Annotated in this window: 207 protein-coding genes, 3 tRNA genes and 1 pseudogene (2 of these 211 only partly in view); 101 read left to right on the top strand and 110 right to left on the bottom strand. The window is 59.7% G+C overall.

Annotated elements, in window-relative coordinates; genetic code table 11:
* Positions 1–1,136: the 5' portion of an alpha-L-fucosidase gene (locus HDF10_RS10515; protein WP_183813084.1), read on the bottom strand. It extends 433 nt beyond the left edge of the window; only the first 1,136 of its 1,569 coding nucleotides appear in the window; the start codon lies at positions 1,134–1,136; the stop codon falls past the left edge of the window.
* Between the two features lie 136 nt (positions 1,137–1,272).
* Between HDF10_RS10515 and HDF10_RS10510 the strand changes: the two genes are divergently transcribed.
* Complete coding sequence (locus tag HDF10_RS10510; RefSeq protein WP_183813083.1) at positions 1,273–2,781, top strand: helicase HerA-like C-terminal domain-containing protein; 1,509 nt, start codon at positions 1,273–1,275, stop codon at positions 2,779–2,781.
* A gap of 4 nt (positions 2,782–2,785) precedes the next feature.
* Here the strand turns inward: HDF10_RS10510 and HDF10_RS10505 are convergent, their stop codons facing one another.
* From HDF10_RS10505 to HDF10_RS10470, 8 genes are all read right to left on the bottom strand, one after another.
* Positions 2,786–3,172, bottom strand: coding sequence for a Fur family transcriptional regulator (locus HDF10_RS10505; RefSeq protein ID WP_183813082.1), 387 nt, complete (start codon positions 3,170–3,172; stop codon positions 2,786–2,788).
* Positions 3,173–3,289: 117 nt separating this feature from the next.
* Complete coding sequence (locus tag HDF10_RS10500; RefSeq protein WP_123488522.1) at positions 3,290–3,433, bottom strand: DUF3309 family protein; 144 nt, start codon at positions 3,431–3,433, stop codon at positions 3,290–3,292.
* A 442-nt stretch (positions 3,434–3,875) separates the two neighbouring features.
* Entirely contained in the window at positions 3,876–4,148 is a 273-nt protein-coding gene (locus tag HDF10_RS10495) for a hypothetical protein (protein ID WP_183813080.1), read from the bottom strand.
* Between the two features lie 112 nt (positions 4,149–4,260).
* Positions 4,261–4,632, bottom strand: coding sequence for a cupin domain-containing protein (locus tag HDF10_RS10490; protein WP_183813078.1), 372 nt, complete (start codon positions 4,630–4,632; stop codon positions 4,261–4,263).
* A 275-nt stretch (positions 4,633–4,907) separates the two neighbouring features.
* The gene (locus HDF10_RS10485) at positions 4,908–5,648 is read right to left on the bottom strand and encodes an SDR family NAD(P)-dependent oxidoreductase (protein WP_183813076.1); all 741 of its coding nucleotides are present in this window, start codon (positions 5,646–5,648) and stop codon (positions 4,908–4,910) included.
* Positions 5,649–6,092: 444 nt separating this feature from the next.
* Positions 6,093–7,163: a hypothetical protein gene (locus HDF10_RS10480; RefSeq protein WP_183813074.1), complete on the bottom strand. Its 1,071-nt coding sequence runs from the start codon at positions 7,161–7,163 to the stop codon at positions 6,093–6,095.
* Positions 7,164–7,358: 195 nt separating this feature from the next.
* Entirely contained in the window at positions 7,359–8,753 is a 1,395-nt protein-coding gene (gene ffh / locus HDF10_RS10475) for a signal recognition particle protein (protein WP_183813072.1), read from the bottom strand.
* A 157-nt stretch (positions 8,754–8,910) separates the two neighbouring features.
* Positions 8,911–10,197, bottom strand: coding sequence for a POTRA domain-containing protein (locus tag HDF10_RS10470; RefSeq protein WP_183813070.1), 1,287 nt, complete (start codon positions 10,195–10,197; stop codon positions 8,911–8,913).
* 338 nt (positions 10,198–10,535) lie between these two features.
* Between HDF10_RS10470 and HDF10_RS10465 the strand changes: the two genes are divergently transcribed.
* Positions 10,536–11,498: a site-specific tyrosine recombinase gene (locus tag HDF10_RS10465; RefSeq protein WP_183813068.1), complete on the top strand. Its 963-nt coding sequence runs from the start codon at positions 10,536–10,538 to the stop codon at positions 11,496–11,498.
* Between the two features lie 145 nt (positions 11,499–11,643).
* Positions 11,644–12,681, top strand: coding sequence for a tyrosine-type recombinase/integrase (locus tag HDF10_RS10460; protein ID WP_183813066.1), 1,038 nt, complete (start codon positions 11,644–11,646; stop codon positions 12,679–12,681).
* Between the two features lie 318 nt (positions 12,682–12,999).
* On the opposite strand, the gene HDF10_RS10455 is transcribed toward HDF10_RS10460, so the two are convergent.
* A complete protein-coding gene (locus HDF10_RS10455; RefSeq protein WP_183813064.1) occupies positions 13,000–13,677 on the bottom strand; it encodes a class I SAM-dependent methyltransferase in 678 nt (225 codons plus the stop codon).
* Between the two features lie 340 nt (positions 13,678–14,017).
* Between HDF10_RS10455 and HDF10_RS10450 the strand changes: the two genes are divergently transcribed.
* Positions 14,018–14,608: a hypothetical protein gene (locus HDF10_RS10450; protein WP_183813062.1), complete on the top strand. Its 591-nt coding sequence runs from the start codon at positions 14,018–14,020 to the stop codon at positions 14,606–14,608.
* A 190-nt stretch (positions 14,609–14,798) separates the two neighbouring features.
* Here the strand turns inward: HDF10_RS10450 and HDF10_RS10445 are convergent, their stop codons facing one another.
* Both HDF10_RS10445 and HDF10_RS10440 read right to left on the bottom strand, forming a co-directional pair.
* Positions 14,799–15,473 carry a hypothetical protein gene (locus tag HDF10_RS10445; RefSeq protein WP_183813060.1) on the bottom strand — a complete coding sequence of 225 codons (675 nt, stop codon included), beginning with the start codon at positions 15,471–15,473 and terminating at the stop codon, positions 14,799–14,801.
* 387 nt (positions 15,474–15,860) lie between these two features.
* Complete coding sequence (locus tag HDF10_RS10440; RefSeq protein ID WP_183813058.1) at positions 15,861–16,187, bottom strand: rhodanese-like domain-containing protein; 327 nt, start codon at positions 16,185–16,187, stop codon at positions 15,861–15,863.
* Between the two features lie 196 nt (positions 16,188–16,383).
* Between HDF10_RS10440 and HDF10_RS10435 the strand changes: the two genes are divergently transcribed.
* Genes HDF10_RS10435 through HDF10_RS10425 form a run of 3 tightly spaced genes read left to right on the top strand, consistent with a single transcriptional unit; the run spans position 16,384 to position 20,401 of the window.
* On the top strand, positions 16,384–17,868 hold the full coding sequence (locus HDF10_RS10435; RefSeq protein WP_260177803.1) for a sigma-54-dependent transcriptional regulator: 1,485 nt from the start codon (positions 16,384–16,386) through the stop codon (positions 17,866–17,868).
* 2 nt (positions 17,869–17,870) lie between these two features.
* The gene (locus HDF10_RS10430) at positions 17,871–19,826 is read left to right on the top strand and encodes a sensor histidine kinase (protein ID WP_183813056.1); all 1,956 of its coding nucleotides are present in this window, start codon (positions 17,871–17,873) and stop codon (positions 19,824–19,826) included.
* Positions 19,823–20,401 carry a hypothetical protein gene (locus tag HDF10_RS10425; protein ID WP_183813054.1) on the top strand — a complete coding sequence of 193 codons (579 nt, stop codon included), beginning with the start codon at positions 19,823–19,825 and terminating at the stop codon, positions 20,399–20,401. The genes HDF10_RS10430 and HDF10_RS10425 overlap by 4 nt, the downstream gene beginning before the upstream one ends.
* 118 nt (positions 20,402–20,519) lie before the next feature.
* Here the strand turns inward: HDF10_RS10425 and secA are convergent, their stop codons facing one another.
* Both secA and HDF10_RS10415 read right to left on the bottom strand, forming a co-directional pair.
* Positions 20,520–23,567: a preprotein translocase subunit SecA gene (secA, locus tag HDF10_RS10420; RefSeq protein WP_183813053.1), complete on the bottom strand. Its 3,048-nt coding sequence runs from the start codon at positions 23,565–23,567 to the stop codon at positions 20,520–20,522.
* 130 nt (positions 23,568–23,697) lie between these two features.
* Entirely contained in the window at positions 23,698–24,252 is a 555-nt protein-coding gene (locus HDF10_RS10415) for a DUF4232 domain-containing protein (RefSeq protein WP_183813052.1), read from the bottom strand.
* Between the two features lie 129 nt (positions 24,253–24,381).
* Here HDF10_RS10415 and HDF10_RS10410 point away from each other — a divergent pair, with 129 nt between their 5' ends.
* Entirely contained in the window at positions 24,382–25,149 is a 768-nt protein-coding gene (locus tag HDF10_RS10410; protein ID WP_183813051.1) for a bestrophin-like domain, read from the top strand.
* Between the two features lie 123 nt (positions 25,150–25,272).
* Here HDF10_RS10410 and HDF10_RS10405 read toward each other — a convergent pair whose 3' ends face one another.
* On the bottom strand, positions 25,273–26,904 hold the full coding sequence (locus HDF10_RS10405) for a DHA2 family efflux MFS transporter permease subunit (RefSeq protein WP_183813691.1): 1,632 nt from the start codon (positions 26,902–26,904) through the stop codon (positions 25,273–25,275).
* Positions 26,905–26,946: 42 nt separating this feature from the next.
* Here HDF10_RS10405 and HDF10_RS10400 point away from each other — a divergent pair, with 42 nt between their 5' ends.
* Complete coding sequence (locus HDF10_RS10400; RefSeq protein WP_183813050.1) at positions 26,947–27,417, top strand: MarR family winged helix-turn-helix transcriptional regulator; 471 nt, start codon at positions 26,947–26,949, stop codon at positions 27,415–27,417.
* 52 nt (positions 27,418–27,469) lie between these two features.
* On the opposite strand, the gene HDF10_RS10395 is transcribed toward HDF10_RS10400, so the two are convergent.
* The 3 genes from HDF10_RS10395 to HDF10_RS10385 form a co-directional block, all read right to left on the bottom strand.
* Positions 27,470–28,300, bottom strand: coding sequence for a hypothetical protein (locus HDF10_RS10395; RefSeq protein ID WP_260177802.1), 831 nt, complete (start codon positions 28,298–28,300; stop codon positions 27,470–27,472).
* A gap of 154 nt (positions 28,301–28,454) precedes the next feature.
* Positions 28,455–29,252 (bottom strand): class I SAM-dependent methyltransferase, encoded by a 798-nt coding sequence (locus HDF10_RS10390; protein WP_183813049.1) that lies wholly within the window; start codon positions 29,250–29,252, stop codon positions 28,455–28,457.
* A gap of 138 nt (positions 29,253–29,390) precedes the next feature.
* On the bottom strand, positions 29,391–29,798 hold the full coding sequence (locus HDF10_RS10385; protein WP_183813047.1) for a cupin domain-containing protein: 408 nt from the start codon (positions 29,796–29,798) through the stop codon (positions 29,391–29,393).
* Positions 29,799–29,947: 149 nt separating this feature from the next.
* Between HDF10_RS10385 and HDF10_RS10380 the strand changes: the two genes are divergently transcribed.
* The 6 genes from HDF10_RS10380 (at position 29,948) to HDF10_RS10355 (ending at position 37,695) form a co-directional block, all read left to right on the top strand.
* Positions 29,948–31,357: a dipeptidase gene (locus tag HDF10_RS10380; RefSeq protein WP_183813687.1), complete on the top strand. Its 1,410-nt coding sequence runs from the start codon at positions 29,948–29,950 to the stop codon at positions 31,355–31,357.
* Positions 31,357–32,091, top strand: a complete 735-nt coding sequence (gene mobA / locus HDF10_RS10375) for a molybdenum cofactor guanylyltransferase (protein WP_183813045.1) — start codon at positions 31,357–31,359, stop codon at positions 32,089–32,091. Before HDF10_RS10380 ends, mobA begins: the two co-directional genes overlap by 1 nt.
* A gap of 69 nt (positions 32,092–32,160) precedes the next feature.
* On the top strand, positions 32,161–33,090 hold the full coding sequence (locus HDF10_RS10370) for an ABC transporter ATP-binding protein (protein ID WP_183813043.1): 930 nt from the start codon (positions 32,161–32,163) through the stop codon (positions 33,088–33,090).
* A gap of 258 nt (positions 33,091–33,348) precedes the next feature.
* Entirely contained in the window at positions 33,349–34,863 is a 1,515-nt protein-coding gene (locus tag HDF10_RS10365) for a sugar transferase (RefSeq protein WP_183813041.1), read from the top strand.
* Positions 34,864–34,879: 16 nt separating this feature from the next.
* Positions 34,880–36,559, top strand: a complete 1,680-nt coding sequence (locus HDF10_RS10360; protein WP_183813039.1) for an NAD+ synthase — start codon at positions 34,880–34,882, stop codon at positions 36,557–36,559.
* Between the two features lie 41 nt (positions 36,560–36,600).
* Complete coding sequence (locus tag HDF10_RS10355; RefSeq protein ID WP_260177801.1) at positions 36,601–37,695, top strand: DsbA family protein; 1,095 nt, start codon at positions 36,601–36,603, stop codon at positions 37,693–37,695.
* 85 nt (positions 37,696–37,780) lie between these two features.
* Here the strand turns inward: HDF10_RS10355 and HDF10_RS10350 are convergent, their stop codons facing one another.
* The 4 genes from HDF10_RS10350 to HDF10_RS10335 form a co-directional block, all read right to left on the bottom strand.
* On the bottom strand, positions 37,781–38,008 hold the full coding sequence (locus HDF10_RS10350) for a hypothetical protein (protein WP_183813038.1): 228 nt from the start codon (positions 38,006–38,008) through the stop codon (positions 37,781–37,783).
* Positions 38,009–38,046: 38 nt separating this feature from the next.
* The gene (locus tag HDF10_RS10345) at positions 38,047–38,610 is read right to left on the bottom strand and encodes a DUF420 domain-containing protein (protein WP_183813037.1); all 564 of its coding nucleotides are present in this window, start codon (positions 38,608–38,610) and stop codon (positions 38,047–38,049) included.
* Between the two features lie 4 nt (positions 38,611–38,614).
* Positions 38,615–39,571, bottom strand: coding sequence for a heme o synthase (gene cyoE, locus HDF10_RS10340; RefSeq protein ID WP_183813036.1), 957 nt, complete (start codon positions 39,569–39,571; stop codon positions 38,615–38,617).
* Positions 39,572–39,646: 75 nt separating this feature from the next.
* A complete protein-coding gene (locus HDF10_RS10335; RefSeq protein ID WP_183813035.1) occupies positions 39,647–41,425 on the bottom strand; it encodes a lysine--tRNA ligase in 1,779 nt (592 codons plus the stop codon).
* Between the two features lie 112 nt (positions 41,426–41,537).
* On the opposite strand from HDF10_RS10335, the gene HDF10_RS10330 reads away from it, so the two are divergent.
* From HDF10_RS10330 to HDF10_RS10315, 4 genes are all read left to right on the top strand, one after another.
* Positions 41,538–41,801: an AtpZ/AtpI family protein gene (locus HDF10_RS10330; RefSeq protein ID WP_183813034.1), complete on the top strand. Its 264-nt coding sequence runs from the start codon at positions 41,538–41,540 to the stop codon at positions 41,799–41,801.
* A 31-nt stretch (positions 41,802–41,832) separates the two neighbouring features.
* The gene (locus HDF10_RS10325) at positions 41,833–42,234 is read left to right on the top strand and encodes an ATP synthase subunit I (protein WP_183813683.1); all 402 of its coding nucleotides are present in this window, start codon (positions 41,833–41,835) and stop codon (positions 42,232–42,234) included.
* Between the two features lie 43 nt (positions 42,235–42,277).
* A complete protein-coding gene (atpB, locus tag HDF10_RS10320; RefSeq protein ID WP_183813033.1) occupies positions 42,278–43,009 on the top strand; it encodes a F0F1 ATP synthase subunit A in 732 nt (243 codons plus the stop codon).
* 160 nt (positions 43,010–43,169) lie between these two features.
* Entirely contained in the window at positions 43,170–43,478 is a 309-nt protein-coding gene (locus HDF10_RS10315) for an ATP synthase F0 subunit C (RefSeq protein WP_183813031.1), read from the top strand.
* 283 nt (positions 43,479–43,761) lie between these two features.
* Here HDF10_RS10315 and HDF10_RS10310 read toward each other — a convergent pair whose 3' ends face one another.
* From HDF10_RS10310 to HDF10_RS10240, 15 genes are all read right to left on the bottom strand, one after another.
* Positions 43,762–45,282, bottom strand: coding sequence for an NADH-quinone oxidoreductase subunit N (locus HDF10_RS10310; RefSeq protein ID WP_183813029.1), 1,521 nt, complete (start codon positions 45,280–45,282; stop codon positions 43,762–43,764).
* Positions 45,282–46,847 carry a complex I subunit 4 family protein gene (locus tag HDF10_RS10305; protein ID WP_183813028.1) on the bottom strand — a complete coding sequence of 522 codons (1,566 nt, stop codon included), beginning with the start codon at positions 46,845–46,847 and terminating at the stop codon, positions 45,282–45,284. The genes HDF10_RS10310 and HDF10_RS10305 overlap by 1 nt, the downstream gene beginning before the upstream one ends.
* Positions 46,848–46,947: 100 nt before the next feature.
* Positions 46,948–48,993, bottom strand: coding sequence for an NADH-quinone oxidoreductase subunit L (nuoL, locus tag HDF10_RS10300; RefSeq protein ID WP_260177800.1), 2,046 nt, complete (start codon positions 48,991–48,993; stop codon positions 46,948–46,950).
* A gap of 5 nt (positions 48,994–48,998) precedes the next feature.
* Complete coding sequence (gene nuoK, locus HDF10_RS10295; RefSeq protein WP_183813027.1) at positions 48,999–49,310, bottom strand: NADH-quinone oxidoreductase subunit NuoK; 312 nt, start codon at positions 49,308–49,310, stop codon at positions 48,999–49,001.
* A gap of 2 nt (positions 49,311–49,312) precedes the next feature.
* Complete coding sequence (locus HDF10_RS10290) at positions 49,313–49,819, bottom strand: NADH-quinone oxidoreductase subunit J family protein (protein ID WP_179582173.1); 507 nt, start codon at positions 49,817–49,819, stop codon at positions 49,313–49,315.
* A 117-nt stretch (positions 49,820–49,936) separates the two neighbouring features.
* On the bottom strand, positions 49,937–50,998 hold the full coding sequence (gene nuoH, locus HDF10_RS10285) for an NADH-quinone oxidoreductase subunit NuoH (RefSeq protein ID WP_183813026.1): 1,062 nt from the start codon (positions 50,996–50,998) through the stop codon (positions 49,937–49,939).
* Positions 50,999–51,047: 49 nt separating this feature from the next.
* Positions 51,048–53,453: a molybdopterin-dependent oxidoreductase gene (locus HDF10_RS10280; RefSeq protein ID WP_183813025.1), complete on the bottom strand. Its 2,406-nt coding sequence runs from the start codon at positions 53,451–53,453 to the stop codon at positions 51,048–51,050.
* 3 nt (positions 53,454–53,456) lie between these two features.
* Complete coding sequence (nuoF, locus tag HDF10_RS10275; protein WP_183813024.1) at positions 53,457–54,773, bottom strand: NADH-quinone oxidoreductase subunit NuoF; 1,317 nt, start codon at positions 54,771–54,773, stop codon at positions 53,457–53,459.
* On the bottom strand, positions 54,774–55,298 hold the full coding sequence (locus tag HDF10_RS10270) for an NADH-quinone oxidoreductase subunit NuoE family protein (RefSeq protein WP_183813023.1): 525 nt from the start codon (positions 55,296–55,298) through the stop codon (positions 54,774–54,776). It abuts the gene before it with no gap.
* Positions 55,291–55,593, bottom strand: a complete 303-nt coding sequence (locus HDF10_RS10265) for a transcriptional regulator (RefSeq protein ID WP_183813022.1) — start codon at positions 55,591–55,593, stop codon at positions 55,291–55,293. The genes HDF10_RS10270 and HDF10_RS10265 overlap by 8 nt, the downstream gene beginning before the upstream one ends.
* Positions 55,594–55,599: 6 nt before the next feature.
* Positions 55,600–56,868 (bottom strand): NADH dehydrogenase (quinone) subunit D, encoded by a 1,269-nt coding sequence (nuoD, locus tag HDF10_RS10260; protein ID WP_183813020.1) that lies wholly within the window; start codon positions 56,866–56,868, stop codon positions 55,600–55,602.
* Positions 56,868–57,359, bottom strand: coding sequence for an NADH-quinone oxidoreductase subunit C (locus HDF10_RS10255; RefSeq protein WP_183813017.1), 492 nt, complete (start codon positions 57,357–57,359; stop codon positions 56,868–56,870). Before HDF10_RS10255 ends, nuoD begins: the two co-directional genes overlap by 1 nt.
* On the bottom strand, positions 57,359–57,766 hold the full coding sequence (locus tag HDF10_RS10250) for an NADH-quinone oxidoreductase subunit A (protein ID WP_183813679.1): 408 nt from the start codon (positions 57,764–57,766) through the stop codon (positions 57,359–57,361). The genes HDF10_RS10255 and HDF10_RS10250 overlap by 1 nt, the downstream gene beginning before the upstream one ends.
* 63 nt (positions 57,767–57,829) lie before the next feature.
* Entirely contained in the window at positions 57,830–58,807 is a 978-nt protein-coding gene (locus HDF10_RS10245; RefSeq protein ID WP_311732730.1) for a prepilin peptidase, read from the bottom strand.
* 96 nt (positions 58,808–58,903) lie between these two features.
* Positions 58,904–60,373, bottom strand: a complete 1,470-nt coding sequence (locus HDF10_RS10240; RefSeq protein ID WP_260177799.1) for a carbohydrate porin — start codon at positions 60,371–60,373, stop codon at positions 58,904–58,906.
* Between the two features lie 152 nt (positions 60,374–60,525).
* On the opposite strand from HDF10_RS10240, the gene HDF10_RS10235 reads away from it, so the two are divergent.
* Positions 60,526–60,801: a metal/formaldehyde-sensitive transcriptional repressor gene (locus HDF10_RS10235; protein ID WP_183813015.1), complete on the top strand. Its 276-nt coding sequence runs from the start codon at positions 60,526–60,528 to the stop codon at positions 60,799–60,801.
* Between the two features lie 67 nt (positions 60,802–60,868).
* On the opposite strand, the gene HDF10_RS10230 is transcribed toward HDF10_RS10235, so the two are convergent.
* Positions 60,869–61,090 (bottom strand): DUF3185 domain-containing protein, encoded by a 222-nt coding sequence (locus HDF10_RS10230; RefSeq protein WP_183813013.1) that lies wholly within the window; start codon positions 61,088–61,090, stop codon positions 60,869–60,871.
* A gap of 389 nt (positions 61,091–61,479) precedes the next feature.
* On the opposite strand from HDF10_RS10230, the gene HDF10_RS10225 reads away from it, so the two are divergent.
* From HDF10_RS10225 to HDF10_RS10215, 3 genes are all read left to right on the top strand, one after another.
* Entirely contained in the window at positions 61,480–62,250 is a 771-nt protein-coding gene (locus HDF10_RS10225) for a thiazole synthase (RefSeq protein ID WP_183813011.1), read from the top strand.
* 211 nt (positions 62,251–62,461) lie between these two features.
* Positions 62,462–62,971: a crossover junction endodeoxyribonuclease RuvC gene (ruvC, locus tag HDF10_RS10220; RefSeq protein ID WP_183813673.1), complete on the top strand. Its 510-nt coding sequence runs from the start codon at positions 62,462–62,464 to the stop codon at positions 62,969–62,971.
* A gap of 14 nt (positions 62,972–62,985) precedes the next feature.
* The gene (locus HDF10_RS10215) at positions 62,986–63,678 is read left to right on the top strand and encodes a hypothetical protein (protein WP_183813009.1); all 693 of its coding nucleotides are present in this window, start codon (positions 62,986–62,988) and stop codon (positions 63,676–63,678) included.
* Between the two features lie 37 nt (positions 63,679–63,715).
* Here the strand turns inward: HDF10_RS10215 and rsmA are convergent, their stop codons facing one another.
* Positions 63,716–64,531 carry a 16S rRNA (adenine(1518)-N(6)/adenine(1519)-N(6))-dimethyltransferase RsmA gene (rsmA, locus tag HDF10_RS10210; protein ID WP_183813007.1) on the bottom strand — a complete coding sequence of 272 codons (816 nt, stop codon included), beginning with the start codon at positions 64,529–64,531 and terminating at the stop codon, positions 63,716–63,718.
* A gap of 72 nt (positions 64,532–64,603) precedes the next feature.
* Between rsmA and glgA the strand changes: the two genes are divergently transcribed.
* Entirely contained in the window at positions 64,604–66,052 is a 1,449-nt protein-coding gene (gene glgA / locus HDF10_RS10205) for a glycogen synthase GlgA (RefSeq protein ID WP_183813005.1), read from the top strand.
* On the opposite strand, the gene HDF10_RS10200 is transcribed toward glgA, so the two are convergent.
* The gene (locus HDF10_RS10200) at positions 66,049–67,404 is read right to left on the bottom strand and encodes an APC family permease (protein ID WP_183813003.1); all 1,356 of its coding nucleotides are present in this window, start codon (positions 67,402–67,404) and stop codon (positions 66,049–66,051) included. The genes glgA and HDF10_RS10200 overlap by 4 nt on opposite strands.
* 126 nt (positions 67,405–67,530) lie before the next feature.
* Between HDF10_RS10200 and ypfJ the strand changes: the two genes are divergently transcribed.
* Positions 67,531–68,448 (top strand): KPN_02809 family neutral zinc metallopeptidase, encoded by a 918-nt coding sequence (gene ypfJ / locus HDF10_RS10195; RefSeq protein WP_183813001.1) that lies wholly within the window; start codon positions 67,531–67,533, stop codon positions 68,446–68,448.
* 2 nt (positions 68,449–68,450) lie between these two features.
* Here the strand turns inward: ypfJ and uvrC are convergent, their stop codons facing one another.
* Positions 68,451–70,436 carry an excinuclease ABC subunit UvrC gene (gene uvrC, locus HDF10_RS10190; protein WP_183812999.1) on the bottom strand — a complete coding sequence of 662 codons (1,986 nt, stop codon included), beginning with the start codon at positions 70,434–70,436 and terminating at the stop codon, positions 68,451–68,453.
* A 289-nt stretch (positions 70,437–70,725) separates the two neighbouring features.
* Here uvrC and HDF10_RS10185 point away from each other — a divergent pair, with 289 nt between their 5' ends.
* Complete coding sequence (locus tag HDF10_RS10185) at positions 70,726–71,460, top strand: OmpA family protein (protein WP_260177798.1); 735 nt, start codon at positions 70,726–70,728, stop codon at positions 71,458–71,460.
* Between the two features lie 120 nt (positions 71,461–71,580).
* Here HDF10_RS10185 and HDF10_RS10180 read toward each other — a convergent pair whose 3' ends face one another.
* A complete protein-coding gene (locus HDF10_RS10180) occupies positions 71,581–71,820 on the bottom strand; it encodes a DUF3311 domain-containing protein (RefSeq protein ID WP_260177797.1) in 240 nt (79 codons plus the stop codon).
* Between the two features lie 82 nt (positions 71,821–71,902).
* Here HDF10_RS10180 and mazG point away from each other — a divergent pair, with 82 nt between their 5' ends.
* The 3 genes from mazG (at position 71,903) to menC (ending at position 74,760) form a co-directional block, all read left to right on the top strand.
* The gene (mazG, locus tag HDF10_RS10175; RefSeq protein WP_311732729.1) at positions 71,903–72,775 is read left to right on the top strand and encodes a nucleoside triphosphate pyrophosphohydrolase; all 873 of its coding nucleotides are present in this window, start codon (positions 71,903–71,905) and stop codon (positions 72,773–72,775) included.
* Positions 72,772–73,539: a GNAT family N-acetyltransferase gene (locus HDF10_RS10170; RefSeq protein ID WP_183812995.1), complete on the top strand. Its 768-nt coding sequence runs from the start codon at positions 72,772–72,774 to the stop codon at positions 73,537–73,539. The genes mazG and HDF10_RS10170 overlap by 4 nt, the downstream gene beginning before the upstream one ends.
* Positions 73,540–73,629: 90 nt before the next feature.
* On the top strand, positions 73,630–74,760 hold the full coding sequence (gene menC, locus HDF10_RS10165; protein ID WP_183812993.1) for an o-succinylbenzoate synthase: 1,131 nt from the start codon (positions 73,630–73,632) through the stop codon (positions 74,758–74,760).
* Between the two features lie 6 nt (positions 74,761–74,766).
* On the opposite strand, the gene HDF10_RS10160 is transcribed toward menC, so the two are convergent.
* Positions 74,767–75,660 (bottom strand): hypothetical protein, encoded by an 894-nt coding sequence (locus tag HDF10_RS10160; RefSeq protein ID WP_183812991.1) that lies wholly within the window; start codon positions 75,658–75,660, stop codon positions 74,767–74,769.
* Positions 75,661–75,887: 227 nt separating this feature from the next.
* Here HDF10_RS10160 and HDF10_RS10155 point away from each other — a divergent pair, with 227 nt between their 5' ends.
* Both HDF10_RS10155 and HDF10_RS10150 read left to right on the top strand, forming a co-directional pair.
* Positions 75,888–76,310, top strand: coding sequence for a bactofilin family protein (locus HDF10_RS10155; protein ID WP_183762052.1), 423 nt, complete (start codon positions 75,888–75,890; stop codon positions 76,308–76,310).
* Positions 76,311–76,428: 118 nt separating this feature from the next.
* A complete protein-coding gene (locus tag HDF10_RS10150) occupies positions 76,429–76,971 on the top strand; it encodes a class I SAM-dependent methyltransferase (protein ID WP_183762049.1) in 543 nt (180 codons plus the stop codon).
* Between the two features lie 110 nt (positions 76,972–77,081).
* Here HDF10_RS10150 and HDF10_RS10145 read toward each other — a convergent pair whose 3' ends face one another.
* The 3 genes from HDF10_RS10145 to HDF10_RS20920 all read right to left on the bottom strand — a co-directional run bounded on the left by HDF10_RS10145 (position 77,082) and on the right by HDF10_RS20920 (position 80,134).
* On the bottom strand, positions 77,082–77,342 hold the full coding sequence (locus HDF10_RS10145; protein ID WP_183812989.1) for a hypothetical protein: 261 nt from the start codon (positions 77,340–77,342) through the stop codon (positions 77,082–77,084).
* A gap of 117 nt (positions 77,343–77,459) precedes the next feature.
* Positions 77,460–79,859 carry an APC family permease gene (locus HDF10_RS10140; RefSeq protein ID WP_183812987.1) on the bottom strand — a complete coding sequence of 800 codons (2,400 nt, stop codon included), beginning with the start codon at positions 79,857–79,859 and terminating at the stop codon, positions 77,460–77,462.
* 143 nt (positions 79,860–80,002) lie between these two features.
* A complete protein-coding gene (locus HDF10_RS20920) occupies positions 80,003–80,134 on the bottom strand; it encodes a hypothetical protein (RefSeq protein ID WP_257025438.1) in 132 nt (43 codons plus the stop codon).
* Between the two features lie 74 nt (positions 80,135–80,208).
* Here HDF10_RS20920 and lnt point away from each other — a divergent pair, with 74 nt between their 5' ends.
* The 8 genes from lnt to HDF10_RS10100 all read left to right on the top strand — a co-directional run bounded on the left by lnt (position 80,209) and on the right by HDF10_RS10100 (position 87,974).
* Positions 80,209–81,879 carry an apolipoprotein N-acyltransferase gene (lnt, locus tag HDF10_RS10135; protein ID WP_260177796.1) on the top strand — a complete coding sequence of 557 codons (1,671 nt, stop codon included), beginning with the start codon at positions 80,209–80,211 and terminating at the stop codon, positions 81,877–81,879.
* Positions 81,880–81,881: 2 nt separating this feature from the next.
* Positions 81,882–82,337, top strand: coding sequence for a hypothetical protein (locus HDF10_RS10130; RefSeq protein WP_183812985.1), 456 nt, complete (start codon positions 81,882–81,884; stop codon positions 82,335–82,337).
* 52 nt (positions 82,338–82,389) lie between these two features.
* A protein-coding gene (prfB, locus tag HDF10_RS10125; RefSeq protein WP_183812983.1) for a peptide chain release factor 2 occupies positions 82,390–83,524 on the top strand; the annotation gives its coding sequence in 2 pieces (ribosomal slippage) (positions 82,390–82,458 and positions 82,460–83,524; 1,134 coding nt in all).
* A 98-nt stretch (positions 83,525–83,622) separates the two neighbouring features.
* Entirely contained in the window at positions 83,623–84,384 is a 762-nt protein-coding gene (locus tag HDF10_RS10120) for a class I SAM-dependent methyltransferase (RefSeq protein WP_183812981.1), read from the top strand.
* 51 nt (positions 84,385–84,435) lie between these two features.
* The gene (locus tag HDF10_RS10115) at positions 84,436–84,972 is read left to right on the top strand and encodes a DinB family protein (protein WP_311732728.1); all 537 of its coding nucleotides are present in this window, start codon (positions 84,436–84,438) and stop codon (positions 84,970–84,972) included.
* Between the two features lie 29 nt (positions 84,973–85,001).
* A complete protein-coding gene (locus tag HDF10_RS10110) occupies positions 85,002–85,424 on the top strand; it encodes a CoA-binding protein (RefSeq protein ID WP_183812977.1) in 423 nt (140 codons plus the stop codon).
* A 37-nt stretch (positions 85,425–85,461) separates the two neighbouring features.
* Entirely contained in the window at positions 85,462–87,567 is a 2,106-nt protein-coding gene (locus HDF10_RS10105; RefSeq protein ID WP_183812975.1) for a protein-disulfide reductase DsbD family protein, read from the top strand.
* Positions 87,564–87,974, top strand: coding sequence for a YybH family protein (locus tag HDF10_RS10100; RefSeq protein WP_183812973.1), 411 nt, complete (start codon positions 87,564–87,566; stop codon positions 87,972–87,974). Before HDF10_RS10105 ends, HDF10_RS10100 begins: the two co-directional genes overlap by 4 nt.
* Before the next feature lie 39 nt (positions 87,975–88,013).
* Here the strand turns inward: HDF10_RS10100 and HDF10_RS10095 are convergent, their stop codons facing one another.
* The 4 genes from HDF10_RS10095 to HDF10_RS10080 all read right to left on the bottom strand — a co-directional run bounded on the left by HDF10_RS10095 (position 88,014) and on the right by HDF10_RS10080 (position 91,426).
* A complete protein-coding gene (locus HDF10_RS10095; RefSeq protein ID WP_183812971.1) occupies positions 88,014–88,448 on the bottom strand; it encodes a hypothetical protein in 435 nt (144 codons plus the stop codon).
* 71 nt (positions 88,449–88,519) lie between these two features.
* Positions 88,520–88,975: a VOC family protein gene (locus HDF10_RS10090; protein ID WP_183812969.1), complete on the bottom strand. Its 456-nt coding sequence runs from the start codon at positions 88,973–88,975 to the stop codon at positions 88,520–88,522.
* 49 nt (positions 88,976–89,024) lie between these two features.
* Positions 89,025–90,395 carry a replication-associated recombination protein A gene (locus tag HDF10_RS10085; protein ID WP_183812967.1) on the bottom strand — a complete coding sequence of 457 codons (1,371 nt, stop codon included), beginning with the start codon at positions 90,393–90,395 and terminating at the stop codon, positions 89,025–89,027.
* A 218-nt stretch (positions 90,396–90,613) separates the two neighbouring features.
* Positions 90,614–91,426: a TrmH family RNA methyltransferase gene (locus tag HDF10_RS10080; protein WP_260177795.1), complete on the bottom strand. Its 813-nt coding sequence runs from the start codon at positions 91,424–91,426 to the stop codon at positions 90,614–90,616.
* A 143-nt stretch (positions 91,427–91,569) separates the two neighbouring features.
* Here HDF10_RS10080 and HDF10_RS10075 point away from each other — a divergent pair, with 143 nt between their 5' ends.
* Together HDF10_RS10075 and HDF10_RS10070 are read left to right on the top strand one after the other, a co-directional pair.
* Entirely contained in the window at positions 91,570–92,214 is a 645-nt protein-coding gene (locus HDF10_RS10075; protein ID WP_183812966.1) for an L-threonylcarbamoyladenylate synthase, read from the top strand.
* A 131-nt stretch (positions 92,215–92,345) separates the two neighbouring features.
* Complete coding sequence (locus HDF10_RS10070; protein WP_183812965.1) at positions 92,346–93,020, top strand: YdcF family protein; 675 nt, start codon at positions 92,346–92,348, stop codon at positions 93,018–93,020.
* 211 nt (positions 93,021–93,231) lie between these two features.
* Here HDF10_RS10070 and HDF10_RS10065 read toward each other — a convergent pair whose 3' ends face one another.
* Positions 93,232–94,119, bottom strand: coding sequence for a DUF92 domain-containing protein (locus tag HDF10_RS10065; protein ID WP_183812964.1), 888 nt, complete (start codon positions 94,117–94,119; stop codon positions 93,232–93,234).
* A gap of 76 nt (positions 94,120–94,195) precedes the next feature.
* On the opposite strand from HDF10_RS10065, the gene HDF10_RS10060 reads away from it, so the two are divergent.
* The gene (locus HDF10_RS10060) at positions 94,196–95,743 is read left to right on the top strand and encodes a YncE family protein (protein ID WP_260177794.1); all 1,548 of its coding nucleotides are present in this window, start codon (positions 94,196–94,198) and stop codon (positions 95,741–95,743) included.
* Between the two features lie 87 nt (positions 95,744–95,830).
* Here HDF10_RS10060 and HDF10_RS10055 read toward each other — a convergent pair whose 3' ends face one another.
* Positions 95,831–96,727, bottom strand: a complete 897-nt coding sequence (locus HDF10_RS10055; RefSeq protein WP_183812963.1) for an anti-sigma factor — start codon at positions 96,725–96,727, stop codon at positions 95,831–95,833.
* Positions 96,724–97,290: an RNA polymerase sigma factor gene (locus HDF10_RS10050; RefSeq protein WP_183812962.1), complete on the bottom strand. Its 567-nt coding sequence runs from the start codon at positions 97,288–97,290 to the stop codon at positions 96,724–96,726. The genes HDF10_RS10055 and HDF10_RS10050 overlap by 4 nt, the downstream gene beginning before the upstream one ends.
* A 234-nt stretch (positions 97,291–97,524) precedes the next feature.
* Between HDF10_RS10050 and HDF10_RS10045 the strand changes: the two genes are divergently transcribed.
* Positions 97,525–98,319 (top strand): TlyA family RNA methyltransferase, encoded by a 795-nt coding sequence (locus HDF10_RS10045; RefSeq protein ID WP_183812961.1) that lies wholly within the window; start codon positions 97,525–97,527, stop codon positions 98,317–98,319.
* Positions 98,320–98,489: 170 nt separating this feature from the next.
* On the opposite strand, the gene HDF10_RS10040 is transcribed toward HDF10_RS10045, so the two are convergent.
* Positions 98,490–100,742, bottom strand: a complete 2,253-nt coding sequence (locus tag HDF10_RS10040; RefSeq protein ID WP_183812959.1) for an AsmA family protein — start codon at positions 100,740–100,742, stop codon at positions 98,490–98,492.
* A 337-nt stretch (positions 100,743–101,079) separates the two neighbouring features.
* Here HDF10_RS10040 and HDF10_RS10035 point away from each other — a divergent pair, with 337 nt between their 5' ends.
* Both HDF10_RS10035 and HDF10_RS10030 read left to right on the top strand, forming a co-directional pair.
* Positions 101,080–101,580, top strand: a complete 501-nt coding sequence (locus HDF10_RS10035) for an ester cyclase (RefSeq protein ID WP_183812957.1) — start codon at positions 101,080–101,082, stop codon at positions 101,578–101,580.
* 152 nt (positions 101,581–101,732) lie between these two features.
* The gene (locus tag HDF10_RS10030; RefSeq protein ID WP_183812955.1) at positions 101,733–102,590 is read left to right on the top strand and encodes an NAD(+)/NADH kinase; all 858 of its coding nucleotides are present in this window, start codon (positions 101,733–101,735) and stop codon (positions 102,588–102,590) included.
* 337 nt (positions 102,591–102,927) lie between these two features.
* Here the strand turns inward: HDF10_RS10030 and HDF10_RS10025 are convergent, their stop codons facing one another.
* The 4 genes from HDF10_RS10025 to HDF10_RS10010 are packed head-to-tail and all read right to left on the bottom strand — an operon-like array spanning position 102,928 to position 107,427.
* Positions 102,928–103,707 (bottom strand): ABC transporter ATP-binding protein, encoded by a 780-nt coding sequence (locus HDF10_RS10025; RefSeq protein WP_183812953.1) that lies wholly within the window; start codon positions 103,705–103,707, stop codon positions 102,928–102,930.
* 6 nt (positions 103,708–103,713) lie between these two features.
* Positions 103,714–104,817 carry an ABC transporter permease gene (locus HDF10_RS10020; RefSeq protein ID WP_183812951.1) on the bottom strand — a complete coding sequence of 368 codons (1,104 nt, stop codon included), beginning with the start codon at positions 104,815–104,817 and terminating at the stop codon, positions 103,714–103,716.
* Complete coding sequence (locus HDF10_RS10015; protein ID WP_183812949.1) at positions 104,817–106,127, bottom strand: ABC transporter permease; 1,311 nt, start codon at positions 106,125–106,127, stop codon at positions 104,817–104,819. Before HDF10_RS10015 ends, HDF10_RS10020 begins: the two co-directional genes overlap by 1 nt.
* Before the next feature lie 25 nt (positions 106,128–106,152).
* On the bottom strand, positions 106,153–107,427 hold the full coding sequence (locus HDF10_RS10010; protein ID WP_183812947.1) for a Fe-S-containing protein: 1,275 nt from the start codon (positions 107,425–107,427) through the stop codon (positions 106,153–106,155).
* A gap of 252 nt (positions 107,428–107,679) precedes the next feature.
* Between HDF10_RS10010 and HDF10_RS10005 the strand changes: the two genes are divergently transcribed.
* A complete protein-coding gene (locus HDF10_RS10005) occupies positions 107,680–108,384 on the top strand; it encodes a GNAT family N-acetyltransferase (RefSeq protein WP_183812945.1) in 705 nt (234 codons plus the stop codon).
* 20 nt (positions 108,385–108,404) lie between these two features.
* On the top strand, positions 108,405–108,785 hold the full coding sequence (locus HDF10_RS10000; protein WP_183812943.1) for a hypothetical protein: 381 nt from the start codon (positions 108,405–108,407) through the stop codon (positions 108,783–108,785).
* Positions 108,786–108,854: 69 nt separating this feature from the next.
* Here HDF10_RS10000 and HDF10_RS09995 read toward each other — a convergent pair.
* Positions 108,855–108,931: transfer RNA gene (locus HDF10_RS09995), tRNA-Arg, on the bottom strand.
* Between the two features lie 259 nt (positions 108,932–109,190).
* Here HDF10_RS09995 and HDF10_RS09990 point away from each other — a divergent pair.
* The 3 genes from HDF10_RS09990 to HDF10_RS09980 are packed head-to-tail and all read left to right on the top strand — an operon-like array spanning position 109,191 to position 113,036.
* The gene (locus HDF10_RS09990) at positions 109,191–109,751 is read left to right on the top strand and encodes a (2Fe-2S)-binding protein (protein WP_311732726.1); all 561 of its coding nucleotides are present in this window, start codon (positions 109,191–109,193) and stop codon (positions 109,749–109,751) included.
* 14 nt (positions 109,752–109,765) lie between these two features.
* Entirely contained in the window at positions 109,766–110,773 is a 1,008-nt protein-coding gene (locus HDF10_RS09985) for an FAD binding domain-containing protein (protein WP_183812942.1), read from the top strand.
* A 10-nt stretch (positions 110,774–110,783) separates the two neighbouring features.
* On the top strand, positions 110,784–113,036 hold the full coding sequence (locus HDF10_RS09980) for a xanthine dehydrogenase family protein molybdopterin-binding subunit (RefSeq protein ID WP_183812941.1): 2,253 nt from the start codon (positions 110,784–110,786) through the stop codon (positions 113,034–113,036).
* 38 nt (positions 113,037–113,074) lie between these two features.
* Here the strand turns inward: HDF10_RS09980 and HDF10_RS09975 are convergent, their stop codons facing one another.
* From HDF10_RS09975 to HDF10_RS09960, 4 genes are all read right to left on the bottom strand, one after another.
* Positions 113,075–114,280 carry a glycosyltransferase WbsX family protein gene (locus HDF10_RS09975; protein ID WP_183812940.1) on the bottom strand — a complete coding sequence of 402 codons (1,206 nt, stop codon included), beginning with the start codon at positions 114,278–114,280 and terminating at the stop codon, positions 113,075–113,077.
* 160 nt (positions 114,281–114,440) lie between these two features.
* Positions 114,441–114,517 (bottom strand) — tRNA-Arg (locus HDF10_RS09970).
* A gap of 63 nt (positions 114,518–114,580) precedes the next feature.
* Positions 114,581–114,844 (bottom strand): hypothetical protein, encoded by a 264-nt coding sequence (locus HDF10_RS09965; protein ID WP_183812939.1) that lies wholly within the window; start codon positions 114,842–114,844, stop codon positions 114,581–114,583.
* 29 nt (positions 114,845–114,873) lie between these two features.
* Entirely contained in the window at positions 114,874–115,341 is a 468-nt protein-coding gene (locus HDF10_RS09960; protein ID WP_183812938.1) for a TlpA family protein disulfide reductase, read from the bottom strand.
* A 45-nt stretch (positions 115,342–115,386) separates the two neighbouring features.
* Here HDF10_RS09960 and HDF10_RS09955 point away from each other — a divergent pair, with 45 nt between their 5' ends.
* Genes HDF10_RS09955 through truB form a run of 5 tightly spaced genes read left to right on the top strand, consistent with a single transcriptional unit; the run spans position 115,387 to position 118,884 of the window.
* Positions 115,387–116,478: a glycosyltransferase family 2 protein gene (locus HDF10_RS09955; protein ID WP_183812936.1), complete on the top strand. Its 1,092-nt coding sequence runs from the start codon at positions 115,387–115,389 to the stop codon at positions 116,476–116,478.
* Between the two features lie 55 nt (positions 116,479–116,533).
* Entirely contained in the window at positions 116,534–116,944 is a 411-nt protein-coding gene (locus HDF10_RS09950; RefSeq protein ID WP_183812933.1) for a 6-pyruvoyl trahydropterin synthase family protein, read from the top strand.
* Positions 116,941–117,369, top strand: coding sequence for a 6-carboxytetrahydropterin synthase (locus HDF10_RS09945; protein ID WP_183812931.1), 429 nt, complete (start codon positions 116,941–116,943; stop codon positions 117,367–117,369). Before HDF10_RS09950 ends, HDF10_RS09945 begins: the two co-directional genes overlap by 4 nt.
* 14 nt (positions 117,370–117,383) lie before the next feature.
* Positions 117,384–117,992 (top strand): GTP cyclohydrolase I FolE, encoded by a 609-nt coding sequence (gene folE, locus HDF10_RS09940; protein ID WP_183812929.1) that lies wholly within the window; start codon positions 117,384–117,386, stop codon positions 117,990–117,992.
* A gap of 19 nt (positions 117,993–118,011) precedes the next feature.
* On the top strand, positions 118,012–118,884 hold the full coding sequence (gene truB, locus HDF10_RS09935; RefSeq protein ID WP_183812927.1) for a tRNA pseudouridine(55) synthase TruB: 873 nt from the start codon (positions 118,012–118,014) through the stop codon (positions 118,882–118,884).
* A gap of 4 nt (positions 118,885–118,888) precedes the next feature.
* On the opposite strand, the gene HDF10_RS09930 is transcribed toward truB, so the two are convergent.
* Complete coding sequence (locus HDF10_RS09930; RefSeq protein WP_311732725.1) at positions 118,889–119,614, bottom strand: arylesterase; 726 nt, start codon at positions 119,612–119,614, stop codon at positions 118,889–118,891.
* Positions 119,615–119,710: 96 nt separating this feature from the next.
* Here HDF10_RS09930 and HDF10_RS09925 point away from each other — a divergent pair, with 96 nt between their 5' ends.
* The 4 genes from HDF10_RS09925 (at position 119,711) to HDF10_RS09910 (ending at position 125,308) form a co-directional block, all read left to right on the top strand.
* Positions 119,711–120,433, top strand: a complete 723-nt coding sequence (locus tag HDF10_RS09925) for an ABC transporter ATP-binding protein (RefSeq protein WP_183813659.1) — start codon at positions 119,711–119,713, stop codon at positions 120,431–120,433.
* Positions 120,433–123,015, top strand: a complete 2,583-nt coding sequence (locus HDF10_RS09920) for an ABC transporter permease (protein ID WP_183812923.1) — start codon at positions 120,433–120,435, stop codon at positions 123,013–123,015. The genes HDF10_RS09925 and HDF10_RS09920 overlap by 1 nt, the downstream gene beginning before the upstream one ends.
* Before the next feature lie 74 nt (positions 123,016–123,089).
* Positions 123,090–124,265 (top strand): galactokinase, encoded by a 1,176-nt coding sequence (gene galK, locus HDF10_RS09915; protein ID WP_183812920.1) that lies wholly within the window; start codon positions 123,090–123,092, stop codon positions 124,263–124,265.
* On the top strand, positions 124,262–125,308 hold the full coding sequence (locus tag HDF10_RS09910) for a UDP-glucose--hexose-1-phosphate uridylyltransferase (RefSeq protein WP_183812918.1): 1,047 nt from the start codon (positions 124,262–124,264) through the stop codon (positions 125,306–125,308). Before galK ends, HDF10_RS09910 begins: the two co-directional genes overlap by 4 nt.
* Here HDF10_RS09910 and HDF10_RS09905 read toward each other — a convergent pair.
* From HDF10_RS09905 to HDF10_RS09895, 3 genes are all read right to left on the bottom strand, one after another.
* A complete protein-coding gene (locus tag HDF10_RS09905) occupies positions 125,302–125,850 on the bottom strand; it encodes a hypothetical protein (RefSeq protein WP_183812916.1) in 549 nt (182 codons plus the stop codon). The two genes, HDF10_RS09910 and HDF10_RS09905, sit on opposite strands and share 7 nt — an antisense overlap.
* A 61-nt stretch (positions 125,851–125,911) precedes the next feature.
* On the bottom strand, positions 125,912–128,875 hold the full coding sequence (locus HDF10_RS09900; protein ID WP_183812914.1) for an immunoglobulin domain-containing protein: 2,964 nt from the start codon (positions 128,873–128,875) through the stop codon (positions 125,912–125,914).
* 329 nt (positions 128,876–129,204) lie between these two features.
* A tRNA-Glu gene (locus HDF10_RS09895) sits at positions 129,205–129,282 on the bottom strand.
* A gap of 110 nt (positions 129,283–129,392) precedes the next feature.
* Between HDF10_RS09895 and HDF10_RS09890 the strand changes: the two genes are divergently transcribed.
* The 7 genes from HDF10_RS09890 (at position 129,393) to HDF10_RS09860 (ending at position 139,799) form a co-directional block, all read left to right on the top strand.
* Positions 129,393–130,160 (top strand): queuosine precursor transporter, encoded by a 768-nt coding sequence (locus tag HDF10_RS09890; protein WP_183812912.1) that lies wholly within the window; start codon positions 129,393–129,395, stop codon positions 130,158–130,160.
* Positions 130,161–130,389: 229 nt separating this feature from the next.
* Positions 130,390–131,481 (top strand): efflux RND transporter periplasmic adaptor subunit, encoded by a 1,092-nt coding sequence (locus HDF10_RS09885; RefSeq protein ID WP_311732724.1) that lies wholly within the window; start codon positions 130,390–130,392, stop codon positions 131,479–131,481.
* Positions 131,482–131,575: 94 nt separating this feature from the next.
* Entirely contained in the window at positions 131,576–134,833 is a 3,258-nt protein-coding gene (locus HDF10_RS09880; protein WP_183812910.1) for an efflux RND transporter permease subunit, read from the top strand.
* Positions 134,834–135,061: 228 nt separating this feature from the next.
* Positions 135,062–136,363, top strand: coding sequence for a fumarylacetoacetase (gene fahA, locus HDF10_RS09875; RefSeq protein ID WP_183812908.1), 1,302 nt, complete (start codon positions 135,062–135,064; stop codon positions 136,361–136,363).
* A 92-nt stretch (positions 136,364–136,455) separates the two neighbouring features.
* On the top strand, positions 136,456–137,589 hold the full coding sequence (hppD, locus tag HDF10_RS09870) for a 4-hydroxyphenylpyruvate dioxygenase (protein ID WP_183812906.1): 1,134 nt from the start codon (positions 136,456–136,458) through the stop codon (positions 137,587–137,589).
* A gap of 71 nt (positions 137,590–137,660) precedes the next feature.
* Positions 137,661–138,671 carry a family 43 glycosylhydrolase gene (locus tag HDF10_RS09865; RefSeq protein ID WP_183812904.1) on the top strand — a complete coding sequence of 337 codons (1,011 nt, stop codon included), beginning with the start codon at positions 137,661–137,663 and terminating at the stop codon, positions 138,669–138,671.
* Between the two features lie 231 nt (positions 138,672–138,902).
* A complete protein-coding gene (locus HDF10_RS09860; protein ID WP_183812902.1) occupies positions 138,903–139,799 on the top strand; it encodes a dimethylarginine dimethylaminohydrolase family protein in 897 nt (298 codons plus the stop codon).
* 176 nt (positions 139,800–139,975) lie between these two features.
* Here the strand turns inward: HDF10_RS09860 and HDF10_RS09855 are convergent, their stop codons facing one another.
* Entirely contained in the window at positions 139,976–140,788 is an 813-nt protein-coding gene (locus HDF10_RS09855; RefSeq protein ID WP_260177792.1) for a 2-keto-4-pentenoate hydratase, read from the bottom strand.
* Between the two features lie 58 nt (positions 140,789–140,846).
* A complete protein-coding gene (locus HDF10_RS09850; protein ID WP_183812900.1) occupies positions 140,847–143,684 on the bottom strand; it encodes a PIG-L family deacetylase in 2,838 nt (945 codons plus the stop codon).
* 158 nt (positions 143,685–143,842) lie between these two features.
* On the opposite strand from HDF10_RS09850, the gene msrP reads away from it, so the two are divergent.
* A complete protein-coding gene (gene msrP, locus HDF10_RS09845; protein WP_183812897.1) occupies positions 143,843–144,832 on the top strand; it encodes a protein-methionine-sulfoxide reductase catalytic subunit MsrP in 990 nt (329 codons plus the stop codon).
* A gap of 167 nt (positions 144,833–144,999) precedes the next feature.
* Here the strand turns inward: msrP and HDF10_RS09840 are convergent.
* Positions 145,000–145,749 (bottom strand): annotated as a pseudogene (locus tag HDF10_RS09840) (YoaK family protein); the annotation flags it as partial.
* A 130-nt stretch (positions 145,750–145,879) separates the two neighbouring features.
* Between HDF10_RS09840 and HDF10_RS09835 the strand changes: the two are divergent.
* A complete protein-coding gene (locus tag HDF10_RS09835; protein WP_183812893.1) occupies positions 145,880–146,590 on the top strand; it encodes a protein-methionine-sulfoxide reductase heme-binding subunit MsrQ in 711 nt (236 codons plus the stop codon).
* Between the two features lie 481 nt (positions 146,591–147,071).
* A complete protein-coding gene (locus tag HDF10_RS09830) occupies positions 147,072–147,473 on the top strand; it encodes a hypothetical protein (protein WP_183812891.1) in 402 nt (133 codons plus the stop codon).
* 108 nt (positions 147,474–147,581) lie between these two features.
* Here the strand turns inward: HDF10_RS09830 and HDF10_RS09825 are convergent, their stop codons facing one another.
* A complete protein-coding gene (locus HDF10_RS09825; RefSeq protein ID WP_183812889.1) occupies positions 147,582–148,124 on the bottom strand; it encodes a GNAT family N-acetyltransferase in 543 nt (180 codons plus the stop codon).
* 495 nt (positions 148,125–148,619) lie between these two features.
* Between HDF10_RS09825 and HDF10_RS09820 the strand changes: the two genes are divergently transcribed.
* Positions 148,620–150,722, top strand: coding sequence for a DUF1800 domain-containing protein (locus tag HDF10_RS09820; protein ID WP_183812887.1), 2,103 nt, complete (start codon positions 148,620–148,622; stop codon positions 150,720–150,722).
* A gap of 162 nt (positions 150,723–150,884) precedes the next feature.
* Here the strand turns inward: HDF10_RS09820 and pdxH are convergent, their stop codons facing one another.
* The 5 genes from pdxH to trmD all read right to left on the bottom strand — a co-directional run bounded on the left by pdxH (position 150,885) and on the right by trmD (position 154,507).
* Positions 150,885–151,481: a pyridoxamine 5'-phosphate oxidase gene (gene pdxH, locus HDF10_RS09815; protein ID WP_183812886.1), complete on the bottom strand. Its 597-nt coding sequence runs from the start codon at positions 151,479–151,481 to the stop codon at positions 150,885–150,887.
* A 97-nt stretch (positions 151,482–151,578) separates the two neighbouring features.
* Positions 151,579–152,307 carry a PIG-L deacetylase family protein gene (locus HDF10_RS09810; protein WP_183812884.1) on the bottom strand — a complete coding sequence of 243 codons (729 nt, stop codon included), beginning with the start codon at positions 152,305–152,307 and terminating at the stop codon, positions 151,579–151,581.
* Entirely contained in the window at positions 152,298–153,071 is a 774-nt protein-coding gene (gene rnhB, locus HDF10_RS09805) for a ribonuclease HII (protein WP_183812882.1), read from the bottom strand. Before rnhB ends, HDF10_RS09810 begins: the two co-directional genes overlap by 10 nt.
* 98 nt (positions 153,072–153,169) lie before the next feature.
* Positions 153,170–153,529 carry a 50S ribosomal protein L19 gene (gene rplS, locus HDF10_RS09800; RefSeq protein WP_218884516.1) on the bottom strand — a complete coding sequence of 120 codons (360 nt, stop codon included), beginning with the start codon at positions 153,527–153,529 and terminating at the stop codon, positions 153,170–153,172.
* A 165-nt stretch (positions 153,530–153,694) separates the two neighbouring features.
* Positions 153,695–154,507 (bottom strand): tRNA (guanosine(37)-N1)-methyltransferase TrmD, encoded by an 813-nt coding sequence (trmD, locus tag HDF10_RS09795; protein ID WP_183812881.1) that lies wholly within the window; start codon positions 154,505–154,507, stop codon positions 153,695–153,697.
* Positions 154,508–154,673: 166 nt separating this feature from the next.
* On the opposite strand from trmD, the gene HDF10_RS09790 reads away from it, so the two are divergent.
* Positions 154,674–155,561 carry a hypothetical protein gene (locus HDF10_RS09790; RefSeq protein WP_183812880.1) on the top strand — a complete coding sequence of 296 codons (888 nt, stop codon included), beginning with the start codon at positions 154,674–154,676 and terminating at the stop codon, positions 155,559–155,561.
* Here HDF10_RS09790 and rimM read toward each other — a convergent pair.
* From rimM to HDF10_RS09770, 4 genes are all read right to left on the bottom strand, one after another.
* Positions 155,558–156,163: a ribosome maturation factor RimM gene (rimM, locus tag HDF10_RS09785; RefSeq protein WP_183812879.1), complete on the bottom strand. Its 606-nt coding sequence runs from the start codon at positions 156,161–156,163 to the stop codon at positions 155,558–155,560. The two genes, HDF10_RS09790 and rimM, sit on opposite strands and share 4 nt — an antisense overlap.
* A 54-nt stretch (positions 156,164–156,217) precedes the next feature.
* Positions 156,218–156,517 (bottom strand): KH domain-containing protein, encoded by a 300-nt coding sequence (locus tag HDF10_RS09780; protein ID WP_179582334.1) that lies wholly within the window; start codon positions 156,515–156,517, stop codon positions 156,218–156,220.
* A 290-nt stretch (positions 156,518–156,807) separates the two neighbouring features.
* Complete coding sequence (gene rpsP, locus HDF10_RS09775; protein ID WP_179582336.1) at positions 156,808–157,056, bottom strand: 30S ribosomal protein S16; 249 nt, start codon at positions 157,054–157,056, stop codon at positions 156,808–156,810.
* Between the two features lie 154 nt (positions 157,057–157,210).
* On the bottom strand, positions 157,211–158,113 hold the full coding sequence (locus HDF10_RS09770) for an alpha/beta hydrolase (RefSeq protein ID WP_260177791.1): 903 nt from the start codon (positions 158,111–158,113) through the stop codon (positions 157,211–157,213).
* A gap of 58 nt (positions 158,114–158,171) precedes the next feature.
* Here HDF10_RS09770 and HDF10_RS09765 point away from each other — a divergent pair, with 58 nt between their 5' ends.
* The 3 genes from HDF10_RS09765 to HDF10_RS09755 all read left to right on the top strand — a co-directional run bounded on the left by HDF10_RS09765 (position 158,172) and on the right by HDF10_RS09755 (position 161,360).
* The gene (locus HDF10_RS09765; protein WP_183812878.1) at positions 158,172–158,882 is read left to right on the top strand and encodes an esterase family protein; all 711 of its coding nucleotides are present in this window, start codon (positions 158,172–158,174) and stop codon (positions 158,880–158,882) included.
* Between the two features lie 153 nt (positions 158,883–159,035).
* Positions 159,036–160,034, top strand: coding sequence for an ATP-grasp domain-containing protein (locus HDF10_RS09760; RefSeq protein WP_183812877.1), 999 nt, complete (start codon positions 159,036–159,038; stop codon positions 160,032–160,034).
* A 222-nt stretch (positions 160,035–160,256) separates the two neighbouring features.
* Positions 160,257–161,360 (top strand): carboxylate-amine ligase, encoded by a 1,104-nt coding sequence (locus tag HDF10_RS09755; RefSeq protein ID WP_183812875.1) that lies wholly within the window; start codon positions 160,257–160,259, stop codon positions 161,358–161,360.
* Positions 161,361–161,407: 47 nt separating this feature from the next.
* Here HDF10_RS09755 and HDF10_RS09750 read toward each other — a convergent pair whose 3' ends face one another.
* A complete protein-coding gene (locus HDF10_RS09750) occupies positions 161,408–161,764 on the bottom strand; it encodes an STAS domain-containing protein (RefSeq protein ID WP_183812874.1) in 357 nt (118 codons plus the stop codon).
* A gap of 503 nt (positions 161,765–162,267) precedes the next feature.
* On the opposite strand from HDF10_RS09750, the gene HDF10_RS09745 reads away from it, so the two are divergent.
* Complete coding sequence (locus tag HDF10_RS09745; RefSeq protein WP_183812873.1) at positions 162,268–163,326, top strand: aminopeptidase; 1,059 nt, start codon at positions 162,268–162,270, stop codon at positions 163,324–163,326.
* 47 nt (positions 163,327–163,373) lie between these two features.
* Here HDF10_RS09745 and HDF10_RS09740 read toward each other — a convergent pair whose 3' ends face one another.
* From HDF10_RS09740 to serS, 3 genes are read right to left on the bottom strand one after another with little or no spacing between them, the layout of a single operon-like run.
* Positions 163,374–164,078 (bottom strand): LolA family protein, encoded by a 705-nt coding sequence (locus HDF10_RS09740; RefSeq protein WP_183812872.1) that lies wholly within the window; start codon positions 164,076–164,078, stop codon positions 163,374–163,376.
* Positions 164,079–164,120: 42 nt separating this feature from the next.
* Complete coding sequence (locus HDF10_RS09735; RefSeq protein WP_183812871.1) at positions 164,121–164,501, bottom strand: hypothetical protein; 381 nt, start codon at positions 164,499–164,501, stop codon at positions 164,121–164,123.
* 3 nt (positions 164,502–164,504) lie between these two features.
* Entirely contained in the window at positions 164,505–165,836 is a 1,332-nt protein-coding gene (serS, locus tag HDF10_RS09730; protein ID WP_183812870.1) for a serine--tRNA ligase, read from the bottom strand.
* 160 nt (positions 165,837–165,996) lie between these two features.
* Here serS and HDF10_RS09725 point away from each other — a divergent pair, with 160 nt between their 5' ends.
* The 5 genes from HDF10_RS09725 to HDF10_RS09705 all read left to right on the top strand — a co-directional run bounded on the left by HDF10_RS09725 (position 165,997) and on the right by HDF10_RS09705 (position 172,771).
* Positions 165,997–166,902, top strand: a complete 906-nt coding sequence (locus HDF10_RS09725; protein ID WP_183812868.1) for a dihydroorotate dehydrogenase — start codon at positions 165,997–165,999, stop codon at positions 166,900–166,902.
* A gap of 40 nt (positions 166,903–166,942) precedes the next feature.
* Positions 166,943–168,556 carry a bifunctional phosphoribosylaminoimidazolecarboxamide formyltransferase/IMP cyclohydrolase gene (gene purH / locus HDF10_RS09720; RefSeq protein WP_183812866.1) on the top strand — a complete coding sequence of 538 codons (1,614 nt, stop codon included), beginning with the start codon at positions 166,943–166,945 and terminating at the stop codon, positions 168,554–168,556.
* A 155-nt stretch (positions 168,557–168,711) separates the two neighbouring features.
* The gene (locus HDF10_RS09715) at positions 168,712–170,805 is read left to right on the top strand and encodes a tetratricopeptide repeat protein (protein ID WP_183812864.1); all 2,094 of its coding nucleotides are present in this window, start codon (positions 168,712–168,714) and stop codon (positions 170,803–170,805) included.
* An 82-nt stretch (positions 170,806–170,887) separates the two neighbouring features.
* Positions 170,888–172,030, top strand: coding sequence for a dGTP triphosphohydrolase (gene dgt / locus HDF10_RS09710; protein ID WP_183812862.1), 1,143 nt, complete (start codon positions 170,888–170,890; stop codon positions 172,028–172,030).
* 111 nt (positions 172,031–172,141) lie between these two features.
* Positions 172,142–172,771 (top strand): DUF4126 domain-containing protein, encoded by a 630-nt coding sequence (locus HDF10_RS09705; RefSeq protein ID WP_183812860.1) that lies wholly within the window; start codon positions 172,142–172,144, stop codon positions 172,769–172,771.
* Between the two features lie 463 nt (positions 172,772–173,234).
* On the opposite strand, the gene HDF10_RS09700 is transcribed toward HDF10_RS09705, so the two are convergent.
* Positions 173,235–174,164 (bottom strand): M23 family metallopeptidase, encoded by a 930-nt coding sequence (locus tag HDF10_RS09700; RefSeq protein WP_183812858.1) that lies wholly within the window; start codon positions 174,162–174,164, stop codon positions 173,235–173,237.
* Positions 174,165–174,300: 136 nt separating this feature from the next.
* On the opposite strand from HDF10_RS09700, the gene HDF10_RS09695 reads away from it, so the two are divergent.
* The 3 genes from HDF10_RS09695 to HDF10_RS09685 all read left to right on the top strand — a co-directional run bounded on the left by HDF10_RS09695 (position 174,301) and on the right by HDF10_RS09685 (position 179,283).
* Positions 174,301–176,019: a 30S ribosomal protein S1 gene (locus HDF10_RS09695; protein ID WP_183812857.1), complete on the top strand. Its 1,719-nt coding sequence runs from the start codon at positions 174,301–174,303 to the stop codon at positions 176,017–176,019.
* Between the two features lie 148 nt (positions 176,020–176,167).
* Entirely contained in the window at positions 176,168–176,485 is a 318-nt protein-coding gene (locus HDF10_RS09690; protein WP_183812855.1) for a hypothetical protein, read from the top strand.
* A 41-nt stretch (positions 176,486–176,526) separates the two neighbouring features.
* Positions 176,527–179,283 (top strand): TonB-dependent receptor, encoded by a 2,757-nt coding sequence (locus HDF10_RS09685; RefSeq protein ID WP_183812853.1) that lies wholly within the window; start codon positions 176,527–176,529, stop codon positions 179,281–179,283.
* Positions 179,284–179,358: 75 nt separating this feature from the next.
* Here HDF10_RS09685 and HDF10_RS09680 read toward each other — a convergent pair whose 3' ends face one another.
* The 5 genes from HDF10_RS09680 to HDF10_RS09660 form a co-directional block, all read right to left on the bottom strand.
* The gene (locus HDF10_RS09680; RefSeq protein WP_183812851.1) at positions 179,359–183,855 is read right to left on the bottom strand and encodes a glucoamylase family protein; all 4,497 of its coding nucleotides are present in this window, start codon (positions 183,853–183,855) and stop codon (positions 179,359–179,361) included.
* 121 nt (positions 183,856–183,976) lie between these two features.
* Positions 183,977–185,794, bottom strand: coding sequence for an ABC transporter ATP-binding protein (locus tag HDF10_RS09675; RefSeq protein ID WP_260177790.1), 1,818 nt, complete (start codon positions 185,792–185,794; stop codon positions 183,977–183,979).
* 135 nt (positions 185,795–185,929) lie between these two features.
* Entirely contained in the window at positions 185,930–186,943 is a 1,014-nt protein-coding gene (gene yiaK, locus HDF10_RS09670; protein WP_183812849.1) for a 3-dehydro-L-gulonate 2-dehydrogenase, read from the bottom strand.
* A 65-nt stretch (positions 186,944–187,008) separates the two neighbouring features.
* Complete coding sequence (locus HDF10_RS09665; protein ID WP_183812847.1) at positions 187,009–187,206, bottom strand: DUF1771 domain-containing protein; 198 nt, start codon at positions 187,204–187,206, stop codon at positions 187,009–187,011.
* 91 nt (positions 187,207–187,297) lie between these two features.
* Positions 187,298–188,083, bottom strand: coding sequence for a glucose 1-dehydrogenase (locus HDF10_RS09660; protein WP_221271615.1), 786 nt, complete (start codon positions 188,081–188,083; stop codon positions 187,298–187,300).
* A gap of 104 nt (positions 188,084–188,187) precedes the next feature.
* On the opposite strand from HDF10_RS09660, the gene HDF10_RS09655 reads away from it, so the two are divergent.
* From HDF10_RS09655 to HDF10_RS09640, 4 genes are all read left to right on the top strand, one after another.
* A complete protein-coding gene (locus HDF10_RS09655) occupies positions 188,188–188,733 on the top strand; it encodes a cupin domain-containing protein (protein ID WP_183812845.1) in 546 nt (181 codons plus the stop codon).
* Positions 188,734–188,812: 79 nt separating this feature from the next.
* Positions 188,813–189,643, top strand: coding sequence for a 5-dehydro-4-deoxy-D-glucuronate isomerase (gene kduI, locus HDF10_RS09650; protein ID WP_183812843.1), 831 nt, complete (start codon positions 188,813–188,815; stop codon positions 189,641–189,643).
* On the top strand, positions 189,640–190,740 hold the full coding sequence (locus HDF10_RS09645; RefSeq protein WP_183812841.1) for a sugar kinase: 1,101 nt from the start codon (positions 189,640–189,642) through the stop codon (positions 190,738–190,740). The genes kduI and HDF10_RS09645 overlap by 4 nt, the downstream gene beginning before the upstream one ends.
* 20 nt (positions 190,741–190,760) lie before the next feature.
* The gene (locus HDF10_RS09640; protein WP_183812838.1) at positions 190,761–191,417 is read left to right on the top strand and encodes a bifunctional 4-hydroxy-2-oxoglutarate aldolase/2-dehydro-3-deoxy-phosphogluconate aldolase; all 657 of its coding nucleotides are present in this window, start codon (positions 190,761–190,763) and stop codon (positions 191,415–191,417) included.
* Here HDF10_RS09640 and HDF10_RS09635 read toward each other — a convergent pair.
* The 3 genes from HDF10_RS09635 to HDF10_RS09625 all read right to left on the bottom strand — a co-directional run bounded on the left by HDF10_RS09635 (position 191,414) and on the right by HDF10_RS09625 (position 194,563).
* Complete coding sequence (locus HDF10_RS09635) at positions 191,414–192,661, bottom strand: alginate lyase family protein (RefSeq protein WP_183812836.1); 1,248 nt, start codon at positions 192,659–192,661, stop codon at positions 191,414–191,416. The two genes, HDF10_RS09640 and HDF10_RS09635, sit on opposite strands and share 4 nt — an antisense overlap.
* A 747-nt stretch (positions 192,662–193,408) precedes the next feature.
* Positions 193,409–193,789 (bottom strand): HPF/RaiA family ribosome-associated protein, encoded by a 381-nt coding sequence (locus HDF10_RS09630; RefSeq protein WP_183812835.1) that lies wholly within the window; start codon positions 193,787–193,789, stop codon positions 193,409–193,411.
* A gap of 228 nt (positions 193,790–194,017) precedes the next feature.
* Positions 194,018–194,563, bottom strand: a complete 546-nt coding sequence (locus HDF10_RS09625) for an ester cyclase (protein ID WP_183812834.1) — start codon at positions 194,561–194,563, stop codon at positions 194,018–194,020.
* 127 nt (positions 194,564–194,690) lie between these two features.
* Between HDF10_RS09625 and HDF10_RS09620 the strand changes: the two genes are divergently transcribed.
* Positions 194,691–195,632 carry a helix-turn-helix domain-containing protein gene (locus HDF10_RS09620; protein WP_183812833.1) on the top strand — a complete coding sequence of 314 codons (942 nt, stop codon included), beginning with the start codon at positions 194,691–194,693 and terminating at the stop codon, positions 195,630–195,632.
* A 57-nt stretch (positions 195,633–195,689) separates the two neighbouring features.
* On the opposite strand, the gene HDF10_RS09615 is transcribed toward HDF10_RS09620, so the two are convergent.
* Both HDF10_RS09615 and pgm read right to left on the bottom strand, forming a co-directional pair.
* Entirely contained in the window at positions 195,690–197,249 is a 1,560-nt protein-coding gene (locus tag HDF10_RS09615) for a hypothetical protein (RefSeq protein ID WP_183812832.1), read from the bottom strand.
* Positions 197,250–197,512: 263 nt separating this feature from the next.
* The gene (gene pgm / locus HDF10_RS09610) at positions 197,513–199,189 is read right to left on the bottom strand and encodes a phosphoglucomutase (alpha-D-glucose-1,6-bisphosphate-dependent) (RefSeq protein ID WP_183812831.1); all 1,677 of its coding nucleotides are present in this window, start codon (positions 199,187–199,189) and stop codon (positions 197,513–197,515) included.
* Between the two features lie 316 nt (positions 199,190–199,505).
* Here pgm and HDF10_RS09605 point away from each other — a divergent pair, with 316 nt between their 5' ends.
* A complete protein-coding gene (locus tag HDF10_RS09605) occupies positions 199,506–202,847 on the top strand; it encodes a DNRLRE domain-containing protein (RefSeq protein ID WP_183812830.1) in 3,342 nt (1,113 codons plus the stop codon).
* Positions 202,848–203,026: 179 nt separating this feature from the next.
* On the opposite strand, the gene HDF10_RS09600 is transcribed toward HDF10_RS09605, so the two are convergent.
* The 8 genes from HDF10_RS09600 to HDF10_RS09565 form a co-directional block, all read right to left on the bottom strand.
* Positions 203,027–203,344, bottom strand: a complete 318-nt coding sequence (locus tag HDF10_RS09600; RefSeq protein ID WP_183812828.1) for an Hpt domain-containing protein — start codon at positions 203,342–203,344, stop codon at positions 203,027–203,029.
* Between the two features lie 265 nt (positions 203,345–203,609).
* Positions 203,610–203,984 carry a response regulator gene (locus tag HDF10_RS09595; protein WP_183812826.1) on the bottom strand — a complete coding sequence of 125 codons (375 nt, stop codon included), beginning with the start codon at positions 203,982–203,984 and terminating at the stop codon, positions 203,610–203,612.
* A gap of 175 nt (positions 203,985–204,159) precedes the next feature.
* Complete coding sequence (locus HDF10_RS09590) at positions 204,160–205,863, bottom strand: response regulator (protein WP_183812824.1); 1,704 nt, start codon at positions 205,861–205,863, stop codon at positions 204,160–204,162.
* 320 nt (positions 205,864–206,183) lie between these two features.
* A complete protein-coding gene (locus HDF10_RS09585) occupies positions 206,184–207,251 on the bottom strand; it encodes a 1,9-bis(guanidino)-5-aza-nonane synthase (RefSeq protein WP_183812822.1) in 1,068 nt (355 codons plus the stop codon).
* 179 nt (positions 207,252–207,430) lie between these two features.
* Positions 207,431–208,345 (bottom strand): alpha/beta fold hydrolase, encoded by a 915-nt coding sequence (locus HDF10_RS09580; RefSeq protein WP_183812820.1) that lies wholly within the window; start codon positions 208,343–208,345, stop codon positions 207,431–207,433.
* Positions 208,346–208,457: 112 nt separating this feature from the next.
* Positions 208,458–208,652 carry a helix-turn-helix transcriptional regulator gene (locus tag HDF10_RS09575; protein WP_183761732.1) on the bottom strand — a complete coding sequence of 65 codons (195 nt, stop codon included), beginning with the start codon at positions 208,650–208,652 and terminating at the stop codon, positions 208,458–208,460.
* A 71-nt stretch (positions 208,653–208,723) separates the two neighbouring features.
* Positions 208,724–209,128, bottom strand: a complete 405-nt coding sequence (locus tag HDF10_RS09570; RefSeq protein WP_183812818.1) for a hypothetical protein — start codon at positions 209,126–209,128, stop codon at positions 208,724–208,726.
* A gap of 201 nt (positions 209,129–209,329) precedes the next feature.
* Positions 209,330–210,652: a PP2C family protein-serine/threonine phosphatase gene (locus tag HDF10_RS09565; RefSeq protein WP_183812816.1), complete on the bottom strand. Its 1,323-nt coding sequence runs from the start codon at positions 210,650–210,652 to the stop codon at positions 209,330–209,332.
* Between the two features lie 177 nt (positions 210,653–210,829).
* On the opposite strand from HDF10_RS09565, the gene pncB reads away from it, so the two are divergent.
* Positions 210,830–212,134: a nicotinate phosphoribosyltransferase gene (pncB, locus tag HDF10_RS09560; RefSeq protein WP_183812814.1), complete on the top strand. Its 1,305-nt coding sequence runs from the start codon at positions 210,830–210,832 to the stop codon at positions 212,132–212,134.
* A 162-nt stretch (positions 212,135–212,296) separates the two neighbouring features.
* On the top strand, positions 212,297–213,220 hold the full coding sequence (locus tag HDF10_RS09555) for a phospholipase C/P1 nuclease family protein (RefSeq protein WP_260177788.1): 924 nt from the start codon (positions 212,297–212,299) through the stop codon (positions 213,218–213,220).
* On the opposite strand, the gene HDF10_RS09550 is transcribed toward HDF10_RS09555, so the two are convergent.
* On the bottom strand, positions 213,217–213,786 hold the full coding sequence (locus HDF10_RS09550) for a DUF2062 domain-containing protein (RefSeq protein WP_311732723.1): 570 nt from the start codon (positions 213,784–213,786) through the stop codon (positions 213,217–213,219). The genes HDF10_RS09555 and HDF10_RS09550 overlap by 4 nt on opposite strands.
* Before the next feature lie 73 nt (positions 213,787–213,859).
* On the opposite strand from HDF10_RS09550, the gene HDF10_RS09545 reads away from it, so the two are divergent.
* The 3 genes from HDF10_RS09545 (at position 213,860) to HDF10_RS09535 (ending at position 216,423) form a co-directional block, all read left to right on the top strand.
* Complete coding sequence (locus HDF10_RS09545; protein WP_183812812.1) at positions 213,860–214,654, top strand: lysophospholipid acyltransferase family protein; 795 nt, start codon at positions 213,860–213,862, stop codon at positions 214,652–214,654.
* A gap of 97 nt (positions 214,655–214,751) precedes the next feature.
* Entirely contained in the window at positions 214,752–215,564 is an 813-nt protein-coding gene (locus tag HDF10_RS09540; protein ID WP_183812810.1) for a GNAT family N-acetyltransferase, read from the top strand.
* Positions 215,551–216,423, top strand: coding sequence for a lysophospholipid acyltransferase family protein (locus HDF10_RS09535; RefSeq protein WP_183812808.1), 873 nt, complete (start codon positions 215,551–215,553; stop codon positions 216,421–216,423). The genes HDF10_RS09540 and HDF10_RS09535 overlap by 14 nt, the downstream gene beginning before the upstream one ends.
* 53 nt (positions 216,424–216,476) lie before the next feature.
* Here the strand turns inward: HDF10_RS09535 and HDF10_RS09530 are convergent, their stop codons facing one another.
* The gene (locus tag HDF10_RS09530) at positions 216,477–217,385 is read right to left on the bottom strand and encodes a purine-nucleoside phosphorylase (RefSeq protein WP_183812806.1); all 909 of its coding nucleotides are present in this window, start codon (positions 217,383–217,385) and stop codon (positions 216,477–216,479) included.
* A 335-nt stretch (positions 217,386–217,720) separates the two neighbouring features.
* Between HDF10_RS09530 and HDF10_RS09525 the strand changes: the two genes are divergently transcribed.
* Positions 217,721–218,326 carry a thioredoxin domain-containing protein gene (locus tag HDF10_RS09525; protein ID WP_183812804.1) on the top strand — a complete coding sequence of 202 codons (606 nt, stop codon included), beginning with the start codon at positions 217,721–217,723 and terminating at the stop codon, positions 218,324–218,326.
* Between the two features lie 95 nt (positions 218,327–218,421).
* Here HDF10_RS09525 and HDF10_RS09520 read toward each other — a convergent pair whose 3' ends face one another.
* Complete coding sequence (locus HDF10_RS09520; protein ID WP_183812802.1) at positions 218,422–219,546, bottom strand: PP2C family protein-serine/threonine phosphatase; 1,125 nt, start codon at positions 219,544–219,546, stop codon at positions 218,422–218,424.
* Positions 219,547–219,675: 129 nt separating this feature from the next.
* Positions 219,676–220,914 (bottom strand): NupC/NupG family nucleoside CNT transporter, encoded by a 1,239-nt coding sequence (locus tag HDF10_RS09515; RefSeq protein WP_183812800.1) that lies wholly within the window; start codon positions 220,912–220,914, stop codon positions 219,676–219,678.
* Positions 220,915–221,133: 219 nt separating this feature from the next.
* Here HDF10_RS09515 and HDF10_RS09510 point away from each other — a divergent pair, with 219 nt between their 5' ends.
* Complete coding sequence (locus HDF10_RS09510) at positions 221,134–222,315, top strand: WD40/YVTN/BNR-like repeat-containing protein (protein WP_260177787.1); 1,182 nt, start codon at positions 221,134–221,136, stop codon at positions 222,313–222,315.
* Positions 222,312–222,608, top strand: coding sequence for a MoaD/ThiS family protein (locus HDF10_RS09505; RefSeq protein WP_183812798.1), 297 nt, complete (start codon positions 222,312–222,314; stop codon positions 222,606–222,608). Before HDF10_RS09510 ends, HDF10_RS09505 begins: the two co-directional genes overlap by 4 nt.
* A 132-nt stretch (positions 222,609–222,740) precedes the next feature.
* On the opposite strand, the gene HDF10_RS09500 is transcribed toward HDF10_RS09505, so the two are convergent.
* Entirely contained in the window at positions 222,741–224,609 is a 1,869-nt protein-coding gene (locus HDF10_RS09500; RefSeq protein ID WP_183812797.1) for a sigma 54-interacting transcriptional regulator, read from the bottom strand.
* Positions 224,610–224,955: 346 nt separating this feature from the next.
* Between HDF10_RS09500 and HDF10_RS09495 the strand changes: the two genes are divergently transcribed.
* Complete coding sequence (locus tag HDF10_RS09495; RefSeq protein WP_183812796.1) at positions 224,956–225,381, top strand: hypothetical protein; 426 nt, start codon at positions 224,956–224,958, stop codon at positions 225,379–225,381.
* Positions 225,382–225,449: 68 nt separating this feature from the next.
* On the opposite strand, the gene HDF10_RS09490 is transcribed toward HDF10_RS09495, so the two are convergent.
* A complete protein-coding gene (locus HDF10_RS09490) occupies positions 225,450–226,844 on the bottom strand; it encodes a thymidine phosphorylase (RefSeq protein WP_183812795.1) in 1,395 nt (464 codons plus the stop codon).
* A 28-nt stretch (positions 226,845–226,872) separates the two neighbouring features.
* Positions 226,873–227,361: a cytidine deaminase gene (cdd, locus tag HDF10_RS09485; protein ID WP_260177786.1), complete on the bottom strand. Its 489-nt coding sequence runs from the start codon at positions 227,359–227,361 to the stop codon at positions 226,873–226,875.
* Positions 227,362–227,391: 30 nt separating this feature from the next.
* Here cdd and HDF10_RS09480 point away from each other — a divergent pair, with 30 nt between their 5' ends.
* The 3 genes in view from HDF10_RS09480 to HDF10_RS09470 are tightly spaced (each overlapping or abutting the next) and all read left to right on the top strand, a layout consistent with a single transcriptional unit that may run on beyond the window.
* Positions 227,392–229,596 (top strand): chemotaxis protein CheA, encoded by a 2,205-nt coding sequence (locus tag HDF10_RS09480; protein ID WP_183812794.1) that lies wholly within the window; start codon positions 227,392–227,394, stop codon positions 229,594–229,596.
* Positions 229,593–230,126: a chemotaxis protein CheW gene (locus tag HDF10_RS09475; RefSeq protein WP_183812793.1), complete on the top strand. Its 534-nt coding sequence runs from the start codon at positions 229,593–229,595 to the stop codon at positions 230,124–230,126. The genes HDF10_RS09480 and HDF10_RS09475 overlap by 4 nt, the downstream gene beginning before the upstream one ends.
* Positions 230,107–230,158 carry the beginning of a response regulator gene (locus HDF10_RS09470; RefSeq protein ID WP_183761681.1) on the top strand. 320 nt of this gene lie beyond the right edge of the window, so only the first 52 of its 372 coding nucleotides appear in the window; it begins with the start codon at positions 230,107–230,109; its stop codon lies beyond the right edge, outside the window. Before HDF10_RS09475 ends, HDF10_RS09470 begins: the two co-directional genes overlap by 20 nt.

Raw genomic sequence — 230,158 nt, 5'->3', positions numbered from 1 at the left:
TCGAGTTCGCCGCTATTAGGTAGAGGGAAGTTCAAGAGCAGGTTGCCGTTCTTGCTGACGATGTCAACGAGAAGGTCGATCACTTTCTTTGGACTCTTGTAGGCTACGCCGCGTTTGTAGTGCCACTCGCCTATGCACGTGTCGGTTTGCCAGGGGTTGGAAGCTATACCGTCAAGGACGCCGCGTTCGCGGTCAAGCGCACAGGTGCCGCTGGAACATTGGTCAGCCTGTTTGCTGAAGTAGATGGCTTCAACCTTACCATTGGAGCGTTTCGCACTGACGTTGTACAACTCGGCGACCGTTGAGTAGCCGTATTCGTCGAATGGAATGCCTCCGTCCGTGTAGAGGAGGTCGGGTTGGTGTTGATCGATTAGATCTTTGATGCGATTGAAGTACTGGAGCTTCCAGCGATCGGGTGCAACGCGACCCATATCCTTAGCAGTCTCCGCGAAGCCGGATGGTTCCCCTTCGTAGTTGTGATAGAGGTCTGAGAATGCGGGATTGGTGCCGTCGTACGAGACACCGGCGAGTGGGCCGGTGGTGTCGCTGAGATGCGAAGGGGTAAACCAATCGTATGAGTTCGACAGATGCTCGCTGACTCCGAAGCGGAGTCCTCGTTTGCGGGCAGCAGCTGCCCAGGCTCCGACGATATCGCGTTGTGGGCCCGTAGCAACCGCATTCCATCTCGGTTGGTGCTTTGAGTTCCACAGATCGAAGTTGTCGTGATGAACTCCCATGGAGAAAAAGTATTTGGCGCCGGCTTTGACGTAAAGATCCATAAGGTGATCGGGATCCCAACGGGCAGCTTTGAACTGTGGGACAAGGTCTTTGTAGCCCACTTTGGATGGATGGCCGTAGGTCTCGACGTGATAGTTGTATTGGTCTGTGCCCTGGAGATACATGTTGCGCGCATACCAGTCGCCGTATTCGATCGCGGACTGCGGACCCCAGTGAGCCCAGATTCCGAATTTTGCATCGGCGAACCAGCCAGGAAAACGATAGCTTTGCAAAGAGGTGGGCGTTCCGACGAAGGGCCCGGGTGCGATTGTTATCTTGTTCTGCTGCGCATAAGCAGATTTGAGAGCGGGGGCTGCTGTGGCAAGGAGTGCAAGGGCTCTGCGGCGCGTTATTCGCATGCTGTTGATTATTCTCCGGGCGAGGCTCTTCTAGCGAATGTAGAGAATCGAAGCGGCAGATGCAAGGTGGTGGATGACAAGGTGTTGACGTCGGCAGATGGGTGTGTAGTCTTCAGGTAGATGGAGGTCATACTCGATGGTTGAGATGCCGATGATTGCGAAGGGCACTGACGAACTTTACCTGCTGCCGGGAATGACGAATCGGCATGGTCTGGTGGCGGGGGCCACGGGCACGGGCAAGACGGTTACGCTGCAGGTGATGGCGGAGGCGTTGAGTTCGATCGGGGTGCCGGTATTTGCGGCGGATGTGAAGGGAGATCTGTCGGGAATCTCGCAGGCGGGGAAGAGTTCGCCGAAATTCGATGCGCGGGTTGCGGCGATGGGTCTGGGGGAGTGGAACTTTGCGGGGTGTCCCGTGGTGTTTTGGGACGTCTTCGGCAAGCAGGGACATCCTGTGAGAGCTACCGTCAGTGAGATGGGGCCGCTGCTGTTGAGCAGGATTCTGAATCTGAATGACACGCAGACTGGCGTGCTGACTCTTGTCTTCAAGATCGCCGATGACAGTGGCTTGCTGTTGCTGGACATGAAGGATATGCAGGCGATGCTGCAGCATGTCGGCGAAGCTGCAAAGGAGTATCAGACGCAGTATGGAAATATTTCGGCTGCGAGTATCGGCGCGATTCAACGTGGTTTGGTGGCGCTGGAGCAGCAGGGGGGAGATCTTTTCTTCGGCGAGCCGGCACTGAATATCGATGATTTGCTGCAGGTGGATTCGAGTGGCAAGGGCGTGGTGAATATCCTGGCGGCGGATCAATTGTTGCAGTCACCACAACTGTACGCGACGTTTCTGCTTTGGCTGATGAGTGAGCTGTTTGAGAAGCTGCCGGAGGTTGGAGATCAGGAGAAGCCGAAGCTGGTGTTCTTCTTCGATGAGGCTCATCTTCTGTTCAACGACCTGCCTTCTGTTTTGCAGAATCGTATCGAGCAGGTGGTGCGGTTGATTCGGTCTAAGGGGGTCGGGGTGTTTTTTGTGACACAGAATCCTATCGATGTACCGGATACGGTTCTGAGTCAGTTGGGGAATCGTGTTCAGCATGCGCTGCGCGCGTTTTCGCCACGGGATCAGAAGGCGGTGAAGGCGGCGGCGCAGACGTTTCGCGCGAATCCGAAGTTGAATGTGGAGACGGTGATTACAGAGATGGGCGTGGGGGAGGCGCTGATCTCATTTCTGGATGAGAAGGGGATTCCGGGGATTGTGGAGCGGGCGATGGTATGCCCTCCGCATAGCCAGATTGGGCCGATTACTCCAGAGCAGAGAGCGGCGATTATTAAAAATTCGGTGGTGGCGGGGGTGTATGAGACGGTGGTGGATCGGGAGTCGGCGTATGAGCGGCTGAAGGGGAAGGCTGCGGTTTCGGGGGGTGTGGCTGCTGGTCCAGCGGGTGCTCCAGCGAACTCTGGCTCGGGTTGGATGGAGGCGGCGGGGACTGCGCTGGGCGGGGTACTGGGGCAGGGGAGTTCGCGGCGCGGGGATACAGTGCTGCAGGCTGCGGTGAAGAGCGCGGCGCGGACGATGGGGAGCACGGTGGGACGGCAGCTGATCCGCGGGGTACTGGGATCGCTGCTGGGTGGGTCGAAGAGGTAGGCTGCTATTTGGCGCAGGAGGAGCAGGTGCCGTAGACGAAGAACTCGTGGCCGGAGTACTTGAAACCGCGCGGGAGCTTGGGGCGGGACTGCATCTCGCAGCCCTCAAGTTCGTGGACGGTGCCGCAGGTGTTGCATTGGAAGTGGTGGTGGTGGGCCTTGCCGGCGACCTCGTAGCGTGTGGAGTGACCGGGGACCTCGACTGGCGTTAGCCACTTGTCGTCGACCAGGCTGCCGATGTTGCGGTAGACGGTGGCGATGCTGAGGGCGTCGACCTCTTTCAGGGCGAGGGAGAGGGCTTCGTCTGGAGAGAGGGGGCGGTTGGCCTCGAGGAAGGCGGCGCGGATGGCGTCTTTCTGGCGGGTGTTGCGGGTCTGGAGGGTGGATGGCATGAGCAGGCTTCGCTAGTGCCTTATCCTAGCGTGTTGCGAAGGTAGTCTCAACTAGAGGGCAGAGGCTGGATTGGGCCCTTCGTTGCCTGAAGGCTGCGCGGAATAGGCCCGTCTCAGTTATATAACTTTTAGCAGGAGCAGGATGAGAACGATGAGCAGGATGAGGCTGATACCGCCGCCACCGTAATAGCCGAGGCCAGGTCCCATACGATAGCCGCCAAAGCCGAACACCAGAATCAGAATGAGCAGAAGGATAAGCATCTTTAGTTTTCTCCGTTCGGCGAAACTTCGCCCGATGGAGGTGTGATGCAGATTTTGTTACAGACGCAATAACAATTTCTTTCATGTCCCGATTGTTTTCAGGCTGAGTTTGGAGTGATGGTACCCCTCCCCCTTCCCCCTAGGGTATCTTGTACGAAAGTTGTTTGTTTGCATATGGTTACAGGGGTATTATGGCTGTAAAGTATTCAAACTAAGCTGGTTGTGCACAAAATACTTGTTTTGAATGAGTTGCGGGGGGTATGTCGCACCAAATACTGTACCTCCCCCACTAAGGCACAACTTCATCGCTGCCACTTCTATGATCCCTATTAACAGGATAGCTGTTGGAGGCGGGGAGATACGCCACGTGAAAAGCGGCGTCTGGAGCGGGTTTTCGCGCGGATGGGGCTTGACATGCGATTTTTGGGCTGTTTTCCCAGGTTCAGGCCAGGTTTTTCTCGGGGGTTTGCTGGAGAGTGTCGGTGTGCAGGCTAACTGTAGACTTCCTGCCGGCGATCAATCTGCGGCACAGAGGACAGTGGACGAGGTGGTCGGCCGCGTGACGGTACGAGGCTTTGAGGGCTTCGGCTGTGTCCATTTCGAGGGCGATCTCGTGGGCTGACCTTGTCTTTCCGGGTAGCTCACACTGGCGGCGAAGCGCTTCTACCACGTTTCCTAGAAGCAACACGCCGTCGGGACAGGAGAGGATCGGCATGATCGTGCCTCCTTCTTTGAAAGAGACGTTCAAAGGCAGGTACGAACGGAGAGTGGCTACTGGATGGAATACGTGAGAGGTTTCTTTTCTAGTTGCAGATGCGCCGTCGAGGTTATTTTTCCTTTTCGAGTTCGACGACCATGACCTCCATGGGCTTGTCTCCGGCGTTGATGTCGGAGTGGAGGGTGTTGGGTGCCATGGCGGGGAGCCAGTAGGCTTTGCCGGTCTCCCACACGTGGGGCTCGATGTTGCCGGAGGGGTCGACGATGTTCATGTTGCCGCCGGTGAGGGCGATGATGACTCGCGGATGATCGTGGTGATGCATTGCGAGGGGCTGGTTCGGCATGACGATCGTCTTCCAGACTTTGACGTCTGGATTTTCAAATTGAGGGAATCTTTTTGTCTTCTGTTCGACCTGTGAGATGAGGACAGAGGTGCTGAGGGCGGCCGCTGCGAAGGCGGCCACGCGGATGGCGTGCTTCATGGGTGTCTCCTTGTGGCGAGGAGTTTAGCATGCACTCGGGGCCTACGGGATTGAAGGAAAGCGGTTCGCGCGCGGCGCGAATGCCCACTCATGCGATGAGACTGCATGAATGGGGCACCCGGTGATGAATTTCATGGGATGTCTCCTTAGGGCGATGAGTGTAGCACTCAGCGTGAGCAGAGACGGTCCGTGGTTTCGCGTCGAGGCCCATTCATGCGGTGAGACTGCATGAATGGGGCACCCGCACCCGCGCAGATTCGCTCGATGGTGCTGGTTCAGGCGTTGGTTCCACCGTCGACGGTGAGGTTGGCTCCTGTGATGTAGGAAGACTCGGGGCTGGCGACGAAGGAGACCAGGGCGGCGACCTCGTCTGATGTGCCGTAGCGTTTGAGCGCTGTGTTGGCTATTTGGGGGGCGGCCCAGTCGCCTGCGGCGGGATTGAGATCCGTGTCGATGGGGCCCGGCTGTACATTGTTGACTGTGATGCCGCGGCTGCCGACCTCTCGGGATAAGCCCTGAGTGAACATCTTTACGGCTCCCTTGGTGGCTCCATAGGCTGCCAGCCCGGGAGTCATGTTTTTCTCCCCGACGCAGGAGCCGATCATGATGATGCGACCGCCATCGTTCATGTTTTTAAGTGCCGCCTGGGTTGCGATGAGGATGCCGCGGAAGTTGATATTAATCATCTGATCCATCTCTTCGAGCGTGGTCTCCACGAAAAGTTTCGGAATGGCGGTGCCTGCGTTGTTCACGAGCACATCCAACCGGCCGAGGGTGGCGACGGTCTTTTCGACGGCGCCGTTGATCGCTTTGGTATCGGCCGCGTCCGCCTGGATGGCGAGTGCTTTTCCGCCGCTGCCTTCGATTGCTTTGACTACGGCGGAGGCTGCGTTGGCGTCCTTCGCGTAGGTGATGGCGACGCTTGCTCCATCTGCGGCGAGGCGCTTTGCGATGGCTGCGCCGATTCCTCGGGAACCGCCGGTAACAAGTGCCACTTTATTGGCTAGCTTCGACATACACTCTCCTTTGATCTTCTGTGAACCTTCTGTGAGCCGCTGATTTTTAGTGAATAGGATGCTGCTCAGAGCTTTTCGGTTCGTATGAGATGCGGTACTTGTGCCGGTGGATGCGGCAGATTGCGTGACTCGTTTGGGAGGAGGATGACGCAAGGGATTTACAAGTCCGGCTGGCTGTATGCCTTCCCACCCTTCGCGGTAAGACTGCGAAGGATGGGGCACCCGATTCTGTTGTGTCAATTTAGATGTGGGCCACCCGCCGAAGGCCCACTAATGCGATGAGACTGCATGAATGGGCAGCAGATGTATAGGTTTGATTTGATGTATGGGCCACCCGCCATGCACTCGGGGCTACGGGATTGAAGGGCAGGGGTTCGCGCGTGGCGCGAATGCCCACTCATGCGACAAGAATGCATGGGCTGGCCGCCGCTCGAGAATTGTGGTCTAGTTAGAGAGTGTAGGTGAGCCACCCGTCAAAATCTCTTTGTTCGGTTGCTCTAATTCTTCGTCGTCCTCGTCGTGGTGGTCGCCTGGAGTGTCATCCGACCAGAGCGTGGCAATGAGAGATACGGTTATGTCTTCCGAAAGACTGCGTATCAGCATCTTCACCTGTAGAACATCCATCTCAAGGGCATCGGCAATCTGTCCTATAGCTTGTTCGCGGGTAAAGTCAGAAAAATAATCTGAATCCTCCTTCGACCAGTCCATTTCAGCAAGTTCACCTGCTGAACGGAATCCTAATAGTCTTATTTTTTCGGCTTTCTCCCCTATGTAAACAACCAGCAAAGCCTGATCGCACAAGTCGAGAATCACTCGCCAGTCGAGATTCGATCTCAGGAAAATTTGAAATGGATTTGTACAGGCTAGCTGTTCGACAGATGAGATGCCCGCACGCAAGAGCTTTTCACACACATCTTGATTCCATCCCTGAAGGCAAGTAAAGGGCGGATTCTCTTTAATTTGTGTTGCGCTGGGAAGCTTAAGCGCCCGAAGAGTTCTCTCCGAGATAAAACTTCTAACAGTTGAAATTGGTAGCACGCCAACTCCGAATGCAACCGGCCACGCAAGATGCTCATTTATGACAGCGCCTACCAGTGCTCCCACCGCACCCACGAGAAGCATTCTAGCTCCCATTCTGAAAAGAGAGTCGGGAGCAAGATCTCCAGATCGATACCTTTCTGCGAATTCGTAGATACTCCAGAGGAGTGCTCCAATTCCCCCGGCAATAATGTTTGTAACTTCCGCGTTTTTGGGCAGATGGTCTGTAAGAGCGGGAGGTAGACCCATGGAGATTCCCGCAGTAGACATCGCGAGTGCAGTTAGGAGCGCGGTAACAACGACATTGAACAAGATCGCATAGAAATACTCCCAATCTGAGTATTGCAGGCGATAGATTTTGTTCACGATTCCAGTAACAAAGGTATTGAGAGCAGCTTCATCTTCAAAATTTGGAGTGGTGTTCTCCTGTCTTCTACCGTAAGCCGCAAGGTATTTAGTATGAGTTTCTCCACGCATTAGAAGCATTCGCATTTCGAATTTTTTTGAGTCTAGGACATTTCGAAATGCCAGATAGATGCATAGGAGGGGCACTGAAGGCAGGAGCGTAACAAGCCAGATACCCAGGGGTCTTATCATCCGAACAATATAACGGTGCGCGGCTGACGATGCCACGAGATTCAACCGTCTAGCGGTTCACCGCCTCTGCGGGCCTTATCTGCCGAATTTTTGTTTGCCTTGCATTTGGCTCATCATGCGTTGCTGGGCTTTGATGCCGCCGCCTGAGCCCATGGACTTGAACATCTTGCGCATCTGGGCGTACTGGCGGAGGAGATTGTTGACGTCCTGTACAGTCGTGCCTGAGCCCTTGGCGATGCGCTTGCGGCGGTTGCCGTTGATGATCTCGTGGTCGAGGCGCTCTTTTTGCGTCATCGAGTTGATGATGGATTCGACGCGGGTGAACTGGCCTTCGTCTACGTTTTCGACGGCCTGCTGCATGCCGGCGAAGGGGCCGACGGAGGGGAGCATCTTGAGGATGGACTTCATGGAGCCCATCTTTTTGATCTGACGGAGCTGGTCGCGGAAGTCGTCGAGGGTGAAGCCGTCGCCGGAGAGGGCTTTCTTGGCGAACTGCTCGGCTTTGCCGCGGTCGAGGGTGGATTCGGCGCGCTCGAGGAGGGTGGCGATGTCGCCGTGGCCCATGATGCGGGAGACGATGCGGTCGGGGTGGAAGGGCTCGAAGGCGTCAGGCTTTTCGCCGGTGCCGAGGAACTTGATGGGCGCGCCGGTGACGTGGCGGATGGAGAGGGCAGCGCCGCCGCGTGCGTCGCCGTCCATCTTGGTGAGGATGGCGCCGGTGATGGTGAGGAGATCGTTGAAGGCCTTGGCGGAGTTGACGGCGTCCTGGCCGGTCATGGCGTCGGCGACGAAGAGGATCTCGGAGGGGTTGAGGAGCTTTTTGAGCTGCGCCATCTCGTCCATCAGCGACGCGTCGATCTGGTTGCGGCCTGCGGTGTCGACGATGAGCATGTCGCAGCCGAAGTTGGCGGCGTCGCGTTTGGCCTCTTTGGCTAGGCGGAGGACGGCTTCGGTGCCGGGCTTTGCGATATCGGAGTCGGTGAGCTTGCCCTCGTAGAGCTGGGCGGAGATGGAGCGGGCTACGATGGCTAGCTGCTCGCGGGCGGCGGGACGGTAGACGTCGACCGAGACGAGCATGGGGCGGTGGCCGGCTTTTTTAAGCCACTGGGCTAGCTTGCCGCTCGTCGTAGTTTTTCCTGAACCTTGCAGGCCTGCCATGAGGATGACGCTCGGCGGCTGGGAGGCTTTCTGGAAGCGGGCGGTGTCGCGGCCGAGGAGGTTGACGAGCTCGTCGTGGACGATCTTTACGATCTGCTCTGAGGGGCTGAGGGCGGTGGCGACCTTTTCGCCGATGGCGCGGATGCGGATGTGCTCGACGAGCTCGTTGACGACGGTGAGGTTGACGTCGGACTCGAGGAGGGCGAGGCGGATCTCGCGGATGGCGTCGGAGATGTTCTCGTCGGAGATGGTGCCCTGGCCGCGGAGGGTCTTGAAGGAACGCTGGAGTTTGTCGCTTAGGTTTTCAAACATGACTGCTCCAAGTTTACAGGGAATGGGGGCGTTCTTGTCCTGCCGGACGGGCCCACTGCGCGGGGGGCGGTCACTTCGTGACTTGTATACCCCTTCGGTTGGCGCTCCCGTTGGTCGCGATGGGATATCATTGCCCGCGCAGGGCGCCTCTTTGGCGCTAGTTGAGTACGCCGCCCTTGGCGAAGGTGATGGTGAGATCGACGAGGTGGGTGTTGGGGTCGGCGACGGCGTTGTAGGTGGCGGAGTAGCCTGCGAGCGACTGGATGGCGCTGTTGTTGTGGAGGAACCCAGTGAGGTAGGTGACGTCGTAGAAGTCGCCGGGGTTCATGTGCCAGGCGGAGTCGAACTGCTTCTGCTGCTCGGTGGAGAGGCCGAGGGCTTTGATGCTGTGGATGTGGTACTGCGGGCCGGGGTCGACGAGGATGTTGTAGGAGACGTGGTGGCTGAGGTGGTCGAAGGTGGCGGGGGCCTTGACCTGGGCGTCCTCGAAGCCTTTGGCGAAGTACGCGCCGGCGATGATGGCCAGGCTTTGGCGGAGGGCAGCTTCGGAGGCCATGTCTCCGGGCTTCATCTTGACTTGTTTGTTGAAGTCGGCGGTGCTGATGATGTCGGAGCCGGGCCAGGTGAGCTCGAAGAGCTGGTAGGGCTGGCCTTCTTTGAGCGTGGCGGTGAAGTCGAGATCGACGCCGGTGGGGGTGACCTGGGGTGGGGCCTGGGTGAGATTGAGGACGGCCATGTCGAGGTAGCCCTCATTGTGGTAGGCCGAGGTGAGTGCGGTGGTGATGGCGGGACGGGTGATGTCGCTGGTGAAGGGTTGACCGGTCTGCTCTTTGATGACTTTGTCGAGCTTTGGCTGCATGGCGGGAGAGGCGTGAACCAGGGTCAGGGTATGGACGCGGACCTCGGGGGACTCGATTGCAAACGCTATGGAAGATGGGGTGGCGCCGGGCTGGTCGCTGTGGGCGATGGCTACGACGTTGGCTGTGACTCCTTTTTCCGCGACCATCGCTTTGAGGGCGGAGGAGATGCTGTCCTGGAGGTTGCCTGCGGTGGGGACGACTCCGGTGTAGAGGGGGACTCGGGCTTTGAGGGCGGAGATGAGTTCGGAGGGAGACCACCAGACGAAGTTGGTGAAGGTGGCGGGGAGGAGATTTTCCGGCGGCATGGGCTTGAGATCGTAGACCAGGCCGGTAGCGTTGGACTCGAAGCGGATGTCGGTGAAGAGGCCGGTGTCGCTGAGGTGCTGGGCGGCGGCTTGAACGTCTGCCTGGGTGGCGGTGGCGCCTGGCTGCAGGCCGCTGACTTTGAGGAGGTCGGCCTGAGAGAAGGCTGGCGCGCCGGTGAAGGAGATTGGCGGCAGGAGGAAGGACTGGGCGGCGAGTGGGAGGGTGGGGACGGAGAGGCAGAGAGCGAGGAGAGCGGGCCTGAGAGTGGTAGAACGCATTTGAATGGAAGATACCCCATGCCGCGATGGGAGAGAAGAGACTTTTTAGGGGAGGTTTGTCCTGCCGGACGGGCGCCCTGCGCGGGCGGCGGGCGTTCGCACGCCTTTTTAGAGCTTCGCGTGGTCCTCCCGTTGGTCGGAGGAAAGATTGTGCCGACCAACGGGAGGACCGTTGCAGATGATCCTGCCACGACCGGTACACGCGTCACGAAGTGACCGCCCTCCGCGTAGGAGGCCCGTCCGGCAGGACGCAAGTGACGGGCTTGGTCCGTAGTTAGGTTGGTTCGGGTTGCGAGTCGGCAGGCACAGAGGTTTGGGGAGCGGGATAATCGACTTCTATGCATGAGATTGGTCAAGCTGGCGGGAACGCGCGGACAGTGCGGGAGTTTGTGGCATATCTGCGGGTGGAAAAGGGCCTTCGGCCGGCTAGCTGTGAGGCGTATCAGCGGGATTTGGAGCAGTTTGCTGAGCATGTCGAGGTGCGGGACGGGTTGCTGGTGGGGGCGACTCAGGCGGATGTGAGCGGGTTTATGGAAGGACTGCGGGGGCACGGGGTGGAGTCGCGGTCGATTGCGCGGAAGCTGAGCTGTCTGCGTGGGTTCTATCGCTGGCTGCTGATGGATAAACGGATCGCGCATGATCCGACGGTGAATGTGGAGAGTCCTGCGAGCTGGAAGGTGCTGCCGAAGTCGCTGGCTGAGGGCGAGGTGGCCGAGATGCTGGAGCGGACCGGGGTTGCCGCTCGGAGTGATGGTGCGGATGGGCTCGCGCTGCGGGATCATGCGATTTTGGAGCTGCTGTATGCGGGTGGATTGCGGGTAGGGGAGATCTGCGCGCTGCGGGTGGAGGATGTGCATCTGGACCAGGCGCGGGCGCAGGTGAGGGGCAAGGGCGATAAGGAGAGGATTGTGCCGCTGGGGCGGTCGGCGGTGGAGGCTTTGGAGAGATATCTGGTGGTGGGGAGGCCGGGGTTGGTGCGGAGTGGGTTGGAACGGGCTGGGTATTCGCTACAGCGGGCGCTGTTCTTGAGTGTGCGAGGGAATGCGCTGACGCGGCAGTGGGTTTGGGAGATGGTGCGGTCGGCTTCGGGGACGGGGAGTAAGGCTAGTCCGCATATGCTGCGGCATAGCTGCGCGACGCACATGGTGGAGCATGGTGCGGATTTGAGGAGTGTGCAGACTCTGCTGGGTCATGCGGATATTGCTACGACGCAGGTTTATACGCATGTGGCGCTGGGGCATTTGAAGAAGGTGCATCGGGAGCATCATCCGCGCGGGAAGAGACGCGCTGAGGCGAGTTGAGTTGGAACGGGATGGGAGAGCGATCGTGCTTCGCACGATGCCCACATCTCAAAGTCGAGATGTGGGGCACCCGATTTTCCAGATATGTGGACGTGGTCCGGGTTATGCAGAGTCCCCTGAAAGTTGAGGATTTATGCGGGAAGAGATGAGTGAATTCGATAGATTGGCCGAGGGGTTTCTGGCGATGCTTGCGAATGAGCGGGGCGCGTCGGAGCATACGGTGCGGGCTTATGCGCGCGAGGTGCGGATCTTTGCGGCTTATCTGAAGGAGACTTTGGGGGAGGGGGCGAAGGTGGGTGCAGTGGAGCATCTGCATATTCGCGCTTATCTGGGAGCGTTGTATGAGCGGGGGCTGACCAAGGCGAGTGCGGCGCGGGCGCTGGCGGCGGTGAGGAGCTGGTTCAAGTGGCTGGCGAAGGAGGGGAAGGTGGCGCAGAATCCGGCGCTGCTGGTGAGTACGCCGAAGCTGCCGAAGCATCTGCCGCGGGTGCCGAGTATGGAAGAGGTGAATCGGGTTTTGAACTCGCTGGATGGTTCGACCGAGAAGAGGGCTGGCGGGATGGGCGGTGTCGTCTCCCACCCTTCGCAAGGTGCGCGAAGGATGGGGCACCCGGTGGATAGTGGCGATGCGGAGGAGGGAGATGCTTCGGCGTGGCCGGAGCGGGATCGGGTGATCTTCGAGTTGCTGTATGGGTGCGGGATTCGTAACTCGGAGCTCGTGGGTTTGAATATGAGTAGCGTGAAGTGGAGGGATGACGCGGTGCTGGTGCGCGGCAAGGGCCGGAAGGAGCGGCTGGTGCCGTTGGGAGATGAGGCTGCGGTGGCTCTCCGGGCTTATCTGCCGCTGCGTGAGGCGAAGCTGATGGCTGCGGGCAAGGGCGCGCTGGTGCATGAGGGGCCGCTGATGATGAACCTCCGAATGCGTGGGGATTGCAGGCTGACGACGCGGAGTGTGGGGAGGATTGTTAAGGCGATTGCGTTGAGCCGGGGGCTGGCGGCGGATGTGCATCCGCATACGCTGCGGCATGCGTTTGGGACGCATATGCTGGAGGAGGGGGCGGATCTGCGGGCGATTCAGGAGATGCTGGGGCATGAGCGGCTGTCGACGACGCAGAGGTATACGCAGCTGACGGTGGGTCAGGTGCAGAAGGTGTATGACGAGACGCATCCTCGGGCGAAGTGAATCGGTCTTCGAATTCTCTTGGACAGCGTGTTGTGATCCTTCCACCAAACGACTGCTTTCGGGCAAAACCGATTCGCTGATTGGGAGTTTTTTAATTTTGTGGGTTTGGGTGTTTTTGCTGGGGGTTTTGCGGAAAAGGGTGTTTTGAACGTGGATTTTTGATGGTGAGAATGTGGTGGTTTGTGGTGAGTTCGTGGTTGGTTGATGGTGTTGTTTGTGGTGGGGAAAAAAGTGACAGGGTTTTGAGATTTATTTTTGGGTCGGGATAAGTGTCTGGATTTTGTCAGGTGCTTCGGATGTGCTCTATGTCGATACTGCCTAGCTGGTGACGGCGAAGACGTAGAAGTCGGCGAAGGAGGTCTTGTCGGGGTTGTTGGGGTCGTAGGGGTAGTCGTTGGGGGTTTTGGACTGGAGAAACCATTGCGGTTGATGTTGGGCGACCCAGTCGGTGAAGGCGCGGTGGTGGACGTGCTTGTAGGGCCAGTCCTGATTCATGTTGCTGGAGTAGACGACGACGAAGCGGCTGGCGGAGACGAAGAGGTTTTGCATGTAGTCGTGGAAGACGTGGTCCTCGACGAGGTGGTAGATGACGTCGAGCGAGAGGGCGAGGTCGGCCTTGACGGCGGCGGGGAGGAGACTGGCTTCGAAGAAACGTTTGGTGGGATCGTTGGCGAAGAGAGTGCGGCATATCTCGACGGCTTTGGGGGAGATGTCGACGCCGGTGTAGTTGGGATAGCGGGCGAGTTTGAGTTGAGCCCCGTCGCCGCAGCCGTGCTCGATGACGGAGGAGATGCGGTGCTGCTCGACGAAGGTGTTGAGGAAGTTGGCCTTGAACCGGGCCAGGCGGTTGTAGCTGCCTGCGCCTGAGTCGCCACCCTTGCGGTAGCGCTGATCCCAGTAGTCGACCGAGTTTCGGAACTGCGCGCGGCGAAGTTGAAGGAGACCGTGGCCGATGACGGGGACATTCTTGAGAAAGGTTTTGACGATTTCGAGCATTGCTTACTGGTCTCCTGGGGAGTTGGGAGGATCAGTCGGCAGAAGCGTACTTGCAGTGGATTACAGGAAGTGCAGAAGGGCTGGAAATTTCAACGCTTTTATGTTGTTTGTTTGGCTGCTAAGTGTTGACTTATGCTGGTTTGATGGAGTCTATCGGGGAGCGGTTGTATGGTGGGGAAGGCAGTTTGATGAGCCGGTTTTGATCTTGCTTTTGATCTCCTGGAGACGGTGAAATCTTTGAGGTCGCCGGGAGGGATGGCACAACAATAGCACGGAGAGGCATTTGGCTGGAGGATTCTGGCGGGAGAGACAGGTGCGGCGCCCGGGGAGGCCGCATCCAATGAGGGCGAGGTACGGGATGCTGGCACGGTTGGCGAAGGGTGCGGGGTTGGCGGTGGTGGGGTTGGCCTTGATGGTGGGGCAGGCATGCAAGAAGAAGCAGGCTCCGGCAGCGGTGCAGCCTGTGGTGCGAACGGCGCCTCGGCCTGCGCAGCCGAATTTTCCGGATGATCCGCCGCCTGAGCCGTTGGTCGCCGATAAGGGGGTGCATCACTCGGTGCGGCGGGCGGTTGCGCCTGCTGTTGTGCCGGTTCCGCGGCCAGTGGTGGACCCGGAGGCTCTAGCTGAGGCGCAGAGGCAGCGGGATGCGAGTCTCTTGCAACAGCAGCAGGCGGCCTCCCAACGGCAGCAGCAGGAACTGAATGGGGTGGTTGAGCGGAGCGCGAAGATTCGGCAGGCTCAGCAGGATGAGCCGCGGATTCAGGAGGCTCCGGAGGCTCCGATCAATCGGCCGCTGCCGGGAGTGCCTGGCCAGAGGATTCAGGATAATCTGACTGCGCCGGTGCAGGAGGCTGAGCCGGGAGAGCCTGCGTCTCCGGAAGGGAACGCCGAGCCGGACCAGACGAATCCTCAGCCGCAGCCGCAGAGTTGAGCTTTTCTTGATGTAAGGGTTACGAGTTTACGTGGGATAAGCTCTCTGTGCGTGGTTTAGTCCTTGGCCGAATCTGACAGTTTCGCTAACTTAGAGTAGAGCGGTTCGCGCGTGCGCCAATGGCCACTCATGCGATGAGACTGCATGAATGGGGCACCCGTGTTTCGGCGGGGCGCCCGTCGGTGATGGGTTAATGGCTTGAGATGAGGAGGATGTGGGCTGGCTCTGTGGGGGTGGTGGGGGCGATCTGGAAGGGCTGGCTGGGAGCGATGGCGACTACAGTGCCCAGGCTGATCTTTGTGGGTTGGCCGTTGTGGAGGATGGTTGTGTCGGAGAGGGCTACTACGACGGACTGGGTTGAGGAGGGCGGCACGTTGCACGGGGAGGACGAGGCGCAGAGGACTCTGAGGACCGAGAGGCCGGGGGAGGAGAACTCGGTGGAGTTGAGGTTGTGGGTCAGGTCGGTGGGGGCGGGGCCGCGGAAGTCGGGGGTGTTGCCGAGGTCGAGGTGGGGGAGTTCGACGCGGAGGAAGTCTGAGGGGAGGTCGCTTAGGTTTTCTATGGAGTGACGCTCGAGGAGGCCTCGGCTGATGCGGAAGGCTCCGAGGTGGGTGGGGGGGCGGGTGATGGTTTGGGGAGGGTTCTTGTGGATGATGTTTACGGGGCCGGAGTCGTTGAGGTAGACGTAGACGGTGGAGGTGGCGGGGTGATCGTGGACTGGGACCTTCTCGTGGGGGGCGTAGTGGACGCGGATTACGTTGAAGGTGTCGTTGGTGAGGATGGTCTGGTAGTTGGGCGGGAGGTTTTGTTGGGCTGGGGTGGTCAGGGTTAGGAGGAGCAGGAACAGGGGGAGGAGCTTTTTCAATTTAGACCTCCTGCGGGGTTGTTGTGGATTATCGAACGTCTGGGAGAAAGGGCAACGGTAGACTCCTCACCCTTCGGCTTCGCTCAGGAACAGAATGACGAGCAAAAAAGGCAACAGCAGATTCCTCCGCTTCGCTACGGAATGACAAACAAAAGAACGGGCAACGGCAAAAGCAACCGCAGATCCCCTTCGGGGATGACAACAAGAAGGGCAACCGCAACTGCAACTGCAACTGCAACTGCAACTGCAACTGCAACTACAACTGCAAAGACGAAATACGGGGATCCTTCACTGCGTTCAGGATGACGGCTATTTTAGGGTGGCGCCCCTTTTAGGATGACGGACATTCGGTTCAGGCTAGACGGCCTTTGGAATGGACGGGTTGGGTTAGTAGCGCGGGATGGTGGGGTCTATGGTGCGAGACCAGGCGTCGATGCCTCCGGCGAGGGACTGGACGTGCTCGAAGCCTTGATTACGCAACCACATGGTGACGCTGAGAGAGCGGGCTCCGTGATGGCAGAGGACGACGATGGGGGCGTCGGGGTCGAGTTCGGTGTGGGCGCGGGAGGGGATCTCGCCCATGGGGATGAGGGTGGAGCCGGGGAGGTGGGCGGTCTGGAACTCCCAGGGCTCGCGGACGTCCAATAAGAGAGGGGCGCTGGGCTGCTGGCGGAGGGCGGAGAAGGCTTCTGCGGTAATTTCGGGCTCTAGCATGATTTCAAGGATATCCTTAGAGATAGCATCAGGCACAGGGTCCCGCTATGGGGCTTCGGCGAGGACTGGGTTAATTCTGACGGTTCTGCGGAGCGTGCCGGGCTGGGAATGTGGTTGGGGATGTGGTTGAGCAGGGTGCATCCTGTTGGGAAGCTTACGAATTTAATTGTGGACGGTGGCTGCTTAGGAGACTGTCTTGAGTTCGACGAATGGTTTTGGTTTGGAGAGTGTATTGGAGAAGGTACTGATTGTTGAGGACGAGGTCCACGCTCGCAGTGGGCTGACGGAGCTGATTGAGAGCTGGGGCTACAGGGCTGAGTGTGCGGCCGATGGGATGGAGGGTCTGGAGAAGGCGGTGTCGTGGGCTCCCGCGATTATTGTGACGGACCTGAAGATGCCGCGGATGGATGGGATGGAGCTGCTGAGCCGGATTGGCGAGCTGCCGCAGAGGATTGCGGTGGTGATGCTGACGGCGCAGGGGTCGATTGAGTCGGCTGTCGATGCGATGCGGATGGGGGCGTACGACTATATTCCGAAGCCGGTGGATCCGGTTCGGCTGAAGACGATTCTGCATAATGCGAGCCGGCAGCGGGAGGCGGATGCGGAGCTGGAGGCTACGGGACGGCAGCTGAGAGACACGGGCGTGCTGGGGCCGATGGTGGGGTCGTCGCCGCAGATGGTGGATATCTTTGCGATGATCGAGAGGATTGCTCCGTCGAATGTGTCGGTGCTGGTGACGGGCGAGAGCGGGACGGGAAAAGAGCTGGTGGCGCGGGCGCTGCATGATCTAAGTGCGCGGAGGCTGAAGCCGTTTGTGGCGGTGAACTGCGCGGCGATTCCGGAGACGCTGATCGAGAGCGAGATCTTTGGGCACGAGAAGGGCGCGTTTACCGGGGCGCTGGAGCGAAGGGCTGGGTGCTTTGAGTTGGCGGAGGAGGGAACGCTGCTGCTCGATGAGATTGGCGAGATGCCGATGGCGACCCAGGCGAAGCTGCTGCGGGTGCTGGAGGATCGGAAGCTGCGACGGCTGGGCAGCAAGATCGAGACGCCGGTAGATGTGCGGGTGGTGGCGGCTACGAATAAAGATCCGGAGAAGGCTGTGTCGAGCGGGGAGCTGCGGGGGGATCTTTACTATCGGCTAAATGTTTTTAATATCCAGATGCCTCCGCTGCGGGATCACCTGATGGATGTTTCTGCGATTGCGGAGAAGATGATCGACGATATGAATGAGCGGCATCACTGCACGGTGGCGGGGTTGAAGGACTCGCTGATGACGCGGCTGGAGAGTTACAAGTGGCCGGGCAATGTGCGGGAGCTGCGGAACACGATTGAGCGGGCGGTGATTCTGGCAGGGTCGGGGATGCTGGGGATTGAGCATCTGCCGCCGCACTTTGGGGAGCCGGGATTTGCGCCTCCTCCTAACCGGGTGGGCGGCGTAGAGTCTGTTGTTGCGGCTGCGCATGCGGCACAATTTGAGGATGGTCAGAGGCGATTGGATGAGTCGAACTCGGTGCGGGTGGAGGTGGGGACGACGGTGGATGAGGCAGAACGGCAGCTGATTCTGAAGACGCTGGTGGCGACGCATAACAACAAGACCAAGGCCGCGGAGATCCTGGGAATCAGTTCGAAGACGTTGCAGAATAAGCTGAAGGAATATTCGAACGCTGCTGTGACGGAGTAACGATGCGGCTGAAGACGAAGCTGGTTCTTGCGGCAACGGGGTTGACGTTTGCGATCGTGCTGGTGCTTTCGGCACTGTTCGTGGGCGAGCTGTTGCGGCAGAGGATCGAGCAGACGGCTGCGGCGAATGATGTGCTGGTGCACGAGGTCTGGCTGGAGATGCGGAAGGCGGTGGAGACGGGGTTGCGGGCGAATCCGCCGGTGGACCGGAGTGACGAGGCGCTGCATGCGGCGGTGGTGGATGCGCTCAGGAGCCAGACGGCTCTGACCCAGGTGATGAATACGATTGTGCGCTACTCGCCTACGGTGCAGGACGTGAGCGTGACGGATGCGCATGGGTTGACGTTATTGAGTACGGACCCGGATGCGGTGGATCAGCCGGCGGTGTTCCGGTTCAGTTTGGCGAGTGTGCAGAACGGGCCGATCTCGCGGCAGATGAGGGTGGTGTTCGGCAAGCCGCGGGTGCTGGATATCTCGCAGTCGCTGGAGCGGAATGGGGCTCCGTTTCTGGTGGTGCATGTTGGGGTGCGGTCGACGTTTTTGAAGAACGCCTATGAGCCGTGGTTACTGGATGCTCTGATCTTTGCGGCGCTGGCGGCGCTGGCGGCGATGTTGTCGGCTGGGCTGCTGGCGAATGTGGCGTTGCGACCACTGGAGGCGATCAGCGCGCGGCTGGAGAGCTTGACGCTGACGGGCGGCGCGATTTCGGAGAGGTTGCTGGACAGCGGAGTAAGGAATGACGCGGTGGTGCGGGTGACGAAGACGCTGGACCGGTTGGGAGAACAGATGCGCACGCAGGAGGCCGGGTATACGGCGCTGCAGGCGAATCTGAACCAGATGTTGGATACGCTGCGAGATGGCGTGATGCTGTTTACGGCGGACCGGCGGGCGGTGATGGTGTCGGATGCGGTGGCTTATTTTCTGGGAGCCCCGTTGAACGAAGATCACGAGAAGCTGGTTGGCATGCGGCTGGAAGAGATCTTTGCTCCGGATAGCGTGCTGGGAGAGGCGGTGTTGGAGGCGTTCGCCGAGGGGGGCCAGGTGAGTGCGCAGGCGTTGACGCTGGAGGATGGGCGGCAGGTGCAATTCTCGCTGGACCGGATCGACGATCGATTGAGCGGGGTGGGGAGTGTGGCGACGCTGTTGACCCTGCGGGATATGGAGTCGGTGGCACAGTTGGGGCAGGAGCTGGAGGTCGCGAGGAGGCTGGCGGCGATTGGGAGGCTGACGGCCGGGGTAGGGCATGAGGTAAAGAACCCGATCAACGCGATGGTGCTGCATCTGGAGCTGCTGCGCGGGAAGCTGGCGCCCGGCGGGGCCGAGGCGTTTGGCGGGGCGCAACGGCATGTGGAGATTCTGGCGGGCGAGATGCAGCGGCTGGACAGAGTGGTGCAGACGCTGGCGGACTTTTCGCGACCCATGGAACTGCATCTGCGGGAGCATGACCTGCGGCAGGTGGTTGCGGTTGTGATGGAGCTGACCTCGGCCGAGATGAAGGAGAACCGGGTGCGGGTGGTGGTGGATGCTCCGAAGGATCCGTTGATGGTGAGGGTGGATGCGCAGCTGATGCAGCAGGCGCTGTTGAACCTGTTGCTGAACGGTATGCAGGCTATGCCCGAGGGCGGGGCGATGGTGGTACGGATGCGGCGGGACCACCAGCTGGCGGTGGTTGAAGTAATTGACGAAGGAGAGGGTATACCTGAGAAGCTATTACCGCGTATCTTCGAACTGTACTTCACCACCAAACCAAAGGGCAGCGGAATTGGGCTGGCGATGACGTACCGGATTTTGCAGCTGCATGGCGGAGCGATGGAGGTGCGATCCAATGCCGACCCGGACTCGGTCGAGCGTGGGACGACCTTTACGTTTCGGCTGCCGGCTGCGGCGGGAGTTGGCGGCGAGAGCAGGAAGGCCGCAGGAGTAGTTCAGAATCAGAAAGAGCTAGGGGAACGGGTTTGAAGGGTACGGGCAACATTACGCAGAAGATCGCATGGACGACTCTCTGGTTTGGTTTGGCGATGGGGATGGCGGGATGCCGGCATAAGCCGCAGCTCGCGCCGCTGCCGCCTGTGATGGCTCCGGTAGCGCTTGAGAATATTCCGGAGCCGGATGATCTGCCGATGGTGGAGGAGCCGCCGGTAAAGCTGCCGGCGGTGCCGGTGTCGACCGAGGCAGGGAAGCCGAAGAAGAGGAAGAAGACGCCTAAGGTTGTCGCATCGGTTGAACCACCGCCGGCGGAGACACAGGTGGCCAGCGCCGCTGCTGCTCCGTCGCCAGATGCTGCGGTGGGTGCTTTGACGGCGGGGGGAGAGACGAATCCGCAGACGAAACAGGAGGCAGAGGATCTTATCGCGTCGATCGACAAGAGGCTGAATGCGCTGCCGGCGCAGAAGGTGGAAGAGCAAAAGGCCCAGGTGAGTAAGGTGAAGAACTTCTGGAAGGATGCTCAGGACGCGTTGAAGTCCGGCGATGCCGAAGGGGCGAAGACGCTGGCTACGAAGGCTAAGCTGCTGCTGGATGATCTGGAGAAATAGCGAGTCAGCTGGTTAGCGAATCAGCGGAGTTCTTGCGCGGGGCAACTACTTGCTGACTCGCTGACGGGTTTATCGCTGACTCGCTGGTTCCAAGCTGACTTGCTCGTTCGTGCTCGAACTAGGCGTTGGCGCCGTGGCATTTTTTGTACTTCTTGCCGGAGCCGCAGGGGCACTCGTCGTTGCGGCCTACTTTTTCGCCGGCGTGGCGTGGGCCGGAGCCGTTGGTGTCGGCGGAGGCTGAGCTGACGGAGCGGGCTTGCTCGAGTTCGCGCTGCTTCTTCTTCTGGAACTCGCGCTCGAGGGCGTCGATGGTGGTGGAGGGTGCGCGGTTTGGTGGCGGGGTTGGTGGGTTTTGACGCGCGGCGGGGGCGTTGGTGTGTTGCGGTGGACCGGATGGGGGCAGGGCGCTTTGCGCGCTGGCGGAGGCTAGCTGCTGGGCTTGTTGAGCCTGGGCTAGAGCCTGTGCGTGGGCCTGGGCTTGAGCAAGCTGCTCGGCGGATTCGATTGGCGTGCCGTCGGGGCCGATGATCTGCATGCGGAAGAGGTGGCGTGCGGTGTCTTCCTGGAAGCGCATCATCATGCCTTCGAACATCTCGAAGGACTCTTTCTTGTAGGCGACGAGTGGATCTTGTTGCGCGTAGCCGCGGAGGCCGATGCCCTCTTTGAGGTGGTCCATGGCGAGGAGGTGATCTTTCCAGAGACCGTCGAGGACGGAGAGCATGACGATGCGCTCGTGGTAGCGCATGGCTTCGGCGCCGAGGATGTTCTCCTTGATGTCGTAGCGGCCGCGGAGGTTTTGGAAGATGGCTTCGCCGAGTTCGTGGCGGTTGAGCGTGGTGGCGTCGATCTCTTTTTCGAGGTGTGCGCCGAAGATGTCGTAGAGCTGCGCGAAGAGAGGCTCGAGCTTCCACACGTCGGCGTGGGCCTTTTCAGGGGCGTTCTCGTCGAGGATGTTGGAAAGGATGGTGGAGGTGTAGTCGTCGGTGATGAGCTGCTTCTGGTCTACGCCTTCCATCAACTGCCTTCGCAAACCGTAGACGGCTTCGCGCTGTTTGTTCATGACATCGTCGTACTCGAGGACGTGTTTGCGGGACTCGAAGTTCTGGGTTTCGACGGCCTTCTGCGCGGCCTCGATGCGGCGGGAGATCATGCCGGATTCGATGGGGACACCCTCTTCCATGCCGAGGCGCTGGAGGAGGGTCGAGACCCACTCGCGGGCGAAGATGCGCATGAGGTCGTCTTCGAGGGAGAGGAAGAAGCGCGAGGAGCCGGGGTCGCCCTGACGGCCGGCGCGTCCGCGGAGCTGATTGTCGACGCGGCGTGATTCGTGGCGTTCGGTGCCGAGGATGTGGAGGCCGCCTGCGCCGATGACGGATTCGTGCTCGGCTTTGGCTGCGCCCTCGTGGGCTGCGGTGGCAGCGTCCCAGTTGGCTTGCGTGGTTTCAAACTCCTGGCCGGTGTAGTAGAAGCGAACCATGCCGGGACCGGCGACGGGGCTGATGATGCCTTCGGCTGCGGAGACGGCGCGGGCCTGCTGCTTGCGGACGAGATCTTGACGGGCCATGAACTCGGCGTTGCCGCCGAGGAGGATGTCAGTGCCGCGGCCTGCCATGTTGGTGGCGATGGTGACCATGCCGAGGCGGCCGGCCTGGGCGACAATCTCTGCTTCCTTCTCGTGGAACTTGGCGTTGAGGACTACGTGGCGGACGCCTTTGCGCTTGAGGATCTCAGAGAGGAGTTCGGACTTTTCGATCGACGTGGTGCCGACGAGGACGGGCTGTTTTTCACCGTGGAGACGGGCGATCTCGTCGGCGACGGCGAAGTATTTTTCCTGCGCGGTGCGGTAGACGACGTCGGCGTTTTCGATGCGGAGCATCTTGCGGTTGGTGGGCGTGACGACGATGTCGAGCTTGTAGATCTTGTCGAACTCGGCGGCTTCGGTCTCGGCGGTGCCGGTCATGCCGCTGAGTTTTTTGTACATGCGGAAGTAGTTCTGGAAGGTGATGGTGGCGAGCGTCTGATCTTCCTTGCGGATGGCCACGCCTTCCTTGGCTTCGACGGCTTGATGCAATCCATCGGACCAGCGGCGGCCGGGCATGAGGCGGCCAGTGAACTCGTCGACGATGATGACTTCGCCGTCCTTGACGACGTACTCTACGTCACGCTTGTAGAGGGAGTGGGCTTTGATGGCGACTTCGACGTGATGCTTGAGATCCCAGTTTTCGGGGTCGGCGATGTTGCCGATGCCGAGGAGGCCTTCGATCTTCTCCCAGCCTTCGTCGGTGACCGTGATGGAGCGAGTTTTTTCGTCTACGACGTAGTCGCCGGACCAGGTTTTGGTTTCGACGGTTTCGATGAGTTCGCCGAGTTCGAGCTTGGGGATGATGACGTTGACGCGGGCGTACTTGTCGGTGGTCTGGTCGGTGGGGCCGGAGATGATGAGCGGGGTGCGGGCTTCGTCGATGAGGATGGAGTCCACTTCGTCGACGATGCAGTAGTAGTGGCCGCGCTGAACCTGATCCTTGAGCTCGAACTTCATGTTGTCGCGGAGGTAGTCGAAGCCGAACTCGTTGTTGGTGCCGTAGGTGATGTCGGAGGCGTAGGCTTCGCGGCGCTGCTCGTCGGAGAGGTCGTGGACGATGACGCCGACGGTGAGTCCGAGGAAGCCGTAGATCTTGCCCATCCATTCGGCGTCGCGTTTGGCGAGGTAGTCGTTGACGGTGACAACGTGGACGCCACGGCCGGCGAGGGCGTTGAGATAGCAGGGGAGCGTGGCGACGAGGGTTTTTCCTTCGCCGGTCTTCATCTCGGCGATCTTGCCGGAGTGGAGGACGATGCCGCCGATGAGCTGCACGTCGAAGTGACGCATCTGCACGGCGCGCTTGCCGGCTTCGCGGACTACGGCGAAGGCTTCGGGCAGTATGGCGTCGAGGGCGGCCTTTTCGGCGGCGTTGCGCTCGTCGGCGTTCTCGGGGGTGTCGGCGATGTGCGAGATCGAATCTGCGATGCGCTGGCGGAACTCGGCGGTCTTGTTGCGCAGAGCCTCGTCGGAGAGCGCCTGAATGGTCGGCTCGAGCGCGTTGATCTGCGCGACGGTGGGCTGGATGCGCTTGACGGCGCGTTCGTTACTGGTGCCAAAGACTTTTGCAATGACTGAGTTGAGCAAAACGGTATCCTTCGGGGGCGCACTTTGTCCCAAATACTAGTGTAACTGGTATGGGTGGCGCGGTTGGCAGGGAAGTTGGCCGTGTGAGATACGGCAAATCTGGAGCTCATGGGTGACGGATTCGAGCGGGCTAGGACTTCGAACGGACGTAGACCGGATCGCGCTTGAGATAGGCGAAGCGGTACTTGGCGTCCTGCCCTGAGGGCGCGCAAAGGTGGCCGGTGAAGGGAGCGCGGAGGGTTTCGGCGCCGAAGGCTATGGCTACGAAGGCCGGGGTGAAGCACTTGCTGTTGTCGAAGACCTCGCCGGAGACCCAGTGGAGCTCGCCGGTGGCTTCGGCGTTTGCAGGGATCGCTACGGGCAGGATGACCGGGCCGGGGTGCATGCCGGGCGGGGTTTCGAGGGAGATGGGGAGTTTGGTGTTGGAGGCGTCTTCGAAGGCGAGTGCGGGGCGACCGGGGACGGTGCAGGTTTCGGCGCCGATGTTGCGGAGGACTAGTAGGGTGCCGGACTGGGACATGCCGTCGAAGTTGCCGTTTTCGCCGTCGAAGGAGAGCGAGAGCTGCGCGGCGGTGCAGGCCAGCAGGGTGGACGCGGCGGGGAGCGGAGTCGCGCTCGCTGAAGAGGCGAGGATGAGCACTACGGCGACGACTACATAGACCGCGTTGGAGGCTGGTTTGTTCACTCTCGAGAATTTTAGTCTTTCTTTGTGAATCTGGTGAGATGTTTTCGGATGGCTTTGGGAATGGCGGGAAGCGGAGACGGGATGTAAGCTGACTTGTCAGTTGCGGGATTTCGTTCAGGCGGGAATCTTATGCTGAGTTACGAGCAGAGTAGCTTGATGGTGGTTTTGGCGATGCTGGTTTCGGTGGCGATGGTGCTGGTGCTCAATCGGGCGTGGCCGATTCCCAATCGCAAGCTGATCAATGATGTGACGGGATGGCAGCTGGGCATTCTGGGGACGACGTATGGAGTGATTCTGGGCTTCATGCTGTATACGGTCTGGATAGATTTTCGGGCTGCGGAGGTGAATGCGGCGCAGGAGGCTAGCTCGCTGTTGACCGTGACGCGGGTGGCGTCGGCGCTGCCGGCTGCGGAGAGAGAGGCGTTTCGCGCGCTGGGGCTGAAGTACGCGGATGCGGTGGTGCACCAGGAGTGGCCGGCGATGCAGCGTCAGGAGGAGAGCCGGGCGGGCGAGATGATTGAGGTGGAGATGTGGAAGCTGCTCGCTGCGGTGAAGGACGATGCCGGCGCGGCGAACAGCGTGGACCACCTGACGCGGGTGTTGAGTGAGCTTTCGGAGAGGCGCAGTCTGCGGGAGGAGCAGCTTCGTGTGCGGCTGCCGGTTGTGTTATGGATTTTGCTGTTGGCTGGTGGAGGCGCGACGGTGGGGTCTTCGTGCCTGTTGGGGAATGACAATAAGTGGCTGCACTATTGCCAGGTGCTGGCGCTGACGTTTGTGGTGGCGGTGACGCTGTCGGCGATTGCGGACCTGGCGCGGCCGTTTGAGGGTTCGGTGTCGGTGAGTCCGATTGCGTTTGAGCGTGCTCAGACGATCATGCAGCTGGATGCGGGTCGTTAGCGGCTCCTCGCTTATTCAAAGGCGTCGCCGAGAGCCCACATCTCAAATTCGAGATGTGGGCACCCGCTTTTTGCCGCTGTAGGGTGTGTCCGAGGTGCTGGATTAGGGCGTTGAGGCCAGGGGTTAGTGTCCGCCCGCGGCTTCGGGGTCGGGTTTGGCGGCTTTGGTGGGGAGACGCATGATGAAGGGCAGGGGCGTGAGCAGGAAGATGGTGCAGGCGAGGATGGCGAAGGCGTTTTTGTAGCTGAGCATCGAGGCCTGACGGAGCATCTGCTGATAGGCCTGGCCTACGGCCATCTGCGAGGCGTTGGCGGCAGACATACCCTGCGACATCAGCATCTCTTTCATGCGGTCCATGTAGAGGTTGTAGGGGACACTACCCGGGATGACGTTCGCCGAGAGAGCGACCTGCTGGACCTGGGAGTTGCGAGCGAGATAGGTAGTAAGGAGCGCCGTGCCTGCGCTGCCGCCGAGGTTGCGGGCGAAGTTGGAGAGGCTGGAGATCTGGTTGGTCTTGCTGGGGGGAACGCCGACGTAGTTGAGCGTGCTGATGGGGATGAAGATGAAGGCGAGGCCAATGACCTGGAGCATGCGCCAGAGGGTTACAGTGCCGAAGGCTGCGTTGAGATCGAGGCGGGTCAGGTTGTAGATGCCTATTGCGGTGACGAGGTAGCCGAGGCAGACCATGAGGCGTGGGTCGAACTTTCCGAGGCTGCGGCCGGCGACGAACATCATGAGCATCATGACGAAGCCTGCGGGGGAGAGAACCATGCCGGCGCGTTCGGCGGTGTAGCCGAGGAGGCCCTGGAGGTACTGCGGGATGAGGACGGTCGAGCCGAAGAGGACCATGCCGAGGATGAGTTGGAGGAAGACAGCGGTGCCGAAGTTTCGGTTCTTGAGGAGCTTGAGGTCGACGATGGGGTCGGGGTGGTGCCACTCCCACCAGGTGAAGAAGATGAGCGTGACGGCGGCGAGGATGGCGAAGGTGCGAATCATGGGATCGCCGAACCAGTCCTTCTCCTGGCCTTTGTCGAGGGTGAACTCGAGGCAACCGACACCGAAGGCTACGAGACCGAGACCGAGGAAGTCGATCTTGAGGTGCTTGGCCTGCTCCATGCGCTGCTTGAGGTGGGGTGGGTCTTCGACCATGCGGTTGCTGAGGTAGAGCGAGATGAGTCCGATGGGGATGTTGATGAAGAAGATCCAGTGCCAGTTGAAGTTGTCGGTGATCCAGCCGCCGAGGGTGGGGCCGATGGCCGGTGCGACGACGACGGCCATGCCGTAGACGGCGAAGGCCTGGCCGCGTTTTTCGATGGGAAAGGTGTCGGCGAGGATGGCTTGTTCGCTGGGCGCGAGGCCGCCGCCGCCTGCGCCCTGAAGGATGCGCGCGACGATGAGAAGGGGAAGCGTGTTGGCGATGCCGCAGAGAAAAGAGCAGATGGTGAAGAGGGCGACGCAGACCATGTAGAAGCGCTTGCGGCCGAAGCGGTTGGAGAGCCAGCCGGAGATGGGCAGGACGATGGCGCTTGAGACAAGGTAGCTGGTGAGGACCCAGGTGGCCTCTTCGGAGCTGGCGCCGAGAGTGCCGGCGATGTGGGGCAGGGCGACGTTGGCGATGGAGGTATCGAGGACCTCCATGAAGGTGGCGAGTGTGACGGTGAGCGCGATGGCCCAGGGGTTGTGGTGGGGCTTCCACGCAGCAGGCGTGGCGGCGATGGGCCTGAGCCGGCCAGGTGCGGGCGAAGGTGCAGTCATTGTTGCCATATCAGTCTCCTGATATGATATCAGGAGACTGATATGGTTTCTTTAAATTCTAACGGTACGAAACGACAGGCGGAGAGACGGCGGGCGGCGCAGATGATGAAGCGCATCCTGATCCACTTCCGCAGTCAGATGGATGAGGCGCTGCGGCCACATGGCGTGACGACGGCGCAGCTGCACATTCTGAAGACGATTCGGGAGCAGCCGGGGGCGTCTGGGGCTCAGCTGTCGCGGTTGTGCTACATGACGCCGCAGTCGGCGCAGTCGCTGCTGACGGGGCTGGAGAGAGACGGATGGATTGTACGGAATAAAGGGCGGGGGAATGACCGGATTCTTACGGCGCAGCTGACTGCTGAGGGGGAAGAGCTGCTTCAGACGGCGGAAAAGATGGTGAAGGAGATCGAAGGGAAGCTGTGGCGGGGGGTGGCGGAGGGTTCGATCGAGGCTTTGAATGGGGTGCTGGAGCAGTGCCTTGCGAATCTTGGGCCGGAGTCGGACGGCCGGTAGGTTCTGAGGAGAGAACCAGGACGGCCTGCCGTGGGGAAGGCAGGCCGATGTTTTACTGGCTGGGTTGTTTGCCGTGGAATAGTTTGTGGTTGATGTCGGGCCAGAACTCGTGAAAGAGGAAGGTGCCGGCGTCGATACCGACGTTTGACCCCCACTTGCTGACGGTGTTGCCGAGGGTACGTTCTCTCGAGGGATAGTAAAGGTTGGAGAGTCCGGCGCCAGCTCCTGCGCCGACGATCTCGCTGATGTTGAAGGTGTCATTTCCAGCGTCGTTGCGTGTAATGACGACGCGGCTTAGAGAGTAGCCGGCGCGCTTCATGAAACCGCCGTGTCCCAAGGTGTAGTAGCGGTTGTCCTGGCGGAAGACGACGGGGAAGATGGCCTCGACGGTGTAGTTTTCCACGGCCTGATCGACGAAGGCGTGCCAATAGTAGCGTCCGTAGCCGGCAGCACCTTGACGAAACTCGGGAGTTGAGTTTGTTGCCTGATTGATGCCGGCGACTGCTGCAGGAAGAAAGATGGAGGAGTAGTCAAAGCTGTCCTGCGAGGCAGTTTTGAACTTTTCCAGGACCGTTTGGGGTGGGAGATGGGTGTTGGCGCTGACAGCGCGGAAGTTTGGAAAGATGCCGAGGATGCGCTTGGTCTGAACGCCTTCCTGCACTGCGACCGGGCCTGAGATAGGTGCCTGAGGAGCGTCGGGAAGGTCGGAGTTGTCGAGCGAGGACGATGAGGTGGTGTCGGCACTGACTGTTTTGAGAGTGGCTGGCTTATCCGAGAGGGAGTTCAGTCTGTTCTGTGCCCCTGCGTTGCCGCAGAAAAGATACAGTGACAGGAACAAATTGGTGGCGCAGAGGGAGTGACCTGATTTTATTTTCATAGGCATTGGGTAGTTAGTTATTTCATTAGACGTAAAAGTATGATGTTTGGTCTGCCTGAGATGATTCATCGACTTTTAATTGATTCTCAGGCACAGAGGCGGCGAGCTATTGAAGTTAGATGCGGGCTTTCCGTTGAAATTTGCTTTGGGATTGTGGCGCTTAGCGGAGGGTGGCGTGGAAGCGGAGGCGAACGTAGTCGGCGACCCAGTTGCCGTCGGCGTCGCGGAGGATGGGTTTGAGCAGGGCGATGATGCTGGTGATGGCGGCTGCGCGATCGTGTGGATTGAGGCGGTCGAGGACACCGTTGCGGAAGGTGTTGAGCCAGGACTCCATGCCGTTGGGGAGCGGCGTGGGGCGAGGGATGAGCGCGATGGATTGGACGGTGAAGCCGGCGGATTCGAGGAGACGGCGATAGAGCACTGGTGAGGGAAAGAAGCTGGCGGCGGTGGCTTCGGCGTCGATGTGGAAGGGCGCGAGAGTGGCCTGGAGTGCGGTGCGGATGGCGGCGACGTTGCCGTGGCCGCCCATCTCGACGACGAAGCGGGCCTGTGGATTTGTGATGCGAAGGGCGCGGTGAACGCCGGCGAGCGCGGCCTGATGGCCGGAGATGCCGGTGATCCAGTGGAGGGCGGCGTTGGAGAAGACGGCGTCGAACTGGTTGTGGTAGGGGAGTGCGGTGGCGTCGTGGTGCTCGACGTTGAATTTGACTGCGCTGTGGAGGTTGCGTTGACGGGCGGCTGCGAGCATGGTGGGTGAGGCGTCGACGCCGGTGAGGATGGCGCCGGTGGCGGCGAGTTGTTCGGTGAGGGCGCCGTCGCCGCAGCCGAGATCGAGGATGTGCTCGCCGGATTGGGGGGCGAGGAGAGCGACGACGTCGGAGGCAAGGGTGGCGACGAAGCGGCCGTTGGCGGCGTAGGCTTCGGTGTTCCAGGTTTGGCCGGAGGGTTGGGCGCTCATGTGCTTATTGTTCGCCGCCGCGCGCCGTTTTGCGAGGAAGATAAGAATTTTCTGTGCGGCGATAAGGAAGCGCCGATCTGTAAGAGTGATGGTGCTTCTTTCAGACAGGACATCATGCGTGTTTCAGAGACAACGACGCTAGGTGCCGTAGCCGCGATGCTTCATTGCCAGCAGATCCTGGTTGCTGGGCCAGGAGATGGTGAGGAGGAAGGCGGAGTCCTGAAGGGCTTCTACTTCGTGGCGGATGGAGGCGCTGAGAGTGATGAGGTCTCCGGCTTTGAGGTCGTGAGGCTTGCTGTGAACGGAGAAGCGTATCTGCCCTTTGAGAACCTGGACGGAGAGGGTTCCGTCTGCGTGATGCTCCTTCATTCGGGCGGCGTTCTCCATGACGATGAGGACGACTCGGAGGTCGTGTTTCTTGAAGAGGGTCTTGGCGTAGTGGCCGGATTGCCAGGGCTTCTTCTGTTCGGCGTCGGCAATCTCCTGATGGAGGTCGAACTGCGCCAGTTTGTCGATCATGGTGCCGTCTTTGAGGGAGGTGGTCATGGTGTTTTCCTCAGCCCGCATTAATTACGCTTTGTGAGGGATGAGATGCAAGGGGAATGATTGTCGCCGGGTGGAGCGGACATATACTTGTGTTTTGCCGGGCACAGATTTTGCCGGCGTGAGAATGGTCCAGGAGTGAATCGGTGACGATGAAGATGATGACGGCGGTTGCGTTTGGGCGGGAGAACAAGGGGCGTTTTGTCGAGGAGCTGAAGGCGCTGCTGCGGATTCCTTCGGTGTCTACGGCTCCTGAGCATGCGGGGGATGTGCGGCGGGCTGCGGAGTTTGTTGCGGCGGAGCTGAAGAGGATTGGGATGGAGAACGTTCGTCTGATTGAGACGAGTACCGCGGGGCGGAAGGGGCATCCGCTGGTGTATGCGGACTGGCTGCATGCGGCTCCGGCAGCGGATGGGAAGGCCAAACCTACGGTGCTTTGTTACGGACACTACGATGTGCAGCCGGCGGAGCCTCTGGATGAGTGGAAGTCGCCACCCTTTGAGCCTACAGAGAGAGATGGGAATATCTATGCTCGCGGTGCGGTGGATGACAAGGGGCAGATGTGGATGCATGTGAAGGCGCTGGAGTCGCTGATGGCGGCGGGCGGTGGGACGCTGCCGGTAAATGTGCGGGTGATCGTTGAGGGCGAGGAAGAGGTTGGGGGCGAGGGGATCGCTGCGTTTGTGCGGGAGCATGGCGATCAGCTGAAGGCGGATGTGGCGCTGGTGAGCGATACGGAGATGTTTGCGCCGGAGCTGCCGACGCTGTGCGTGGGGTTGCGCGGGATGATCTATACCGAGATCGAAGCTCGCGGGGCGAAGACGGATCTGCACTCGGGGATGTATGGCGGGGCGGCTCCGAATCCGTTTGTCGCGCTGGCGCAGGTGATTGCGAAGTTGAAGGATGAGAATGGAAAGATTTTGATTCCGGGATTTTATGACGAGGTGCAGAAGCCGACGGCGGATGAGTTGAAGGCGTGGAAGGCGCTGCCGTTTGATGAAGAACACTATTGCGCTACCGAGGTTGGGTCGAGTGTGTTGACGGGCGAGCCTGGGTTGAGTGTGCAGGAGCGGACGTGGGCGAGGCCGACGCTCGACGTACATGGGATGCCGGGTGGGTTCGTTGGAGTGGGCGCTAAGACGGTGATCCCCGCGAAGGCCGTGGCGAAGGTGAGCATGCGGCTGGTGCCGGATATGACGCCGGCGGAGAGCTTTCGGAAGTACAAGGCCTATGTGGAGTCGATTGCGCCGAAGGGAGTTGCGTTGGAGGTGCGGTTGATTCATGCGGGCGATCCGATTGTGGTGAGCACGGATAACTCTTACGTGAAGGCTGCGACTGAGGCGATGCGTGAGGTGTTCGGCAAGGAGACGGTGTTTGTGCGGGGGGGCGGGTCGATTCCGATAGTGGGCGACTTTGTGCGGGAGCTGAAGGTGCCGACGGTGATGATGGGATTCGGGCTGCCGGATGACAATCTTCATGCTCCGAACGAGAAGTTTCATCTAGCGAACTTTCATCGCGGGATCGAGTCGATTGTGCGGTTTTTGAGTGGTGTGGGCGCCTGATGCAGCGGGAAGACCTCCCTCCCGTAGGGGGCTATGTGCTGGCCGGCGGGAAGAGTTCGCGGATGGGAAGCGATAAGGCGCTGCTGGAACTGGCGGGAAAGACGCTTGCGCTTCATGCGACGACGAAGCTGCGACGTGTGTGCGCGGAGGTAAGTATTCTCGGTAACGATCCTGCATTGGAGCGATTTGCGCCACTGGTTCGAGATCTGCACCCGGGATGTGGACCGATCGGAGGCATCGAGGCGTCATTCAGGCATTCGAGGCATGAGTGGAATCTCTATATGCCAGTGGACATGCCGTTCTTTCCTTCGGTGCTTTTATCCTCTTTTATTGCTTTCAGTGGTGTCCTCTCGAAGATAAGAGGTACGAGGGTGGCGTTGTTTACGGTGTTTGGGACACCGCAGCCGTTGTTTTGTTTGCTGCATCGAGACGTTGCACCGTTTGTCTACGAAGCGGTCGAGCGGGGCCAGTACAAGGTCTTTCCTGTGCTTGAGAACGCAGGGGAGGAACTGGCAGAGAGACAACGATTGCCGTTGCATCAAGTGTTTTTCAACTTGCCGTGGGGAGAAGAGTCGTCAGTTTCCGTTTATCCCGGACCGGGGAACGACGATCTTGAGAGATGGGAGATGCTGACGGAGGCGCAACAGGCGGCGAAGCATCTGTGGTTTGCGAATTTGAATACGCCGGAGGAGTTTGTCGAGGCGGAGCGGCATGTCGATGCGTTGGATACATAGCGGGATACATAGCGGGGCGATGGGTTAGGCTAGATTTGTGTCTTGATTTGGTTGGTGGGAGTCGCTGAGATGGCAGAGCGGGATGACAAGGAAGACAAGATCGAGGAACAGCAGCCCGAGGTGACCGCGGATACTCCGCTGATTGAGAGTGTCTCGGAGGATGTGTCGGCGGAGGTGGGAGATTTTATCCAGCAGGCGGCGGAGCAGAATGAGGCTGCTGCCGAGGCAGTGCCGGATGTGAAGAACAAGCCTGGGCCCTACATCTCGTTTGAACATGTGTACAAGTCGTTCGGCGAGTTTGTGGTGCTGGAGGATGTGAGTTTCTATGTGCTGCCGGGGGAGACGCTGTGCATCCTGGGACGAAGCGGCGTGGGCAAGTCGGTTTCGCTGCAGATGTTGCTGGGTTTTTTGAAGCCGGATAAGGGAATGATCAAGGTTGCGGGGGAGAATATCTGTGGCTTTGGGGAGAGGGAGTTACAGGAGATTCGCCGCAAGGTGACGATGGTCTTTCAGAACGGAGCGCTGTTCGACTCGATTACGGTGGGAGAGAACGTTGCGTTTCCGATGCGGGAGCGCGGGGAGATGGCAGAGGACCAGATTCTGCAGGTGGTGAAGGGGCTGCTGGAGATGGTGGGGGTCGCGGGGATGGAGGGCCTGCTGCCGTCCGACCTGTCGACGGGGATGAAGCGGTCGGTTGCAATTGCGCGGGCGTTGGCGTCGCAGCCGGAGGCGGTGCTGTATGACGAGCCGACGACAATGGTGGACCCGCTGATGGCACATCTTCTCGGAGATTTAATTGAACGGTTGAAGCAACAGCTGCATCTCACCAGCATTGTGGTCACTCACGACATGCGGCTGGCGAAGAAGCTGGCGGATAGAGTGGTGTTTTTGAGCGCAGGCAAAGCGATTTTCTTCGGAACGATGGAAGAGATGGAACGCAGTCAGGATCCGATACTTCAAGAGTTTCTGGCGCTGGATGAGTTGGTTACTCCGGTCTAGGGTTATGGCATGAGGCAAGGCGCGGCTCCGTTAAAGCGACTCCCATGAAGGTGTTATAGGTGTTCTGCAAACTGTTGCAGTATCTGTTGCCAAGCCCCGGTCTGAGACGTATGCTCCAGATAGCAGCCAAAATTTTCAATGACCCGCAGCGCTGTATTATTTCGCGTGTTTTTTTATCGACGGTACCCCTGAGCTTCAACTTTGGGCATCCTATCGACTACAAGGCCCTGGGATTATTTGAGTTGAAAGGCGTTCGCTATGGCGACACCGGATTATCTGCAGCAGGTCATCGTTTCAGAGAGAAAATACGCTGGGAATGGAAGACGGGCGTCAAGGGCCGGCGACGGGGTCTTCCGCAGGCCGTCGATCACGAGCACGGTGTGGGCATCGCTGGACCTGCTGACCGTGGTGATTGCGGCTGTTGTAGCTCTAAGGTTCCGTGTGGCGACGCCCGCGGATGTGCCTGCGCTGCATGTGGTCCCGCATCTGATCCGATCCTCCCCGAACCTTCTGTTTTTTTATATTGGCTGGTATGGAATCTGTCTGATCTTCTTTACGCGGTCGTATGGGCTGTATGGGACGATTCAGCACCATAGCGGATTGCATGAACAGAGGATGACGATTCAGGCATCGCTGACCTCGGGCCTGCTTCTGTGCGGGACGCTTTACCTGTCGAGCGGGGAGGCGATCTCGCGAATCGTGGTTGGGTTGATGGTGGTGTTTACGACGGTGCTGCTGTGCCTGCGGCGCGCGTTGTGGCGGAGGATGGTCTATCGGCGATTCCGAGCAGGTATTGAGACGCGGAATGTCTTGATTGTGGGCGCAGGGCGCGTGGGGCACGCGCTGAGGAACCATATCGACACGCTGCAGCATCTGGGGTTTCGATTCAAGGGCTTTGTGGCGTTGACCGAGCGTGAGGCGGAGTCAGGCAATGCGGATGTGATCGGCGATGCGAGGAACTGCCTGTCGCTGGCACGATCGTTGTTTGTGGATGAGATATTCTTTTCTGTTCCGGCGGAGGAGAAGATGGTGATCCGCATGGTGGAAGAGGCTCGTATCGCCGGCATCGATGTCCGTGTGGTTCCGGATATGTATGACGGCCTGGCGTGGAATGCAAAGGTCGAATATGTCGGTCAGTTTCCGACGATTCCGCTGCACCGCAGAGATTTTCCGATCGGCGGATTTTTGCTGAAGCGGGTGTTGGATACGACAGTTTCAGTGATTGGGCTGGTGTTGACTTCACCGGTGATGCTGGCGATCGCGGTTGCGATTCGTCTGGACTCTCCAGGGCCTATCTTTTATAAGGCGCAGCGGATTGGGCGAAAAGGCCGCGCGTTTTCCTGCTACAAGTTTCGGACGATGGTGCAGAACGCGGATAAGTTGAAGGCCGATCTGGAACACATGAACGAGCGCGACAGCGTGCTGTTCAAGATCAAGAAGGATCCTCGGATTACGAAGGTAGGCAGGGTGTTGCGGAAGTATTCTCTCGATGAGCTGCCGCAGTTTTATAACGTGCTGAAGGGCGATATGAGCCTGGTGGGGCCGCGGCCTCCGATGGCGGCTGAGGTGGAGCAGTACGATCTTGCACATCTGCGGCGGCTGGATGTGCTGCCGGGCATTACCGGGCTGTGGCAGGTGGAGGCCCGGCAGGATCCCTCGTTCGATAGCTATATCTCGCTGGATACGGCGTACGTGGAGAACTGGAGTCTGATTATGGATCTTCGGATTCTGGCGCGCACGGTGGGTGTGGTGTTGAGCGGGACAGGCTCCTAAGCGGTAGACTTGAAGGGTGAAGATAGCGCTTGCCCAGATCAACCCGACGGTGGGGGACTTCGCCGGGAATGCGAAGAAGATTCTTGAATATGCGGCTCGTGCCGAGGCGTTGGGCGTGGGCCTTGTGGTCTTTCCGGAGCTGGCGGTGTGTGGGTATCCGCCGGCGGACTTTCTTGAGAAGGCTTCCTTCATTGCGAGGGCGGAGCAGGTGGTCGCGGAGCTTGCAGGCTGGACCGCTGTTGCGGGTCGACCGGCGATTCTGTGCGGGACGGTGATGGCTTCGAAGGCCAGCGTGGGTAAGCAGGTGAGGAACGTCGCGGCACTGATGGATGGGGGCAGGGTGAGCTTCGTGCAGCAGAAGATGCTGCTGCCGTTTTACGACGTCTTCGACGAGCAGAGATACTTTGAGCCGGCGACGGAGCAGGCGCTGGTCTGTGTCGGCGGGGAACCGCTGGCGATTACGATCTGCGAGGATGCCTGGAACGACAAGGGATTCTGGCCGCGGCAGATGTATCCGGTCGATCCGGTTGAGAAGCTGATGGGGCGTTGGGAGTCTCAGCCGAAGGAGCTTGTGGGGCAGCAGCGGGTGATTCTAAATATCTCGGCTTCGCCCTATTGGCAGGGAAAGCCGCAGGTCCGGCAGAATATGCTGGCTGCGCTGGCCCGGCGGCATCATGCGTTTGTGGCGATGACGAACCAGGTGGGCGGGAACGACAGCCTGGTGTTTGATGGCTCGTCGCTGGTGATTCGGCCGGATGGTCATGTCGTGGCGCGGGCGGCTTCGTTTGCTGAGGATCTGGTGGTCTTCGATACTCGGGATGGCGAGGCGATCGCGGCTGCGACTCAGGTAGACGAGGTCGCTGCGATGTGGAGTGCGCTGGTGCTGGGAACGCGGGACTACGTGAGGAAGTGCGGGTTCAGCAAGGTGCTGGTTGGGTTGAGCGGGGGAATTGATTCGGCGCTGGTGGCAGCGATTGCGGTGGAGGCCCTTGGCAAGGAGAACGTGATCGGCGTGGGAATGCCGACGGAGTACTCGTCGCTGGGCTCGATTGAGGATGCGCGGAAGCTAGCGAAGAACCTTGGCGTGAGGTTTGAGCTGCTGCCGATCCATGATGTGTTCGCGCAGTTTCAGCATGTGCTGCAGCCGCTATTTGCAGGGACGCCGTTTGGGCTTGCGGAGGAGAATTTGCAGCCGCGGATTCGTGGGACGCTGCTGATGGCGCTGTCGAACAAGTTTGGCGCGCTGGTGTTGACGACCGGGAATAAGAGCGAGATGTCGACCGGATACTGCACGCTGTACGGCGATATGGTGGGCGCGCTGGCCGTGATCGGCGATGTGATGAAGATGAAAGTGTATGCGTTGAGCCGGTATGTGAACCGCGTCAAAGAAGTTATTCCGTGGGAGACGATTTCGAAGCCACCTTCGGCGGAGCTGCGGCCGGAGCAGCGGGATACAGACTCGCTGCCGCCGTATGAGGTGCTGGACCCGATCCTGGAGGCGTATGTGGAGCGGTATTGCTCGGCGGAGCAGATTGCCGAGGAGCAGGGATTGGATGTGGCGCTGGTGAGGTCGGTGTTGCAGCTGGTTGAGAAGAGCGAATACAAGCGGCAGCAGGCGGCTCCAGTGTTGAAAGTTACGAGAAAGTCGTTCGGAATGGGGCGGCGGTTTCCCATTGCGGTCAAGGTTCAGGTGTAATAGAGGAGCTGCGCGAATAGCGACGGCGGAGGATGGTGTCTTTGAAGATTTTGAATGGGAAGATTTCGAATTGGATGTTGGCGGGCGTGGTAGCTCTGAGTGCTACGGCAGTGGCGGGAGCGCAGACGGCAGCGGGTGCGGGAGCGCAAACGGCTCCTGCGGGGCAGACGGCTCCTGCGGCGCAGAAGTCTGACGCTCCCCTGAAGCTGCAGAGCCTGGGGCAGGATACCAAGGCGGATCCGTTTCCTCCGGTGAACCAGAAGTTCTTTACGGCGTCTACGCCTACGGTGGATGCGGTCAATGCGTTTTTGAAGGCACTGTGGGGATACGACCCGGACCGTATCTGGCGGGTGGAGGCGATCCAGACCACTTCGGCGCCGAGTGTTAGCAAGGTGGTGGTGTTTGTGTCGGGGAAGGGTCCCAACGCGAAGGTGCAGCCGACGGTGTTTTTTGTGACGCCGGATGGAAAGCATGCGGTTGCGGGCGACGCGGTGGTGCCGTTTGGCGCGACTCCGTTTGCTGATCTGCGTAAGACGCTGCAGGCTCGCGCCGATGGTGCGACGCGCGGTGCGACGAGCAAGGATCTTCTTCTGGTGGAGTTCGCCGATCTGCAGTGCCCGCATTGTAAAGAAGCACAGTCTACGATGGACCAGCTGGTGAAGGACTTCCCGAACGCACGTGTGGTGTACCAGAGCTTTCCGTTGGTGGACCTGCACCCCTTCGCGTTCAAGGCGGCGGCCTATGGGTACTGCGTGCAGAAGCAGAAGAACGATGCGTTTTTTGTCTACTCGGCCGCGGTGTTCGATACGCAAGCTGCTTTGACGGAAGAGACGGGGAATCAGACGCTGAAGGATGCGGTGACCAAGGCTGGATTGGATCCGGCGGCGATCGATGCATGTGCGGCGACTCCGGCGACCAAGGATCAGGTAGATGCTTCGATCAAGCTGGCGCAGGATGTGGGCGTGGAGCAGACTCCGATGCTCGCGGTGAACGGGCACCTTTTGCCGCTGGCGGGAATTCCATATGAGACGCTGAAGACAATCATCTCGTACCAGGCGTCGCTGGATGGCGTGAGTACGGGAGCGACCGGGCCGGCGGTGGGTAGGAGCTCGAATCCTCCGACACTTGGGAAGTAACTGCTTCTGCGTTTCGTTCGCTCGGAAATGGTTTGATAAAGAGCCCCGATCATGATGATCGGGGCTCTTTTATTGAGTGGAGGGTTTAGCGGTGGCGGTCGCCGATGAGTTTGATCGCTGCCAGAAGAAGCGTGAGGAAGCCGGTGGGGAGGCAGCCCATGGCTAGCATCAGGGATAGCCAGCCGAGGTTGGTGTGCGGGCCCTGATGGCGGGTGATGCCGCCGAAGCTGGTAAAGATGAGTGCTGCTGCGATGACTCCAGTCCCGAAGATGAGGAGGCCGGTGCGGAGGAGCTTGCGGGTGTCTGGCTGCATAAGAGTCGTGCTTGGAGTCTGCGTGTTCAAAGGATGGGCTATCGGTATGCGGCGAGCATCGCGTAGACGATGACTCCGGAGACCGAGACATAGAGCCAGATGGGGTAGGTCCAGCGTGCGAGGCGGCGATGTGCGGGGAAGCGGCCGGTGAGGGACAGGAAGAAGGTGATCAGGATCATGGGCAGGCAGATGATCGCGAGAAGAATATGGGGTGTCAGCAGGATCCAGAGATAGATGAAGCGCGCCGTGGGATAGGTCTTAGGAAAGAGCATGTCGCCGTGTAGGACGTGGTTGGCGATATAGGCCACGAGGAAGACACTCGATACGATGAAGGCGCCGAACATGCTGTTGCGATGTGCGGTGATCTGGCGGCGGCGGATGAAGCGATATCCGATGACAAGGAAGACGGCGCAGAGGGCGTTGAGGACGGCGTCGAGCGCGGGAAGGAAGACGAGGTGAGTGCCTGCTACGTCGACCGGAGGGTGATAGTAGACGAGCCACGCGAGAAAAAGCGACGCGACTGCGCTGATGGCGATGATCGACGCGATGACAGCAGGCGGGGTGCGGTACTCCGGATTGACTTGTTGGGTCGATGAGGGCATTGGTCTAAAAGAGCAGGCGTCCTTTGGCGTCAAGCATCATGGCGGCTAAAAGTAGCGGGAGGTAGATCACTGAGGCGCGGAGCAGGTCGCGGGCTACGAGGCAGGAGGAGTCGGAGTCGGGATTGCGGAGGATGCGCGCGAAGCGGATGGTGTACCAGAGGTAGCCTGCGCCGAGGATCGTGGCTGCTGCCGCATAGAAGAAGCCGGTTGTGTGGAGCGCTGCGGGCCATAGGCTGGCGGGGATCATAAGGATCGCGTAGAAGAGCGCTTGAATGACTGTACTTTGTGCGGCGTACTGGGTGTTGGGCAGATTGGGCGTGAGGCGAATGCCGGCCCGGGCGTAGTCTTCGCGGTACATCCAGCCGATGGCCATGAAGTGAGGGAACTGCCAGACGAAGAGGATAGCGAAGAGGGCAACGCCGGGCCACTCAATGACGCCGCGTGCGGCGGTCCAGCCGATGAGGGGTGGCAACGCTCCGGGGAATGCGCCTATGAAGGTGTTGACCGTGGTGACGCGCTTGAGCGGGGTGTAGATGGCGACGTAGCCGATGGCGGTGAGCAGCGTGAGGGTTCCGGTGAGGAGGTTGGTGGTGTAGGCGAGGTAGAGGGAGCCGAGGAAGGTGGCTGCGAAGCCAAGGACGAGGCCGTGGGTGAGGGAGATGCGACCGGCGGCCATAGGGCGATCGGCGGTGCGGTGCATGAGTCGGTCGGTCTTGCGCTCGAGGGCTTGATTCAGGGCGCTGCTACCGCAGGTGACGACAGTGATTCCGAGGAGAGCTTGCAGGAGGCCGGCGTGGAAGGGGCTGATGCCGCTCTGGAGGCTGCCGAGGTAGAAGCCGGCTCCGGCGGTGATGATGACCATGGTGGAGATGCGGACTTTGAAGAGGGTGGCGTAGTCGGCGAGCAACGAATGGGGCTTCGCGGGCGCGAGGACGTGATCGGTTGTCGCGGAGGTGGCCACAAGTAAGGATAACGCGTTTGAGGCGCGGCGACGGGGTTGGCGTCGCCGCGTGTGCGCTATTCGGCGGGCTGTGTTCTATTCGGCTGACTCGCCATGTTTGACTTCGACTGCGTCGGCCTGTTTGACCTGGGGACGCAAGAGGGGGAAGAGGATGACGTCGCGGATGGACTTGGAGTTGGTGAGGAGCATGGTGAGGCGGTCGATGCCGATGCCTTCGCCTGCTGTGGGGGGTAGACCGTAGCCGAGGGCGCGAACATAGTCCTCGTCCATCTGGTGGGCTTCGTCGTCGCCGCGGGCTTTTTCGGCCATCTGCTGCTCGAAGCGGGTGCGCTGGTCGTCGGGGTCGTTGAGCTCGGAGAAGGCGTTCCCGACCTCGAAGCCGCCGATGTAGAACTCGAATCGCTCGACCCAGTCGGGCTCGTCGGGCTTGATCTTCGAGAGGGGGCTGACGGCCAGGGGGAAGTCGTAGATGATGGTGGGCTGGATGAGCGGCTCCTCGATGCCCATCTCGCCGCCTCGCAGGGCCTCGGCTCTCAGCTCGAAGAGATCGGAGATGGCTTTGCCGTAGGGTGCGCCCTTGTCGAGGACGAACTCGCGAACGAAGTGGCAGTCTGCACCGAGGCGATTGAGGGCTCGATCGAAGGAGGACTTCTCCGGGTCGGCGAACTTCTCTCCTTCATGAATGAGTGCCTTGAACTTTTCCTCGGAAGAAAAATCTTCTACGGCTGGTTGAATTGGCGCGTTCGGCGGCCACCATTTGATGATGGCCTCGCGCATGGAGAGCCGGGTCCACTTGCCGAGATCAATCTCGTGTCCGTTGAAGTGGGTGATGGTGGTGTCGTTGACTTCTTTCGCGACGCAGATGATGAGCTCTTCGCTGAGGGTCATCAGATCGTGATAGTTCGCGTAGGCCTGATAGAACTCGAGCATGGTGAACTCGGGGTTGTGGCGGGTGCTGATGCCTTCGTTGCGGAAGTTGCGATTGATCTCGTAAATGCGATCGAGGCCGCCTACGACCAGGCGCTTGAGATAGAGCTCGGGTGCGATGCGGAGGAAGAGGTCGAGGTCGAGCGCGTTGTGATGCGTGGTGAAGGGCTGGGCTGCTGCACCTCCGGCTATTTGATGCATCATCGGAGTTTCGACTTCAAGGTAGCCGCGACGGTCGAAGAACTTGCGGATGGCGCGGAGGATGGCGGCGCGTTTGACGAAGACCTCGCGGACGTTTGGTGTTTCGGGTTCCGGTGGTTCGCTTTGCGCTCCGTCATTTCGCGATTCTTCCGGGGTGGCGTGTTTGGTGGCGCCGGTGTTCATGAAGAGGTCGACGTAGCGCTGGCGGTAGCGCAGTTCGGTGTCTTCGAGACCGTGGTACTTGTCGGGCAGAGCGAGCATGGCCTTGGTGAGGAAGGTCAGGGCGGGCAGGTTATCGAAGCTTCCGACGTGAACGGTGAGCTCGCCGGTTCGCGTGCGGAAGAGATGGCCGCGGACGCCGATGTGGTCGCCGAGGTCGAGGAGCTTGTAGAGGGCGAAGATGTTTTCGCCGACGTCGTCTTTGCGGACGTAGATCTGGAAGCGCTGGCCGCCTTGTTGTAGCTGCGCGAAGCCGGCCTTGCCCTGGACGCGGATGGCCATGATGCGGCCAGCGATGCTGACGAGAATGGGGTCGACATCGAACTGCTCGGCGGTGAGGGAGTCGTAGGCGGCGCGGATCTCGGGGATGGTGTGGCTGGCGGCGTAGTGATTGGGATAGGTCGCCTCCGCGAGGCTGAGGCCTTCGAGCTGACCCAGGGCGGCGATCTGCTGTAGCTTGTCGCGGCGTTGCTGGTAAAGATTTTTTTCGAACTCCGACTCGTACACAGGGATTCCTTTGGCTGGATGTTACTGACACCCCAGTATAGCGAGGCATGAGGGCTCGAGAAGGATACTTCGGTGTGTCAGTGGGTGCTGTGCGTGGTGTAATAGTCCTGCTATGACGGATGATGGAGCAGGGAACGGCGGTAATGATGCGGGCGGGAACGGTAAAGGTGCGCTCGGCGAGCTGGTGAAGGCTGAATCAATGATTCAGTTGGCGATTGCGCTGCCGGCTGGATGCGTGATCGGGTGGCTGGTGGGGAGCTGGCTGGATCGCCACTTTCATCAGAGCTGGATCGCGATTGTTGGGATACTGCTTGGAGCGGCGGCTGGATTCGTCCAGATCTTTCGGACGGCGTCGCGGTACATCAAGCGTGGATAAGAGCGCAGGTGAGGATGATCTTGTGAAGACGATGGAGAGCTTTAGCGACGCGGACTTCAAACGGACGATTTTGAGCGCGTTGCGGCTGCTGGTGGTGATTACCGTGGTTGCGGCGCCGCTGGTGTGGTGGAAGATGGGGTGGCAGTCCGCGGTTTTGCTGCTGGTGGGGGCGCTGATCTCTGGGTCGGGGCTGTTCGAGTGGCTGCGGCTGATGACGGCAGTGATGGTCCGGATGGATGGCGGAGGAAAAGCGAAGCCGATGGGGCTGATTTTGTTTGGTTTCTTCCTTCGGCTGGGGCTGACCGTAGTGCTGCTTTATGTTAGCCTTAAGATTCTGAATGGTTCGGTCTACGCGCTTGCCGCTGGCCTCGCTCTGGGTGTGTTTGCACTGACGGTCGAGGGTTTGAGGCTGATGAAGGCGTGGTCGGTTTAGGCCGGGCGTTCGCGGATTTGATGGAACAGAAATTTTTATTTATATGCCGACACAGACTCTCTTCACCCAATTTTTGAATCAGCACTTCGGTGCGTTTACGACCTCGTTACTGCAGGCCGTGCATGTGCATCCGAAGTATCCGGCTTATCCGATTACGGATTCGTTCGCGATGGAGCTGCTTGTGTTTCTCGTTCTGATTGCTTACTTCATCCTCGTACGGATGACGTTAAGCGTCGAGAAGCCAGCCGGCGCGCAGCATCTGGCAGAGATGACCCATGAGTTTGTCTCGGAGCAGGGCGAGCAGATCATCGGCCACGGGTCGGAGCGTTTCACGAGCTACCTGACGTCTCTGGGGCTGTTCATTTTGCTGGCCAACCTGATGGGTATTATTCCGGGGCTGAAGTCGCCTACGGCTTACGCCGTCGTACCGCTCGGGTTTGCGCTGGTTACGTTTATCTACTATCACTATCACGGCATCCGCGAGAACGGCTGGGCGTACATCAAACAGTTTCTCGGCCCGGTATGGTGGTTGTACCCGCTGCTGCTGCCGATTGAGATCATCTCGCACCTTGCTCGCGTTCTCTCGCTGACCGTTCGTCTCTACGCGAATATGTTTGCGGGAGACCTGGTGACGATTGCGTTCTTCTCGCTGGTTCCAGTTGGGATTCCGCTGATCTTCCTGGGGCTGCACCTTGGCGTGGCTGTGGTGCAGGCGTACGTGTTCTTTTTGCTGGCGGCGATTTATCTCTCGCTGGCAACGGCACACGATCATTGATGCTTCGCATCACCCACGGCTGAAGCCCTGGGCTACCAAGTTTCGCTGCGTTGGGAGCCTCCTCTCGCAGTGTGTAACAACGCCGCATAGCGTGAGGGTGCCAGCACGGTGAGCATCAACCACCCACTGGCGGCGTATCCACGGAGGCAGGAGTAACACGATGAAGAAGCTGCAATATCTCTTTATGTCGTTGGCCGCGCTGCTGTTTGCAACGCCGGCTTTTGCGCAGAGCACTGCCGCTGCAAGCCCCGGAGCCCAGTGGGTTCCTCTGGCTGCTGGTCTGGGCATGGCGCTGGCTGCTGGTCTTTGCGGTCTGGGTCAGGGTAAGGCAACCGCTTCGGCAACCGAGGCGCTGGCACGTAACCCGGGTGCTCGTCCTGGAATCTTTATCTTCCTGATTCTTGGTCTGGCGTTTATCGAGTCGCTTGCGCTGTTCACGTTCGTCATCATCTTCCTCAAGGTTCAGTAAGCTTCTGGGCTGGGAGTTTGTGGCACAGAAAAGCCTCCGGTGTTTGCGGAGGCTTTTCTGTTTGTCTATTTGTCCTTCCGGACGGGCCTCCTGCGCGGAGGGCGGTCACTTCGTGACTTGTTTACCTTGTTTGGGGTGAAGAGACAGTGTAGGTCCTCCCGTTGGTCGGAAAGGAGCTCGTGCCGACCAACGGGAGGACCTATGTCTATCATCTTGCCAAGACCGGTATACACGCCACGAAGTGGCCGCTCCACGCGCAGTGGGCCCGTCCGGCAGGACGTAGTTACTTCTCGTCGAACTGCAGCTGGAGGTGGCAGCTATCGGGAGAGGCAGCACACTCCTGTCGGCCCTGTTCGATGAGAGTGGAGTGGCTGGCGTACTCTGCGAAGGAAACCGCACCACTGGGCAAGATGCCAAGAGCGCCCGTCGCCACAGCGGCAAGACCAATCCCAATCGCCGCAGGAACACCGATGCGCCGAAGCTGATTGAGACGTGTGCTCTCGCTGCCAGGGCGAGTGTAGATCGCAGCCAGCAGACGGAGATAATAGAAGCAGGCGACGCCGCTGTTGAGCAGGCCAATGACGGCCAACCACACGTTGCCGCCGTGGATCGCCGCTGAGAAGACGTAGAACTTGCCGAAGAAGCCGCCGGTGAAGGGGATTCCGATGAGCGAGAGCAGGAAGAAGCTGAGCAGAGCGGCGAGGTAGGGACGCTTCTGGCCGAGACCGGTGAAGTCGTCGATGCTGCGAGCGCGCTCGTCGTAGCCGGCTATTTGCGTGACTACCGCGAAGGCTCCAACGTTCATTGCGGCGTAGGTCGCAGTGTAGAAACAGGCTGCGGCGATCCCGTCAAAGGGAAAGGCGGTGAAGGCGACCATCAGGTAGCCCGCATGGGCGATGCTGGAGTAAGCGAGCATGCGTTTGACGTCGCGCTGCATAAGAGCGCCGAGGTTGCCGACAGTCATGGACAGGGCTGCCATAACCCACATGAGGATGGCCCAGCGGTGTTGATAGGTTGGGAAGCCGGTGAAGGTGATGCGCAGCAGGACGGCGAAGGCAGCGGCTTTGGGTGCGGTCGACATGAGGCCGACTACGGGTGCTGGTGCGCCCTGGTAAACATCCGGGGTCCAGACATGGAACGGGGCGGCGGAGACCTTGAAGCCGAGACCAATAAGGATGAGCGCGAGCGCCGTAAAGGCGAGGGCTGGGGTGGCTGTGGTCTCGAGGCCGTGGGCGATGGCGTAGATGTTGGTCGAGCCCGTCGCACCGAAGGAGAGGGCCACACCGTAGAGGAAGAAGGCAGTAGCGAAGGAGCCGAGCAGGAAGTACTTGATGGAGGACTCGGTGCCGGTGGCCTGACCCTTGCGGAAGCCGCACATAATGTAGGTCGAGATGGACGAGATCTCGAGGCCGACGAAGACCATGAGGAGTTCGACCGAGCAGGTCATCAGCATCATGCCGACTGCGCCGAAGAGGACGAGAGCGAAGTACTCGCCTGCGTGGCTGGCATTGCCTTCGAAGAAATCTATTGAGCCCAGCAGGGTGACCAGGACGACGGAGCCTATGACGAAGTGGAAGAGCACCGAGAAGGCGTCGACCTGAATGGTGCCGGAGAAGGCGTGAATGGTGCCGAACTGAATCTGATACCAGCTTGCGGCAAGGGCGGCGACGGTGCCGGCGATGGCGAGCCAGCCAAGAGGCTTGCGGCTGGAGCCTGGCTTCAAGCATGGCTCCGCGAGCATGACGACGACACCGGCGAGGGTGAGGATGAGCTCGGGAAGGAGGGCCAGGACGTTAGGGGACATTACTTCGTGGCCTCCTGGGCGGCGGATGTCTGTGGGACGATGGTGCTGATGGCGGCTGGGAGCTCGATGGGCTGCGGTTCCTGCGCGAGGTAGGTGCCTGCGGTATCGATGGCGCGCAACCAGTAGGGGGACGCGATGCCCATGAATAACATCACTGCGATGAGAGGCCAGAGTGCGAGGTGCTCGCGGGCGGTGACGTCAGGGACTGGGACGTCGGCTGTGTTCTCGTTGAGGTCGCCATAGAAGACGCGCTGAATCATCCACAGCATGTAGGAGGCGGTGAGGATGACGCCGGTGGTGGCGAGCACCGTCCAGCGAGTGTGATGGGTGACGGCGGACTGCATGCCACCAGTGAGTACGAGGAACTCGCCTACGAAGCCGTTAAGCATCGGCAAGCCAATCACAGACAGGGTTGTGATGACGAAGAGGGTCACCATCCAGGGAAGCTTGGCGGCAAGACCGCCATAGTCGCGCATGTCGTAGGTGCCGTAGCGCTCGTAGAGGATGCCGAGAAGGATGAAGAAGGCACCGGCGCCGATGCCCTCGTTGAGGGTGGCGTAGATGCCACCGTCGATGCCCGCGATGGTGAAGGTGAAGATGCCGAGCACCACGACGCTGACGTGTCCGAGTGCGCCGTATGCGGCCAGTTGCTTGAGATCTTTTTGCACGAGAGCGATGAGCGCACCGTAGACGATGCCGATGGCTCCAAGGGCGATCATGAGTGGTGCGATATGACGCGACTGCTCGGGGAAGATGCTGAAGGAGAAGCGCAGGATGGAGTAGAGGCCGAGTTTGCCGACCAGAACCATTACGGCAGCGGTGGGGGCTTCGGTGATTGCGTCTGTGAGCCAGCCGTGAAGCGGAAAGACTGGAACTTTGACCGCGAAGGCTACGAGGAAGGCGAGCGAGGCCAGCCAGAGCGCTGCGTTGTTGCTGGAGATATTGTGGGCGGCGGCAAGCTGGGCTAGCTCCGGGAGTTGGAAGGTGCCGGTGCGGGCGTAGACCCAGAGCATGCCGACAAGCAGGATCGCCGAGGGGATAAAGGTGTAGAGGAAGTATTTGATGGCGGCGCGGCGGCGGTTGGCGCTGCGGCCGAAGGTGGCGATGAGCAGCGTCATGGGAACCAGCGAAAGCTCCCAGAAGGCGTAGTAGAGGAAGAGGTCGAGCGAGACGAAGATGCCGATCATCGCGACCTGTTGCAGGAGGAAGAGGGTGTAGAAGAGCTTCTTGCGGTCCCCGATGGTGTTCCAGGAGACGAGGACGCCGAGGGGAGCGAGGAAGCCGGTGAGCACCACCAGCCACATGGAGAGGCCGTCGACGCCGAGGTGATAGCGGATGGCGGGCGAGTTGATCCACTCGTGGTTCTGTTCGAACTGGAAACTGCCGGCGACAGCCGAGTAGTCGTAGCGTGCGGGCAGATGCAGGGTGCAGATAAAGGTGATGAGAGTGACCGCGAGAGCACCCCATTGCATCAGTCTGCCCTTGTCGGGCAGCAAGGCCAGCAGGACCGCGCCCGCGAGGGGGACAAGGATGAGTACGGTCAGGATGGTGTGGTCGATATTCATCGTTTCCTTTGGGTGGTGCAGTTGCGAACTACAAGTACAGAAGCAGATTCCTGCGGAATGACAAATCAAACAAGAAGCAAATAGAAGAGCCGGGACAACGTTAGTGCATCCAGATGGAGCGTCCGAAGATCATGACGAGCAGAACTGCGGCGGCCCCGAGTGCGAGCCAGCCGGCGTAGGAGCGAATGTTTCCAGATTGAACGCGGCGGACGAGAGAGCTGAATCCTCGTGTGGTTGCTCCCGCGGCGGCGCCTGAACCGTTGACGATGCCGCCGTCGATGATGCCACCGAGGAAGAGACGACTGAACATGAGCAGCGGGGAGACGATGAGAGCACTGTAAACCTCGTCGATATAGAACTTGTGGGCGACTAGGTTGTAAAGAGCGGGCATCTTTGCTGCGAGGGCTGCGGCGGTGCCGGGCTTCTTGTAATAGAAAACAAAGGCAAAGAAGAAGCCGATGGCAACGACGAGAACTGAGACTGTCGCAAGGCCGAGTTCCAAGCCACGGGAGGCAGTGGTGGTTGCGGCTTCGGCAATTGCTCCAGTGGAGAACACAGGTCCGAGAAAGTGCTCGATCTCGTTGTGGCCCCCCATCGCAGCGGGAATCCCTACCCACCCGCCGATGATCGACAGCAGCGCGAGGATGGCCAGAGGAACGGTCATGACCGCAGGGGATTCGTGGACACCGTGTGCGTGGTTGTCTTCCGGGTCGACGACCATCACGGCGTGGCTGCCGGAGTGAGTGTGGACGGCTGCTCCGTGGTCGTGGAGATCGGTGTGTTCTTCAAAGCGCTCGGGGCCAAAGAAGGTCTTGAACCAGAGGCGAAACATATAGAAGGCGGTCATTCCCGCTGTGATGAGCCCGACGAGCCAGAGCAGTTTGCCGAGAGGATTTGTTGAGACGAAGGCCTGATAGAGGATCTCGTCCTTGGAGAAGAAGCCTGCCCATCCAGGAATGCCGGCGATGGCGAAGACTCCCATGGTCATGGTCCAAAAGGTGATGGGGATGCGCTTGCGGAGGCCGCCCATCTTGCGCATGTCCTGCTCGCCCGAGAGCGCGTGTATGACCGAGCCAGCAGAGAGGAAGAGCAGCGCCTTGAAGAAGGCGTGGGTGAGCAGGTGGAAGATGCCGGCGGTGTAGGCTCCGACTCCGCAGGCCAGAAACATATAGCCGAGCTGGGAGACGGTGGAGTACGCGAGGACGCGTTTGATGTCGTGCTGCACCATGCCCATGCAGGCGGCGAAGATTGCTGTAGCTGCGCCGATGATGGCGACGACGCCGAGCGCGTAGGGGCTGCGGTCGAAGAGAACGTGGCAGCGGGCGACCATGTAGATGCCGGCCGTGACCATCGTTGCCGCATGGATGAGCGCGGATACGGGAGTGGGGCCTTCCATCGCGTCGGGGAGCCAGACGTACAGCGGAATCTGCGCGGATTTTCCAACTGCGCCGAGGACGAGCAGGAGCGCGATCGCGGTGAGGATACCTCCGTGCCACTCGGGATTGACGCTGATCGCCTGAAAGATGTGGGAGAAGTCGAGGGAGCCGAACTCGCGGACGAGAAGGAACATCGCGAGCAGGAAGCCGAAGTCGCCGATGCGGTTGACGATGAAGGCTTTCTTGCCTGCGTTGGCGGCGGAGTCTTTTTGAAAGTAGAAGCCGATGAGCAGATAAGAGGCGAGACCAACACCCTCCCAGCCGACGAAGAGCAGGAGGAAGCTCTCGGCGAGGACGAGGACGAGCATGAAGAACATGAAGAGGTTCAGATAGGCGAAGAAACGCCAGTACCCCTCTTCATGCGCCATATAGCCGACCGAATAGACGTGAATGAGGAAGCCGACGCCGGTGACCACGCCGAGCATGATGAGGGTGAGGTGATCGACGGTGAGGGCGAAGTCGATCTGGAGGCCGGTGATTGCGATCCACGGCTGGCTGACGACACGGAGGACCTCGGGCGCGCCATCGGCCTTCATGACGATCCAAAGCCACGCGACAATTGCGGCTGGAAGAGCAGTGCAGAGCAGAGCGACGGCGGAGACGAGAGGACGGGGAAACTTGCGGCCCACAGTGCCGTTGATGAGGAAGCCGGCAAAGGGGACGAGCGGGATCAGCCAGAGGTAGTCGGAGATCATGGAAGCAGAGGGCATAGAGGTCACGATTTCATCAGGTCGATCTGGTCGACGTTCAGCGTTTCACGCGTGCGGAAGATGGCGATGATGATGGCAAGGCCGACGGCGGCCTCGGCTGCGGCGACCACCATCACGAAGAAGACGAAGATCTGGCCGGAGAGCTGGTGCCACATATGCGCGAAGGCGACGAAGGTGAGGTTGACGGCGTTGAGCATGAGCTCAATCGACATGAAGATGGTAATGAGGTTGCGTTTGATGAGGAAGGCCGCGACGCCGGTGGAGAAGAGCACGGCGGCGAGGATGAGATAGGCGGCGATAGGCACCTGTGCGGACATCTCTATTGCTCCTTTCGCGCGAGCACAACGGCTCCGAGGATGGCTACCAGGATGAGGATCGAGGTGACTTCGAAGGGGAGCAGAAGCTTGGTGAAGAGGATCGTGCTGATCTCGGAGATGTTGCTGGTGACGTGGTTGAGATAGCCGCCGATGTTGGTGTAGCCGAGAGCCTTGCGCTCCGAGAGAAACACGAAGCTGAGCAGGCAGAAGATGGCAGCGGCGCCGGGGAAGCCGACGAGGTAGGCGGCTCGACTGCCGGTGGTTCGCTCCTCTTCACCTGCGTTCAGGAGCATGATGACGAAGACGAAGAAGACCATGATGGCGCCCGAGTAGACGATGACCTGGGAGGCGGCGAGGAACTCGGCCCCCAGCGACCAGTAGAGGACCGCCAGCGACATCATGACGACGACCAGCGAGAGTGCGCTGTTGATGGGATGGCGCTGCAGGAGCAGGTTTAACGCTCCCGCTACGGCCAGCCCGCCAAAGATGAGAAAGAGTGCCAGTTGCATGATGTTCCGTCAGGTCCTTTGTGAATCGCTTGAGACGCTTGAAACAGGGCAGAGGCCGATTTCGAAGAACTGGGCTATCTGCTGATTGTAAAACACCTTGTTACTTATTCCGTGGCGCTAACTGCGTAGGGCAATGACTAAACTTGTGACGATGATATTGGCCATGGCGAGCGGCAGGAGAAACTTCCAGCCGAAGCTCATGAGCTGGTCGTAACGGAAGCGCGGCAGCGTACCACGCACCCAGATAAAGAGCAGAAGGAAGGCGAGAACCTTCGCCACAAACCAGAGGATCGGGAAGATGGCGGAGAGGATGGGACCGCCGAAGTCCGCTGGGAGAAGATGGCCGAGGGGGCTCGAGGCTCCGCCGAAGAAGAGCAGCGACGCGACACAGCTTACGGTGATCATGTTCGCGTACTCGGCCATGAAGAACATGGCGAACTTCATGGAGCTGTACTCGGTGTGATAGCCGGCGACGAGCTCGGACTCGGCTTCGGGAAGGTCGAAGGGCGCGCGATTGGTCTCTGCGTAGGCGGCCATGATGTAGATGAAGAAGGCTACGATCTGTCCTCCGCCGAGGATGTTCCAGCTCCAGGCACCGTGTGCGCCCTGGCTGTTGACGATATCGCGCAGGCTGAGAGACTGTGCATGGAGGACGACGCCGACCAGCGAAAGGCCGAGAGCCAGTTCATAGCTGATCATCTGCGAGGTCGCGCGGAGGCTGCCGAGGAGGGAGAACTTATTGTTCGAGGACCATCCCGAGAGTGCAATGCCGTAGACGCCGATGGAGGTGATGCCCAGGATGACGAGCAGGCCGATGTTGAGGTCGGCGATGTTGAACATCTCGACGCCCTTTACCGTCTGCATACCGCCAAAGGGGACGACCGCGATGGAGATCAGCGCACAGGTCAGCGCGATGATCGGCGCGGCGATGAAGAGGGGGCGTTCTGCCGCGATAGGCAGAAGATCTTCCTTGAGGAAGAGCTTGATGCCGTCGGCCATCGGCTGCATCAGGCCGAAGGGTCCGACGCGGGAGGGTCCCCAGCGATTCTGGATGCGGCCCAGGAACTTTCTCTCCAGCAGAACGGTATAGGCGACCGCCATCAGCGTGAGGACGGTGACCACCGCAACCTTGAGGATGCTGAGCAGCAGAAATGTCTGAAATGGGCTGAGGTGGCTCACGGTGTTGGGTTGGGCTCCTGTAGTTGTGTGCGTCTGCTGTAGTGTCTGCTTAGTCGGCTGCGGTCTGGATCTGGGTGAGGCCGGTTGGAGGACGAAGGCTCTCGTTATGCTGCAGGTCCGAGAGCATGGCGGAGTAACGTCCCAGGGTGCCCGAGGTAAAAAGTGTATCGTTCGCCGGAAGGACGAGGTCGCGGCGGTTGCCTATTTGAACGAGGTCGTTGGCGTTTACTGCGGGTTGCAGATGCTGAGCGTTGCCACTGAGCAACTGAAGGCGTAGCAGGTTGTATCCGGGGACGAGGCGCTGAATCTCGTCGAGAATTGCGAAGGGATCGAAGGGGCTGAGCTTCGGCTCCATGTTGTTCGCAGAAAGCCACACGGCGTGACGGTCAGCCTCGCCGGACTGTGCGCCGCGTGACTGACCCATATCGGCGCGCGTGCCCTTGCCGAAGGGAACCAGAGCCTTCATGTTTGCGTCCATCTTGTCGGCGATGCGGACGATCAACTCGAAGTCGGTGCGGACTCCGGCGCGGTCGCCAGCCTTGTTGACGAGCTGGAGATCGCCGTAGCTGTTGGTCACAGAGCCGGACTTCTCGTAGAGATTCGCGGCTGGAAGGATGACGTCGGCGAGGGCCGCTGTCTCGGTGAGGAACATATCCTGCACCACCACGAAGGTGTCCTTCAGGGAGGCGGGGTCTACGCCATAACGAGAGATTGGGTTGGACCCGACGACGTAGAGCGCGGAGAGCTCACCACTTCCAGCCGCCTCGAACATCTCGAGCAGGTCAAGCCCCGGGGCGGTTGGAGTGTTGTACTCGGCGAAGGTGGTGTTGCCTGCGAGCGGAGTGTATCCGGGGAGCAGATCGGGGAGCAGGCCCATGTCGGCGGCGCCGCGTGAGTTGACGTAGTCGGAGATAAGAGCGAACTTGCGGTTCGGTAAGGTCTTGCCGAAGGCGAGGAGACGCTGCAGATCGGCGCCGCGGAACTCTGACCCGAGAAGGACGAGAAGACTCTCCTCTGCGCGGATGGCTTTACGGAAGTCGTGGAAGGAGGATGCGTCTGCGCCGGAGTGGGTGAGGGCATCAACAGCGCTGTCGTCTCCGGCGAGGAAGCTGGCCAGTGCGCCGTAGCTGAAGGGTGCGATGTGCGCGAAGGCCTTGGCCTGGCGGCGAAGCTTGATCTCGGCAGAGTTGGCAATGTAGAGCCGTGCACGGTTGTTGCGGACGTTGGTGCGGATGTTCCACGCGGTGGCGGGGGCCTGAATCGTTGGATCGCCGCCGAGGATCATGATGGCCGGCGCGGTCAGCGTGTCGTTCAGGCTGGCAGTACGATCGGTGGTACCGGCGAGGGCGCGGGCAAAGGCGACGTAGTCTGCGGTGCGGTGATGGTCGATGTTGTTGGTGCCAAGGACGGTTCGAGCGAACTTCTGCAGCAGGTAGGCTTCTTCGTTGGTGGTGCGATTAGAGCCGATGACGCCGATGCTCTTGCCGCCTCGGGTGTCGCGAAGCTCGCGGAACCTCTTGCCGACGTGATCGAGTGCAACCTCCCAGCTGACCGGCTCCATCTCGCCGTTGGGCTGGCGGACGAGCGGCTGGGTGATGCGGTCTTCATTGTTGGCGAAGTCGAAGGCGTAGCGGCCCTTGTTGCAGAGGAAGTCGACGTTGATGCCGGACTTGTCGCGGTTATCGCCGCGCACAATCTCCGAGCCGTCCGTGGTGCTGCGAACGCCTAGGGTGGTCTTGCATCCATCGCCGCAGTGCGTGCATATGGTCGAGACGTGATTCATCTCCCAGGGCCGAGTCTTGTAGCGATAGGTGCCGGAGGTGAGCGCGCCGACGGGGCAGGCATCGATGCACATGCCGCACTGCTCGCAGTCCACGTGGGCAAGGTCGTCGGGAGACATCTGTGCCGGGACGTTAGGGGCGATGACCGAGGAGCTGCCTCGGTTCTGAATGCCGAGAGCGAAGACGTCCATGCCTTCGCCGCACATGCGCACGCAGCGGTAACAGAGGATGCAGCGCGGGCGATCGAAGTAGACGACGGGGGACCACTTCTGCTCTTCGCGATGGTTCTTGGGTTCGGCGTAGAAGCTGTCGGCAGCGCCATACTTGAAGGTCATGTCCTGCAACTCGCACTCGCCGCCGGCGTCGCAGACGGGGCAATCGAGCGGATGGTTGCCGAGGAGAAGTTGCAGCGTAGCCTTGCGGGCCTGGGCGATCTCGGGCGACTCGCTGGTCACGACCATGCCCTCAGTGACCGGCGTAGTGCAGGCGGTCTGGAGCTTGGGCATCTTCTCGATGCGCACGACGCACATGCGGCACGCGGCCTGCAGCGAGAGACCTGGGTAGTAGCAGAAGGCGGGGATCTCAATACCGGCGGACTTGCAGGCTTCGAGCAGAAGCGTGCCTGCGGGTGCGGTGATTTTTTTGCCGTCTACGGTAAGGGTTACGTCTGCCATGGCTTAATGCGCTCCGACCAGCTGTTCTACGGTGATGATGGGGGTTCCGGCCTTGTGGCCCTCTACGTAATCCTCAAACTCTTTGCGGAACTTCTTGACGAAGGCGATGGTGGGCATGGCTGCTGCGTCGCCCAGCGGGCAGAAGGTGCGGCCCAGCATGTTCTCGGCGAGATATTGCACGTTGTCGACATCTTTTTTATTGCCGCCGCCGTTGTAGACGCGCGTAAGAGTCTTCTTGATCCAGTCCGTACCCTCGCGGCAGGGAATGCACCAGCCGCACGACTCGTGCTGGTAGAACGCGATTGTGCGAAGCGCGAATTCGACGATGGAGACGCTCTCGTCCAGCACCACGATGCCACCCGAACCGAGCATGGTGCCGGCCTTGCCCATCTGGTCGAAGTCAAGACCTACGTCGATCTCGTCCGCGGTCATGACGGGACAGCTCGAGCCGCCGGGGACGACAGCCTTCAGCTTCTTGCCGTCCTTGATGCCGCCCGCAACCTCGTAGATGGCCCGCTTTAGGTTGTAGCCCATGGGGAGCTCGTAGACGCCGGGGCGCTCGACATGGCCGCTGATACCAAAGAGGCGTGTGCCGCCGTTGCGTTCGCTGCCGAGTTTGGCATACGCTTCGCCACCCATCAGAAGGATGTGCGGTGCGTTGGCGATTGTCTCTGCATTGTTGATGACTGTGGGGCCACCGTAGAGCCCAACGACGGCAGGGAAGGGAGGCTTGATGCGTGGCACTCCGCGTTTGCCTTCGAGCGACTCCATCAGGGCAGACTCTTCGCCGACCTCGTACGCTCCTGCTCCGGTCTGCGTGATAATGTCGAAGTCCACGCCGGTGCCGAAGATGTTTTTGCCCAGGAAGCCCTTCGCGTAAGCGTCGGCGACTGCCCTCTCGACGATCTTCAGCAGGTAGCGATATTCTCCGCGAAGATAGATGAAGCCGAGCTTGGAGCCGATGGCGAGGCCCGCGATCATCGTGCCTTCGATGACGGCGTGGGGATCGTGCAGGAACAGGACATGATCCTTGCAGGTACCGGGCTCGGATTCATCACCGTTGACCAGGACGTACTTCGGCTTTTCAGATTGCTTCGGAACGAAGGACCACTTCATCCCGGTAGGAAATCCGGCGCCACCACGGCCACGCAGACCGCTGGCCTTCATCTCAGTGATGATCCACTCGGGTCCCTTGGCGATGGCTTGCTGAACGGCTTTATAGCCATCGAGTTCAACATACTTGTCGATGTCGGTGGCCCCCATGCCGAAGCGGCGGGAGACTACTTTGACCTCATCGGGATGCGAGACGAGTGATGGCATCTACTTCACGTCCTTTCCCGTTGTGTTGGGACTTAGCCCGTCGCGATACATCTGGAACAAAACGTCGACTTTTTCTGTGGTGAGGTCATCGTGGAAGTCGTAGTTAATCTGGATGGCAGGCGCCCAGCAGCAGGCGCCGATGCACTCGACCTCTTCCAGCGAAAAGACACCATCCGGGGTTGTGCCTTTGTGGCCGATGCCGAGCTTGTGTTTGCAGTGGTCGAGGATCTCGTAGCCACCGCGCAGCATGCAGGAGATATTGGTGCAGACCTGCACGTTGTACTTACCAGCAGGCTTGGTGCGCAGCATGGAGTAGTACGAAAGCACGTTGCGTACGTCCAACTCCAGAAGGTCGATGCGCTGGGCGATCTCGGCGATGACGGCGTCAGAGATATAGCCGATCTCATCCTGTGCGTAGAGCAGCATGGGCACGAGCGCCGACCGCTTGAGCGGGTAGATGGTGACGAGATGGTCGAAGCGTGCGGCCGTCTCTGGCGAAAAGATCGTATTGGCTATTTCACTCACTCTGCATCATCTCCCGCGCCAGCCTCTCGGCGGCAAGGTCCATCTCTTCGGCGATACCGTTCAGTTTGACCGTTCCATCTTCCTGCATGTTGAAGGTAGAGCGGCTTCCATTACTTGATTCCATCGTCTCGTGCGTGAAGCGAAGCCACCGGCTGGCCACACGAAGTGTAATCTCTTCTGCTCCCACTTCAACTACTGCATGGTGCGTGCTGTTCATTCCATGGGCGGCGGCGTAGGAGCGAAGCAGCGAAGCCCACGAGGTCCAAAGTTCAGCTCTGAGGCGCGCTTCGAGCATCAGAGGTTAGCGGTCGATCTCGCCCAGAACGATATCGATCGATCCGATGACGGCGACGACATCGGCGAGGAGACGGCCTTTGCACATGGTTTCGAGTGCCTGCAGGGTTGCGAATCCAGGGTTGCGCATGTGAACGCGGTAGGGCTTGGCTGTGCCGTCGGAGACGACGTAGTAGTTCATCATGCCGTGGGGCGCTTCGACGGAGCTGGTCGCCTCGCCTGCCGGAACACCAAAGCCTTCCGTCACAATCTTGAAGTGATGGATGAGGGACTCCATCTGGGTCTTCATCTGCTCGCGATTCGGCAGAATGATCTTCGGTGCGTCCGCGACGATGTGTCCTTCAGGAAGGCCATCAAGCGCCTGCAGGCAGATCTTGACCGACTCGCGGAACTCCTGCATGCGTACGATGTAGCGCGCCCACACGTCGCCGACATCAGAGACGGGAACGTTGAACTGGAACTTCTCGTAGCCGGAGTAAGGCATGTCCCGGCGAACATCGAAGTCGACTCCGGAGGCACGCAGCGGGGGACCGGTGACGCCCAGCGCAATTGCATCTGCTGCCGAAAGATAGCCCACGCCCTTCAGGCGGTTCATCCAGATGGGGTTGGTTTGGAGCAGGCCCTCGTACTCCTCAACGTGTGCAGGAAAGTTTTTGAGGAAGGTGCGGATCTTGTCGTAGATGTCCCGTGGCGGTTCCAGGCTCAGGCCGCCGACACGGACGTAGCTGGTCATCATGCGCTGGCCGGCGACTGCTTCAAAGATACGCAGCAGGTCTTCACGCTCGCGGAAGCAGTAGAGGAAGACGGTCAGCGCGCCGATGTCCATGGCGTGGGTGCCGAGCCAGACCAGGTGCGACTGGATGCGGGTGAGCTCGTTGAAGAGGACGCGAAGATACTGCGCGCGCTCGGGAATCTCCAGCCCCAGCAACTTCTCCACCGCAAGGCAGTAGGCGAGGTTGTTGGTCATGGGACAGAGATAGTCGATGCGGTCGGTCATGGGGACGACCTGCTGGTAGAACTTGGCCTCACAGGTCTTCTCGATGCCGGTGTGCAGGTAGCCGATGTCAGGAGCCAGCCCGACGATGGTTTCGCCGTCGACCTCGATGACCAGCCGAAGAACGCCATGGGTCGAGGGATGCTGCGGACCCATGTTGATGATCATGGTCTGATCTTTGGACGGCGGGTTCTGTCGATTACGTGCGGAGTTGGCGATGAGATCGTCAATGCCCGGGTCGATAGCCGTTACGCCGGTAAGTTCTTCAACTGGGGGAGTCATTAGCGGTAGCCCTCCACGGGGTAGTCCTTGCGTAATGGATGCCCCTTCCAGTCTTCCGGCATCATGATTCTGCGAAGGTTGGGATGGCCACCGAAGTGAACTCCAAAGAGATCGAAGACTTCGCGCTCGTAAAAGTTTGCAGAGGGCCAGACCGAAGTGATGCTGTCCAACGCAGCGTCCTCTCCATCGAGGCGAACCACCAACCGCACGCGCTCTTTCAACTTGTGCGAAAGAATGCTGTAAGAGATCTGGAAGCGTGGCTCCGTGGGGTACCAGTCGACTGCGGTGACATCTTCAAGGAAGTTGTAACCAGCCTGCTGGACGGCTTTGGCTGCGGCCACGATGTTCTCGCGAGCGACAGTGATGGTGAGCTCGGCGCGGTCGAACTTGGCGTCCGTCGCAAGGTCGGCCAGTGCTTTGACCGCGGCGTTTTCAGGATGCGCCTCGAAGACGGCCTGTTTGCCCTTGATGGCAGAGGCTGGATCGTACATTAGAGGTCTCCCTTATCGTTCGCCCAATCCAGGATGCCCTTCTTCCAGACGTAAAAGAGGCCGACTGCGACGAAGCCGAGATAGACGAGCATCTCGTAGAAGCCGAACATGCGCGAGCCGGTAATCGCTGGCAGGCGACGAAAGATCACAGCCCACGGCAGCATGAAGACAGCTTCAACATCGAACAGGATGAAGAGCATCGCGACCATGTAGAACCGCACCGTAAAGCGGCCGCGAGCGTCGCCGATCGCGTCCATCCCGCACTCGTAGGCTGCGGCCTTGGTGCGTGAGTTCTTGTGTTTTCCAATGAAAAACGAGGCCCCCACCATGCCTACAGCCAGCCCGAGGGCGGCCAGAACCTGAAGCACGAGTGGAAGGTAGTTCCAAATGTAGGGGTAACTGTGCATGGCCATCTTCGACTCTAAGATTGCGGCTGGCAAGTGTCAAGCGATTGTCCGGACGACGTGCAGCTATCGAAGTAATGCTATGTACATATTGATCAAGTGATTACCGCAGAGCGCGCTGACCAGTCCACCAATCGAAAGAAAGCTGCCGAAGGCGAGTCTGGAGGTCGCTCCTGCTCTGCCGCGCGCCAGAAGGATGACTCCATAGACCGCTGCCGCGAACGTTCCGAGGAAGAGGGCGAGGATCGCTGGCCAGAAGCCGAGAAAGGCCGCAATCATGGCAAGCAGCTTCACGTCGCCAAGGCCCATGCCGTCGCGGTGGCGGACGGCCTTGTAGAGCCAGCGGATGAGCAGAAGCAGAAGTGCTGCTCCGCAGACAGCCGCGATGCGACCAAAGATCAGGCTCTCCGGACCGGTAAAGAAGAGATTGCCGCGATCGACGACGCCGCCAGGGCTGGTGAGTTGAATGTGGTGTTTGGTCAGGACAACCTCATCTTCGTTCGGGCCGAGAAAGAGGGCTTGCGTACAGACAAGGAAGAGAGCAATGGCGATCCCGCCAAGCGTGAAGGAGTCAGGCAGGATCATGGTCTGCCAATCCATCACCATCAGGCCGATAAGCAGAAAACCGAGGATGGCGACACCAACCAGAGACAAGGAATAGCCAATGATCTGGGCTTCGGTCGGCAAAGGTATCGAGTTTGCTCTAATCGTCGTATCTAAGTGCATAGCGTCCCAAAACAAGCGAGCCACACTCAACAGCCATAAACCCATTGCGAGTTCGACCAACGGATAGCGCCAAGGAATGGTTGTGTGACAGTCACGACAGCGTCCGCGAAGAAGAGCCCAGCTTAGGAGGGGAATGTTGTCGTACCAGCGAATGGGCTCTTCACACTCCGGGCATCGTGAACGCGGGTGGACGATCGACTCACGCTGGGGAAGACGCGAGATGCAGACGTTGAGAAAGCTGCCAAAGAGAAGTCCAAGAAAGAACGCCGCGAAGAGAACGATGCCGAGCTGGTTCACCCGATGAGTATACGGTTTCACGGCCGCACTTACAGGATGAGCTAAGAGTCGGAAGTCTGGACTTAAGTCTCTTCCTCCGAGGACTTTACACCTAAAAAGTATAGGTAGGCGCAACGCCTAGAAATCGACGTGCATGCGGACCGATTCGACCAGCACAGGGCCTCGATCCTGGTTGTAGCCGGGGTGCTCGATGAACTGCAGGTCCAGCGCGTAGTAGATTCCCCGCCAGGTGTGAAGGTTGTAGTAGCTCTCGAGGATGTCCTCGCGTGCGTAGTTCAGCTTGCCGTCGCCTAGCAGAAAACCCAGGCCGCCCAGCTTCAGATAGTCCTGGTGATCTTTCTTGATGGCATTCGAGACAAAGACCAGCCCGATCTTATCGTTTGGGCGCGACCATCCGCGGCCGGAGTAGTCGCCACCCAACTCCACCGTCTGATCGACTTCGGTGTAGGCAAAGGACTCATGCTGGCCCTCGTTCCATCCGAAGCGGCCAAAGACACGCAGATCCCTCGTCACCTCTTGCTCGAAATTCAAGCCAAAGCCATACTTCACCGCACTGAACTTTTCATGCAGCTTGATGTCCGGGGTAGGATCTTCGCCAGCGAGAAATGCTCTATTGGAGTCGCGATAGAGACCCATGTGAGCGTGGTTCACGTAGCTCAGTACGCGGACGGTGCTTTTGCGATCAGGAGGGAGCAGTCTTCCCAGGAGAGGCTTGCGCAGCTCAAACTCCCAGTTTTGCCCGCTGGCACGCCGCAGAGCCCAGTCCAGATCGATTCCATTAGCTACGGTCGGCATCAGCGCAAGGGCATATCGCGCGGACCAGGCTTTGTCATCGTATTCGCTGACGATGCCGTAGGTATAGCCGCGCGTGTCGGCAGCATAGTCCCATGCGCCGTTGTTGTCGACGGTCCAGTTCATGAACTGAAGGTGGCTGTCGCTGCCGATGCTGTTGATGTCGAGAAAGTCGGGCAGGCTCATCTTGCCGACGTGAAACTCCAGGCGGCGCTCCGGCACCTCAGTACCAAGGGAGAACTGTGACTGGGTATTTTCCACGAGCTTGCTGGTGAAGCCGATCGTCTGATGGAGTTGCACGCGGGCCATGTAGGGCGTCGAGCCGAGGTTCGGATTACGGACCACATCGAGATTTGTGAAGCCGGCCAGTCCCAGGGCCTCGCTGTCGCCCCGGCCCCCTGCAGATTCGAGATCGAAGAGAGCGTCCAGCGCGAACTTCGGATTAGTCACTACTTGCGCACCCAGATAAAGCGTGCCGAGCAGAGATGTCTTATATTCCCCTCGGGACAGCAGGCTGTTGACGCCCTCGTAGGGCGAATGGAACGGCCCATGCGCCTGAAAGATGATGTTGGCCTGACCGCCGATGAAGAATCGCGAATGCTCCCAGTGACGAAACATAGTTGGTGAGTCGGTTTCACTAGTGTCTGGAGCAGTAGTGGCCGGAGCAGGAGCATCGATCTGGGATGCCTCGGTCGTCTCTGTTGCAAGCTGTGTCTGTGCCGTCACAAATGGGGAGGCTGATAGCCACATGCATGTGCCCGCAAGCAGGCAAATCTGGTTGAGTTTTCGGATCATTGAACTGTTATCTTCAGGCCTGAAAGTGAATAGAGTGCAAATTGTCAGGCGGGTTGAACCCTTTCGAAGTTTGGAGAGGTTTGATTGAGGGATGGCCCAGACTCAATCGGTTCCAGTATAGTATACCCCAGTAGGGTACAAGGGGGAGAGAGATGTCGCATACCAAATCGGCCCAGATCAAATTGCTCAACCGGGTCAAGAAGATTCGAGGCCAGATGGACCGTGTGGAGCGCACCCTGGCATCAGAGGATCACGAATGCGCCGAGGTGCTGATGTTGCTCGCAGCGGCGCGTGGCGGGATCAACGGGCTGATGGCTGAGGTGCTTGAGGATCATATCCGGCTGCATCTGTTGCGCGATGGACACGCCCCTCTGACTCCGGAGCTAGGGGAAGACCTGATTGACCTCGTGCGCGCTTATCTCAAATAGCAGCTGGCTTGTTCGTGTCCAGAAGTTTCGTGAAGTCTGGTGCTTCACCGCTCACATAAAGCCTGACTCAGCGAGACTTTGCTCCAACGACGACCAGACCAAGTCCCGCTATCAGTGCGACCGTGCTCAGAATGGGAGAGAGTGGCAATGTGTCCTGAGTCTGGCGCGAGATCTGAATCGGTCCCGCGTCGACAACTTTCTTCTCGTGCGTAAAGGAGAGGCCGCCGGTGGCGTATCCGATAATCCCAAGAACAATAAGGATAATTCCAACAATAGTTGCTGCCTTCATAAAGAGAACCCTTCTTCTTCGACGCGTGGATCGACTAAGTCTCTGATGCAGATTGCAACCTCTGCAGATGTACCATCTCCACGCTTTTGCAGCCTACTTGCACGCAACCGGAGCTCGGAGTAGTCTGCCTTTACACGGGAAAGGAGGATGGTCCAGCCTATGAAAATTGACAGTACATGTAGTTCAACGCAACGTGAGGTGACTGAGGCTTAGAGCGTCCATAGCTCTAGTCCTGGCGGTGTTTTTGCAGTAGAAAAGTCCACGCCGAGGCCAAGTCCGAGTATGGACGCCTTAGGTCAATCTCAACAGTTCACCGCCAGACGGCTCGCTGCTCTCCAGAGTGCGAGCCGTTTGTGTTTTGCCAGCATTCTAACGGTAGGATATTAACTATGAAACCTCTGGTGATCGCAGGACGAGCCTTTCAATCGCGACTGATCGTCGGTACAGGGAAGTACAAAGATGGTGCCGAGACCCAGGCTGCCATCGAAGCCTCTGGAGCGGAGATGGTGACGGTCGCCGTCCGCAGGGTCAACCTCGACCGCACGAGCGAGTCCTTACTGGACTTCATCGACCCCAGGCGCTATTTCCTGCTGCCCAATACGGCCGGGTGCTACACCGCCGACGAGGCGATCCGCGCGGCGCGACTGGGGCGCGAGGTGGGGCTCTCGGACTGGGTCAAGATCGAGGTGATCGGCGATCAGCAGACGCTCTATCCCGATGTGCAGGCTACGCTCGAAGCAACCCGCGTGTTGGTCAAAGAAGGGTTCACTGTGCTGCCGTATACGTCCGACGATATTGTCTTTGCCAAGCGGCTGATTGACGCCGGCGCGGCGGCGGTCATGCCTCTCGGCGCTCCCATCGGCAGCGGGCTTGGGCTGCAAAATACGGCCAACCTGCGCATTTTGCGCGAACTGATCACGGAGGTGCCGTTGATCGTGGATGCGGGCGTGGGCACGGCCTCCGACGCTGCGATCGCGATGGAACTGGGCTTCGACGCCGTGCTGATGAATACAGCGATAGCTGCGGCGAAGGACCCCTTGCTGATGGCCGAGGCGATGCAGCATGCCGTGCTCGCTGGGCGGCAGGCCTTCCTGGCAGGCAGAATGCAGCGCAAACTCTACGCCACGGCCAGCTCCCCTCTGGAGGGGATATCGAGGTAGCGACAATGGGTGATTTCTTCCTTGAATTGATTGGCGAATTGGTTGGCGCAGTATTCGAGTCTTTTGTTTCGGAGGTGATCTGTCGCGCCTTTTATCGGCCATCTCAATCAAAGAAGCTCCAGCCGCAAAATGGAATTGGCTTAGTCTAGAAATTCGTCAGGTGCATTTCTGGTCATAGGAAGAGCTGGCACTGATGCAGTACACTTCGCCCATGCGAGTCTTCGGCATCGACTGCGGGACGGAGTTCACCGGCTATGGCGTGGTGGAGGTCGATTGCGACTCCCGCACGCCTCGTCTTGTTCACCTGGCGGCCGGTACGATCCGGCTCAACAAAAAAGAGAAGACACCTCAACGGCTCGCTCAGGTCTACTCTGAGTTGACCGCCTTGATGACCCTCCACCAGCCGGAGATCGTCGCCATCGAGGAGGTCTTCTTCTCGGCGAATGCAAAGTCTGCGCTGAAGCTTGGTCAGGTGCGCGGTGTGGCGATGCTGGCCGCCGCGACCTGCGGAATGCCCGTCGCCGAATATGCTCCGCTCTCGATAAAAAGCTCCGTGGTTGGTTACGGACTGGCCGCCAAAGAACAGGTGCAGTTCATGGTGAGGCGTCTGCTCGACAACGAGAACGCCTTCGACTCCGCAGATGCTGCCGACGCGTTGGCGATTGCGATCTGCCACATCCATACTGCCCAGACACTCGAACTCCAGGGCGCGCGCCGATGAGAGCGACAGGGAGCATGGTGCTTGGCACAGCGCTTTTTCTGGGTTCCTGCCTTGTGGCTGCTGCTCAAACGGCAGAACCTGCGGCGGCGGCGCCTCTCACCTCCGAGGTCACTTTTCAGTTCGACCGCACAGGGCTTCCCGTTCCGCGGTTCACGCTGCGGATACATGAGAACGGAACGGGCACCTATCAGGCGGATCAGGCCGAGATTCCAGCAACGCAAACCTCGATGCGGGGCCAGGTGGCGCAGCATGTCGATCGACCCATCAACCTGACTTCGGGCATCGTCGCAAAGGTCTTCAAGGCTGCCCGCTCGCTGAATTATTTCAACATCGAATGCGCCTCCAAGGCGAAGAACATAGCCGACACCGGCACGAAGACGCTTACGTACACCGGCTCCGATGGGTCCGGATCGTGTGTCTACAACTACTCAGAGAACAAAACTGTAGGTACGCTGACAGATATCTTCCTCGGAGTCGCTTCCACGCTGGATGAGGGCCGTAGGCTGGACTTTCTGCACCGTTACGATCGCCTCGGTCTCGATGCCGAGATGAACTCCTTCGCTGACGAGGTGAAGGAGGGACGTGCGCTCGAACTGGGAACGATCTCGCCGACGCTGGCCGCAATCGCGGACGACACAGCCGTGATTCAACGCGTTCGATTACGTGCGGCCAAGATGCTGGAGCAGGTTGCAGCGGACAGTCATTGAGATACTGCAAGACCGCAGGCATTGGGAAAAAATCTCTTCAGTCACTACCGGCAACGACATGCGACAAAGAGCGGTAGAGCTCTGCCATCGACTCCAATGCGAGTGATTCGGCGCGTGCCTGTGCGGGAATGCTGGCTGGCCACGCTCGAGAGAGCTGTTCCGCCGAGTAGCCAGCCGCGCGGAGGTTGTTCTGCAGCGTCTTGCGCTTCTGCGCAAAGCACTGCTTCAGGAAGAGGTTGAACCCTTCAGGATCCACTCCAAGCTCAACAAACCGCGGCGCGAAGTGCAGCCGTAGCACGGTGGAGTAAACATCGGGAGGAGGCGAAAACGCGGACGGCGCAAGCGTGAAGAGGTTGTCGACCTGCGCGGTCATCTGTGCCGTCGCTGAGAGCAAGCCATAGTCGCGAACCCCCGGTGCCGCCGAGACGCGGTCCGCCACCTCCCGCTGCATCATCAGAACAGCGCGGGCAAGCGTACCGGCGCTGCCAGTTGCAAACAGTTGCAGCAGAATATCCGACGTGATGTAGTACGGCAGATTTCCGATCACGTCGGCCGTCTCGCCCTCCGACACCAGCGTTCGCAGGTCCGTCTTGAGAAAATCGCACTCGAGAATCTGTACCTGCGGATGATCGCGAAAGCGGAAGGTCAACTCCGCTGCCAGGCTCCGGTCAAGCTCGAGTGCGATCAGCTTGTGGCAACGTGTAGCCAGTATGTCGGTAATCGCGCCATGCCCGGGGCCAATCTCGATGACGGTGCGCTTGCTAAGATCACCAAGGGCATCGACGATGGCGTGACGGGCGGAGTCGTCGACGAGAAAATTCTGCCCCAGCTTCGGCTTACGTTTCATCTGCATCCAATGTTTGCGGTTTGTTCCTGTGCTCTTCTATAGACTAACGGTTTGGTTGGAAAGATAAAGGACGAAGGTATGCATATTATTTTCGCAGCATCGGAGTGCTCCCCTTGGGCCAAGTCGGGTGGGGTGGCAGATGTGGTGAGTGCGCTCCCACGCGCACTGGCTAAACTCGGTCATCGCGTCAGCGTCTTTCTGCCCTACTACCGTCAGGTCGCGAAGGCTGTCCCGAACCCTCCGGTGGTGCTGCACAGTATGACAATTCCTTTTCCTGGCTATAACCGCTTCGTGCGTATTCTCGACGGTGGAGTCAAGGGTGGGGTCCAGACGTACTTCATCGATTGCGCCGAATTATTCGACCGCGAGAACTTCTACGGTACGCCGTCCGGAGATTATCCCGATAACGCGGAGCGCTTCGGCCTGCTCTGCCGCTCGGTAATCGAAGCCTCAAAGATGCTCGGCATCCCCGATGTCTTCCACGTTCATAACTGGCAGGCGGCGATGCTCCCGGTCATGCTGCGCTCCATCTACTACTTCGATCCCGTTCTGCGAAACGTCCCAACGGTGTTGACGGTTCACAACGCGGGCTATCAAGGCTGGTTTCCTTCGCAGACCATCGAAAAGCTGCTCCTTCCTTGGGATCTGTACACGGTCGAAAAACTCGAACACTACGATAAAGTCGATTTTTTGAAAGGCGGCATCGTATACGCGGATGCCATCACGACGGTCAGCCGCAAGTACGCCGAAGAGCTCCAAACGAGCGAGTTCGGCAACGGGCTCGAAGGAGTCTTTCGCCAACGGAGCGGAGATCTCCTAGGAATTACGAACGGCATCGACTCCGAGGAGTGGAATCCGGCAACCGACTCCCACATTGCAGCGCACTACACGGCCGAAAACCTCGCCGGCAAGAAAGAGTGCCGTCGCGATCTGCTTCACGCTTACGGACTGGAGAATGTCGGTGACGACACCGCTGTGATCGGAGTCGTCTCCCGTTTCGCCACCCAGAAAGGCTCAGACTTTATCGTCGAGATCATGGATCGTCTGGCGCAGGAAGACATGGTGCTGGTCATTCTGGGAAGCGGCGAAGAGTACTACGAACGGCTGTTGGTGGAGATGGCCGAGCGTCATCCCGCTAAGGTGCGTGTGAAGGTAAAGTTCGACAACGTAATGGCGCACAAGGTCGAGGCAGGCGCTGACATCTTTCTTATGCCATCCCGCTACGAGCCAGGCGGTCTAAACCAGCTCTACAGCCTCAAATACGGTACGATTCCCGTCGTCCGCGCTACGGGCGGCCTTGACGATACCATCGACGAACAGCCGAACGGTGGCGGAAATGGGTTCAAATTCTGGGGCTACAGCGTGGGGGCATTCTTCGACGCGATTAAACGTGCCCTTGAAACCTTCCGCAACAAACAGGAGTGGACTCAGATGATGCGGCGAGGCATGGCGCAGGATTTTTCCTGGGATAAGCCTGCCAGCGAGTACCTCCGCCTTTACGAGCGTGTCATCCAGAATCGCAGCTAGGCAGCTCGTCTTCGTTGCAGCAGGTAGTGCAGCGGAACTCCCAGCAGAATGACTCCGGTTCCGATTAGGGAGTTCCGCGGCTGATCGGCAAACGAAAAGACCAGCAGCACAGCAGCCGCAAGAATGAACAGTGCCGGCAACACCGGGTATCCCCAGATGCTGTACGGACGCGGCGTGTCTCGGTCGCGGCGGCGAAACACAAAGATCGTGCTGGCCGTGAGCATATAGAAGAGCCACTCGCCGAAGATGGCCAGCGAAAAGAGTGCCTGAAACTTTCCGATGGCAAGCAGCAGAAGAGAACTCAGAACGGCCTGAAGGATCAATGCTGTCGACGGCGTTTGAAATCGCGAGTTCACATGAGCTAGTTGCTTGAAGAACAATCCATCGCGGGCTGCAGCAAATGGTACGCGCGCGCCGGAGAGCGACGACCCCACGAAGGTCGCGCAGATACTGACGGCCATACCGATCGACACCAGCGTTGCACCCCACGATCCAGCAACCAGGCGCATCGCGTCGGCTGCAGGGCGGTCTGCGGTAGCGATGGCTGCTGCGGGCAACACATATTGAATCGCCGCATTGGTCAGCATGTAGAGCGCGCCAACGATGGCAACCCCTCCAACCAAGGCCAGCGGCATGCTGCGTTGCGGCTTCTGGACCTCACCCGCCATGGTTACGACATCGCTCCATCCGTCGTAGGCCCACAACGCGGCAACAAGCGCAATCATAAAGCCTGTAAAGCCTCCACGTGCTCCCGTAAACTCTGTGCTGAAGTTGTGCCACGACCCATGCTGGCCTGCTGCGCCAAAGCAAAATCCCGCAATCACGAGAATAAGCAGGCCCTTCAGCCACGTAAGCAGAAGCTGTACGTTGGCCGATCTTCTCGTTCCAATGATGTTGAGAGTGGTGATGAGCCACGTCACCGAGATGGCGAAGATCTGTCCCCAGAAGAGATGAAAGAAAGCCGGGTGGGCAAAGAAGCTGAAGACTGCGAAGGTCCCCAACACGCGCGCAAGCCCGGCAGCGATCGTAGCCAATGAGGCAGGTTTGGCCACCGTAATCTGGGTCCACATATAAAGGAAGCCGGTTAGATCACCATAAGCCTCGCGAAGAAAAGCGTATTCACCGCCATACCGCGGTCTCGCTGCAGCGATCTCCGCATAGGTCATCGCGCCGAAGAGCGAGAGCAACCCACCCACGATCCAAACCACATAGACCATGCCGGACGAGCCCACCGCAGCCATCATCTCTCGCGGCACTAGAAAGATGCCGCTCCCGATAATGATGCCCACGACAATGGAGGTCGCGTGGGATGCGTTCAGGACGCGGGGCAGTTCGGACTTGCTGTTTGGCATCGATTCCCGGAGAGTAGCACACCTCCGCCGCATGACCGCAAGTAAATTGGTGAGAAAACCTGACTCGAGTGCGGCCAAAGAAAAGATCTTACTTATAAGATGGAGACGCACCTTCTGGAGTGAACGATGGATTGGACACCTGGCGGCGGACTCAGCGGCGACATTGAAGACAGACGTGGTTCTTCCGGTGGCGGTGGCGGAAGCTTTGGCGGCGGTGGGATCGGGATCGTCGGTTTTTTGATTCTGCTTGTCGTCAGTCTTGTCACTGGCCGTAACTATATCGGCAGCTATCTCTCCGGCCACAGCGCATCGCCGCCCTCAACGCAACAGAGCACGCCTTCCGCCGCCAACCGGCCTCTAACTACTGAATCGCCTCAGGAGAAGAGATCCGCGCAGCTCGTCTCCTGGACGCTGGACGATGTGCAGAACACCTGGACCAAGCTTCTGCCCACGCAGACAGGCAGAAACTACCAGCGCTCCACGCTCGTGCTCTTTCGCGGTCGCACATACTCCGGCTGCGGCACCGCTCAGTCGCAGAGCGGACCCTTCTACTGTCCGGCCGATGAAAAGGTCTACATCGATCTCAGTTTTTGGGATGAGCTAAGACGCCTTGGGGGCAGCAATGCAGACTTCGCCCAGGCTTATGTCATCGCTCATGAGCTAGGCCATCACGTGCAGGATCTCCTCGGAATCGAAGGCAAAGTGCGCCAGCTATCAGGTCAAAATCCGTCGGAGAGGAATCGCCTCTCTGTCGATCTTGAACTCCAGGCGGACTGTTTCGCGGGCGTATGGGCACACAGCACGGCGCAGCGCAACATCGTTCACGACTCCGATATCACAGCCGGTCTGCAGGCAGCGGCCGCGGTTGGCGACGACCATATCCAGAAATTAGAGAGAGGAACTGTAAGCCCGGAGAGCTTCACCCACGGCTCGTCTGCGCAACGCGTCGGGTGGTTCAAACGCGGATTCCAGCAGGGAACAATCGCAGCCTGCAACACCTTTAAATTCGGTGGTGCCGTTCCGCCGACCGACAGCGCCGAGTAAGCTTAGTTCAACACGGGCAGCACCGCATTGCCAGATGCCTCTGCTGCGAAGTAGCTACGAATCCGCTCGGCGGTAGCGGCATTCACCACAGCAGTGAGGGCGTCCGGCCCAGCCTGCTTAATCCCGCGTACGCTGCCGAAGTGTTCGATCAATCGTTGACGAGTTCTCGGCCCAACGCCGGGAATCGATAGCAACTCACTGTCGCGGTCCCGCATCTGGCGTCGCTTGCGATGGTAGGTCACAGCGAACCGATGGCTCTCATCGCGAATCTTCTGCATCAGGTGCAGCACCGGAGACCGCCGGTCCAGCACCACCGGCTCATTCTCCTGCCCATACACGTAGATGATCTCTTCCTTCTTGGCGATCGAAGCCAGGGGCTGCAGTGTGACGCCGATCTCTTCAAGCGCCGAATACGCCGCGTGCAACTGCCCTAGCCCTCCATCGATCAGGATCAGGGAAGGGAAGGGCTTCTTATCTTCCTGCAACCGTTTGTAGCGACGCTGAATCACCTCGCGCATGCTCGCAAAATCGTCGACGCCTGTAACCGTCTTCACCTGAAACTTCCGGTAGTCGGACTTCTTCATCGCGCCATCCTCCCATACCACCATGGAGGCTACCGTCTCGGCGCCCTGTATGTGCGAGATGTCGAAGCACTCAATCCGGCGTGGCAGTTCCTCAAGTGTGAGCGCATCCTGCAGCGCCTCTTGGATCGCCTTCATCCCAGGCTGCAGCACGCGAAACCGCTGATCATACGACTGCTTCGCATTCTGGCAGACAAGGTCGACGAGAGATCGCTTTTCCCCTCGTTGCGGCGCAAGAATTTCGATTCGCTTTCCGGTTCTCTCCGTCAGCGCCTCAGCCAGCAGCGCCCGGTCAGGAAACTCAACCGGCACGAGAATCGATCGCGGCACATAACTCTGATCGAGATAAAGCTGCTTCAGAAGCGCAGAGAAAAACACTCCCGGACTGAACGCCCCGCCAAGCTCTGACACCGCTGCATGTTGCACGATGGCGATACCCTCGCCGATCTCCGGTGCAGGCGCCGCAGGGTCGGGCTCCATGCGAGGCAGTGCCTCCAACTCGTCCACCTCCGAAACCGCCTCCGTCGCCGCATCCAGCAAGGACTCCGGCAGATCCTCCCAGAAGAAGTCGCGCCGGTCCACGATCTTCCCGCTTCGCATGTGGAACAGGTTGACCGCGAGCATCTCGTTCTCAAAGTGGTAGCCAAAGACGTCGGCGTCCTCATTGTCGGCGCTCGCCATGCGCTGTTTATCCTGCATCTGATGAACCGTAACGATCTGATCTCGCAGCCGCGCCGCCATCTCAAACTGCTCCGCCTCTGCCGCAGCCTCCATTCGCTTCGTCAGCGACTGCTCGAGCTCATTCGGCCTCCCCTCCAGAAAGAGCTGCACGTCACGTATGGTCTCGCGGTAAGCTTCCGGTGTGGTCAGCCCCTCCAGGCAAGGCCCCAGGCAGCGCTTGATGTAGTACTGCAGACAAGCCCGCGGATGATATCGCGACAGATCCACCTTGCAGCTTGGAATCAGAAAGCTGCGATGGATCAGATCCACCAGCCGATAGGCCAGATTCCCCGGAAAATAAGGACCGTAGTAAGCCCCACCGTTCTTGCGCAATCTGCGCGTTACGAAGACCTTCGGGTAGCGGTCATTCATCGTCAGCTTGATGTACGGATAGGTCTTGTCATCGCGCAGCAGAATATTGAAGCGTGGCTTCTTCTGCTTGATGAGGTTGTTCTCCAACGCCAGCGCCTCGTGCTCATTGGCGACCGTGATGTACTCCACATCGACGGCCTCGCGCATCAGGGTGCCGGTCTTGGCATTCGCCTGCGACGCCTCCAGAAAATACGAGCGCACCCGTGCACGAAGGTTCTTCGCCTTGCCGACGTAAATAACCTCGCCCTCAGCATTTTTATAGAGATAGCAACCTGGCTGGGTGGGGAGAGTTCGAATTTTCTGATGAAGATCCATCGCCTGGTATTGGAGCCCGCATCTCAGTGTAGACGCAGCTTCATGCAGACCGCAGTGTGCATATCTTTGCTCAGTAGATTTGACGCGACAGCTGATCAAAAGTTCCCGCTTCCCAATCTGCGCGCGGATCGATTACGTTGCTGATAGTGATAACTAGTTGAAAATAAATAGCCTACTGGCAGGCATATTATTGGCACTCTGATTGCATCTGATTGTCTGCTGTGGTTGGTCTGTTGCAGCACTTACTACCAGGAGAGTGGAAAGAATGAGATCCAATAACGATAGAGACATGAAGATCAAATCTGCCTGCCCCGCCGTATTTGCCAGTGCTCTTGCCCTCACCTTCACGGTCGGCTGCTCGACGAAAAATTACGTTCGCTCCCAGACCGCTCCCATCATCCAGCAAACCAATGATCTGGATACCAAGACCGCCGCCGATCATAGAAATATCGTCGATACCGACGAGCGGGCAAAGACCGGAATCGCCGGTGCGCAATCTGCGGCGAGCACCGCCGATCAGCACGCGCTCGCAGCAGGCCAGTCCGCCGATGCCGCTAACCAATCCGCGAAGGAAGCCTATAACCGGGTCGACAGCCTGAGCGGCGTAGTAGCCAACCTAGACAACTACAAGCAGATCTCCGACGTGAGCGTCACCTTCGCCTTCGACAAGTATGTTCTGAGCGCTTCGGACAAGAAGCAGCTCGATGATCTAGCCGCAAACCTCTCCAACACTCGCGGTTACATCCTTGAAGTGACCGGCGGAACGGACTCCGTTGGCGACGCGGCCTATAACTATCAGCTCAGCCAGCATCGCGCCGACGCGGTCGTCAACTATCTGGCGTCAAAATACAACATCCCGCCGCATAAGTTCTACCTGATCGGCATCGGAAAAGATCAGCAGGTCGCCAGTGACAGCACAGCTGCCGGCCGCGCGAAGAATCGTCGAGTCGACATCAAGCTGATGACAAACATGAACAGCGACCAGCCGAGCACAGCTTCCTCCACCAAGCCGAACGGCCAGTAGTAGTCAGCTTCCTCAACGCGAAATTAACGCAACAGAACTTGAAACGCGCCGATGTTATTGTCGGCGCGTTCGTTTTTGACGTCGTTGCCTTAAAACACCCGAGGCGACCTGTGCAGAAGCCTATGTCTTGAGTTTGCGATAGACGATCGCCAACAACCCTGATGCCAGGATGACCCAGGCGAATTGATACCAGTAGAAGAACGGAAATCCCCAGAGCGCCGGTGTGGAACGCGCATAGACTATGGGGAAACACAGCCCAAGATAAGGCAGTAGAAGCAGTAGAACCCAGCGGCTCCTGCGGGTTCTTGGTTTCGCGTTCGCTTCCGGCTCTGGCACCATATCCTGCAAAGGATAATGCATTTACTTCCACTCCGGAAGCCCGGTCATCTACTAAGTCATAGAGATAAGTCATCGGGTAAAGTTGAAGCAGAAGATAGAAGATATGGAAGATATGCCCGAGTCGATCCCCGAGAATCTCCCGCAAGCTGCCGCCTCTGCCACAGACCCCATAGCTGAGGCAGTGGCGATCATGGCCCGTCTGCGCGCTCCGAATGGCTGCCCCTGGGACCGCGAACAGACCTTCGACTCCATCAAGCGCCACACCCTCGAGGAGACCTACGAGGTCTTCGATGCAATCGAACGCCGCGCCTGGCCCGATCTAAAGGACGAGCTCGGCGATCTCCTCCTCCAGGTGCTCTTCTACGCCCAGATGGCCTCCGAGGCCGGCTACTTCACCATCCAGGATGTAGCGGAAAATCTGAACGCCAAGTTGATTCGCCGTCATCCCCACATCTTCGGCGACGCGGAGGCCGCTGATTCCAACGCCGTTCTGCGCAACTGGGAGCAGATTAAACAGACCGAAAAGAAGGCACTCAAATCAACGCAAACTTCGCAAACATCCATGCTCGACGAGATCCCTCGCTCGATGCCGGCCCTCATGGAAGCGGGCAAACTAGGCTCCCGCGCCGCAAAAGTAGGATTTGACTGGCCCAACTCCGATGGCCTCTTCGACAAACTTGCCGAAGAGATCAACGAACTCAAGGCCGAGCTGAATCCCTCCTCGCCCGACAGCTCCACGACAGCGATCGAAGCGGAGCTAGGCGACATTCTCTTCACAGCCGTCAACCTTGCGCGACATCTCAAGGTCGATCCCGAATCCGCTCTGCGTGCTACGAACGCAAAGTTTCGCCGTCGCTTCGCTGCAATGGAGTCTGCAGCGGGCAATAGCGCCGCTCTGGCCGCCTCCAGCCCCGATCAGCTCGAAATACTATGGAACCAGGCGAAGAACGCCACCACCGAGTCGACAAGGTCATGAACGCCAGCCCTCAGACAGCCATCCACATTCAATCCCTCACCAGCCTCGAGGATTTTGAGAGCTGCGTCGTCCTCCAGCTTGAAGTCTGGCGCTATAGCGACGCTGACATAGTCCCCCGGCGTGTCTTCGTCGTCGCACAGCGCATCGGCGGCCAGGTGCTGGGAGCTTTTGACGGCGAGATCCTCGTAGGCTTCGCGATGTCCTTGCCGGGCTATCGGGACGGCAAATCCTATCTCCACTCTTACATGCTCGCCGTCCTCCCCCAGTACCGCAACGCCGGCATCGGCCGCCGCCTCAAGCTCGCGCAGCGCGACGATGCCATCGCCCGCGGCTTCGACCTGATGGAGTGGACGTTCGATCCTCTCGAGATCAAGAACTCACACCTTAATATCAGCCGGCTCGGCACCATTGTGCGGCGCTATCACCCTGACTTCTACGGGGTTTCCTCCTCCCCGCTGCAAGGTGGCCTTCCCACCGACAGGCTCTACGCGGAGTGGTGGCTGCGCTCCCGCCACGTCGCTGATTTGCTGCGAGGCGAGCCGCAGCCGCAGCAGATCGTCGAACGCATCACCGTCCCCCACACGATCTACCAATGGAAGCAGGACGCTCAGCAACGAAACCTCGCCAGAACCCTGCAGAGCAACAACCGGACGGCCCTCGAAGCGGCGTTTCAGCGCGGGCTGGCCGTGGTTGGATACGAACGGGACCCACAAGGCAACGGCACCTTCCTCCTCGGTCCGTGGAAGAACACCGTGGAGATCTGACCCACCAGCCCCACGATCGCAGTACAATTTCACTGAGCCACGCCCAACAGACCCGCTACGATCCAGCAACTCGGAAAGACAGGACTGCACATGCTCAACATCGACGCGATTCACCTCCGCGAGATCAACCTGCCGCTAGCTCATCCCTTTGAGACCAGCTTCGGCCTCACTAGCAGCCGCCGCATCCTCCTCGTCGAACTCGAATCCGACGGCCTCACCGCGTGGGGCGAGTGCGTCGCCGGCGAACACCCTTATTTCAGCGACGAGACCATCGACACCGCCTGGCTCATCACAGAGTCGGAGCTTGCCCCCCGTCTGCTCGAAGCCAATGTGGAACGCGGCGGCAGTTGCCCGGACATCTTCCGCCAGGTTCGCGGCCATCGCATGGCCAAAGCTGCGCTCGAAAACGCCGTCTGGGACCTCGAAGCCCAGGCCAAACGCGTCTCGCTCGCTGAACTCCTCGGCGGAACCCGCGACGTTATTCCCTGCGGAGTCTCGATCGGCATCCAACCCTCGCCCGCCCACCTGATGGATAAGATTGCCGCTGAACTCGCTGCCGGCTACCAGCGGATCAAGCTGAAGTGCAAGCCCGGCTGGGATGTCAGCATCTTCGAAGCGGTCCGCAAACGATGGCCCGACATCACCCTCAGCTGCGACGCCAACTCCGCCTATCGCATGAAGGACCTTGACGACATCGTCGAATGGGACCGATTCAATCTGCTCATGATCGAGCAGCCTCTCTGGTACGACGACTTCTACTTCCACGCCATGCTGCAGAAGCGCCTCTTAACCTCAATCTGCCTCGACGAATCCATCCGCAACCGTCGCGACGCCCTCGCCGCTATCGACATGGAGTCCTGTCGCATCATCAACATCAAAGTCGGCCGCGTAGGCGGATTCAGCGAGGCCATCGCCCTTCATAATGCGGCAGAAGAGCGCGCCATCCCGGTCTGGTGCGGCGGCATGCTGGAGACCGGTATCGGCCGATCCCACAACATCGCCCTCTCCTCTCTGCCTAACTTCTCGCTGCCCGGCGACGTCTCCGCCTCCAGCCGCTACTGGGCCGAGGACATCATCGAGCCGGAGGTTGCCGTCAGCGCATGCGGAGAGATCACGGTGCCCACGACGATCGGCAGAGGCTTCGAAGTCCGGCGCGACCGCATCGAGTCCCTCACCGTGCGCCGGCAGACCCTCAATGCCAAGGCTCGCGTAACCGCGTGATGTCGCTTACCGCTCCGGCAGCGGCGTAGCCAGCATCATCCGAATTGCATCCTGATAGCTCATCGGCCCAAGCTTCTGAAAGCTACTGGCCGTCGACTCGGTATGCACGTTTACCGTCTTCAGCATCAGCGCTCTCACGCTCAGCTTCATCGAGAAGTAAGTGAAGATCCATCGATTCTCTCCAACGCTGGTCTGATCCAGCTCCAGCTTGCCTCCCGGATAGATATGGGCCAGCATGCCCCAGCCGAAGTTCACCCCCCGCGAGATCGTCCCTTCCATACGAACCAGTGTGTGCGACCTGGCATCGATCCAGACTCGCCCCTCAAGCCCGGTCAACGCCTGGGCCTCAGTACTTGGCGGACTGAACTTCGGGTTCGGCTTGTAGTCGATCACGACCTCCGGTGCCCCGCCATTTTTGCCCGACTGCGGCTGCCCCGGCGTGTAGGTATAGATCATCGCATCCGGCATCAGAGGCACTAACTTATCTGCCATCTTCCGGTCCGACTCACCATTCCGAACATGCCTGAAGTAGGCCGAAGGTGACGCGATCATGTCGTTCAACCGCTGCCGCTCGCCCTGATCCTGCTCCTCCGTCAGCGGTTTTCCGTCCTTCATAATCAGCCGCGCCACCGTCCCGTCTTTACTCTCAACTACGTCGCGAACCATGTCGCCCTTCTCGCTCACCGTGTGCGTGCGATACCGCAGGTAAGAGTCTGTGTGATGCAGTGCTTCCAACTCGTTCTTCGCTGCGTCGACGATCCAGGAGCGAACCGGTATCGACTGCAGGGTCGCTTCCTCTACATCTTTCGTCGTAGTGGCGTTCTGTGCACGGGCGACCCCTCCCACCGCGGCCACCAGGAACAGAAGATATCCAGAGAAGTTCCGCTTCCGTGACCTCATTTGCCCAGAAACTGCCATGAATCGGGGCTTGCTGACTGAAGCTGCCTCGCATGTGTCCACGGTACCTCTTACCAATCCACACCTCTCATCTCCCCATTCTATGGTTCTTCTTATGACTCACGAAGGGGGACAAAGTATTCGCGGTTTGCCTCCCGGCATGAGCTTGGGTATAGTTCGGGCAAGGTGCATGTGTAGCAGGCAGAACCTCAAGGGAGAACAAAACGCTTATGAAACCAGCAGAGGGTTCCACCGTCATCGGTAAGTCGGTCGTCATTCGAGGAGAACTCTCCGGCGAGGAAGACCTTTACATCGACGGAGACATCGAAGGAACCATCACTCTCAAAGAGAGCGGCTTGACCATTGGACCCAACGCGCGCGTACGGGCCGATATCAACGTCCGCGACGTCACCGTATTCGGTCATCTGACCGGCAACGTGCAAGCCACGGGGCGCGTCGACCTCCGGCAATCGGCCATCGTCAACGGAGACATCCTGGCCGGCCGACTCTGCATCGAGGAGAGCGCGGTCTTGAAGGGAAGCGTCGAACTCAAAGGCAACTCCGAAGCAAAGTCCAAGTCTTCCACTCCTGCCGCAACGCACTCCGCGCCAGTCGAGTCCGGCGCTCCTCTCTTCACTCAACCACAGGCATAGAACTAGAAAGGGAAGCGGGCTCATGCGCAGCCTTTTCGGCGGTAGCGATAGTACAAGCACTCCACGAGGTGGCGACACCGGTCGTATCCCGCGTCACTCCAGCGGGTGGAAAGAGTTATTGAAGCACCTGCAGTCGCAGGAATCTCTGCGTATCCTCGACATCGGACCTACCTCGTCCACCAACATCAACTACATCACCAGCTTGGGCCACAGCATCTATATGGCGAGCGTCGTAGACGAGGCCTCAAAGCCGGAGTGGCTCACTCCCGGCGAAGACGGGCAGGAACCTAGGTTCGATGTCGATCGATTTCTCGAAAGTAATCTCAATTTTTCGGGCCGTGTCTTTGACGTCGTCATCTTCTGGGACACGGCGGACTATCTGCCCGAACCTTTGATAGCGCCTGTGCTGGCACGCATCCACAAAGTTCTACAACCTGGCGGCCTTATGCTCGCCTTCTTTCACCAGACAAGCAGCCCGGAGACCTTCTTTTGTCGCTATCATCTGACCGATACCGATGTAGTCGAGATGCAGCGCGCAGGCAACTATCCTCTGCTCAACATCTTCAATAATCGCAAGATCGAAAACCTGTTTAGTGAATTTAGTAACTTCAGATTCTTCCTTGCCAAAGACAGCCTGCGTGAGGTCATCATCACACGCTAAGCGCGCGGCCAACCTGCAGGTTAGGCATCATCACAGCTGTCCAGAGCGAAAAATGAAGGCGCCCCGACTGGAGGCGCCTTCGCTTTCTTTACCGGAAATCTTCCGGAAATTTATCCCTTTGCATTTTGCTTCCGGCGCTCGGCCCAACGCTTCTTCATCGCGTCGGCGATTCGTTTGCGGCCCTCGGGGCTCAACTTGCGTTTGCGAGGGGCCGTTGCTGCCGCCGTTGCAGCAGCTGCGTTCTTACTGCCTTTGGGACGGCCAGGGCCTGTGCGCTTTGTCGTTGCCGTCGTCCCAGCCAGTAGCGCGCGAGCTTGCTGGAGCTTTACGATCTGGGCATCTATCTCGGCAATTATGCGGCTAACTTCCACGTGTTACCTCCAGTGGCCTCATCAGGTCGACTTACTCATAGGACCAATTTTTTTATTGCCACCTCATGACGATACAGAAGCAACTAACCCGATGCAAACAATAAGTAACTCGTCAGGCTATTTCGTTTTAGCGGCAGTGACGTTATCTTCTTCCGTACTAGGTACGGTCTTCGAAGCGCGGATCGCATACCCAGGTCCAGCTTCATCCAACTCCTCGTGCCGCGAGCCCCCCAGTCCGCGACGATGATGGGACTCGTCAATGCACCTTTGCAGATCCTTCAGAGTTCCTTGTTTGTCCCGCGCAAACTCAGTCGCCATGCGGGTCAAAGCATAGGCGAGTATGTCGCTGTGGTGTAGATCCTGCATATCCGGCGCGCGCCGAATGTTGAGCCACAGACGATGCACAAGCTGTACTTCGTGCGGTTCGATCGTAGGTGCATGAGGACCGATGTGGAAGCTCAGTGACTCACCATCCGGTTTGACGACATAAAAAGTAAATTGCCGCTTCGGCTCAGGCAGGGCCTCCCACGCCTGGCCAACGTGGTAAGCCTGCTCCTCGGCAGTAAGCTTGGTCGATAGTCCGGAGACCACAGCCGCCGCATCCAGCGAGTTAGCCGTCTGCACCAGCGCCGAAAAAATATCTCCGGCGGGAACTACCAGCAGCGAGATATGTTTCCCGAAGCTTTCGGCGACAGACACAGCCTTGGTAAATAACATCTGCTCGTGTTCGCTGAATAACTGTTCCGACGCGTCGACATACTCCGGTCCGCCCGCGCCCATCATTCGAGCAGCCAGCACCACCAGGTCCTGATCGTCCGTATTGGTGTGCGTCAAAGCCCACTTCAGCGCAAACGGTGCGGCCGAGTCGCGCATTGTCACCACGACCGCGCCTGGGCGAATATCCAACGCCTCACGCCCCACATTATCCTGATGCTCCAGCTGAAAATGCTCTTTCATCTGTCTCGTGGTTAGATCGTGACGACGCTTGTTATCCCTCTCCGAAAGAGAAAAAACTACAAAGAAGGCAGCCGCAAAGATAATTCCACTTACCGTAGCTACCGATTTGGTAAATAAATTCACGATTGCTGTAGTAAGCAGCACCAGGAAGACACAGAGTAGTCCCAGAGGAATCTCCGTCTTCCCGATCCGAATATTCAGCGGCACCTTCCAGCCGCGTTCGCCCTTATATTTCCATCGCAGCACCAGCATCGCCAGCGCATTGAAGGTGAAGCTCCAGATCACGCCAAACGCATACGCCTCGCCCAGCATAATGACGTTGCCTCGAGTCACAAGAATCGTGAAGACCTGCAGCCCTGCAACCAGATTTACAATGCGATAGCTGGTCCCATATTTCCTCTGCGGCTTACGAAACCAGTCCGACAGTACCCCATCCTCGGCTACCCGCATCAGTACGCCGGTCGAACCCACGATCGCGGTATTGACTGCCCCGCCAAGAATCAGAAATCCCACAATCACCACAAAGACGCGGAAGCCGATCCGCACCGCCAGCGGCCCTACCATGAACATCGCCATTCCAGCGATCAAGTTATCGCGATAGACCGGCACTCGCACCGTGTCAGGAATCAGCATCACCGCCAGCAGCGTACCGATACCCGTAAAGATGAAGCTGTAGATCGCAATCACGATCGCGGCGCGCTTCAAATTCTTCAGCTTCGGATGTTCAATCTCGCGATTTACCTGAGCCAGAGATTCTTCCCCGCTCATTGCCAGCACCGAGTGTCCAAACGCCATCAGCACACCGAACAAGCCCAGCGACCTCATGAATCCCGTGTGCTTCAAGAACCCCAGAGCATCGGTGCTGAAGTGAAGATTGTCCGGCGTAGGCCACGGCGGAAGATGTGCCCCCACATGAATCGCCGAGAAGACTCCCCAGGAAAGCAGAATCACAACCATCACAGTCGTGATCTTCATCACCTTCAGAGCCTTATCGCTCGACTCCTCGATTCCCTTGGTGTTCTGCCACCAGAAGTAGATGGTGATAAGTCCTGCAATCGCCGCGGAGGTTCCATCCACCGGCAACTGTCGAGCCGAGCCGCTGGGATGCACCACCAACTTGATAGCCCAGTGGTGCGCCGCACAAAGCCGCAACACCTCATTCAGCAAGCCGACAATGTACTGCCCGGCCGAGACGCCAGAGATCGGCCCCGTCAGAATGTAGTCGAACATCAGCGCCGACACGCTCAGCTTCGCAAACGTTCCGCCCAGCGCCTCCTTCACAATCCTGTACACGCCGCCGCGCGTGAACATGCTGCAGCTTTCGACGTACACCGCACGCACCGCGAAGCTGAACAGCATCACGCCCAGGATGAACCACGGCGCAGCCTTGCCCACCGCCTCTTCCGCAATGCCACCTGCGTAGAATGCCGATGACCCCAGGTCGTTCAGCACGATCGCCGCCGCTCGCCAGAACGAAATAAAAGTAAGCATCACCGACGACGCCACGACCAGGCGGACGCGGTTCGATTGCGGCTTAGTGATCGTCTGTTTAGATCCCATTGTGGTTTGCTGTTTGATAACCCGAACAGCCAGCGACACTGAATAACTTCAGCATGTTCGACGGCCACTCCCCCACCTTAAGTGGAACACTGCCAACACCCACCGGAAAGAGCAGAGTACGATCCTGCTTCCACCGTCGGCAGCTATTCTTCATCCCCCAGCAACTCCTTCAAATCTTCTGCAAAACTCACCACGATCACGACTGCGGAACCCGCCATCCCAATAAAAAACAGCGGGACAACAATCTTTGCAACGAGATGAATGACGAAATCCATGCGCATCCATTGTATCTCGCAACCGCCTGAAAACTAACTGGAAATTGTCAGCTCAATGTTAGACTTCAGACGCGATGCGACTTATCCCCCTGCGACTTTGGGCCATGGCCGTCCTCTCCGGCATTCTTCAGGTTTTGCCCTTTCCCATCGCGGGGCCCGTCCCTGTCTGGCGAACCACCTTCTGCTGGGTCGCACTCCTTCCTCTCCTCTGGGCGCTCCTCGCTAACAACAAGAACAACAACCCACTTACCCTGCGTCAGGGAGCCGCCATCGGTTATCTCTGCGGCTTCCTCTGGTACTTGGGCAACTGCTACTGGATCTACCAGACCATGTATCTCTACGGCGGCCTCGCCAAGCCCATCGCCGCCGGCATTCTCATCCTCTTCTGTCTCTACCTCGGCCTCTATCACGCTCTCTTCGGAGCGCTCCTCGCGGCATTCCGAACTCGCTTCGGCCGTCAGTCTGCGCTGGTCTTCGTCCCCTTCGCCTGGGTCGCCGTCGAACTCGCCCGCGCTCGCATCACCGGCCTCCCGTGGGATCTTCTCGGCATCGCCCAGGTCGACAACCCCCTGCTGACCCGCCTCGCCCCCATCACCGGAGCCTACGGCCTCTCGTTCGTCATCGCGGCCGTCAACGCCCTCTGGCTCGTTCGCGTCCGCCTCCGCGAACGCCGGTACACCCGTCCCGCGCTCACCATCGCCGGGGTCCTCATCGTCGTCGTGTACGTCCTGGGCCTTCGCCTCATCGCAAACCCGAAGCCGACGACCACCACCGCAACCGCAACACTCGTCCAGGAAAATCTCGAAGTAGGAGCCGCCAACACCGGCCCCCAACCGACAACCCAGCAGTTCCTCGACTCCTTCTCCTATCTCAGCCGCCACCCCTCAAGAAAGTTTCTCCTTGGCACCCCCGAGCTCCGCGACACCCAGACCCTCTACCTCGTCCAACCGCGCGACCAAGAAGAGTCCGAAGCCAACCCGCCCATCGCGACCAACCTCATCGTCTGGCCCGAATCCCCCGCGCCCTTTGAAGACATAGACCCACAGTTCCGCAGCGCGATGTCCGCCCTGGCACGTTCCGCACAAGCGCCGGTCATCGTCGGCAACATCGGCTTCGAGCCCAGCCCCACCAACAAATCCGGCTACACCCCCTACAACCGCGCCTCCTTCATCAATCCCGACGGCACCTTCGACGGCCACTACGACAAGATGCACCTGGTCCCCTTCGGCGAGTACGTCCCTTTCAAAGACCTCTTCTTCTTCGCAAAGAATCTCCTCAACGAAGTCGGAACCTTCTCCCCCGGAGCCCAGCGCACCGTCTTCTCCACCGGCGGCCACACCTACGGCGTCTTCATCTGTTACGAGTCCATCTTCGGCGACGAGATCCGTCAGCTCCCCCAGCACGGCGCCGACGTTCTCATCAACATCTCCAACGACGGCTGGTACGGCGACACCAGCGCCGCCTGGCAGCACCTCAACATGGTCCGCATGCGCGCCATCGAAAACCACCGCTGGGTCCTCCGCGCCACCAACACCGGCGTCACCGCATCCATCAACCCCTACGGCCACGTCATCACCGCACTCCCGCGCCACCTGCGCTCTAGCCTGCGCGTCCACTTCGGCTACGAGCACGACCTCACCTTCTACGCCGCCCACGGCGACCTTTTTGCTTACCTCTGTGCGTTTGTGACAACGCTTGCGCTCGTTCTTAGTCTGACCCGACACATGTCTGTTGCTAGGATGTAGCGATGGAACGTATCACCTTACCTCAACAGAGCGAACTTGAGTTAGAGATCAACTCTGAAGATCAAAAGTTATTCGGACCATGCGCCTGTTGTGGTGAAATGACTTCGCGTGTCTGGGGATACGTCTACCGTTCTGACGCAGCGATTGCAGCGTACTTCGTGGAATGGACTCGTTTTCATACAATGCCCGACGCAATGTTTGATTTGATCGTTGGAAAGTGGGGTGAAGATACACAAGCTTCTGATCGACAAGCCGTGTCGGTGGCTTTCCGGCAACTGGAAACAGGGCCTTCATTCATGGTTCAGGATTCCAGTGCTCGTAATATTGCTTCAAGTCCGCTCATCTCTCAAGCTTTAGACCGTAATGCAGTTATTGGAACTCTAGCAACAGAGGTATTCGCGATCTGTGATCTGATTTATCTTGCGGACCCGCGGCTGTCTGAGATACGCCGGGACTGATTCCCTATCCTTCGCGTCTTTCTTAGTTAGAAATGCACTAAAATCAAACCTTATGCTTAGCGATCTCGAATACTCCTACTCCCCGGTCCGCGACAAAGTGCGCGCTCTGCGGGAGTATCTTTGACTCCTCCAGACTCCGCCGCGAACTCTCCATCATTGAAGAGAAGATAGCCGACCCCACCGTCTGGGCCGACGCCTCGCGTTCGCAGCCACTCATGCGCGAGCGCAAACGCCTCGAAACACTCCTGGCCGACGACGCCGAACTCGCCCGCCGTTCCGACGACATCGAAGCCTACTTCGACCTAGCCCGCGAAGGCGAAAACACCGAGCCCGACCTCGCCCGAGAGATCCCCGCTCTGCTCAACTTCGCCGAAGTGCTCGAATCCAAAACCATGCTCTCCGAGGAGACCGATCCCCTCAACGCCATCGTCACCGTGCACCCCGGCGCCGGCGGAACCGAGAGTCAGGACTGGGCCGAGATGCTCATGCGCATGTACATCCGCTGGGGCGAGCGCCAGAGCTTCAAGGTCGAGATCAACGAGATCCAGGACGGCGATGAGGCCGGCATCAAATCCGCCACCTTCACCATCACCGGCGACTTTGCCTTCGGCTTGCTCTCCGGCGAAACCGGTGTCCACCGTCTGGTCCGCATCTCCCCCTTCGACTCAGCCAAGCGCCGCCACACCAGCTTCGCCTCGGTCTTCGTCTCGCCCGAGATCGACGACACCATCGTCATCGACATCAAGCCCGAAGACCTCCGCATCGACACCTACCGCTCCGGCGGCAAAGGCGGCCAGCATGTCAACACCACCGACTCCGCCGTCCGCATCACTCACATCCCCACCGGCCTCGTCACCGGCTGCCAGAACGAGCGCTCCCAGCACAAGAACAAAGAGCGCGCCATGAAGATGATGCGCTCCAAGCTCTACGAGTACGAGCTCGACAAGAAGAAGGCCACCGCCCGCAAACTCGAAGACTCAAAACTCGACATCAAGTTTGGCTCGCAGATCCGCAGCTACGTCCTCCAGCCCTATCGCATGGCCAAGGACCTACGCACCCGAGTCGAAGTAGGCGACGTAGACAAGGTCCTCGACGGCGACCTCGAGCCCTTCATCCGCGGCTACCTCCGCATGCGCCGCGAGGGCAACTTCCCAGCCGAAGCTGCTGAAGACGACGACGTTGCATGACATCTGTCATTCCCCGGTATGACAAGCGGCACTGTCGCAGAAACTGAGGACAAGGGATACTCATTCAAGCTGATGTCTCACATTGAGGAGACATCAGCTTGGAGAAGCCCTTGTCCTCCTCGCTATCAACGAAGCCCGACTACGGCGTTGACGCACCCGCCGTCATGCGCAATTTTTTTCTCATCGGCACCGCCTGCCTGCTCTTCGCGATCTTCTCACCGCACATCCTTCACCTCGGTCCGGTCGAACTAAATGCTCGCAGCTTCTACTGGCCTGCTGGCTTCCTCATCGCAGAAGGCTTTCTCTTCCTTCTCTACGTCAAAGTAGGCAAGTTTCGCCATCGCGACTTCATGCTCAGCCTCCACCAATGGCGTGGTGACGAAAATGTACTAGACGTAGGCTGCGGACGCGGCCTTCTCCTCGCAGGGGCAGCCAAACGCATCGCCGCGCTCTCAGGCACAGGCCACGCCACCGGCATCGACGTCTGGTCCAACGTTGACATGGGCGGCAACTCCTCCGCGGCCACCCAGCATAACCTCGATCTCGAAGGCATCTCTCAATACTGCACCCTCCTCAGCCAGCCAGCGCAGACGATATCCTTCCCTGACGGCACCTTTGACGTTATTGTCTCCAACCTCTGCATCCACAATATCTACGACCGGCCAACCCGCCTTCAAGCGCTTCAGCAGATCGTCCGCGTCCTCAAACCCGGCGGCATCGCGCTCCTCTCCGACTACAAACTCACCGGTGAATACGCCAGAGAATTAGCCGCCGCCGGTCTCATCGTAGAAAAGAGACGAGGCAGCCTGCTCACAACGTTCCCACCTCTCACCGTCGTAATTGCCCGCAAACCGATGTAACTCTGGTGCCTCGGTCGCATCCAACAAATGGGACATCGGAGGCAAAACTCAGTGAGCATATCCAAACCGAGCATAGGTAAGACGAGCGACAAGAAGCAGACATCAGACGAACAAGCGCCCCTGCGCAAACAGCTGATCGCCCTTCTCCACGGCGGTCAGGCCCACGCCACCTTTGACGAAGTCATCAACGACTTTCCAGCCAGTCTCCGCGGCACCGTTCTACCCAACCTCCCCTACTCCGCCTGGCAGATCCTCGATCACCTCCGCATCACACAGCGCGACATACTCAACTTCTCCGCTCCCCCCACCGGCGGCTATCATGGCTTGAAGTGGCCGGACGAGTACTGGCCCAAGTCTCCGCAGCCACCCACGACCAACTCCTGGGATCAATGCATCGCCACCATTCGCTCCGACGCCGAACACTTCCACTCGCTGATCGAAGATCCCAACTCCGACCTCTACAAGCCCTTCCGCTGGGGCGACGGTCAGAACCTGCTCCGCGAGGCTCTCCTCGTCGCCGACCACAACGCCTACCACCTCGGCGAACTGCTCGTCATCCGCCGTCTTTTAGGCGCATGGCCCAGATAGACTCCGACGTAGAGACCCTCAAAACAAAAATGAACGAACCAGAGATCATCCGCAGCATGTTAGGCGTCACCGCCAAAGAGAACCCGCGCACCATCGCGGTCATCGGCCTCTCGGAAGACCCTTCCAGGCCCAGCCACTACGTCTCCGCCTACATGCAGCAGCACGGCTACAAGCTCTACCCCATCAACCCCTCTGTCCCCCACGTCCTCGGCGAAAAATCCTACGCATCACTCTCCGATCTCCCCATCAAACCAGACATCGTCGACGTCTTCCGCCTGCCAAAGCTCATCCCCGCCATCGTCGACGAGATGATCCAGCTCAACCTCCCCAACCTCTGGGTCCAGCAGGGAATCGTCAATCTAGAAGCCGCCACGCGTGCCGAAGCTGCAGGAATCCACGTCGTCATGGGTCGCTGCATCATGGTCGAACACCGCTACCTGACACCCCGATGACAACACCCCACATCCGAACCCCTACAATTGGAACTGAATGAATAACGTACGCAAACTCTCCGCCCTCCTGCTCCTCGCCTGCGCCTCCCTGTTTCTTACTCCCGCGCACGCCCAGCTTCAGGTCGTCGGCGACGGCGGCCCGGGCCCCGTCAAAGCCCAGCATCTCACCGCCGAACTAGTCTCTCTCTCCCCCAGCATCGCCCCGGGCGGCACCCTCCAGGTCGGCCTCGTCCTCACTCTCGAAGAGCACTGGCACGTTTACTGGATCAACGCCGGCGACTCCGGCGAGCCACCCAAAATCACTTGGACCCTCCCCGAAGGCATCACCGCCGGTCCCATGTTGTTCCCGATTCCCAGCCGCCTTCCGCTAGGCCCGCTCATGGACTTCGGCTACGAAGATGAGGTCGCCTTCCCGGTCCAACTCACCGCCGCCAGCACCCTCAAGCCCGGCCCCATCCATCTCGATGCCAAGATCAATTGGCTCGTCTGCCGCGAGGTCTGCATCCCCGGCAAGGCCCACCTCGGCCTCAACCTCAACGTCGTCCCCGGCGCGGCACCGGCACAACCCGTCGGCGCCATCGGCGAAGCCCTCACCCTCATCCCCAAGCCGCTCCCCGCCGACGCCAAGCTCACCATCACCGGCGGCAAAACCGACTTCGTCCTGAACCTCGTCACCGGCGGTCGCGAGACCAACGCCGAGTTCTACCCAGCCGATCAGGATCAGATCGCCAACGCCGCCCCCCAGCAGATCGAACCCACCTCCGACGGTGTCCGCCTCTTCGTTCGCCGCTCCGAAGACCTAAAAGTATTGCCCACCAAACTCCACGGCGTCCTCAAGCTCTCCGACACCGAAGCCTACGAGATCGCCGCCCCCGTAACCCCCGGCGAAGTCGCCCCCGCACCCGGCAGCAAACTCCCCGGTGCCCCAGCCACCAGCAACGTCACCACCCTTAGCGCCATCGGCCTCGCCTTCGTTGGCGGCATCATCCTCAACCTGATGCCCTGTGTCTTCCCGGTCCTCTTCCTCAAGGGCCTCGCCCTCGTCCAATCCTCCGGCGAAGAGCGCAGCCGCCTCCGCAGCCACGGCATCGTCTACACCCTCGGCATCCTGGTCTCCTTCTGGATCATCGTCGCCGTCCTTCTCATCCTCCGCGCCACCGGCAGTCAGGCCGGATGGGGCTTCCAGCTTCAATCCCCAACCTTCATCGCCGTCCTCGCCGCCGGCCTCTTCTTCTTCGCCCTCTCCCTCGCCGGACAGTTCGACCTCGGCCTCTCCCTCACCAGCGTAGGCGGCGGCCTCGCCCAGAAGCAGGGCTACACCGGGAGCTTCTTCACCGGAGTTCTCGCCACCATCGTCGCCACACCCTGCACCGCGCCCCTCATGGGCGCCGCCATCGGCTTCGCCCTCGCACAACCCGCCGGAGTCACCTTCGCCGTCTTCACCGCCCTCGGCCTCGGCCTCGCCACTCCGTACCTTCTCCTCAGCTTCCAACCCGCATGGACCCGTATCCTCCCTCGCCCCGGCGCATGGATGGAGATCCTCAAACAACTGACCGCCGTCCCCCTCTTCGGCACGGCCATCTGGCTCGCCTGGGTCTACGGCAACCTCCACAGCGGCAACAGTCAGGGCGTCGACCACCTCGCCCGCCTCCTCTGGTGCTTCCTCGCCCTCGCCATCGCCGGCTGGGCGCTCGGCAAGTGGCCCGCAAGCTGGAAGAGCGCCATCGCCGCCCTCCTCATCGCCGCCCTCGGCCTGGCCATCCCCCTCTATCAACCGAAGGACACTACGCTGGTCTGGGCGCCCTACTCGCAACAGGCCCTCGATCAGGCCCGCGCCGCCGGCCATCCCGTCTTCATCGACTTCACCGCCGCCTGGTGCCTCAGCTGTCAGGTCAACGAGCGCGCCGTCCTCAAATCCGCCGACGTCCAGCATCAATTCAGCAAAAACCACGTCACCCTCCTCAAGGCCGACTGGACCCAGTACGACCCTGAGATCACCAAACAGCTCGCCTCAGTCAACCGCAGCGGCGTCCCCACCTACGTTATCTATCCCGCGATGAAGAACTCCTCCGCCGACGTCCTCCCCGAACTCCTCACCAAGGACATCGTCCTCACCGCCCTCGAAAAGGACGTGAAGCCATGACCTCACAGCCCGCCGAGTCCACGCAATCCGACGAGCAAAAGATCCGCGCCCTCATCGACGCCTGGGGCGAAGCCTCCGAAGCCGGAGACCTAACCGCCCAAATGCAGCTAATGACCGACGACGTAATCTTCCTCACCTCCGGAAGCGCGCCCATGCGCCGCAAGCAGTTCGCCGAAGCCTTCGCCGCGATGATCGCGATGGTGCATCTCACCTGCCGCTCCAACGTGCAGGAGATCACCATCAGCGGCGACCTCGCCCTCTGCTGGAACCTCCTCGAAGTCTCCTTCACCCCCATCGAAGGCGGCCAGACCCGCAAGCACGCCGGCAACGTCCTCACCGCCCTCCGCCGCGGCTCCGACGGCCAGTGGCGCATCTGGCGCGACGCAAATCTCTTAACCCTCGTCTAGTCTGGCTACCGCTTCACTGAAGTACGCCGAATAGGTGATTTATTCGCTGAAGAAGCGGCGTGAGAAGGAATTGGCTTCCGTTCCTTGCATATGCAACCCGAAGTAACACTTCCTTGGCTCGGTTGTCTCTAAGATTGCATCATCTTGGATCCCCCAAGAATGCTGACGCCAAAGTCCGTCATCGCTAAGCGCGTAGCCGGTCGCAACTGCAACCAACGCCTGTTTTTTCTGAAGCCAGAGTGCAGCGACATTCCAATGGCAAGAATTTTCAGCCATTTCTTCAAAGCGGACACTTCCCTCAATTGTGAAACCTTGAATAAGAAGATCTTCGAGATCGGGGTCTGGCTCTGTGGGAGGAACTAAGTGCGTGCCTCCAATCTGCAGTAGCTTATCTCTCAATAAGAGAATTCTTGGTTGTTCTTCGGCGAGACGACTAAGACGTTCGTTGAGAAACCTGCTCTGTTCTTCATCCATTTCTCTTATTCCTTTTGATCCGCGGTCTCATCCGTCGAACAAGCCAATAATTATCTTCTGACTTATCGCCGCTAAATCTTGAACCAAACCCGCGCGGCCTCTTTCAACTGCTCCTCGCTCAACGAAACCTTCGTCTGCCCCACAGACCACTTATGCCCAAACGGGTCGGTGAACTGACCATAGCGATCGCCCCAGAACTGATCGGCCAGCGGCATTGTCACGGTCACGCCTCCCGCAACCGCACGCTCCCAGAAGCTGTCCACATCGGCCATCTGCAGATGAATCGTCACCGGAGAGCCGCCCAGTGCCTCGGGCGTCGACGACTTGCCTCCCGTCATCTCCGGGAAATCATCTGAAAGCATGATGCTTCCATCACTGATCACAAGATGAGCATGCGTAATCTTGGTCGACTCCGGCATCTGATGCCGCACGATCTCCATCGCGCCCAGAGCCGTCTTATAAAACTCGATCGCAGCCGCGGCGTCGCGAACCACCAGATAAGGAATAAGCGGAGGATAGGATTCCAAGCAAGCACCTCAGGAGTCAATGATCCGGGAACCGAGCTAACGTATCACGTTACGGCTCCCGCTTTCGTCCCTTGATCTGTGAAATCTTGATCTGCGAAATCTCCTCCATCCGCTGCGCCAGCAGCTTCTCTCGCCCTTCATTCGTCGGATGATAGTAGCGCCGTCCCGCCAACCCCGCCGGCAGACACTCCATATCCGCCACGCGCCCCTCCACATCATGCGCGTACTGATAGTCCTTGCCGTAGTCGAGCGACTTCATCAACTTCGTCGGAGCATTCCGCAGATGCAGCGGCACCGGCTCCGCAGCCGTCGCCTCAATATCCGCCTTCACCGCACCATAGGCCGTATAAACCGCATTCGACTTCGGAGCCAGCGCCAGATAAACCACCGCCTGCGCCAACGCCAGTTCCCCCTCCGGATGCCCCAGAAAATGCATCGCATCCCGCGCACTCAAACAAAGATTCAGCGCCTCAGGAGCGGCCAACCCAATATCCTCCACCGCCATCCGCACAATCCGCCGCGCGCAGTACATCGGATCTTCCCCAGCCTCAAGCATCCGTCCCAGCCAGTACATCGCCGCATCCGGGTCCGAGTTCCTCACGCTCTTATGCAGCGCCGAGATAATGTCATAGTGCTGCTCGCCCTTCTTGTCATAGAGCAACACCCGCCGCTGCAAAGCCTCCGCCGCCAGCGCCTTCGTAATCAGCCTCTCCCCGCGCCCCGCTGGTTCCAGGGAGACAGCAAGCTTCGCCGCCACATCCAGCGCATTCAGAGCATTCCTCGCATCCCCACTCGAGTAAGAAGCAATCGTAGCCAGCGCTTCCTCATCCGCTTCAACGCCACTAGCTCCCAGCCCACGCTCAACATCCACCAGCGAGCGACGCAGCAGCCCGACAATCTGCTCCTCCGTCAACGCCACCAGCGTATACACCCTGCACCGCGACAGCAGCGCCGCATTGATCTCAAACGAAGGATTCTCCGTCGTAGCCCCAATCAGCCGAATCGTCCCCCGCTCCACATAAGGCAGAAACGCATCCTGCTGCGCCTTGTTGAATCGGTGTATCTCATCCACAAACAGAATCGTCCGCGACCCAAAACTCGCAGCCTTCTCCGCCTCCACCATCACATTCTTGATCTCTTTGATTCCACTCAACACCGCAGAGAACTCAATAAAGCTAGCCTCCGTCATCTGCGCAATAATCTTCGCCAGCGTAGTCTTCCCAGTCCCCGGAGGCCCCCAGAAGATCATCGACGTAGGGTCATCGCCTTCAATCGCCAACCGCAGCGGCTTGCCCACACCCAGCAGATGATCCTGGCCGACATACTCCGCAAGCGTCCGCGGCCGCATCCTCTCCGCCAACGGCGTCTGCCGCCCCCGCGCAGCCGGAGCACTCATCGGACTAGCATCAAACAAACTCATTCCTCTCCCTCACTCCCTGCAAAAATCGCCGTCATCTCGACCGGAGGCGGCGCAATTTGCCGCCGCAGTGGAGAGACCCCCGTATTTCGTCTTTGTTGTCGTTGTTCTCCTCAATGCGTCACAAATGCGAGGGGGCCCCATCCATCGCAGTCTCATCGCGATGGGTGGGATAGTAGAAGATCGCATCACCATAGTCCTGGACTCACTCCTGCAGTGATTCATGATCCGGAGACCTTTCGCACCGCTCGTTGCCGGCTCGCCTCATACAACAACAAACTCCCAGCCACCGCAGCATTCAAGCTCTCCACCGGCCCAGGGCAGGGAATAGTCACCCGCGCATCGCACACCGCCATCCACTCCGCCGCCAGCCCGCTGCCTTCATTCCCAATCAACACCGCACAAGCCGCCACAAAATCCATCTCCTGCGCCGCAACCACACCAGAATCATCCGCCCCCACAGCGGCAATCAACCGAACCCCGCGCCCCTTCAACTCCGCAACCTCCGCAGCAGTCACACCAACCACCGGCACGCGAAACACGCTCCCCACACTAGCCCGCAGCGCCTTCTGATTCCACGCACTCACAGTCCCAGGCGTCGTCAGCACTCCACTCGCACCAAACGCCTCCGCCGACCGCACCAGCGTCCCCAGATTCCCCGGATCCTGCACGCCCGCAGCAATCAAAATCAAAGTCGCCGCCGCGCCCTCAAACAAATCCGCCAAAGTCTTAACCGGTGGCACCATCAAAGCCGCCACCCCCTGCGGCGACTGTGTCTCCACCACACTCTCAAACACCTCCTCAGTCAGCCGTAGCACCTCCACCCCACGCGGCACAATCCCCGGCACCGCCCGCCGCTCACTCACAAACACACTCTTCAGCACCATCCCGCTTCGCAGAGCCTCTTCCAGCAGATGATCGCCTTCAATCGCGACCATCCCGCCACTCAGCCGCGCATGGCCCTGAAACGCCGCCCGCAGCTGCTTCACCCGCGCATTCGCTCTACTCGAAACCACCAGCTCCGGAGTCTGCATCTCCCCAAATCTTACGCCGTCCCCGCCTCTCACTCGCCCCGCTGTCCTTGAGCCCACAGAGGCGGTATGCTAAGGTGCGATACTGCGGCATCGCCAGCAACACCCGGCCCAAGCGGACGGACCAACCGGCACAGGAGCCAGATTTGACGGCCGAAACACTCCGCATCCATCCCGACGAGCCCGAACCAGCGCTCATCGACTACGTCGTCGCCAGCCTCAACAACGGCAACGTCGTCGCTCTCCCCACCGACACCTTCTACGGCCTCGCCGTCGACCCCGTCAATCTCCAGGCCGTCGATCGCATCTACGACCTCAAAGCCCGCGCCCGCCATAAGCCCCTCTCGCTCCTCATCGCCGAGGTAGCCCAGGCCTACGAGCTCGCCCGCCATCTCGACTCCGCCTTCGATCGCCTCGCCGAAAAGTTCTGGCCCGGCCCGCTCACCATCGTCGTCAAAGCCGGCTCCAGGCTTCCCCTCCGAGTCACCGCCAACACCGGAAACCTCGCCCTCCGCGTCCCCGAAGCCGCCATCCCCCGCGCCGTCGTCACCCGCCTCGGCCTGCCCATCACCGCCACCTCCGCCAACCTCGCCGGTCACCCCGAGTGCGCCTACGCCACCGGAGTTCGCGAGCAGCTCGGCGACAAGATCCCCCTCATCGTCGACGGCGGCCCCACCGCCCGCACTATGGCTACGACGATCGTCGATCTCTCCGGCGGCGGCAACTCCTGGATGATCCTCCGCGAAGGAGCTATCCCCACCCACGAGATCGCCCTCGCCCTCCAGCACTAACGATTTGTCCTCAAACCGACCCTCTACAACTTTTTGCGTCGAGCCTCAAGGTCCAACCCTGTAGACTAGCTCGATGCAAAAGTTGAACTCTCTGGCATAGCCTTGGGCCTTCGCTCGCTCTCTGGAAAAACATGATCGCGCCTCAATCCAATCTGCGCAGCAGAAGCACCACACGCGGTCTCTACCTCTGCCGCGTCCTCGGGCTCTTGCTCCTCATCACCACCGCCTGGTGCATTTGGCTCTACGTGCAGATCGACACCGTCGCCAGCCAGGACAACGCCCAGCCAGCCGACGCCATCGCCGTCTTCGGAGCAGCAGAGTACCTCGGCCACCCCTCCCCCGTTCTCCACGCCCGCCTCGATCACGCCGTCGAGCTCTACCGCAAACAGATCGCCCCACTCGTCATCACCCTCGGCGGCGGCACCGACAAAGACTCCGGCAACACCGAAGGCGGAGTAGGCCGCGACTACCTCCTCGCCAACGGCATCCCCTTCGCCAACATCATCGCCGAGACCCGCTCCATCGACACCGAGCAGCAGGTCCACCGCCTCGCCGCCATCGCCCACGAGAACAACCTTCACCACATCGTCGTCGTCTCCGATGGCACCCATCTCTTCCGCATCCGCCAGCTCTGCCAGGACGCCGGCCTCGACGTCTACACCTCGCCCCGCCCCTCGCTCGGCCACATCAGCAACTACGACCTGACCATGCGCTATGTGCACGAGATCATCAGCTACACCGCCCTCCGCCTCAACATCAACGTAGCCTTCCTGCACAGCTGGCTCGAAGGCAAACCCGAAATCTAGTTAGCTGCTGTCGTTGCCGTCGCTGTTGTTGTTGAGTCGTTGTCGTTGTTGTTGTCGTTGCTTGTCCTTTTGTTGTCATCCCTGAAGGGGACCTGCGGTTGCCTTTTCTTCCTAGCCCACAGACATCGTCATCTCGAACGAAGTGGAGAGACCCCGCCTTCCGTCTCCAATTTGTAAAACGTTTCTTATGAAAATGAGGTCGCCGACTTACTCACAGCCACAACCAAACCACCCCTGTCGCAAACGCCGTCGACAAAAAATTAACCAGATCATTCCCCAGCCACCCTCGCTCCTCCACCGTCGCCCCCAGCACACTATCAAACACCAGGCCCGCACAAGCAGCGCCAAACACGACGGCACCCTCTCTCCACCCCGCAAGACCACGCGATCCCGCCAACACCACCAACCCCGCGCCCACCACTCCACTCAAACTCCCCGCAACGCTCACTCCTCCATCTCTTCCCGCCGGCACTCGTCTAAACTTCGTGATCAACCACGTCCTCCCACCCAGCGCCTGCCCAATCTCGGAGGACATCGTATCCGCCGTAGCCTCGGCCAGCGCCGCCAGACACCCGCCATACCATCCCGCCCCATATCGTGTCATAGCCGCGCACAACGCCGCGACTCCGAGGTTCGCCACCACCTGCGAAGCGCGCCTCCCGCTTCGAGCCTCCGCCAGACCACGCGCCTCTTTCCGCCGCATGCCAAATCGAGTCGCGACGAAGGTAAGCACAAACAGCGCAATCAAAGCACACAGCGCAGGCCGCGCAAAAAATCCCAAACCGCCCGGCACTCTCACCACCAGCGCCGAAATCAGACACACCAGCAGCCCCACCCCGGCCGCCGGCAACGTAGCCGATCGCAGCATCCACACCAACCCGGCGAACCCCACGCTGAACCCGACAGGGAAGAGAAGTGACCGCGCCGAGCCTCCCGCAACCGTCGAAACGCAAGCCTTGACCGCTCCCAGCACCAGCAGCGGAGCCACCACCCTGACCAGCCACCTCGACTGCCAGCGGTCCCGAGACCGCGGAATCGCCTTCGCCCAGTGTGGCTCTCTCTGCGCATCCCTCCCGGATCCCTGTATTTCCTCGCCCATCCCAACCTCATGCCATTCCGTGATTTACAATCGAACCTTGAGCATAGCCAACACCAGCACCAACGCGGGAGCAGTTTTGCACTTAGCAAGTATCGAAGCACAAGGAACCACCCAGTCGCGGCCACACCGGCGCTCCGTCAGGTCTGCAACTCAGGCCCTCCGCGCTACACTCAGCCTCGCAGCGGTCGCCGCCGTTCTGGCCTCGGTCAGTGGATGCGGCAACAACTACCGCCCCGTCGTCAGCGCCATCAACCCTGTCGGGCCCGCCGCCCAGCCGCAAAAGTTTGCCGTAGCCGTTTCCAACACCGGCACCTCCGCCAAACCCCAGCCAGGTCTAATCACCTTCGTGGACTTCTCGGGTGACACCATCCTCATCACCGCTAACGTCGGTGTGAACCCCTACTACCTCATCCTCAATGGCGGCACCACCACCACCTCAACCGCCAACACCGGATACACGCTCAACAGCGACCACACCTTCACCAGCTTCGACATCGACACCCAGCTGCTCACCAGCCAGATCCTCCAGACCACCCTGCTCCCCGGTGCCAATCCGGTCGCCATCCTTCCCGAAGGCGCCAACACCTACGTCACCGATCCGACCATCAATCCCGGTCAGGGTGTCATCTCGCAGTTCACCGGCTCTCCCCTCGCACTCCGCCAGCAGCTCTCCATCGCTCCGGCCTTTACGCCCGTCTATACCGTCGGCGTAACCGGTGCCCCGCGCGTCTACGCCCTCAGCCCGAGCCTTACTCCAGGCGCACCCGGCCAGGCCAGCACCATCGAAGTGGCAACCAACACCATCGACCCTACGCCGCTTCCACTGGGCGTCAATCCCGTCTACGGGGTCATGACCGCCGATGCCAAGCGCGCCTTCGTTCTCAATCAGGGCGACGGCACCGTCTCAGTCATCAACGCCCAGACCAACGCGCTCGACACGGTCCCGGTAAGCCAGACCAATCCCACTAACCCCACCAATCCCATCCAGCTCTGCATCGCTCCCGCGTGCACCAATCCCGCGACGGTTAACCCGCTCTGGGCAGACTTCGCCCCGGTTCGGAATGAGGTACTCGTCGCCAACGCAGGCGATGGCGTCAACCCTGGCTCACTCAGCATCATCAGCATCCCCCTCTGCTCGGCAACCGCTCAGGTCGGAAACCCGAACTGCGACCTCAATAATCCCGTCGACGCCATCGGCTTCGGCACCGTCACCGCGACCGTTCCAGTCGGCGTGAACCCGGTCATGGTCGGCGTCCTCCAGGACACCACCAACAGCCGCGCCTACGTCGTCAACCAGGGCAACAAGAACCTGCCCTGCGCAGCCCCTGGAGTTGCCGTCACCGCCGCCACCACCACCTGCACGGTCTCGGTCATCAACCTCAACACCAACACCGTCATCGCAACCGTCCCGCTACCTCTCAGCATCAATATCGATGCAGCAACACCGTTCAAAAACGGCCATCCGAACTACATCGCCGTCACCAGCGGCACGCCCACCGGCAAGGTCTACGTCGTATCGCCGGACTCGAACTTCATGACCGTCATCCGCACCGATACGGACGCCATCGACACCACCGTCCCCTTGCAAGGCGCAGGTGTCGCGGTTCGCGTCACTCAACCCTAGACCACACCAGACAACTGATGACCGCAAAAAGAAAGCCATCCTGCAAAGGATGGCTTCTTCCGCTACATTTGATCTGACGCTCTAGAGTTACTCTCCAGCAGCAGCTCCAACCAGGACAATCGGCAGAGTCGGTGTCGTCGCGCCACCTTCATCCTCCACGGTCACACCGAACGCCTTTGCCTCGACCCCTTTAGGCAGCGTCGGCATAATCACACTAGCGTTCCCGCGCGCATCCGGACGGAACGTACCCGCCGGAATCGGATTCTGTCCTGCGCCCGCCGGAATCAGCCAAAGCTCATACGTCTTCGAGGGCTGCAGCGGCTCCAGGTTCGTCGCCAGGAAGATCAGCGTCCCCTTACTAGCGACATAGGTCGCTCTGCCCTGTGGAACAGCCGGTGGCGCACCCTTCACGTTCAATGTCACCCTCAGCGCGGAGCTGTCGGTCATCGCATCCAGAACCTGGCGCGCCGCCGCTGCATCCGCGGTCAGATGATCGATCCTGCTGCTCTGGTCCGTCACCGCGCTGCGAAGCGTCTCGCGCTCTTTGTAGAGAGAGCCAGCCGCCACAGCCAGACCAGCAGCAACCGCCCAGCCGACCCACGGCAGCACCCTTCCGGCAACCCCCGGCTTCGGTGGTTCCTCCGTCGAGTAGAGGCTTCCCGCCGCACTTCCAAATTCATCATTCGCAGCCACGCTCGCACTCGCACTGGCAACAGCGGCAGGCTCAACAGGACGATCGATCGGAGTCGCCTTCTTCTCACGCCCGACCTGCTTCATCAGCCGATCCCGAGCCTCCGCAGACGGCGATTGCATCTCCACCGTATGGGCGTACATTGCAAGGTCGCCTTGAATCTCGGCCAACTCTCGCCGAGCGTCCTCAGACCGCTCCACATAAGCGGCAATCTCCGCCATCTCTTCCGCAGGAAGCAACTGCATGGCAAACAACGCCAGATCTTCCGATGTGATACGCCGTGGCTCGCTCATGCTGGGAACGCCTTTCTCAGCGAGGTGAGCGCGCTGCGGATTCTCGTCTTGACCGTACCTAGCGGATCGCCCGTCATCTCCGCGATCTCGGAGTGCGTCAGTCCATCAAAAAACGCCATCTCCAGAGTCTTACGCTGCTCCACCGGCAGCAGATTGATCACACCCCGTGCCTTCTCCATCAAACTATTTCGTTCCGCTTCGTTCGCAAGGTTGTAGTTCGAAGCCAACGCCATATCGTCGACCGATTCCATCGGGCGCTTTCTACGCAGCGCATCGATCGACCGATTCCTCGAAACCACAGCGAGCCAGCCGCCAAGGCTACCGCGAGTCGCTACAAAGCCATCAGGATTACGCCAGATCTGCATGAAGATTTCCTGGAGCACGTCCTCCGCCGCGGCCGGGTCGCGGAGAACCCGAAGGGCCACCGAGTACACAACCTTCGAATAGCGGTCGAACAGCGCCGCCATGGCGTACTCGTCCCCCCTCTGCACATGGCCAAGCAGAACAGCGTCGTCCTGCCCCGAGGGTGGTGGTGAATTCACGAGTCCCGTTTCTCTATACATAAAACGCACCCACTACAGTTGCAGATTGCAAAAAACGCCAAGTATTTAGGTTCCCTCAGGCAACCCCATGTAACCTCAAACAAGTTACTTCATCCAGTGCACACCAGAGCTACTTTACCCGAAAAATCGCCCTGTGGCAGCCCTTCATCACCTCCCGTATCGAATAAGCAATTTCATTTTCATAAAGAAAATCAACAATCCTTGTTCCTCACGATTAACCCAGCAGACCCGAATATGAGCGACCCCACACCTCTCCAGCGCAACAAGTCACCAAAGTCCCGCATCGACAAGCTTCTCGTCGATCAAGGCCACGCCGCCTCCCGCGAACGCGCCCAGGCCCTCATCCTCGCTGGCCGCGTCCTCGTCGACGAGCAGCGCATTGACAAGCCAGGTACCTCCATCTCCTCCGACGCCGTCATCCGCCTCCTCGGCTCCGATCTCAAATACGTCAGCCGCGGCGGCCTCAAACTCGAGCGCGCCCTCGCACACTGGTCCATCAACCTCACCAACCTCCCCTGCGTCGACATCGGCGCCTCCACCGGAGGATTCACCGACTGCATGCTCCAGTCCGGCGCAGCGTCCGTACTCGCCGTCGACACCGGCTACGGCCAGATCGCCCACAAGCTTCGCGACGATCCCCGCGTCACCCTCCGCGAGCGCACCAACGCCCGCCTCCTCACCCACGGCGAGCTCCTCATCCCTCACACCCCCACCCCAGCCTTCCTCGCCATGGACGTCTCCTTCATCTCTGCGACCCTCGTTCTCCCCGCTGTCCTCGCAGCTCTCAGCACGCCCGATCAGCCCTGGCAAGGAACCACCATCATTCTCGTCAAGCCGCAGTTCGAAGCTGGCCGCGCCAACATCGGCAAAGGAGGCATCGTTCGAGACCCCGACGCGCGTCAAGCCGCCATCGAGCGCGTCCGCGACTCCGTCATCGAGCAGCACGGCACTGACCTCGACCTCATCGACTCTCCCATCCTCGGCATGGAAGGCAACCACGAGTACCTCCTCCACGCACGCTTCCTCTAGGCTGTACCGACCTCTAGCTGGTCGGAAAGCTGGCTCGCGACCAACGGGAGCGCCAACCGAAGGGGTATACAAGTCACGAAGTGACCGCCGCGAACCGGGTCCCCACAAACAGGTCTTCGTTTGTGGGGTGGCCACGCGCAGGGCGCCCGTCCGGCAGGACATAGCATCCATCAATGCTTCCCAAGCAAACCACCCAGCGCATTGCCGAGGGGATTCGGCGGCGTCTTCCCACCCTTCTGCTGCCCGCCAAGCTGCCCGCCAAGCAAGCCCTTCGCCGCACCAACTCCCACTCCCCCAACCAGCCCTGCAAGATTCGGGCTGAACGTAGGATTGCTAGTAGTCCCGCCAATCGCCACAGGAATCCCCGACTTCAGCACTCCTCCGGCAAGCCCCCCCAGCCCACCCAGCGCACCACCAGCAGCACCGCCGCCCGGAATAAACCCGCCCAGCGCCCCAGCCAGCCCGGCCACGCCTCCGCCAGAGCTGGCCTGCTGCGTCCCACCCCCACCACCCGACAAGCCCGTCAGCTTCAGCACCACGTTGTAGTTCAGCGCTCCACCGGCACTCACACTCCCCGCACCGGTCGCCGTCCCCACTCCAGCAACATCCAGCGCAATATTATCCGTCCGAATATTTCCGCCCTCTTCGCGCACATTCATACTCAAAGAGCGAATCGTCGTCCCCGATCCCGTAGAAGAACCAATCCTCCCGCCCGTAAGCGACGACAGCGTCTGCAGCTTCGATCCCAGATCAAACCCCGCAAGCTGCGTGTTGTTAATCTTCACCGGCCCGCTGATCACAGGAGCAGCCGAGGTCCCCGTCACCGCCAGCGCCGTCGTCAGCGTCCCTCCCTGCAGCCGCGAGCCTGTCGGCAGATGCACTCCAACTGACGGCAAAAACGCCTCCAGCTCATTGATCGAAACAGCGTTTCCGACCACCTTCATATTGAGCGCCGTCGAAGGCCCGCTCGTCTGATACGTCCCCGACAGATTGATCACCGCGCTGCCAATCGTCACCACCGCCTGCTGCACCACGCCGTTCATCGCCTGCTCATTCTGCGTCAGCGTGAACTGCAACTGCACCGGCTTCGGCGATGGCACACCGTCCTTCGCCAGCTTGATCCCCACAACCGTCGCCGCTCCCTGCGCATTCAAAGTCTGCCCATTCGACTGAATCTTCGCCTGCATATCGGCCACGCCGCTGATCCCCGCATCCGGCGGCAGCACTCCCGCCGTCCCAATCTCAACATGCTTCAACGTCACCTGCCCATTCACGGGAGTGCTCGCATTGTTCGCCTGGTTGAACGGTCCGGCCGTACCATTCGCGCTCACGCTTCCACCATTCGGCAACTGCCCGCTCAAGTTGAACGGCGAAGCGCTCTTCGGAGAGACGTTCGTCACCTGGGCATTCACCTGGCTGTACACCGCACTGCCTGGCTTGCCCGCCGTCGTCAGCGTAATCGTTCCGTTCTTCACCTGCGCATCATCCACCGTGAGGTTATCCAGCATCGACGACCCCTCCGCATTCGCCTTTACCGGCTTCGGCGGCTTCGGCCCATTGCTCTGCACCAGCGTCAGCTTCGGCGTATCCACCAGCAGCTTGGTCACATGCATCTGCGTCCCGCTCCACGCCGCATCCAGCACCATGGCGTCGATCGTGCCGGTAACGCCATCCGAAGCATCCACAAACCCCGCAGCCAGCGGATCGAGATGCTTGATCTCAAGATTTCCTGAAAACGGTGTCAACGAAGCATCCGTCTGGTTGAACGGCCCAGCCGATCCCTTCAAGGCGACCGATCCCCCCGCAGGCAGATTCGCCGAAGCCTCAAACGGAAACGCCTTCGCAAAAGAAAAGTCCCTCACCTTCAAATTCACGTTTTCATACACGCGAATCGGCCCAGTCCCCACCCCGGTCGTTCCCGGTCCGGCGCCGACGCTAATCCGACCGTTCTCCACGTTCACCTCGCCCACAGTCAGGTTCGGAAACGCCTGCTTGGTCTCCTCACTCTGCGTCTGCTGGCCGCCCGTTCCAATCGTGGAGTAGTTCCAGGTTCCATTGGCCGCCCGCAGCAGTTGTATCTTCGGCGACTGCATCGAAAACCCGCGAATGACCACCTGCTTGCTGAAGATCAGAGGAAGGATCTCCACCCCGATCTTCACCTTATCGGCCTGGATAAACGGCTGCGTGCTGAACCGCGGATCGTCCGCAACCACCGCATTCTCCGCCACCAGGCTGCCCGACAGCACCGACAGATTCACCTTCCCGATCGTCACCTGCCGTCCCAGCGACTTCGTCAGCGTCGATTCGATCTTTGCCTTGAAGCTATCCGTGTTGAGGAACAGCGGCACACAAACAGCCGCAAGGACGATCAGCGCCAGAACAGCACCCACCGCAATCAGGACCAACCGTGCCGGTTTTCCCATGCCATCACCTCGTCCGTACCGTATCTAATTGAGATGCCACCGCCAAAATCGATGTTGCACGCAACTTGCAACTGAGGCCCGAGCAGCCAAGCCATTTCCAGGCTCAGACTGAACTTATATCAGCAGCAGGGAACTCGTGTGCCGCCTTCTGTCTGAGATGCAGCCGGCGGCCGGTATCAGGTTCAGTCTAACGGCCCGTCGTCACAGCTCAGCGAATACACGCGCTGCATCGTCCTGCAATACCCCGTCAAGGTTGCGCTGCTCTCGCCAGCGACCGGCTTTCAAACCCTGGCGGGTTAATCCGAGGCTGCTACGAAACTCTCTATAATCACGTTTCATGAAGACTCGTCTTGTGCCCTGCATCACCTTCATCTTCATCGCAGCAAGCCTCGTGGGCTGCTCCACTCGGCCGAATTCCACTTTGTCCGACAATAAAGAAATCATCCTCCGATCCGAGGCCGAGCTGTGGAGCAGGGGCAACCTCGCCGTGGCAGATGAGTTGTATTCCGCTGACTTTATCTGCCACTTTGTCGGGGGAACCGAGTGGAAAGGAATACAGGGTATCAAGGGTGAGGTATCAGGCCATCGAGCCGCATTCCCCGACTGGAACGAGAAGGTAGACGACATCATTGCCGAGGGTGACCGCGTCGTAATCCGGTTTACATCGACTGGAACCCAGCGAGGCGAGTTCGCAGGTATGGCCCCTAACGGCCAAAAAGTGACCATCCATGAGGCTGCCATCTACAAAGTCGTCGCTGGAAAGATTGTGGAGCAGTGGGGATTTCCGGATAGTCAGAGTCTCATGCAGCAGTTGATGTCACCCGCCACGGGTAAGTAGTAGCAGTAGCAGCCATAACACTTCGCTGTACAGTCCGAAGAAGTTGTGGCAGCAGCGAGTTTCGTAACAGGCTCATCCGTCCCCACTCGCACCCGATCTCACTAAGACAACGACTTCGAATGATTGCCTGCATGCAGTTACACTAAAGATCAATGCTCCAGGCCGCCATTATCTCCAAGCCTCAGAAGCCGGAACTCGCCGGGATCCTCCGCGATCTCATTGCGTGGCTCGAAGCTCGCAACTACCACTACCTGCTCGACCCCGACAGTGCCGCCTACGTCTCGGGCGTCAACCCCATCGCCCGCGTAGACCTCCCCAACCACAGGCCAAATCTCGTCATCGTCCTCGGTGGCGACGGCACCCTCCTCGCCGCAGCCCGCGCCTTCGCCCGCACCACCACCCCCATCCTCAGCGTCAACCTCGGCTCCCTCGGCTTCCTCACCGAGATCCCCCTCTCCGAGCTTTACACCACCCTCGAAGCCTGGTGCGACAACTGCGCCGAGATCGAGGTTCGCAGCATGATGCGAGCCGAGATCATCCGCGACGGCCAGATCGTCAAGCAGTGGGATGCCCTCAACGACGTCGTAGTCGCCAAAGGAACCATCGCCCGTATGGGCGACTTCTCGGTCGAGATCGACCAACAGGCCGTCGCCACCTTCCGCGCCGACGGCATCATCGTCTCCACTCCCACCGGCTCGACCGCCTACAACCTCGCTGCCGACGGGCCTATTGTCATGCCCAGCGTCAACGCCATGCTGGTCACTCCTATCTGTCCCCACCTGCTCACCATTCGCCCCATCGTCGTTCCCGGAGACTCCACCGTCAGCGTCGAAGTCGTAGGCGTCCCCAACGAGATCTACCTCACCGTCGACGGCCAGGAAGCAGTCCAGCTCAAGCTAGGCGACCTGGTCCACTGCCAGCGTTCGGAGGCTGCGGTCCGCCTCCTCCGCCACAGTCCGAACGGCCTCTTCAGCGTCCTCCGCTCCAAACTAAAGTGGGGCGAGCGCTAGCACTTCGTGCGGGCCTCCTGATGGTCGGCATCAGGGTCCCTCCTCCGACCAACGGGAGGACCAAAGCCCCAACCCACCCGGAAAAGGTATACAAGTCACGAAGTGACCGCTCCACGCGTAGTGGGCCCGTCCGGCAGGACACCAAGCAGCGCAGCGAGCCCAAAAATAATGTTGAAAAAGTTGGCGTATTTTTCAGACCCCAAAAAGTGACTGCTGAAACACCACATCAGCCACGCAATCCACCACAACCACACCACCAAAACACCACACCAAAACACGTGTTTTCGCCAAAACCCCCAGCAAAAACACACATCCACCACAAAAATAAAAAATCCAGTTACAAACGGTCCGTCGACCGCCGCAAAGTGACCATCGGCCCACTGACGGGGTGGCAGAAGACCTGCCCATGGCTCAGCGCGATCCTTCGCTGCGCCAGTCCCGCCATCTCCGGATCATGCGTCACCATCACAATCGTGTGACCATTCCTATGCAGATCCTGCAGCAGCTCTGCCACAATCTTCTGGTTAGCCGCATCCAGATTCCCAGTCGGCTCATCCGCCAGCAAAATCGGCGGATTGTTGATCAGCGCCCGCGCAATGCAGACCCGCTGCTGCTCGCCGCCTGACAGCTCACTAGGCACATGCGAGACCCGGTCGCCCAGCCCCACCCGCACCAGCGCCGCCCGCGCCTCAGCCTCATCCGTCATCGAGTGAAAGTACTGCGCCAGCATTACGTTTTCAAGAGCCGACAGGTAAGGGATGAGATGGAACTGCTGAAAGATGAAGCCGATCTTGTCCGCGCGAAATCGATCAAGCTCCGTGGCACTCATCGACGCAGTATCGACGTTGTCGATCTTCAACTCACCCGCCGTTGGCCGGTCGAGGCAGCCAATGAGATTGACCAGCGTACTCTTGCCCGAACCCGAGGGCCCTGTGATCGCGACCCACTCCCCGGCGACGATCGAAAAGGTGGCATCCCCAAGCGCACGCACTACTCCGCCATGCCCGGCGTACTCGCGGGTCACGTGCTTCAGCGCGATCACGGCGCAGTCGTCCCGCGTGCTTCCGGTTGGATCAGCCAGCGGTCCCGTCACTACCTTCACTTCGCTCACAGTCATATCTTCTCACTCCCCCTTCAGCAGCGCAGCCGGCTGCAGCCCGCGCAGCACCCGGGCAGGGAATAACGCTGCCATCGCGGCAATTGCAACATTCAGCAGCAAGACCAGAGGCAGCACCGACGGCCGCGGCAATGTGGCAGTATGAAAGTTCCCCTCGCTGATAGCCCACGCCGCAGCCGACCCCACGACAAAGCCCACCGCCACACCTGCAAGCGCCAGCACCAAAGCCTCCAGCAAAAACATTCCCATCAACTGCATCTGCGATCCGCCCAGCGCCTTCATCAAAGCGAAGTCCCGTCGTCGTTCGAGCACGCTCGCTGAGAGCGTCGCCAACACACTCACCGCCACCGTCAGCGCAATCAGCAGCACTGCTCCATACATCAGCGCGTGCGTGCGGTCGACGATCTTCGACTCTCCCTCGACCAGCTGCCGCACGGGCTGCACCTGCATCTCGGGAAACTCCTGCCGAAGACGCGCCATGGTTGCCTCGACCTTCGCCGCGCCTCCCGGCACTTGCAGCTCAATCACGCTTGGCCCAACTCCTGCCCACGCGGTGAAGGCGGCAAGCGGCATGTAAATGCGACTGTCTTCATCGCCACCGGTCTTGATTCGTCCGGCTCCATTCAGCGTGATGGAGTGTCCTGCGAAGGTCAGAGCAACCGCGTGTTCATTCCCAATGAACTGCGCTGCCCTTTGACCAAGCAACGCAGCGTCCGTGGCTGTGGCATCAGGCCATGACTGTACCTGCCACCACGAGTCCAGCCGCCTGACCGCAGCAAAGTCTGTTCCTGCCACAACTACCGGCGTTCCAGTATCGGTCGTCGCCACGGCATAGGCAAACTCTGCGGCCAACGCATCAGGCCCCGCAGCCTCCTGCACGCGGGCCAGAGCATTGGTGGGCAGAGGCGCCGAAGCCGGAGCAGAGAGGACAATGTTCGCGCCGAAGCTGCGAAACTCCTTATGCAACTTGGCGTCGAGATCCGCGTAGAGCGTCAGAAGCGCTGTTGCCACACCAGCCGATACCGTCATCGCAACCAACGCCGAGATGCTCCGCGCCCTGCGATGCACCAGCGACCGACGCAACATTCCGACGAGGCTCAGCTTCACCATCAGGCATCTTCCCTCAGGATCGTCGAGGGATCCATGCGCAGAGCTGTCCGGATTGAGGGCGAACTTCCCGCAATCGCGACCACCAGTGCCAGCGCGACGACAACCGGCAGCAGGACCGGAATCAACACAGCCTCCGCCGCAACGCCGTCACCGGCAAAGATCCTCGCGCCGAGCCACGCTGCAAGCCCCGAGCCAAGCAGATAGCCGATCGTTCCCGCGATCAGGGCGAGCAGACCCGCCTCCGCATAGAACAACAGAGCAATTGAGCCTTTACTCGCACCCAGCGACCGCATCAGGCCAATCTCCCCACGCCGCTCAAGAATCGCAGTCGCCATCGCCGCGCTCACCGCAAACCCCGCGGCCAGCAGAGCCGCAGCGCTGATCAACCACATCAGCCCGCTGATCCGCTTCAGCACATTGCCTTCACTCTGCTCCACGCGTCGCACCTGTTCCGCCTGCGCTCCAGGAATCGCCTCGCGAATCTGGTAAGCAATCGAGTTCGCATAAGGCCTGCAGTACCAGATCTCCCGCTGCTTCGGAGACAGGGAATCAGGATCGACCCGCGCAAAAGCATCCTCCGGTTTGGTCCGTGCGCTTACCTCGACACGGCGGACGGCATCGTTTGCGCCAACGTAGGCTTGCGCGTCATGGAGCGTAAGCAGAATCTCGTTGTCCTCTTCGCCGCCTGTCGTGACGATGCCGGCAACGATTGCAGTCAGTCGCGAGGAGGGCGCTGACTGTGTCCCTTGCGTGACGAAGGTGTCGCCGATCTTCAGGCCAAGTTTCTTCGCGAGATTTGTCCCAACCACCACGCTTCTGCTATCAGGATTGCTCCTGGGGATGGGCCATGATCCTTCGAGACGCCACCACGGATGCAGAGTCGGTGCTCCGGTCTTAAAAGTATTGAAGTCGTGATCGAACCAATATCCGACGGCATTCACAGCAATAAGCGGATCGCCAGCCTTTCGCGCAATCGCCATCAGCGCGGGCAACTCCGGCGAGACGCCGGTGATGTTGTTTCCCCAGAAGATGGTCTTAAGCTTCGCCAGCTCACTCTCTTTCAGGTACGCGCCACCTGAGGCAGGCTTGAGATCCACACCGCCGACCTTCACGTCGAGCAGATCTGCCTTGGGATAGACAACGATGTTCGCCCCATACACGGCAAGCTCTTTGTGGATTCGATCGCCAATCGTAGTCGCCAGTGCGAGCATCGCCGTCACGGCCGTCGTCCCAAGCAGGATCGCTACACCGGCCAGCATCTTGCGGCGGCGCTGCCTGCGAAAGCTCTCCATGAGGAGGCGAAAGAACATTTAGCGATTCCTCATCGTTTGGCCCTCATCGTTCGAAGACCGGAGCCAATTCGCGAAGATCCGCAGCCTGAATCACCAGCTGGCCCCCACCCACGGTCGACTTCAACGGGATGGGATTGCAGCCACCCTTCTGCCCCATCGAAGATGCGTTCAAAGGCGAAGCGCACATCTTGCAGGTGATCCCCTGGTCGCCGATGTAGAAGCCAACCGGCCCGCAGATCTGACAGGCATCAGCAACCGAGACGATGTTCCCGTCGGGCTTCTTGAAGAGCAGAAATCGAATCTCTACGTTGCCGCCCTTGCCGTCGTCGAGATGCACGCCATAGCGATGCAGCTTGTCGTCGCTGACATCAGCCGTAGGCAGCGTCACCTGCGAACCCACCAGCGTCACCGCAGCGGTTGGAGAGAGAGCGGTAGAACTCTTCGCATAGATGAACTCCGCGGTGGAGAGAAAGATGAAGACGAAGCTCGTCGCAACGACGGCGGTCATCCACATCTTCTCGCGGCGCTGGGTCCACTCGGCGCGGCGCTTGTCAGCGGGGGTCGCGTTCGCGCTCAACACGGCGGGTGTGCGGCGCTTGTACTCCAACAGCATCATCAGTCCGGCTAACGCCAGCATGGTGACGAAGAAGAAGAGATCGTTGCGGACGATGGGGCCGATCAAGCGCATCTCGGTCGGGCTCGACGGCAGCACGCCATTCTCGCTTAGCTCATGCAGGCCGCTGACGATAAGTTGGAACGCCACGAAATAAAGGATGACGGTGGTGACGCGGAAGAATCGCTGCAGGTTGATCTTCACGCTGCCGCGAATGAACAGTACACCGAACACAACCGCCACTGCGATCCCCAACAGCGTTCCGGTAAAGCTCAGCAGCTCGGTCGAGTTCAGGGTGACGGCCGAGAGAATCAACACCGTCTCGACGCCCTCGCGAAGGACCAGCAGAAACACAAAGAAGAACAGCCCCGCCTTCGACGCGCCTTCAGACCCAGTGTACTGGGAGATCTTCTCCTCGATCGATCCCTTCATCGTGCGGGCCGTCTTGTGCATGAACCAGATCATGCTGATGACGAAGGCGGCGGCGCCCAGCATCACCCAGCCCTCGAAGATGTCCGTATTGAACTGGCTCCGGGCGATCACGACTGCGCCTGCCACGCTGGCAGCAATTGCTGAGCCCAGAGCCCAGAAGACGGTCCGCTTCAGCTCCGGCCTGCCAATCTTGGAGAGGTAGGCGAAGACGATGCCGACGATCAGAGATGCTTCGACCCCCTCGCGGAGCGTAATGATAAATGCCTGCAACATAACGTCTTTCTCTTCCCTGGCGGCGCTCCGGCAGGCTGACAACCGCCAGCCTCGAGCCCATCTCCACGAGGCTGGATCAACTCCTCGTACCAGTATCTAGTGTAATAAGGACTAAATTGGTCGTCAATCGAAGACGCTCGATTATCAGCCGGGATTCTCTTGGGCCAGTAACAATCGCAGGGAAAGCCCCCCGCACTCGCCGGCTCTCTGGAGATACAGTCGAAACTGTGGAACGCCGTATTCTCTATAAGAATGTTCGATCTGCCCGAGAGTCTCTTCGCAAATCCGGTTTGGACCGCCCTCCACACGAAGCACCGGCACTTCGCGATTTCAGCCGGGGAAGGCTGCCGCTATCCTCCGGATGTCGCGCCCTTTGCCGCTGTGGCCTCCCCGACTGAAGCGGCACTCCTGCAACTTCACTCTCTTCTGGTGCCGGGCGAATCGGTCTGGATTGCGGGCGAAAGCTACCCCCATCCGACGCAACTCGTCTTCGAACAGACGCTCGAGTGTCTCCAGATGGTCCTTCCCGCGCAGATCGAGCCGCCTGCCGCGACGGTCGAGATCGTCTCGCTCTCAAACCGGGAGGCACCCGAGATGGTATCCCTCACTGACCTCGCATTTCCGGGCTTCTTTCGCAGCAGAACCTGCGAGATGGGCTCATACTTCGGGGTGCGGTCTGAAGGCCAACTCATTGCGATGGGCGGCGAGCGACTCAAACTCGACGGCCCTGCGAAGAGCTATCCTGAGATCAGCGGAATCTGCACACACCCCGACCACCGTGGCAAGGGCTATGCCGAAAATCTAATCTGGCATCTTGTAAGAAGGCATCGTCGCGACGGTCTGGTCTCTTGGCTCCACGTCAGCGCCGGCAACGATCGCGCCATCCAGCTCTACCTTCGAATGGGATTCGTCGAGGCCCGCAGAGTCCTGCTTCATCGTATTTCGCGCAAAGGGTAGAGGAATGAGACCATCAGGATATGTTGGAAGAACGTAAGCGCCGCTCCGCAGTCATTGTTCTGGGTTGCGTCTCGATGGTGTTGCTTGGCGTCCTGTCCTTCCTGCCCAATCACGACAAGCTTCTGCTACACACAACCGGGCACTACCATCGCGTGGGCCATGTGCTCGCCTTTTTTACCTTGACTCTTCTGCTGGTCAGCAGCGTAATCTCGCTTTGGTCTCGATTCGCCCTGGCCGCGATGGTCGTCTGCTTCGGATATCTTCTGGAGTTTCTGGAGCACGTTATCTACAACAATCCGTTGGAGTGGTCAGACGTTATGATAGACACCCTCGGCGTCATCTTTGGACTGATCCTCGTGCTCGTTCGCGACGAGTACAAACGTCTCAGTCGATTCGACTAAGACAAAGCAAGTTAACCACAGGAGAATTCGTGTCTGCGGCAATGCACAAGGTTGAATTTTGAGCTTGTATGGTGCGCCCGGAAGGATTCGAACCTCCGACCCTTTGGTTCGTAGCCAAATGCTCTATCCAACTGAGCTACGGGCGCACATTGCGTGGGGTTGCAACCTTTTAAAGATATAGGATTTCGCTCGCTGCGGCAAGCCGGGCGCAGTACCTAAGAGAATGTCGGGAGAAGTTGGTTGTGGTTGAGATGTCGCCGTATTATGAACGTAACTTCGTATGTTTGAAGCGCGCGTGTCCGGAGGTGGAGCTTGGCCATTAATGAGAGAGACACAAAAGAACCGGCATCTTCTTTAGGCAAGCTGAGCCGCAGATCCTTTCTGTCCCACATGGGAGCCGCGGGTGTGGCCACGGCGGCGACAGCAGTCACTCCGCTGGCCGTCTCTGCTGCGATAGCAGAGACGCAGGAGCGAACAGTTCCTCAAGCTCAGGCGATCACCGGAACCATGCCCGTGACTCTGAAGGTGAACGGCCAGTCGCATTCGGTTCAGATCGATCCCCGTGCGACGCTGCTGGACACCCTGCGCGAGACGCTGCATCTCACCGGCACTAAAAAAGGTTGCGACCACGGGCAATGCGGCGCGTGCACCGTGCATATCAATGGCCGGCGCGTGAACAGCTGTCTTACCTTTGCGGGCATGCAGCAAAACGTCGAGATCACCACTATCGAAGGCCTTGGCCAACCCGGCCATCTGCACCCCATGCAGGAGGCGTTTGTGGAGCACGACGGTTTTCAGTGCGGATATTGCACCTCCGGACAGATCATGTCCGCCGTCGCCATGGTGAAGGAGCCATGGGGCACACTGGATAGCGATGTGAAGGAGGCGATGAGCGGCAATATCTGCCGCTGCGGAGCGTACCCCAACATCGTTGCGGCAGTCCAGGCAGTTCGACGAATGGCATAGGAGGAGATCGGGCGATGGAACTCTTCGAACTGGTAACCGCGCAGACGATCCCGGAGGCAGTGAAGGCTCAGGCGAAGTCCTCCACGGCGCAGAATGGCGCAGAGGTGCGATTCATCGCGGGTGGAACCAACCTGATCGACTACATGAAGCTGAACGTAGAGCGACCGAACCGATTGGTGGACATCAACGGTCTGCCGCTTGACCAGATCGAGAAGACTGCCGACGGTGGGCTGAAGATCGGAGCTCTTGCGCGAAACGCAGACGTGGCCCAGGATGCGACCGTGAAGGAGCAGTATGCGGTTCTGTCACAGGCGCTGCTGGCCGGTGCCTCGCCGCAGTTGCGCAACATGGCGACAACGGGCGGCAACCTGCTTCAGAAGACACGCTGCGTCTACTACAGGGATACGGCGACGGGATGTAACAAGCGGGAGCCGGGTTCAGGCTGCTCTGCTATCGGTGGCTACAACCGCATGCTTGCGATCCTGGGGACAAGCGAGCACTGCATCGCGACCAACCCCTCCGACCAGAACGTCGCGTTGATGGCGCTCGATGCCGTGGTTCATATCGAGGGAGTGAAGGGCCAGCGGGCTGTGCCGGTAGCGGAGTTCTACGTCGTTCCGGGAGCTACTCCGCAGCGTGAGACTGTGTTGGAGCCGGGCGATCTGGTGACACATATTACGCTGCCCAAGATGCCGGCTGGCGCAAAGAGCGTGTACTTGAAGCTGCGCGATCGTGCCTCCTATGAGTTCGCGCTGGCCTCGGCGGCGATTGTGATCAAGCAGGATGCAAGCGGCAAGATCGAGTTCATTCGCGTTGCGATGGGTGGGGTTGGAACGAAGCCGTGGCGCTCTCTAGAAGCAGAGAAAGCTCTTCTCGGAAGGGCTGCGAGCTCTGCCACCTTCCGGACCGCAGCAGAGGCTGCACTTCACGGTGCAAAACCTCAGAGCCAGAACGGATTCAAAGTAGAGCTGGCAAAGCGCTGCCTGACGCACGCGATGGGACAGGCGAGCCAAAGCGCCTAAGGAGACGACGATGGACCAGGTAACGGAGTCGAAGGTGATTGGCGTCGCAACGCCCCGGATCGATGGCCCGCTCAAGGTGAGTGGCTCGGCGATGTATGCTTCAGACCATCATTTTCCGGGTCTGCTCTACGCATGGCCAGTTTGTGCAACTATCTCAAATGGAACCATCGCGCACCTGGACACAGCCGGAGCGGAGAAGATGCCCGGTGTCGTCGCTGTCTACCATCGAGAGAACATCGGGAAGCTCTATCGTGTGCCCCCGTCAACCGGCTTCACGCTCATCCTGGATGAGAAGCGCCCTCCGCTTGAGGACGACACGATTCGTTATTACGGCCAGTACGTCGCCGTCGCCGTAGCGCAGACCGTCGAACAGGCACGGGCGGCGGCCGAGAGCGTGAAGGTGACCTACAACAAAGAGAAGCCGGATACCGGCGAGAAGCTGCTCGGAACTCCGCTCACGACCGACAAGCCTGACGAGAAGAGCAAGCGTGGAGATACGGCGGCGGCGTTGCAGGCGGCGAAGGTGAAGGTTGATGCGGTCTACAGGATTCCGGTCGAGACCCACAACCCGATTGAGTTGCATGCCTCTGTTGCCGTCTTCGACGGGAAGAAATATACGCTGTATGAGACGTCGCAGGCGGTTGTGAACCATCGCGATGTGATGGCGCAGATGTTGGGCGTTCCTACCGAACAGGTTCAGGTGATCACTCGGTTCCTGGGATCGGGATTCGGCGGCAAGCTGTGGCCGTGGCCCCATGGACTACTGGCCGCTGCCTGTGCGCGCAATCTCGGGCGCCCCGTAAAGCTGGTGGTCAGCCGCCAGATGATGTTCGAGAGCGTAGGCCACAGACCCGCAATCGATCAACGAATCCAGCTTGCGGCCGACGCCGATGGAAAGCTGACAGCAGTACAACAGGATTACGTCAACCACACGTCGATGCTTGATGACTACAACGAAGGTTGCGGTGAGATCACGCCATTCCTCTACAGCACTCCGAACCTGCTGGTGACCGGAGGCCTGGTTCGCCGTAACGTCGGCAACCCAACGGCGATGCGTGGACCTGGCGCAGTGCCGGGTCTGTTCGCGTTGGAATCAGCGATGGATGAGCTTGCGATCGCACTGAAGATGGATCCCGTCCAACTGCGTTTGAAGAACGAGCCGGCGCTGGACGAGAGCCTGAATATTCCATTCTCCTCCCGTCACATGAAGGAGTGTCTGACGGTCGGGTCAGAGAAGTTTGGCTGGGCGAAGCGCACTCCGGAGATCGGCTCGATGAAGCGCGACGGCCTGACGCTCGGCTGGGGTATGGCAGCATGCTCGTGGCTGGCGGCGCGAATCGAGACCGAGGCGACGGTCGAACTTCTTCAGGACGGCTCGGCGCGTGTCGCCTGTGGCACGCAGGACATCGGCGGAGGAACCTATACCGTCATGGCTCAGGTGGTCAGCCACGAGACGGGAATTCCAGTCAACCGAGTCGATGTTGTGCTGGGCGACTCCTCGCTTCCACCAGGACCCATCTCTGGCGGCTCGTGGGTCACCGCGTCCATGACACCGGCAGTCCTTGCGGCGTCGCAGAACGCAGGCAAAGCCCTCGTGCTCGCAGCGATCAAGTCCGACGGATCGCCCTTCAAAGGCAAGAAACCGGAGGACCTCGAACTTGTTGACGGAACGGTGCGCCTGAAGGGACAGCAACAAGGTGCAGTGCCGATGGCGGAGATTCTAAGGATCGCCAAAGTCAACTCGGTCTCTGGCACAGGCAAGTCTGACAGTACCTTTGGAGCCGCAAAGCCTAAGGTCTCGTTCCACTCCTACGGTGCACAGTTTGCCGAGGTGACCTGGCAGCCGGAGATCGCGCGCCTTCGCGTCAGCCGTGTCGTTACGGTCATCGACGCCGGCCGCATCTTGAATCCGCGGCCCGCCCGCAATCAGATCGAAGGTGCCGTGGTGATGGGTGTCGGTATGGCGTTGTTCGAAGAGACGATGTACGACCCACGTTCGGGTGCTCCGATCAACAACAACCTCGCCGACTATGTCGTTGCCGTGAACGCGGATACGCCGGAGATCGATGTCACCTTCCTCGACTATCCGGACTATCAGCTCAACGCTCTTGGCGCGCGAGGTGTCGGAGAGATTGGGCTGGCTGGAATCGCCTCGGCCATTACTAATGCGGTTTATCACGCGACGGGTGTCCGGGTCCGCGATCTCCCGGTGCGTATCGAGGACTTACTCGTCCCGGCCAACAGAACCACGCATCTTGCTTAGTCGGACTTTACTCGCGGAATGGCCGTTCCTGCAGCTGATTAAGCCTTCTTGCCGAACGCTGCACGGATCTCATCGAGGTAGGCGTATTTGTGTTCCGTGTCCGGCTCCAAATAGCTTCCTTCAGTCCATTCGTTCCACGAGTTTACGGTAAGCAGCTTGGTTTTGAGGTCAGGAGAGTTGTCGAGAAACTGCTTCGCAGAGCGGAGTGCCTCGCCAAATCGTTGTGGCGTGTTTCCTTGCACTACAGGCATAAAGGGATACGACGATTGAGTGTAGATGTCCGATTGACATGCCCGGGGCGACGAGTCCCATCCCATGGAAACATTCGGGTAATAGGGTTTGCCCAGCTTGGCGGAAGCAGTAGCTCGATAGACATCATAAGCCGAAGCCAGATCCTGATACTCAGAGGCAGGAAACTTTGCCAGCTGCGCGTGATGGATCCACACATACGAGGTTGTGCTATCGACGTTCAAACGCGCAAGCAGATCCTTCAGATCTGTCACCTCCGTCTGACCCGGTAAAAGCTGAACACCCCATGTGACCGCATTCAGATGCAGGTCGCGGAACCCCGCTGCCTTCACCTTCTCGCGAAACTGTTGCAGGGTTGCTGCTGCTTTCTCAACCCCACCCATCCCGAGAACAAATCGATACAGCTCGTAGATGGAAAAGTAGGGACACCCATCGACCTTGAGATAACTGTCCTGGCTGAAGTAGGCATCGACGATGTGGGTTGTCATCTTGTCGAACGTGGCAGTAGTGACCTCCCCTGGAAATTGAAGGTGTGGCGGAGCCGTCAACTTCGCAGGATGCAAATCGAACCAGTCATGATTCGCCCACATAATGGCAAACTCAACATCCGCACGGTTGGTCGCGCGTAGATACCCCCCTTCAAGAGCGCCTTGCAAAAATGGGCCGTCGTCATACCAGTACCAATCGAAGATGAAGGCCGAGATCGACGCATGTGCAGCTGCACGGATCTTCTGTTCAAAGACCTTCGGATCGGACTCATCCCCGTAGCCCCATAGCGGAACCTTAGGTTGCTTGTGTCCGGCAAAGCGCGGCTTGGCGTCCTTTACAAGTTGCCACTCGGTCCATCCCTTGCCGTGGGCAACATCGTTGCGTGGGTCCTGATGATAGTTGCCGAAGTAGTAAGCGGCGACCACGTACTTCTCGTTCTCGCGATGACTTCGAGACTGCGCCATCCCGCTCTTCGCAACCGAAAGCGTGATTGCGTTTGTCGCCATAGACTTCATAAACTTCCTGCGGCTTTGAGTCGACATCTAAGGCACACTCCATTCGAGGTTATAAGGACGCTACAGCACGCAGCCGCGATCACCATCGTACGGCACATCAGGCGCCGTCTCGAAGATAACGGCAGAGTGGTGCCTCGCCAAATTGAAAGAATGGTGCGCCCGGAGAGATTCGAACTCCCGACCCTTTGGTTCGAAGCCAAATGCTCTATCCAGCTGAGCTACGGGCGCGCAAAACAGGGAAGTGAACTACAAGAGCATCCTAAAAATACCGGAGAAACCGTCTTCGGGCAACTAGCTCGCAGCCGCAGGCTCAGGCGGTGGGGGTACGGTGAACATAGGCATCGTCTCTACGATATCCAGTCCAGCGCGCCGCAGCAACTGATGGATCACAGGCTCGGTCAAACGGGTCGCATCGTATTCGATTCGCACCGTCTTCTTCGCCTCGTCCAGCGCCATGTGGCGAACACCGTACACCTCGCGCATCTTGGCCATCGCCACAACGGAGGCTTCGGTCGGCGGAACTCCATAGCGGTAAAGAACATCAAGCTGTGTCATGAACTGATAATATCAGCGAGCCGCCAGACTCACATCTTCGAGAGATAGCTGGTGATCTCGGGACTGGTCCACACCTGCGCGCCGATGAACTTTCGCCGCAACACGCCTTGCTTATCGATAACGTAGGTCTCAGGAATCTGCACCGTCCCATACAGCGCATTCACCTTCTGATCCTCGTCTCGAACAGTCAGCAGGTCGACGTGATGGTCCACCAGAAACCGCTTATACACATCAGGGTCCTGGTCCATACTCACCGCGACGATCGCCAGCTCCGGCATCTGCCTCTGCAACGCCAGCAGGCTCGGCAGCTCCTCGATGCACGGCGCGCACCAGGTCGCCCACAGATTCAGCACCACCACCCGCCCACGCAGCTTGCTCAAATCGACCGTCCGGCTGCCGTCCCCCATCACAAACTGCGGCGCAGGTTTATCGATATTCCCGGGATGGCTGCCCCGGTCGCACCCCGCCACTAGCAGCGACCCCAACACGGCACTCATCAAGAATCTACGCACAAGTCGCTCCACTTCCTATAATACGAAGTCGTGACCGACACCGACCCCGCGCAGCATCCGAATTCTACCGAAGCACCCGAGCTCGAACTCTCGGTCATCATTCCCGCCCGCAACGAGCAGCGCTCGCTGCCCGCCTGTCTCGCTTCCATTCTGAGCCAGTCCGAGCCCGGCTTCCTCCTCGGCCAGCAGTGGGAGTTGATCGTCGTCAACGATGACTCAACCGACAACACACGCAACATCGCTACCGAAGCTGCCGCCAGTCACGCAGGAATCCTCGTCCTCGACGCGCCGCCCCTCGATCTCGGCCCCAACGGAGGATTCACCGGCAAGACCAACGCCTGCTGGGCCGGCGCACAGGCCGCACGCGGCAGATACTTCCTCTTCACAGACGCAGACACCCTCCACGAGACCAACGACATCTCCCGCTCCCTCCGCGAAGCCGATCGCCACAACGCGGCTCTGCTCTCCTATTCCCCGCGCCAGATCGTGACCGGCTTCTGGCAGCACGCCGTCATGCCGCTGGTCTTCTCGGAACTAGCCTCGGTCTACCCTTCCAAGCAGGTCAACGATCCAGCCAGCCGCCTCGCCGCCGCCAACGGCCAGTTCCTCCTCGTCGAACGCGAGGCTTACTTCTCCGTCGGCGGACATCGCGTCGTCGGCAAGAGCATTCTCGAGGATGTCGCACTGGCCGAGAACATCAAGCGAGGCTCCCGCACCATCCGCTTCCGCTACGCCCCCGAGGCACTCGCCACGCGAATGTACTGGACCACTTCCGAGATGATCGAAGGCTGGACGAAAAACCTCGTCCTCCTCTTCCCAAAACCCGTCGCTCTTGCCCTCTGGCGCGTCCTCGACGTCCTTCTCTTCTTCGGCCTGCCCGTCGCGGCGTTTGGCCTCTACTGGCTGCAGCCGTGGCAGAGAAACGTTATCCTTCTCATCTGGGTCAGGACGCTGTGGCGCTTCTACTCCCGCGTTGCACGCTCCAACTTTCCAGCATTCGACATAGCAATCTCTATCCTGGGAGTTCCATTCTTCATCTATCTGCTTTTGCGCAGCGTCAGGCGTCATCACTTCAAGAAAAACGTCTTCTGGAAGGGACGTAACTACAACACATCCCCCTAGTTACCATGGTTTGCATCCACCCATCCTATAAACACGTCTAACCACAGGAATAACGATGATCTTTCTTACCCGCAAAGCCGAATTCTCCTCCGCCCACTTCTACTGGAACGAGGCGTGGTCGCCTGAAGAGAATCAGCGCGTCTTCGGCAAGTGTGCCAATCGCAACGGCCACGGTCACAATTACACACTCGAGGTCACAGTCGCAGGCTCGGTAGATGCCACCTCCGGCTTCGTCGTCGATCTTAAAGAACTGAAGGAAATTCTCGAGCGCGAGGTCGTCAGCGTCTACGACCACCGCCATCTGAACCTCGAAGTCCCCGAGTTCAAAACCACCATCCCCACGACCGAGAACATCGCCATCGCAATCTGGCACCGTCTCGACAACAAGATCCCTCACGCCAAGCTGCACCGCGTCCGCGTCTACGAGATGCCTGATCTCTTCGCGGACTACTATGGAGAACCATGAAGGCGCATCTCAATCGCCGCTACCACTTCAGCGCGTCGCATCGCCTCCACACCGAGGAGTATGACGCAGCAAAAAACCGCGCTGTCTTCGGCAAGTGCAACAATCCCCACGGCCACGGCCACAACTACACCGTGCAGATAACCATGAGCGGCCCGGTCGATCCGGCCACCGGAATGGTCTGCAATCTCGCAGACCTTGATGCCTTCGCGCAAACAAATCTACTGGCCCGATTCGACCATATGAACCTTAACACCATGAATTGCTTTGCGAATATGGTCTCGACGACGGAGAATCTAAGTATCGAGATCTACCGCATCTTTCAACGCTTTCCCGCCGCCCATCTGGAGCGGGTTCACGTTGAGGAGACCAGTAACAACTCGTTCGACTACGCCGGCGACGCGACACCAACGCCAGGCACGCTGTAAGAAAGGCCCGTCCTATGGCACGCACCCTGGCCACAATTGAGCCACCATTGCTCGACACCGTTTCAACCCAGGATCTCTATCGCGAACTGCTCCTCCGCATCGGAGAAGATCCCACGCGTGATGGCCTGCTGCGCACTCCCGAACGCATGGAGAAGTCCATGGCGTTTCTCACGCGCGGCTACACGATGAACGTCACCGACGTTCTCCACGAAGCTCTCTTCGACGTCGACTACGACGAGATGGTCATCGTAAAAGACATTGAGTTCTTCTCGCAGTGCGAGCATCACCTTCTGCCGTTCTTCGGCAAGGCACACATCGCGTACGTTCCAAACGGGAAGGTAATCGGGCTAAGCAAGATCCCTCGTCTCGTCGATGTCTTCGCCCGAAGGTTGCAGGTTCAGGAGAGGTTGACCCGTCAGATAGGCGAAGCCATCACCGATGCAATTCACCCGCAGGGCGTAGCTGTGATTCTCGAGGCGCAACACCTCTGCATGATGATGCGTGGAGTCGAAAAGCAGCACTCATCCACCGTCACCTCTGCCATGCTCGGCGTATTCAAGACGCAGCTTCAGACGCGCAACGAGTTCCTTTCTCTCGTCCGCCGGCAGGGAAACAGCTTCTAGCGGCTAAACTGGAGACTGCATGAATGGTCTCCTTGTACTCGATAAACCCTCCGGCATTACCTCGCACGACGTCGTCGCCATCGTCCGCCGGGCCACTGGCGAAAAGTCCATCGGCCATCTGGGCACGCTAGACCCAATGGCCACCGGTGTCCTGCCGCTGCTTCTCGGTAAATACACCCGTCTCGCGCAGTTCTTCGGGCAGGCAGACAAGCACTACACAGGCCACATCCGATTTGGCTTCGCAACCGACAGCTTCGACGCAGATGGAACGCCTGCGGGCGAAGCGCTTCCCCTGCGCCTGACGCTCGAAGAGCTGCAAACACTAAGTCAAAAATTTCGTGGAGAGTTAGACCAGGTTCCCCCAATCTTCTCCGCGAAGAAGATCAACGGCGTCGCCGCCCACAAGTTGGCAAGAGCTGGTGCGGAAGTTGCGGTAAAACCCGCCCGCATCACGATTCACAATTTCGAGCTCGCCTCTCTCGAAGGCGACACCGCATCCTTTGTCATGTCCGTCTCTGCCGGTGGCTACGTCCGTTCCGTAGCCCACGAGATTGGCCAGTTGGCGAACTGTGGAGCGCATCTCTCCACTCTGCGAAGGACACGTGCCGGAGCATTCTCTCTCGAACAGGCGATTACCGTCGACCAATTAAAGACTGCCTCGGTAGCCGAACTTGAGGCGCTCCTGCCGCACCCGCGCACGCTGCTCCCAGAGATGCCCTCTGTCACCGTGGACGATCAGCTCGCCGGTCGCCTGAGAAACGGAATGCAGGTCAATCTCCCCGACTTCTCGCAGGCTCCCCTGATCAAGGTATTCACCACTCCCACAGACTTGCTTGCAATCGCCCGACGCGTCGCCGGCACGCTGATGCAACCCATCGTCGTTCTCGGGTAGAAGATCATTTCTTCAGCAGCGGCTTCACAAGAGGGAGCACATTCTTCGCCACGATCTGATTCCCCGCGCTCGTCGCATGGGTTCTGTCAGCCTGCATCATCCCGTCCACGCCGAAGACGCCCTTCAACAGAAACGGCAGTATCGGCACGTGGTACTTCGCCGCGAGCGTAGCGTAGGTATCGTTGAACTGCTTGATATAGTCAGGGCCGTAGTCGGGCGGCAGAGTGATTCCCGCGAGAACGACCTTCGTGCCACTGGCCTTCAGGGTGCCAACAATCTTATCCAGGTTTGTGCGTGAGTCTTCAATGCGAAGGCCGCGCAACCCATCATTCCCACCGAACTCCACCACCACCACCACGGGTTTCAGCGCAAGCACCTGATCGAGGCGATCGACACCGTCCTTGGTGGTATTGCCGCTGATCCCCTCGTTGACGACGCGGTAGTTATATCCTTCCGCATTCAAATCCGTCTGAAGGTAGTCAGGATAGCTCTGCCCGAGGTCAGTTCCGTATCCGGCAGTAAGGCTGTCGCCGAAGCACACGATGACCGGCCGCTTATCGTTCGTGGCCACGGGTGAGGGCAGGGGAGCCGCATCCGGAGCCGCGCTCTCGGCAACCGGCTGACTCGAATCCGCCACCTCAGACGGCTTCGTCGTCTTATCGGCGCGACAGCCACTCAGCGACAGCGTCGCCACCACGAAAGACAAGACCGCTAGAATAGCTACAGACACTGTTCTCCGCATCTTTACACTGTTCTCCACATCTCTACAAAGTAACAAAACCGCTGCCGAAGAAGGAGAGTCCCGAAGTTGACATACCAAACTCCCATGATCGCTGTGAAAGACCTCCGCAAGTCGATCCGCAACGGCCCCCGAACCGTCGACATCCTCAAAGGACTGGACTTCACAGTTCCGAAAGGTCAGTTCGCCGCAATTATGGGCTCGAGCGGTAGCGGAAAATCCACTCTTCTCGGTCTGCTGGCGGGCCTCGACACTCCAAGCGCGGGCAGTGTTCGACTCAATGGCACAGAGATAAGCTATCTTCCGGAGGACAAGCTCGCCCAGGTTCGCGGAAAAACTATCGGGTTCGTCTTCCAGTCGTATCAACTGATCCCAACGCTGACCGCACTCGAAAACGTCCTCCTTCCGCACGAGCTCAACGACGACACCAAAGAAAACGGCCTCCCCCGCGCGCGCGACCTGCTCACCAGCGTCGGCCTCGGAGACCGCATGGACCACTATCCGGTCCAACTCTCTGGCGGCGAGCAGCAGCGAGTAGCTCTCGCCCGCGCCTTCATCCTCCGCCCGCCCATCGTCCTCGCCGACGAGCCCACTGGAAATCTCGACACTACCAACGGCGCACACGTGCTCGAACTCCTCCTCAATCTGAATCGTACCGAAGGCACCACCCTCGTTCTCGTCACTCACGATCCGCTGCTCGCCTCCTACGCGAACCGGCGAATCACTCTGCGTGATGGCCTGATCATCGCCGACGAGATCAATCCCACCCCGGCCGAGACCTCCCGCGAAGCCGCCCTGACCGAAGGCTGATGGCGACTCTCTCCTATCGTTCCGCTGCGAAGATCGCCGCCCGCGAGATGCACTCCTCCCGCGGAAAGTTCTTCTTCGTCATTCTCTCCGTCGCCATCGGCGTCGCCGCACTCACCGGAGTACGCGGCTTCTCCTCGTCCTTCCGCAGCACCCTGCTCAATCGAGCTCGCAGCATCATGGCCGCCGATCTCTCCGCGAGAATGTTCCAGCAGCCAACTCCCGACCAGCAAAAGGCCCTGGACGAGATCGCAGCAACCGGCGTCGAGATCACCCCCGTCACCGAGCTGCTCTCGATGGCATCCTCCGCGAAGACACTCGACCCGCTACTGGTCTCGCTCAAGTCAGTCGACCCCACAAAGTACCCCTTCTACGGACAAGTCGAACTCGCCCCGTCCGCCCAACTGAAGACCGTACTCGACGCCAACACCGTCGCAGTGGCTGACGATCTTCTCGTTCGCTTGAACGTCAAAATTGGAGATCAACTCAAGATCGGCACGCAGCTCTTTCGCATCGGGTCGGTTGTCGTCAATGAGCCGGATCGTCTCTCAGGTAACTTCGCAGCCGGTCCACGCGTGCTCATCTCGCGGGCGGGCCTGGACGCAAGCGGTCTCCTCGCACCCGGAAGCCACGCCGGCCAGCGCTATCTCTTCAAGGTCCCTCCGCCCACTAACGGCGCACCCATCTCCGACAAAGCCGTCGCCGACCTGAAGGCCCGTCTGGAAAAGCTCCTTCCAGAGGCACAAATTATCGACTACCGCGAGACCAACCCAGCACTCACGCAAGGTCTTGACCGCGCCACAAGTCTCCTGTCGTTGATGAGCCTCGTGGCCCTGGTCCTCGGTGCCATTGGTGTCGCCATGGCGATGCGAGCACACCTGCAGCAGCGGCTGGACACCATCGCAATTATGAAGTCCCTCGGCGCACGCTCAGGCCAGATCATCAAAATCTACCTTCTGCAGACGCTCCTGCTGGGGCTCGCTGGAGGTCTGCTGGGTGTAGCCTTCGGTGTCGCTGTACAGCTCAGCTTCCCCCACCTGCTGGCGCGGCTCATCCACGTCGACACCGAGCTTCATCTCCAGCTACGCACCGTCATCACGGGACTCGCAGCCGGCGTGCTCACCACTCTTCTCTTCACCCTGCCTCCCTTGCTCGATATCCGCGGAGTCCGCCCCATCCTGATTCTTCGCCGTGCAGTCGAAGATAACGACGACCCCTTCGTAACCGCAGCCTGGCGCAAGATCACAAAAAATCTCGCACAAGTCGCCGCAGCCATACTCATCCTCGCAGGACTCGCGGCAATCGCAACCACACTGAGCGATTCGCTCGTAGTAGGCGAGGTCTTTTCCTTTGGCCTGGTAGCCGTCCTCGCGGTGCTGTTACTTGCTTCGGTAGCCGTACTCGCCGGACTTCGCTTCTTCCTCTCCAAAACCCGTCTCCATCTACCGTCCTCGCTTCGTCACGGACTCGCAAACCTCTATCGCCCAGGCAATCCCTCCGCTGCGTTGCTGGCTGCACTCGGGCTGGGCGTGATGCAGATCATGACGGTCTATCTCGTCCAGCAGGCCGTCGTCTCCGAGCTCCACGTATCCGCCGCGCCCAACCTGCCCAACGTCTTCCTCATCGATATCACCAACGAAGAGGTCAACGGAATTCGCACGCTGCTAAAATCACAGCCCAGCGTCACCGCACCGCCGGAGCTTCTTCCCGTCGTCTCATCCCGCATCGTCGACATCGACGGCGTCCCCGCAAACGAAGCGAAGCTGAAGAACTTCCCCAAGCGAATGTTGCGGTCGATCAGCCTGACCTGGTCTGCCGCCTCGCCTCCCGGAACCAAAACGGTGGAAGGAGACTGGTGGTCCGCAGACGAGAAGCGTCCGGTCGTCGCCATAGAAAAACGTCAGGCGGACAGACTAGGTGTTCATGTCGGCTCGCACATCACCTTCGCCGCGCAAGACACCCAGTTCGTCGCCACGGTCGTCGCTCTCACCAAGTCCGACGGCCAGCACGCCTACTCACGAGCCGAGTTTATTCTTCCGCAACCGGCACTGGCTGGTCTGCCAGTCGTCTGGTACGGCGGCGTCCATGCCGACCCAAATCACGTCGGCGAGCTGCAGCGCGCACTCTACAACTCCTACCCAACAGTCACCGTCATCAACGTAGCCCAGGCACTCGAAACCGTAAGAGCAGTCGTCCTCCAGATCACCTATGTGATCCAGTTTCTCGCTGCGTTCTCCATCTTTGCCGGCATCGTCATCCTCGCCAGCTCGATCGCCGGAACCCGCTATCGCCGCATCCGCGAGGTCGTCGTCCTCAAAACCCTGGGTGCCACGCGAGCACGCATCGCCACCGTATTCTCCATCGAGTTCGCGGTCCTTGGTCTGGTCGCCGGCGCGGTCGGCATCCTCTTCGCAAACATCATCGCCCGGGTGCTGCTCACAAGACTCACCGTCGCCTACCACTTCCAATGGTGGTGGACCCTCGGCGCGCTCCTCGGAACGGCCGCCCTGACCGTAGCAACCGGCTGGGTGGCGAGTCACCGCATCCTGGGCAGAAAGCCGTTGGAAGTTCTCCGCGAAGAGTGATCAAAGTGCCTTATCTGCACGTATGCGGTTGTGAGAGGATCTAGTCAATAACTCCAGAAATGCAGGTTCTGTAAATGATGATGTACAACGAAGAGGCGCTGCGCCTTCATCAGCAGCGATTCGGTCTCGAGGGCAAGCTCTTCGCAGCTCCCGCTCGAGTCAATCTGATCGGCGAGCACACCGACTACACAGGCGGCCTGGTCATGCCCATGGCGATAGACTTTCGAACCGTCGCCGTCCTCAGTCAGAGAGAAGACCAACGCGCCGTCTTCTACTCGGCAAACTACGACGAAGAAGTCTCCTTCGAAGTGGCCTCTCTGGAGCGCGCTCCGAAAAGGCATTGGTCTGACTATCCCGCTGGCGTTCTGTGGTCTCTCAAACAGCAGGGCATCGCGGTAAGCGGCTTCAATATGACTCTCGCAGGAGATGTCCCTCTGGGAGCCGGACTAAGCTCTTCTGCCTCCGTCGAAGTGGCGACCGCGTTGGCACTCCTGGCCCACGCAGGAGCCACCCTACCTCTCGAAAAACTCGCGAACCTCTGCCGTCACGCCGAAAACGAGTACGTCGGCGCAAAGAGCGGCATTATGGATCAGTTCGTCGTGGCCGGTGCCGTGGCGCATCGCGCGATGCTGCTCGACTGCCGCTCCCTCACCTTCGAGCTTCTCCCGTTGCCGGATCAGGTGCGTGTGGTCATCTGCAACTCGATGGTGAAACATGCCGTGGCCACTGGAGAATATGGAGACCGGCGCGACGAGGTCGAGGCCGGCCAGGCCGTCCTGCAACACGAGCGGCCTCACGTGAAGCTGCTTCGAGACGCAACATTGGAAGATCTCGAAGCCTGCAAAAGCAAGATGTCCGCCGCCAGCTTTGCGCGATGCAAACACATCATCACAGAAAATCAACGCGTTTTGGATGCTCGGGAGGCGCTGTTGCACGACGATATGAAGCAGTTTGGAAGCATCATGGTGGAGGCTCACAAGAGTATGCGCGATGACTTTGCTGCAAGCTGTAAAGAGGTCGATACGCTGGTTGAGATTGCCACGCAGCAGCCAGGGTGCTTCGGCGCTCGCATCACCGGGGGCGGATTCGGGGGATGCACCGTGAATGTCGTTCGTGCGGAGGCGGCGGAGCAATTCGTCGCCACCTTGAAAGACGAGTATGCAGCAAAGACTGGAATCATCGCGCAGTGCTTCATCAGTGCTCCCTCCGACGGAGCGCTCGCCATGGCAGCAACCGGCGGTGTCCAGTGATTCCTTTAGCCCAGCAGAATCCTCACCGGCGGTTCAATCCCCTCAAGCGCGAGTGGGTTCTGGTCTCTCCCCATCGCACGCAGCGTCCCTGGCAAGGGCAAACCGAGACGAAGACCACAGAGGTCGCACTGACCTACGATCCAACCTGCTATCTCTGTCCGGGAAACGTACGCGCAGGCGGAATGCGAACCGACAAATACACCAGCACCTACGTCTTCGAGAATGACTTCGCCGCATTGAAGCCGGACGCCCCGCAGTTCTCGAGCGATGAAGGCAGCAAAAGCCTGCTCCTTGCAGAAGGCGAGAGCGGAGTATGCCGCGTCATCTGCTTCTCCCCGCGCCACGACCTCACGCTGGCGAAGATGTCCGTACCCGAGATTCGCGCCGTCGTCGATGTCTGGAGCGAACAGTATGCAGAGCTCGGCGCACGCGATGACGTCAACTACGTGCAAATCTTTGAGAACCGTGGAGCCATGATGGGGGCCAGCAATCCGCACCCGCACGGGCAACTCTGGGCCAGCCGTTCGATTCCCGACGAAGTAGTCTCAGAGCTCGCCGGCCAGCGCGAATACCTCGCAAAGAACCACGCGGTTCTCTTGTGTGAGTACCAAAAACTGGAAGAGTCGCTGGGCGAACGCATCGTCTCACAGAACGAGAGCTTCGTCGCGGTCGTGCCGTTCTGGGCAGTGTGGCCCTTCGAAGTGATGATCCTGCCGCGCCGCCATGTCACCAATCTGCAGGCCTTCACCGACAAGGAGCGATCAAACTTCGCAGCCATCCTGCACTCGGTCACCGCAACCTACGATCAGGTCTTCGACACTCCCTTTCCGTACTCCATGGGTCTGCATCCCGCTCCATGCGACGGCGAAGAACATCCGGAGTGGCAGTTTCATGCCCACTTTTATCCGCCTCTGCTTCGATCGGCCACCATCCGAAAGTTTATGGTTGGCTATGAACTACTAGGCTCTCCGCAGCGGGACATCACACCCGAATCCGCCGCCGAGACCCTTCGTCAAGCGAGTCTGCGAGCTTCTACTCAGTGAAGCCAGTGAATAGCAACTCCAGCGCCCAATAGAATATTGTTCTGGCGATTGTCTGCGGAGTTAGCGAAAGTGGTCATGTAGTAGTCCGCCTGGATAAGGCGAACAGAGATTCCGAGGGTCAACGGCAGGTCGACTCCGCCACCGAGACGACCGGCAAAGGCAGAGGTGCCATCGGCCACACCGGCCATTCCACCGCCTGCGTGCGCCCCTCCAACGAGCACTTGGGCGAACGGCTCAAGGGCGCGATCCCCATGCCTCCAGAATCGAGGAAGGCGATAGCGTGCCCCACCGAGATAGGAAGTCAGCGTCAACGATCTGCTGGAAGAGAGCGCATTGCTGGTGTGGTCGACGCTGAACTCGGCAACCGCGGACAATCGCCCTCCGAAGTTCCACGAGCCGGAGATGCCGCCGCCATTCAGCGGAAAGCATCCGCATCCTCCATTTGGAGGGGCATTCGTATGAACCCAGTGATAGGTCAACGCGGCATCTCCGCTATGGGTTGGTCCCCCGGGGAGCGCCTGCGCCAGAGCCGTACCTGCCATCCCGATAATCCAAACACAGACTAGTAAAAGCGATCGCATCTCTGGTTTCTCCTCGTCCGCGTCAGTTGGACGGTGCAGTAATCGTGGCTGAGAGGTTGCTGATGACCGTTTGCTCGTCGAGAGCACCGGTAGAGGCGGTGAAGTAAAGATAGGCCACAGGAGGAGCCGTTACGCTGCCTGAGAAAACCTGAACGCCATCCATCGTCACCGTCATCATGCCCTGCACAAGCGAGACAACGTAGTTATGGACTACCGTGGCTCCAGCGGCCGCGAGCGGCGCGATATTCCTATTAACGTTGAAGTAGGGGTTCTCCCACAGAGCAGTCTCTCCCCTGCCTACGCCGATGTAGGGAACAGGTGGATCGCCCGGATCGTGATAATCGTCGAAGGCAAGTACGATCCCCGGAATTCCCTCCGCACCTAGTCCCCCTCCAGTCGTCCCAATACTGGTGGTTGTCGCTCCCAGCGATGGATCTCCCAACACCATCGCATAGCCATCAGCCGGCGGACTGCTTGAGCCACTGGTGGTTATCGTGAAACTAAGTTGAATGTTGCCCGTAGAGATGAGGTTAGGCCAGACGATCTCCCCGCGTTGACCGATAGTCGCAGCGACCAGTTGAATCGAACAGGTGGGCGTAGGCGGAAGGGCATTGCCAAGCAGCTTCCAACCGGAACAAAGGTTGCCGATGCCAGTTAGAGTTCCGACGAAGAGGGAAGCCGAGTTGCTCGTAACCGCGGGAGAGCTTCCGTTGCTCACAACCACATAGAAGACCGAACCGGAGTCCGAAGCAGCGGTTGTGGCCTGGGTATAGGTCGCACTCGTTGCTCCCGGAATCGCAGAGAAAATAGCGCTGCCCGGTGCGGCCTCAAACCACTGGTAGGTCAAAGGAAGCGTTGAAGTAGCCGTCACTGAGAAGGTACCCGGATCTCCCACGTTGACGTAATCATTTACCGGCTGCTTCGTAATCTGGATCCCGCTCCCAATCGTCAGCGTGGCAGTCTGAGACAGCGCCGTCCCATAGCTGTTACTCACGATGACATAGTAGCCGTCCTGATCATTGCTGATGTTGGTCGCAGTCGTCGGCAGAGTGTACGAGGCCGAGGTTGCGCCCGAGACCGCAATACCGTTCACGCTGCCCGCAGGTATCTGATACCACTGATAGGTGAGCGTAGGCGATCCGACCGCAACCACAGTGAACGTGGGCGTGCTGCCAATCGCCACCGTCTGGCTTACAGGTTGTGTGATGATCGTTGGCGGATCATTGCCGGGATTGACCGTCAGGGTAGCCGACGCGCTTGTAAGCACGTTTCCGCAGCTGTCTGTGACCGTGGCATAGTACTTCGCGCCGCTCATGCTCACGTTCACCGCAGGCGTCGTATACGTGCTCAGTGTCGCTCCCGCAATCGCAACTCCTGTCGAGCTGCCCGGAGCAATCACATACCACTGGTAGCTGAACGGAGCGTCGCCCGCAGCCGCAACCGAGAACGTGGCAGTCTGGCTCTGCGAGGAGGTCGCCCCCGCGATGACCGTCAGGCTCACCGGATTCGAGGTAATCGTAGTTCCAACCTCCACCTTGATGACATTCGAGGTGACACTGCCCGCGGCATTTGTAACCGTGACCGAATAGCTGCCGACATCCATCGCCACTGCGCTGGGGATAAAGTAGCTCGAGCTGGTAGCCCCGGCGATCGGCGATCCGTTGAAGAACCACTGATACGTCGTTGCATACATCGCGACGACAGAAAGCGTGGTCGAGGCATTGTTGCAGAGATTCACGCCGGAGGGTTGCGTCGTGATCACCGGCACGCTAACGGTTACGCTCGTGGTCGTCGAAACAGAAGGCTCATCGACGCTGGTAGCTGTAATCGTGTAGGTCCCGACTGTGTTTGGAGAGGTCCATACATTACCGGCGAAGCTCCCTGCGCTGGCCGTCCATATCAAGCCATTCGTAGCGCCCCCGGAGGCAGTCGCAGTAAAGGCCTGAGTCCCCGGCGCTATCGTCGCATTCGCAGGCGAGATCGGCGAGATCGTCACACTCGTTGGTGTAACCGTGCAGGTGGACGAAACGACCGCACCGCCAGTGCCCGTGACGGACAGCGTATACGTCTTAGGAGAGGTCAGCAGCGGAGTCGAGTAGGAGTTGCCGCTGACTGCCGACGACGTAATATCGCTGCTCCCCACGCCAGTCGATCCGAGGACCGCCGTGCCGCCCGAGAAGGTAGGAGTCAGAGTTGCAGAAGAGTTGTACGGTGGAGTGGACGAGCTGCAAGCCAGACTGCCAGCCAAAGGTATGACCGTCAAAGTAGCCGGATTGCTCGTGGCTGCTCCGGCCGCGTTGGTCACAGTCACCGTAAACAGCGAGTTATTATCGCCGATCACCGTCGCAGGCGTGGTGTAGCTGCTCGAAGTCGCGCCGGGAATCAAAGTCCCGTTCTTGGACCACTGGTAGGTAAGCGGAGCAGTCCCCGAAGCAGTAACGCTGAAGGTCGCGGTCTGGCCCACCTGCACGGTCTGGTTTGCCGGCTGGCTGATTACAAGCGGAGCGTTCGGCGGCACGGTCGTAGAACCGACAGCCACCGTCAGAGTAGCCGGCGTGCTGGTCACGCTTCCCGCCGCATTCGTAACCGTCACGGTAAACACGGAACCACTATCGGTGCTCGCTGCCGCCGGCGTGGTGTAGCTGCTCGAAGTCGCTCCGGAGATCGCCGTTCCGTTGTCGAACCACTGATACGTAAGGGGCCCGGTTCCCGTCGCGGTAACGCTGAAGGTAGCGGTCTGTCCCACATTCACGGTCACGCTTACCGGCTGTTTCGTAATGGTCGGAGGTTGACCCGAGTATCCATTCCATCCGCCGCCGCATGCCGTCATCACTAGCAGCGCGAGCGTCGCAGTCAGAAGCCGTATGCCCCCCGACCGGCGCTTCATCAAGCTGCCTGATCGTCGATCGTCCGCCCAAACAGTAAGGCGCGACTGGAACAGTGGCGAGGCGACCAGCAAATTAAGGAATGCGGCTACGTTAACCATCGGGGCTCCCTGGAAAGGATCAAAAATTTTTGCCGGCGCGGGCCCATCACCCTCGCAGACAGCTCGATGCATGCAGAAAAAGAAACAAGCGTTCCAGGCCCAACGATCAGCAAAAGGTGAATCTCCAGCAAAGATACCCGCAAACCCGCGCAAACTCTCTACACCTTCCGTGCTAGGACCCGCACGGATTGGCCATGAAATCGCTACACAGCATTGCCCCGGTCAGGGTTGACTGCGTGTGCCCTCAGCAGATTTTTATTTGGAAAGTGTCGACCCAGACTGCGGACAGATAGGAGAGCGCGAGAAGAACTAGAAGACAAGTTCTTTCTTGGTGTCCCCGATGGGATTCGAACCCATGTTATCGCCGTGAAAGGGCGGTGTCCTGGGCCGGGCTAGACGACGGGGACGCACCAGGCGGAGGGCGTACCCAGCACCCTCACCACCTCTAACGCTAACAAGCAGGCTATGCTCTGTCAAAAACTGGCGCACCTCGCTCCCACACGGCATACTGGTAACGATGCCCACGCAACTCCAAACGATCCAACCGAGTGCCACGCCATCGACTCCCCGCAGCTTCAAATATCTTGACGCTCTCACCACCGCCTTCGTCGTCATCCTGCTCGTCTCGAACCTCATCGCGCAAAAAGTCTGCCTCCTCGGGCCAATCGCGATCGGCAGCTGGTCCATCGGCCCCTTCGCTGTCAGCGGAGCGGTTCTCCTCTTCCCCATCACCTACATCTTCGGAGACGTCTTCACCGAGGTCTATGGCTTTGCCGCCTCCCGCCGAGCCATCTGGCTGGGCTTCTTCGGCACCGCCCTCCTCTATCTCATCGGAGCCATCGTCATCGCGCTGCCCTCCGCCCCCGGATGGCACAACCAGCAGGCCTTCTCCACGGTCTTTGGTTTTATCCCGCGCATCCTCGCTGCCAGCCTCATCGCCTTCTGGGCCGGCGAGTTCGCCAACTCCTACACCATGGCGCGCCTCAAGCTCTTCACCAACGGACGCAAACTCTGGACCCGCACCATCGGCTCCACCATCGTCGGCCAGGCCGTCGACACGGTCCTCGTCATCACTCTCACCTTCGGCGGAATCTATCCCGTCCGCATCCTCCTGAATATTATCGTGACCGGCTACGCCCTCAAGGTCGGTTACGAGGTCCTCGCTACTCCGATCACGTATCTTGTCATAAACTGGCTCAAACGAACCGAACACGCCGATGCGTTCGATCGTCATCAAAGCTTCAACCCCTTTTCCTTTGCGGAAAAGAGCAGTTTGGACGCCTGACCCACTCTCCTGGAACGGATTAGGAGGCATTCGAAACTCTTTTCAATGCAGATTCCGAACCCTTTACGGGGACGTAGTCATCTAAAATGGAAATCTTGAGTCGTAGCCAGTAAGACCCAGTAAGACATTGATCCGCAGAATCTTGCGCCGTAATTCTTCCTGCCCACCGCTTATTGCAACTCATTTGGTGGCTTGTCTTCGAAGTCGTCGCTTGTGAAGGAGAAGTTCTGTGCCCCTGATCTTGAATACCCCCCGCGTCCTCCCGGTGCTTGTCTGTGCGGCCGCATGTCTGATCGCAGGTTGCAAGTCCGCCCCGCCGTCCCAGCCGCCTCCGCAAGCCATGCCGGTAAAGGTAGCGCCGGTATCGTTGTCGTCTGTGCCCACCTCCGACACCTACGTCTCCACCATCAAGAGCCGCCGCTCCTCCACCATGCAGCCGCAGGTCGACGGCAACCTGGTCAAGATCTTCGTCAAGTCCGGCCAGGCCGTCAAGGCCGGTCAGGTGCTCATGCGCATCGACCCCCTCAAGCAGATGGCCACCGTCCAGTCGCAGCAGGGAACCCAGGCGCAGAAGAAGGCCCTCTACGACTACAACAAGATCGAAGTGGAGCGCCAGCGCAAGCTCTTCGAGGCCGGAGTCGTCTCGCGCGATGCCTACGACCAGGCCAATCAGGCCTTTGAAAACTCCAAGGCCGACTTCGAGTCCAACCAGGCCCTCACCGACACCCAGAAGCAGCAGCTCGCCTATTACGACATCCGCGCCCCCTTCAACGGCGTTGTCGGCGACATCCCCGTTCACCTCGGCGACTACGTCTCCCCCACGACAGTGCTCACCACGGTTGACGAGAACGCCGACCTCGAAGCGTACATCTACATCCCCACCGAACGCGCCAGCAGCATTCGCAAAGGCCTTCCGGTAGAGATCCTCGATACCGCCGGCAACGTCCTGGTAAAAACTGTCGTCGACTTCATCTCGCCGCAGGTTGACAACGGCCTGCAAAGCATCCTCGCCAAGGCAAGCGTCCCGCGCACTGCGGACATCCTTCGCAACCAGCAGCTGGTCAAGGCACGCATCACCTGGAGCAGCGCGCCTGCGCCCACAGTCCCAGTCCTCGCCGTCAGTCTCATCGGCGGCCAGACCTTCGTCTACGTCGCAACCCCGAAAGGGGACGGATACGTCGCCCATCAGGTCCCGGTTACAGTTGGCGAAACCGTCGGCAACACCTATCCCATTCTTGGTGGTCTCAAGACGGGAGAAAAAGTAATCACCTCCGGCCTGCAGTTTCTGCAGGAAGGTGCGCCGGTCAAGCCTCTCGGTTAAGCAACGGGATTCCTCTCTTCCTGCGGAGTTCGTCTGGGCTCCGCACAGTTTCACGCTCCACCCCGGGGCCAGCCGCTCCGGTTAGAGGTCAGCCTTGTTCGTAGACTTTTTTATTCGTCGTCCGATCTTCGCCACGGTCTGTGCGCTTCTCATCGTGCTCGCGGGCGCGGTCTGCATCCCGAGCCTGCCCATTTCGCTCTACCCCGATCTCGCGCCGCCTCAGGTCATCGTCTCCAGCAACTACATCGGCGCTAACTCCAAGGACGTCGAGTCCGCCGTCACCATCATCCTCGAGCAGGCCATCAACGGCGTCGAGGGTATGCGCTACATGAGCTCCACCAGCTCCAATGACGGCACCTCGTCCATCATCATCACCTTCCAGACCGGCTATAACCTCGACATCGCCGCCGTTGACGTGCAGAATCGCGTCGCCACCGTTCAAGGCCGTCTCCCCGCAACAGTCAACAACACCGGTATCAGCATCACCAAGGCAAGCTCGAACTTCATCTTCGCCGCCGGCTTCATCTCGCCCGATCACTCCCTCTCTCAGGCCTTCATCTCCAACTACCTCGACGTCTACGTCAGCGATGCCCTCAAGCGCGTCCCCGGCGTCGGTGCCGTCATCATCTTCGGCGAGCGCAAGTACGCCATGCGTCTCTGGATCGACCCAAACCGCCTCGCCGCCCGCGGCCTCACCGCACTCGACGTCACCAACGCCCTCGCCGAGCAGAACGTGGAAGTCCCCGCCGGCCAACTCGGCCAACCTCCGGCCGATCCTAAACAGCAGTTTCAGATGGCCGTCCGAGTCTTAGGCCGCTTCGACGATCCGAAGCAGTTCGAAAACATCGTCATCAAGAACAATCCCACCGCAGGCGGCGTCGTCCTCTTCAAAGACATCGGCCGAGCGGAGCTAGGCGCTGAAACCTACAGCACCGCCCTCAAATACTCCGGCGGAGACGCCATCGGCGTCGGTGTCCAGCAGCTCTCCAACGCCAACGCCCTCGACGTAGACAAGAAGTGCCGCGCCGTCCTCGAAGAACTCCAGAAAAACTTCCCCCCCGGCATGAAGGGCATCATCGCCGTCGACACCACCCTCGTCATCGGCGAGTCCGTCCACGAAGTCGTCACCACCATCGGCGAAGCCATCATCATCGTCGTTATCGTCATCTTCCTTTTCCTGCAGGATTGGCGCGCCACCATCATCCCCGCCGTCACCATCCCCGTCTCGCTCATCGGCACCTTCGCCTTCATCAAGGTCTTCGGCTTCAGCATCAACTCGCTCACCCTCTTCGGCATCACTCTAGCCACAGGTCTAGTCGTCGACGACGCCATCGTCGTCATCGAAAACGTGCAGCGCCACCTCTCCGGACACTCCGTCATCCCCGAGCGTCACGAACTAAGCGAACCCGACCCCTACGCCCCCGACACACTTGCGCACGAGAAGGTTGGCAAGGGCATGGAGCAGACCTCCTCCGATCCCCACAAGGCCACCAGCATCGCCATGGCCGAGGTCACCAGCGCCGTCATCGCGACCTCGCTCGTGCTCATCTCGGTCTTCATCCCGGTCAGCTTCTTCCCCGGAACCACCGGCATTCTCTACAAACAGTTCTCGCTCACCATCGCCTTCTCCATCGCCATCTCGGCCTTCAACGCCCTCACTCTCTCCCCTGCGCTGGCTGCCATTCTCCTGCGCCCCGAAGAAAAAAAGACCGGCATCATGGGGCTTCTCCTCAACCCCATCGAAGCCATCATCCAGTGGGTCATCCGCACCTACGCGAAGGTCGTCACCTTCGTCGTCCGCATCCGCTACGTCATGCTCCTGTTCTTCGTCGGAGCCCTTGCGGCCACGGCGTTCATGTACAACTACGTCCCCACCGCCTTCATCCCGCAGGAAGACCAGTCCTACTTCCTCATCATCGTGCAGACGCCCCCAGGTGCCTCGCTTAGTTACACCGGCGAGTTCGCCGACCGCGTAGCAGACGTGGTTCGCAAGAACGACGGTGTCTTCGGCACCTTCTCCGTCATGGGCTTCTCCCTCGCCGGCGGCAGCTCGCCAAACTCCGGCCTCATCTTCGCCCCGCTCAAGCCCATCAACGACCGCACCAAAATGGGTCCAAAGTTCACCGCTAACGCTATCGTCCGCGACGTAGGGCCTAAACTCTTCGGCGTTCCCGGCGGCATCGCTTTCGCCGCAGAGCCCCCCGCCGTAGCCGGCCTCGGCACCGTCGGAGGCTTCCAGTTCATCCTGCAGGACGCAGGCCGCAACACCTTCGACGACATCGCCCGCGTCGCCCACACCCTCGTCGCGCAGGGCAGCGCCCCCGGCTCTGGCCTCACCGCCATGAACACCCAGTTCACCTCAAACGACCCGCAGCTTCAGGTCACCATCGACCGCCAGAAGGCCGAGACCATCGGCGTGCCCTTCACCCAGATCACCGCCGCCCTCGGTACCTTCATGGGCTCCAGCTACATCAACGACTTCAACTTCAACAACCGCTCCTACCGTGTCTACGTTCAGGCCGACCAGCAGTTCCGCCGCAACGCGGGGGATCTCCGCCAGTACTACGTCCGCTCCAACAGCGGCCAGCTCATCCCGCTCGACAACCTCGCCACTGTCACCCAGATCTCCGGCCCCCAGGTCATCAACCACTACAACCTCTTCCGCTCAGCCGAGATCGACGGCTCACCCGCCCCTGGACTCAGCTCCGGCCAGGGCAACGACAACATGGTCAAGCTCTTCGAGAAGAACAAGCTCCAGGGCATGACCTACTCCTGGACCGGCCTCGCCCTCGAAGAAGTCGAGTCTGCCGGCAAGGCCATCATCATCTTCGGTCTCGGCCTGCTGGTCGTCTACCTCACTCTCTCGGCCCAGTACGAGTCCTTCGCGCTGCCGTTCATCATCCTTCTCGCCGTCCCCATGGCCATCCTCGGCGCGCTCTCGCTCGTCTCCCTCCGCGGTCTGGTCGACGACGTCTACGTCCAGATCGGCCTGGTCATGCTCATCGGTCTCTCGGCCAAAAACTCGATCCTCATCGTCGAGTTCGCCGAGCAGCTCCTCGCTCAGGGCCGCACCATCACCGAAGCCGCCATCGAAGCCGCCGAACTCCGCCTCCGTCCCATCCTGATGACCTCCATCGCCTTCATCCTCGGCGTCGGTCCTCTCTACTTCGCCACCGGCGCCGGAGCCTACGGCCGTCACTCGGTCGGCACAGCCATCGTCGGCGGCATGGTGCTCTCCACCATCCTCAACCTCTTCTTCATCCCGGTCCTCTACGTCATCCTGAAGACCATCCTCGTGAAATTATCAGGCAAGAAAACCGGGGTCCCAAGCAGGGAACTGCCCGCCAACTAAGAGCTAGTGTCCTGCCGGACGGGCCCACTGCGCGTGGGGCGGTCACTTCGTGACGCGTATACCCCTTCGGTTGGTGCTCCCGTTGGTCGCAGGCTGAAGTTTGTGCCGACCAACGGGAGGCCTCACGGCGAAGCCGGTATACCCCCCACGAAGTGGGCGCTGCCCGCGCAGGGCGCCCGTCCGGCAGGACATAGCCTGAATGCCGTGCCGTTCGAGCTATCATGCTCCATGGCAAAACCAAGCATCGCAGCCCACAAGAGCTGGCTCCCCGACGCCAACCACCCCACCACCGACTTCCCCCTGACCCATCTCCCCTACGCCGCCTTCACCCGTGAAGACCAGCAACACCTCTGCGTAGCCATTGGCACCCACCTCCTCGACCTCTACGCCTGCGCCGCCTCCGGCCTCCTCCCCCCCACCCTCACCGAAGCCTGCCAGTCCCCAACCCTCAACCTCCTCATGTCCCAGGGCCCTCGATCCTGGGCTCTCCTCCGCAAAACCCTCACTACCCTCCTCCACGCCGACGTAAAACCCGAGCACAAAGAAAAAGCCGAAGCCGCCCTCCACTCCATCGCCGGATCATCCTTCCAAAAGCCAGTCCACATCCCCAACTACACCGACTTCTACGCCTCCATCCACCACGCCACCCGCGTCGGCCAGCTCTTCCGCCCCGACCAGCCCCTCCTCCCCAACTACAAACACATCCCCATCGGCTATCACGGGCGAGCCTCCTCCTTCCTCGTAAGCGGCGAACCCATCATCCGGCCCATCGGACAAACTCGCTCATCCGCCGAAGGAGCCAAGCTTAACTTCCTTCCCACCAACAATTTGGACTACGAACTGGAACTGGCACTTTACATTGGCCAACCCAGCACACAGGGAGTTCCCCTTCCCATCACCACCGCCGCCGACCACCTCTTCGGCATCAGCCTCCTCAACGACTGGTCCGCCCGCGACATTCAGTCTTGGGAGTACCAGCCCCTCGGCCCCTTCCTCGCAAAAAACTTCGCCACCACCATCTCCCCCTGGGTCACCCCCATGCCCGCGCTCGAGCCCTTCAGAGTTCCCGCATCCCCCCGTCCCTCCACCGACCCAAAGCCTCTCCCCTACCTCCACTCAGTCACCGACCAAAAACACGGAAGTCTAAATGTATTACTTGAAGTATTTATTCTGACCAAAAGAATGAAAGCCAATAAACTCCAGCCATTTCTCCTAAGCGAATCCAACCCACAAGATCTCTACTGGACCCCAGCGCAGCTCATCGCCCACCACACCAGCAACGGCTGCAACCTCCAGGTCGGAGACATTCTCGCCACCGGCACCATCTCCGGCCCCACCCCGGACTCCGCTGGCTGCCTCCTCGAACTCACCCGCAACGGAGCCCAACCCCTCCTCCTCCCCACCGGCGAAACCCGCACCTTCCTTGAAGACGGCGACGAGATCATCCTGCGCGGCTCCTGCAAATCCCCCAGCCACCCCCGCATCGGCCTCGGCGAGTGCCGCGCCACCATCCTCCCCGCCCGCACCTGAGCTTGACCCGCCCTAGCCAACCCCAACCCCCTTGAACTATCCTCATCCTGCACGCAGCCCACCAGGCCTGCGCCGCATCGGAGAATTTCCTCATGGCAACACACGCCCCGACCCAGCCCCAGCACGAATCAGCCACGCCCGACTTCCTCCCCCTCAAGGGCACAGACCACGTCGAGTTCTACGTAGGCAACGCCCGCCAGGCCGCCTACTTCTACCGTGCGGCCTTCGGCATGTCCCTCGTCGCCTACTCCGGCCCCGAGACCGGCCAGCGCGACCGCGCCAGCTACGTTCTCCAGCAGGGCAAGGTCCGCTTCGTCCTCACCACCGCCCTCCGCACCGACTCCGACATCGCCCGTCACGTCGACAAGCACGGCGACGGCGTCCACTCCATCGCCCTCTGGGTCGACGACGCCCGCCAGTCCTGGCTCGAGACCACCAGCCGAGGCGCTCGCAGCATTCAGGAACCAACAGAATCGAAGGACGCACACGGCAGCGTCACCACCGCCAGCATCGCCGCCTATGGGGACACCATCCACACCTTCGTCGAACGCACCCACTACACCGGCCCCTTTCTCCCTGGCTACCACGCCGTCAAGCACGACCACATCGCCCGTCCAGTAGGCCTCCTCCACATCGACCACATCGTCGGCAACGTCGGCTGGAACTCCATGAACCAGTGGGTCGACTTCTACCGCGACGTCATGGGCTTCGGCCTCTACCAGCACTTTGACGACAACGACATCTCCACCGAGTACTCCGCCCTCATGTCCAAGGTGATGGCCAACGGCAACGGCTACGTCAAGTTCCCCATCAACGAGCCAGCCGAAGGCCGCCGCAAGTCCCAGATCGAGGAGTACCTCGACTTCTACCAGGGTCCCGGCGTCCAGCACATGGCCCTCGCCACCAGCGACATCCTCGCCACCGTCGCCGCCATGAAGCAACAGGGAGTCGACTTCCTCACTGTCCCCCACTCCTACTACACCGAGTTGCAAACCCGCATCGGCAAGATCGACGAGCCCATCGACGAGCTCGAAAAACTCGGCATCCTCGTCGATCGCGACAACGAAGGTTACATGCTCCAGATCTTCACCAAGCCCGTAGAAGACCGCCCCACCGTCTTCTACGAGATCATCCAGCGCAAGGGCAGCCGCAGCTTCGGCAAGGGAAACTTCAAGGCCCTCTTCGAAGCCATAGAAAGAGAACAAGAGCTGCGCGGGAATCTTTAGACGACGCAACCTCGAACCAGGGCGCCTCACGCCAACTTTGATCGCGGGCAGTCGAACGAAAGGTAGACTTGATGGCTCTGCTGGCAGGCAAATCGCATTCAGCATTGCCGCGTCTCGCTGCCTTTTGTTCTATCGCCTGTCTTCTCTTCCTGCGCGGAGGAGACGCCTCCGGCGCCATCACCCCCGGAGGCGTATGGTTCGACAATCGCGGTCAGCAGATTCAGGCACACGGCGGCGGCATCCTCAAGATCGGCGACACCTTCTTCTGGTTTGGAGAAGACCGCTCCCAGGGTCTCGATCCCAACAAGCGCTACGTGAGCTGTTACGCGTCGAAGGATCTCGTACACTGGACCTTCCGCAACCAGGTTCTCAAACTCTCCGACCCTGAAAACTTTGGTCCAGGCTGGATCATCGAACGCCCCAAGGTCTTCTACAACGCCGCAACAAAGAAGTATGTCCTCTACGCCCACATCGACGACGGCATCTACAAAGTAGCCCGTGTCGCCATCGCCATCAGCGACACAGTCGACGGAGACTATCGCTACGTCAGGAGTTTTCGCCCCCTCGGCCTTGAGAGCCGTGACATCGGACAGTTCATCGACGACGACGGCACAGCCTATCTCATCTTCGAGAGCCGCCCCACCAGGGGCTTCCTCATCGCACGGCTCTCTCCCGACTACCTCAACGTCGAAAAGCAGATGAGCTTCGTGCCCGCCCGCCTCGAAGGCGGTGCCCTGGTTCACTACAAAGGCCTCTACTACGTCATCGGCTCCCATATGAGCGGATGGAGCCCCAACCCCAACGTCTACGCCACAGCCACCAGCCTCGAAGGCCCCTGGACCCAGTTCAAAGACATCGCTCCCCCCGCAGCCAAGACCTTTCACTCGCAGTCCTCCACGCTCCTGACGATCCCCGGCACTAAAACAACCGCAGTCGTCTTCATGGCCGACCAGTGGAAGCCAGACGATCTATGGGACTCGCGCTATCTCTGGATGCCCCTCCGAATCGGCGAAGGTCAACTTGTGCTCCCCGAACCCAGACCATGGTCGATCGACATCAAAACCGGCGAAACAAAGTATTAGGGTCACTTCGTGACGGACATACCCTTTAGTTGGCGCTCCCGTTGGTCGCGATCAAGAATCTCAAGCCGACCATCGGGAGGCCTCGGGGCGAAGCGGTATACACCCCACGAAGTGGGCGCCCCACGCGTAGTGGGCTCGTCCGGCAGGACAAATCTCTTATGTATAAATATTCGTTACAAATGCATAATCATTAGCATTGACGCGGCTTTCGTGCTCCTTCATGCTTGAACCATGAGCACGCAGCCCATCGAAATCACCACCCCGGCAATCCTGGCCACGATCCCTTCCGCCTCCGCGACTTTCTTGATGTGTCCCCCCAGGCTCTACGACGTCAACTACGTCATCAACCCCTGGATGGCCGGCAACGTCCACGCCTCCTCGCGCACCCGCGCAGCCGAGCAGTGGCAGCGCCTCTACGAAGCCGTCAGCACCATCGCCGACGTCCAGCTCGTCGAGCCTCAGCCCGGCTCCCCCGACATGGTCTTCACCGCCAACGCCGGCCTCGAGCGCAACGGCACCGTCGCCATCAGCAGCTTCTTTCATCCCGAGCGCCAGGGCGAAGAGCCACACTTCCGCCTTTGGTTCGAGCAAGCCGGTTACAAAGTCATCGACACCCCACGCGCCACGCCCTTCGAAGGCGAAGGCGACGCCCTCTTCTCCACCGACGGCACCCGCCTCTTCGTAGGCTACGGCCCCCGCACCGTCCCCTCCAGCCATCACGCGCTCCGCAAGATCTGGGGCATCGAGGTCACCTCACTCCACCTCATCGACCCGCGCTTCTACCACCTAGACACCTGCTTCGCTCCCCTCGAAGGTGGCTACGTCATGTACTTTCCCGAGGCCTTCGACCGAGCCTCCCTCGACAAGATCGAAGCCTTCTACCCACTCGAAAAAAGAATCATCGTCGCCGAGTCGGATGCCGTCTGCTTCGCCTGCAACGCCATCAACGTCGATCGCACCATCATCCTGAACAACATCAGCAACGATCTACGCAGCCAACTTGAGTCCCGAGGCTTCGACGTCATCGAGGTCACGCTCACCGAGTTTCTCAAGGCCGGCGGCGCCGCAAAATGCCTGGTCATGAAGCTCAGCCGACCCGAGAGAAAAGCAGCCAACTTAGCTTCATAAAACTTGGCCGTTTTCTTCATCCAAATAAAAACATCGTCATCTCGACCGAAGCTGCTCACAGTCTCATCGTGAGCAGCGCAGTGGAGAGACCCCCGCATTTCGCCTCGCGCTTGAACCCTCGACTCCGCGAGAGCAGGGAACCGGAGCTCCCCGCACCACCAGCCTCAAAGCCAGACCTACTCAAACCGCAGATGAACCTCGCCCGCGGAAGAAAACTTTACATCCGCAACAGATCCCGGATCGCCCGAAGTCACCCCTGTCCAACTTCCCGTCGTCACCCACTGTCCGGCCTTCAACCCACCAGTCCTCGTAGCGCCCTCATTCGCCAGCCACGGCAGCAGGCGCATCAAGTCCCCCGAGGTATTCGATCCCGTCCGCTCCACTCTCACCGCCCCATCAACCGCAATCGTTACATGCTCGGCCTTGAAGTCGATCTTCTTCCACTCTGCCACCGCCGGCCCATACACAAACCCGCCATGCATCTGAAGATCGCCAAGCATCGACATTCGCGCCGCCTTCAACGGATCACGAAGGCCACTCTCAATCACCTCGATCGCCGGATGACAGCTAGCAATCGCAGCCACAACCTCCTCCCGTGAGTAAGACGTCGCCCTCGGCGGCAGATCCTCACCTATCAAAAAAGCAATCTCCGCCTCCAATCCGCGATACCTCCTCACCTCGCCAACCACCGCGCCATCTCCCGCCATCCACGCCAACGGCATCGGCGCAAACAACGGTTCGGCCTCCGCACTCGGAGCCCCGATCTTCCACCCGCCAATCTCCCCATACGCCTCTGCAATACGATCCTGCAGCGAATAAGCCTCAGGCATATCCTTCGGCTGCAAAGCCTCCGGCAGATCCTCGATCGGCACTCCCGTTCTACGCGCATCGAGCAGCAGATCCGCAGCCTCAATCAGTTGGCTTTCTCTCTCACCAGTCATCATGTCGTCCTTCGCATTCGCATTTGCATTTGTCTTTCTTGTTGTCATCCCCAAAGGGGATCTGCTGTTGTTCTTGTCTCTTCTTTGCCGTCGCTCTACCCACAAACTACTTCGCCGCCGCACTCTTCCCCAAACTCAACAGATTCGCAAACAGCCGATAAGCTCCCGGCACCCCCTCCGGCAGCTCGCGATACAGCGCCAACGCAACGTACACATAAGCGCCCTTGCCCGTCTTCGCCACCAGCAGCCCACCCTTCTGTGGATCCTGATCCGGATCATGCGTCTCCAGCGGAGCGACATACTGCGAGTCCCACGTCTCCATAAAGCCGTGCCCACGCTCCTCCACCCATCCATCGAAGTCCTTCTCCGTAATCCTGTTCGGCCAGCTCAGTACGGGGCTCTCCGGTACTACTAGCCGCACCGGTGCCCTCTCATCCACCACCTTCTCCGCGCTCCCCAGCGAGTACGAGTAAGGCCCATAATCAAAGTTCCCCAGGTTGTACTGCACAATCACCACGCCGCCGTTCTTCGCATACTGCAGCAACTGCCCATTCGCCGCCGCCAGCCCGGGATGCGCCGCATAAGCCCTCACCCCCAGCACCACCACGTCGTACCCACTCAACCTCCCACCGACAACATCGCCCATCGTCAGCGTCGTCGCATGCACGCCCAGATTCTCAAGCGACGCCTGCACCTCATCCCCGGTTCCCGGCAGATACCCCACCTTCAATCCCGGAGCAATCTTCACATCCGCCCCGCGCGCCCGGTACGTCGCCGGCCGATAAAGATTCGCCGGCAGCAATCCCGCATATCCAACCGTCTTGTACCCCTCGCGATATTCCTTCCCCGCATAACTCGCAACCGCCGTCATCGTATAAGCCGTCTCCGCCATCTTCCCCGGCGTCACCACAAACGGCACATCCACCGAATCCCCATCCTTCATCAACGAAAACTCCGCAGTCGCAGGCGAAGCCGTCCACCCAGCAGGCAGCTCGAGCTTCACCGTGCCATTCGCCACGCCCTTCACGTTGCTCTTCACTCGCGCGGTCACCATCAGCGTCTTCTCCGTCAGCGGCACCACACCCGCCGAAGGCGACACCGCCACCGAGATCGCCGGAGCCACCACCAGCGGCTCATACACCGTCCCCAGCCCCGTCACGCGATGCAGCGTCTGCACCTCCTGCCCCAGCTTCACCTCCACGCCGTCATAGTCCAACGTCACCCACGCCGTCAGCGCAGGCAAGGGAAGCGAAGCGTTCCGCATCGCCGGATCCGCCACATCGTAGTAAGCCTGCTCAATCCCCGGCCGAGTAAACGGAGGCCGCGTCACCTTCGCATCCTCCGGCAGCTTCACCTGAAAAAGATCCTCGTAAGCCTCACCGCTAACAATCGTCTTCTCACCAGCACCAGCCTTCGTACCCGAGCCTTCATAAGTAGCCCCCGCACTCGACTCCAGCCCCGCCTCCTTCAGCGTCACCGGCACCTTGCTTCCATTTACCACCAGCGTCTTCACCGCAAAGCTCTGCCCCGGCACCGCCGTCACAAACGTCTCCGCACCATCGCTGAACCGCGCAAACGGCCCCGTCTCCGCCTTCCCCGCGACCTGCGCCCGCAGACTAATCCCCAGCGCCTGCACAATCGCATCGTTGAACTGCATCCTCTTCACCCGTAGCTCATGCAGCAGATCGAACTTCTCCCGAGCCGTCAGCCCACTGGCCTCCACCTTCGCAATCAACTCATCTGTCGCCTTCAATCCATCTCGCAAAAACGGAGCCGCCTTCTCCGGCGCAGCAATCTTGTAAACCCCAACAGCCTGCCCCACCAACCCGTCGATCCTCGCAAGGTCCTGCTTCAAAAAAGTAGTCTCGCCCGGAGCCAGCGAACTCATCCCCGCGAGCGTTGTATCCACCCCATCAAAGAATCCCTTCTCCTCCTCACGAGGCTGCGCGCCATCAAGCAGCCGAGCGCCATACCGGTGATACCCCACATCGAATCTACCCGCCGCCGGTATACCCATCCCGCCATTCTGCGACTTCTGCAGCCCCAGCCCCATCCGGGCAAACTGCAGGTAAGTCATCCCCAGCACCGGGCTATAGTCTCCCTCCGGCACCGTCACATTCGCCTTCGGAGACTCCGTCGTCCACTCCTTCGTCACATAGTTATAAAACCGTGCCGGAGCATACTTCCCCGTCGCATAGTCATACATCCCCTTCGACGTCACCGAAAAAAACGGCACCCTCCCATAAACCTTCAGCGGACTCCACGGCATCAACCCCGCCGCAATCTGATCCGGAAACACCTTCGGATCCCCAGCAGCATCGAACACCTCCTGCGCCATCTCACCCGACACCTGGTGCTGCCCATGCCCATCCGTGATCCCGCCAATAAACACCGCCGTCACCACCAGCGGCCGATACAGCCTCACCGCCCGCACCGCGTCATACAACACGCGATCGTGCCCCCAGTTCTCGAACGCCTCCTCCTTCGTCTTCGAAAACCCGAAGTCCACCTGCGTCCCCCACATCTGGTCGATGCCCATATATCGCCCAGCCGCCAGCAACTCCTGCGTCCGCACCAGCCCCAGCGCATCATCGAAATCCGCCGACATCAGATTCTGCCCACCCTCCCCCCGAGTCAGCGTTAGCATCGCCACATGCGCGCCCTGTCCCCGCGCCTCATAGGTCAGCATCCCGCCATCCTCATCGTCCGGATGCGCCACGATCATCATCAGACTCGCCCGCGTCCGCAGCTTCACCAGACTCTGCCAAAGCGCAGCCGAACCCTCATTCGCAGCGATCCCCCGCACCCCAACCGCCGGCCTCACCTGCTCTCCGGCCAAATTCGCCGTCTCCCGCAGCTCCTGGCAGCTCAAAACCCCGCCCGCAACCACCAGCGCCAGCACCGAAACCGCACCCAAACCCGCAACAACCCGCATGGAAGTCATTGCTTTCTAATCTCTCACACCCACCCACCCCAAATCACGCCAGAAATCCCCGCCATCCATCGCCCTACCCCAGCCGTACTACCATCAGCGCCTGTAACCCGAACCCGCATTCCGCGTCCTACCTACTGGCAGTAATCTGTAACGAGGAAACCAACCCAATGCTCCTCCGCAAATCGCCCAGCCTCGAAGCCACCATCCGATCCTCCGAGATCACCCCGCAGCACGTCTTCGAGGAGCATCAGCACTCCCGCCGCCGCTTCCTCACCTCCGCCGCCACCCTCGGCGCCGCCGCCCTCGCCGCCCGCACCATCCCCTCCCTCATCAATCCGCCAACAACGGTGCAAGCCGCCGAGCAACTCAAAACCATCTCCAGCAAGTACACCCTCGACGACCCGCAAACTCCCCTCGCCAAGGCCTCCACCTACAATAATTTTTACGAGTACGGCACCGACAAGTCCGACCCCTCCCACGAAGCCTACCGCCTCCAAACCCGCCCCTGGCCCGTCCAGATCACCGGCATGGTCAAAAAGCCCCAGACCATCAACATCGACGACCTCCTCTCATACCGTCCGCTCGAATCCCGCGTCTACCGCTTCCGCTGCGTCGAAGCCTGGTCCATGATTATCCCATGGGACGGCTACTCCCTCTCCGAGTTCATCAACTTCTGCCAGCCCCTCCCCAGCGCGAAGTACATCCAGTTCTTCTCCTACAACAACCGCAAAGTCATGCCCTACGAGCCCTCCAGCTACGATTGGCCCTATCGAGAAGGCCTCCGCATGGACGAGGCCATGAACCCCCTCACCCTGCTCACCTTCGGCTGCTACGGCCAGGTCCTGCCCAACCAGAACGGCGCTCCCGTACGCGTCATCGTCCCCTGGAAGTACGGCTTCAAATCCGCCAAAGCCATCGTCCGCTTCCACTTCACCGACAAGCAGCCTGCGACCACCTGGAACGAGGCCGACGGCGACGAGTACGGCTTCTACTCCAATGTCAATCCCAACTTCGACAACGCCCGCTGGTCCCAGGCCCACGAGCGCCGCCTCGACTCCAGCCTCCTCCCCCGCAACATCCCCACGCAGATGTTCAACGGCTACGGCGACCAAGTAGCCAGCCTCTACACCGGCATGGACCTGAAAAAATTCTATTGATGCGGAAGTGCGTTCTGCGCGGGTGGCGGTCCTGGTACGCCTCGCGACCAACGGGAGCGCCACGCGAAGCGGTATATACGTCACGAAGTGACCGCCCCACGCGTAGTGGGCCCGTCCGGCAGGACACATCCTTAGTCATTGTTCCCGAAGACAGAGTGTTACGAAGCACGAGCACTCCGCTCCCGCACATCGTCCATAATCGGAACAAACGCGAGCATCAGCAGCACTACAGCCAGCGGCAGCGTCGCGGCAAAACCCATCCTCTTGAATCCCACTGCCCCCACCACGCCCCCGACAAAGAACAATCCGACCAGCGACACCAGCAGCCACAGCTTCTCGAGATCTGCCCGTACCGCGGTAAGCCCCTCATTCTCGCCCCGCCGGTTCCAATACAAAGCTTTGCCCAATTCAATCCCAATGTCTGTCACCATGCCGGTCACATGCGTCGTTCGTATCTCCGCCTGAGAGATCTTCGTGATAATCGCATTTTGCAGCCCCATCGTGAAACAGAGCAGCGCCACCGTCGCAGGCACCACAAACCACCCATTACGCGCCAGATGGCCGCCCATCAGCCCGAAGCACAACAGCAACCCAGCCTCGAGCATCATCGGCAACGCATACTCGCTGTGCAGATCGCGTCTCCGTCCCCAATTCACCAGGATCGCTGTACACGCTGCCCCCGCCAGAAACGCCAGCAACGCACTCACTCCCGCCGCCAGCCACCTCACATCCCGTGCCGCCGTAGCATCCGCCATCGCCGACACAATCCCGGACATGTGCGACGTATACTGCTTCACCGCCACATATCCCCCGGCATTTGCCGCTCCCGCGATGAAAGCGAGGAAGTGCGCAAGCTGCCGGTTGGCCTTCTGGCTGCGTTCACTTCCCGTCAACTTGCGAAGATAAAGAACTGGCATCGCCACCGCCTTCTTCCATCATCGCAGCTTCCCACTCGCTACAGCGTTCCTTGCATCTTCCCACTCATTCTGCCCGGGGCATCAACACGCCCGGCAATCCCAGCACCCGAGCTAAACTAACCCCAGCCCAATGTCCAAGCGCGCCATCATCCTCCTCAAAGTCCTCGTGCACCTCCTCTGCCTCGCCCCCCTCGCCTGGCTCCTGCACTTCTACACCTCAGGCGCCCTCGCCCTCAACGCCGACCCCGTCAACTACATCACCCATTACACCGGCGACTGGACCCTCTACACCCTCTTCGCCTCCCTCGCCATCACACCCATCCGCCGCCTCGCCACCAGCCTCGGCTTCCTCATCCGCTTCCGCCGCCTCATCGGCCTCTACGCCTTCTTCTACGCAACCCTCCATCTCGCCACCTACATCTTCCTCTTCTCCGGATACGACATCGCCACCGCCCTCACCGGCCTCCACGCCGGCCATCCCAGCGCGCTCGTCACCCAGTGGAAGCTCATCTGGCCCGGCATGGTCGAAGACGTCCTCAAGCGCCGCTTCATCCAGGTAGGCCTCTTCGCCTGGCTCCTCCTTCTCGCCCTGGCCTGCACCTCACCAGCCTTCATCATGCGAGCCATGGGCGGCAAAAACTGGCAGCGTCTCCACCGCCTCGTCTACCTCGCAGCCTGCGCCGGAGTCGTCCACTTCTGGTGGCTAGTCAAAAAAGGCAACAACGCCCCCTGGAAGGTCACCGCAGTCCTAACCCTCCTCCTCCTCGCCCGCGTAGCCTACACCGCAATGAAGCGCCTCAAAACCCCCACCCCCATCCCCACCCGCCCCAGCTCCGTCTAGGGCACACACCCACCAAACACTCCAAGCGTTGCCGCTCTTCCATCCACCAAAATCGTCATCTCGACCGAAGCTGTTCACAGTCTCACCGTGAACAGCGCAGTGGAGAGACCCCCGTATTTTGCCTTTGCTGTTGTTGTTATTTTTTTGTCGTCCTTCCGCACCCTGAGAGCAGTCGAACGGGGGAGGAACCTGCTGTTGTCGTTGCCTCTAGGTACCCCAAGGCTTTAGCTTGGTCTCTATCGAGCTGGCCACGGTCAGGAGGTGGAATAGAATCTGCGGTCGCCGTTGTTGTCGTGCGGGTGTACCACAAAGCCACCATCATCCACCACAAACTCACCACGAAAAAACCACCATCAACCACCCGGGTAGTGGGTCAGTTTGGAGTAAATGACCAAAGTCTCCGACAATCCGACTTTGCAGGAACAACGTGCGCCCTTCGAGTGTCTAACCGAATATGCGATCTCTGCGGAGTCTTTTGGGAATGACTCTTCTGGCGGCAAATCTGCATGCGCAGGTTCAGAGCAAACACCCAGATACTTCGCTTGGCTTCAACAGCCAGCCTGTACTTTATGTCGTCGCCGCTGGTCCGCAGTCTGAGAAGTTCAGTCGACAAATCGGACTACTTTCCAAGCGTTCCGACATCATGACAGCTCTGCACCTTGTCATTGTGCCAGACACTACTACTTTTCTCACGATGGGTTGGCCACCAGGCCTATCAATAAAGATGCCGGATCAGCGGACGCGAGAGGCTGTAACAAAACGCTTTGGTTCGATCGAAGGCAAACACGAGTTGCTCGTCGTGCTTGTTGATAAACGCGGTTGTACAAGAACGGTAAGCCATGATCCAGTAACGGCTGAGCGGATCCGTGCGTTGCTTGAGTAGCAAGGTCTCCCTCCGGCAGAGTTCATTACGCCTTGTAGGTTATGGGCACTGACTGCGGAGGTAGGTGCACGAAAAACGGGGTTATAGGTAACTTTGGTTGCCCTGAGTTCAAACTGACCCACTACCAACACCTGCCGCAATCGCCTCAAGATCACCCCACCCATAAGCCACCACCGGAAGCATCACCCCACCCACTTCCATCTCCTTGGAACAAACTCGCACCGCTCCAGACCACGTATAAAACGGTCCCGACGCATTGTCCTCGAGCACCCAGGCCACCATGCTCCCGAACCCTCTCTCCTTCAACGACCCAGCAAGCCTCCTCACAAGAGCCGTCCCAATCCCATGCCCCTGCGCCTCCCGCAGCAGGTAGATCGCAAACAACTCCGCATCGAACCCCTCCACACGCTCCCGTATCGCCCCTCCGCTGGCGAACCCAACCACTTCACCCTCCAACTCCGCAACAAACACATCGATATCCAGAGTCAGCCACTCCCGCCACGAAGCCTCGCGCTCAGTCTCCTTCAAACCCGCAAGATAGAGCTCCGGCACAATCCCCGTACGTCGTCCTCCAACTCGCCACATGCACATGGGCGATAGCGCCCGCATCCCGCCCCGTCGCCGCACGAACCACACTCGTGAGCCCACCATACCGGTTTCTTACGATGTTTCAAATTCACCCTCAGTGTTGTCATTCCGGCCCTTCTCTAACGTGTCATTCCGACCGAAGTGGAGGAACCTGCTTCTCGCCGACGCTTCCACAGCCCACCACACCGCGACCACAGTCAACACCCTCACCATTTTGGGAAACCCCAAAAGCTGTCAAGCCCCCAACTCACCAAAACCCGCGCCAGCCCTGCAGATTCGCGTGGCGTATCAGTTAGCCTCCAATAGCTATACTTGATACAGGGATGAGAGAAGGGGATCGCCGCCATCGAACTCCCTGCTAACCTGCTGATAACAAGTATTTTGTACGCAACTCATTTATTTGCAATGCCTTGCAGCCAGGGGTCACCCGCAAGGTAAAGAATCGAAAGGCTTTACGCCAAAAATACCGCCCAGTAGGGGAGGGGGTACCGTCTCCTCCCACCAAAGCGAAAACGCAACTTCGAACCCGATGTCAGGTCTAACCAGCCAGAGGCGTCTATGCGAAGGTTCTTACCGATTCTCCTTGCTCTAGCCGTCGCCGCCCCCGCGCACCCCCAAACCCAGACTCCGCCCAAGCCCACGCCGAAACCCGCAAAGTCCAAGCCAGCCAAACCCGCCCCACTCATCCCCCTCACCCAGCAGGAACGGGCCCAGCAGATCCTCAGCCGCTTCACCTTCGGCCCCCGCCCCGGCGACCTCGAAAAAGTAATCGCCCTCACCCCCGAAAGGTGGTTCGAGCAGCAACTCAACCCCGCCGCCATCCCCGACGCCGCCCTCGACCGCCGCCTCGCCGACTACACTACCCTCAACCTCCAGCCCGACCAAGCCCTCCAGCTCTTTCCCGACCACTTCACCATCGCCATCACCGCCGAAGGCAAACGCCCCTACCCCACCGAACCCCTCCTCCTCGCCATGTACCAGGTCCAGGTCTACAAACTCAACAAAGACATCGCCAGCAAAAAGACCAACGCCGACGGCAAACTCATCACGCCCCCACCCACCGACGCCGAAGCAGCCACCCAGAAGAAAACCGACCAGGATACCGCCGCACGCGTGGCCGGAGAGCTCTTCGCCCTCCCCAAAAATCAGCGAATGGCCGCGCTCATCAAGCTGCCCATCCCCGACCGCATCGCCTTCACCACCTATGTCGGCGGCGACCAAAAAAATCTCCTGCTCAGCGATTTCACCCCCCGCGAGCGCGAGATCTTCAACGGCATGGCCGCCAACATCGGCGCACCCCACTACCTCATCGACGAGCTCTCCCAGGCCAAGATCCTCCGCGCCATCCTCAGCGAACGCCAGCTCCAGGAGGTCATGTCCGACTTCTGGTTCAACCACTTCAACATCTTCATCGGCAAAGACTCCGACAACTGGTACACCGCCAGCTACGAGCGCGACGCCATCCGCAAACACGCCCTCGGCAAGTTCCGCGACCTCCTCCTCGCCACCGCCCAAACCCCGGCGATGATGATCTACCTCGACAACTGGTTATCCATCGGCCCAGACTCCCTGGCCAACGGAGTCAACCCTGCCAACCCCAAGTCGAAGAGGGGCAACCACGGCCTCAACGAGAACTACGGCAGGGAAGTCATGGAGCTCCACACCGTAGGCGTCAACGGCGGCTACACCCAGGCAGACGTCACCGCACTCTCCGCCATCCTCACCGGCTGGACCGTCGATCGCCCCAACCAGGGTGGCCCCTTCCAATACGACTACAAAAAACACGAGCCCGGCCCCAAACAGTGGCTCAGGCGCACCATCTCCTCAGAACCTATCCTCCCCAACGCCTCTCAAGCGGCGACGCAAGCCGGCATGAAAGAGGGAATCGAAGCTCTCACCATCCTTGCCGCTGACCCGCACACTGCGCACTTCATCAGTTACAAATTAGCCCAGCGCTTCCTCGCCGACGACCCGCCACCCGCCCTCGTCGACCGCATGGCCGCCACCTACCTCGCCACCGACGGCGACATCAAAGCCATCCTCCGCACCCTGGTCCAGTCTCCCGAGTTCAACTCGAAGAAGTACTTCCGCAACAAGGTCAAGACTCCGATGGAGTTCGTTGCCTCCGCCTTCCGCACCACCGCCACCGACCCGGTCAACCCCGGCGCCCTGGTCAACACCCTCAAGACGATGGGCATGCCCCTCTACTACGCGCTCCCCCCGACCGGCTACTACATCACCGCCGACCTGTGGATGAACTCCACCGCTCTCGTCGATCGCCTCAACTTCGCCTACTCCCTCACCGGCAACAAGTTCGCAAATCAAAAGTTCGACTCAGCCCACGTCCTCGCACTCGGCCTCATGTCCCAGCCCGCCAGCGCGCCCGCGTCGGAGATGTCCACCAACAGAGCGAAGTTCTCCGAAGCCCTCCTCACCGCCGAGATCCACAATGGCACCCCGAACCAGCCTCCACCCGATGCAGCCGGCCAGGACATAGCCCTCCACGTCCTCGAAGACACGCTCATCGGCAATGACGTCTCCACCCAGACCAATCAACTCATCCACAAGCAAATAACCGAAATTCCCACCACCAACTCCACCGACACCCTCAACCTGCTAACCGCCCTCGTCATGGGCAGCCCCGAGTTCCAACTCCGCTGACCTCCAGGCCATCTCATTCAACCGGACAAACTCAGTCTCTTTGAGCTCTAAGATGCGTCATCTCGACCGGAGACGTGCAGCTCAGCGCGCGGCGTAGGGGGAGACCTCCGCATCTCGCCTTTGTTGTTTCGTCTTCTGAAATCATTCACGAGCCGCGCAGTTCTAAGGAAACAATCGCTCCTTATTCCAGACTCCGCTGCTTCTCGTAAATAGAAACCGGTCGTGCAGCCGTCCCTCTCCGTCCTTCCAGAACTCAATCCGCTCCGGCCGTAGCACATACCCTCGCCAGTATTCTGGTCGAGGAATCTCCCCCGGAAACTCCCGCTCCAACTCCTTCACCCGCTCCACCAGCGCCTCTCGCGAGGCCAGCACGCGACTCTGTTCGGAGGCCGCCGCACCAAGCTGACTCAGCCGCGACCGGCTATGAAAGTACTCGTCCGCATCCTCACCCGGCAGCTCGGCCACCGATCCCGAGACACGCACCTGTCGCCGCCGCGACTTCCAGTGAAAACACATCGCCGCCCGCGGATTCTCTGCCAACTCCAAACCCTTCTGACTCTCCGCATTCGTATAGAAACAGAATCCGCGCTCATCCGCGCGTTTCATCAACACCATCCGCACACTGGGCACTCCCTCCCGTGTAGCCGTAGCCAGCGCCACCGCATTCGGATCGTTCAACTCGGCAGCCTCTGCATCACTCAACCACAAGCCGAATAACGCAAAGGGATCCACCGCACGTTCCACATCGATCTCACGCATCACACCCTCCCTGAAACACAGAAAACAAAGCTCAACCCGACAGTCCATCGAACTGCAAGAGCCTCCTGATGGAAGCTTCGAATTTGCAGAAATCGAACTAGCTCAGACCCTCGAACAGATCCGTTTGCAACCTGCAGACCTGAGGCTCAGTGGTAGCCGCAAGTGCATAAAACTCCTCAGCTCCGTATCGCTCGAAGATATCCTTCGTCTTCTCCATCAACGGTGCTTGCGACACGTGTCTCCGAAACGCCTGGTTCTTCCGCTCTCGCACGGACCGAATATCCAGAGCCACACTCCACGGCATCATCATCGCGGGGTGTCGGTCACGCATCACAAAGTTCGCCGTCACATAGTAAAGCCGTTGCGCCTTATGCGGATCGCCCGCCCCCGGATATCGCTTCGGCTGTCCCGACCAGTGAAACGCCGCGGTTGTCACCATCGAGGCGATCATATGGTCCGCGTGAGTGTTCTGTCCGCCGTCTCCGCCGAACGTAATCACAACATCCGGCTTGAATCTCCGCATCCTCACCACCAGCTCTTCGGAGGCGCGCGAGAGATCAACAAACTCCAACTCCGCGTCCTGGTAGTTCATCAGCTCGTAGTGCGTAACGCCCAGCACTTCACACGAGGCGCGAAACTCATCCCGCCGCATACTCCCCAGCGCCTCTCCATCCGCAGCATCGCCTCGGTTCGTAGCCGCCTGTCCATCCGTCAGGCAAACCACGTACGTCTCGACTCCTCGATCCGCCGCTAACGCCAGCGCCCCACCAAAGGCGTAGCACTCATCGTCAGGATGCGCCGTCACGCACATCAACTTCAAGCCCACTCGCCCTCCAGGCCCGCATCCAGATCAGCGTCCTCAAAGAGAAGTTCAGCCGACATCGCTTCCTCCAGCTCTGCATCAGGATCAACCCCTCGGACCGGCGAGAAGCTCCTCCTGTGTAAGGCGCAAGGCCCAATCTCAGCCAACGCCCGCCGATGCTCCGGTGTCCCATATCCCTTGTGCGAAGCCAGCCCATATCCCGGATGCACCGCGTCCAGTTCACGCATCAATGCATCGCGATGTACCTTAGCGATCACCGAAGCCGCGGCAATCGAAAGGCTCAGCGCATCTCCATAGATCAGCTTCGTCTGCCGGCAAGGATGATCGAGCCGCATAGCATCGATCAGCAGATGATCCGGAGCCATCGCCAGCCCCTGAACCGCAGCCAGCATCGCCAGCCGCGTAGCCTGGTAGATATTCACTCGGTCGATCGTCTCCGCATCGACCTCCGCCACACAAACCGCAAGCGCCATCCCACGTATCTGCAGATTCAGCGATTCGCGCTCCTCCCGCGTCATCTGCTTGGAGTCCTTCAGCCCCGCATTCGCCAACTCGTCGAGGCCCTCCGGCAGAATCACCGCCGCGGCCACCACCGGGCCAAACAGAGCCCCACGCCCCACCTCATCGACACCGGCGATTCGCTGAAAGCCGTAGTACCGCAGAGCCTGCTCCGGTGCATCGCTGCACACCAGCTGCTTCAGCATGCGCTGCTTGGCAGTGGCTGCCGTCACCTTTCGGAGAGTGCGTGTGGAGGGAATCGAGGCCATGCTCTTCACGTTCGAGTGTATAACCACCGCACAAAACGAAGCCACGACCGAAGTCGTGGCTCAGTGGAAAGCTCAGTGGAAAACAGGGAACGGAATCGTTACTTGGCGGCGCGCTCAACCTCGCGCAGACGAGCAGCCTTGCCGCGCAGACCGCGCAGGTAAAACAGCTTCGAGCGGCGAACTTCGTAGGAGCGAACCTTCTCCACCTTATCGACGACCTTGGAGTTGTACGGGAAGATGCGCTCGACGCCCTGGCCGAAGCTCATCTTGCGAACGGTAAAGGATCCCTGCGCGCCCTTACGGCAGGCAATCACCATGCCCTCAAACGCCTGCAGACGCTCTTTCTCGCCTTCACGAATCTTTACTTGAACTCGAACTGTGTCGCCAGGGGCGAACGCGGGTAAATCGGTCCGCTCGAACTTCGCGGCCAGTTTCTGCATAATCGGATGAATGGACATGACACAACTTTCCTATGTTGGACTCGACCTTTAGTGTACACGAAATCAGCGCAAAATGCCTCTGGAATCATCTTCCTCGCGACCAACGGGAGCGCTACGCGAAGCAGTATATAAGTCACGAAGTGACCGCCCCACGCGCAGTGGGCCCGGCCGGCAGGCCAATCCCTAGTGAAATCCCCGAAGCTCTGCCAGAATCTCGCGGTCTTCATCCGTAATCTCAATTCTCTCCAACAAATCCGGGCGGTTCTCCAAAGTCTTCTTCAACGCCATCCTCCTCCGCCATCGCCGGATCACCTCATGATTGCCTCCCGACAGCGCCTCCGGGATCATCATGCCCATAAAATCCGCAGGCCGAGTGTAGTGTGGATAGTCCAGCAGCCCACCCGACCCATAAGTCGACCGCGGAGGTCCATCCGCCGAATCAGGCAGATCCGCAACCTCATCAGCGCCGAAGCTCTCAAATCGCGACGAGTCAGGATTCCCCAGAGCCCCCGGCAGCAGCCGAACCACCGCATCGACGATCACCGCTGCCGCCAACTCTCCGCCCGACAAAACATAGTCGCCGATTGAAATCTCCCGGTCGCAGAGCAGTTCGTTGACCCGCTCGTCCACGCCCTCATATCTCCCGCACAGAATCAACACCCGCTCCGTCGTCGAAAGCTCTTGCGCCAGTGACTGAGTAAACGGCTGCCCCTGGGCCGACAGCAGAATCACAGTCTCTCTGCTCTTGTCGCGTTCCCCCTTCGGAGAAATATTCAGTGACTGCATAGCGTCGTAGATCGGCTGCGCCTTCAACACCATCCCTTCGCCCCCGCCAAACGGCCGGTCGTCCACCGTTCGATGGCGATCATGCGTGAAGCTGCGCAGATCATGCGTCGCAATCTCCACCAGGCCAGTCGTGCGAGCACGCTTCAGAATCCCGTAGTCGAAGGGCCCAGCAAAGAAATCGGGAAAGATCGTAATGATGTCAAAGCGCATGGTCGATGAGTGCGTTACAGCCGCTCGTTTTTTGACTCCCAGATTGCACCATATCACTTGGAAGTTGTGAAACCCGCGACTGATCTCATTCCAGGATCTCGCTATGATGACCTGCGCCTCGACTTCGGTCCTTCAGATCACTGTGGCGAGCCGAAAGAGCGTCCCGATGCTTCGTCCAAAACTCGCTGTTCTTCTAGTGCTCCTGTCGGCATCTCTCAGCGTCACGACAGCACAGCAGCAGACGCCCTCGAATCCTGTTGCACCCTCGCAACTCGCGCTGGCCCTGCCGGCAACAGCGAGCCTATCGACCGAAGAATTGCATAGGCCAACCGCCGAATCCTCCAGCGCCGAAGGAGTCATCCGCGTCGCCCCTGCACCCCCGAAAGCAAAAAAACTGCCGTCTCAGAGACCTTTCCGTACGGCAGCCTTTGGCATCAAGGCCAATACGCTAGGAGCCGGCGCAGAACTGGCGACACCGCTCTTTCGCCGCTTCAATCTCCGTTCCGGCGTCAACTTCCTTGCCTTTGCCTATCCCTTCGGCATCGACGGCGTCAACTACGACGCAAATCTTCACTTCCGATCCTCGCAGAGCACCCTTGACTGGTTCCCCTTGGGGCACAGCTTCCACATTAGCCCCGGCATTCTCTACTCCAAAAACACCGTCTCATCCACCGCGACAGTGCCAGCGGGGCAGAACTTCTCCCTTGGCGATCAGGACTTCGTCAACAGCGTTGTCGATCCAGTCCACGGCAACATGTCGCTCGCGTATCCCCGCAATTTTTCCCCCATGTTGCTGCTCGGCTTCGGCAATATTCTCCCGCGCACCAGTCGGCGGCTCTCTATCCCTGTTGAGTTAGGGGTTGCCTACACGGGCGCGCCCACCATCAACGTCAACCTCACCGGTACCGCCTGTACCAACCAGGGGTGCACCAGCTTCGCCAGTAACTCCGAGGCCCAGGCCAGTCTCACGCAGGAGATTAAAAAAATAAACGAAGACCTGAAGAGGGTCCCCGTCTATCCAATCCTCTCGTTAGGAGTGGCTTACCACTTCTAGCTCTTGTCGCCCGAGCTTCGATTGACCTCAATCAAACCTTCAGGCAGCTTCATCTCGATGCGTTTCGCCGCTGTATCCACCGCCACCAGAAAAGCCTTCACGAAAGGAATGAGAATCTCATCCCCGGCAAGCGAAGTGATCTCCAGCAGCGGCGCTGCGTCGGTAAGCCTGCGCGCCCCATCCGCGGTCGTAGCAAACTGAACATCTTCGACTACACCCACCGCCGTCGCTCCGTCGTACACCGTGCAGCCGATCAACTCGCTGATGTAAACCGAATCGTCATCCAGCGGACGCCGTTCTTCTCGCGGGACGATCACATCCAATCCTGCGACCGTCTCAGCATCCGAAATTGTGTCGATGCCCGCAAACTGCAGCACGATGCGTCCCTCGTTTTTACCGACAGGCAGCCAGAACGCAACCACCTCCATGGCACGTGCCCCCGACTCCTCCCCTGCGAAGCCCGAGGCAGCAAGAAAGACTCTCCTCTGCTCCTCGAACCGCTCAGGGAAATCCGTCAACAACTCTGCCAGCACCTCACCCTTGCGACCTTGCGGCCGAAGCAGATGTGCCAACACAATCCAGGCTGGTGTGGTTTGCGTCATAGAACAAAATCCGGACAGATACGAAAGCCCGGATCCTGCGAGTTACTCGGAAGGTTATGGTGCAGGGGGGTGGTCCTCTTCCACGATGTCGAGCGAAAAGCGGTGCTTCAGCTTCATGCTGGCCGCGCTGAGAATCGTACGCATGGAACGCGCTGTCCGGCCTTGCTTCCCGATCACTTTACCAACATCGCTGGCAGCGACCCGCAAGCGAATCGCGGTACATTCGCCATCTTCTATGGCCTCGACCGAGACACTGTCCTGGTCGTCTACCAAGGCACGCGCTATCTCTGCTACAAGGTCTGTCATGTTCTTTACAGGGTTGTCCCCTGCAGGAAACTGGGTTGCCTGGGTCATCACACACCTTCTGGGTCTGGGAGTCTCGGCATAACGCTCAAGCCCTTTCCCTTTGTCTCGTCTACTGCGAGATCTTCCAGGAAGTGCTGCTAACGAGCGATACACCGGTCGCAGGAAGTCCAGGGTTATAAACCCCGGGCCCTCTGCTTTGCAAGGCCACTGCATTTCGACTGTGCAATACCAAGGAGTCTACGTGAAACGATGCCAGGACGTGCTTCAGAGAACCTATTGTGTCAGCTATCTTTGGGAACCATTACCTCATGCCCAAAGATAGCATTGACCAGTAACTCCTAGGCGACCGCGACTGCCTCTGCCGGCTTCTGCGCCATCAGCTTCCCCACACGCTCCGACAACTGTGCGCCATTCCCAGTCCAGTAGTCGATGCGGTCGCGCTTCAGATCAACCGTTGCAGGGTTGGTGCGCGGATTGTACGTTCCCACTACTTCGACCGAACGGCCGTTGCGGGCGCGGTCCTTCTCAATAACAACGATGCGGTAATGTGGCTGCTTACGCGCTCCAACGCGCGCCAAACGAATCATCAACACGGGCAATGCCTTTCAGAACATTATTGGTTTGGGTGACATAGCCGCGCTGTCGAATCGGACAGGGACTTGAGATACATTACCCAACATCTAAGTATGGCCGAAAATGCGCCTTTTCGCAACGAAGAAGCGCAAACAAGCGCAAACTCCCTCACTCCGGCGGAAAAAGAAACCGCAACACATCCCCAAAGCGCGCCGACCACGCGTTTTCATCATGAACCGCCCCATCAACCTTCTCATAAATAAGGTCTTCGCCCGTCTGCCAGCCCCGCTTCAGCAGCACCCGCTCCAGCATCTCCGTGTCGCGAACATGACGAACTCCCTCTGCCGTCCCGATATCCAGCCAGATTCGCAGTTCAGGCCTCGGCTCCGTCCGTTCGACCACCCGCAGGATGCTGCGCTGATCCCACCAAAGCGAAGGCGACATCACCGCCAGCTTGCCGAACACCTCCGGACACGAAAACCCCAGATACAGAGAGATCAATCCGCCCAGCGACGACCCGCCCAGCCCGGTATTCTTTGCATCGGTCAAAGTGCGATACGAGCCGTCAATCAGCGGCTTCAACTCTTCAACCAGCAACTGCCCGTAACTCCGCCCCTCCCCCCCGCCCAGCTTGAAGTCCCGCGTCGGCGTGTACTCTGCCATCCGCCGAAGCCCCGTATTCGCCACCCCGACCAGGATCACCGGCTCAATCTCACCGTTCAGAGTCAACTCGTCAGCCGTCGTATGCGCCTTCCACGTTCGCCCTGCAAGATACGACGTTCGCCCATCGAACAGGTTCTGCCCATCGTGCAAATAGAAGACAGGGAAGCGCCGCTCCTCCTCCTGCAGATACTGCGGCGGCAGATAGACCGAAACAACCCGGTCATCCGGCAGAATCTCCGAGTGAAACTCGCTGACGCTGTATCTCGGATTAGAATCCAGGTCGTTTGGGGTATGCTCTCTAATCGCCTCTTCGGGCAAATGGACGGCTTCGGGCAGATGGACGAGCGTGGTCTCGCTCTCGAGAGGCTGAAGCGCAGGAATGGAATGAGATGGCGATGATTGTTTCAATGCGAAAGAAGCTGCTCCAAATAAACTACGATTGCATCAGACTAGCAGAGGGAGCCCGATGAAACGCGAATACCACAAATGGTTCTCACCCTCCCTCGGGCGCGATATGGAGCTGCTCGTCTTCGGACACGCAGGTTATCCCGCCGTCGTCTTCCCCACCTCCCAAGGCCGCTTCTACGAGTTCGAAGATCGCCAGATGGTCAGCACCGTGCACGACAAGCTCGAGCACGGCCACCTCCAGCTCTACTGTGTCGACTCGGTCGATGGCGAAAGCTGGTACAACCGCGACGTCCCTCCTCGCTGGCGCATCGCCCGCCAGGTGCAGTACGGCAACTACATCATCAACGAGGTCGTCCCCCTCATCCGCCAGCTCAACCAGTACTCCGGCATTGGCACCATCGGCACCAGCTTCGGCGGCTACCACGCCATGAACATCGCCCTCCGCCACCCCGACGTCTTCACCGGCATGCTCTCCATGAGCGGCGCCTACGACCCGTCCCACTTCCTCCGCGGCTACTACGACGACGACTGTTACTTCAACATCCCCATGCACTACCTCCCCAACATCAGCGACTCGTGGTATCTCGACCGTTACCGCCGTAACACCTACGTCCTCGCCACCGGCGTTCACGATCAGTGCTGGAACGACAACGAACGAATGGCGCAGATCTTCCGCAATAAAAACATCCCCTGCCGCCTCGACGTCTGGGGCGACAACACAGGCCACGACTGGCCCTGGTGGCAGAGAATGCTGCAAACTTATCTCTAAAGCTAGGCCTTGACCCGACCAACGGGAGGATCTAAACACCTCATCGAACCAAGACCGGTATACAAGTCACGAAGTGACCGCGCGCCGCGCAGGCGGCCCGTCCGGCAGGACACTGCAGGAGAAACCCAACCACAACCCGCATGGAGGATTTCAGTGAAGAAGATCGGTGTTCTATTCGGAATGGAAAATACCTTTCCCGGAGCCTTGGTCGATCGCATCAACGCGATGGAGATTGAAGGCATTCAGGCTGAGTTCGTCTGCGTAGGCGGCGTGCAAATGGCCGCGCCCTCAGGCTACGCCGTCATCGTCGACCGCATCTCGCACGACATGCCCTTCTACCGCTCCTTCCTCAAAAACGCGGCACTCACCGGCACGCAGATCATCAACAATCCCTTCTGGTGGTCCGCCGACGACAAGTTCTTCAACTACGCTCTCGCCGCAAAACTAGGCGTAGCCGTTCCCAAGACCGTCCTCCTCCCCCACAAAAAATTCCCGCCGCAGATCACCGAGCGTTCCCTCCGTAACCTCCAATTTCCCCTCGACTGGGACGGTGTCTTCGACTACGTAGGCTTCCCGGCCTTCCTCAAACCCCACGACGGCGGAGGCTGGCGCGATGTCTTCCACGTCCACAACCGCGACGAGTTCTTCCACGCCTACGACCAGACCCGCGACCTCTGTATGACCCTCCAGGCAGCCGTCAACTTCAAGGAGTACTTCCGCTGCTACGTCGTCGGTCAAACCGATGTCCGCATCATGCCCTACGACCCGCGCCGTCCGCACGAGCACCGCTACGTCCTCGATCCTCCGGAGTACGACCCGAAGCTCCTCAAGCGCGTAGAAAAAGACGCCATCACCCTCTGCAAAGCTCTCGGCTACGACCTCAACACAGTCGAGTTCGCTGTTGAAGACGGCATCCCCTACGCCATCGACTTCATGAACCCCGCACCTGACGCCGACCTGCACGCCGTCGGCAAGGAGAGCTTCGACTGGATCGTCGACAAGGTATCAAAGCTCGCCGTAAAGAAGGCCCAGAAGCCGGTCAAGCCCGAACTCCGCTGGACAGCAATGCTGAATCCGGGGGAGAAATCCGGGGGGAAAAAAACGGCTGCTAAAAAACCCGCTGCAAAGAAAGAAGCAAAGAAAGAAAAGTGAAGAACGGAGTCCTGCCCAGACGGGCCTCCTGCGCGGAGGGCGGTCACTTCGTGACGGGTATACCACTTTGCATGGCGCTCCCGATGGTCGCGAATCACCATCATTCCGACCATCGGGAGGACCACGCGAAGCTCTAAAAAGGCGTGTGAACGCCCGCCCTCCGCGCAGGAGGCCCGTCCGGCAGGACAGGATGGTGATACGCTTCTGTTTCACGGAGAGTGTATGCGGCCATCCTTCACGCTAGGCATCGAAGAGGAGTACCAGACAGTCGACCCCGAAACCCGTGACCTGCGCTCCCACATCGCGACCGAGATGCTCGCCAAAGGCAAGCTCCGTCTCGAAGAGCGCGTCAAGGCCGAGATGCATCAATCCGTCATCGAAGTCGGCACCCGCATCTGCAGCAACATCCAGGTCGCGCAGGAAGACCTCTTCGACCTCCGCCGCAACATGATCGCCCTCGCCGAAGAGCACAACCTCCTCCTCATCGCCGGAGCCACCCACCCCTTCGCCGACTGGCGCGTTCAGGAGATCTACCCGGACCCCCGCTACGCCCAGGTCGTCGAAGACCTCCAGCTCGTAGCCCGCGCCAACCTCATCTTCGGCCTCCACGTCCACGTCGGCATCGAAGACCGCGAAGCCGCCATCCGCATCATGAACTCCCTCCGCTACTTCCTCCCCCACATCCTCGCACTCTCCACAAACTCTCCCTTCTGGCTCGGAATGGAGACCGGTTACAAGAGCTACCGCGCCAAGGTCTTCGAAAACTTCCCCCGCACCAACCTCCCCGACAGCTTCGCCAGCTACTCCGAGTTCGAGAGCTACGTCAACCTCCTCATCAAGACCAACTCCATCGACAACGCAAAAAAAATCTGGTGGGACGTCCGCCCTCATCCCTTCTTCGACACCGTCGAGGTCCGCATCTGCGACATCCCCCTCCGCGCGCACGAGTCCATCGCCATCGCTGCACTCATCCAGGCCACAGCCTGCAAGCTCTGGCACCTCCACTCGAAGAACATCGACTACCGTCAGTACTCCCGCGCCCTTCTCATGGAGAACAAATTCCGCGCCGTCCGCTACGGCCTCGACGGCAAGATGATCGACTTCGGCAAACAAGCCGAGGTCCCCGTCCGCGACCTCATCATCGAGTACCTCGCCTTCGTCGACGACGTCCTCGACGAGCTAGGCAGCCGCACCGAGATCAACTACATCCACACCATGCTCCGCGAAGGCTCCGGAGCCGACCGCCAGCTAAAAGCCTTCCGTGAAACCGGCAGCCTGAAGTCCGTAGTCGACTACATGGCCGCCGAAACCCGCGCCGGCCTATAGTTGCCGTTCTTGTTGGCGTTCCCGGAGGAATCTGCTGCGGCACGGCATCAGAGAAACTTGATTCCACTTTCTGCAATGACCGTAAAAACGTCGAAGAGATTTGTCAGCCCTAGAAGGTGACGAATCTGCTTGCTCAGATGCATGAGCTCTAAACTGCAACCCGCCGACTGCGCAGATACATAGAGGCGTGCAAGCGTTCCTAGACCCATGCTGTCTGTGTGCTGAAGATCGGCCAGATCCAAGATAATTCTCTTTTTTGCTGGGATGAATTGATGAACGGTAGTGTAAAGAACGCCTTCGGAGCCGGCGACTAATCTGCCGTGACAGAGCACCAGCACTACGTCATTTCGGTAATACTTAATCTCAGTTGTAAGAGTGGGCGACGTCGCAGCGGTCTCAGGCATCGGACAATCTCCGGGTGGGGGACATAGAACCGTGTCGGAACCCAGCGATTATCGCACGCGGTCAGAGGCATTGCAGATATCAATGGTAGACATCTTTCCCTATCTCTCCTGCACCTAGTCAAAAACCTGTCAAGCCCCAAAATCGCAAATCCCCACCCCAGACAAGGATATTCGCGTGGCACAATACCCCAACAAACCGGATATAATTAAAGCAGGACCAAAGAGTGCCCCGACCTCGTGTCGGGGTTTTCGTTTTCACAGGCCATTGGAATAAGGACTTTACAGGCAGTGATCGGAAGAAGCATCTGTCTTTTCAAGACTTTGCCTCTAAGTCAATCTAAGCCAAAAAGGAAAGTCCAAACCTAAGCCTCAAAGATGGAAGACTTTAGCGCAAAAGTGCCGGGGAGGGGGAGCCGTAGATACCCTCTCAAACTCCTTTTTCTCCTGTAACTCATCAGTAACAAGCTATCTTAGAAAGAAGTTTTATCCGGAAGGCCGCACCCATGGTTGATCAAGCAACGCAGGCAGCACCAGACCTCCGCACCACCGCCTTCCCCCCTGAGTTCACCCCAGGTGCTCGCAACGCCGTCACGACCTGCCTGCGTATCCAGCCAAACGAGAAGGTCACCCTCATCACCGACGAGCGCTGCCTCACCATCGCCGCCTCCCTTGTCGCGGAGCTGGACCAGATCGGCTGCACCTGGAACGCCTTCGTCCTCGAAGCCCTCGCGCCCCGTCCGCTCATCGATCTGCCCGCCGCCATCCTCGAAGACATGGAGTCCTCGCAGGTCAGCATCTTCGCCGTCGAAGTCCAGCCCAACGAGCTTCACAGCCGCATGCAGATGACCGACGTCGTCAATCGCCGCCGCATGCGCCACGCCCACATGGTCAACATCACCCCCGAGATCATGACCCAGGGCATGCGCGCTGACTTCCTCGCCATCGACCGCCTCTCGCAGGCTGTCCTCGACAAAGTCCGCGCCGCCACCTACGTCCGCGCCACCACCCCCGCCGGCACCGACATCCACGCACAGCTCAACCCCGACTATCGCTGGTTCAAAACCTCCGGCATCATCAGCACCGAGAAGTGGGGCAACCTCCCTGGCGGCGAGTGCTTCACCGCCCCAGGCGAGGTCAACGGCGTCTTCGTCGTCGACGGCGTCGTTGGCGACTTCCTCTGCGCCCGCTACGGCATCCTCCGCGCCCACCCTCTCACCATCAACATCGAAGGCAACCGCATCACCCGCGCCTCCAGCGAAAACAAGGCCCTCGAGCGCGATTTTTGGGCCTACACCCACACCGACGAAAACTCCGACCGAGTAGGCGAGTTCGCCATCGGCACCAACATTGGCGTCGACCGCGTCATCGGCAACATTCTCCAGGACGAGAAGTTCCCGGGCATCCACATCGCCTTCGGAGACCCCTACGGCGCCCACACCGGAGCCCCCTGGAAGTCCTCCACCCACATAGACGTTGTCGGCCTCGAGTTCAGCATCTGGCTAGGCGACGCCCAGGGAGAAGAGCAGATCATGCGCGACGGCCAGTTTCTACTCGACGCTTAAGCCACGCAGGGACCGATAGCCAGACAGATGAATGCTTGAGTGACAGCTCAGTGTGAATCAGTCGTCGTCTTGCTGTCTGTCTTGATCTGATAAGGCTTGGTATCGACGCCCTGGTTGTACTTGATGTTGGAGTAAACAGCCGTTCGATAATCATCGGACGGCATGTAGAAGCTCTGTTTCAGAGTAATGCCGCGCGTAGGGTCTACCCAGATCGTCATATGCGTGCAATTGTTGCGGACAGCAGGGTCCTTTGGCACCAGATCCAGCTTTGCCGTTTGCACCCCGTTCACCACCTCATCACCCAAATCTGAAATCGTCCACGCCTTGGCCATCTCCCTGCCGCTGCCGCCAAACCCAAGCGTCAGAAAACTCTCCATCTGAGCCTGGTTGCCCTTAGGAGTGATGATCGTCTCATGATCCGTGCCAGGGTCAAACAGAGTCAAAATCCCGTTCCGATACTCCAGAATCTTGATGGAGGGGGACGTGACCTTTGCCCCCATCACGGTCTTGGTCCCCTCTTTTTTGAAGTAGATGGTGCCCTTCTGCGTCGTCGTCTGCTGCACAACCTTCTCGTAAAGGTCCCACTGAAAAGTGGCTTCGGCCGACTGGAACTTCAAGCTCGCCGCATCCATCTGCCGAAGAACTTCATCCAGGTGCCCAGGCTTCGGCTGCGCAACCGCAAAGGCTGGTGCGATGACGGAAACAACGGATGACAGGAAAAGTGATGCAACGATACGACGAAATGTGGTCATAAGTCAGGTACCCCGAGAGTTGGATGCTTTCTACGCCAAAAGTTAACGGAGAACCCAGGCGTTGTAGGCGATGATCTTGCCCTGCGCGTCGCGAACGGGTTCGTATCGCTGGATCGACACCTCGCCTGAGATCGGTTCGATCAACCGCAAAATGGCGACCTGGCGCTCGGCGTCCGTACTGGCGCCGCCCATATCCTCAGCTCGAACCTGATAGATAAAACGGCTACTCCCGCCTGCAGTTCCAGCCTCCCGGACCAGCACCTCGCTGGCGTGGAGAGCGACGGTCTCAACAGGTTTGTCTTTGAAGTCGATCAAGTGGGGTGAGACAAACATGAAGACGAGAATGGCTGTCACCATGACGTCATAGTGAAAGCTACCCCGTTCGTAGGCCCAGAAGATGTAGTTGCGAATCAGTTTGAACATGTCTTAGCTCCAGCCTTGCTGCTGCTTGCCGATCACCGTGTCGCCGTTCATATAGGGTACCAACGCCTCTGGAACCCTTATGGTGCCGTCCCGCTGCTGATAATTCTCCAGAATCGCAAGGTAGGTGCGCCCTACAGCGAGTCCGCTGCCGTTCAGGGTGTGAAGGAACTCGCTCTTCTTTGCTTTGGTAGGGCGGTAACGGATATTTGCCCTGCGGGCTTGGAAGGTTTCGAAGTTGGAGCACGAGGATATCTCGCGATAGAGCTGCTGACCGGGCAACCACACCTCGAGGTCATAGGTCTTGGCAGCAGAAAAGCCCATATCGCCTGTGCAGAGCAGCATTCGTCGGTAAGGGAGGCCAAGTCGCTCAAGCACGGTCTCGGCGTGGCGCGTGAGCCGTTCGTGCTCGGAGTTGGAGTCTTCCGGACGTACGAACTTGACCAACTCAACCTTCTGGAACTGGTGCTGGCGGATCATGCCACGAACATCCTTGCCATAGGAGCCTGCTTCGGAGCGGAAACAAGGGGTGTAGGCGCAGAAGGATATTGGAAGCTGCGATTCGTCGAGTGTCTCATCGCGGAATAGGTTCGTGACTGGAACCTCAGCAGTGGGAATGAGCCAGTGATCGTTCTCCTGGTAAACCCCGGGCTGGTAGCCCCCTTTGTCGTCGCAATGGAAGAGATCTTCGGCAAACTTGGGCAGTTGGCCCGTGCCGAAGAGGGACTTAGAGTTGACCATGTACGGTGGCAGGACTTCGGTATAGCCGTGCTCGCCAGTGTGAAGGTCGATCATAAAGTTGGCGAGGGCGCGTTCAAGCCTGGCTCCCTGGCCGAATTGGACAACAAAACGGGAGCCTGAGATTTTGGCGGCGCGGCCAAAATCGAGAATGCCCAGCACTTCGCCCAGGTCCCAGTGAGGTTTCGCCGTGAAATCGAAGGTTGTTTTCTCGCCCCAGATCTTCTCTTGTCGGTTGTCGTCGGCGGATCGCCCAATGGGGACGCTATCCTGGGGTAAGTTGGGTAGGGCTTGGAGTATTTCTTTCAAGCGCTCGTCGGAGACTGATGCGGAGGACTCGAGCAACTCCGCTTCAGACTTCAGGGCGCGTGTCTGCTCGGTCTGTGCAGTTGTATCTACGCCTTCACGTCTGAGCTTCGCAATCTCTTCCGTTAATTTGTTTCGCTGTGCTTTTAGCGTCTCCACCCGAGTGATAGCCTCGCGGCGCTCGCGGTCGATTTCAACAAAGTTACGGAGTGCAGCGGCGGGATCCATTCCCCGATTACGCAACTTTTCTTCTAAAAGGGCCAAATTAGCCCGCACAAATGCAAGATCAATCATCACCTCACATTTTAGCGTCTTCCTGCCATGCAAACTTACGATATCTCCGATACTTCCATTTCCCTGGATCGATGGCGAGCGATAAGTTACCGCTACACTAGTTAGGTATGGGAATGGAATCGGGACAGTGAGCGCGACTGCACGAACTAAAGGCCCCGATATGCGGGTGACCGTTGCCGGCGTCGAGTTAAGCTCGCCGGTGATTGCGGCAAGCGGAACCTTCGGATATGGGATCGAATTCGAGGAAATAGTCTCTCTCGATCGCATCGGAGGGTTCGTCACCAAAGGACTTTCGCGCGAGCCAATGGCAGGAAACCCGACTCCGAGGATCATAGAGACTGCCGCCGGGATGATGAATGCGATTGGGCTACAGAACATGGGGGTTCGAGCTTTTATCGCAGAAAAACTCCCCAAGCTGAGAAAAATCACCGGCTTGGTTATTATTGCGAACGTCTTTGGGTTCACCATCCAGGATTGTGTCGAGGTCATCCAGTTCCTGAACGACGCCCCCGATATAGCGATGTATGAGCTGAATGCGAGTTGTCCCAATACCAGCCACGGAGGCATGGTCTTTGGGACCGATCCGCCGCAGCTTTGGGAGCTGGTGGCACGGTGCAAGGCAGCCGCTCACAGGCCTCTGATGGTGAAGCTTTCACCTAATGTGACCGACATTGGATTAATGGCTCGCGTCGCGGCGGACGGTGGAGCTGATGCGGTCTCTCTCGTCAACACCTTCGTCTCCTTGGCGATCGATGTCGAGACCCGTCGACCTCGTATTGCCAACATCACCGGCGGACTCTCAGGACCTGCGATTAAGCCAATTGCCGTGCGGATGGTCCATGAGGTTTCAAAGAATGTGACGATTCCTATCGTCGGCATGGGAGGAGTCGTACAGGCCGAGGACGCAGTGGAGTTCATGATGGCAGGAGCGACCGCAGTTCAGGTTGGGACTGCCAGCTACGCTGATCCACGCGCCGTCGAGAATATCGCGAATGGACTCAAACGCTGGTGTATCGCGCATGAGATCGTGCACGCAAGCTCGCTCACTGGTTCGGCTCTGCTCTGACGACATGCTCGGCTTGTGCTGGGCTTAGAATAGTCGAGTGATGATCGAACACGACTCTGCTTCCTTAACTACTCCAACTGATCTACGGCGGATTCGCCGCGCTCTACTCTCGGTTACCGATAAAACAGGACTAGTTGATTTTGCGCGAGTTCTTGCTTCGTTCGACGTGGACCTTGTGTCAACAGGGGGAACCGCTCGAGTGCTGAGGGAAGCTGGTCTGCCGGTGCGCGATATCAGCGAACTGACCGGATTCCCCGAGATGCTTGATGGCCGTGTGAAGACACTTCACCCGAAGGTCCACGGAGGGATCCTGCATATTCGTGATAACGCTGAACATATGGCTTCGGTCGCCGAACATCAGATTGAGCCGATCGATATGGTGGTGGTAAACCTCTATGCTTTCGAGAAAACGGCGAGTCGCGCCGGCGTTGGGTTCGCAGACATAATCGAAAATATCGATATCGGTGGGCCTTCTATGGTTCGTTCGGCGGCCAAGAATTTCGCGGATGTCGCGATTGTGACCTCAGTTGCGGACTACTCGCGATTGGCGGATGAGATGAACGCGAACTCGGGCAGCTTGACCCACGCGACACGCTGGAGGCTCGCCAAGACGGCCTTCGCAGTCACTGCAGCCTACGATGAGGGCATAGCGACGGCGTTGGAAAGCATTGAAACTCCAAGCGGCAAGGCGATTTTTTTGTCAGAGCAGTTACCAACAACAATTCGTGTCAGTGATCCTCTTCTCAAATCGCTTCGTTATGGAGAAAATCCCCACCAAAAGGCTGCACTCTATACAGACGGCAGCGGAAAAGGTGTGGCTAACGCCAAACAGTTGCAGGGTAAGGAACTGAGCTATAACAACATCGTGGATCTGGACGCCTGCTGGGAGTTGGTAAGTGAGTTCAATGAGCCGGCGGCTGTCATCATAAAACACACCAATCCATGTGGGGCTTCGACTGGATCCACCGTTGTTGAAGCCTACCGCCGGGCACTTGAGGCTGATCCGGTTTCGGCTTTTGGCGGAGTGATTGGGATAAACCGCGAGGTAGATGCAGCAGCAGCCGAAGAGATCTCCAAACTGTTTGTCGAGGCGATCGTTGCACCTTCGTTTACCTCTGACGCGTTAGAGCGTTTTGGAGCGAAGAAGAATCTTAGGCTCCTTGAGATTTCGTCCGCAGAAACTCCACGTATCTTGAAGCAGGTTTCAGGTGGTCTGCTGGTGCAGGATTCCGATCGGTTGCGTATCAGCGAAGGAGATCTGCAGATCGTATCCAAACGAACGCCTACCGCAGAGGAGTTGCGTGCTTTGCTCTTTGCGTGGCGAGTTTGCAAGCATGTGAAATCGAATGCGATAGTCTACGCTCGGTTTAGTGCTGGGCATGGTCAGACAGTAGGTATCGGGGCAGGCCAGATGAGCCGGGTGGATGCAGCTCGCTTCGGCGCAATGAAAGCCGTACTGCCGCTAAACGGCACAGTTGTCGCCTCCGACGCATTTTTTCCATTTACCGATGGCCTGGAAGTGGTAGCCCGCGCAGGTGCTACAGCCGTGATTCAGCCTGGGGGGTCTGTGCGGGATGCCGAGGTGATCGAGGCTGCAGACAGGCTGGGCGTGGCGATGGCGTTTACCGGTGTCAGGCACTTTCGGCATGGATAATCTTCCGGATTTGAGCCAATGACGGATATAATCACCGCCATGCTGCGCAAACGGCTAGTCTGGGCCGCCTGCATCCAATCCGCAGGCGGCATCGTCTAACCAGTGTCTAGTCGCGCAGTATCGACTTCCATTCCGTCGGCACAGGAAACTACAACATGATCCTTCTTTTACGTGCCTCGTCTATTCGCCAACTTAGGCTGATTCCCGTTGTCGCACTTCTTTTTGTTGCCCACACGATGGTTGCTCAGTCACCAATTGCTTCGAAGAGCCTGCTCAGTTCCTCGGCTAAGCCTGATCGCGCATTGTCTTACTACCACTATGGCCTGGCGCGGCTATATGAAGATATGGCGGTCAACGCGGGGCGCTCGGACTATGCGACACAGGCGGTGGAGCAATACAAGTTGGCTTTAGATGCCGACCCCGAGTCGCGCCTCCTGCAGGATGGTTTGGCGGACCTTTACTTCAAGATCGGCCGCATCCGCGAGGCGGTGACGGCTGCCCAGGACCAGGTAAACAAGAATCCTGATGATATCGAAGCTCATACTCTGCTGGGAAAGGTCTATCTGCGCTCGCTTGGAGACATGCAGAGCTCTCAGTCCGGACAGATGCTTCAACTCGCGATTGCAGAGTACGAAAAGCTTGCTCAACTGAAGCCGAACGATGTGGAGACACACCTTTTATTGGGCCAGTTGTACGGGCTGAATCACGACTCGGGGAAGGCCGAAGCTCAGTTCAAGGCTGCCCAGGGTATTGACGCCAATTCCGAGGAGGTGGCGCTCAACATGGCGCGGCTCTACAGCGAGCAGGGAGATCCGAAGCGCGCCGCCGACGTTCTTAGTGCTATTCCTGTTGACGATCGTTCGCCTCGCGTCGAGTTCGCGTTAGGTGCGAGCTATGAGCAGCTGAAGAGGAATAAGGACGCAATCGCTGCCTATCATCGGGCTCTGGATGCTGAGCCCGATAATCTCGATACAGAGCGTGGTCTTGCCAATGCCTTGCTTGGCGATGGTCAACTGGATGAGGCGCTGAAGGTGTTGAACGGCATTGTGGCCGCTGAGCCGCAAGACGCTCAGTCGCAGATCCATATCTCCGAGATTGAGCGGAGACAAGGGCATTACGATGAAGCGCTGAAGACCCTGGAGAAGGCCAAGCCGCTGGCTCCGGACTCGCTTGAGCTCACTTACAATGAGGCTCTTATCTATGACTCGCTGGGTCGTTATGACGACGCGATTGGTGTGTTGACCAAGCTGGTGGCTGATTCTGCGCATCCGGATGGAAAGTACACCGATGGAGAGAAGGCCAATCGTTCTATCTTCCTCGATCGGCTGGCGATCATCTATCGCGAGGAGAACAAGACTGCAGACGCAGTTGCTGCTTACAAGCAGATGGCCTCGCTTGGCGGTGATTACGTCAAGAGCGGCTATCAAGGTCAGATCGATGCCTATCGCGATGCTCATCAGTGGAAGGAAGCGACTTCGACTGCTACTGAGATCGCGAAACTGATGCCGAACGATCATGGGATTCAGCTGATGCATGCTGGTCAGCTTGCTGATACAGGTTCGGTTGATCAGGGGATTGCGCTTGCGAATGCGCAGCTGGCGGCGACGAAGGGAACTCCGGACGAGCGTGACTCGCATTTGGCTTTGGCCCAGATTTACACTCGCCTGAAGCGCTATCAGGATGCTTCTGCCGAATTGACGAGTGCTGACGCGCTCGCTACAAAGCCCGACGAGAAGCTCTACGTGGCTTTTCTGCGCGGCGCGCTTTATGACCGTCAGAAACAGTACGATCTGGCCGAAGCAGAGTTTCGCAAGGCGCTTGCGATCGATCCGCAGAATGCGACAGTTCTCAACTATCTTGGCTACATGCTGGCCGATCGCGGTATTCGACTTCCGGAGGCGTTGACGCTGATCCGCAAGGCGGTTGAGCTTGATCCTCAGAATGGTGCGTTTCTGGATTCGCTTGGCTGGGTTTACTACAAATCAGGTCAATATGCTTTGGCAGAGGAAAATTTGCGCAAGGCGAATGAGCGAATTAGCACCGACCCCACGGTTCACGATCATCTTGGCGAGGTGTATGAGAAGACCGGGAACCTGAAGATGGCGGTGACGCAGTGGGAGCGCTCGATGACAGAGTATGCTCGCTCTCTGCCGGCGGATGCCGATCCTGCAGATGTTGCGAAGGTTCAGCATAAGCTTGAAAACGCGCGCGTGAAGCTGGCGAAGGTCGGGACCGTTTCGGTCAAATAGCGGCATCGTCCTATCGTGGTTAGGGTTTGAGGCTCCTCGAGCGATCTCGAGGAGCCTCTGCCGTTTACACTAGAAATTGACTATGGCGTTCGATCTTCATCGATGCGCGGTCGTTGCCGATCCGGGCGACCTGCTGCTGACTCGTGTGTACCCGGCACCCTTTCGGCCTTCACGGACTCCGTTTCAGCGGGACCGGGAGCGGATTGTGCAGGCCCGCGCCTTCCGGCGCCTGGCGGGGAAGACACAGGTCTTTACCAGTCGCGCTTCGGATCACTTTCGCAGTCGTCTTACCCACACGATTGAGGTCGCACAGATCGCTCGGGCTGCTGCGGCGGCGCTTGGTCTGCAGGAAGATCTGGCCGAGACGCTGGCGCTGGTTCACGACATCGGTCATCCGCCGTTTGGACATGCTGGTGAGCGGGCGCTGGACCGGTGTTTGAAGCGTCATGGTCGCGGCTTTGACCACAACATCCACGCTCTGCGCATCGTCGACCACTTCGAGCAGCGTTATGCGGCGCATCGCGGCTTGAACCTTACGCTGGGAGTTCGCGAGGGGATCATCAAGCACTCGCGGGACTACAGCATCGAGAAGCATCCGGATCTGACAGGCCTGCTGCTGGATCAGAGACCACCGCTCGAGGCGCAGCTGATCGATCTGGCCGACGAGATTGCCTATCTTACGGCTGATCTTGACGATGGGGTCGAGTCCGGGCTGCTTGAGGTGAGTCATATCTGCGAGCATGTGGAGATTGTTGCGCGTTGCTACAAGACGGTTGAACGAGAACATGCAGGGGTCGATGAGAAGTTTCTGTTCAACGAGGCGCTGCAGTTGATGCAGAACGTTCTGACCGACGACCTGATTGAAAATACGGCACGGAATACGGTGGCCATAGGGGCCGAATCGCTTGCCGACGTGCGCAGACACCCGAGCCGGCTGGCGCTGTTTTCGCCTGAGGTCGAGGCGGAGCGACTGCAGGAGAAGCAGTATCTCTACGACACGCTTTACACCTGCCCGGCGCTCGAGCATGAGCATGACAAGGCGGAAGAGGTTGTCACGGCACTCTTCGACTACTGGATCAGCGATCCGGAGGAGCTGCCGGTGAACCACTTCGAGTCGGTAGAGAAGCAGGGCCTGGCTCGCGTGGTGGCTGACTACATTGCCGGGATGACCGACAGCTTCATTCTGCTGCAGTATGCGCAGATCAAGCGGGCTGTTCGCCGGTAGGGCGTCTGTCGATTGATACTGGCTCATCGTCTGTCGATTTGATAGTGGCTGCTCGCCGCGATTGAATAAAAGTGAACGTTTGCATTCGCGAGGCTGTACACTTTCAGCCAAATGAGCTTCAGTCCAGCCAATATTACGGCGCTTGTGATTGCTGCCAGCTTTGCGGCTGGTCTGAATATCTATGCCACCGTGCTGACGCTTGGGATTCTTGCGCGTACGCATTGGGTTGCGCTGCCTCCTGGTCTGGACTCGTTGGGGCACACCTGGGTGCTGGTGGTGTGTGGGATTATGTTTGCGATCGAGTTCGTGGCCGACAAGATTCCTGCCTTCGACATGATCTGGAATGCTCTGCATACAGTGGTTCGAATTCCTATTGCTGCGCTGGTGGCGTATCACGCGAGTTCGCAGCTGTCTCCGCAGATGCAGGTGCTGGCGACGGCGATCGGGGCTGCGGTCGCGCTGGCGGCGCATGGGTCGAAGACGGCTCTGCGGGCTGCGGTGACGCCTAGCCCGGAGCCGGTGTCGAATATTGCGCTTAGCTCGACCGAGGATGTGGCGGCGGTGGGGCTGACTTGGTTCGCGACGCACCATCCGATGGTTGCTGCTTCTATTGCGGTTCTGTTGCTGGTGGCTGCTTTATTGGCTGCCAGGGCACTGCTGCGTGCGATCCAGAGACCGCTTCGACGGTTGTTCGGTACCGACCTGGAAGAGACTAAGGTTGCGGCCAAGCCTCTGCCCTAGCCCGGGGGTACCCCCCCCCATATTACCGGCGTGTAAGTCTTTTATTTACATATTGTTACGGCTCATTCGCTCTCGCAAAAATGTGATTCTAATAGGGTTACTCGCAGATTCTTGCAAACAAAAGGGTTATGCCGTTAAAGTCAAAAACCCCGGTTTTGGACGGGGATTTTTTAGTTCTGTTTCCAGTATAGCTGGTAGGTGGTAACTCATACGCCACGCGTATGTTGTTGCAAGAGATTGGGTTGTGCGCGGGAGGGGCTTGACAGGCATTTTTTGTTGATTGAAGCTCTGGTCCTGCCGGACGGGCGCTCTGGCGGCGCCCACTTCGTGGGGGGTATACCGGCTTCGCCCGGGCCTCCCGATGGTCGGCACAAGATCTTTCTTCGCGACCAACGGGAGCCAACCGAAGGGGTATACAAGTCACGAAGTGACCGCTGCCGGAGTAGGGCGTACTTTGCATGGATTATTTTGTGGGCGGCATCTGGATTTCAAATAGTTTCGCTGGGTCGAGATAGCTGCCTTGCCAACGGACGCCAAGGTGGAGGTGGGGTCCGGTGGCGCGGCCCGAGGCACCGCTCAAGGCGATGATCTGGCCTCGACGAACGCGGCGGCCTGCAGTGACTTCGATCTTCGAGAGATGCATGTAGACGCTCATGAGGCCGAGGCCGTGGTCGATGACGACGCAGCCCCCTTCGAAGTAGAGCGGACGTGCGAGAACGACGCGACCGGAGTTGATGGCGGCTACGGGGGTGTGGAGTTTGGCGTGATAGTCGAGGCCGCGGTGAACGCTGGCGACCTTGCCGTTGAAGAGGCGCTGGTTCCCGAAGGAGTCGGACTCGGGCCCGAGACGAAGGGGCGGGAAGAAGTTGCCTGTCCATTGCGGTTTTGAGGCGGAGGAGGCGAAGGCTTTGTCTTTGACGATCTTGTCGGCGGCGATCTGCCTGAGTGCCTTGGGGTCGGGTTCGACGAACTTGTCTGGCACGGTGAGGGGAACCTGCAGGTAGGGTGCGGTCTCGATGGTCAATTGCTGATGCAGCGTCTGGTGGGTTCCATCTTTGAAAGCTGCTTCGATGATGAGTGGGTAGGTGCCTGGGTTCAGTTCGACGTCGACGCCGGCGAGCGCGAACCAGGTGTGGCGATTGGAGTTGGAGAAGAAGGAGATGTGATGAGACTGCCAATTGCCGCTGACGGAGAGGGCCTGGTTCGGCAGGGTGACGGTGAGGAGATAGGGCGATCCGTTCATCAGTTGTGAGGGCGTGATGAGGATGGAGGCGTTGTAGTTGTTGAGGTCCTGGTATTTGGTGGTGGCGTGTGCTTCATGAGCGACGGAGAGGATCGTCGCTGTGATGAGCGTGATGGATGACAGAAGAGTTCTTTTTCGGGTGGGGAGCATGAGAGGTGAGTTTATGACAGAGAGCAGATTTGGAGAGAGCAAATTGTGGTGTGTTGATGCAGATGTGGTGGAGGCGGGGTGGCTGGATGCGGTGATATTCTAGCCAGAATCAGTAGGAATGAGGCCCAGCTTTTCAATGTCAAACCCCAGCGTTCCATCTTTCGATCCCACCGAAGCTATTGAAGCCCCCGAGTCCACCGAGTTGGCCCCTGAGTCGACAGAGTCGTTCGACGCAATTCTGTCGGAGTATGAACAGACGCACTCGCGCCGGTCGGGTGAGGGTGGCAAGCAGATAGCGGGAACGGTGGTTGCGGTATCGGCTGATTCGGTGTTCGTCGATATTGGGTACAAGACTGAAGGTGTGTTGCCGCTGGCTCTGTTCCAGAGTGCGGGTGAGACGGTGGAGACGGGCGGCAAGCTGCTGGTTTCGGTGAAGGGGCGCAACGAGGAGGGGTACTACGAGCTGTCGCGGATGCGGGTGGAGCAGCCGAAGGATTGGAGCGCGCTGGAGCAGGCGTTTACGGAGAAGTCGGTGATTGTGGGGACGGTGACGGGCGTGGTGAAGGGCGGCCTGACGGTGGATGTGGGGGTGAGGGCGTTTATGCCGGGGTCGCGGAGTGGTGCTCGCGATGCGGCGGAGATGGAGAAGCTGGTGGGGCAGGAGATTCGCTGCCGGATCATCAAGCTGGATGTGGCGGAGGAGGATCTGGTTGTTGATCGGCGGGCGGTGGCGGAGGAAGAAGATCGCTCGACGAAGGAACGGCGGTTTGGGGAGATCAACGAGGGCGATGTGGTTTCGGGTACGGTGCGCAGCCTGACGGACTATGGCGCGTTTGTTGATATTGGCGGAGTGGATGGGCTGCTGCATATTAGCGACATTGCGTGGGCTCGGGTGGAGAAGCCGGCGGAGGTGTTGACGGTTGGGCAGCAGATTGAGGCGAAGGTGTTGAAGGTGGAGGCGGCGGGGAAGAGGATCTCGCTGGGGATGAAGCAGTTGATGGCGCACCCGTGGGATGCGGTGGCGGGGAAGTATGCGGCGGGCGAGCGGGTGCGGGGCGCGGTGACGAGGGTAACGGACTTTGGTGCTTTTGTGGAGCTGGAGCCGGGTGTTGAGGGGATGGTGCATATCTCGGAGATGTCGTGGGTGAAGAAGGTGAGGAAGCCTGGGGACCTGGTGAAGCCGGGGGATGTGGTCGAGGTGATGATTCTTGGCGTGAGTGTGGCGGAGAGGCGGATGTCGCTGGGGCTGAAGCAGACGCTGGGCGATCCGTGGGTGGGTGCGGCGGAGAAGTTTGTGGTGGGCTCGCAGGTGGAGGGGGCGGTGGTGAGCTTTACGAAGTTTGGCGCGTTTGTGCAGCTGACGGAGGGCGTGGAGGGGATGATTCACGTCAGCGAGATCAGCGCGGAGAAGAGGATTGAACGGCCACAGGATGTGCTGCGGGTTGGGCAGGTGGTGAAGGCTAAGCTGCTGGATTTCGACCGGGAGAAGCGGCAAATCAAGCTGAGTATGAAGCAGCTGGTGCCGACCGGGTTGGATGAGTACATCGCCGAACATGCGCAGGGGGATTTGGTGACGGGGCGGCTGATTGAGGTTTCGGGCGAGCAGGGGACGGTGGAGTTGGGCGAGGGGATTCGCGCGAGGGCGCGGTTGGTTGCGGAGGCTGCGGTGAAGGAGGAGGCGAAGTCGACGGCGGCGGATCTGTCGTCGTTCAGCTCGATGCTGGCGGCACGGTGGAAGAATGGACCGAGCGCCGCCGCGACGAAGGCTGAGCCGGTTCGTGCGGGGCAGATTCGGAGCTTTCGGATTACGCTGCTGGATCGCGAGATTAAGAAAGTGGAAGTTCAGCTGGTCTGAAGATTATCAAGAATAAATTCGCAGTAGCGAAAATGAGGGATTGCCCTTAGTTTTCAATGTGCTGCAGGGGCCTTGTGAATTTTGGATGATGCATGTGCGCTTCTGCAGCGCTATTGCGTCTAAGATACTGCGCTATATTAGATTTATTGTGATCAGCATAAGGCCAAAACCGAATGTACCGGGCTCGTGGAGGATCTTCCTCACACTGCTTTGTGTGTTGCTGGTTCTGACGACCGGGACGATTCAGGCTGTTCACTCCCACCCCGTTGGCGACATCTCGCATACGGACTGTGCGCTCTGCATTACGGCCCACGTTGCTGTAGAAGTTGCTGAGCCGCCGGTTGCGCTGGTAGTTGCCTCCGTCGTTTCTGCAGTAGAGGTCTTCGATCCGTCGACGCGGATGAAGACTTTTTTCACGTTTGCACTCTTCACCCGCCCGCCGCCTGTTGACTCTGTTCTCGCTTAGAACGACGTCAAAAACCAGGCTTTAGCTCAAGGGGGTTGTGTATGCACACGTCGAAACGGCGCGTCATCTTCGCATTATTTGTAGTTTTCTTTGCTTTCAGTAGTACAGCTTTGTGGTCGCAGTCTGCTGGAAATGCCGGCACTGTGGTTGGTACGGTAACCGACGCGACTGGTGCTATTGTGCCGGGCGCCACGGTGTCGATCGAGAATCCGGTGAGCGGGTATAGCCGGATTACCACGACGGATAGTTCGGGGCATTATCAATTTACGAACCTGCCGCTGAATCCTTATCACGTTGTAGTTTCGTTGACTGGGTTTGCATCGTCGACTCAGGACGTTCAAGTCAGGTCGTTTGTGCCGATCACGGTGAAGACGGCGTTGACTATTGGAACGACTTCGACTGTTGTGAATGTGACGGGCAGCGATCTGGTGGAGAGCGATTCGACGTTCCATACGGATGTGGACCGAGGCCTGTTCGACAAGCTGCCGCTGGAGAGCCAGTCTTCTTCGCTTAGCTCGCTGGTGACTTTGTCGTCGCCGGGCGTGGCTGCGGATTCGAATGGTCTGTTTCATGGGCTGGGCGACCATGCTTCGAACTCTTTTTCGATTGATGGCCAGCCGATTACGGATCAGCAGAGCAAGGTTTTTTCGAACCAGATTCCTTCGAACTCAATCCAGTCGATTGAGGTGATCTCGGGCGCGCCGCCGGCAGAGTTTGGCGGGAAGACGAGCCTTGTGATTCAGGTGACGACGCGGTCGGGCCTTGGGGTCAAGAAGCCGACTGGGAGTGTGACGACGTCGTATGGAAGCTTCGGGTCGGCGACTGGTGGAGTCGACCTGAGTTATGGCGGGGATAAATGGGGGAACTTCGTTGAAGTGGACGGACTGAATACGGGACGCTTTCTCGATCCTCCGGAGTTCACGGTCTTTCATGACAAGGGCAATGAGATTAATGTGTTCGATCGCATTGACCGGCAGCTTACGGAGGTTGATTCGGTCCACTTGAATCTCAACTACAGCCGTTCGTGGTTTCAGACGCCGAACGCCTTTGACAATCTGAATGTGCAGAACGTGATTAGCGGGGGAGCGGGAGCAAATCCTGTGTTCGGGAATGTGGGGAACACGGATCAGCGTTCGAAGATTGGGACGTTTGATATAGCTCCGACTTATACGCGAACGATTGGTGCGAATTCGGTCTTCAACTTTGGCCCGTATATCCGCAAGGATCAGTATGACTACTATCCGAGCGGGAATCCGTTGGCTGATCTTGGGCCGATACAGAACCAGAGCATTGCTCAAACGCGTTCGCTTACAAATGCTGGAATTCATACCGATCTCTCGTATGTAAAGGGAATCAATAACATCAAGGTCGGGGCGAACTACTCGCAGACGTTTCTGCGGGAGAGTGACAGGCTGGGAATTGTCAATTCGACCTTCAACTCGCCATGCGTCGATGGCAATGGGGTGTCCCAGCCAGGGTTTACGGATCCATCGCAATGTGCTGCGGCGGGGTTGTTGTCGAACGATCCTTCGATTGGAGGCAGCTTCACTTCGGTTTTGTTGCCTTACGATTTGACTCGTGGGGGCGGCCAGTTCAACTTTATTGGACACACGGATGTGAAGGAGCTGGCCTTGTACGCTCAGGACCAGATCAAGGCGGGGAACTGGCTCTTCAATCTTGGTATCCGCGGCGATTTCTATAACGGTTTGACGGTTGCACGACAGGCTGAGCCTCGCGTGGGCATAGCTTATAGCGTGAAGCAGACGAACACGGTGTTGCGTCTGTCGTACGCACGTACGCTTGAGTCACCTTTCAATGAGAACCTCGTGCTGTCGAGTCAGGGTTGTGAGAGTGCGGTTCTTTCTCCGCTGCTTCTGTGTACGCCGGGGGTCTCGGGGACTCTGCAGCCTGGATTCAAGAATGAGTTTCATGCAGGACTGCAACAGGCCTTTGGGAAAAACTTCGTCGTAAGCGGCGACTATATCTGGAAGTACACTCACAATGCTTTCGACTTTAGTGTGCTGGGGAATACTCCGATCACCTTTCCGATCGACTGGCATAACTCGAAGATCCCAGGATTCGCTTTGCGGGCTGACGTGCCGAACTTCCATAACTTGTCGGCGTTCATTGTTATGTCGTCTGTAGCGGCCCGGTTCTTTCCTCCGCAGGTTGCCGGGGCAGGAGCGACTGTAGGCGGTAGCGGGTATCCCTTCCGCATCGACCACGATGAACGGTTCAACGAAAACACGCACGTTCAATACCAGATTCCGGGAAAGCATAGCCCGTGGGTTGGATTCAACTGGCGGTTCGACAGCGGTCTGACGGCGGGTTCGGTGCCGTGCTACAACGTGACGGATCCGAATAGCCGATGCAATCCAGCTAATGGTGGGCCGTCGATTACGATCAACGGGCAGCCGGGAATTGATCTAAGCGGTTTGACTCCGGATCAGCAGTTTCAGGCTGGGCTTACTTGTAATGGGGTAAAGGCGACTCCGTTTGTTGGAATCCCTGGCGGTCAATGTCTGGCCTCACAGCTTACGTCGACGCTGGTGTCGATTCCTGCGCCGGGTACGGAGAATGACGATAAACACCCGCCGCGAATCGCCGAGCGTAGTTTGTTCGATGCTTCAATCGGTCAGGATAATCTGTTCAACGGCGATAAGAACAAGTGGAGCCTACGTCTGACGGGTGTGAACATCACGAACAAGTATGCGCTCTACAACTTTCTCTCGACGTTCAGCGGTACGCACTATGTGACGCCGCGTGCTTTGACGGCGGAGCTTGGCTTCCACTTCTAACAGCAGACGCAGCAAAGAAAGATGGGTGGTGGGATTGAATCCACTGCCCATCTTTTTTTGTTGCGATGTGGATTGTTATTCGGCTGCCTGTAACTTCGATATCTTTTCGAGATCCTTGAGGGTTTCCTTGCTGAGGGCTTTTTCATGGAGGAGGAGTTCTGCTGCGCGGACGCGGGGCGTGCCGTGGAACCACTCCTGCACGATGTTGTTCTTTAGCAGGTTGGTCACGGCGAGGAGGCACATGCCCTGGTGATGGGCCATCCAGGAGCGAACCAGCTCGGGCTGATTGCCTTGCGTGTAGTCGGCTGCTTCGTAGAAGCCATAGGCGCCCATCCAATCCATCGCTGCCATGCGGCGAAGATTCGTGATGGAGTCTTTGCGAAGAAGAGCGAGGGCGAGGAAGCTGGAGTAGGGCGAGATGACGGGGCCATCTTCGGCTCCGTACTTCAAGGCGAGTTTTGGAATGCCCCAGGCCTGGTAGCTGTATCGGCCGTGAGGGTCTTTTTTGGAGAAGCCCGATTCGGAGATCCCCCAGGGGATGTTGTGGACGTGGTCCTTTTGAATGCGAACGGCGGACTCGAGGGAGCGTGCGATGAGGGTGTCGGGGAAGGTGCGCATCCAGAGGGACGGCATCATGTACTCGAACATGGTTCCGGTCCAGGAGAGGAGAGCGGCGCGTCCGTTGACGAGGACGTGGGAGCGGTCGAGGCGGAACCAGGACTGCTGGGGGATGTCGCCTTTGGCTACGGCGATGAAGGAGGCGATGCGGGCCTCGGAGGCGAGGAGATCGTAACAGGAGGAGTAAAGCTCGTGCGTGATGCCGTCGTATCCGATGGAGAGGAGCTGGCGGGCCTCGACGAGGAGGAAGCCGTACTCCATGGCGTCGGCGTGGCGCTCTGCTTCGCTGGCGATAGTTGTGATGTCGGATTTGAGTTGCGCGAGGCGTTGCTGCGTTGCGGGGAGGAGGGCCAGTAACTCGGCGGCGGCGGTGGCGAGCGCGGAGTCTTTTGGCAGGTCGCGCGAGGTGCCGGTGAGTTTTGATTCCAATTCTGTTACATATTCGGCTGCGTCGAGGAGCGTTGGAACTGTCTTGTGTTCGGAGCCGGCAAGTTGGGGCGGGGTGAAGAGAGATTCGAACCTGGGATGAAGCCAGGGAATGTACTGCTCGGCGAAGAGAGATAACGCAGCGAGGCGATTGGAGATCTCGTTGGAGAACCATTGCTTGCTGTCCTGGTTGGAAGAGGCGTCGCTTGCGGGGTTGAGTTGTTGCGCGAGGGATCGAAGATGCGATCGGATCGCTGCGGATGGGGGTTCCGCTGGGGCTAGAGTGATGGTTGTTTTGGCGGGTGGTTGCTGCATTTGTTTCAGGCCGGCGAAGGTCTCTGGGTTGAGGATGGGACGCTTGAGGAGATCGAGGGCACCGGTGCGCAGCGTGTAGAGCGAGGCGGAAAGATTGCCGCTGTCGACTGCGGAGACGATGTGGGGCAGGATGGGGCGCAGGGTTTCGATGTCGTACCAGTTGTAGATGTGGCCGCGCTGCTTTTCGAGGCGGTCGTAGGTGGTGAGGGTTCCGAGGGTGGCCTGGGCGAACTCCGGAAGGGTGAGGAAGCCGAACTCGTATGCGGCCTGGCGGGCGTTGAAGAGCATGCCGAGGTTTGTGGGGGAGAGCTTTCTGATCTGGACGGTGTTCTGCTCTTCGACGTTGTCGGGGATGAGCCAGTGATTTTTTTCGTCGCCGAAGTCATGGAAGTAGCGCCAGATGTGGAGGGCTTGCTGCTGCAGGAAGTGAGTGTCTTCCGGGGTGAGAGGACCTTCTTCGCGGCTTGGTGGTGAGTTGAGCCAGATGGCGACCAGAGGCGCGATGGCCCAGAGCAGGAGTACTGGTGCGGCTGCGATGAGAGACCGGAGACTGTGGAAGGCTAGCGCGACCGCTATGAGTACAGCCGCGACGGGGGAGAGTTGAAGGTAGATGTCGAGCGGGGTTCGGGACCTGCCGCCGGATTCGGCCTGGGCTGCGGTCTCCCACTCGAGCATGTGTTTGCCTGACACAAGCGTGCGGCTGAGAGAGCGGACGATGGCGTCGATGGCGAGGAACATGTGATGCGGGAGGAAGGTGAGGTTCAGCATGGTGAAGCCGAAGGAGGTGGCGAAGGTGAGGACGCCCTCGCGTGCGCCGACGAAGCTGAGTTTGAGCAGGGCTCGGCCAAGGTTGAAGCCTAGTTGAACGAGGACTGGGAGGAGGAGGAGGACCAGGCCGGCGATGGTCCAATAGAGTGCACCGCCGGGGAGGACGAACCAGCCGAGGAGAAAGAGAAGGAAGGTGACGGGTTCGACGAGACTGCGGCGGAGGTTGTCGAAGATCTTCCAGCGCGAGATGGTGTTGATGGGGTTGGGGACAGACTTGCCGGATTCGTCGGGTACCTCTGAGAAGAGCCAACGGGCGATCTGCCAGTCGCCGCGTACCCAGCGATGCTTGCGGCGGGTGTGGGCGGAGTAGTGCGAGGGGTAGTCGTCGATGATTTCGATGTCGGTGACGAGGCCGGCGCGGGCGTAGGAGCCTTCGATGAGATCGTGCGAGAGGAGAGCGTTGCGGGGGAAGCGGCGGTCGAGGACCTCGTGGAGGATGGCGACCTCGTAGATGCCTTTGCCGGCGAAGATGCCTTCGCCGAAGAGGTCCTGATAGACATCGGAGACGGCGCGGGTGTAGATGTCGAAGCCGGTTTCGCCGGAGTAGAGGGAGGCGAGGCGGGAGCGCGAGGCGGAGGAGACACTGACGCCGACGCGTGGTTGCAGGATGCCGTAGCCTTGAGTGACGATGCGAAGGCGGGGGTTGACGATGGCTTGATTGAGCGGGTGGGCCATGGTGCCGACCATGCGGGCTGCGGTGCCGCGAGGGAGCTGCGTGTCGGAGTCGAGGGTGATGACGTAACGGACGTGGTGCAGGTCTTCGAGCGGGCCGGCTTTCAGGGGGAAGCTGTCGAACTCGTTAAGCAGAAATTTGTTGAGGTCGAGGAGTTTGCCGCGCTTGCGCTCCCAACCCATCCAGACACCCTGGCGGGAGTTGAAGACGCGGTAGCGGTGGAAGATGAAGAAGGCTCCTCCTTTGGTGCGGGGGTATTTCGCGTTGAGATGATCGACGCAGTCTGCTGCGAGTTTGGCGAGGGGGTTGGAGTCTTCGTCGAGGGGGCGGGCCGTGGTGTCGGGCAGATCGGTGAGCAGGCCGAAGTGGATGTTGGGATCCTGGTTGGAGAGGTAGCGGGCTTCGAGTTCGTCGAAGAGCTCGCGGACCTGGATCTCGTTGAGGAGGAGGGTGGGGACGACGACGAGGGTGATGGCGTCGTTGGGGACTCCTTTGGAGAGGTCGATCTTGGGGAGGGACTCCGCGTGCATGAGCGCGGTGACGGTGTTGTTGATGAGGTCTACGCCGCCCTGGGTTGCGGGAAGAAGCGCGAGCAGGAGCGCTACCATGACCGGCCAGAAGGCGTGATGCGGGACCAGCGGGGCGATGATGGCGACGATGAGGAGACATGAGAGGGTGAAGATGCCGAGGATGTAGAAGTCCTCGTTGAAGCGGCGGAGGAAGCTGCGGATGCGTTCGATGGGAGGAGGGTGGTATCCGATGCGGCGGTGAAGCTCGGGGAGGCCTTCGGCGAAGAGATAGTAGCCGATGTGGCGGGTGCGCAGAGCGAGGCGAGGATCGGGGTCGGAGGTTACTGTGGCATTGCGTGCGAGGTTGAGGGAGATCTGGGCGGTCTCTACTTCGCTGGCGTCGGCGTAGTGGGCGAGCTCTGCCACACGCATGTGATAGGTGTGGCGAGTTTCGTCCTCCATGCGGGCGAAGACGGCGGCGGGGTCTTCGCGGAGGATGGAGTCGAAGGCGATGAGGGGTTCGAGGACGTTGCGCCACTCGAACTGGTTGAGGCGGCGCATGCTGTGGAGGATTGCGGAGAAGGGAGACTGCTCAATGGGTGGGAGCGGGCCGGCGGCTAAGGCTTCTTCGGCACGGTCGAGGATGTATTCGAGTTGTGCGAGCTTGAGGGCTTGCGGGAGGACTGTGATCTCTTCGAGGAGGAGCGCATCGCGTTGCTGGGCTTGGTTGACGTAGACGGTGAGGGACTCGTCGGACCATATGCCGCGGGCTGCGACGAGGTATCCCTCGGTGAGATTGATGGCTCGCGGCAGTTCGCTGTCTTTGTCTACGCGGACGTGGGGAAGGGAGGCGAAGGTTTCGGCGGTGTTGTCTCCAGCGATGAGCGCGGACTCGAGCATGCGGGTGCTCTCGAGGAGTTCGAGCTCTGGAGTGAGCTCGTGGATGGAGGCGGTTTTTTTGCACGTGCGAAGGACTTCGGTAAGACGCTGCTTCAGGCTTTCGAGTCGCTTCGAGAGGCCGTCCGATCTGGTGCTGGCTGGCACCATCTCCCACTGGCGGCTCATGGCATCGGCGCACGCTCTCAGCTCTGCGTCAGAGACGGAGGGTTTTTCGGGAAGGCCCGCAGTCGGCAGCTCCGGTGCCGGAGCAGTGGGCGGCAGAAGGTGTTCTGCGGTGACCGGATTCTCTGAAGATGGTGCCATGGAGCCTTTCTCTAACCGTTCTCCCGCCGCGGCGGGTGCTGACTGCGATTTGCTGAGTGCGATTATCTGCTGATGTTGACCCGTCTGCCGGTGCTGATTGGGTGAGATGCGAGGGTGAAGCTTACCTGTAGCTTGCGGCCTGCATCTCAAACATGCTCGCATAGAGTCCATTTTTTTCTATGAGTTGTTGGTGGTTGCCCTCTTCTATGAGCCGGCCGCCGGAGAGGACGACGATGCGGTCGGCCATGCGTACGGTGGAGAAGCGGTGGGAGATGAGCAGGGCCATCTTTCCCAGGGTCAGCTCGGCGAAGCGCTCGAAGACCTCGAGTTCGCTGCGGGCGTCGAGGGCTGCGGTGGGCTCGTCGAGGATGAGGAGCTGGGCGTCGCGAAGATAGGCGCGGGCGAGGGCAATCTTCTGCCACTCTCCGCCGGAGAGTTCGACGCCTCCTTCGAAGCGTCGACCGAGCATCTGATCATAGCCGCCTGCGAGTTTGGTAACGACGGTGTCGGCGAGGCTCTTGTGGGCGGCGACCTCGATGTCGCTGTCTTGATAGGGCTGATCGACGCGGCCTACGGCGATGTTTTCGCGCGCGGTCATCTCGAAGCGCATGAAGTCCTGAAAGATGACTCCGATGTTGCGGTGGAGATCTTCGAGGTTGTACTCGCGGAGGTCGATCCCGTCGAGCAGGATCTCGCCTTCGGTGGGATCGTAGAGACGGGTGATGAGTTTGACGACGGTGGTCTTGCCCTGGCCGTTTTCGCCGATGAGCGCGATTCTTTCTCCGGGCGAGAGGGTGAGGTTGAAGTTTTTGAGGACGGTTCGGTTGGTGCCGGGATAGGTGAAGGAGACGTTGCGGAACTCGAAGCCGCGCTGGATCTTCGCGGGGGCGGAATGCCCGTCAGGGTTGGAGATAACGGTTGGCTTCATGTCGAAGAAGGCGATAAGGTCGGTGAGGAAGAGGGCCTGGTCGGCGATGCCGGAGGCGGTGGAGAAGACCTGCTGGAGGTTGGAGCTGGCTTGCTGGATGGCGGTGGTGAGAAATCCGAACTGGCCGATGTTGTAGGCGCCGTGGAGGGTGCGCCAGATGACGTAGACGTAGGCTCCGTAGTAGCCGAGCGTGCCGATGACGCCGAGCAGGCCGCCGACGATGAGCTTCGATCTGGAGAGGGTGACGTCTTCGAGGTAGATCTGATCGGCTAAGGCCTGAAATCTGTTGGTAAAGAACTTGTTCAGGCCGAAGAGTTTTACTTCTTTGGCTCCTTCGCGGCTGCCGGCGACCTGCCGGAGATAGTCCATCTGACGCTTGGCGGGGGTTTGGCGGAAGTTTTTTGCGTAGCCGAGGAAGGCGTAGTGGGTTTCGCCGAGGAAGGAGGGGAGAACGCCGAGTGCGAGCAGGAGGACGAGCCACGGAGAAGCAAACGCCAGGGCTGCCGAAAATGCCAGAGTGGTGATGATCTGCGTGACCAGACGGCCTAGCTGCTGGATCATGGCGAGGCGATCGGTGGCCTGTACGCGGGCGCGTTCGAGGCGGTCGTAGAAGACGGGATCTTCGTAGGTGGTGAGGTCGAGACGCGCGGCCTGCTCCATGACGCGGACACTGACGTACTGGGTGTAGCGATTGGCGAGGAGCGAGTCGGAGTAGTCGATTGCTCGGGTGATAAGGCCGAGAGAGACGTTAAGGACGACCTCGGCGACGACGAGGTGCCAGAAGTTGGAGGCCAGGGCGTGGCCGCGGATGACCTCTGCGATGTCGTTGAGGATGTATGCGGCTATCTTCGCGATACCGAACGGAAGCATGGCGACGATGAGGCGGAGGAACAAACCCCACGTTACGACGGCCCGTCCTGACTGCCAGAGGATGCGCAGGACTGCGGGCATGTTTTGCAGGGCGCTGATTCGATCCCGCCATGGACTTGCAGCATTCACAGGGTCTTTCAAATCGCTCCTAAAGTGAGACTGCAAAGAGAAAAGGAAGAGTCACATAGAAGTGGAGACTGCGTTTAATGGATGCAGTAAAGCTATCAGGTGTTGGATATTTCGTGGGCGGGCGATTGGCGCTTGTGGTGCGTTCCGTTACGAGGTTGCGGAGAGGGTTATCTGCTGCCAGATTTCAGGGTCGACCGGGACGCCGAGCCGCATGTTCTCTTCTCGAAGCTGCAGGGTCTGTTCGCCGGGGTAGCGGCTGGGTTTGTTGGGGTCGGCTGGGGTCGCGTGGTGGAGGGAGTCGAGGATGCCTTCGGCGATGCAGGTGAGTTCGCCGGGATCGGCGATGCCGGTGGGGTCGATGGCGAGGAAGACCTGGGAGAGGCCGGACTCACGGAGTGGATCGCGGGGGATCTGGTGGGTGGCTAGACCGCCGGAGAGCATTGCGGCGAGCATGTCGAGGACGAGGGAGAGCCCTGAGCCCTTCCAATAGCCGACGGGTAGGGCGCGCTGAGAGGACTCGATGGCTGCTGGATCGCGGGTGAGATTGCCTGCGGTGTCGAAGCCGCCGTCGACCGGGAGAGGTTGTCCGCGTTTGCTGTAGGCGGCTAGTGTGCCATAGGAGAACTGCGACATCGCCATGTCGAGTATGACGTGACCGCCGGGGCGGGGGACTGCGATGACGAGGGGGTTGTTGCCGAGGGCGGGTGTGGTGGCTGCCCAGGGCGGGAGGTTGGCGAGGGTGTTGGTCCAGCAGAGGGCGAAGAGGCCTTGCTCGGCGGCCTGCCAGCCGTAGGTTCCGCCGCGCATCCAGTGGTTGGTGTTGGCGAGGGCTACTGCGCCTATGCCGTGTTGTTGTGCGAGGGCGATGGCTCGTTGCATAGAGGCGTGGGCGTTTAGATTGCCAACGCCACGATGACTGTCCCATCGCTCGATAGCTCCGATGCCGGCGGTTTTGGTGGGCTCTGCGTGGATGTTGATGCTGCCGTTGCGGATGGTTTCGACGAAGCGAGGGAAGCGGTTGAGGCCGTGGGTGTAGATGCCGTCGCGGGTGGTTTCGGCGAAGAGGCGGGCGCAGAGGGTGGCGCGGTCGTGGGTGAGGCCAAGCTGCTGCATGGCGCGGAGGAGGGCCGCGTGGAGTTGGTCGAAGGGGACTCGAAGCATGGTTCAGTTTAGAGCTTGTCGAACTTGTCTAGGTCGATATGAGTTCGTCGGTTTGCATCAGGCGGTCAGTTCTTACTGGATGCGGAGCGGTCGCTTGCCTCCTTCGAATGCTCGAAGGCTTTGGTGGAGTGCTCGTGGGCTTGTTTGGAGAGCTCGTGGGCGGTGAGGTGATCGCTTTTGCCGTGCGCAGTGGCGGCGGCTTGATGGGCGTGGGCGGCTTTGTTGTGATACTCGGCGGCGCGATCGTGTGGGCTCTGCGGCATGAGGTGCTCCTTGGCTTCTTGAATGTTTGGATGCTTGTTCCGGCTGAAGTGGGAGCAGATTCTATCTGCCCGTCTTCTATCTGCCCATCCTCTATCGGCCCATCCACCCGCCGTCTACGGTAAGGACGGTGCCGGTGACGTAGTTGCTGGCGGGAGAGCTGAGGTAGAGGGCGGCGCCTGCGAGGTCTTCGGGTTGTCCCCACCGCGCGGCGGGGATGCGGTCGAGGATCTGGCGGTTGCGTATCTCGTCGGCCTGGAGGGCTTCGGTGTTGGTGGTGGCGAAGTAGCCGGGGGCGATGGCGTTGACCTGGATTCCCTTGGGGGCCCACTCGTTGGCGAGGGCTTTGGTGAGTTGGGCGACTCCGCCTTTGCTGGCGGCGTAGGCGGGGACGCGGATGCCGCCCTGAAAGCTGAGGAGGGAGGCGATGTTGACGATTTTGCCGCAGCTTGTGCCGAGGCCGCCGCGTGGGATCATGTCGCGGGCGGTGAGTTGGGAGAGTTGAAAGACGCTGGTGAGATTGACCTGAAGGACCTGTTGCCAGTCCTCGAGGGTGACCTCTTCGGCGGCGGCGCGAAGGATGGTTCCAGCGTTGTTGATGAGGATGTCGACGCGGCCGAATCTTTCTTTGACCTGGGTGAAGAGATCCTCAGCGCCGGTGGCGGAGCCGAGATCGGCGCGAAAGGCTGCGGCGTTTTCGCCGATGGCTGCGGCGGTCTCTGTGGCGGCGCGGCGGTTGCCGTGACAGGCTACGGCGGCTCCTGCTTGCGAGAGAGCGATGGCGATGGCTGCGCCGAGGCCGCTGGCGGAGCCGGTGACGAGGGCTACTTTGTTGTCGAGGCGGAAGCTTTCGAGGATGTTGTAGGGCTGGTTGGGCATCTAGGCCAATGTACTGGGATCGGGGTTGAGGAGCAAACGGAAGAAGAGGTTGACGATGAAGCAATGGTTCTTTATGGTTGGGTATTGTTTGAGGAGCCAACTATATGCACTGGTTGACGAGGCTGACGGCTGTTTTTGGGATTGGGATGCTGATGGCATCGGCGGGATGGTCGCAGACAGCGGCGCCTGGAGCGGCTACGCAAGCACAGGTTGAATTGGTGAATCTGCTGACGCCGAGTGATGTTGCGACTCGCGGTGCAGAGCAGCTTGAGAAGGCCAAGGCGAGTGCGAGCGGGAGCTCCGGTGCGACGCTGGCGAGGTATCCGGGGCACTACACCATGATTACGGCGAGGGCGAAGAGCGGTGGGGCCGAGGTGCATGCACACTACTCCGACTTTCTGATTGTGGTGGACGGAGAAGGTACGGAACTCACGGGCGGCACGGTGGTCGATCCGAAGGAAGGGGAGAATGGGGAGACGCGTGGATCGCGCCTGGAGGGTGCTACGGCCCATGTGCTGCACAAGGGAGATATTCTTCACATTACGGCAGGGACACCGCACCAGGCGATTGAAGGGCCAGGGCAGACGATCACGATCTTTGTCATCAAAGTGGAGAAGCCGACGGTTGAAGGAAGCGTCGCGGCGAAGTAGCCAGGGCGGCGCGCGCGGATGTGGAGAGCTGGGGACTCTTATAGGGGACTCTTATACTGGATTGGATCGGAGACAGGGAATGCGGCTTTATCAGATGGCAGATGCGGTGCGCTACGGGTTGATGAACACCGACGAGTTGCGGGAGGCCTTTCTGCTGGAGGGGATGTTTGAAGTTGGGGAGATCGAATTTGCTTATGTGGATCTTGACCGGACGGTGATTGGCTCGGCTGTGCCTGGGAAGGAGGCGTTGACGCTTGAGACAGAACCGGAGTTGCGCGCGGAGTATTTTCTGGAGCGGCGTGAGCTTGGGGTTCTAAATGCAGGTGGGGCGGGTTCGGTGGTAGTAGATGGAAAGAGCTTTGAGATGGGTAAGCTGGACTGTCTCTACGTAGGTCGTGGAAGTAAAGCAGTTACTTTCTCGAGTAAGAGCGCGAAGGATCCGGCTTACTTTTATCTCTTGAGTTATCCAGCTCATGCAGAGTATCCGACTGCAATGGTTAAGTTCGCTGATTTGCAGGGATTGCAGTTGGGAGCTGCGGAGACTTGTAACAAGCGGACTATTTATAAAGCTATTTATAAAGATGGAATTAAGAGCTGCCAGTTAGTGATGGGGTTTACTCTGCTGGAGTCCGGAAGTAACTGGAATACTATGCCTCCGCATACGCATATGAGACGGAGTGAGGTTTATTTTTATTTCGATGTGGATCGTGCGCATCGGGTATTGCATTTGATGGGGCCGCCCGATGCTACGAGTCACCTGGTAGTGGCGGATAAGGAAGTGGTGGTGTCGCCGGGCTGGTCGATCCATGCCGGGGTTGGGACGAAGAACTATGCTTTTTGTTGGGGGATGGGTGGGGAGAATCAGACTTACGACGATATGGACCCCGTGTCGATTGCGGACTTGAGATGAGCGATGCTTCGGCTGGGTTGACGATTCGTACGGCGGACGCTTGCAGGTGGGACCTGGTGAGCCTCGGCGAGGTGATGCTGCGGTTTGATCCGGGCGAAGAGCGGATTGCGGGAGCGCGAAACTTCCGCGTGTGGGAGGGCGGCGGCGAGTACAACGTGGCGCGTGGACTGCGCCGGTGTTTCGGACGGAGGACATCGATTGTTACAGCGCTCGCGGACAATTCTGTGGGCCGGTTGCTTGAGGATCTGATGCTGGAGGGCGGTGTTGATCTGTCGCATCTGCGGTGGGTGGAGTATGACGGGATTGGGCGGGAGGCGCGCAACGGGATCTACTTTCTGGAGCGTGGATTTGGATTGCGCGGCGCCATGGGAATGATGGATCGAGGACATACTCCGATCTCGCAGATGAAGCCGGGCCAGGTGGATTGGGATGGGATCTTTGGCGGCGAGGGAGTGCGCTGGTTTCATACAGGGGGCGTGATGTGTGCGCTGTCGATGGAGGCTCCTACTGTGGCTCGAGAGGCGATGGTGGCGGCGCAGCGGCATGGGTTGGTCGTGTCGTATGACTGTAACTATCGGCCGTCGCTGTGGAAGAATGCCGGTGGGCGGCAGGGAGCGAGCGATGTGAATCGGATGCTGGCTCCGTTTGTGGATGTGATGTTTGGGCATGAAGGGGATTTGGCGGCGGTATTGGGCGACGCTTCGCATGGTGCGCCGTGGCATAGCTATGAGAGCTATGGGGAGATGGCCTCGCGGGTGTGCCAGGAGTTCGGGAATATCAAGGTGATTGCTACGACGACGCGGAGGCCGAAGACGGCGAACAGGAACGATTGGGGAGCGTTTGGGTATTCGGTTGGAAAGGTCTGCGAGAGTATTCGGTTTGATGATCTTGAGGTGCTGGACCGTGTGGGTGGTGGAGATTCTTTTGCGGCAGGTTTGATCTATGGGTTAATGGAAGCGAAGGGTTTGCAGTGGGCGCTTGATTGCGGGGTGGCGCATGGGGCGTTGGCGATGACGACGCCGGGGGATAGCTCGATGGCGACGCTGGGTGAGGTGGAGCGTGTGATGGCGGGTGGGTCGGCTGGAGTGCAGCGGTAGATTTGAGAGTGAGGAGAACTATGGAGAAGGCTGCGGTACTGCGGGAGTTGCGGGAGATTGGGCTGGTGCCGGTGCTGCGGGCGGATTCGATTGAGCAGGCGATGGCGCTGGCGGATGCAATTGCGGCCGGGGGGGTGACCGTGCTTGAGGTGACGATGACAGTGCCGGGGGCGATTGAGGTGATGCGTCGTCTGGCAGAGCAGCGACCGGAGATCCTGATTGGGGCGGGGACGGTGCTGGATGCGGAGACGGCGCGGATGTGCATCCTCGAAGGGGCTCAGTTTGTGGTGAGCCCGGCGCTGAATGTGGCGACGATCGAGATGTGTCATCGGTATTCGGTTGCGGTGTTGCCGGGCGCGCTGACTCCGACTGAAATCGTGACGGCGTGGCAGGCTGGGGCGGATGTTGTGAAGGTGTTTCCGGCGAGTGCGATGGGTGGGCCGAAGTACCTTACTTCGCTCAAGGGACCGTTGCCGCAGATCGAGATGATTCCTACTGGCGGCGTGATGTTGGGGACTGCGGCGGAGTTCCTGGAGGGGGGTGCGTTTGCGCTTGGCGTGGGGTCGGATCTGGTGGATAAGAAGATGATCGCGGAGGGCAGGCCTGAGGTGATCACCGATATTGCCCGGAGGTATCTGGAGATTGTGCGGGCGTTTCGTTTGAAGCACCCGGTTTAGTTTTTCGCGGGGGTGCCGGGGGGTAGCCAGGGCTTTGGGCGTGTGGTCCAGAGGATGGGCTGGCGGATGGGGAAGGTGCGCTGGAGTTCGGCGTTGGGTGGGTCGGGGGGGAGGGTCTTCCAGAGGGCGGCGTACTCGGGGCGGTCGTAGACGCGGGCGGCGAAGAGGAGGCTGGGTGGCCGGATGGGAAGCGACGTGAAGTAGGTGACGTCGGCTCGGTAGGGCCAGGTGCCTCGGTTGAGGAGGTAGGGATAGAGGCGGGCGATGACGGTGTGCATGCCGGGGCCGTCCTGCAGCTCGTACTCCCATACACTCTCGAAGCGGGTGGAGAGGAGGAGGCAGATGGCGGCGAGCATGTCGAGGTTGAAGAGGGTGTTGCGGTAGGGGTTTGGGGTGGTGAGCTCGTGGGGGAAGGTGCCGTCGGCGACGATCTGGGCGCGGAGGGTGGAGGTTTTGTACTGGTGGCGGAGTGTGGTGAGGGGGCGGTCGTCGGCTGGCTGGGTGAGGTGAGCTATGGCGGAGGCCTGGAGGAGCCAAGAGGTTCCGTGGTGGCTCTTGTTGTCCCGGGCGAGGCCAGCCATGCGTGAGGTGTTGAGCCAGTCGAGGTAGGCGGTGAACCACTTGGTGAGGGCGGTGAGCTCTTCGGAGGTGAGGGCCTCGGAGTTCGTGAGGAAGGGGAGCGATTGGACTACTTCTGCGAGGTGGACTGCTTCGACGACTCCTTCGAGGCGGCCATTTTTTGCGGGGGGGATGGTCTGGGCGTATTGGAGGCTGGGGGTCATGCTGGTGGCGGGGGTGAGGAACCAGGCTCGGAGGTGGGCGGCGGCTTGCTGGGCGTAGCGGGGGTCGGTAGTGAAGAGGTAGGCGGCGGTGAGGGCGGGGACGTAGAGGCTGAGGTTGAGCAGGGCGTCGCGGTGGGCGGTGAAGGCGTCGGGATTTGGGGTGGTGTCGGTGTGCTGGACCCAGGAGGCGGTGGGGTTGGCGGGGTCGGGGAAGAAATCTTCGGGTTCGGAGTAGAAGTCGTGGGGGGTGCCGGGGCTGCGGGGGCAGAGGAGGGTGGTGAGGGGGACGGGAGGCTGGGTGAGGTAGCGGTTGGCCTGGGCGAGGATGCGATCATGGTCGATGGCGGCTACGTCGGGGCGGGCGGTGGGTTTGGGTTGGGGCTGAGTTTGGGAGCGGAGGAGGCTTGGGGAGAGGAGGAGGGTCGCGGCTTGGGAGCAGAAGGTGCGGCGGGTTACGGCCATGGGGTTTGAGCCTCTTCGGCGGAAAGGGTACCACGGGTTGCTTTGTCGGCTACGGGTACCCCCCTCCCCCCTCCCTGGTATCTTGTACGGAACTTGCTTCTTATCAATGGTTTGCTGAGGGATTGTGCCTGTAAGTTATTGATAAGGGATGGTTTGTTTGCAAAATACTTAGAATGAGTAAGTTATGGCTAATTCCTCGTCGTCAGGTTTTGCTTTGGCTCTCCACGAAAATGCCCCGGCCAGCGCTGGGGCTTTTTTGTTCCTGCTCCTATTTTAGCTTGTGGGCGGAACTAATGCGCCACGCGAAAATCCTTGTGGGGCGCGGGGATTTGAGGTTTGGGGGCTTGACAGGTTTTTGATAGCGGTGAGTTTCGAGGGAGGCTGTTTGGGTTGGAAGGTGTCGGGATCCGTGCCCTTCGACGGCTTTACCGTTGCTGCCCTTCGCCTTCATCCAGATGCACTTCGATGGGACGCCTTTGAAGGAGTTGAGTTGCTTGGGGTATCTAGAAGCAAATGCAACAGCAGATTCGTCCTCCGTTCGACAGCGCTCAGAGTCCGGAATGACAACAAAACCGCTTCGGTCGAGATGGCGGTTTTTGTGGGGGTGTGAGAGCGGAAACGGTTGGAGTGTTTGGGTTGAAAGGTTCGGACAGTATGGGCGGGTGGACGGTGTCGGGATCCTTCACTTCGTTCAGGATGACAGCGAAGAACACGCTGGGGGGATGGCTCCCCCCTTGGCGGGCGTTCTTAGATGGCTTCGGGCTTTAGGACGAGGTTCTGGCCCTGGCCGCTGGCTCTGGTGGTGAGGGAGCGGTTCTTGTCCTGGATGCGGCCGAAGGTGCTGTTGAGGAGCCGCTGCATCTTGGAGGCGGCGCCGGTGACGGCGCTGGGGATGTCGGCGGAGTCGTTGGTGACGGCCAGCGACTGATGGCGTTTAGGGCGAACTTCTAAGCGGCAGCGTTTGTCTTGCGCTCCTGATTTGTCTCCGTTTTCGTCGCTGAGGTGGACTTCGACGCGGGTGATTTCGTCTTTGAATCGATTGAGGATCCGATGGAGGTCGGAATCGATCAGGGTGGAGAGTTTTTTATGCATGGAGATGTTTTTATCGCTGCTGATCTGAATCTGCATTCGTTAAACTCCTTCTCACTTACATGCGAGGTTAGACGCACTGAGTCAGCAGGAAGTGGCCGAGTTTTTGTGGCTGCGAGGTTAGCAGGCTGTGCAAAACTTTTTGAGATGGACAGACTTGTCTGCTGCGATCTCCGAGGAGATATCTCTGAGATCGCAGCTTCCGGCTTAGGCAGTGATGCGCTGAGGTGGCTGACGGTAAGCCAAAGCCCTCACCTTCAACCGAACTTAGTTTGATTTGAGTTGGTGTACGAGCTGGCTAAGATTTTCGACTGTAACCAAGTCCGTGAGTTTGCCTTCTTTGTCGAAGGTAAAGAACTCCGTGCCGTCCACGCGAATGCTTTTGTTGGTCGCGGCGATGACGCCTTCGGGGGTCGGGAGATCGCCTTTTTGAGTTCCTGTGATGATGAACCGAATGGCGGCTGTATTGCCATCGACGACTGTCGTTAGATCGGTAATCTTCACGTCAGGGAATGGTCCAACGAACCTGCCGATTCGATTGACAAAGGCAGCGCGGCCGTTCACCTCGGTTCCGTTAGAGTCGACGTGTAGGTTCTCTGTTACGAGATCGCCGTTTTTGTTGAAGTCGCGGTTGTTGAAGTTTTTGTGGAACTGAGAGACATTGTTCAGGATGAGTTTTTCGTAGGTGCTGTAGGGATGGGGCGTGTGGGTTGGGACGGTAAAGTTTGGTGCCTGGGCTGAATCGGTTTGAGCGAAGCTGATTCCCGAACAGAGCAGTGCTCCGATCGTCAGAGTGATTGCGAATGTCTTCATAGCGGTTGTCTCCTTGAACTGAGTCTGTTGGGGTGAGTTGTTTACAGGCTTATGATAAGAACTCGCAGGTGCGAATAGGTCTTGATTTGGTGCTGATTCGTCCGAAGCCTGGAGGAGAGGGAGAGGCATGAAGCTGGATGTCATTGAGCGGCTTCTTGCCAATCTCGAGGTGGGGGTTGGGGCGTTTGCTTCCTGCGATATCCGACGAGGACACCAACTTACTTTTGAAGCGCGTCCTGCTGCGGGGGTTCACTACTGCCTGGCTGGAAAGGGTGTTTTACGGATACGAAACGGTAAGACCGTTGAGGTACGACAGCATAGCTTTGTTCTACTGCCTCCTAATGTCATCTACAGTCTGGGGGCAAATGAGACGGAAGAGAGCGACAGTGTGCCGCGTCGCCGGCTGCGTGTACCTTTGTTCAAAGAGAGCGTTCCCACGATTCAGGCGGGAGAGGGGGCGACCGGTATCGTTACGGTGTGTGGGGAGATTCGCTTCGAAGGCGTCGGTATACCAGGATTTTTTGCTCAATTAGGTGAACCGATGATTGAGCACTTTGAGGGACCGGATGGGTTGAGGGAGCAGTTCATCATTCTTCTGGCAGAGTCTGCGCGACCTCAATTCGGGACCCGACCTTTGACGGAGGCGCTGTTGAAGCAGTGTTTAATTCTTCTGTTGCGGCGGAAGATTGAACGCGGCGCGCCACCGCTGCCCTGGATAGCTGCACTCGCTGATAGGGGACTATCCAAAGCGCTGCATGCGATCCTTCATCGTTACTCAGAGACGTTTACCGTGGAGACGTTGGCATCGATTGCCGGGATGAGCCGCGCGGCGTTTGCCTCTCGCTTTACGCGGGTCTTCGGTCAGACGCCAATTTGTCTGTTGAGGTCGGCGCGTCTTAGTCGTGCGAAGGAGCTTCTGGCTACGTCAGATGGGTCGATTGATCAGATTGCTCGCTGTGTCGGTTTTTCGAGCCGGAGCAGCTTCTCGCATGCTTTTCGTCAGGCGTACGAGATCGATCCGTCTGCATTCCGCGCCACTGCGCTGGTTGGATCGGACTCGACCTTTTGAGAACCGCTCGTGGTCGAGCAGGCATTTCGGATTTGAAGCAGCCGTCTTAGGGGTGGATTATTTTTTTGCGAGGGTTGCAGCTGTCGTGTTGATCTGGCATACGGCTACGGCGGAGTTGCGGTAGGGGCAGGAGAAGGCGGTGGTGGCCTGGGGGGAGAGGAGGAGCCAGGTGACTCCGTAGGGGCGCAGGCGCTCGGTTCTCTGTGCGTCGGTGAGTTGATTCAGGCCTCGTTGCGCGTCGCGGTAGGGGCCCCAGACAGCTGCCAGCGCGGGAAAGAGAGAGGAGACGCCCTCGTCCTTGCTGTCGTTGAGGGTGCTTCGTTCTGCCATGGCGCGGAATCCGGGTTCGTCGTCGGAGCTATGGGTTGCGGTGGAGTCGGAGGCGAAGAGGGCCTGCGGAGGGGTGTGGGCGCGGACCCAGAGGAAGGCTTGCTCCTCGGGGCTGGTTGGCCGCTCCCAGGGCCACTCGATGTGCGAGGAGACGGGGTAGGATTGGTGATCGCCATAGGCCATTCCGGCGATGGCGATGATCAGGACGGCGATGCCTGGCAGGACTCTTCGGCGAAGGATGTGGAGGCCGATGAAGCCGCCGAGCATGACGAGGCCGAGGACGTAGATGGTGTGAAAGCTGCGGAGCACCTGAAGGCGCATGAGCAGATCGGGGTGATCCGGGTGGACGAAGCAGAGGGAGGCGAGGCAGCTGGTGGCTCCGGTGAAGACGCAGGCCAGGCAGAGCTTGCCGGTATTGGTACGGAGGCCGGACCTTACGGCGGCGATGGCCATGAGGAGAAGCGGGGCGATGAGGCCGAGGATCTCGTCCCATTGCCAGCGGGAGAGGAAGTAGTAGGTGCGGCTGAGGGCGGCTTCGCGGTAGTAGGGGGAGACGGGGTCGTGCCGGGTGATCCAGGCGATGAGGCCGCAGAGGAGGAAGGCTGCTCCGCAGAGACCGAGGGCCGCGCGCGTTCGACGCTCGTTGAGGAGCATGAGCGTAAGGAGGAAGCCGATGAGGTAGATGCCCATCAGCGGATGAAGCGCGCAGGCGAGAAGGGTGCAGATGGCCATGCGGGTCCAGGAGCGATCGAGGCAGGCTACGATGGCGAGCAGGGTGAGCGGGGTGGAGAGCGAGCGCGCGGTGAGATAGGGATCGGCTACCAGCAGAGAAGTGGCCGCGGCGGGCATGGTGAGACAGACGGCGGCGAGGAGGGTGCCGCTCCATCGCGCGTACTCCGAACGGAACAGACGCATGGCGAGGAGATGCGAGGCGAAGAGGAAGGCAAAGATGGAGACGCAGTAGGTGAGCAGCAGAAGGATCTTGAAGGGGAGATGGGCGTGGATCGAGATCCATGCCAGGAGATGGGAGAAGAGGGAAAGCCTGCTGTGGCCGTCGACGAATAGGGCGTCGGGTTGAAAGAGCGAGGGGTCGATGGTTCTCTCGAGGCCGGCGACGTAGATGGCTCCATCCTGCGAGTAGGGATGGTAGCCGTGGAGCAGGAAGGTCGCTGAGGCCAGAGCCGTCAGGGGGATGAGTCTGTTGCTTACGTTGTTGCTGGAGTGGTTGAGACTGGGTGGCGCAGTTTCATAGGCTGCTGAGTCAACGGATAAAACTACCAAATTCATCTCTCCCAGAAATCTTCAGCATTCTTTCTTCGTACGCTATTTCTGGGTGTGGGGAGCCCCTTCCAGTTTTAACGCTTGAATGGGAAGGGTAGCAGTTTTACCGATATCGCACCGTGAGCCGCCTACTTCAATTCCCTTATAGCAGAGGGTAGACGAAGTACAACGTCATTTGTGTGCATCTTTTGGGTCTACTATGCAGCTTTTTTTGTTGCCAAGGTGCTTAAGGGAGCGGATTGCGCGGCTTCGAGTTGGTCTGCAACGACTTAGGAGATGGCGGCGGTGACCAAGGCCTGGGCTTCGGTTTGTATTTGTTTGAGGTGATCTTTTCCTTTGAAGCTCTCGGCGTAGATCTTGTAGACGTCTTCGGTGCCGGAGGGGCGGGCGGCGAACCATCCGTCTTCGGTGGTGACTTTGAGTCCGCCGATGGGGGCGTGGTTGCCGGGCGCTTCGGTGAGGATGGCGGTGATGGGTTCGCCTGCCAGCTGATTTGCGGTGACTTGTTGCGGCGACAGTTTGGCCAGCTTGGCTTTTTGATCTTTGGTGGCGGCGGCGTCGATGCGCTCGTAGACGGGGTTGCCGTACTTCTCTGTGAGCTCGGCGTAGAACTGGCCGGGGTCTTTGCCGGTGCGTGCGGTCATCTCGGCGGCGAGTAGGCCGGGGATGAGGCCGTCCTTGTCGGTGGTCCAGACCTGGCCGTTGCGGCGGAGGAAGGTGGAGCCGGCGGACTCTTCCCCCACAAAACCTAACGAGCCGTCGATTAGGCCGTCTACGAACCACTTGAAGCCTACCGGGACTTCGAGCATGGGGCGGTTGAGGCCCTTGGCTACGCGGTCGATGATGCTGGAGGAGACGAGGGTCTTGCCGATGCCGACTTTCGCGGACCACTGGGGGCGGTTGGTGAAGAGGTACTGGATGCAGACGGCGAGGTAGTGGTTGGGGTTGAGGAGGCCGGTGGTGCGGGTGACGATGCCGTGGCGGTCGTGGTCGGTGTCGGCGGCGAAGGCTACGTCGTACTTTTCTTTGTTGGCGATCATGCTGGCCATCGCGTAGGGGGAGGAGCAGTCCATGCGGATGCGGCCGTCCCAGTCGGTGGTCATGAAGCGGAAGGTTGCGTCTACGTTGGGGTTTAGGATTTGTAACGGTAGATGATACTTATCGGCGATGCGAGGCCAGTAGTGGACGCCGGCTCCGCCTAGCGGGTCTACGGCTAGCTTGAGAGTGGTTCCGGCGAGGACTTCGAAGTCGATGACGTTGGCGAGGTCGTCGACGTAGGAGGTGATGTAGTCGTGGCGGTGGGTGGTGGGGGCGTTGAGGGCCTGGGTGTAGGGGATTTTTTTTATCTGTGAATTGGAGCCGCGGGCGCCGGTGAGGCCGGCGGCGATGATGTCGTTGGCGCGGTTCTCGATCCACTTGGTGGCGGTGGTGTCGGCGGGGCCGCCGTTGGGTGGGTTGTACTTGAAGCCGCCGTCTTCGGGTGGGTTGTGGGAGGGGGTGATGACGATGCCGTCGGCCTGGTGATCTTTGTGCGTCGCGTTGTAGGTGAGGACGGCGTGGGAGAGGGCGGGGGTGGGGGTGTAGGCGAGGTCGGTGTCGACCATGACGTCGATGTTGTTGGCGGCGAGGACCTCGAGGGCGGTGGCGAAGGCGGGCTCGGAGAGGGCGTGGGTGTCTTGCGCGAGGAAGAGCGGGCCGGTTGTGTTTTGGTCGCGGCGGTAGTCGACGATGGCCTGGGTGATGGCGGCGATGTGGTCTTCGTTGAAGGCTGTGTTGAAGGCGCTGCCGCGATGGCCGGAGGTGCCGAAGGCTACCCGTTGGGCGGGCAAGGTGGGGTCGGGATGGAGGGTGTAGTAGGCGGTGATGAGGCGAGAGAGATTGACCAGGTTGGCGGGGAGCGGGGGCTGGCCGGGCTGGTTGGGGGTCTGAGTTGGATTGGTGCTCATGCCGTCTTGTCCCTCTTCGTGTGCCGATTGATTGTTGCGACCTTTGACACTATATGGGATGCGGATGTGTGGAAGATGTATGGGGCGGGTTTGAGGGGAGCCGGGATTGACACGGAAGTCGCAGAGGAAGGTGCTTGTGTTTTGGGTGTGGTTAGCCTAAAACGGGAATGATCCGGGTTGTGTGTTTTGATTTGTAACACTGCTGGGCCGCTTTCTAGCCAGCTTCGACGTGCGCTGTTGAGTTTTGATCGTGGAGACGATGGCTGGTCTTGTTTGGCGCGAAGGTGCGTCGCGGGGCCTGTCCATGAGGGGTTGGATGGGCCAGGTACGACGGATTCTGCTGTATGGGTTGGGGCTTGCGGGGCTTTGGTTCGCGGCGTTGCCGGCGTTCGCGGTGGAGACGACGCTGGTGGCGGACGCTCATGTGAACAGCGCGCGGCAGGCGGTCAATAGCGGGGCGATCTCGAATCTGAATGTGGGCGGCGGGTATACGGCGCTGCTACAGTTCGACCTTACGATGTTGCCGGCGGGGACTACGGCGGCGCAGGTGTCGCGGGCTACGCTGCGGCTTTATTGCAATCGGATGGATACGGCGGGCTCAGTGAGTGTGCAGCCGGTGAACGGGAGCTGGGGGGAGTACAGCGTGACGTATGGGACGCTGCCGGCGCTGGGGAGTGCGGTGAAGACGGTGTCGGTGGGCCAGGCCGGGGCTTATGTGGTGGTGGATGTGACGGGGCTGGTGCAGGGGTGGGTGAGTGCTCCGGCGACCAATAATGGGGTGGCGCTGACGGCGACGACCGCGGTGGTGCAGTTCGACAGCAAAGAGAACGACCTGACGGGGCATGCGGCGGTGCTCGATGTGGCGCTGGCTTCGGGGGGAGCTACTGGGGCTACAGGAGCTACCGGGCCTGCAGGTCCTGCGGGTCCTGCGGGAGCTACGGGAGCCACTGGGCCGGTTGGGCCTGCGGGTGCGCCGGGGTTGAGCTTTCAGGGGGCGTATGTGGCGGGTTCGACCTATGCGCTGCATGATGTGGTGACTTATTCGGGGTCGAGTTTTGTGTCGTTGACGGGAGGGAACCGGGGGAATACGCCGGGACTCACTGCGCAGTGGGCGGTGCTGGCGCAGGCAGGGACGGGTTCGGGTGGCAGCGGTGGGACGGTGGGGCTGGCTTACCAGGGGATGTATGCCGCGGCTACGAACTATGCGTTGAATGATGTGGTGACGTATCAGGGGTCGAGTTATGTTTCGTTGATTGTGGCGAACCATGGGAATACTCCGGGGGTTAGCTCGGGGCAGTGGGGTGTGCTGGCGCTGGGGGCGGTGGGGATTCAGGGACCGGCGGGGCCTGTGGGGGCGCAGGGGCTGCAGGGGTTGACCGGGCCGGCGGGACCGACCGGGGCTGCGGGACCGACGGGAGTTGCTGGTGCTGCCGGTGCTCCGGGGCTGCCTGGGTTGGTTTATCAAGGGGCCTATGCCTCGACGACGAACTATGCACTGGGGGATGTGGTGCTTTGGCAGGGAGCTAGTTATGCTTCGCTGCTGAATGGGAATCATGGGAATACTCCGAGTGCGAGTCCGGGGCAGTGGGGGGTGTTGACGGCGCAGGGACCGGCGGGGCCTACGGGGGCGCAGGGGCCGCAGGGGATTGCGGGGGCGCAGGGATTGCCGGGTTCGGTGGGGCCGAATGGGCCTCCGGGGCTACAGGGGCTGCAGGGGATTGCGGGGCAGGCTGGGGCGCAGGGGTTGACGGGAGCTACGGGGGCGCAAGGGTTGAGTGGGCCGATGGGTCCGCAGGGGCCTGCGGGGCCGGTGGGGATGACGTTTCGCGGGAGTTACTCGTCTGCGGTGAACTATGGGCTGGCGGATGGGGTGCTGTTTGGCGGGTCGGCTTATGTTTCGCTGGTGGCGGGGAATATTGGAAATACTCCTAGCTTGAGCCCGGTGCAGTGGTCTTTGTTCGCTACGGGTTCGACGGGCGCTACGGGGGCGCAGGGTCCGGCGGGGCCGCAGGGTTTGCAGGGTCCGGCTGGGGTGGCTGGAGCGGCGGGGACGCAGGGGGCTACGGGTACTACGGGGCCGCAGGGGCCTCCGGTGGCGAACTATACGGGGAACTATGTCTCGTCGACGAACTATGCGCTGCATGATGCGGTGAGCTTCAATGGATCAACCTATGTTTCGCTGTTGGCAGGGAATGTTGGGAATACTCCCTCGCTGAGTCCTGGGCAGTGGGCGGTGCTGGCGGCGCAGGGCGTTGCTGGACCGGCTGGTGCGACTGGGCCAGCAGGGCCGACGGGTGCGGCTGGGCCAGCGGGGGCCAATGGAGCGGCGGGTCCGCAGGGTCCTCCGGTGAGCTTCGTGGGCGGATGGCTGGTGGGGAGCAGTTATCCGGTTGGGAGTGCGGTGAGTTATGGCGGGTCGAGTTACATCGCTCTGGTGGCGAATGTTGGAAGAGAGCCGGATGTGAGTCCGAGCTATTGGGGATTGTTGGCGCAGGCTGGGCCGCAGGGACCTGCGGGAGCTACGGGTGCGACGGGTCTGCAGGGCGCGACGGGATTTCCGGGGCCTCAGGGAGTTGCAGGGCCTACTGGCGCTACGGGTTCGGCTGGACCTGCGGGCGCGACCGGGGCTTCGGGACCGGCGGGGCCACAGGGTGCTGCGGGACCGACTGGAGTTGCTGGGCCGGCGGGGATGGTCTATCGGGGGAGCTTTTCTTTCAGCACCACCTATGGCTTGAATGATGCGGTGAGCTATTTGGGATCGAGCTATATCTCGGTGGCTGCGAACAACTTTGCGAATGCGCCGAATACAAGCCCGTCGGTGTGGAGCTTGTTGGCGGCGCAGGGTGCGGCTGGCGCTACCGGAGCGGTCGGGGCGACGGGGGCACAGGGGACGGCGGGGGGGCAGGGGCCGCAGGGGGTGGCTGGTCCTGCTGGGCCGGCCGGGGCGGTGGGGGTAACGTTTCGCGGGGCGTGGACGGGCGCGGTTAGTTATCACACGAATGATGTGGTCAGTTTTGGCGGTTCAACTTATCTTGCGACGACCGGGTCGGTTGGTTCGGAGCCGGATCTCTCGCCGGCCGTGTGGGCGGTGCTGGCACAGAATGGAAGCGCGGGGGCGACGGGACCGGCTGGGGCGGCGGCTTCGGTGAGCGTGGGGACGGTGACGACGGGCGGGGCGGGGACTCAGGCGAGCGTGACCAATGTTGGGAGTGGGAGTGCGGCGGTGTTGAACTTCACGATTCCTCAAGGCGCGGCGGGCGCCAATGGGACGGGCGGGGGCGGTGGGGCGGGTATGAGTGGGATACCGTTTGCTTCGATCTATCACTCGGTGTCGTTCAATCTGCTGTTTCATTCGGTGAATAGTTCGGCGGATGCGGCGACGGAGACGGACGCTGTATTGACCTGGGTTCCGGCGGGGTGCACGGCTACGCAGTTGAGTGTGTTTTCACGTGAGACGACGAACACGGTGAATGTGATTTTGCGGCAGGGGACGCCGGGGAGTATGACGAATACGTCGCTGGCTTGTTCGGTTGCGCCGGGCGCGTCGTGTACGCAGGAGGGCAATGTGACGGTGGCGGCGGGGAACTTTGTGGACTTTACGGTGACGGGTGCGAGCGGGACGGCTACGGGAATGTGGATGGCGCTGGCTTGTAACTGATCCTGCCGGACGGGCCCGCTGCGCGCGGGGTGTTCGCACGCCTATTTAGAGCTTCGCGTGGTCCCTCCCATTGGTCGGAATCATCTTCCTCGCGACCAACGGGGGCGCCAACCGAAGGGGTATACGAGTCACGAAGTGACCGCCGCCCGCGCAGGGCGCCCGTCCGGCAGGACATTTCTTTACAGACCGGCGAAGAGGGAGGTGCGGAGATCTTTTGCGAGCGCGGGGAGGGTGGTGAGCTGGGCGGGGGTGGGGGATTTCAGGATGTGCTCGATCTTGCGGGCGATGTCGGTGCCTTGCTGATAGCCGAACATGCCGAGAGAGCCGGTGAGCTTGTGGGCGATGCTGTAGGCCTCGAGACGGGGTTCGTCGGTAAGGGTGCCGGAGGCGGCGAGGGAGGCGGTGCGGTCGAGCAGGTCGAGACGCTCGCGCAGGGTTGGAAGGTTCTTCTTCCAGAGGCTGGCGAGGACGTTGTCGATCTGGTCAGCTTTCTTCATGCGGGAGGGCTTTGGTGGCGTGCTTTGGTGGAAGATCGAACTCGGCTGGGTGAGCTAAGCATGCGGGTAGTTTACTGCGGATTGTGTGGATGGGGTGGAATGAATGTCATGGTCTGATGTCGCACTATGACACGGAGGTAATGGGAGGCGGCGAGGGACGGGCTTTTGTGTGTAGCCAGTTATTCCTGCCGAGGAATGCAGTGTGCTGAATTTGAAAGGGACAAGCCGTCAGGGCAGGTCAGGGTCGTCGGGATCCTGCGGATGACTAGTCGGCCCAGCCGAGGGCCGTGGAGATTTGGTCGGCGAGAGTGAGGGGATCGAAGGGCTTGAAGAGGATTCCTGCGAGGCCTAGTCCGGCGAAGCGCCGCTGATCGACGCCCTGGACCTTGGCGGTGAGTAGGAGGACGGGGATCTGGGAGATGGCGGGAGTCTGCTGCATCCTGGCGAAGGTGGTGGGGCCGTCTACGCCGGGCATCATGACGTCCATGAGGATGGCGTCGGGCTGCTCGGCTGAGGCGATGTCGATGCCTTCTGCGCCGGAGCTGGCGGTGAGGATCTGCCAGCCTGCAGTTGCCTCGAGAGACAGCGCGGCTACCTCGCGAATGTCATCTTCGTCGTCGATTATGAGTATGCGTCGCATGAGCGAGTTTTATTCTCTCATGCGATGCCCGTTTGTGGAGTTGTCATTGGAAACTGTCCTGCCGGACGGGCCCGCTGCGCGCGGGGCGATCACTTCGTGATGGGTATACCCCTTCGGTTGGCGCTTCCGTTGGTCGCGAAGGAAGATGATTACGGCCGACGGGAGGGGTGTTTCGTTAGGCGGCTGGGCCTGCGGTGGCGAGGTCGGCGAACTTGGTGCGGAGGCGGTGGACCATGGAGAGGACGAGTTCTTCGACCTCCTGCGGCTGGACCTTGGCCTTGGTGAGGAACTCGGTGGGGCCGAGGCGGAGCTTGGCCATCTCGGTCTCGGACATCTCGCGGCCGGAGTAGACGACCAGCGGCATGGTGCGCAGGGTGGGCTGCTGGCGGAGCCACTCGACGAGGGAGAAGCCGTCGCCGTCGGGCAGGGTGAGGTCGAGGATGAGGAGGTCTGGCGGGCGCGTGATGCACTGGCGGATCGCCTGCTGACGGGTGGCCGCGTGATCGACATGGACTGCCGCGTCCTGGAAGCTGGCAGTGAGGACGCTGGCGAGGTCTTCGTCGTCTTCGACGAGGAGGACGTAGGCTGGGCCTTCGCCCTGGTGCAGGACGCGGCCTAGTTCTGCGAAGAGGAGATTTTCGTTGAAGGGTTTCTGGACCCATCCTTGCGCGTCGCCAGTGAGCTGGGGGCGAAGGGTGGAGGACAGAACACTGAGCACAACGACGGGGATGTTGGCGGTGATGGGGTTGTTGCGGAGACGCTGAAGGGTCTCCCATCCGCTGAGGCCGGGCATGTAGAGGTCGAGGAGGATAGCTTCGACGTGATGCTCGGCGGCGAGGATGAGGGCCTGTTCGCCGGAGCTGGCTTCGACGACGGTGTAGCCCTGGCGGGTGAGGTGCTCGGAGACTACGGTACGGATGCCGGCGTCGTCGTCGCAGACCAGGATGGCGCCTTCGCCGCGGGGGGGGAGCTGGGAGGGGACAGCGACGTCGGTGGCGCGGGTGGTGCGGGGCAGCATCATGTAGAGCGTGGTGCCGGTGCCGAGATTGCGCTGGGCCCAGATGGAGCCCGAGTGCTGCTGGACGATGCTGCGGCAGATGGCGAGGCCGAGTCCGGTGCCGCCCTTCTGGCGGGCGTCGGAGGGCTCGATCTGCTGGAAGCGGTCGAAGATGGTATCGAGCTTGTCGGCGGGGATGCCGCGGCCCTCGTCGACGACCTTGAGGAGGATGGAGTCGGAGGCGGCTTCGGTGTGGATGCGGACCGTAGAAGCGGCTGGGGAGAACTTGATGGCGTTAGAGAGGAGATTGGTGAGGACCTGGAGGATTCGGTCGGAGTCGCCGTCGAAGAAGAGGGCTTCGGGATAGGCGGCCTGGGCGACGGTGGAGGGCTCGAGCGCGAGATGAACGGTGTTGGCGTCGGCCATGGGGGTCATGGTGTCGATGGCCTGCTGGGCAAGATCGCGCAGGGAGCAGCGGCGAATCTGCAGGGGAGCGCGGCCGGACTCCATGCGCTCGAGGTCGAGGATGTCGTTGATGAGGCGGATGAGGCGGTCGGTGTTGGTGACGGCGATGCGGAGGAGGTTGAGTGCTTTGGCGTCTACGTCGCCGATGATGCCGGAGGAGAGCAGGCCGAGTGCGCCGCGGATGCTGGTGAGGGGCGTGCGGAGCTCGTGCGAGACGGTGGAGATGAACTCATCCTTGAGGGTGTCGAGTTCGGAGCGGTGGGTGAGTTGTAGGGTGTGCTGATGCTGCTGTTCGCGGGCCTGGGTCAACTGGTCGGATAGGTCACGGTTATTACGTTGAACGCGCAGAAAAGCGACGAGCAAAACTGCAGAGGTGGTGAGGAGCGATAGGTAGCCAAGTAGAGGAAGGATGTGCATTTTTTCCGGTAACCCATGGTAACTGCAAATCGACTAATCAGTAACTAAGTTTGGTGACCGTTGGAAAACTTATACCGCTTACGTGTTACAGCGCAGTTTGGATGGGGGGCTCGGTGAAAAGGTTACAGGAACCCGATCCGTTAGCGGAAATAATCTGATTTCAGGCTGAGGATGACAGAAAATAAGTTGCAGTGGGAATAACACCTCCGTGGGTTATCACAGATGACAACATTGGAGGCAAAGCACTTAGGTGGAAAAACTGACTATAAAAAGCCGCCTATTCGCGGGAAAAGGCGGCTTTTTATAGGGTTTTATAGGGTTTAGGCGGTTACGGGAACCTGGTCAAGAACGGTGGTCCATTTTTTCCCTTTTCGGGAAGCGTGGGCGTTCTTGTGGAAGGCATAACTGGTAATCAGGGGTAGGGCAAGGGTGGCTTCAGAGAAGACCATCTGCTCGTAGGTGAGGTCGACTTTGCCCCAGCTGGAGGCCTCTTTGAGGGTCGAGCCGGAGAGGGCGCCGTCGCGGGCGTCGGCTACGGTGATCTGGATGGCGTACTTGTGCATGGAGGCTTCGACACCGAGGATGTCGGCGGCTACGACGATGTCCTGGGCGAAGTTCTTGGGAACGCCGCCGCCGATCATGAGGAGGCCGGTGGTGGGGTTGGCGATCTTGAGCTGGGTGATCTCGTAGAAGTCTTTGGCGGAGTCGATCGAGACCATTGGTTTGCCCTGTCGGGCGTGCTGGTGGGCGACTAGACCGAAGCCGGCGGAGCAATCGGAAAAGGCGGGGCAGAAGATGGGGACGTTCTTCTCGTAGGCGGCGAGGACGATGGAGTCGCGGCCGCCTGCCTGCGGGGTCTTGCCGTTTTTGCTGAGGTAGGCACCCATCTCGCGGATGAACTCGCGGGAGCTGTGCGGCTTGGGCTCGAGGGAGTTGGTGATCTGGTGGGTGATCTCATCGCACTGGCGAAGCTCTTCTTCGTCGATGAAGGTGTCGTAGATGCGGTCGATCATGAGCTCGCGGAGCTCGGCGTCGCCTGCGCCGTATTTGTACTCGTCGCCGGCGACGTAGTGGTTGAAGCCGAGAGCCTCGAAGAAGTCCTGATCGACGATGTTGGCGCCGGTGGAGACGACGGCATCGACCATGTTGTTGCGGATGAGGTCGACGAAGATTTTTTGAAGGCCAGCGGAGATGAGGGAGCCGGCGAGGCAGAGGATGACGCCGCAGTCGGTGTCGCGGAGCATCATGTCGTAGATGTTGGCAGCGCGGGCGGTGTCACGCGCGGAGTAGGCCATCTGGGACATCGCGTCGACCAGGGGAACGACGTTGTGCTGCTTGATGTCGAGGTGCTGAATGGGGCGGGCGAGGAGTTCTTTTTTTGTAGGCATGGCTTTTATAGGATATCAATTTTGGCTAGTAACGGCGCGGATTTCATGTGAATTTCATACGAGAGGCTTGTGTCCTGCCGGACGGGCTCGCTACGCGCGGGGCGGTCACTTCGTGACGCGTATACCGGTCTTGGTGGATCGGCTGCCTGGGTCCTCCCTTTGGTCGGATGAAGGATTTATCAGGGTTTGAGGAAGGTTTGGACGGCTTTGTCGAAGGTGGCGGGTTGGTCGTACATGATGAAGTGGCGGGAGTCGTCGATGCGGACGATCTTCAGGTTCGGCTTGGTGGCGTAGGCGGTGGTGTAGAGGGTTGTGACCTGGTCGGCTGGGCCTTCCGCGGTTTCATAGGGATAGAGAAGCGTCATCGGCGTCTTAATGGTGGCTAACTGAGGGCGGAGGTCGGTGCCGAGGTCTTCAAGCATGGCGTTGGCGAAGACGGTGCGGTCGGAGGCGATGGAGGAGGCTGAGACCAGGCGCTGGCCTTCGGGATCTTTGACGAGGCGGTTGGTGAAGGTGGGCGAGGATGCGGCGAACTGATCGTTGGGCATGGCGATGAACTGGTCGTGCATGGCCTGAGCCTGTGGTGCGACGGTTTCTACTGTCGCGGCGGGGTTGAAGACGAGGCCGTAGAAGGGGAGGGTGTCGACGATGAGGAGCTTGTTGACGTCTTCGGGATGGGCCTGGGCGAGCATGAGGGCTAGAAGGCCGCCCATGGAGTGTCCGATGACGGGGATGGGCTGGAGGTGGTTGACGACGAGGTACTGGTGAAGTTGCTCGACTACCGGGGCGAGGATGGGGCCGGTGGCATTGGGGCCGGAGGGTTCGCCGGCGAAGCCTGCGATCTGTATGAGGTGGAGACGGTAGGCAGGAGTGAGGAGCTTTGCTTCGGCGGCGTAGACGTCACGGGAGCTGGCGAGGCCGGGGATGAGGAGGACGTCGGGGCCTTTGCCGGGGGCGACGCCTTCGATGACGACGGAGAAGCGGGTGGGTGCGGCCGTGATTGCCTGGCCGAAGACTGGCTTTTTCAGCAGAAGAATGCCAGCCAGGATCAGGAGAAGGATGACGAGGCGGTAGGTTGTGCGGGATAGGGTCATGGCTGAGCTCCTTCGAACGATTTCAGTGTGCCGGGTTTATTGTCTGGTTGTTAGTGGCTGGCGTCAGTGAAGTGAGGTGACAGATGTCATGAGCGAGATGGTTTGGGCGTGCTTATTCTTCGTCGGTGAAGATGGTTTCGATGGGACTGTTGAAGAGGCGAGCGAGTTTGAAGGCGAGCGGGAGGCTTGGATCAAACTTGCCGGTCTCGATCGCGTTGACGGATTGACGGGAGACTTCGAGTCGCTCGGCTAGATCGGCCTGGCTCCAGTTGCGTTCGGCGCGAAGGACACGGAGGCGGTTCTTCATTGGCTTTTCCTGAGGTGGATTAGGCTGGCTGATCTCTGCAGCGTCGGTCGCGATTGCTGGCAGTGTGTCTTTCAGCGGTATCTCATTCGTACGAACGGCTGGGAGAGTGCCATGACGATCCAGAAGACGACATAGACATAAAAGATGGAGATATGGGGCGCGTTGGCGAAGTCTTCGAGAAAGCCCCAGATGGTGCCGAGCGAAAGAGCGCCGCCGAGACCCCAGAGCATCGACTGAATGAGGATGGAGCGTTGGAACTCGTCGGATTCTTCGGCGATGTAGAGGTCAACGATAACGAGTGAGCCAACCAGCGGCAATGCAGGGAGCACGGCGAGAAGGTAGGCGACTAAGCCGGTGGGGTGGTGGTGATGGAAGATCCTCTGAACAATAAAGAGGCAGATGACATAGACAAGCATTGTGGGAGCGAGGCGGTAGAGGTAGCGGAGTTCGGCTTTTGACTTTGGGATGCAGATCATGACAAGAGTCCCTTCCATAAAGACAACTAAGCTTGACATAAATGAGAGTGATTGTCAAGCGTGCTTGTCATTTTATTTCCAAAACTCTCTTTGATTTCCACGAGTACCAAGATTCGTTGAGCCGGTGTCCTGCCGGACGGGCCTCCTGCGCTCAGTCACCCCGTAAACGAAGACCTGTTTGCGGGGACCCCGATTCGGCGGTCACTTCGTGACTTGTATACCTTTTCTGGGTGGGGTGTGCGGCACGGGCCCCCCCTTTGGTCGGATGGGCTTTTGTTTTGCTGGGGTGCACTTTGCGACGATGAGGGTAATGTCGTCGTGTTGCTCGTGGGTGCTGAAGGTCTTGATCTCGTCGATGATGGCGGTGAGGAGGGCCTGGGGCGGGAGTTTGGAGTGCCGGCCGAGAGCGGCGATGAGGCGGTCTTCGCCGAACTCCTCTTCGGACTCGTTGAAGGATTCTGTGACGCCGTCGGTGTAGAGGGTGAAGAGGTCTCCTGGGGCGAGCTGACACTCGACGACGGGGGAGTGCCACTCTTCGAAGAGACCGAGGACGGTTGCGGTGGAGTGGAGGCGCTCGACGTCGCCGTTGTGGCGGAGGATGATGGCGCAGAGGTGGCCGCAGTTGGCGTAGCGGAGGAGGCGGGCGGTGTCGTCGTAGTCGGCGAAGAAGACGGTGGCGTAGGCGCTGTCGGTGGTGTTCTGGTAGAAGAGGCGGTTGACGGATTGGAGGAAGGCGTGGGGCTCGTCGCGGGCGAGGGTGAACTGACTGCGGAGGTTGGCCTGAAGGTTGGCCATGAGGAGCGCGCCGGCGATGCCTTTGCCGGCGATGTCGCCGATGACGAGACCGAGGCGGCCGTGGCCGAGGGAGAGGAAGTCGTAGTAGTCGCCGCCGACGTGACGGGCCTGGATGCAGATGCCGGCGTAGTCGAGGGTTTCGAGCGGGGGGAGGGTCTGGGGGAACAGGCGGGCCTGGACCTGGCGGGCGATCTCGAACTCCTGGGCGGCGCGGCGCTCGGCCTCGATCTTCTGGGTGGCGTCGTGACGCTGGCGCTCGATCTCGCGGCTGATCTGGTTGGAGCCGAGGAGTTCGAAGGAGTTGCCATCGATGTCGTAGAAGCCGGCGACGGTGGCGCCGAAGATGGTCTGCTGGGGCGGGTGGTGGAAGCGAACGCCGCGGTTGCGCCAGAGCTCGTAGGTGGTGTTGATGTCCTCGGAGATGAATCCGACCTGGGTGTTGCGGCCGATGAGTTTGTAGTTCTCTGAGCCGGGCTTGGGCGCGATGAGGGCGAGGATTGCGGAGCCGTCGGGAGGGGCGATGGCGACCCAGCGGCCGTCGAAGTCTAAGCGGGCGTCGGCGACGATGCTGAAGCCGAGCTGGTCGACGTAGAACTTGAGGCTCTTGTCGTGGTTGCGGACGTAGACGGTGGATTTGAAGATGCGCAGGTAGGGGCACTCGGGACACTCGCGTTCGGCCGGTTCGGCGAAGATGCGGGGGGATGAGGTTGCCTGAGGTTCGGGCTTCACGTGGTAGCTCCCTTTGCGAAGGTTTGAGGCGGCGTTTAGGTGCTGCTGGCAATTGCTGGAGTTGCGAGATCATCATCAACCCTTTGCCGATTCGATGTACAGGGCCACTTGTCGACTCTTTGGAGGGCCAAAGGGAAGAGGGTTGCTTTGAAGTGATTTGGAGACGAGACTGTTGGGATGAACGTTAACTTTGCAGAACGGGCCCATAACCATAACTGGAAGCTGGACCCGATTGTGCGGTCGCTGCTGGATACGGACTTCTACAAACTGCTGATGCTGCAGTTTATCTGGAAGAACTTTCCAAAGATTCATGTGACTTCGGAGGTCACAAATAGGACGGTGTCGGTACGGCTGTCCGAGCATATCGCGACGGCGATGCTGGTGGACCAGATGGAGCATGTGCGCGGGCTGCGGTTTCGGCGGTCGGAGATAATCTGGCTGGCGGGAAATACGTTTTATGGGACACGGTCGATCTTTGAGCCGGCGTTTCTGGAGTGGCTGGAGAGGGACTTTCGGCTGTCCGATTACAAGGTGACCGAGCACAACGGGCAGATTGTGGTGCGGTTTGAGGGGCTGTGGACAGAGGTGACGATGTGGGAGGTCTACGGGCTGGCGCTGGTGAGTGAGATGAAGACTCGGGCGGCGTTGAGTACGCTGAGTGAGCTGGAGCTGGATGTTTTGTATGCGCAGGCGAAGACGAAGCTCTGGGAGAAGATGGAACGGCTGCGGGCGGTGCCGGAGGTGAGGATCTCGGAGTTTGGGACGAGGCGGCGGCATAGTTTTTTGTGGCAGGAGTATGTGGTTGAGGTGATGCGGATGGCGCTGGGGCCGAGTCTGTCGGGTACGTCGAATACTTTTCTTGCTTACAAGCACGACCTGGAGGCGATGGGAACCAATGCGCATGAACTGCCGATGGCGATGGCAGCGCTGGCGAGGGACGATGAAGAGCTGCATGCGTCGCAGTATCGTGTGCTGGAGCTCTGGCAGAAGAGCTATGGCGGCGAGTTGCTGATTATGTTGCCGGATACTTTTGGGACGACGCAGTTTTTGGCTGGAGCGCCGGATTGGGTGGCGGATTGGACGGGGCAGCGGTGCGATAGCAAGGACCCTTTTGTTGCTGGGGACGAGTATGTTGCGTGGCTGACGGAGCGGGGCAGGGATGCGAAGAAGAAACGGCTGATTGCGTCCGATGGGTTGGATGTGGGGGATATTCTGCGGCTTCATGATTACTTTCATGGGCGGATTCGATTTAGTGCTGGTTGGGGGACGCTGTTGACGAATGATTTTCGTGGGTGTCATCCGAGGGGAGAGACTGCGCTGGAGCCGATCAGCCTGGTGTGCAAGCTGATGACGGTGGAGGGTCGGCCGGCGGTGAAGCTGTCGGATAATGCGCGGAAGTCTACTGGGCCGGCGGAGGAGATTGAAAGGTATCGGCGGGTGTTTGGGAGTGTGGCGGTGGAGGGGGCTTTGGTTACGGTTTAGAAGCTTGTGGCCTGCCGGCCGGGCTCGCTGCGCGCGAGGCGGTCACTTCGTGACTTGTATACCTTGTTTCGGTGACGCTGGCTTTGTGGGTCCTCGCGTTGCTTGGCTTGTTCATTTTTTGTGAAGTGAGTGCCACGTATACTTTTCGGCATGATGAGATGGATGGGCTTGGTTCGGGTTGCGGCAGCAGTGGCTTTGCTGCCGGTGCTGACGGTTCAACAGAGTTTGGCTTGGGGGCGCGATGGGCACATGATGATCAATCGATTGGCAGGGGCTGCGCTGCCGTCGGATGTGCCGGAGTTTTTGCGATCGAAGCAGGGGCTGGATGCGCTGGAATACTACGGGCCGGAGCCGGACCGGTGGAAGTCGCCGCTGGAGCCGGAGCTGAATGCGGCTGAGTTTCCGGAACACTATATCGATCTGGAGTGGGCGGACCTAGTTGGAGAGTTGCCGAGGAGGCGGTATGACTATGTGCGTGCGCTTGAGTTTGCGCAGAAGTCGCACCTGGATCTTGCGTTGACGCCGGAGAAGGTTGGGCTGCAGCCTTATGTAACCGTTGAAGTGTGGGAGCGGTTGAAGAGTGCGATGCGGGACTACCGGAAGCTGAAGGAAGACCACAAAGATACGAAACCTTCGGAGTGCGAGATTGTGTTTTTGGCGGGATGGCTGGGGCACTATGTCGCGGATGGTTCGCAGCCGCTGCATACGACGATTCAGTACAACGGGTGGACGGGGCCGAATCCGAAGGGGTATACAACGGAGCACAGGATTCATGCGCTGTTCGAATCGACTTTTGTGTCTGCGAATGTGAAGCCGGGAGAGGTGGCTCCGTTGATTGCGGAGAAGCCGGTGGTGCTGGGGGATGTGTTTACCGACTACGTGGCTTATCTGCGGCATACGAATTCGCTGGTGGAGAAGACGTATCAGTTGGAGAAGGATGGTGCGTTTGCGGGGGCGGGGACGCCGGAGGGGAAGGTATTTGCTGAGGAGAGGCTGGCGGCTGGAGCTACAGAGCTGCGGGACATGATCTATTCGGCGTGGGTGAAGAGCGCGGAGCCGCTGCCGCCTTCGAAGTGGGCGGACTAGTGTGGGCTGTTGTCCGGTTGTGTTGATGAGAGAAGCGGGTACTGGTGGTGTTCGACGCGCTTAAGGAGTCTTCGCAGGAATGGGGTGAGTGCGAGTGCGATGATTGGGATTGCGATTGCGGCGAAGATGGCCCAGAGGGCGAAGGCGTGCCACTCCCATAGCCAGAGCTGACGGGAGAGGGCGAGGGGACGCTCGCGGGCGGCGTGGAGCAGCTCGTTTGCCGATAGGGGCATAGGTGCGGTGTGGAAGACACGGCTGGCGAGGCGGATGAACGGGATGACGAGGACGAGTTGGAGTGGATAGACGACGTGGTTGCCGAGTTGTGAGGCGGCTATGTTGAGGCGCAGGAGGAAGGCTACGGCGAGGCAGAGGACGGTGGTGCTGCCGAGGATGGGGTTGATGCCGATGAGCAGACCGACGGTGAGGCTCCAGGCTAGTTTTTCCGGCGACGCTCCCATGCGAAGGAGCGCGAGGACAGGAAGTGCGACGCGGCGATAGAGCCAGTTGTGATGAATGGGTGCGGGGACTTTGCTATCGACGCTGAGATTGGATTCGTTGGGCTGCACTGCTGACAGGATAGACTGCGCGATGAGGCTTCGTTCAAGAAGCGCGGCTTCAGGCGAGTGAGGATTCGATCAGGTGAACTTTTTTCGGGCTGCGTGGCGGAGCGTTCAGATGGTGGGGATGTTTGTGAGGTTCGGTGCGGAGTTGGCGTTGACGCGGCCGTCGACACGTGAGGCGCGGGCTGATTGGCTGCATCGCTTTTGTGCGACGGCGATGCGAGGGATGGGAGTTGAGATCAGTGTCTTGGGGAGTTTTCCTGAGCGTGGGGCGGTGATCTCGAATCACTTGAGCTATCTGGACATCATCGTGTTTGCGGCGGTGCATCCGTGCGTGTTTGTGTCGAAGGCGGAGATCAGGATCTGGCCGGTGGTGGGGTGGATGACGACGATGTCGGGAACGGTTTATGTGGAGCGGGGGCATGGCGGATCTGCGATGAAGGCGCGGGCGGAGATGCAGGCGGCGGTGGACGCGGGATTGCCGGTGGTGTTTTTTCCTGAGGGGACGACGAGCAATGGAAGTGGGTTGCTGAAGTTTCATAGCGGGCTGCTGGCGCAGGCGATGGATGGCGGCGCTCCGGTGACGGCGGCTTGTCTTCGCTATGAACTTCGAGAAGACAACGGGGATGATGTGAGCGTTGCGGATGACGTCTGCTACTGGGGGGACCGGAATATGCTGGGGCATGTCTTTACCTTTCTTGGGCTGCGCGGGGTGCGGGCGGAGGTGCGGTTTGCCGAGGAGCCGATGGAGTTTTCGAGCGACGTGCTGCACCGGAAGCAGGCGGCGGTGGAGGCTCGGGCGGCGGTGGACGCGCTGAGAACTAACACCTTTAGGGAAGGAGAGGAGGTGTCGCGGGAGATGCACCATTTTTGATTCAACGAATGTTCATTTGCCGTGAACATTCTGTAACAGAGGAAGACGCAGACTGACATCGAACGCACCACAATCCTGGAAGTTGCAAGGAGAGTCGATGCTTACAGTCACTGAGTCGCGGTCTATCGCACTTCTTCCGAATAAGGCTGTGTCTCCGGAGCTGCCGTCGAAGAAGGATATTCGACTGGAGGCTGGAGATTACGTTGTACGGCTGGCATTGAGCGAGGGGGAGCGGGCCGCGGCGTACAGGCTGCGCTTTCTGGTGTTCAACCTGGAGATGAACGAAGGGCTTGAGTCGGCCTATGCGGATGGGTACGACAAGGATCACTTCGATGATGTGTGCGATCACATGATTGTGCAGGAGCGCAGCACGGGCGCGATTGTGGGGACGTACCGGATGCAGATGGGGGATGTGGCCGGGAAGTACTTTGGGTACTACAGCGAGCAGGAGTTTTGCTTCAAGCCGTATGAGGCTATGCGTGGGCAGATTGTGGAGTTGGGCCGGGCGTGCATTCATCGGGAGCACCGGTCGCCGGAGGTGCTGCATCTGCTGTGGCGGGGGATTGCGCGGTATGCGCTGGTGAACGGTGGGCGGTACATGATGGGGTGCTGCTCGCTGACATCGCAGGACGCGGAGATGGGCCATGCGGTGTATGAGTCGCTGCGCGGCTGCATGGTGGAGCCGGCGCTGTTGACGGTTGCTACGGCGCCGTTTCGATTGCCGGCGGCGAAGGTTGAGATGACGGAGGTTCGCGCTCCTAAGCTGCTGCGGGCCTATCTGACGATTGGAGCGAAGATATGCAGCGAGCCGGCGATCGATCGCGACTTCAAGACGATCGATTTTTTGACGCTGCTGGATCTGCAGACGCTGCATCCGAGGGTGGCGAAGAGATTTCTTGAGGGGTGCTGAGGTGAGTGTGGCGATCGCTGTGTGGCGATTTTTGCGTTCGGGGCTGCGTAGTTTTTGGTTCGTGGGAATGCTGGTGGCGGCGGTGGTGGACTGTTGGTGGCGGCGGCCCAGGGTTGGGGCTGAGGGTGCGATCTGGATTCATGGATGGTGCCGGCGGATTGTGAGGGTGTTGGGATTCGAGTGCCTGGTGGAGGGGGCGGTGCCGTCGGGCGGGGCGGTGGTGTCGAATCACCTGAGTTATCTGGATATTCTGCTGTACAGCTCGGTGCAGCCGTTCGTGATGGTGGCGAAGACGGAGGTGCGTGGATGGCCTCTGCTGGGCTGGCTGACGGCGCAGGCGGGGACGGTGTATGTGGAGCGGGGCGGTGGGCCGAAGACGTATGCGGGGGTGAATGCTGCGATGGCGGAGGCTTATCGGAGCGGCTTGCCGGTGCTGTTCTTTCCGGAGGGGACGACGACCGACGGAGCAGAGGTGCTGCCATTTCGACGTGGGCTGTTTCACTCGGTGTTGAATGGTGGGGTTGCGTTGCGGGTTGCGGCGCTGCGGTATTCGTTGGACGCGCATCTTGTGAATGGGAGCGCGACCGTGGGGACGGATGTTTGCTGGTGGGGCGATATGGAGTTTGGGTCGCACATGTTCAAATTTCTTGGGCTGCGTGGGCTGCGGGCGAAGATACGGTTTGGGGAGGAGATCGTCGAGCGGGCGGACCGTTTTGTGCTCTCGAAGACGGCGCAGGGGGTGGTGGCGGAGATGTATGAGGGGCTGGGGCTGGAGGCTGGGGCGAATGTCGGGTGGGAGCACGACTCCGCGTTGGTTGGGGCGCTTAGGGCTGGTCCGGGGATTGTGGAGAATTGTTGAGCGTATATGTAATGCTTCTGGTCACATATACACCAAAATTGTTACAGTAATGGTCACAATTGGTTGAGCGTACCGGGTTGGAGGGTTGCGATCTGGGGGATGAGGGCGGTGAGGAGGCAGGTGAACTGCTTTTCTACGCGCTTGCCTGTCTCCATGACGTCTTCGTGGTCGATGGTGTCGGCGGTTTCGCGTCCGTAGGCGGGGACGCCTGCGGCCATGTTGGTGACGAGGGAGAGGCCGAGGACTTCGATGCCCATATGGCGGGCGACGATGACCTCGTGGACGGTGGACATGCCGACGAGATCGGCTCCGAGGGTGCGGAAGGCACGGATTTCTGCGGGAGTTTCGAAGCTGGGCCCGAGGACGGCGAGGTAGACGCCTTCGGTGAGGAGAAACTCCTGGCGGCCGGCCTCTTCGATGGCGAGGGTGCGGAGGCGGAGGGAGTAGGCGGTGGACATATCGAAGAAGCGCTGGGCTGGGGATCCGAGGACGGTGAAGCGGGGCTCGTTGGGGCCGAGGGCCGCGTTGGTTCCGGTGAGGTTGATGTGGTCGGAGATGGCGACGATGGAGCCTTGCGCGAGGGTGGTGCGGATACCGCCAGCGGCGTTGGTGACGATGAGGGCTTTGCATCCGAGCAGGCCGAGGACGCGGGTGGGGAAGGTGACCTGCTCCATGCTGTAGCCCTCGTAGGCGTGGACGCGGCCCTGCATGACTGCGACGGGGACGCCGGCGATCTGGCCGAGGACGAGGTGGCCGGAGTGGCCTTGGACGGTGGATTGGGGGAAGTGGGGGATGTCGGCGTAGGGGATGCGCGTGGCGGATTTGACGTGGGTGGCGAAGTTGCCGAGACCGGAGCCGAGGATGATGCCGAGAGCTGGATGGAGTGGAGTCTTGCTGCAGATGTAGTCGGCGGCGGCTAGAGCTTTGGTGTAGAGGTCGGTCGTCTTGTTGGTCTCGGTCATTTCGGTCCTTGCGGCTACAAGTTACGGTGTGGAGGGTACCCTCCCCCTATCGACGGCTAAATTAGCCGGAAGGAGGGAATTGCAGAAAGACGTTGCTGCGAGGCCACATTACAAAGGAGTTACCGGGAAACTTCCATTCAAGGGGAGTAGTTGCCTTCGCCCAAGTCGGTGGAATCTGATCCTCGTGAGAGCTCGTACTTGTTATGAGTCTATCGAGTTGGAGTGGGTAAATACGCATGGTTTGGGGATTTATTGTCTCTTCGAAGAGGACGCGGAATCGCTTGGGGGGTTGACTGAAAAGCGAGGTGGAGGGCTTCGGTTGGTGTTCAGCAGAGATGGCAAGAGCGAAGTTGCGGCATGAAGGTTCGATTCCAAGACCGAGTGATCGGGTGGCAGCCGATGGTGAGGCGGGCATGAGTTCGTCTGACGACGTTCGGCCGGTGCTGGCTTCGATTCATACGGAGTCGGGTGCGAGCCTGCTTGCACTGGCGGAGGCTTCGCCGGTGTTGCTGATCTTTTTGCGACACTTTGGGTGCGCTTTTTGCCGTCAGGCGATCAGCGATGTTGCGGAGATTCGCGGTGAGTTGGCGCGACGCCGGGTGAGGCCGGTATTTGTGCACCTGGGCACGCCGGAGCGCGCGAAGCCGTTCTTCGACTACTACGGGCTTGGGGATGTGGAGCGGGTGAGCGATCCGGAGGCGAAGATCTATCAGAATCCGGTGTTTCAGTTGGCGAGGATTAATCCCTGGCTGACGCTGCTGCAGCCGTCGGTGTGGATGGGGTGGTTGAAGGGTGCGATCTTCAAGCATGGCATTGGTGCGATCAAAGAGGATGGGCACCAGAAGCAGGGGCTGTTTTTTCTGAAGGGAGCGAAGATTGTGAGGCAGTTTCGGTATCGAACGATTGCAGATGAGCCGGACTATCTGAGGCTGGTTGGGTGAGGTAGGAATGTGTATTTTCTCGCTGCGCTGCGGAAGTGCAGGGAACGGCAAGTGCTGGGATTCTATCCTTCGCTCAGAATGACGGCTTACGATGGTTACAGGAGTTTGGCGATGACCACGGTGAGGTCGTCGGTTTGTTCTGTGGTGCCAGCGAAGGTGGACACGGCTTCGGTGATGTCGGCTACGAGGGTGGTTGCGGGCTCTCCTTTTTTGCTCAGGATGAGTTTTGTCAGACGGTCGAGTGAGTACTCTTCTTCGTGTTCGTTCTCCTGCTCGGTGACGCCGTCGGTGTAGAGGGTGAGGATGTCGCCGGGTTCGAGGGGGATGACAGTGTTGGAGAACTGGGCGTCGGGCAGGATGCCCATGATAGGACCGGCTGCTTCCAGGAGAAACGATTCGCCTGTGCTGGATCGCAGGAGCAGGGGCGGGTTGTGGCCGCCGTTGGCGTACTCCAGTGTGCGGAGTCTGGTATTGAAGCGGGCGTAGAACATGGTGACGAAAGTAGCGGGCCGAGTAATTTGCTTGAGGCATTCGTCAAGATCTTTGAGGATCGCGGCTGGGCCGCTTAGCTCGTGCGCACGAAGACGGAGGGCAACGGCGAGGGAAGGCATGAGCAGAGAAGCGGCGGCACCTTTGCCGGAGACGTCGGCGATGACGACATCGACGATGTCGTCGGAGATCTGGAAGAAGTCGTAGTAGTCGCCACCGAGGAGCCGGGCAGTTTGCATGAAGGCTGCGAGCTCGAGGCCCGGAACGATCGGAGCCTTAGGCAGGACCTGACGCTGGACTTGTGCGGCGAGGAGGAGATCCGCTTCATACTCGTCGCGTTGGCGGCGCACCTCGGCGGCAAGGCGTGCGCGTTGTTTTGCGATGAGGCTGACGAGAAACCCGACGATGAGGAAGCCGGCGAGTGTGATAATGAAACGGATGATTCTGACGTGGGTGTTGTCGCCGATGGGGCCGAAGAGTTCCTGCAGGATGCTGCCCAGGACCGCGAGCCCGACTGTGATGGGAAGTGGGTTGATAAAGGCGCTGAGGGCGATGGGAAGGACGTATAGGTAGCCAAGGGAGATGTTGGCTACGACGATCCAGTCCGTGTAGGCGACGGAGACGACGGCAAGGACGACGACCAGATTGAGCAGCCCAGTGGTTTTTACTTCTTCGATTTGAACTTGTTGTTTGTACTCGGCAGTGTTTTTACTGCTTCTGAGGAATGCCATCGCGCTGAGCTCTCCTGTCTCTCTCTCCGTTGTGACGCGCAGCTACTGCATTCTCTTCGTAACGCGATCCGTTGGGAGAGAAGCAGGATTGCGAAGAATTTTATTGCAAAGGGGTGGTTGGTCCGAAGTTTATTTGATGAGCATGGAGACGATGCTGGCGGACATGAGGTTGGCCATGGTTCCGGCGAGCATGGCGCGGAGGCCTAGCTGGGCGAGGTCGTTGCGGCGGTTGGGGACGAGGGCTCCGATGCCGCCGATCTGCATGCCGATGCTGCCTACGTTGGCGAAGCCGCAGAGGGCGAAGGTGGCGATGGAGAAGGTGCGCGGGGCAAGGGTGGATTTGATGGCGCCGAGCTGGGTGAAGGCGACGAACTCGTTGATCATGGTGCGGGTGCCGAGGAGGTTGCCGATGGTGTGGGCGTCGTGCCAGGGGACGCCGATGAGCCACGCGATGGGTGCTCCGACGACGCCGAGGATGGCGTTGAGGGAGTGGGGGAAGGGGATGTGGCCGTGGGCCCAGAGGGTGTTCGAGATGCCAAGCATGATGGCGTTAAAGAGGCCGACGAGTGCGACGAAGCTGATGAGCATGATGGCGACGTTGAAGGCGAGGCGGCCGCCGTCGATGGTGCCGCGTGCGACGGCGGCGATGAAGTTTTCGTTTTTGTGCTCTTCGTTGGGCGGCATGTGGACGGTGCCGATGGTGGCGGGGACTTCGGTCTCGGGGACGAGCATCTTGGCGACGAGGATGGTGCCGGGGGCGGTCATGATGACGGCGGAGAGGAGGTCTTGGGCGTTGATGCCGAAGCTGATGTAGGCGGCCATGATGCCGCCGGAGACGTGGGCCATGCCGGAGGTCATGATGACCATGAGTTCGCTGCGGGTTGCTCCGGCGAGGAAGGGGCGGATGGTGAGGGGGGCTTCGGTTTGGCCCATGAAGATGCTGGCGGCGACGTTGGTGGATTCGGCGCCGGAGGTGCCCATGGTTCGCTGCATGATCCAGGCGACGATGCGGATGATGTGCTGCATGAGGCCGATGTGGTACATGATGGCGAAAAAGGCGCTGACGAAGATGATGGTGGGAAGGACGGCGAAGGCGAGGACGGCGAAAGGGCGGCCAGGGATGCCGAGCTGTCCGAAGACGAGGGAGGAGCCGTCGACCGAGTGGGCGAGGAGTGAGGTGATGACGTTGGAGATGTTGCGGAGGATAGCCTGGCCGGCGTTCCATTTGATGACGAGGAAGGCGAAGACGATCTGCAGGCTGAGCCCCCAGGCCACGGTGCGCCAGCGGATGGCGCGGCGGTTGGTGGAGAAGGCATAGGCGAGGCCGAGGAAGGTGAGGAGGCCGAGCAGACCGGTGAATCGAGACAAAGGCTTCGCTCCTGCTGCTGAGATGAACGCAGTTTGAATACTTTGGTTGAGTGTACCGGTTGGGAGGGGAGGGGCCTAGCGATTTCCCTTTTCCGGGTGGGTTTGGTGTACCTTGGCGTGGACGAATTCATCTATGAGCGTAGGGGCTGAGCGTATGGGCCGGAGAAGTGGCTGTTGGGAAGTGGGGCGTGGGCGCAAATTGTTTTTGAGGAGGGGACGATGAGCAAGGTGAGATTGCTGGTTGGCACGCGCAAGGGCGCGTTTGTGATGACCTCGGATGGGAAGCGGGAGAAGTGGGAGATTACGGGGCCGCACTTTGCGGGGTGGGAGATCTATCACATGAAGGGATCGCCGGTGGATCCGAACCGGCTGTATGCGTCGCAGTCGAATGGATGGTCTGGGCAGGTGATTCAGCGGTCGGATGATGGCGGGGCGACGTGGGTGCAGACGGGGAACAAGTTTCTCTACGACGGGGTGCCGGGGACGCACCAGTGGTATGACGGGACTCCGCATCCGTGGGAGTTCAAGAGGGTGTGGCATCTGGAGCCTTCGCTGAGCAATGTGGATGAGGTGTATGCCGGGGTGGAGGATGCGGCGCTGTTTCGGTCGGGGGATGGTGGAGGGAGTTGGGAGGAGCTGTCGGGGTTGCGTGGGCATGGGTCGGGGCCGCACTGGCAGCCGGGGGCGGGCGGGATGTGCCTGCATACGATCATTCTCGATCCGAGTGATCCGGCGAGGATCTTTATTGCGATCTCGTCGGCGGGGGCGTTTCGGAGCGATGATGCGGGGAAGACCTGGAAGCCGATCAATCAGGGGCTGCGGTCGGAACATATTCCTGATCCGAAGGCGGAGGTTGGGCATTGTGTTCATCATATTGCGATGCATCCGTCGCGACCTGGCGTGCTGTTTATGCAGAAGCACTGGGACGTGATGCGCAGCGACAATGCAGGGGACTCGTGGCGGGAGGTGAGTGGGAATCTGCCGACGGACTTTGGATTTGTGATCGATGTGCATGCGCATGAGCCGGAGACGATCTTTGTGGTGCCGATCAAGAGCGACTCGGAGCACTTTCCGCTTGATGGGAGGCTGCGGGTTTATCGGAGCAGGTCAGGCGGGAATGAGTGGGAGGCGCTGACGAAGGGACTGCCGCAGAAGGATTGTTATGTGAATGTGCTGCGCGATGCGATGGCGGTGGATTCTCTGGACGAGTGCGGGGTGTACTTTGGCACGACGGGAGGGCAGGTGTATGGGTCCTCCGATGGGGGCGATAGCTGGACGCCGATCGTGCGGGACCTGCCGGCGGTGCTGTCGGTGGAGGTGCAGACTTTGTCTTCGGGGTCGCCTTCTGGGTCGCAGGCTTTGGCTTCGGGGTCACAGACTTTGGCTTCGTCGCTCGCATGATTCGCGTGCTGCTGCCGGCGCATCTGCGGACCCTGGCGGGGGTGAGTGGCGAGGTGATGCTCGAGGTTGGGGGCGCGGTGACACAGCGTTCTGTGCTGGATGCGCTGGAGGCGAAGTATCCGATGTTGTGCGGGACGATTCGGGAGCATGGAACGATGAGGCGACGGGCGTTTCTGCGGTTCTTTGCGTGTGGGGAGGATCTGTCGCATGGTGCGCCGGAGGCTTTGTTGCCGGAGGCTGTGGGGAAGGGGGTTGAGCCGTTTCTGGTGATTGCGGCGGTGGCTGGCGGGTAGGCTGGGTCGGGTTTGTTTGATAAAGAACAGACTACTGCGCGGAAAGGTGGGCGGAAAGGGACGAGCGGTTTGGGCAGGGCGGAGTTCGTCGGGATTCTTCGCTGCGCTCAGAATGACAGCAAAGGCTTGATACTAGGGTGGATCGGATTTCAGGTTGAGGTTTCGCGCGAGGCGGTGGAGGTATTTGGGGTGAATGCCGAGGGTGCGGGCTGCTTCGGGATAACTTCCTTTGGAGTCATGAAGGGCGTTGAGGATCATCTCTTTTTTCGATTCGTTCAGGACGTCGTGGTACTTCCCTCCTGCGAGTTTTGCGGACTGTTGCTCGAGGATGATGGTGGGAAGGTCTTCGGCGAGGATCTCTTCGGTGAGGCCGAGGACGATGGCGTGCTCGATGGCGTTTTCGAGTTCGCGGACGTTGCCTGGCCAGCTGTAGCCGAGCAGCAGGGAGCGCGCTTCTGAGGCGATGCCTTTGAAGGGGCGCTTGTTTTTTTGCGCGTATTTGGAGGCGAAGTAGAGGGCTAGCAGGGGGATGTCTTCGCTGTGTTCGCGCAGCGGGGGTACGGAGATGGAGACGACGTTGAGGCGGTAGTAGAGGTCCTGGCGAAACTCGTTGGACTTGATGGCCAGCTCGAGATTTTTGTTGGTTGCGGCGAGGACGCGGGCTTTGAAGGCGACGGAGTGCGTTCCGCCGACTCGCTCGAACTCTCTTTGCTGGAGGACGCGGAGGAGCTTGGCCTGCATGGGGGGAGCGAGTTCGCCGATCTCGTCGAGGAAGAGGGTTCCGTCTTCGGCGGCTTCGAGCTTTCCCTTGCGCATGCCGAGGGCTCCGGTGTAGGCGCCCTTCTCGTGGCCGAAGAGCTCGCTTTCGAGCAGGGTTTCGGGGATGGCGGCGCAGTTGATGGCGATGAAGGGGAGTTCGCTTCTCGGACTGCTCTGGTGAATGGAGCGTGCGATGACCTCTTTGCCGGTGCCGCTCTCGCCGCGGATGAGGACGGTGGAGTCGCTCTGCGCGACGCGGGAGATGAAGTCGCTGACCTGACGGATCTGGCGGCTTTCGCCGACGAGGTTGGTGGCGGTGTTGAGCTGGCGTTTCAGCTTTGAATTTTCTGAGCGCAGGGAATCGAGGGCAAGGATATTTTCGAGGGTCACGGCTGCGATGCGGGAGGCGGAGTCGAGGAAGTAGACGTGGTCTTCGCCAAAGGGCGGCGCGGGAGGGAGAGAGGTGAGATAGAGGACGCCGATGGTTCGTTCTATGGCGACAAGAGGTTGGCAGAGGATGTTCTGCTGCTCGCCGGCGCTTGGATCGTCGTCGATCTGGGCGTTAATTTGAACGGCGGCTTGCTCCCAGAAGGCGCGGTGAACGAGTTCTTTTGAAATGGATATCTTCGACGGCGAGTCGGTATGGCGGTTCCAGGTGCAGGTTTCGAATGTTTCTTCGTCGAGATCGGTGATGAGAACGACCGCTCCTTCGTCGGCAGGGACGACTTCGAAGATGAGTTGCAGAAGCTCGCGTTGCAGGAGTTGAGAGTCGCGGATGGAGTTGATGACGCTGCTGATTCTGAAGAGGGCGGTGAGGTCGCGGGCCATGCGCCCGATCTCGATGGCCGGGAGTGCGACTCGTTTTGTCTCCAGAGAGGAGTTGGAAGAGAGGTCGCTTGCGCGCCTTCTGGGAGGGCCTGTTTCGTCTTCGTGGGTGAGATAGAGGAAGCTGGCGCTGCCGATGCGGATGGTGTCGCCGTGGTCGAGGGATCGGCGCAGGACGGGCAATCCATTGACGAAGGTGCCGCTTCTGCTGTCGAGGTCGACCAGTTCATATTGGCTGTTCTGGCCCTGGTTGTTCTGGCCGTCGATCGGCTGGATGGTGCAGTGGTTTCGAGAGACCGCTGGATCTGTGAGGCAGAGCTGGTTTTCTTCGAGTCGGCCAACCGAGATTGGGCTATCGCTCAGCTCTCGAACGGTTCCGGTCAGCGAGCCCGAGATGGCGAGGAGCCGCGGTTTCATAGGGGTCTCCGTTGAAGGAGAGTGTAGCTGAATCGGTCACGCGATCGCGATTCCGGGGCGCGATCCGATACGATCCAGAGACACGATGCGGGGACACGGGAGCCGATCAGATACTGCGGGGAACCATTCGGATACCAGGAGAGTGAGGCGTGAGTGAGGGCCGCCAGCTTGCGGGCGGACGCTGCGGTTCCATCTTGTTGCAAATAAAAGTGAGCTGCCGATGGACGGGAGTTTGGCGCGGTTTGGCCATGCGGTTGCAATGTATCCGGGCGTAACAAGCTCCGGAGAGAACGAAATCCAGAGACCAATCGGAACCTGAGACAGGTATCTCACAAAGGAGATCGTCATGAAAAACCTTACTGCAATCGCCCTCTTCGTCGCCGCCGGTATCGCCACCGCTGGTAGCGCCCTGGCCCAGGATCATAAGGTCACGGCAAACGTTCCTTTCAACTTCACGGTGAATGGCCGTACGCTGCCTGCCGGATACTACACCATCGGCAGCGATATCAGCACGCCGCGGATGTTGACCATTTCAGACCGAGAGAAGGGCGTTGCCGTGACGGCGGTCACGGTCCCCGATATCTATGCCTCGGCAGACAACAAGCTGGTCTTTCACCACTACGGGAACCAGTACTTCCTCAGTGAGATTCGGACAACGAGTGCGTCGATGACCTGCCACCTGCCAACGTCGAAGCAGGAGAAGTGGGCCAAGGCTCAGACGCAGGAAGCATCCGTACGCGTCAATAGCGATGTTCTGATTGCTCTCAAATAGTTTTTGTACTTTGTGTGAGCAGGACCCGGCGACGAAGGTCTCCGGGTCCACTTTTTTGGGGCTGGGAATCAGGTGTTCTTTTTGATGACTTCGCGGAGGAGAGGTTTGAGTTCAGGCGGGCTGGGGGCGATGTGGAGGGTGTCGCGGAGCATGCTCTCGGGTTCGTCGAGGAGCGAGAGGTCTTCGCTGAAGAGGGTTACGAGGGGTTGGCCGGCTTTGATCGGGTCGCCTAGTTTGGCATGCATCTCGATGCCGGCGTGGGCGCTGACGGGATCGCCGGGTTTGGCGCGGCCTGCACCGAGACGCTGGACGGCCCAGCCTACTTGTTTGCAGTCCATGGAGGCGAGGTATCCGGAGTGGGTGGCGGTGAGGGTGCGCGAGGCGGTGTAGAGGTGGTGGGCGGCGGGGTCGTGGAAGAGGGAGACGTCGCCGCACTGGGTGGCTACGACTCTGATCCATGCTTTGAAGGCTGCGCCGCTGAGGAGGATCTCGTCGGAGAGCTTGGCTCCTGCTTCGGGCGTGTCGGCCTTGCCTGCGAGATGAAGCATCCATCCGGCGAGGAGGTTGGAGAGCTGGATGAGGTCGGCGGAGAGGGGGTGGCGATCCTCGCTGCGGGTGGCGCGTAGGATGTCGACGCACTCCCAGACTTCGATCCAGTTGCCGGAGAAGCGGCCGAGGGGCTCGTCGTGGTTGGTGAGGAGGGCGACGGTGCGGGTGCCGGAGGCTTCGCCGGTCTGGACCATGAGTTCGGCGAGGAGCTTTGACTGGTCGTAGGTGGGCATGAAGGCGCCGCTGCCGGTTTTGACGTCGAGGACCAGGGCGTTGAGGTCTTCGGCCAGTTTTTTGCTCATGATGCTGGCGCAGATGAGGTAGGGAGATTCGACGGTGCCGGTGTGGTCGCGGAGGGCGTAGAGGATGCGGTCGGCGGGGACGAGATGCGGGGTCTGGCCGACGAGGGCTGCGCCGCACTTTTCGAGCGTGAGGAGGAGGTTGTCGAGGGTGAGCTGGGTGTTGAAGCCGGGGATGGTTTCGAGCTTGTCGAGGGTTCCACCGGTGTGGCCGAGGCTGCGGCCGGAGATCATTGGGACGCAGATGGAGGGGATGCCGTTGGCGTTGGGCGAGGCGAGGCCCGCGGCGGCGAGGATGGGGGCGATGAGGAGAGAGGTCTTGTCGCCGACGCCGCCGGTGGAGTGCTTGTCAACGGTGAAGCTGTGGAGGGGCGCGGCGTCGAAGGTCTCACCGGAGTAGCGCATGGCGGTGGTGAGGGTGGCGAGCTCCTGCGGGTTGAGGCCGTGATGGAAGACGGCCATGAGGAAGGCGGCGATCTGGGCGTCGGTGACGAGCTGTTTTTCCGGGGTGCGGTGAACGATGGCGTGGATGAAGGCCTGGATCTCTGCGTCGGTGAGGACGCGGCCGTCACGCTTGTGGAGGAGGACGTCGATGGGATGGATGGTCTGGGTCATTTTGGAATCATTTTTGGTTACATATTGTTTAGAGGAGGAAGGCGGCGGGCAGGAGCTCCGCTATGGTGGCCTGGGCGATGGAGCCGCCTTCGGCGGGGAAGAAGACGATGGTGTCGGGGGTGCTGAACTCGTGGATGGTCTGGCGGCAGGCTCCGCAGGGCTGGCTGGCGGTGGCGTTGAGGTTGGCGACGGCGATGGCGCGGATGCGAATGCCGGGGCCGCGGAGGGCTACGGCGGAGGTAATGGCGGTCTGCTCGGCGCAGGTGGTGAGGCGGTAGGAGGCGTTTTCGACGTTGCAGCCGGTTACGATGGTACCGTCGGTGAGGAGGAGGGCGGCGCCGACGCGGAAGTTGCTGTAGGGGGCGTAGGCGTGGTGCGCGACGGTGACGGCTTGCTGCTGCAGGCCGGCGATTTGTGCGGGAGTGAGCGCGCTGGGCTGTTCGGCGGAGAGTTCGGAGGACATGATGTGACTGAGGCTATCGGGTTGCGGGGGCCGATAGCAAGTGGCGGGCCTCATGGTTACCGTTCCACGCCCGATATAGGTTGTGTGGACGAGCTAACCAAAGAATTTATTGCAGAGAGCCAGGAGGGTCTGGACCGGATGGAGCGGTGCCTGACCGAGCTGGAGATGCGGCCGGACGATACTGGATTGCTGGGGGAGATCTTCCGCGCTGTCCATACGATCAAAGGGACGACGGGTTTTCTGGGATTCGATCGGCTGGAGAAGCTGGCGCATGCGGGAGAGCATCTGCTGGGGTCGCTGCGGGACGGCAAGCTTGAGGTTAACTCGGATCTGATCAGCGGACTGCTTCGCCTGCTGGATGGACTGCGGGCGATTCTGTTGCTGATCGAGGAGACCGGGAGTGAAGGGACTCGGGCCGGGGATGAAGATGGCGAGCTGATCGCCGAACTGGCGAGTCTGAATGGGCAGGTGCCTGCGGAGTTGCCGGAGATCGAGGCTCCGCAGATTGCTCTGGTGGAGACGACGAGAAGTGAGGGTGTTGCGCCGGCCGCTTCGAACAGCGGGGCGTCGCCTGTGTTGCAGCCTGGCGGATTACAACCGACTGCGGTGACGGAGAAGGCGAGTGCGGATAAGACACTGCGGATCGACGTGGATGTGCTGAACCGCATGATGAACCTGGTGGGCGAACTGGTGTTGACGCGCAACCAGATGCTGCAGAGCGGGATGGAGGCGGCGAACTTTCCTGAGCTGGCGCGACGGCTGGATAGCGTTACGGCGGATCTGCGTGAGACGGTGATGCAGGCTCGGATGCAGCCGGTTGGGAATCTGTTTGGGAAGTTTCCGCGGATGGTGAGGGATCTTGCCCGGACGTGCGGACGCGAGGTGCGGGTTGAGTTCAGCGGGCAGGAGACGGGGCTGGATAAGAGCCTGCTTGAGGCGATCAAGGATCCGCTGACCCATGCGGTGAGGAACGCGGTCGATCATGGGATCGAGTCGCCTGCGGACCGTGTGCTGGCGGGAAAGTCGGCCGAGGGTTGTCTGCGGCTGAAGGCGTTCCACCAGAGCGGATCGGTGGTGATCGAGATTGAAGACGATGGCGCCGGGATCCCGATCGAGCGGGTGCTGCAGAAGGCGATCGAACGCAATCTGGTGACGGCGGAAGACGCTGCGGGGATGTCGGAGCGGGAGGCGCTGCAGCTAATTTTTCTGCCCGGATTTTCGACTGCTGCTGCGGTGACTACGGTTTCGGGACGTGGCGTTGGCATGGATGTCGTGCGCGCCAATGTGGAGAAGGTTGGCGGGAGTGTCGAGGTCGAGTCGCGCAGGGGCGTGGGGACTACGCTGCGGCTTCGGGTTCCGCTGACGCTGGCGATTGTTCCTTCGCTGGTGGTGAAGAGTGGAGGGCAGGCCTTTGCACTGCCGCAGAGCACGCTGGTGGAGCTGGTGGATATACCGGAGCGAGAGTTTGCGCAGGTGGTGCAGCGAATTGGTTCGTCGGAGCTGTACCGGCTGCGAGAGCGTCTGTTGCCGATGGTGTGGCTCGACCGGTTGCTGGGATTGGACGCTGATAATCCGGACCAGTCGAAGGGGCATTACCTGGCGGTGCTTGAAGCAGAGGGTTGCAGATACGGCCTGGTGGTCGATGATCTGATGTCTCCTGAGGAGATTGTGGTGAAGCCGCTTTCGCCGGTGCTGCGCGAGATCGGCTTGTTCTCCGGCGCGACGGTGCTGGGCAATGGAACCCTGGCATTGATTCTGGATATCGGTGCGACCGCGGCACGTGCAGGAGTGAAGCCGATTGAAGAAGAGGTCGGTGAGATCGGTGCTGGCGAGGCTGCGGTGCAGGAGGCAACGGGTACATCGTTCCTGATCTTTGAGGATCGAGTGAGAGAGAGAACAGCGCTGCCGCTGGATGTGGTGGAGCGGATTGAAAGCGTTCCGCTGGGACAGATTGAGTATGCTGGCGGGCGACCGTTGCTGCAGTATCGCGGGGAGCTGCTGCCGCTGAGAGATGAAGGGAATGTGCTGATGGAGCTGGAGTCTGCGCGGCAGGCGGGTGAAGAAGTGATGGTGACGGTGCTGATCTGCGGCGATGCCAGCGTGGGAGGGGCGCAGCGCGGTGGCATGGTGGTGCGGCAGGTTCTGGATGTTTCGACCGGAACGCTGATCGATCAGGGTGAGGCGAGCCATGAAATGGGGATGGAGCTTGCTCTGGTGAAGGAGAAGCTGACGCAGGTTCATCGTGAGTTTGGCGTGAAGGCGAAGGCTGCCTGGCAGGAGGTTGCGTGAGAATAGCCGGTCGGGAGAAGGTCGACGAGATTCAGGATGAGAGTGACGCGGTGTCGCTTTGTTCGATGTATGCGGGCAGTGAGATGTTCGGCATCGACACTAGGAAGATACGCGAGGTGCTTGGGGAGCGGGATCTGCAGCGGGTGCCGATGTCGCCGGCGTTTATCGCGGGTGTTGTCCCTTATCGTGGCGAGGTGCTGACGACGGTGAATCTTCGGGCGCTGTTGGGGATGGAGGCGCACACCGGCAGATGCTGCGTGCTGGTGATGGCGGAGGATGAGGCTGCGGAGCGTTTTGGGCTGGTGGTCGATGCGGTGGGCGGCGTGGTGACGGTGAGCCGGCGGATGCTGGAGGACAACCCCTGCACGCTCGAGGCGAAGGGCAAGTGGTTGTTCGATGGAGCCTACAAGATGGATGCGGGTTTGATGGTGCAGCTGGATCCACAGAGGCTGTCGCCGTCGCGCTTGTCGGAGGTGGGATTGTTCAAGAGCAGTTCGAATGGAGGTATAGATGCGAGTCCTGATCGTTGATGATTCGAGCTTTATCCGCGAGTATCTGCGGC

It is taken from the genome of Tunturiibacter empetritectus, from assembly GCF_014201375.1.
Taxonomy (GTDB): domain Bacteria; phylum Acidobacteriota; class Terriglobia; order Terriglobales; family Acidobacteriaceae; genus Edaphobacter; species Edaphobacter lichenicola_D.
This window is presented reverse-complemented; position numbering and strand designations above follow the sequence as displayed.

Bases quoted from the DNA above. Each gene is read 5' to 3' on its own strand.
- HDF10_RS09605 (WP_183812830.1), top strand. From the start codon at position 199,506: ATGGGCCAGGTACGACGGATTCTGCTGTATGGGTTGGGGCTTGCGGGG.
- HDF10_RS10390 (WP_183813049.1), bottom strand. From the start codon at position 29,252: ATGAGCGCCCAACCCTCCGGCCAAACCTGGAACACCGAAGCCTACGCC.
- HDF10_RS10345 (WP_183813037.1), bottom strand. From the start codon at position 38,610: ATGCCCTCATCGACCCAACAAGTCAATCCGGAGTACCGCACCCCGCCT.
- HDF10_RS10505 (WP_183813082.1), bottom strand. From the start codon at position 3,172: ATGCCATCCACCCTCCAGACCCGCAACACCCGCCAGAAAGACGCCATC.
- HDF10_RS10255 (WP_183813017.1), bottom strand. From the start codon at position 57,359: ATGTACGATCCAGCCTCTGCCATCAAGGGCAAACAGGCCGTCTTCGAG.
- HDF10_RS09705 (WP_183812860.1), top strand. From the start codon at position 172,142: ATGAGCTTCAGTCCAGCCAATATTACGGCGCTTGTGATTGCTGCCAGC.
- HDF10_RS09595 (WP_183812826.1), bottom strand. From the start codon at position 203,984: ATGCGACGCATACTCATAATCGACGACGAAGATGACATTCGCGAGGTA.
- HDF10_RS09520 (WP_183812802.1), bottom strand. From the start codon at position 219,546: ATGGCATTCCTCAGAAGCAGTAAAAACACTGCCGAGTACAAACAACAA.
- HDF10_RS09715 (WP_183812864.1), top strand. From the start codon at position 168,712: ATGATCCTTCTTTTACGTGCCTCGTCTATTCGCCAACTTAGGCTGATT.
- HDF10_RS10055 (WP_183812963.1), bottom strand. From the start codon at position 96,727: ATGAGCGAGCCACGGCGTATCACATCGGAAGATCTGGCGTTGTTTGCC.
- HDF10_RS10035 (WP_183812957.1), top strand. From the start codon at position 101,080: ATGAAGACTCGTCTTGTGCCCTGCATCACCTTCATCTTCATCGCAGCA.
- ruvC (WP_183813673.1), top strand. From the start codon at position 62,462: ATGCGAGTCTTCGGCATCGACTGCGGGACGGAGTTCACCGGCTATGGC.
- HDF10_RS09850 (WP_183812900.1), bottom strand. From the start codon at position 143,684: ATGACTTCCATGCGGGTTGTTGCGGGTTTGGGTGCGGTTTCGGTGCTG.
- HDF10_RS09585 (WP_183812822.1), bottom strand. From the start codon at position 207,251: ATGCCTACAAAAAAAGAACTCCTCGCCCGCCCCATTCAGCACCTCGAC.
- fahA (WP_183812908.1), top strand. From the start codon at position 135,062: ATGGCAAAACCAAGCATCGCAGCCCACAAGAGCTGGCTCCCCGACGCC.
- mazG (WP_311732729.1), top strand. From the start codon at position 71,903: ATGGAAGATATGCCCGAGTCGATCCCCGAGAATCTCCCGCAAGCTGCC.
- HDF10_RS09865 (WP_183812904.1), top strand. From the start codon at position 137,661: ATGGCTCTGCTGGCAGGCAAATCGCATTCAGCATTGCCGCGTCTCGCT.
- HDF10_RS10465 (WP_183813068.1), top strand. From the start codon at position 10,536: ATGCATGAGATTGGTCAAGCTGGCGGGAACGCGCGGACAGTGCGGGAG.
- HDF10_RS09920 (WP_183812923.1), top strand. From the start codon at position 120,433: ATGGCGACTCTCTCCTATCGTTCCGCTGCGAAGATCGCCGCCCGCGAG.
- HDF10_RS10405 (WP_183813691.1), bottom strand. From the start codon at position 26,904: ATGACTGCACCTTCGCCCGCACCTGGCCGGCTCAGGCCCATCGCCGCC.
- folE (WP_183812929.1), top strand. From the start codon at position 117,384: ATGGCACGCACCCTGGCCACAATTGAGCCACCATTGCTCGACACCGTT.
- serS (WP_183812870.1), bottom strand. From the start codon at position 165,836: ATGATTGATCTTGCATTTGTGCGGGCTAATTTGGCCCTTTTAGAAGAA.
- HDF10_RS10095 (WP_183812971.1), bottom strand. From the start codon at position 88,448: ATGGATGAAGAACAGAGCAGGTTTCTCAACGAACGTCTTAGTCGTCTC.
- rsmA (WP_183813007.1), bottom strand. From the start codon at position 64,531: ATGCAGATGAAACGTAAGCCGAAGCTGGGGCAGAATTTTCTCGTCGAC.
- HDF10_RS10310 (WP_183813029.1), bottom strand. From the start codon at position 45,282: ATGTCCCCTAACGTCCTGGCCCTCCTTCCCGAGCTCATCCTCACCCTC.
- HDF10_RS10455 (WP_183813064.1), bottom strand. From the start codon at position 13,677: ATGCTCGAAATCGTCAAAACCTTTCTCAAGAATGTCCCCGTCATCGGC.
- hppD (WP_183812906.1), top strand. From the start codon at position 136,456: ATGGCAACACACGCCCCGACCCAGCCCCAGCACGAATCAGCCACGCCC.
- HDF10_RS09950 (WP_183812933.1), top strand. From the start codon at position 116,534: ATGATCTTTCTTACCCGCAAAGCCGAATTCTCCTCCGCCCACTTCTAC.
- kduI (WP_183812843.1), top strand. From the start codon at position 188,813: ATGCGGCTTTATCAGATGGCAGATGCGGTGCGCTACGGGTTGATGAAC.
- HDF10_RS09575 (WP_183761732.1), bottom strand. From the start codon at position 208,652: ATGAAGAACCGCCTCCGTGTCCTTCGCGCCGAACGCAACTGGAGCCAG.
- rnhB (WP_183812882.1), bottom strand. From the start codon at position 153,071: ATGGCCTCGATTCCCTCCACACGCACTCTCCGAAAGGTGACGGCAGCC.
- truB (WP_183812927.1), top strand. From the start codon at position 118,012: ATGAATGGTCTCCTTGTACTCGATAAACCCTCCGGCATTACCTCGCAC.
- HDF10_RS10430 (WP_183813056.1), top strand. From the start codon at position 17,871: ATGCGGCTGAAGACGAAGCTGGTTCTTGCGGCAACGGGGTTGACGTTT.
- HDF10_RS10230 (WP_183813013.1), bottom strand. From the start codon at position 61,090: ATGAAGGCAGCAACTATTGTTGGAATTATCCTTATTGTTCTTGGGATT.
- HDF10_RS10290 (WP_179582173.1), bottom strand. From the start codon at position 49,819: ATGCAACTGGCACTCTTTCTCATCTTTGGCGGGCTGGCCGTAGCGGGA.
- HDF10_RS09625 (WP_183812834.1), bottom strand. From the start codon at position 194,563: ATGAAGACATTCGCAATCACTCTGACGATCGGAGCACTGCTCTGTTCG.
- HDF10_RS09570 (WP_183812818.1), bottom strand. From the start codon at position 209,128: ATGATCTGCATCCCAAAGTCAAAAGCCGAACTCCGCTACCTCTACCGC.
- uvrC (WP_183812999.1), bottom strand. From the start codon at position 70,436: ATGGATCTTCATCAGAAAATTCGAACTCTCCCCACCCAGCCAGGTTGC.
- HDF10_RS10370 (WP_183813043.1), top strand. From the start codon at position 32,161: ATGGCAGAGCGGGATGACAAGGAAGACAAGATCGAGGAACAGCAGCCC.
- HDF10_RS10395 (WP_260177802.1), bottom strand. From the start codon at position 28,300: ATGCCTATGAAAATAAAATCAGGTCACTCCCTCTGCGCCACCAATTTG.
- HDF10_RS09500 (WP_183812797.1), bottom strand. From the start codon at position 224,609: ATGAAACCGCGGCTCCTCGCCATCTCGGGCTCGCTGACCGGAACCGTT.
- ffh (WP_183813072.1), bottom strand. From the start codon at position 8,753: ATGTTTGAAAACCTAAGCGACAAACTCCAGCGTTCCTTCAAGACCCTC.
- glgA (WP_183813005.1), top strand. From the start codon at position 64,604: ATGCATATTATTTTCGCAGCATCGGAGTGCTCCCCTTGGGCCAAGTCG.
- HDF10_RS09905 (WP_183812916.1), bottom strand. From the start codon at position 125,850: ATGGCAGGTACGGCTCTGGCGCAGGCGCTCCCCGGGGGACCAACCCAT.
- HDF10_RS09755 (WP_183812875.1), top strand. From the start codon at position 160,257: ATGCGGCCATCCTTCACGCTAGGCATCGAAGAGGAGTACCAGACAGTC.
- HDF10_RS09495 (WP_183812796.1), top strand. From the start codon at position 224,956: ATGAAAAACCTTACTGCAATCGCCCTCTTCGTCGCCGCCGGTATCGCC.
- rplS (WP_218884516.1), bottom strand. From the start codon at position 153,529: ATGTCCATTCATCCGATTATGCAGAAACTGGCCGCGAAGTTCGAGCGG.
- mobA (WP_183813045.1), top strand. From the start codon at position 31,357: ATGCAGCGGGAAGACCTCCCTCCCGTAGGGGGCTATGTGCTGGCCGGC.
- HDF10_RS09700 (WP_183812858.1), bottom strand. From the start codon at position 174,164: ATGCTCCCCACCCGAAAAAGAACTCTTCTGTCATCCATCACGCTCATC.
- HDF10_RS10015 (WP_183812949.1), bottom strand. From the start codon at position 106,127: ATGTTCTTTCGCCTCCTCATGGAGAGCTTTCGCAGGCAGCGCCGCCGC.
- HDF10_RS09745 (WP_183812873.1), top strand. From the start codon at position 162,268: ATGGTTGATCAAGCAACGCAGGCAGCACCAGACCTCCGCACCACCGCC.
- HDF10_RS10330 (WP_183813034.1), top strand. From the start codon at position 41,538: ATGACGGATGATGGAGCAGGGAACGGCGGTAATGATGCGGGCGGGAAC.
- HDF10_RS10180 (WP_260177797.1), bottom strand. From the start codon at position 71,820: ATGCATTATCCTTTGCAGGATATGGTGCCAGAGCCGGAAGCGAACGCG.
- atpB (WP_183813033.1), top strand. From the start codon at position 42,278: ATGCCGACACAGACTCTCTTCACCCAATTTTTGAATCAGCACTTCGGT.
- HDF10_RS09590 (WP_183812824.1), bottom strand. From the start codon at position 205,863: ATGCACATCCTTCCTCTACTTGGCTACCTATCGCTCCTCACCACCTCT.
- HDF10_RS10495 (WP_183813080.1), bottom strand. From the start codon at position 4,148: ATGCCGATCCTCTCCTGTCCCGACGGCGTGTTGCTTCTAGGAAACGTG.
- HDF10_RS09630 (WP_183812835.1), bottom strand. From the start codon at position 193,789: ATGCAGATTCAGATCAGCAGCGATAAAAACATCTCCATGCATAAAAAA.
- HDF10_RS09780 (WP_179582334.1), bottom strand. From the start codon at position 156,517: ATGACCCAGGCAACCCAGTTTCCTGCAGGGGACAACCCTGTAAAGAAC.
- HDF10_RS09900 (WP_183812914.1), bottom strand. From the start codon at position 128,875: ATGGTTAACGTAGCCGCATTCCTTAATTTGCTGGTCGCCTCGCCACTG.
- HDF10_RS10380 (WP_183813687.1), top strand. From the start codon at position 29,948: ATGAAGATGATGACGGCGGTTGCGTTTGGGCGGGAGAACAAGGGGCGT.
- HDF10_RS09725 (WP_183812868.1), top strand. From the start codon at position 165,997: ATGCGGGTGACCGTTGCCGGCGTCGAGTTAAGCTCGCCGGTGATTGCG.
- HDF10_RS10080 (WP_260177795.1), bottom strand. From the start codon at position 91,426: ATGCAGACTCCGGAGCTGGTGGTTTCGAGTAGAGCGAATGCGCGGGTG.
- HDF10_RS10385 (WP_183813047.1), bottom strand. From the start codon at position 29,798: ATGACCACCTCCCTCAAAGACGGCACCATGATCGACAAACTGGCGCAG.
- HDF10_RS10265 (WP_183813022.1), bottom strand. From the start codon at position 55,593: ATGCTCGAAGCGCGCCTCAGAGCTGAACTTTGGACCTCGTGGGCTTCG.
- HDF10_RS09635 (WP_183812836.1), bottom strand. From the start codon at position 192,661: ATGGCCGTAACCCGCCGCACCTTCTGCTCCCAAGCCGCGACCCTCCTC.
- HDF10_RS09975 (WP_183812940.1), bottom strand. From the start codon at position 114,280: ATGGCGACAAACGCAATCACGCTTTCGGTTGCGAAGAGCGGGATGGCG.
- HDF10_RS10200 (WP_183813003.1), bottom strand. From the start codon at position 67,404: ATGCCAAACAGCAAGTCCGAACTGCCCCGCGTCCTGAACGCATCCCAC.
- pncB (WP_183812814.1), top strand. From the start codon at position 210,830: ATGAACGTTAACTTTGCAGAACGGGCCCATAACCATAACTGGAAGCTG.
- HDF10_RS10070 (WP_183812965.1), top strand. From the start codon at position 92,346: ATGATCGCGCCTCAATCCAATCTGCGCAGCAGAAGCACCACACGCGGT.
- cdd (WP_260177786.1), bottom strand. From the start codon at position 227,361: ATGAGGCCCGCCACTTGCTATCGGCCCCCGCAACCCGATAGCCTCAGT.
- ypfJ (WP_183813001.1), top strand. From the start codon at position 67,531: ATGGATTGGACACCTGGCGGCGGACTCAGCGGCGACATTGAAGACAGA.
- HDF10_RS09505 (WP_183812798.1), top strand. From the start codon at position 222,312: ATGATTCGCGTGCTGCTGCCGGCGCATCTGCGGACCCTGGCGGGGGTG.
- HDF10_RS09580 (WP_183812820.1), bottom strand. From the start codon at position 208,345: ATGACCCTATCCCGCACAACCTACCGCCTCGTCATCCTTCTCCTGATC.
- HDF10_RS09965 (WP_183812939.1), bottom strand. From the start codon at position 114,844: ATGACACAGCTTGATGTTCTTTACCGCTATGGAGTTCCGCCGACCGAA.
- HDF10_RS10450 (WP_183813062.1), top strand. From the start codon at position 14,018: ATGAGGGCGAGGTACGGGATGCTGGCACGGTTGGCGAAGGGTGCGGGG.
- HDF10_RS10110 (WP_183812977.1), top strand. From the start codon at position 85,002: ATGAACGAACCAGAGATCATCCGCAGCATGTTAGGCGTCACCGCCAAA.
- HDF10_RS09790 (WP_183812880.1), top strand. From the start codon at position 154,674: ATGCTTCGTCCAAAACTCGCTGTTCTTCTAGTGCTCCTGTCGGCATCT.
- HDF10_RS10045 (WP_183812961.1), top strand. From the start codon at position 97,525: ATGAGCGACCCCACACCTCTCCAGCGCAACAAGTCACCAAAGTCCCGC.
- pgm (WP_183812831.1), bottom strand. From the start codon at position 199,189: ATGAGCACCAATCCAACTCAGACCCCCAACCAGCCCGGCCAGCCCCCG.
- HDF10_RS10510 (WP_183813083.1), top strand. From the start codon at position 1,273: ATGGTTGAGATGCCGATGATTGCGAAGGGCACTGACGAACTTTACCTG.
- HDF10_RS10170 (WP_183812995.1), top strand. From the start codon at position 72,772: ATGAACGCCAGCCCTCAGACAGCCATCCACATTCAATCCCTCACCAGC.
- yiaK (WP_183812849.1), bottom strand. From the start codon at position 186,943: ATGCTTCGAGTCCCCTTCGACCAACTCCACGCGGCCCTCCTCCGCGCC.
- HDF10_RS09620 (WP_183812833.1), top strand. From the start codon at position 194,691: ATGAAGCTGGATGTCATTGAGCGGCTTCTTGCCAATCTCGAGGTGGGG.
- nuoK (WP_183813027.1), bottom strand. From the start codon at position 49,310: ATGTCCGCACAGGTGCCTATCGCCGCCTATCTCATCCTCGCCGCCGTG.
- HDF10_RS09685 (WP_183812853.1), top strand. From the start codon at position 176,527: ATGCACACGTCGAAACGGCGCGTCATCTTCGCATTATTTGTAGTTTTC.
- HDF10_RS10100 (WP_183812973.1), top strand. From the start codon at position 87,564: ATGACCTCACAGCCCGCCGAGTCCACGCAATCCGACGAGCAAAAGATC.
- HDF10_RS10140 (WP_183812987.1), bottom strand. From the start codon at position 79,859: ATGGGATCTAAACAGACGATCACTAAGCCGCAATCGAACCGCGTCCGC.
- HDF10_RS09525 (WP_183812804.1), top strand. From the start codon at position 217,721: ATGGCAAGAGCGAAGTTGCGGCATGAAGGTTCGATTCCAAGACCGAGT.
- HDF10_RS09665 (WP_183812847.1), bottom strand. From the start codon at position 187,206: ATGCCGCAGAGCCCACACGATCGCGCCGCCGAGTATCACAACAAAGCC.
- HDF10_RS10400 (WP_183813050.1), top strand. From the start codon at position 26,947: ATGGTTTCTTTAAATTCTAACGGTACGAAACGACAGGCGGAGAGACGG.
- HDF10_RS09530 (WP_183812806.1), bottom strand. From the start codon at position 217,385: ATGACCGAGACCAACAAGACGACCGACCTCTACACCAAAGCTCTAGCC.
- HDF10_RS10500 (WP_123488522.1), bottom strand. From the start codon at position 3,433: ATGCTTATCCTTCTGCTCATTCTGATTCTGGTGTTCGGCTTTGGCGGC.
- trmD (WP_183812881.1), bottom strand. From the start codon at position 154,507: ATGCGCTTTGACATCATTACGATCTTTCCCGATTTCTTTGCTGGGCCC.
- HDF10_RS09510 (WP_260177787.1), top strand. From the start codon at position 221,134: ATGAGCAAGGTGAGATTGCTGGTTGGCACGCGCAAGGGCGCGTTTGTG.
- HDF10_RS10460 (WP_183813066.1), top strand. From the start codon at position 11,644: ATGAGTGAATTCGATAGATTGGCCGAGGGGTTTCTGGCGATGCTTGCG.
- HDF10_RS09890 (WP_183812912.1), top strand. From the start codon at position 129,393: ATGCCCACGCAACTCCAAACGATCCAACCGAGTGCCACGCCATCGACT.
- HDF10_RS10490 (WP_183813078.1), bottom strand. From the start codon at position 4,632: ATGAAGCACGCCATCCGCGTGGCCGCCTTCGCAGCGGCCGCCCTCAGC.
- HDF10_RS09750 (WP_183812874.1), bottom strand. From the start codon at position 161,764: ATGCCTGAGACCGCTGCGACGTCGCCCACTCTTACAACTGAGATTAAG.
- HDF10_RS10215 (WP_183813009.1), top strand. From the start codon at position 62,986: ATGGTGCTTGGCACAGCGCTTTTTCTGGGTTCCTGCCTTGTGGCTGCT.
- HDF10_RS09925 (WP_183813659.1), top strand. From the start codon at position 119,711: ATGATCGCTGTGAAAGACCTCCGCAAGTCGATCCGCAACGGCCCCCGA.
- HDF10_RS09655 (WP_183812845.1), top strand. From the start codon at position 188,188: ATGCACTGGTTGACGAGGCTGACGGCTGTTTTTGGGATTGGGATGCTG.
- nuoF (WP_183813024.1), bottom strand. From the start codon at position 54,773: ATGCCATCACTCGTCTCGCATCCCGATGAGGTCAAAGTAGTCTCCCGC.
- menC (WP_183812993.1), top strand. From the start codon at position 73,630: ATGCTCAACATCGACGCGATTCACCTCCGCGAGATCAACCTGCCGCTA.
- HDF10_RS09985 (WP_183812942.1), top strand. From the start codon at position 109,766: ATGGAACTCTTCGAACTGGTAACCGCGCAGACGATCCCGGAGGCAGTG.
- HDF10_RS10185 (WP_260177798.1), top strand. From the start codon at position 70,726: ATGAAGATCAAATCTGCCTGCCCCGCCGTATTTGCCAGTGCTCTTGCC.
- nuoL (WP_260177800.1), bottom strand. From the start codon at position 48,993: ATGCCCTCTGCTTCCATGATCTCCGACTACCTCTGGCTGATCCCGCTC.
- HDF10_RS09980 (WP_183812941.1), top strand. From the start codon at position 110,784: ATGGACCAGGTAACGGAGTCGAAGGTGATTGGCGTCGCAACGCCCCGG.
- HDF10_RS10040 (WP_183812959.1), bottom strand. From the start codon at position 100,742: ATGGGAAAACCGGCACGGTTGGTCCTGATTGCGGTGGGTGCTGTTCTG.
- HDF10_RS09645 (WP_183812841.1), top strand. From the start codon at position 189,640: ATGAGCGATGCTTCGGCTGGGTTGACGATTCGTACGGCGGACGCTTGC.
- galK (WP_183812920.1), top strand. From the start codon at position 123,090: ATGATGATGTACAACGAAGAGGCGCTGCGCCTTCATCAGCAGCGATTC.
- HDF10_RS09490 (WP_183812795.1), bottom strand. From the start codon at position 226,844: ATGACCCAGACCATCCATCCCATCGACGTCCTCCTCCACAAGCGTGAC.
- HDF10_RS10000 (WP_183812943.1), top strand. From the start codon at position 108,405: ATGTTGGAAGAACGTAAGCGCCGCTCCGCAGTCATTGTTCTGGGTTGC.
- HDF10_RS10365 (WP_183813041.1), top strand. From the start codon at position 33,349: ATGGCGACACCGGATTATCTGCAGCAGGTCATCGTTTCAGAGAGAAAA.
- pdxH (WP_183812886.1), bottom strand. From the start codon at position 151,481: ATGCGTGAGATCGATGTGGAACGTGCGGTGGATCCCTTTGCGTTATTC.
- purH (WP_183812866.1), top strand. From the start codon at position 166,943: ATGATCGAACACGACTCTGCTTCCTTAACTACTCCAACTGATCTACGG.
- HDF10_RS10050 (WP_183812962.1), bottom strand. From the start codon at position 97,290: ATGTATAGAGAAACGGGACTCGTGAATTCACCACCACCCTCGGGGCAG.
- HDF10_RS09860 (WP_183812902.1), top strand. From the start codon at position 138,903: ATGAGCACGCAGCCCATCGAAATCACCACCCCGGCAATCCTGGCCACG.
- HDF10_RS10410 (WP_183813051.1), top strand. From the start codon at position 24,382: ATGCTGAGTTACGAGCAGAGTAGCTTGATGGTGGTTTTGGCGATGCTG.
- HDF10_RS09820 (WP_183812887.1), top strand. From the start codon at position 148,620: ATGCGAAGGTTCTTACCGATTCTCCTTGCTCTAGCCGTCGCCGCCCCC.
- HDF10_RS09960 (WP_183812938.1), bottom strand. From the start codon at position 115,341: ATGAGTGCCGTGTTGGGGTCGCTGCTAGTGGCGGGGTGCGACCGGGGC.
- HDF10_RS10480 (WP_183813074.1), bottom strand. From the start codon at position 7,163: ATGCGTGGAGAAACTCATACTAAATACCTTGCGGCTTACGGTAGAAGA.
- HDF10_RS10010 (WP_183812947.1), bottom strand. From the start codon at position 107,427: ATGTTGCAGGCATTTATCATTACGCTCCGCGAGGGGGTCGAAGCATCT.
- HDF10_RS10440 (WP_183813058.1), bottom strand. From the start codon at position 16,187: ATGCTAGAGCCCGAAATTACCGCAGAAGCCTTCTCCGCCCTCCGCCAG.
- HDF10_RS10325 (WP_183813683.1), top strand. From the start codon at position 41,833: ATGGAGAGCTTTAGCGACGCGGACTTCAAACGGACGATTTTGAGCGCG.
- HDF10_RS09835 (WP_183812893.1), top strand. From the start codon at position 145,880: ATGTCCAAGCGCGCCATCATCCTCCTCAAAGTCCTCGTGCACCTCCTC.
- HDF10_RS09640 (WP_183812838.1), top strand. From the start codon at position 190,761: ATGGAGAAGGCTGCGGTACTGCGGGAGTTGCGGGAGATTGGGCTGGTG.
- HDF10_RS10280 (WP_183813025.1), bottom strand. From the start codon at position 53,453: ATGGCAGACGTAACCCTTACCGTAGACGGCAAAAAAATCACCGCACCC.
- HDF10_RS09765 (WP_183812878.1), top strand. From the start codon at position 158,172: ATGAAACGCGAATACCACAAATGGTTCTCACCCTCCCTCGGGCGCGAT.
- HDF10_RS09825 (WP_183812889.1), bottom strand. From the start codon at position 148,124: ATGGTGGGCTCACGAGTGTGGTTCGTGCGGCGACGGGGCGGGATGCGG.
- lnt (WP_260177796.1), top strand. From the start codon at position 80,209: ATGCGACTTATCCCCCTGCGACTTTGGGCCATGGCCGTCCTCTCCGGC.
- HDF10_RS10240 (WP_260177799.1), bottom strand. From the start codon at position 60,373: ATGATCCGAAAACTCAACCAGATTTGCCTGCTTGCGGGCACATGCATG.
- HDF10_RS10025 (WP_183812953.1), bottom strand. From the start codon at position 103,707: ATGACTGTGAGCGAAGTGAAGGTAGTGACGGGACCGCTGGCTGATCCA.
- HDF10_RS10225 (WP_183813011.1), top strand. From the start codon at position 61,480: ATGAAACCTCTGGTGATCGCAGGACGAGCCTTTCAATCGCGACTGATC.
- rimM (WP_183812879.1), bottom strand. From the start codon at position 156,163: ATGACGCAAACCACACCAGCCTGGATTGTGTTGGCACATCTGCTTCGG.
- msrP (WP_183812897.1), top strand. From the start codon at position 143,843: ATGCTCCTCCGCAAATCGCCCAGCCTCGAAGCCACCATCCGATCCTCC.
- HDF10_RS10065 (WP_183812964.1), bottom strand. From the start codon at position 94,119: ATGGGCGAGGAAATACAGGGATCCGGGAGGGATGCGCAGAGAGAGCCA.
- HDF10_RS10305 (WP_183813028.1), bottom strand. From the start codon at position 46,847: ATGAATATCGACCACACCATCCTGACCGTACTCATCCTTGTCCCCCTC.
- HDF10_RS10030 (WP_183812955.1), top strand. From the start codon at position 101,733: ATGCTCCAGGCCGCCATTATCTCCAAGCCTCAGAAGCCGGAACTCGCC.
- HDF10_RS10005 (WP_183812945.1), top strand. From the start codon at position 107,680: ATGTTCGATCTGCCCGAGAGTCTCTTCGCAAATCCGGTTTGGACCGCC.
- HDF10_RS10250 (WP_183813679.1), bottom strand. From the start codon at position 57,766: ATGCACAGTTACCCCTACATTTGGAACTACCTTCCACTCGTGCTTCAG.
- HDF10_RS09660 (WP_221271615.1), bottom strand. From the start codon at position 188,083: ATGCCCAACCAGCCCTACAACATCCTCGAAAGCTTCCGCCTCGACAAC.
- HDF10_RS09945 (WP_183812931.1), top strand. From the start codon at position 116,941: ATGAAGGCGCATCTCAATCGCCGCTACCACTTCAGCGCGTCGCATCGC.
- HDF10_RS10235 (WP_183813015.1), top strand. From the start codon at position 60,526: ATGTCGCATACCAAATCGGCCCAGATCAAATTGCTCAACCGGGTCAAG.
- HDF10_RS09735 (WP_183812871.1), bottom strand. From the start codon at position 164,501: ATGTTCAAACTGATTCGCAACTACATCTTCTGGGCCTACGAACGGGGT.
- HDF10_RS09740 (WP_183812872.1), bottom strand. From the start codon at position 164,078: ATGACCACATTTCGTCGTATCGTTGCATCACTTTTCCTGTCATCCGTT.
- HDF10_RS10160 (WP_183812991.1), bottom strand. From the start codon at position 75,660: ATGAGGTCACGGAAGCGGAACTTCTCTGGATATCTTCTGTTCCTGGTG.
- HDF10_RS10130 (WP_183812985.1), top strand. From the start codon at position 81,882: ATGGAACGTATCACCTTACCTCAACAGAGCGAACTTGAGTTAGAGATC.
- HDF10_RS09680 (WP_183812851.1), bottom strand. From the start codon at position 183,855: ATGGCACCATCTTCAGAGAATCCGGTCACCGCAGAACACCTTCTGCCG.
- HDF10_RS09855 (WP_260177792.1), bottom strand. From the start codon at position 140,788: ATGACAACAAGAAAGACAAATGCAAATGCGAATGCGAAGGACGACATG.
- HDF10_RS09600 (WP_183812828.1), bottom strand. From the start codon at position 203,344: ATGAAGAAAGCTGACCAGATCGACAACGTCCTCGCCAGCCTCTGGAAG.
- HDF10_RS09555 (WP_260177788.1), top strand. From the start codon at position 212,297: ATGGGCTTGGTTCGGGTTGCGGCAGCAGTGGCTTTGCTGCCGGTGCTG.
- HDF10_RS10155 (WP_183762052.1), top strand. From the start codon at position 75,888: ATGAAACCAGCAGAGGGTTCCACCGTCATCGGTAAGTCGGTCGTCATT.
- HDF10_RS10315 (WP_183813031.1), top strand. From the start codon at position 43,170: ATGAAGAAGCTGCAATATCTCTTTATGTCGTTGGCCGCGCTGCTGTTT.
- HDF10_RS10470 (WP_183813070.1), bottom strand. From the start codon at position 10,197: ATGCGTTCTACCACTCTCAGGCCCGCTCTCCTCGCTCTCTGCCTCTCC.
- HDF10_RS10485 (WP_183813076.1), bottom strand. From the start codon at position 5,648: ATGTCGAAGCTAGCCAATAAAGTGGCACTTGTTACCGGCGGTTCCCGA.
- HDF10_RS10350 (WP_183813038.1), bottom strand. From the start codon at position 38,008: ATGCAGCCAGACACCCGCAAGCTCCTCCGCACCGGCCTCCTCATCTTC.
- HDF10_RS09830 (WP_183812891.1), top strand. From the start codon at position 147,072: ATGACTCTTCTGGCGGCAAATCTGCATGCGCAGGTTCAGAGCAAACAC.
- HDF10_RS20920 (WP_257025438.1), bottom strand. From the start codon at position 80,134: ATGGATTTCGTCATTCATCTCGTTGCAAAGATTGTTGTCCCGCTGTTT.
- rpsP (WP_179582336.1), bottom strand. From the start codon at position 157,056: ATGATTCGTTTGGCGCGCGTTGGAGCGCGTAAGCAGCCACATTACCGC.
- dgt (WP_183812862.1), top strand. From the start codon at position 170,888: ATGGCGTTCGATCTTCATCGATGCGCGGTCGTTGCCGATCCGGGCGAC.
- HDF10_RS10085 (WP_183812967.1), bottom strand. From the start codon at position 90,395: ATGAGTTTGTTTGATGCTAGTCCGATGAGTGCTCCGGCTGCGCGGGGG.
- nuoD (WP_183813020.1), bottom strand. From the start codon at position 56,868: ATGACTCCCCCAGTTGAAGAACTTACCGGCGTAACGGCTATCGACCCG.
- HDF10_RS09695 (WP_183812857.1), top strand. From the start codon at position 174,301: ATGTCAAACCCCAGCGTTCCATCTTTCGATCCCACCGAAGCTATTGAA.
- HDF10_RS10020 (WP_183812951.1), bottom strand. From the start codon at position 104,817: ATGGTGAAGCTGAGCCTCGTCGGAATGTTGCGTCGGTCGCTGGTGCAT.
- HDF10_RS10105 (WP_183812975.1), top strand. From the start codon at position 85,462: ATGAATAACGTACGCAAACTCTCCGCCCTCCTGCTCCTCGCCTGCGCC.
- HDF10_RS09540 (WP_183812810.1), top strand. From the start codon at position 214,752: ATGCTTACAGTCACTGAGTCGCGGTCTATCGCACTTCTTCCGAATAAG.
- HDF10_RS09615 (WP_183812832.1), bottom strand. From the start codon at position 197,249: ATGAATTTGGTAGTTTTATCCGTTGACTCAGCAGCCTATGAAACTGCG.